The organism is Ruania rhizosphaerae, from assembly GCF_009805705.1.
Lineage (GTDB): Bacteria > Actinomycetota > Actinomycetes > Actinomycetales > Beutenbergiaceae > Ruania > Ruania rhizosphaerae.
In genome coordinates this window covers 1-197,993 of record NZ_VSMB01000009.1, presented here as the reverse complement: position 1 = coordinate 197,993, position 197,993 = coordinate 1, and the positions used below count along the sequence as shown (strand labels likewise).

At 67.7% G+C, this 197,993-nt stretch carries 180 protein-coding genes, 1 tRNA gene, 3 pseudogenes and 1 riboswitch; of the genes and pseudogenes, 69 read left to right on the top strand and 115 right to left on the bottom strand.

Going from position 1 to position 197,993, the window contains the following annotated elements; all coding sequences use genetic code 11:
* Window positions 1-170 precede the first annotated feature (170 nt).
* Window positions 171-813 (top strand): annotated as a pseudogene (locus tag FV560_RS20395) (transposase); the annotation flags it as partial.
* A 66-nt stretch (window positions 814-879) separates the two neighbouring features.
* Here FV560_RS20395 and FV560_RS13775 read toward each other — a convergent pair.
* The 9 genes from FV560_RS13775 to FV560_RS13735 form a co-directional block, all read right to left on the bottom strand.
* Window positions 880-1,704 carry an HpcH/HpaI aldolase/citrate lyase family protein gene (locus FV560_RS13775; RefSeq protein WP_159622117.1) on the bottom strand — a complete coding sequence of 275 codons (825 nt, stop codon included), beginning with the start codon at window positions 1,702-1,704 and terminating at the stop codon, window positions 880-882.
* Complete coding sequence (locus tag FV560_RS13770; protein WP_159622116.1) at window positions 1,698-2,885, bottom strand: CaiB/BaiF CoA transferase family protein; 1,188 nt, start codon at window positions 2,883-2,885, stop codon at window positions 1,698-1,700. Before FV560_RS13770 ends, FV560_RS13775 begins: the two co-directional genes overlap by 7 nt.
* Window positions 2,885-4,939 carry an SUMF1/EgtB/PvdO family nonheme iron enzyme gene (locus tag FV560_RS13765; RefSeq protein ID WP_159622115.1) on the bottom strand — a complete coding sequence of 685 codons (2,055 nt, stop codon included), beginning with the start codon at window positions 4,937-4,939 and terminating at the stop codon, window positions 2,885-2,887. Before FV560_RS13765 ends, FV560_RS13770 begins: the two co-directional genes overlap by 1 nt.
* Window positions 4,936-6,423 carry an ADP-ribosylglycohydrolase family protein gene (locus FV560_RS13760; RefSeq protein ID WP_159622114.1) on the bottom strand — a complete coding sequence of 496 codons (1,488 nt, stop codon included), beginning with the start codon at window positions 6,421-6,423 and terminating at the stop codon, window positions 4,936-4,938. Before FV560_RS13760 ends, FV560_RS13765 begins: the two co-directional genes overlap by 4 nt.
* On the bottom strand, window positions 6,420-7,583 hold the full coding sequence (locus FV560_RS13755; RefSeq protein WP_200837686.1) for an ADP-ribosylglycohydrolase family protein: 1,164 nt from the start codon (window positions 7,581-7,583) through the stop codon (window positions 6,420-6,422). The genes FV560_RS13760 and FV560_RS13755 overlap by 4 nt, the downstream gene beginning before the upstream one ends.
* A 258-nt stretch (window positions 7,584-7,841) precedes the next feature.
* Window positions 7,842-9,125 carry an ABC transporter substrate-binding protein gene (locus FV560_RS13750; RefSeq protein ID WP_159622112.1) on the bottom strand — a complete coding sequence of 428 codons (1,284 nt, stop codon included), beginning with the start codon at window positions 9,123-9,125 and terminating at the stop codon, window positions 7,842-7,844.
* Window positions 9,126-9,148: 23 nt separating this feature from the next.
* Entirely contained in the window at window positions 9,149-9,994 is an 846-nt protein-coding gene (locus FV560_RS13745; protein ID WP_235020127.1) for a carbohydrate ABC transporter permease, read from the bottom strand.
* Window positions 9,991-10,944 (bottom strand): carbohydrate ABC transporter permease, encoded by a 954-nt coding sequence (locus tag FV560_RS13740; RefSeq protein ID WP_235020126.1) that lies wholly within the window; start codon window positions 10,942-10,944, stop codon window positions 9,991-9,993. Before FV560_RS13740 ends, FV560_RS13745 begins: the two co-directional genes overlap by 4 nt.
* Window positions 10,941-11,984, bottom strand: a complete 1,044-nt coding sequence (locus tag FV560_RS13735) for a LacI family DNA-binding transcriptional regulator (RefSeq protein ID WP_159622111.1) — start codon at window positions 11,982-11,984, stop codon at window positions 10,941-10,943. Before FV560_RS13735 ends, FV560_RS13740 begins: the two co-directional genes overlap by 4 nt.
* Window positions 11,985-12,300: 316 nt before the next feature.
* Between FV560_RS13735 and FV560_RS13730 the strand changes: the two genes are divergently transcribed.
* Window positions 12,301-13,323 (top strand): Rpn family recombination-promoting nuclease/putative transposase, encoded by a 1,023-nt coding sequence (locus FV560_RS13730; RefSeq protein ID WP_159622110.1) that lies wholly within the window; start codon window positions 12,301-12,303, stop codon window positions 13,321-13,323.
* A gap of 187 nt (window positions 13,324-13,510) precedes the next feature.
* Here FV560_RS13730 and FV560_RS13725 read toward each other — a convergent pair whose 3' ends face one another.
* The 15 genes from FV560_RS13725 to FV560_RS13655 form a co-directional block, all read right to left on the bottom strand.
* The gene (locus FV560_RS13725; protein ID WP_159622109.1) at window positions 13,511-16,861 is read right to left on the bottom strand and encodes an ATP-binding protein; all 3,351 of its coding nucleotides are present in this window, start codon (window positions 16,859-16,861) and stop codon (window positions 13,511-13,513) included.
* Window positions 16,858-17,574, bottom strand: coding sequence for a DUF4194 domain-containing protein (locus tag FV560_RS13720; RefSeq protein ID WP_200837684.1), 717 nt, complete (start codon window positions 17,572-17,574; stop codon window positions 16,858-16,860). The genes FV560_RS13725 and FV560_RS13720 overlap by 4 nt, the downstream gene beginning before the upstream one ends.
* Window positions 17,567-19,039: a DUF3375 domain-containing protein gene (locus FV560_RS13715; protein WP_159622108.1), complete on the bottom strand. Its 1,473-nt coding sequence runs from the start codon at window positions 19,037-19,039 to the stop codon at window positions 17,567-17,569. The genes FV560_RS13720 and FV560_RS13715 overlap by 8 nt, the downstream gene beginning before the upstream one ends.
* 373 nt (window positions 19,040-19,412) lie before the next feature.
* The gene (locus FV560_RS13710) at window positions 19,413-19,943 is read right to left on the bottom strand and encodes a hypothetical protein (RefSeq protein ID WP_159622107.1); all 531 of its coding nucleotides are present in this window, start codon (window positions 19,941-19,943) and stop codon (window positions 19,413-19,415) included.
* A 209-nt stretch (window positions 19,944-20,152) separates the two neighbouring features.
* Complete coding sequence (locus FV560_RS13705; protein WP_159622106.1) at window positions 20,153-20,764, bottom strand: hypothetical protein; 612 nt, start codon at window positions 20,762-20,764, stop codon at window positions 20,153-20,155.
* Between the two features lie 35 nt (window positions 20,765-20,799).
* Window positions 20,800-20,943 (bottom strand): hypothetical protein, encoded by a 144-nt coding sequence (locus tag FV560_RS13700; RefSeq protein WP_159622105.1) that lies wholly within the window; start codon window positions 20,941-20,943, stop codon window positions 20,800-20,802.
* On the bottom strand, window positions 20,903-21,112 hold the full coding sequence (locus FV560_RS20685) for an alcohol dehydrogenase catalytic domain-containing protein (RefSeq protein ID WP_420853376.1): 210 nt from the start codon (window positions 21,110-21,112) through the stop codon (window positions 20,903-20,905). Before FV560_RS20685 ends, FV560_RS13700 begins: the two co-directional genes overlap by 41 nt.
* A gap of 116 nt (window positions 21,113-21,228) precedes the next feature.
* On the bottom strand, window positions 21,229-22,419 hold the full coding sequence (locus FV560_RS13690) for a glycerate kinase (RefSeq protein ID WP_159622103.1): 1,191 nt from the start codon (window positions 22,417-22,419) through the stop codon (window positions 21,229-21,231).
* Window positions 22,409-23,404: a D-2-hydroxyacid dehydrogenase gene (locus FV560_RS13685; protein WP_200837682.1), complete on the bottom strand. Its 996-nt coding sequence runs from the start codon at window positions 23,402-23,404 to the stop codon at window positions 22,409-22,411. Before FV560_RS13685 ends, FV560_RS13690 begins: the two co-directional genes overlap by 11 nt.
* A 26-nt stretch (window positions 23,405-23,430) precedes the next feature.
* Window positions 23,431-24,345, bottom strand: a complete 915-nt coding sequence (locus FV560_RS13680) for a carbohydrate ABC transporter permease (RefSeq protein WP_159622102.1) — start codon at window positions 24,343-24,345, stop codon at window positions 23,431-23,433.
* 1 nt (window position 24,346) lies between these two features.
* The gene (locus FV560_RS13675; RefSeq protein WP_159622101.1) at window positions 24,347-25,279 is read right to left on the bottom strand and encodes a carbohydrate ABC transporter permease; all 933 of its coding nucleotides are present in this window, start codon (window positions 25,277-25,279) and stop codon (window positions 24,347-24,349) included.
* Between the two features lie 4 nt (window positions 25,280-25,283).
* Complete coding sequence (locus FV560_RS13670) at window positions 25,284-26,558, bottom strand: ABC transporter substrate-binding protein (RefSeq protein ID WP_200837681.1); 1,275 nt, start codon at window positions 26,556-26,558, stop codon at window positions 25,284-25,286.
* A 125-nt stretch (window positions 26,559-26,683) separates the two neighbouring features.
* Window positions 26,684-28,666, bottom strand: a complete 1,983-nt coding sequence (locus FV560_RS13665) for a hypothetical protein (RefSeq protein WP_159622099.1) — start codon at window positions 28,664-28,666, stop codon at window positions 26,684-26,686.
* Complete coding sequence (locus tag FV560_RS13660) at window positions 28,663-29,532, bottom strand: NAD(P)-dependent oxidoreductase (protein WP_159622098.1); 870 nt, start codon at window positions 29,530-29,532, stop codon at window positions 28,663-28,665. Before FV560_RS13660 ends, FV560_RS13665 begins: the two co-directional genes overlap by 4 nt.
* A 108-nt stretch (window positions 29,533-29,640) precedes the next feature.
* A complete protein-coding gene (locus FV560_RS13655; RefSeq protein WP_200837679.1) occupies window positions 29,641-31,761 on the bottom strand; it encodes an alpha-amylase family protein in 2,121 nt (706 codons plus the stop codon).
* A 71-nt stretch (window positions 31,762-31,832) separates the two neighbouring features.
* Here FV560_RS13655 and FV560_RS13650 point away from each other — a divergent pair, with 71 nt between their 5' ends.
* The 3 genes from FV560_RS13650 (at window position 31,833) to FV560_RS13640 (ending at window position 34,347) form a co-directional block, all read left to right on the top strand.
* A complete protein-coding gene (locus FV560_RS13650) occupies window positions 31,833-32,642 on the top strand; it encodes a hydroxypyruvate isomerase family protein (RefSeq protein WP_159622097.1) in 810 nt (269 codons plus the stop codon).
* 115 nt (window positions 32,643-32,757) lie between these two features.
* Window positions 32,758-33,429 (top strand): GntR family transcriptional regulator, encoded by a 672-nt coding sequence (locus tag FV560_RS13645; protein ID WP_159622096.1) that lies wholly within the window; start codon window positions 32,758-32,760, stop codon window positions 33,427-33,429.
* Between the two features lie 159 nt (window positions 33,430-33,588).
* Window positions 33,589-34,347 (top strand): SurA N-terminal domain-containing protein, encoded by a 759-nt coding sequence (locus FV560_RS13640; RefSeq protein ID WP_159622095.1) that lies wholly within the window; start codon window positions 33,589-33,591, stop codon window positions 34,345-34,347.
* 38 nt (window positions 34,348-34,385) lie between these two features.
* Here the strand turns inward: FV560_RS13640 and FV560_RS13635 are convergent, their stop codons facing one another.
* From FV560_RS13635 to FV560_RS13610, 6 genes are all read right to left on the bottom strand, one after another.
* A complete protein-coding gene (locus tag FV560_RS13635) occupies window positions 34,386-35,144 on the bottom strand; it encodes an SDR family NAD(P)-dependent oxidoreductase (protein ID WP_159622094.1) in 759 nt (252 codons plus the stop codon).
* Window positions 35,145-35,163: 19 nt separating this feature from the next.
* Window positions 35,164-36,372 carry an ADP-dependent glucokinase/phosphofructokinase gene (locus FV560_RS13630; protein WP_159622093.1) on the bottom strand — a complete coding sequence of 403 codons (1,209 nt, stop codon included), beginning with the start codon at window positions 36,370-36,372 and terminating at the stop codon, window positions 35,164-35,166.
* 64 nt (window positions 36,373-36,436) lie between these two features.
* The gene (locus tag FV560_RS13625; RefSeq protein WP_159622092.1) at window positions 36,437-37,303 is read right to left on the bottom strand and encodes a ketose-bisphosphate aldolase; all 867 of its coding nucleotides are present in this window, start codon (window positions 37,301-37,303) and stop codon (window positions 36,437-36,439) included.
* A 28-nt stretch (window positions 37,304-37,331) separates the two neighbouring features.
* Window positions 37,332-38,240 carry a carbohydrate ABC transporter permease gene (locus FV560_RS13620; RefSeq protein WP_159622091.1) on the bottom strand — a complete coding sequence of 303 codons (909 nt, stop codon included), beginning with the start codon at window positions 38,238-38,240 and terminating at the stop codon, window positions 37,332-37,334.
* Between the two features lie 2 nt (window positions 38,241-38,242).
* Window positions 38,243-39,133: a carbohydrate ABC transporter permease gene (locus FV560_RS13615; protein WP_235020125.1), complete on the bottom strand. Its 891-nt coding sequence runs from the start codon at window positions 39,131-39,133 to the stop codon at window positions 38,243-38,245.
* Between the two features lie 101 nt (window positions 39,134-39,234).
* Window positions 39,235-40,539, bottom strand: a complete 1,305-nt coding sequence (locus FV560_RS13610) for an ABC transporter substrate-binding protein (protein WP_159622090.1) — start codon at window positions 40,537-40,539, stop codon at window positions 39,235-39,237.
* 249 nt (window positions 40,540-40,788) lie between these two features.
* Here FV560_RS13610 and FV560_RS13605 point away from each other — a divergent pair, with 249 nt between their 5' ends.
* From FV560_RS13605 to FV560_RS13595, 3 genes are all read left to right on the top strand, one after another.
* Complete coding sequence (locus tag FV560_RS13605) at window positions 40,789-41,601, top strand: DeoR/GlpR family DNA-binding transcription regulator (RefSeq protein WP_159622089.1); 813 nt, start codon at window positions 40,789-40,791, stop codon at window positions 41,599-41,601.
* Between the two features lie 202 nt (window positions 41,602-41,803).
* Window positions 41,804-42,160 (top strand): hypothetical protein, encoded by a 357-nt coding sequence (locus FV560_RS13600; protein WP_159622088.1) that lies wholly within the window; start codon window positions 41,804-41,806, stop codon window positions 42,158-42,160.
* 70 nt (window positions 42,161-42,230) lie between these two features.
* Entirely contained in the window at window positions 42,231-42,524 is a 294-nt protein-coding gene (locus FV560_RS13595) for a hypothetical protein (protein WP_159622087.1), read from the top strand.
* 21 nt (window positions 42,525-42,545) lie between these two features.
* Here FV560_RS13595 and FV560_RS13590 read toward each other — a convergent pair whose 3' ends face one another.
* Both FV560_RS13590 and FV560_RS13585 read right to left on the bottom strand, forming a co-directional pair.
* Window positions 42,546-43,166 carry a response regulator gene (locus tag FV560_RS13590; protein ID WP_159622086.1) on the bottom strand — a complete coding sequence of 207 codons (621 nt, stop codon included), beginning with the start codon at window positions 43,164-43,166 and terminating at the stop codon, window positions 42,546-42,548.
* A complete protein-coding gene (locus FV560_RS13585) occupies window positions 43,163-44,401 on the bottom strand; it encodes a sensor histidine kinase (protein ID WP_235020124.1) in 1,239 nt (412 codons plus the stop codon). The genes FV560_RS13590 and FV560_RS13585 overlap by 4 nt, the downstream gene beginning before the upstream one ends.
* Window positions 44,402-44,560: 159 nt before the next feature.
* Here FV560_RS13585 and FV560_RS13580 point away from each other — a divergent pair, with 159 nt between their 5' ends.
* The 6 genes from FV560_RS13580 to FV560_RS13555 all read left to right on the top strand — a co-directional run bounded on the left by FV560_RS13580 (window position 44,561) and on the right by FV560_RS13555 (window position 51,042).
* Window positions 44,561-45,646 carry an ABC transporter permease gene (locus tag FV560_RS13580; protein WP_159622084.1) on the top strand — a complete coding sequence of 362 codons (1,086 nt, stop codon included), beginning with the start codon at window positions 44,561-44,563 and terminating at the stop codon, window positions 45,644-45,646.
* An 85-nt stretch (window positions 45,647-45,731) separates the two neighbouring features.
* A complete protein-coding gene (locus FV560_RS13575) occupies window positions 45,732-46,427 on the top strand; it encodes an ABC transporter ATP-binding protein (protein WP_159622083.1) in 696 nt (231 codons plus the stop codon).
* Window positions 46,428-46,516: 89 nt separating this feature from the next.
* Window positions 46,517-47,080 carry a TetR/AcrR family transcriptional regulator gene (locus FV560_RS13570; protein WP_235020123.1) on the top strand — a complete coding sequence of 188 codons (564 nt, stop codon included), beginning with the start codon at window positions 46,517-46,519 and terminating at the stop codon, window positions 47,078-47,080.
* Window positions 47,077-47,859: an ABC transporter ATP-binding protein gene (locus tag FV560_RS13565; RefSeq protein WP_159622082.1), complete on the top strand. Its 783-nt coding sequence runs from the start codon at window positions 47,077-47,079 to the stop codon at window positions 47,857-47,859. The genes FV560_RS13570 and FV560_RS13565 overlap by 4 nt, the downstream gene beginning before the upstream one ends.
* Window positions 47,856-48,617, top strand: a complete 762-nt coding sequence (locus FV560_RS13560; protein ID WP_159622081.1) for an ABC transporter permease — start codon at window positions 47,856-47,858, stop codon at window positions 48,615-48,617. The genes FV560_RS13565 and FV560_RS13560 overlap by 4 nt, the downstream gene beginning before the upstream one ends.
* 169 nt (window positions 48,618-48,786) lie before the next feature.
* Complete coding sequence (locus tag FV560_RS13555) at window positions 48,787-51,042, top strand: LLM class flavin-dependent oxidoreductase (protein WP_159622080.1); 2,256 nt, start codon at window positions 48,787-48,789, stop codon at window positions 51,040-51,042.
* A gap of 57 nt (window positions 51,043-51,099) precedes the next feature.
* Here FV560_RS13555 and FV560_RS13550 read toward each other — a convergent pair whose 3' ends face one another.
* Window positions 51,100-51,324 (bottom strand): hypothetical protein, encoded by a 225-nt coding sequence (locus FV560_RS13550; protein ID WP_200837677.1) that lies wholly within the window; start codon window positions 51,322-51,324, stop codon window positions 51,100-51,102.
* Window positions 51,325-51,465: 141 nt separating this feature from the next.
* Between FV560_RS13550 and FV560_RS20560 the strand changes: the two genes are divergently transcribed.
* Together FV560_RS20560 and FV560_RS13545 are read left to right on the top strand one after the other, a co-directional pair.
* Window positions 51,466-51,600 carry a hypothetical protein gene (locus FV560_RS20560; RefSeq protein ID WP_275401904.1) on the top strand — a complete coding sequence of 45 codons (135 nt, stop codon included), beginning with the start codon at window positions 51,466-51,468 and terminating at the stop codon, window positions 51,598-51,600.
* 2 nt (window positions 51,601-51,602) lie between these two features.
* Complete coding sequence (locus FV560_RS13545) at window positions 51,603-52,781, top strand: N(5)-(carboxyethyl)ornithine synthase (protein ID WP_420853373.1); 1,179 nt, start codon at window positions 51,603-51,605, stop codon at window positions 52,779-52,781.
* A gap of 64 nt (window positions 52,782-52,845) precedes the next feature.
* On the opposite strand, the gene FV560_RS13540 is transcribed toward FV560_RS13545, so the two are convergent.
* The gene (locus tag FV560_RS13540; protein WP_159622079.1) at window positions 52,846-53,487 is read right to left on the bottom strand and encodes a hypothetical protein; all 642 of its coding nucleotides are present in this window, start codon (window positions 53,485-53,487) and stop codon (window positions 52,846-52,848) included.
* 170 nt (window positions 53,488-53,657) lie between these two features.
* Here FV560_RS13540 and FV560_RS13535 point away from each other — a divergent pair, with 170 nt between their 5' ends.
* Together FV560_RS13535 and FV560_RS13530 are read left to right on the top strand one after the other, a co-directional pair.
* Entirely contained in the window at window positions 53,658-55,580 is a 1,923-nt protein-coding gene (locus tag FV560_RS13535; protein ID WP_235020122.1) for a metallophosphoesterase family protein, read from the top strand.
* A gap of 154 nt (window positions 55,581-55,734) precedes the next feature.
* Window positions 55,735-57,081, top strand: a complete 1,347-nt coding sequence (locus FV560_RS13530; protein WP_235020121.1) for a hypothetical protein — start codon at window positions 55,735-55,737, stop codon at window positions 57,079-57,081.
* An 84-nt stretch (window positions 57,082-57,165) separates the two neighbouring features.
* Here the strand turns inward: FV560_RS13530 and FV560_RS13525 are convergent, their stop codons facing one another.
* From FV560_RS13525 to FV560_RS13515, 3 genes are read right to left on the bottom strand one after another with little or no spacing between them, the layout of a single operon-like run.
* On the bottom strand, window positions 57,166-58,047 hold the full coding sequence (locus FV560_RS13525; RefSeq protein WP_159622078.1) for an AraC family transcriptional regulator: 882 nt from the start codon (window positions 58,045-58,047) through the stop codon (window positions 57,166-57,168).
* Between the two features lie 30 nt (window positions 58,048-58,077).
* Window positions 58,078-58,542 carry a DUF1801 domain-containing protein gene (locus FV560_RS13520; protein WP_159622077.1) on the bottom strand — a complete coding sequence of 155 codons (465 nt, stop codon included), beginning with the start codon at window positions 58,540-58,542 and terminating at the stop codon, window positions 58,078-58,080.
* Window positions 58,543-58,554: 12 nt separating this feature from the next.
* Window positions 58,555-59,010 carry a GyrI-like domain-containing protein gene (locus FV560_RS13515; protein WP_159622076.1) on the bottom strand — a complete coding sequence of 152 codons (456 nt, stop codon included), beginning with the start codon at window positions 59,008-59,010 and terminating at the stop codon, window positions 58,555-58,557.
* A 269-nt stretch (window positions 59,011-59,279) separates the two neighbouring features.
* Between FV560_RS13515 and FV560_RS13510 the strand changes: the two genes are divergently transcribed.
* The 6 genes from FV560_RS13510 (at window position 59,280) to FV560_RS13485 (ending at window position 63,307) form a co-directional block, all read left to right on the top strand.
* Entirely contained in the window at window positions 59,280-60,653 is a 1,374-nt protein-coding gene (locus tag FV560_RS13510; RefSeq protein ID WP_159622075.1) for a hemolysin family protein, read from the top strand.
* Window positions 60,653-61,684: a hemolysin family protein gene (locus FV560_RS13505; RefSeq protein ID WP_159622074.1), complete on the top strand. Its 1,032-nt coding sequence runs from the start codon at window positions 60,653-60,655 to the stop codon at window positions 61,682-61,684. Before FV560_RS13510 ends, FV560_RS13505 begins: the two co-directional genes overlap by 1 nt.
* A 93-nt stretch (window positions 61,685-61,777) precedes the next feature.
* The gene (locus FV560_RS13500; protein ID WP_159622073.1) at window positions 61,778-62,029 is read left to right on the top strand and encodes an AbrB/MazE/SpoVT family DNA-binding domain-containing protein; all 252 of its coding nucleotides are present in this window, start codon (window positions 61,778-61,780) and stop codon (window positions 62,027-62,029) included.
* Window positions 62,026-62,430, top strand: coding sequence for a PIN domain-containing protein (locus FV560_RS13495; protein WP_159622072.1), 405 nt, complete (start codon window positions 62,026-62,028; stop codon window positions 62,428-62,430). Before FV560_RS13500 ends, FV560_RS13495 begins: the two co-directional genes overlap by 4 nt.
* A 59-nt stretch (window positions 62,431-62,489) precedes the next feature.
* Window positions 62,490-62,801, top strand: coding sequence for an ArsR/SmtB family transcription factor (locus tag FV560_RS13490; RefSeq protein ID WP_159622071.1), 312 nt, complete (start codon window positions 62,490-62,492; stop codon window positions 62,799-62,801).
* Window positions 62,798-63,307, top strand: a complete 510-nt coding sequence (locus tag FV560_RS13485) for an SRPBCC domain-containing protein (protein ID WP_159622070.1) — start codon at window positions 62,798-62,800, stop codon at window positions 63,305-63,307. Before FV560_RS13490 ends, FV560_RS13485 begins: the two co-directional genes overlap by 4 nt.
* Here the strand turns inward: FV560_RS13485 and FV560_RS13480 are convergent.
* Window positions 63,295-64,323: an NAD(P)-dependent alcohol dehydrogenase gene (locus tag FV560_RS13480; RefSeq protein WP_159622069.1), complete on the bottom strand. Its 1,029-nt coding sequence runs from the start codon at window positions 64,321-64,323 to the stop codon at window positions 63,295-63,297. The genes FV560_RS13485 and FV560_RS13480 overlap by 13 nt on opposite strands.
* A gap of 213 nt (window positions 64,324-64,536) precedes the next feature.
* On the opposite strand from FV560_RS13480, the gene FV560_RS13475 reads away from it, so the two are divergent.
* The 4 genes from FV560_RS13475 to FV560_RS13460 are packed head-to-tail and all read left to right on the top strand — an operon-like array spanning window position 64,537 to window position 68,117.
* Window positions 64,537-65,562: a sugar-binding transcriptional regulator gene (locus FV560_RS13475; protein ID WP_159622068.1), complete on the top strand. Its 1,026-nt coding sequence runs from the start codon at window positions 64,537-64,539 to the stop codon at window positions 65,560-65,562.
* Between the two features lie 3 nt (window positions 65,563-65,565).
* Window positions 65,566-65,958: a cupin domain-containing protein gene (locus FV560_RS13470; RefSeq protein WP_159622067.1), complete on the top strand. Its 393-nt coding sequence runs from the start codon at window positions 65,566-65,568 to the stop codon at window positions 65,956-65,958.
* A 48-nt stretch (window positions 65,959-66,006) separates the two neighbouring features.
* Window positions 66,007-66,894 (top strand): 3-hydroxy-5-phosphonooxypentane-2,4-dione thiolase, encoded by an 888-nt coding sequence (gene lsrF / locus FV560_RS13465; protein ID WP_159622066.1) that lies wholly within the window; start codon window positions 66,007-66,009, stop codon window positions 66,892-66,894.
* Window positions 66,895-66,902: 8 nt separating this feature from the next.
* Window positions 66,903-68,117: a class II aldolase/adducin family protein gene (locus FV560_RS13460; RefSeq protein ID WP_159622065.1), complete on the top strand. Its 1,215-nt coding sequence runs from the start codon at window positions 66,903-66,905 to the stop codon at window positions 68,115-68,117.
* Here the strand turns inward: FV560_RS13460 and FV560_RS13455 are convergent.
* The 18 genes from FV560_RS13455 to FV560_RS13370 all read right to left on the bottom strand — a co-directional run bounded on the left by FV560_RS13455 (window position 68,114) and on the right by FV560_RS13370 (window position 87,267).
* A complete protein-coding gene (locus FV560_RS13455; protein ID WP_159622064.1) occupies window positions 68,114-69,007 on the bottom strand; it encodes an NAD(P)-dependent oxidoreductase in 894 nt (297 codons plus the stop codon). The genes FV560_RS13460 and FV560_RS13455 overlap by 4 nt on opposite strands.
* Before the next feature lie 87 nt (window positions 69,008-69,094).
* Complete coding sequence (locus FV560_RS13450; RefSeq protein ID WP_159622063.1) at window positions 69,095-70,087, bottom strand: aldo/keto reductase; 993 nt, start codon at window positions 70,085-70,087, stop codon at window positions 69,095-69,097.
* Between the two features lie 25 nt (window positions 70,088-70,112).
* A complete protein-coding gene (locus FV560_RS13445; protein WP_159622062.1) occupies window positions 70,113-70,862 on the bottom strand; it encodes an SDR family NAD(P)-dependent oxidoreductase in 750 nt (249 codons plus the stop codon).
* Window positions 70,859-71,815: an aldo/keto reductase gene (locus FV560_RS13440; RefSeq protein WP_159622061.1), complete on the bottom strand. Its 957-nt coding sequence runs from the start codon at window positions 71,813-71,815 to the stop codon at window positions 70,859-70,861. Before FV560_RS13440 ends, FV560_RS13445 begins: the two co-directional genes overlap by 4 nt.
* Window positions 71,816-71,933: 118 nt before the next feature.
* The gene (locus FV560_RS13435) at window positions 71,934-72,704 is read right to left on the bottom strand and encodes an SDR family NAD(P)-dependent oxidoreductase (RefSeq protein WP_159622060.1); all 771 of its coding nucleotides are present in this window, start codon (window positions 72,702-72,704) and stop codon (window positions 71,934-71,936) included.
* A gap of 31 nt (window positions 72,705-72,735) precedes the next feature.
* On the bottom strand, window positions 72,736-74,292 hold the full coding sequence (lsrK, locus tag FV560_RS13430) for an autoinducer-2 kinase (protein WP_159622059.1): 1,557 nt from the start codon (window positions 74,290-74,292) through the stop codon (window positions 72,736-72,738).
* A gap of 53 nt (window positions 74,293-74,345) precedes the next feature.
* Window positions 74,346-75,071 (bottom strand): hypothetical protein, encoded by a 726-nt coding sequence (locus tag FV560_RS13425; RefSeq protein ID WP_159622058.1) that lies wholly within the window; start codon window positions 75,069-75,071, stop codon window positions 74,346-74,348.
* 33 nt (window positions 75,072-75,104) lie between these two features.
* Window positions 75,105-75,593: an RbsD/FucU domain-containing protein gene (locus tag FV560_RS13420; RefSeq protein WP_159622057.1), complete on the bottom strand. Its 489-nt coding sequence runs from the start codon at window positions 75,591-75,593 to the stop codon at window positions 75,105-75,107.
* A 43-nt stretch (window positions 75,594-75,636) separates the two neighbouring features.
* Window positions 75,637-76,044, bottom strand: a complete 408-nt coding sequence (locus tag FV560_RS13415) for a GlcG/HbpS family heme-binding protein (protein ID WP_159622056.1) — start codon at window positions 76,042-76,044, stop codon at window positions 75,637-75,639.
* Window positions 76,045-76,192: 148 nt separating this feature from the next.
* The gene (locus FV560_RS13410; RefSeq protein WP_159622055.1) at window positions 76,193-77,518 is read right to left on the bottom strand and encodes a four-carbon acid sugar kinase family protein; all 1,326 of its coding nucleotides are present in this window, start codon (window positions 77,516-77,518) and stop codon (window positions 76,193-76,195) included.
* A gap of 90 nt (window positions 77,519-77,608) precedes the next feature.
* Window positions 77,609-78,625, bottom strand: coding sequence for an aldo/keto reductase (locus FV560_RS13405; RefSeq protein ID WP_159622054.1), 1,017 nt, complete (start codon window positions 78,623-78,625; stop codon window positions 77,609-77,611).
* A 67-nt stretch (window positions 78,626-78,692) separates the two neighbouring features.
* Window positions 78,693-79,709, bottom strand: a complete 1,017-nt coding sequence (locus FV560_RS13400; RefSeq protein ID WP_159622053.1) for an ABC transporter ATP-binding protein — start codon at window positions 79,707-79,709, stop codon at window positions 78,693-78,695.
* Window positions 79,706-80,710, bottom strand: coding sequence for an ABC transporter ATP-binding protein (locus tag FV560_RS13395; protein WP_159622052.1), 1,005 nt, complete (start codon window positions 80,708-80,710; stop codon window positions 79,706-79,708). The genes FV560_RS13400 and FV560_RS13395 overlap by 4 nt, the downstream gene beginning before the upstream one ends.
* A gap of 2 nt (window positions 80,711-80,712) precedes the next feature.
* Window positions 80,713-81,660, bottom strand: a complete 948-nt coding sequence (locus FV560_RS13390; RefSeq protein ID WP_159622051.1) for an ABC transporter permease — start codon at window positions 81,658-81,660, stop codon at window positions 80,713-80,715.
* Between the two features lie 13 nt (window positions 81,661-81,673).
* Window positions 81,674-82,705, bottom strand: coding sequence for an ABC transporter permease (locus FV560_RS13385; protein WP_159622050.1), 1,032 nt, complete (start codon window positions 82,703-82,705; stop codon window positions 81,674-81,676).
* 93 nt (window positions 82,706-82,798) lie between these two features.
* Complete coding sequence (locus tag FV560_RS13380; protein ID WP_159622049.1) at window positions 82,799-84,472, bottom strand: ABC transporter substrate-binding protein; 1,674 nt, start codon at window positions 84,470-84,472, stop codon at window positions 82,799-82,801.
* A gap of 400 nt (window positions 84,473-84,872) precedes the next feature.
* A complete protein-coding gene (locus FV560_RS13375; RefSeq protein ID WP_159622048.1) occupies window positions 84,873-86,447 on the bottom strand; it encodes a cation:proton antiporter family protein in 1,575 nt (524 codons plus the stop codon).
* Window positions 86,448-86,625: 178 nt separating this feature from the next.
* Window positions 86,626-87,267: a TetR/AcrR family transcriptional regulator gene (locus FV560_RS13370; protein ID WP_159622047.1), complete on the bottom strand. Its 642-nt coding sequence runs from the start codon at window positions 87,265-87,267 to the stop codon at window positions 86,626-86,628.
* A gap of 66 nt (window positions 87,268-87,333) precedes the next feature.
* Between FV560_RS13370 and FV560_RS13365 the strand changes: the two genes are divergently transcribed.
* The 5 genes from FV560_RS13365 (at window position 87,334) to FV560_RS13345 (ending at window position 91,807) form a co-directional block, all read left to right on the top strand.
* Window positions 87,334-88,122, top strand: a complete 789-nt coding sequence (locus tag FV560_RS13365; RefSeq protein ID WP_159622046.1) for an ABC transporter ATP-binding protein — start codon at window positions 87,334-87,336, stop codon at window positions 88,120-88,122.
* Window positions 88,123-88,130: 8 nt separating this feature from the next.
* Window positions 88,131-89,264, top strand: coding sequence for an ABC transporter permease (locus tag FV560_RS13360; RefSeq protein ID WP_159622045.1), 1,134 nt, complete (start codon window positions 88,131-88,133; stop codon window positions 89,262-89,264).
* Window positions 89,264-90,370, top strand: a complete 1,107-nt coding sequence (locus FV560_RS13355) for an ABC transporter permease (RefSeq protein ID WP_159622044.1) — start codon at window positions 89,264-89,266, stop codon at window positions 90,368-90,370. Before FV560_RS13360 ends, FV560_RS13355 begins: the two co-directional genes overlap by 1 nt.
* A 112-nt stretch (window positions 90,371-90,482) precedes the next feature.
* Window positions 90,483-90,971, top strand: a complete 489-nt coding sequence (locus FV560_RS13350; RefSeq protein WP_159622043.1) for a GyrI-like domain-containing protein — start codon at window positions 90,483-90,485, stop codon at window positions 90,969-90,971.
* A complete protein-coding gene (locus FV560_RS13345) occupies window positions 90,968-91,807 on the top strand; it encodes a MerR family transcriptional regulator (RefSeq protein ID WP_159622042.1) in 840 nt (279 codons plus the stop codon). Before FV560_RS13350 ends, FV560_RS13345 begins: the two co-directional genes overlap by 4 nt.
* Window positions 91,808-91,855: 48 nt before the next feature.
* On the opposite strand, the gene FV560_RS13340 is transcribed toward FV560_RS13345, so the two are convergent.
* Window positions 91,856-92,263: a VOC family protein gene (locus tag FV560_RS13340; RefSeq protein WP_159622041.1), complete on the bottom strand. Its 408-nt coding sequence runs from the start codon at window positions 92,261-92,263 to the stop codon at window positions 91,856-91,858.
* 73 nt (window positions 92,264-92,336) lie between these two features.
* Between FV560_RS13340 and FV560_RS13335 the strand changes: the two genes are divergently transcribed.
* Both FV560_RS13335 and FV560_RS13330 read left to right on the top strand, forming a co-directional pair.
* Window positions 92,337-92,912, top strand: a complete 576-nt coding sequence (locus FV560_RS13335; RefSeq protein WP_159622040.1) for a TetR/AcrR family transcriptional regulator — start codon at window positions 92,337-92,339, stop codon at window positions 92,910-92,912.
* A 265-nt stretch (window positions 92,913-93,177) separates the two neighbouring features.
* A complete protein-coding gene (locus FV560_RS13330; protein WP_159622039.1) occupies window positions 93,178-93,426 on the top strand; it encodes a hypothetical protein in 249 nt (82 codons plus the stop codon).
* Window positions 93,427-93,616: 190 nt separating this feature from the next.
* On the opposite strand, the gene FV560_RS13325 is transcribed toward FV560_RS13330, so the two are convergent.
* The 7 genes from FV560_RS13325 to FV560_RS13295 all read right to left on the bottom strand — a co-directional run bounded on the left by FV560_RS13325 (window position 93,617) and on the right by FV560_RS13295 (window position 105,178).
* Window positions 93,617-96,079, bottom strand: coding sequence for a DEAD/DEAH box helicase (locus tag FV560_RS13325; RefSeq protein ID WP_159622038.1), 2,463 nt, complete (start codon window positions 96,077-96,079; stop codon window positions 93,617-93,619).
* Window positions 96,079-96,867: a Hachiman antiphage defense system protein HamA gene (locus tag FV560_RS13320; RefSeq protein WP_159622037.1), complete on the bottom strand. Its 789-nt coding sequence runs from the start codon at window positions 96,865-96,867 to the stop codon at window positions 96,079-96,081. The genes FV560_RS13325 and FV560_RS13320 overlap by 1 nt, the downstream gene beginning before the upstream one ends.
* 132 nt (window positions 96,868-96,999) lie before the next feature.
* Window positions 97,000-97,725 carry a M48 family metallopeptidase gene (locus tag FV560_RS13315; RefSeq protein ID WP_159622036.1) on the bottom strand — a complete coding sequence of 242 codons (726 nt, stop codon included), beginning with the start codon at window positions 97,723-97,725 and terminating at the stop codon, window positions 97,000-97,002.
* Window positions 97,712-100,795 (bottom strand): type I restriction endonuclease subunit R, encoded by a 3,084-nt coding sequence (locus FV560_RS13310; protein WP_159622035.1) that lies wholly within the window; start codon window positions 100,793-100,795, stop codon window positions 97,712-97,714. Before FV560_RS13310 ends, FV560_RS13315 begins: the two co-directional genes overlap by 14 nt.
* Window positions 100,792-101,520 (bottom strand): TIGR02391 family protein, encoded by a 729-nt coding sequence (locus tag FV560_RS13305; protein WP_159622034.1) that lies wholly within the window; start codon window positions 101,518-101,520, stop codon window positions 100,792-100,794. Before FV560_RS13305 ends, FV560_RS13310 begins: the two co-directional genes overlap by 4 nt.
* Window positions 101,517-102,725, bottom strand: coding sequence for a restriction endonuclease subunit S (locus FV560_RS13300; RefSeq protein WP_275401902.1), 1,209 nt, complete (start codon window positions 102,723-102,725; stop codon window positions 101,517-101,519). Before FV560_RS13300 ends, FV560_RS13305 begins: the two co-directional genes overlap by 4 nt.
* Entirely contained in the window at window positions 102,722-105,178 is a 2,457-nt protein-coding gene (locus tag FV560_RS13295; RefSeq protein ID WP_235020120.1) for a type I restriction-modification system subunit M, read from the bottom strand. Before FV560_RS13295 ends, FV560_RS13300 begins: the two co-directional genes overlap by 4 nt.
* 174 nt (window positions 105,179-105,352) lie before the next feature.
* Between FV560_RS13295 and FV560_RS13290 the strand changes: the two genes are divergently transcribed.
* The 3 genes from FV560_RS13290 (at window position 105,353) to FV560_RS13280 (ending at window position 107,797) form a co-directional block, all read left to right on the top strand.
* Complete coding sequence (locus tag FV560_RS13290) at window positions 105,353-106,066, top strand: recombinase zinc ribbon domain-containing protein (RefSeq protein WP_159622032.1); 714 nt, start codon at window positions 105,353-105,355, stop codon at window positions 106,064-106,066.
* A protein-coding gene (locus tag FV560_RS13285) for an IS3 family transposase (RefSeq protein WP_235020119.1) occupies window positions 105,993-107,187 on the top strand; the annotation gives its coding sequence in 2 pieces (ribosomal slippage) (window positions 105,993-106,255 and window positions 106,254-107,187; 1,197 coding nt in all). The genes FV560_RS13290 and FV560_RS13285 overlap by 74 nt, the downstream gene beginning before the upstream one ends.
* A 49-nt stretch (window positions 107,188-107,236) precedes the next feature.
* A complete protein-coding gene (locus FV560_RS13280) occupies window positions 107,237-107,797 on the top strand; it encodes an integrase core domain-containing protein (protein ID WP_159622030.1) in 561 nt (186 codons plus the stop codon).
* Window positions 107,798-107,852: 55 nt separating this feature from the next.
* On the opposite strand, the gene FV560_RS13275 is transcribed toward FV560_RS13280, so the two are convergent.
* From FV560_RS13275 to rplU, 17 genes are all read right to left on the bottom strand, one after another.
* Window positions 107,853-107,925 (bottom strand) — tRNA-Ala (locus tag FV560_RS13275).
* Window positions 107,926-107,956: 31 nt separating this feature from the next.
* Window positions 107,957-108,607: a histidine phosphatase family protein gene (locus FV560_RS13270; protein WP_159622029.1), complete on the bottom strand. Its 651-nt coding sequence runs from the start codon at window positions 108,605-108,607 to the stop codon at window positions 107,957-107,959.
* Window positions 108,604-109,026 carry a ribosome silencing factor gene (gene rsfS / locus FV560_RS13265; protein WP_159622028.1) on the bottom strand — a complete coding sequence of 141 codons (423 nt, stop codon included), beginning with the start codon at window positions 109,024-109,026 and terminating at the stop codon, window positions 108,604-108,606. The genes FV560_RS13270 and rsfS overlap by 4 nt, the downstream gene beginning before the upstream one ends.
* Window positions 109,027-109,052: 26 nt before the next feature.
* On the bottom strand, window positions 109,053-110,303 hold the full coding sequence (locus FV560_RS13260) for a hypothetical protein (RefSeq protein ID WP_159622027.1): 1,251 nt from the start codon (window positions 110,301-110,303) through the stop codon (window positions 109,053-109,055).
* Window positions 110,300-110,938 (bottom strand): nicotinate-nucleotide adenylyltransferase, encoded by a 639-nt coding sequence (nadD, locus tag FV560_RS13255; protein ID WP_159622026.1) that lies wholly within the window; start codon window positions 110,936-110,938, stop codon window positions 110,300-110,302. The genes FV560_RS13260 and nadD overlap by 4 nt, the downstream gene beginning before the upstream one ends.
* Before the next feature lie 36 nt (window positions 110,939-110,974).
* Window positions 110,975-111,136: a hypothetical protein gene (locus tag FV560_RS20150; RefSeq protein ID WP_193495839.1), complete on the bottom strand. Its 162-nt coding sequence runs from the start codon at window positions 111,134-111,136 to the stop codon at window positions 110,975-110,977.
* A gap of 69 nt (window positions 111,137-111,205) precedes the next feature.
* Window positions 111,206-112,504 carry a glutamate-5-semialdehyde dehydrogenase gene (locus tag FV560_RS13250; RefSeq protein WP_159622025.1) on the bottom strand — a complete coding sequence of 433 codons (1,299 nt, stop codon included), beginning with the start codon at window positions 112,502-112,504 and terminating at the stop codon, window positions 111,206-111,208.
* A gap of 183 nt (window positions 112,505-112,687) precedes the next feature.
* The gene (locus FV560_RS13245; RefSeq protein ID WP_159622024.1) at window positions 112,688-113,926 is read right to left on the bottom strand and encodes an MFS transporter; all 1,239 of its coding nucleotides are present in this window, start codon (window positions 113,924-113,926) and stop codon (window positions 112,688-112,690) included.
* A 253-nt stretch (window positions 113,927-114,179) separates the two neighbouring features.
* Window positions 114,180-115,169 (bottom strand): LLM class oxidoreductase, encoded by a 990-nt coding sequence (locus FV560_RS13240; protein ID WP_159622023.1) that lies wholly within the window; start codon window positions 115,167-115,169, stop codon window positions 114,180-114,182.
* 268 nt (window positions 115,170-115,437) lie between these two features.
* A riboswitch (SAM riboswitch) is annotated at window positions 115,438-115,564 on the bottom strand.
* 76 nt (window positions 115,565-115,640) lie between these two features.
* The gene (locus FV560_RS13235; protein WP_159622022.1) at window positions 115,641-117,977 is read right to left on the bottom strand and encodes a CHAT domain-containing protein; all 2,337 of its coding nucleotides are present in this window, start codon (window positions 117,975-117,977) and stop codon (window positions 115,641-115,643) included.
* Between the two features lie 4 nt (window positions 117,978-117,981).
* Window positions 117,982-119,547, bottom strand: coding sequence for a S8 family peptidase (locus FV560_RS13230; protein WP_159622021.1), 1,566 nt, complete (start codon window positions 119,545-119,547; stop codon window positions 117,982-117,984).
* 1 nt (window position 119,548) lies between these two features.
* On the bottom strand, window positions 119,549-119,953 hold the full coding sequence (locus FV560_RS13225; protein WP_159622020.1) for a hypothetical protein: 405 nt from the start codon (window positions 119,951-119,953) through the stop codon (window positions 119,549-119,551).
* A gap of 49 nt (window positions 119,954-120,002) precedes the next feature.
* Window positions 120,003-120,575 carry an RNA polymerase sigma factor gene (locus tag FV560_RS13220; RefSeq protein WP_159622019.1) on the bottom strand — a complete coding sequence of 191 codons (573 nt, stop codon included), beginning with the start codon at window positions 120,573-120,575 and terminating at the stop codon, window positions 120,003-120,005.
* Between the two features lie 72 nt (window positions 120,576-120,647).
* Window positions 120,648-121,790 carry a glutamate 5-kinase gene (gene proB / locus FV560_RS13215; protein ID WP_235020118.1) on the bottom strand — a complete coding sequence of 381 codons (1,143 nt, stop codon included), beginning with the start codon at window positions 121,788-121,790 and terminating at the stop codon, window positions 120,648-120,650.
* Window positions 121,787-123,331, bottom strand: a complete 1,545-nt coding sequence (gene obgE, locus FV560_RS13210; protein ID WP_159622018.1) for a GTPase ObgE — start codon at window positions 123,329-123,331, stop codon at window positions 121,787-121,789. Before obgE ends, proB begins: the two co-directional genes overlap by 4 nt.
* A 99-nt stretch (window positions 123,332-123,430) precedes the next feature.
* Window positions 123,431-123,688 carry a 50S ribosomal protein L27 gene (gene rpmA, locus FV560_RS13205; protein ID WP_159622017.1) on the bottom strand — a complete coding sequence of 86 codons (258 nt, stop codon included), beginning with the start codon at window positions 123,686-123,688 and terminating at the stop codon, window positions 123,431-123,433.
* Between the two features lie 54 nt (window positions 123,689-123,742).
* Entirely contained in the window at window positions 123,743-124,063 is a 321-nt protein-coding gene (gene rplU / locus FV560_RS13200) for a 50S ribosomal protein L21 (RefSeq protein ID WP_159622016.1), read from the bottom strand.
* 365 nt (window positions 124,064-124,428) lie between these two features.
* Between rplU and FV560_RS13195 the strand changes: the two genes are divergently transcribed.
* Entirely contained in the window at window positions 124,429-125,166 is a 738-nt protein-coding gene (locus tag FV560_RS13195; RefSeq protein WP_159622015.1) for a Type 1 glutamine amidotransferase-like domain-containing protein, read from the top strand.
* 106 nt (window positions 125,167-125,272) lie between these two features.
* Window positions 125,273-127,315 carry a hypothetical protein gene (locus FV560_RS13190; RefSeq protein WP_159622014.1) on the top strand — a complete coding sequence of 681 codons (2,043 nt, stop codon included), beginning with the start codon at window positions 125,273-125,275 and terminating at the stop codon, window positions 127,313-127,315.
* A gap of 14 nt (window positions 127,316-127,329) precedes the next feature.
* Here the strand turns inward: FV560_RS13190 and FV560_RS13185 are convergent, their stop codons facing one another.
* Window positions 127,330-130,617, bottom strand: a complete 3,288-nt coding sequence (locus tag FV560_RS13185; RefSeq protein ID WP_235020117.1) for an Rne/Rng family ribonuclease — start codon at window positions 130,615-130,617, stop codon at window positions 127,330-127,332.
* A 410-nt stretch (window positions 130,618-131,027) separates the two neighbouring features.
* On the opposite strand from FV560_RS13185, the gene FV560_RS13180 reads away from it, so the two are divergent.
* The 5 genes from FV560_RS13180 to FV560_RS13160 all read left to right on the top strand — a co-directional run bounded on the left by FV560_RS13180 (window position 131,028) and on the right by FV560_RS13160 (window position 138,673).
* Window positions 131,028-132,533 (top strand): cytochrome ubiquinol oxidase subunit I, encoded by a 1,506-nt coding sequence (locus tag FV560_RS13180; RefSeq protein ID WP_159622124.1) that lies wholly within the window; start codon window positions 131,028-131,030, stop codon window positions 132,531-132,533.
* An 11-nt stretch (window positions 132,534-132,544) separates the two neighbouring features.
* Window positions 132,545-133,585 (top strand): cytochrome d ubiquinol oxidase subunit II, encoded by a 1,041-nt coding sequence (gene cydB / locus FV560_RS13175; protein ID WP_159622013.1) that lies wholly within the window; start codon window positions 132,545-132,547, stop codon window positions 133,583-133,585.
* Window positions 133,582-135,240, top strand: coding sequence for a thiol reductant ABC exporter subunit CydD (gene cydD, locus FV560_RS13170; RefSeq protein WP_159622012.1), 1,659 nt, complete (start codon window positions 133,582-133,584; stop codon window positions 135,238-135,240). Before cydB ends, cydD begins: the two co-directional genes overlap by 4 nt.
* Before the next feature lie 167 nt (window positions 135,241-135,407).
* The gene (cydC, locus tag FV560_RS13165; protein ID WP_420853375.1) at window positions 135,408-137,066 is read left to right on the top strand and encodes a thiol reductant ABC exporter subunit CydC; all 1,659 of its coding nucleotides are present in this window, start codon (window positions 135,408-135,410) and stop codon (window positions 137,064-137,066) included.
* On the top strand, window positions 137,063-138,673 hold the full coding sequence (locus FV560_RS13160) for a GAF domain-containing sensor histidine kinase (protein WP_159622011.1): 1,611 nt from the start codon (window positions 137,063-137,065) through the stop codon (window positions 138,671-138,673). The genes cydC and FV560_RS13160 overlap by 4 nt, the downstream gene beginning before the upstream one ends.
* Before the next feature lie 27 nt (window positions 138,674-138,700).
* Here FV560_RS13160 and FV560_RS13155 read toward each other — a convergent pair whose 3' ends face one another.
* The 3 genes from FV560_RS13155 to FV560_RS13145 all read right to left on the bottom strand — a co-directional run bounded on the left by FV560_RS13155 (window position 138,701) and on the right by FV560_RS13145 (window position 141,878).
* Window positions 138,701-140,104, bottom strand: coding sequence for a dipeptidase (locus FV560_RS13155; RefSeq protein WP_159622010.1), 1,404 nt, complete (start codon window positions 140,102-140,104; stop codon window positions 138,701-138,703).
* A gap of 21 nt (window positions 140,105-140,125) precedes the next feature.
* Window positions 140,126-140,770, bottom strand: a complete 645-nt coding sequence (locus tag FV560_RS13150) for a response regulator (protein WP_159622009.1) — start codon at window positions 140,768-140,770, stop codon at window positions 140,126-140,128.
* Window positions 140,771-140,900: 130 nt separating this feature from the next.
* Window positions 140,901-141,878 (bottom strand): LacI family DNA-binding transcriptional regulator, encoded by a 978-nt coding sequence (locus FV560_RS13145; protein ID WP_159622008.1) that lies wholly within the window; start codon window positions 141,876-141,878, stop codon window positions 140,901-140,903.
* A 128-nt stretch (window positions 141,879-142,006) separates the two neighbouring features.
* Between FV560_RS13145 and eda the strand changes: the two genes are divergently transcribed.
* Complete coding sequence (eda, locus tag FV560_RS13140) at window positions 142,007-142,645, top strand: bifunctional 4-hydroxy-2-oxoglutarate aldolase/2-dehydro-3-deoxy-phosphogluconate aldolase (RefSeq protein WP_159622007.1); 639 nt, start codon at window positions 142,007-142,009, stop codon at window positions 142,643-142,645.
* A 33-nt stretch (window positions 142,646-142,678) separates the two neighbouring features.
* On the top strand, window positions 142,679-143,779 hold the full coding sequence (locus FV560_RS13135; protein WP_159622006.1) for a sugar kinase: 1,101 nt from the start codon (window positions 142,679-142,681) through the stop codon (window positions 143,777-143,779).
* A gap of 239 nt (window positions 143,780-144,018) precedes the next feature.
* Here the strand turns inward: FV560_RS13135 and FV560_RS13130 are convergent, their stop codons facing one another.
* Window positions 144,019-144,579: a hypothetical protein gene (locus FV560_RS13130; protein WP_159622005.1), complete on the bottom strand. Its 561-nt coding sequence runs from the start codon at window positions 144,577-144,579 to the stop codon at window positions 144,019-144,021.
* Window positions 144,580-144,637: 58 nt separating this feature from the next.
* Window positions 144,638-144,805, bottom strand: coding sequence for a zinc finger domain-containing protein (locus FV560_RS13125; RefSeq protein ID WP_159622004.1), 168 nt, complete (start codon window positions 144,803-144,805; stop codon window positions 144,638-144,640).
* A gap of 120 nt (window positions 144,806-144,925) precedes the next feature.
* Here FV560_RS13125 and FV560_RS13120 point away from each other — a divergent pair, with 120 nt between their 5' ends.
* Both FV560_RS13120 and FV560_RS13115 read left to right on the top strand, forming a co-directional pair.
* Window positions 144,926-145,213: a helix-turn-helix domain-containing protein gene (locus FV560_RS13120; RefSeq protein ID WP_159622003.1), complete on the top strand. Its 288-nt coding sequence runs from the start codon at window positions 144,926-144,928 to the stop codon at window positions 145,211-145,213.
* Complete coding sequence (locus tag FV560_RS13115; RefSeq protein ID WP_159622002.1) at window positions 145,210-146,448, top strand: type II toxin-antitoxin system HipA family toxin; 1,239 nt, start codon at window positions 145,210-145,212, stop codon at window positions 146,446-146,448. The genes FV560_RS13120 and FV560_RS13115 overlap by 4 nt, the downstream gene beginning before the upstream one ends.
* A gap of 121 nt (window positions 146,449-146,569) precedes the next feature.
* Here FV560_RS13115 and mutM read toward each other — a convergent pair whose 3' ends face one another.
* From mutM to coaD, 5 genes are read right to left on the bottom strand one after another with little or no spacing between them, the layout of a single operon-like run.
* Window positions 146,570-147,484: a bifunctional DNA-formamidopyrimidine glycosylase/DNA-(apurinic or apyrimidinic site) lyase gene (gene mutM, locus FV560_RS13110; protein WP_159622001.1), complete on the bottom strand. Its 915-nt coding sequence runs from the start codon at window positions 147,482-147,484 to the stop codon at window positions 146,570-146,572.
* On the bottom strand, window positions 147,484-148,200 hold the full coding sequence (gene rnc / locus FV560_RS13105) for a ribonuclease III (protein WP_159622000.1): 717 nt from the start codon (window positions 148,198-148,200) through the stop codon (window positions 147,484-147,486). The genes mutM and rnc overlap by 1 nt, the downstream gene beginning before the upstream one ends.
* A complete protein-coding gene (locus FV560_RS13100; RefSeq protein WP_159621999.1) occupies window positions 148,197-148,769 on the bottom strand; it encodes a YceD family protein in 573 nt (190 codons plus the stop codon). Before FV560_RS13100 ends, rnc begins: the two co-directional genes overlap by 4 nt.
* Window positions 148,766-149,299 carry an ATP synthase subunit B family protein gene (locus FV560_RS13095; RefSeq protein ID WP_159621998.1) on the bottom strand — a complete coding sequence of 178 codons (534 nt, stop codon included), beginning with the start codon at window positions 149,297-149,299 and terminating at the stop codon, window positions 148,766-148,768. The genes FV560_RS13100 and FV560_RS13095 overlap by 4 nt, the downstream gene beginning before the upstream one ends.
* Window positions 149,296-149,793, bottom strand: coding sequence for a pantetheine-phosphate adenylyltransferase (gene coaD / locus FV560_RS13090; protein WP_235020116.1), 498 nt, complete (start codon window positions 149,791-149,793; stop codon window positions 149,296-149,298). The genes FV560_RS13095 and coaD overlap by 4 nt, the downstream gene beginning before the upstream one ends.
* Window positions 149,794-149,904: 111 nt before the next feature.
* Here coaD and FV560_RS13085 point away from each other — a divergent pair, with 111 nt between their 5' ends.
* Window positions 149,905-151,458 (top strand): UxaA family hydrolase, encoded by a 1,554-nt coding sequence (locus tag FV560_RS13085; protein WP_200837671.1) that lies wholly within the window; start codon window positions 149,905-149,907, stop codon window positions 151,456-151,458.
* 95 nt (window positions 151,459-151,553) lie between these two features.
* Here the strand turns inward: FV560_RS13085 and FV560_RS13080 are convergent, their stop codons facing one another.
* Window positions 151,554-152,279, bottom strand: a complete 726-nt coding sequence (locus FV560_RS13080) for a ThuA domain-containing protein (RefSeq protein WP_159621996.1) — start codon at window positions 152,277-152,279, stop codon at window positions 151,554-151,556.
* A 125-nt stretch (window positions 152,280-152,404) separates the two neighbouring features.
* Between FV560_RS13080 and FV560_RS13075 the strand changes: the two genes are divergently transcribed.
* Both FV560_RS13075 and FV560_RS13070 read left to right on the top strand, forming a co-directional pair.
* Window positions 152,405-153,259 carry a DUF6807 domain-containing protein gene (locus FV560_RS13075; protein WP_159621995.1) on the top strand — a complete coding sequence of 285 codons (855 nt, stop codon included), beginning with the start codon at window positions 152,405-152,407 and terminating at the stop codon, window positions 153,257-153,259.
* Window positions 153,256-154,380, top strand: coding sequence for a Gfo/Idh/MocA family protein (locus tag FV560_RS13070; RefSeq protein WP_159621994.1), 1,125 nt, complete (start codon window positions 153,256-153,258; stop codon window positions 154,378-154,380). The genes FV560_RS13075 and FV560_RS13070 overlap by 4 nt, the downstream gene beginning before the upstream one ends.
* Window positions 154,381-154,709: 329 nt before the next feature.
* Here FV560_RS13070 and rsmD read toward each other — a convergent pair whose 3' ends face one another.
* Genes rsmD through FV560_RS13045 form a run of 5 tightly spaced genes read right to left on the bottom strand, consistent with a single transcriptional unit; the run spans window position 154,710 to window position 160,532 of the window.
* A complete protein-coding gene (rsmD, locus tag FV560_RS13065) occupies window positions 154,710-155,261 on the bottom strand; it encodes a 16S rRNA (guanine(966)-N(2))-methyltransferase RsmD (protein ID WP_159621993.1) in 552 nt (183 codons plus the stop codon).
* On the bottom strand, window positions 155,258-156,898 hold the full coding sequence (locus FV560_RS13060) for a DUF6297 family protein (RefSeq protein ID WP_159621992.1): 1,641 nt from the start codon (window positions 156,896-156,898) through the stop codon (window positions 155,258-155,260). The genes rsmD and FV560_RS13060 overlap by 4 nt, the downstream gene beginning before the upstream one ends.
* Window positions 156,895-157,605, bottom strand: coding sequence for an ABC transporter ATP-binding protein (locus FV560_RS13055; RefSeq protein WP_159621991.1), 711 nt, complete (start codon window positions 157,603-157,605; stop codon window positions 156,895-156,897). The genes FV560_RS13060 and FV560_RS13055 overlap by 4 nt, the downstream gene beginning before the upstream one ends.
* Entirely contained in the window at window positions 157,598-159,832 is a 2,235-nt protein-coding gene (locus tag FV560_RS13050) for an ATP-dependent DNA helicase RecG (RefSeq protein ID WP_235020115.1), read from the bottom strand. Before FV560_RS13050 ends, FV560_RS13055 begins: the two co-directional genes overlap by 8 nt.
* Before the next feature lie 10 nt (window positions 159,833-159,842).
* Window positions 159,843-160,532, bottom strand: coding sequence for a TetR/AcrR family transcriptional regulator (locus FV560_RS13045; protein WP_159621990.1), 690 nt, complete (start codon window positions 160,530-160,532; stop codon window positions 159,843-159,845).
* Window positions 160,533-160,639: 107 nt separating this feature from the next.
* On the opposite strand from FV560_RS13045, the gene FV560_RS13040 reads away from it, so the two are divergent.
* Together FV560_RS13040 and rpmB are read left to right on the top strand one after the other, a co-directional pair.
* On the top strand, window positions 160,640-161,233 hold the full coding sequence (locus FV560_RS13040; protein ID WP_159621989.1) for an anthrone oxygenase family protein: 594 nt from the start codon (window positions 160,640-160,642) through the stop codon (window positions 161,231-161,233).
* A gap of 198 nt (window positions 161,234-161,431) precedes the next feature.
* Window positions 161,432-161,623 (top strand): 50S ribosomal protein L28, encoded by a 192-nt coding sequence (rpmB, locus tag FV560_RS13035; RefSeq protein ID WP_159621988.1) that lies wholly within the window; start codon window positions 161,432-161,434, stop codon window positions 161,621-161,623.
* A 66-nt stretch (window positions 161,624-161,689) separates the two neighbouring features.
* Here rpmB and FV560_RS13030 read toward each other — a convergent pair whose 3' ends face one another.
* From FV560_RS13030 to FV560_RS13015, 4 genes are all read right to left on the bottom strand, one after another.
* On the bottom strand, window positions 161,690-162,898 hold the full coding sequence (locus FV560_RS13030; RefSeq protein ID WP_159621987.1) for an RNA polymerase sigma factor: 1,209 nt from the start codon (window positions 162,896-162,898) through the stop codon (window positions 161,690-161,692).
* A gap of 14 nt (window positions 162,899-162,912) precedes the next feature.
* Window positions 162,913-163,287, bottom strand: coding sequence for a YciI family protein (locus tag FV560_RS13025; RefSeq protein ID WP_159621986.1), 375 nt, complete (start codon window positions 163,285-163,287; stop codon window positions 162,913-162,915).
* A 95-nt stretch (window positions 163,288-163,382) separates the two neighbouring features.
* Window positions 163,383-163,814, bottom strand: a complete 432-nt coding sequence (locus tag FV560_RS13020; RefSeq protein WP_159621985.1) for a CBS domain-containing protein — start codon at window positions 163,812-163,814, stop codon at window positions 163,383-163,385.
* A 66-nt stretch (window positions 163,815-163,880) separates the two neighbouring features.
* Complete coding sequence (locus tag FV560_RS13015; RefSeq protein ID WP_159621984.1) at window positions 163,881-164,864, bottom strand: thiamine-phosphate kinase; 984 nt, start codon at window positions 164,862-164,864, stop codon at window positions 163,881-163,883.
* A gap of 161 nt (window positions 164,865-165,025) precedes the next feature.
* Here FV560_RS13015 and FV560_RS13010 point away from each other — a divergent pair, with 161 nt between their 5' ends.
* Window positions 165,026-165,448, top strand: a complete 423-nt coding sequence (locus FV560_RS13010; RefSeq protein WP_235020114.1) for a DUF3515 family protein — start codon at window positions 165,026-165,028, stop codon at window positions 165,446-165,448.
* Window positions 165,449-165,460: 12 nt separating this feature from the next.
* Here FV560_RS13010 and FV560_RS13005 read toward each other — a convergent pair whose 3' ends face one another.
* A complete protein-coding gene (locus tag FV560_RS13005; RefSeq protein ID WP_159621983.1) occupies window positions 165,461-166,573 on the bottom strand; it encodes a D-alanine--D-alanine ligase family protein in 1,113 nt (370 codons plus the stop codon).
* 105 nt (window positions 166,574-166,678) lie between these two features.
* Between FV560_RS13005 and FV560_RS13000 the strand changes: the two genes are divergently transcribed.
* Entirely contained in the window at window positions 166,679-167,854 is a 1,176-nt protein-coding gene (locus FV560_RS13000) for a trans-sulfuration enzyme family protein (RefSeq protein WP_159621982.1), read from the top strand.
* Window positions 167,855-167,885: 31 nt separating this feature from the next.
* The gene (locus FV560_RS12995; protein WP_159621981.1) at window positions 167,886-168,581 is read left to right on the top strand and encodes an AMIN-like domain-containing (lipo)protein; all 696 of its coding nucleotides are present in this window, start codon (window positions 167,886-167,888) and stop codon (window positions 168,579-168,581) included.
* A 12-nt stretch (window positions 168,582-168,593) separates the two neighbouring features.
* On the opposite strand, the gene FV560_RS12990 is transcribed toward FV560_RS12995, so the two are convergent.
* The 8 genes from FV560_RS12990 to leuC all read right to left on the bottom strand — a co-directional run bounded on the left by FV560_RS12990 (window position 168,594) and on the right by leuC (window position 175,764).
* Window positions 168,594-168,968 carry a type II toxin-antitoxin system VapC family toxin gene (locus FV560_RS12990; protein WP_159621980.1) on the bottom strand — a complete coding sequence of 125 codons (375 nt, stop codon included), beginning with the start codon at window positions 168,966-168,968 and terminating at the stop codon, window positions 168,594-168,596.
* The gene (locus FV560_RS12985) at window positions 168,965-169,198 is read right to left on the bottom strand and encodes a type II toxin-antitoxin system Phd/YefM family antitoxin (protein ID WP_159621979.1); all 234 of its coding nucleotides are present in this window, start codon (window positions 169,196-169,198) and stop codon (window positions 168,965-168,967) included. The genes FV560_RS12990 and FV560_RS12985 overlap by 4 nt, the downstream gene beginning before the upstream one ends.
* Window positions 169,199-169,236: 38 nt before the next feature.
* Complete coding sequence (locus tag FV560_RS12980; protein ID WP_159621978.1) at window positions 169,237-169,977, bottom strand: lysophospholipid acyltransferase family protein; 741 nt, start codon at window positions 169,975-169,977, stop codon at window positions 169,237-169,239.
* The gene (locus FV560_RS12975) at window positions 169,977-170,618 is read right to left on the bottom strand and encodes a response regulator transcription factor (RefSeq protein ID WP_159621977.1); all 642 of its coding nucleotides are present in this window, start codon (window positions 170,616-170,618) and stop codon (window positions 169,977-169,979) included. Before FV560_RS12975 ends, FV560_RS12980 begins: the two co-directional genes overlap by 1 nt.
* Window positions 170,615-171,865 (bottom strand): sensor histidine kinase, encoded by a 1,251-nt coding sequence (locus FV560_RS12970; protein ID WP_159621976.1) that lies wholly within the window; start codon window positions 171,863-171,865, stop codon window positions 170,615-170,617. Before FV560_RS12970 ends, FV560_RS12975 begins: the two co-directional genes overlap by 4 nt.
* A gap of 372 nt (window positions 171,866-172,237) precedes the next feature.
* Window positions 172,238-173,551: a UDP-N-acetylglucosamine 1-carboxyvinyltransferase gene (murA, locus tag FV560_RS12965; protein ID WP_159621975.1), complete on the bottom strand. Its 1,314-nt coding sequence runs from the start codon at window positions 173,549-173,551 to the stop codon at window positions 172,238-172,240.
* Between the two features lie 67 nt (window positions 173,552-173,618).
* Window positions 173,619-174,257, bottom strand: a complete 639-nt coding sequence (gene leuD / locus FV560_RS12960) for a 3-isopropylmalate dehydratase small subunit (RefSeq protein WP_159621974.1) — start codon at window positions 174,255-174,257, stop codon at window positions 173,619-173,621.
* A 25-nt stretch (window positions 174,258-174,282) separates the two neighbouring features.
* A complete protein-coding gene (leuC, locus tag FV560_RS12955; RefSeq protein ID WP_159621973.1) occupies window positions 174,283-175,764 on the bottom strand; it encodes a 3-isopropylmalate dehydratase large subunit in 1,482 nt (493 codons plus the stop codon).
* A 108-nt stretch (window positions 175,765-175,872) separates the two neighbouring features.
* Between leuC and FV560_RS12950 the strand changes: the two genes are divergently transcribed.
* The 3 genes from FV560_RS12950 (at window position 175,873) to FV560_RS12940 (ending at window position 178,703) form a co-directional block, all read left to right on the top strand.
* Window positions 175,873-176,595: an IclR family transcriptional regulator gene (locus FV560_RS12950; RefSeq protein WP_159621972.1), complete on the top strand. Its 723-nt coding sequence runs from the start codon at window positions 175,873-175,875 to the stop codon at window positions 176,593-176,595.
* Between the two features lie 552 nt (window positions 176,596-177,147).
* Window positions 177,148-177,738, top strand: a complete 591-nt coding sequence (locus FV560_RS12945; protein ID WP_159621971.1) for a type IV toxin-antitoxin system AbiEi family antitoxin domain-containing protein — start codon at window positions 177,148-177,150, stop codon at window positions 177,736-177,738.
* Window positions 177,735-178,703 carry a nucleotidyl transferase AbiEii/AbiGii toxin family protein gene (locus FV560_RS12940; protein WP_159621970.1) on the top strand — a complete coding sequence of 323 codons (969 nt, stop codon included), beginning with the start codon at window positions 177,735-177,737 and terminating at the stop codon, window positions 178,701-178,703. The genes FV560_RS12945 and FV560_RS12940 overlap by 4 nt, the downstream gene beginning before the upstream one ends.
* Before the next feature lie 23 nt (window positions 178,704-178,726).
* On the opposite strand, the gene FV560_RS12935 is transcribed toward FV560_RS12940, so the two are convergent.
* The 3 genes from FV560_RS12935 to FV560_RS12925 form a co-directional block, all read right to left on the bottom strand.
* Window positions 178,727-180,679: a penicillin-binding transpeptidase domain-containing protein gene (locus FV560_RS12935; RefSeq protein ID WP_159621969.1), complete on the bottom strand. Its 1,953-nt coding sequence runs from the start codon at window positions 180,677-180,679 to the stop codon at window positions 178,727-178,729.
* Between the two features lie 62 nt (window positions 180,680-180,741).
* A complete protein-coding gene (locus FV560_RS12930; RefSeq protein WP_159621968.1) occupies window positions 180,742-181,455 on the bottom strand; it encodes a FadR/GntR family transcriptional regulator in 714 nt (237 codons plus the stop codon).
* A 37-nt stretch (window positions 181,456-181,492) separates the two neighbouring features.
* A complete protein-coding gene (locus tag FV560_RS12925) occupies window positions 181,493-182,821 on the bottom strand; it encodes an ABC transporter substrate-binding protein (RefSeq protein WP_159621967.1) in 1,329 nt (442 codons plus the stop codon).
* Between the two features lie 580 nt (window positions 182,822-183,401).
* Between FV560_RS12925 and FV560_RS12920 the strand changes: the two genes are divergently transcribed.
* The 9 genes and pseudogenes from FV560_RS12920 to FV560_RS12880 all read left to right on the top strand — a co-directional run.
* On the top strand, window positions 183,402-184,241 hold the full coding sequence (locus FV560_RS12920) for a carbohydrate ABC transporter permease (RefSeq protein WP_200837669.1): 840 nt from the start codon (window positions 183,402-183,404) through the stop codon (window positions 184,239-184,241).
* On the top strand, window positions 184,238-185,140 hold the full coding sequence (locus tag FV560_RS12915; protein ID WP_159621966.1) for a carbohydrate ABC transporter permease: 903 nt from the start codon (window positions 184,238-184,240) through the stop codon (window positions 185,138-185,140). Before FV560_RS12920 ends, FV560_RS12915 begins: the two co-directional genes overlap by 4 nt.
* A 61-nt stretch (window positions 185,141-185,201) precedes the next feature.
* Window positions 185,202-186,671: a sulfatase family protein gene (locus FV560_RS12910; protein WP_159621965.1), complete on the top strand. Its 1,470-nt coding sequence runs from the start codon at window positions 185,202-185,204 to the stop codon at window positions 186,669-186,671.
* Window positions 186,668-187,567: an aldo/keto reductase gene (locus FV560_RS12905; RefSeq protein WP_159621964.1), complete on the top strand. Its 900-nt coding sequence runs from the start codon at window positions 186,668-186,670 to the stop codon at window positions 187,565-187,567. The genes FV560_RS12910 and FV560_RS12905 overlap by 4 nt, the downstream gene beginning before the upstream one ends.
* On the top strand, window positions 187,564-188,382 hold the full coding sequence (locus FV560_RS12900; RefSeq protein ID WP_159621963.1) for an amidohydrolase family protein: 819 nt from the start codon (window positions 187,564-187,566) through the stop codon (window positions 188,380-188,382). The genes FV560_RS12905 and FV560_RS12900 overlap by 4 nt, the downstream gene beginning before the upstream one ends.
* Before the next feature lie 394 nt (window positions 188,383-188,776).
* Window positions 188,777-193,375, top strand: coding sequence for an Ig-like domain-containing protein (locus FV560_RS12895; protein WP_159621962.1), 4,599 nt, complete (start codon window positions 188,777-188,779; stop codon window positions 193,373-193,375).
* A complete protein-coding gene (locus tag FV560_RS12890; RefSeq protein WP_159621961.1) occupies window positions 193,372-195,678 on the top strand; it encodes a polysaccharide lyase family 8 super-sandwich domain-containing protein in 2,307 nt (768 codons plus the stop codon). The genes FV560_RS12895 and FV560_RS12890 overlap by 4 nt, the downstream gene beginning before the upstream one ends.
* A gap of 133 nt (window positions 195,679-195,811) precedes the next feature.
* Window positions 195,812-195,976: pseudogene (locus tag FV560_RS20680) on the top strand (transposase); the annotation flags it as partial.
* A gap of 406 nt (window positions 195,977-196,382) precedes the next feature.
* Window positions 196,383-197,058, top strand: a pseudogene (locus tag FV560_RS12880) (IS110 family transposase); the annotation flags it as partial.
* Between the two features lie 330 nt (window positions 197,059-197,388).
* Here FV560_RS12880 and FV560_RS12875 read toward each other — a convergent pair.
* Window positions 197,389-197,993, bottom strand: a 605-nt coding sequence (locus tag FV560_RS12875) for a sulfatase/phosphatase domain-containing protein (RefSeq protein ID WP_159621959.1), incomplete at its 5' end; no start/stop codon positions are given.

Genomic DNA, 197,993 nt, shown 5'->3' with positions numbered 1-197,993 from the left:
GACTCCATCCTCGCTTCCAAGCTCAGGAGTCTCCACCGAACCCAGTGCGGTTCAGTCGCACCCGACCACCGCACACTCCCGCCCCATAACCCCATCATGGCGCATGACAATCAATGAAGCGCCATGGGCATGGTGGAGGCTCTGGTGTGTCCTGGGTTCGAGGATGGGTCATGCCGAAAGAGAACACGCCGGGGACCTCGACGACGCGTCGCTACTCCAGCGAAGAGAGGGCCGCTGCTGTTCGGATGGTGCGGACACTGCCGCTGAGTTGGGAACGACCCAGGGCAAGGTGCAGCGGGTCGCGACCCAGCTCGGTTACGGGGTCGAGTCCGTGCGGGCCTGGATCAGACAAGCCGACATTGACGAGAGTGTCGCACGGCGGCAGAGCACCATGGAGGCGAAACGCGTGCGCGACCTCGAGCAGGAGGTCCGTGAACTGCTGCGGACGAATGAGGTGCTCAAGCGGACCTCGTTCTTCTTCGTCGGCGATGCCTCGACCGCCACTATCGGATGTAATCGCACTCATCGATGTGAACAAGGACGACATCCTTGAACGGTCGCCGGCTCGGAGTCAAACTTATCTGCACGCTAGGGCAGATGGCTCCGAGCAACTACTATGCGACCAAAACCCACACCCCAGAATCGGCGCGGGCACTCCGGGATGAGGAACTGCGCCCCAGCTTGTCGAGTTGTGGGAGACGAGCTACCACGTCTATGAGGCCCGCAAACTATGGAAGGCAACTCGCCGGGTCCCTGATCGGCCGGGGCCAGACCGCGATGCTGCTGCGGGTGGCGGTGACCTCATCCGGCCGGGTTACACAGGGATGATGTTCTACCCTAACTGGGGCCGTCGTGCTCTACCGCCTCTAGGCGATTCAGTTACTCGTCTCGACACGCTCGTGCCTGCACAAGACGCGCGCCGCGGACCATCGCAACGTCCAAGAACGACCCATCATCCAGCACCACCGTTCCGGCACCGTCGGTTTCGGCAGAGCCGACGCGATCGATGATCTCCCGCGCACGTGCGATCTCGGCTTCCGTGGGTCGGAATGCGTCGCGGATCACCGGGAGTTGGGCGGGGTGGATAGCCGAGCGGCCGACGAAGCCCAGCGCCTTCCCTGCGGCGCAACTGCGGGCAAGCCCGTCCATGTCCTTGACGTCCGCCCAGACGCTCATTTGTGGCGCGGGGAGTCCGGCAGCTGCGGCAGCCACGACGAGCCGTGACCGAACCCAGGCCAGCCCCGGCTCCCCTGCCTCGCCAGCCGCGAGGCCGAGTTCGGCACGCAGGTCTGCTTCGCCGAGCGTTACCGACGCCACGCCGGAGCCTGCGATCTCGAAGGCTCGCTCGACGCCGATGGCTGTCTCGATCAGCGCGTGTACGTCACGGCCAGACAGCGCGTCCTGCACGGCTGCGACGTCGTCGGGGCTGTTGACCTTTGGCAAGCGGACGCCGATGCCTGGGGTCAACGCCCCCAATGCGGCCAGGTCGTCTTCGTGCCAGTTCGAGCCGCGGGCGTTCACGCGCACCTGCACTGGCACGGGCAACTCACCACCCAGTGCCTCGGCCAACGACTCCCGTGCCAACTGCTTGTGCGAGGGCGCGACCGCATCCTCAAGGTCGACGATCACGCAATCGGCCCCGGACGCGAGTGCCTTGGCCACCCGGTCCGGCCGGTCACCGGGAACATACAGCGAGGTCAGCATGCGCCCGCCGCCCGCATCGCTGCGATCTGGTCCTCGGAGAAGCCCAACTCCGCCAGCAGTGCCGCCGTGTCAGCTCCTGGAGCGCGGCCGGTCCATGCGATGCGTGAGTCCGCACCCGACATCCGGAACAGTGGGCCCTGCATCTTCATCTCACCCAGCACCGGGTCCTCGATCCCGTGGATGGTGCCGAGCTCTTGGAAGTGAGGGTCGGCCATGATGTCGCCGGCGTCGTAGATCGGCGCTACGGCAGCGTGGACGCGCTCGAACTCGGCCACCACCTCATCGCGGGAACGCTCCGCGATCCACGCGCCCACGGCCTCATCGAGTTCATCGGCGTGCTGGGCGCGTCCGGCACCGGTGGCGAACCACTCCTCGCGAGTCAGCTCTGGCCGGCCGACCAGTTCCATCACACGTTCCGCGATCGACTGGGCGCTGGTGCTCACCGCGACCCATTTCGCATCTGCGGTGAGGTAGGCGTTGCGCGGGGCGTTGTTCGCCGACCTGTTACCGGTCCGTGGCTGGACCGTGCCGAGCTGGTCCCAGCGGGTGATCTGCGGGCCCAGCATCGCCAGGATCGGTTCGATGATCGCGATGTCCAGCTCCTGCCCCATACCGGCGCGGGACCGGTGATGCAACGCCGTCATCACCGCATACGCCGTGGTCAAAGACGCAATCCCGTCCGCCAGTCCGAACGGCGGCAGCGTCGGCGGCCCGTCGGGCTCACCGGTCATCGCGGCGAAGCCGCTCATCGCCTCCGCCAGGGTGCCGAACCCCGGACGGGACTTGTATGGCCCGTTCTGGCCGAAGCCCGTGACCCGCGCGAGCACCAGCCCCGGGTTCTTCGCCGAGAGCTCCTCATACCCCAGCCCCCAGCGCTCCAACGTGCCGGGGCGGAAGTTCTCGATCACCACATCCGCCCGCTCGGCCAGGCGCAGGAACGCCTCCACCCCACCGGCGGTGTGCAGATCGAGGGTGACGGTCTCCTTGTTGCGACCGAGGGTCTTCCACCACAGGTTCTCGCCGTCCTTGGCCGGGCCGTGCCCGCGGGAAGGATCCGGGCGCTGCGGGTGCTCCACCTTGATCACCCGGGCTCCCATGTCGCCCAGGTGCATCGCCGCCATTGGGCCGGCGAACAGGGTGGATGCATCCACCACGAGCAGATCATCCAGCGGAGTACTCATCAGTGTTGCTCCCTTTCGGCAGCGTCCCAACAGACTCGGAACCCGATCGAGGGCGAGGCGTCCACGCCCAGTCCGGACAGCAGGAACTTCAGCGCAAACTCCGGGGACTGCACTCCCCCGTCCACGTACCAGTCCGAGCCTTCACGCTTATGCTCGGCACCACCCTTGAGCATCACGAACCGAGTGCGACCGTCGGAGTGTTCCGACTCGGTCCAGTTCCACACCGCGGGCGTGCGGCGCTCGAAACCGGGCCGGGTGGCGGCGAGTTGCCATTCGTCCTCCGTGGGCAACCGGCCACCCGCCCAGGCGGCGAACTGCCGCGCGCGGGCGAAGGTGACGCCGGTCGCCGACCGGTCACCAGCCAGATCGACGTCGGATTCTCGGGACGGGGTCGGCGGCGCCGCCTCGGGAGAAGCCAAATCGACGTTTGATTTTGGTAGATCAGGGCTCGGCTCGCCGATGGCCTCAAGGAACTGGGCGTACTCCGCGGCCGAGACCTCCCGGGCGGCGACGTGGACGCCGTCGGAAATCTGCACCACGCGCTCGAGGGTGCGCTGGTCGTGCAGGCGCGGCGGGAGGGGCTTCCACTCCTCCACGTACGGGGCGCCGTCGTACATGCCGGTCTCACGCTGGCGATACCGGACGGTGAGCACGTGCTCCCCCGCAGGCACCGGCACCGCCCCGGACTGCAACGTCGAGACCAGCTCAGCCTCCGCCGTCGGGCCGGACCACCTGGGCGCGGCCAGGCGCTCCGCGCGGCGGTGCGGGAAGGAGGAGTCGCGCACGGGCGGCTCGAGCTCGAGGTCGGCCACCCCGAGGGGCAGGGCTGCGCCGTCGGCGATGTGCACCATGGCGGCCACGCCCTGGGCGGGCACGATCACTTCGGCCTGCCCGTGCTGGGGCGGACCGTCGAAGGTGACCCACGTGCCCGGGCCGGAGGTGTAGGTGACGTCCTCGTCGCTGGTGTTGACCAGTGTGACCAGGGTGACGCCGTCGTGCTCGAACGCCGAGGCGAACACAGGCGGCTCGCACACGGCCAGTGGGGTCCACTCGCCGTCGGTGAGCCACCGGTGCATGGCGCGCTGCACGGGGAGCATCCGGCGCAGGGTGGCGGCGTCGCGCTCGTTCCAGCCGACCCAGACGCCGAAGACGACCTCCCAGACCATCACGCCGACGCCGTTCAGCCAGGCCGAACGCAGCTCGGCGGCATGGTCGCGGTTCCAGCGGCGGATGTGGTGCTGCATGTGCCGGCGCTCGAACCACCGCGCCCGCAGCACCCCGGGGATCTCGGAGTCGGCGAACCACTGCGCCCAGGAGAGGGCGTGGTCGGTGACCCGCTCGGTCACCAACTTCGACTCCCCCTCCAGTCCGATGCCTGGGCGTGCCGCTTCCATCGCAGCCACGAACTCGGGGTCGGCCTTCTTGAGGGTGTCGAGGAAGACGCCGTCGGCGTTCAGGTGGCGGACGACCGTGGCAAGCATCGACACGTCCGAGGCTCCGCTTTCGGCGCGGCGGGTGCCGGTGTCCCACGGGTTGTAGTCGACGAACACCACGACCCCGTGCTCATGCAGGGCTTCGGCGGCCTCGGCCAGGCCCGGGACATCATAGAAGTCCCACTGGTTGCGCTCGTCGATGCCGATGATCGGGTAGGCGTGCCAGAGCACGACGCCGTCGAGGCCGCCGAAGCGCTGCTGGGCGTCGGCGAGGAACTTCTCCGGGGTGAAGGCCTGGGCGTCGAAATCGAAGAACAGCTCATCCCACAGCCAGGTCTGCGCCACGGTGAAGCAGCGGTTCGCCCATTGGGCTTCCGGGGCGTCATAGCGGGTGGGCGTGCCGTACCGAGCGAGGGCGCCCTCGCGCCAAGCGTGGAGTTGCTGGCGCCACTGCTCGAGCGTTGCCTGATCGGGCGGATCGGCCTGGGTGCCGGGGGCGGCGAGGATCTTCGCCTCGTCGAGGGCCTCGGCAGTCTCGCCGCTCGTGAGGTCGCCGGTCAGCGGCACCTCGGTGGGCAGGTCGAGGGGGCGGGGAACGAGGGGGTCGAAGCCGCCGCTCATGAGGTCATCATCCGATCAGACAGTGCGTGGGTGCGGGAGGCGAGCTCATCAAGCTCGTGGGTCTGCGGGCCGGGCAGGGAGGTGTGCAGGCGGCCATGCAGCGAGTCGGTCCACCTGGGGTCGAGACCGGACTTGCCGGTGAGGGCGCCGAGGACGGAGCCGACGGTGGCGCCGGCGGAGTCGGTGTCCCAGCCGGCGGCCACGGCGAGGGTGATGCCGCGGGTGAAGTTGACGTCGGTTATGGGCCGATCATCGACGGTAAGTTCACCCCCGGTGGGTGTGGGGGCGGTGCCGGCGGTGGGTGTGGGGGCGGATCTGGGCGCGGTGCCCGACGCAGCCACGGCCATGGCGATCAGGGCCGCGTTGTTCAGGGTGTGCACCCAGTGCAGGTGGCCGTACTGGGCGTGCAGGGCGTCGAGTGCCTGCTCGTCGTCGATGCGGCCCTCGCGCAGGTCCTCGCCTGCCACGCGGCCGGCCTGCACCGCCTCGAGCAGCCGGGAGGCCGGGGGCAGCACGGACTCGGCGGCATCCAGCACCTCGTCCACGCTCGTGCTGACCAAGGAGGCCGAGCACAGGGCGGCGGCCCACATGGCGCCGTAGATGCCGTTGCGGGTGTGGCTCAGGCGGGCGTCCACCCAGGCGAGCCGGGCAGCGGCGTACACGTCGCCGGGGTGGGCCCAGCCGTACACATCGGCGCGGATGAGGGCGCCGATCCACTCGCGGAACGGGTTCAGGTGGGTCGCGGTCTCACACGGCCCGGTCTCGGGGATCGCCCGGGCGTCGAGCAGGTTGCGGTAGGCAGCCCGCTCGGCAGTGAAGACGCGCCCGCCGGGCAGGTTCGCCAGCCAGGACTGCGCCACATCGGTGGTGGTCAGGTGCGAGCCGTGGGTCTCCAGCAGGTCCAGCGCCAGCAGCGGGAAGTTGAGGTCGTCATCCTCGGGCATCCCGTCGATGTTCTCTACCAGGGACGTGGGCGCCGAGCGGCGGTTCCACGGCCACCGGGCGGCCACGTCCTCCGGTAGGCCCTCGGCAGTGAAGTAGCCGCGCAGCGGCCAGTTGCCGGTGGCCCGGGCGATCGCTTCGATGCCCTCGCGCGGGATCTTCTCCACCGGCTTGCCGAGCAGGCAGCCGACCGAGCGGCCCCACCAGGCGCCGGTGACCCGGTCCAGGTCGGCCGCGACCGGCTGCCCCGACCCGGCCGGGGCAGCGGGGATCTGCGCCGCGATGTCGGCCCAGTCATCGGGCTCGGCCGGGTCGATGGCGTCGAGCTCGGCGAGCTGGGCGAGCACCTGGCGGGCGATCAGCCGCAGCTGCGGGTCGGCGGCCTGGGTGCTCGCTCCGGAACGCTCCGGCTGCACCGACCCGCCAGCGGCTTCCCACCGGCGGGCCACCGAATCGAGCGCCGCGGAGTCGGCGCCCTGCTCGGCCAGCGCCACCAGCTCATGGGCGACAAGGTCCTCGGGCTGAGCCCAGGTGAGTCTCACGCAGATTCCTCCAGCATGGCGTTCAGGGCCTCGGTGCGCTGTCGGGCCCGGCGGGCGTCGTCGGCGGCGATGGCGCGCACGCTGGCGTCCATCGAGGCGATCACGGCGTCCAGGTCCAGTTTGCTCGCCGTGGTCACCTCCCGCACCCACTCGGCCGGGATCGGCGAGCCCAGCGCCCCGCAGATGGCGCCGGCCATGGTGGCGATCGAATCGGCATCGCGGCCGTAGTTCACCGCATCCAAGATCGCACCGCGCGCGTCGCCGTCGTGGGCAACCACGAGCCCTAGCGCCACCGGCAGCTCCTCGATCGACTTCGTGCGCGAGGGCAACCGGGCGTCCATCGCAGGCTGCCGGTAGGTCTCACCCACAGTGTCGTACGGAGCCACGGCGGCGCGCAGCACCCGGTTCAGCTCGCGTTCGTCATGTGCGGCCAGTCCCCCGGCGGCCTGGAAGGCGGCGACGGCCTCGAGTACCGCGTCGATCGCGGCCCGGGTGCCGTCATGAGCAAGGCGACGGGCCTCGTCCACGGCACGCTCCGCCGTCGTGCCGGGAACCAGGGCAGCCGCGACGGCGGCGGCGAACACGCCGGCGGCCTCGCGCCCGTAGGAGACCTGGTGCGCCCCGGCCAGGTCGATGGCCTCGGCGTAGGCACCTGCGGCGTTGCCCGCGTTCACCAGGCCCACCGGGGCCATGTACATGGTGGCGCCGCAGTTGACGATGTTGCCCACGCCAGCCTCGCGCGGGTCGACGTGGCCATAGTGCAGCTTGGCCACCAGGTGCTTCTCGGCGAGGAACACGCGCTGCAGGATGAGGGCCTCGTCCTCCAGCTCGGGCACCCACCGGCGTTCGCCGAGCATCAGCGGCACCAGGTCGGAGGCCATGTGATAGGCGTCCAGGTGGGTGTGGTGCGTGGCGTAGACCTCGATGAGTGCGTGCGTCATCAAGGTGTCATCGGTGACGTGCCCATCGCCCTTGTGATACGGCGCGATCGGCCGTGCGGTGCGCCAATCGGGCAGGAACGGGCCGACGATTCCGGTGACCCTCCCGCCATGCCGTTCCTCGATCTGCTCCGGAGTCCACCCTTCCGTGGCTCCCCCGAGCGCGTCCCCGACGGCGGCGCCGGCGAGTACGCCCGCCACCCGGTCTTCCAGCCAACTCACGTTGGATCTCCATTCGCTGTGGTTCATCGATCGATCAGTGCCCGGGCCCCGCCCGGTGGGTGTCAGTCGGTGTCGCCTCGTCCCGGTCGGGGCGACGATGAGGGGCACTTCGCACCGGGCCGGCCGGCGGTTGGTGCCGCTCGGCGTCGCCTCGCCGCAGCCAGAGCGACAACCGGTGGCACCTCGCGCCCCGGCGGGCCCGGGGTAGGTGCCGCTCGCCGTCGCCATTCGCTCAGGCGGCGGCACCTACCGGGTGGGTCAGCCCCAGCCGTCGGTGAGCTGAGTCGCGAGCTCCTCGGAGCTGATCTGGTCACCCAGGTACTGCTGCAGCGCCGGGTTCAGCACCGTTTCCTTCCACTCGGCGTACCCGTTCGCCTGCAGGAACGGGGCGCCGACCATGCCATCGGCAGTCGCCAGGATCTGCTCCCAGCCGTCCTCGCCACCGGTCTCAGTCGCCACGACCTCACGGGCCGACTCCGAGGCCGGGATCAGCGCGTCCGCCTGGGCGATCGCGGCGAGGGTCTGGCCCGAGGCGAAGAAGTCCAGGAATGCGGTCGCTTCCTCGACGTGCTCAGAGTCGATGTTCACCGAGTAGGTCTGCGGGTTCGCGGCCTGCAGCGCACCCTCGGAGCCCTCCAGCGGCGGCAGCGCCACCCAGTTGAAGCCCTCCGGGGCGTCATTGGCCATGTTCGCGGCCTGGAACGAGCCCTGCACGGTCATCGCGACGGTGCCGCCGTAGAAGGAGGCCAGCACGTCCGAGCCGGACTGGGTCAGACTCACCGGGTCCAGCGACTCGTCCTCGTAGGCCATCTCGTGGATGCGCTCGGGCACCTCGAGCTCGGCATCGCCGACCTCGATCTGCACGTCATCGCCGGAGCCGGAGAAGAAGTCGCCGCCGAAGCCCGGGGCGAGCGTCATCACGGTGGCGGCCGGGGAACCGAGGCCCCAGCCGAGGCCGTAGACATCATCGGTGGTGGTGGCCTCGGCGATCTCGGCGAGCTGGTCCCAGCTCATCGAGTCCCCGGTGGGCACCTCCACACCAGCCTCTTCCAGCAGGTCCGCGTTGGCGAATGCCACGTAGGACTGCATCGTGGACGGGTAGGCGATGATCTCGTCGTTCACGGTCACCGAATCCCAGATGCCCTCCGGGATGTCAGCGATGGTCTCCTCGCTCAGCCCCTCGGAGAGGTCGGCGAGGTAGCCGTCCTGTGCGAAAGCGACGATGGAGGCGGCCTCGAAGTGGATGATGTCCGGGGCGGTGCCGCCAGTGAACTGGGTGATCAGCTTGTCGTAAGCGCCGTCCCAGCCGGCCTGGATGATCTCCACCTGCACGTCCGGGTTGTCGGAGTTCCAGGAGTCCACGGCCGCCTGGATCGCTTCCTGGGTGGCCGGCTGGTCCGAGAGGGACTGGAACTGAAGCGTGACGGCGCCATCTTCGGAGTCGCCGCCACCACCGCTCGCGCTTCCCTGCTGGCAGGCGGTCAAGGCGAACGCGCCTGCCGTCAGCAGCGCGAGAGCGCCGATGCTCTTCTTGCTGTTCATGGTGAATCTCTCTTTCTGGGGTGTCAGCCCTTGACGGCACCGGCGAGCATTCCGCCGGTGAGCTTCTTCTGGAGGAAGGAAAAGACGATCAGGGAGGGGATCGTCGCGAGCACGGCACCGGCAGCGAGCGGACCCAGCTGGGTCTGCCCCTCGGCACCGAGGAATGCACGCAGAGTGATCGGCAGCGTGAACAGCTCCGGGCTCTGCAGCAGCACGAGGGCGAGGAAGAACTCATTCCACGCCGAGACGAACGTGAACATCGCGGTGGCCATCAGCCCGGGCCGCAGCAGCGGGAACACGATGTGCACCAGCACCTTGAACCGGCTCGCCCCGTCCATCGAGCCGGCATCCTCGAGTTCACGCGGCACGGCGGCCACATAGCCCTGCATCATCCACAGCGTGAACGGCAGCGTGAACGTGACGTAGACGAGGATCAGCCCGAGCAGGGTGTCGTTCAGCATGAGCGTGCGCAGCACCAAGAACAACGGGATGATGATCAGGATCTGCGGGAACACCTGGGTGGCGAGGATCCACACGGTGCCGGCCGCGCGCAGCTTCCCGCGCAGCCGGGCCAGCGCATAGGACATCGGCAGCGTGACGATCACCGCGATCACCATCGTGCTCACCGCCACCAGGAACGAGTTCCCGGCCGAGCTGAGCAGGTTCTGCCGCTCCAACGCGGTGGTGAAGTTGGTGAACACCCACTCGTTCGGGATCAGGTTCGCGCTCAGGGAGTTCAGCTCCGCGGAGGATTTGAACGAGGCGGAGACGATCCACAGCACCGGGAATCCGAGGAAGAGCAGGAAGCCGCCGAGCGCCAGATACTGCAGCACGGTCACCGGCAGGGGCGTTTTCATGTTGGTGTTCATGAGCGACCCTCCTTGTTCTGCCGGAATTGGTTCACCAGGTAGATGCTCAGGATCAGCAGGATCGCCAGGACCAGCACGTCACCCATCGCCGAGGCGTAGCCGATCTCGCGGTTGCGGAACGCCTCCAGGTAGGTGAACAGCGGCGGGATCATGGTCCGGCCGCCCGGTCCGCCCTCGGTGAGCACGTAGACGATGCCGAAGTCGTTGAAGTTCCAGATGAAGTCGATGCTGGTGATGGCGATCAGCACCGGCGCCAGGCCCGGAAGCGTCACGTGCCAGAACCGGCGCGCCCCGTTCGCCCCGTCCAGTGCGGCGGCCTCGTGTAGCTCCCCCGGGATGGACTGCATCCCGGCCAGCAGCAGCACCGTGGTCTGCGGCAGTCCGGACCAGATGCCCACCACGATCACTGCCGGCAACGCGGTGGAGAAGTCGCCGAGCCAGTTCACCTTGTCGATGCCGAACCATCCCAGGGCCGCGTTCAGCGGCCCGGAGTTGACGTCGTAGATCATCCGCCAGAGGATCCCGGTCACCACCGGCGGCATCGCCCATGGAATGAGCACGATGATCCGGGTGAGGGACTTGAAGCGCAGCTTGGAGTTCAGCAGCAGCGCCAGCGCGATCGCACTCATCCCGGTGAGCGCAGCCACCGACCCGGCCCACACCAGGCCGATGCCGAAGGAGTCCCAGAACTGCTTGTCTTGGGCGAGTTGGACGAAGTTGTCGAAGCCGATGAACTCGATCTCGGCATTGCGCGCCAGGGTGGCGTTGGTGAACCCGAGGTAGACGCCCGCCAGCAGCGGGATCATCGAGAACACGATGATCGGCAGTAGGGCAGGGATCACCAGGGCGATGGCCTCGCGGCGTTCGGCTTTCTGCCGGGGGCCCAGGCCCGCCTTCCGGCGGGGTGAGCCGCCCGACGGCGGAGCCAGGGCTGGAGCAGGTGCGCTCACCGTGGCCTCCCCTCACCCGAGGCGAACCTGCTGACCGAGGTGGGCTGCGCCGTCGTGGATCCACGCACCTGCAGTGAAGGCGGCACACGCACCGCGCGGGGCGCCAGCTCGGGGTCCTCCATCCGGGCCAGCAGCAGCTGGGCAGCCTTGCGGCCACGACGGGTGGAGCCGAGGTCCACACTGGTCAGGCCCGGGTGGCTGACCTCGGTGAGGGAGGTGTTGTCGATGCCGACCACGGCGAGATCCTGAGGGACGGAGATGCCGCGGGTGGCAGCGGCGTGCATGATGCCGATGCCGACCAGGTCGTTCACGGCGATCACGGCATCCCAGGGGGTGTCGGCGTTCTCAAAGATCTCCGTGGCAGCGGCGTACCCGGCCTCGATCGTGAAGTCCTCCGCAGAGTATTCGGCACTGACGAGGTCGTTCCTCTCGGCCACCGCACGCAGGAAGCCGGCGTGGCGGAACCGTCCCGGCGTGGTGTCGACGGGGCCGTTGAGGAAGGCGATGCGGCGGGCCCCGCCGGTCACGAGGTGCTCGACGGCGAGGGCCACTCCCCCTTCGGAGTCGGCCATCACGGTGTCCACACCGGCGCCGTCGGGCAGGCGTCCGATGACGACGGCGGGCACGGTGGAGGCCTCGAGCGCGGCCACGAGGGCGTCGGTCACGCGCAGCGGGGAGAGGATGAGGCCGTCGACGTAGCCGCGGTTGAGGTCGCGGACGAGCTCGACGGTCGCGTCGGCGTCACCGGTGCGGGAGACCACCAGGCGGTAGTCCTCGGCGGCGACCACGGACTCGATCTCGCGCATCATCTCCACGTAGACCGGGTTGCCGATGTCGGCGACCGCGAAGGCGAGCTGACCGGTGCGACGCGTGCGCAGGCTGCGGGCGGCCGAGTCCGGGATGTAGCCGAGCTCGGCGGCAGCGGCGCGGACCTTCTCCACCGTGGCGGCGCTGGCCACCTGGCCATTGAGGGCGCGCGAGGTGGAGGCGAGCGAGACGCCCGCCCGCTTGGCCACATCAGCGATGGTGACTCGGCCCATCTGGTGCCTCCGGGTTTCATCCACAACATTGGAAACGATTCCATTGGAAACGATTCCAGGACGGTAGCACGGAGAATTGGGGGTGGGCAAGGCGGATCGTTGGGCCTCACGCGCGGATCGGGTGGGAAGGACTGAGTCGTCCCTGCTCACGAGGGTGGCCTGAGTGTCGTCGATCCGCAGGATTTCGACACTCAGCCAACCCTCGGCGGTGCTGGTTGCGCATGCCCGAGGGCGAGATGGCACCCCGATGGCGGATTGTTCACAACCCCCTGGGGTGAGTCCGACGGGGTGGGGTCGCGGCCTCTACCGTGCACGAATGGCAAGGAGAAGCGAGACTCCGAACCCGCATGATGCGATGTTCCGAGCGGTGGTAGGGGTGCCGGCGAATGCGGCGTCGGTGCTGGCCTCGGTGCTGCCGGCGAAGATCACGGGAGGACTGGACCTGGGCGGGCTGCGACTGGAGCCGGGCAACTTCGTGGACGAGGAGATGCGTCAGCGCCACACCGACCTGCTGTTCTCCACCCGGCTCAACGGTGACCCCGTACTGGTGTATGTGCTGGTCGAGCACCAGTCCAGCCCGGACCCGTTGATGGCGTTGCGAGTGATGGACTACGTCACCCGGATCTGGTGGCGCCACCTCGACGTCGGCGCCGAGTCCGACGACCCGCACCAACCACGCCGCACGGGTCCCGGGGCGGCGGCAAGGACGCTGCCGCCGATCCTCCCGGTGGTGGTCTATCAAGGCCGGCGCCGGTGGAACACGCCCACGTCCATGGACGGGCTGTACGACGCTACCTCCGAGCAAGCACTCGGCTCATTCCTGCCCCGGCATCAGTTCGTGCTCCAGGATCTGACCAGCGTGGAGGTGGAGGAGTTGCTGGCGGCGCCGTTGACTCCAGCGGCCAGGCTGGCGTTGGCGATGCTCCGGTTCGCTCCCCGGCAGGAACACCTGGCTCAGGTGCTGGAGGACTTCACCCCGGATGTGGTGGAGCTGGTGCGAACCCGGGCGGATCAGATGTTCGCGATTATCATGGAGTACGCCTACCAGGTCAGTGATACTCCACCGGCGCAGGTGCGCCAGTTCTTCGAAGACCTGGGACCCGATGCACAGGAGGCCTACATGTCCACCACACTCGAACGAGGACGCGCAGAAGGCGTCGCCGAAGGGGTCGCCCAAGGAGTTGCCCAGGGAGTCGCGAAAGGCCGCGCCGAAGGCGCAGCAGTCATGCTGAGCCGCGTGCTCGCTGCTCAGTTCGGCCCCCTCACCCCCCGAGCAAACCGCCCGCATCCAGGGCGCCACCCCCGACCAGCTCGACACCTGGGTCGACCGCCTCGCTGAGGCCACCACCATCGAGCACGTCCTGCGCTGAATCTCGTCCTCGGCATGACCCCACAGGGCACGTCGGGTCCGACTCGGTCATTGCCCGTGTTCTGGGTGCTCCCTCGTCAGTTGCCCTGAAGCCCCGGCCGGCAGGCAGGAGGAGCGTCCGCGCCGACGTCGGCGGATGTCCGCAGACGGAGGGTGCTCACCCGCTCAGCGCCACCTTCGGCTTCGCCCAGGACCGGCCGCGCGTGTCCTTGAGAATGTCGTACTCCACATCGACGTGGGGCTCGATCGCGCTGTACTTGTCGTTCGGCGCACCGATGATGAGCTGGAAGCCCAGCCCCCGCCATGCCCCGATCGCCCGCTTCGTGAAGTGCGCGTCGGCCTTGATCAGCGCCTCGTCGAGGAAGACCGGCGCGTAACGCGGCCGTTCGGAGTCGGGGTCCCCGAGCTGGTAGCGCAGCGCCGCACCGACGATGAACGCAATCAGCTCCTGCGACTCACCACCGGACTTCTCGCCGATGTGGTCGTACAGCGCTGCGTGCTCTCCCGTGTCGGCATGGATCTTCTCCGCACTGATCCGCACGTGGTTGCGCACATCGACGAGCTCGGCGAAATCGGGAGCCGAGCGCCGCATCCGTGCGATCAGCCGCGCCATCCGGCCATACACGGCTTCCCGATCGGCGTCGGTCTCGGCACTGTCGATGAGCCCGCGCACCTCGCGCAGCTCGCGGCGGAAGCGACGGCGCGCCTCGGAGGAGGTCTCGCGTGCGGCGATCTGCAGGCGATGCGCATCGTCATAGAACGGAAGGTCGGCCATGATCTGGTTGATCGGCTGGATCCGGTCGCGGATCTCCCGCAACGCCCGCCCGAGCGCCGAGTCGAGGTTGGTGAGGTCGTTGCCCGACAGTTGCAGCAGGCTGTCCTTCCACTCGGCCTCCAACTCATGCAGGCCGCTGGTCTCGAGGTCGGTGAGGATTCGCTCGAAGTCACCGTAGGAGCTGTCGGGGTCGGCGCGAAGATTCGGGTTCGGCCAGCTCTCGAGGAACGACTCGAACGTGCGCTGCAGGGCGTCGCGCTGCTCCGAGAGCGTCGTCTGCGCGGCCAACTGGTCCTCAGCCAGCAGGCGTGAGGCATTCTCCAGAGCGAGATCGAAACGCTCGAGCTCGTGCGTCCGGCTCGCCCCCTCAACCGGGGCGACCACCGCGAACCGCTCCTCCAGATACCCGGACTGGTCCTCGGTCAGCGTGTGCTCGGCGCGTTCGGCACGATCGAGCAGGAGCTGGGCGTCATCGACCTGGTCGGTGATGTGGGCCCACTGCTCCCCGAGTCGTTCCACCTCACCATCGGCGCGGGCGGCCGAGGTCATCAGCTTCGACAGTGTGGACTTCACCTCGGCGAGCTGGCGCTGCAGCTTCGTGATCTCGGGGTTGCCCGTCGAGATGTCGTCGATCAGCCCAGCCCACCGATCCCGCTCGGCGTCGGCGGATGCACTGTCGACCTGCGTCCAGGTCAGCTCCACGATCTTGCCGTAGGCGGTGTGCCGTGCGTCGAGGTCGTCCAGCGCCTGGGCTGCCTGCTGCTGCGCTTCAAGTGCGGCCGTGCGGCGGGTCCGCGCGTCGGCGATCGCCGCCGACAACTCGTCGAGACGGCGGTGGTTGGAGAAACCGAGCACGTTGCGGCGCCCGTGCCCACCGTGCGCGCCGCGGGCACCCTGAGAGATCTGCCCCGAGATGGTCATCGCCATGTCGTGGCGGGTCAGCTCGGCCGCGGTGTCCACGCACAGGAATCCGAATCGCTGATCGAGGCGGTCCTGCAACCACCCGGTGAACGGTGACTCGCGGAACTCGAGGCGCCCGGGCATGCGCCGTGGATCGAGCTCCGGCAGCCGCGGCGAACCGGTGTGCACCCCTTCATAGCGCAGCCGCACGCGGGTCGGCACGCTGTCGATCGCCCGGCGGAACCGGTCGAGGTGCGCCTGGTCGATCAGCAGGGTCGTCGCGAAACCGCCGAGGGCAAGGTTGAAGGCCTCACGCCACGGTTCGAACTCGGTACGCACCTCGATGAGCTCCCCGACGAACGGCAGGTCCGCCAGCTCGAGCCCGGCGGCCTCGGCGAGCAGCAGGCGAGCCTCGTGCTGTGGAGTCGGGATCGCGCCGTCGTGCTCCCCTGCCTGCGCCGCCTCTGCCTCCAGCTCGCGCAACTCCTGGTCGATCTCGCCGGTGCGCTGCCTGGCCGCAGCCCAGGCCTCACGCGCGGTGTCCTTCGCCCGCGGATCATCCAGACTCTCCCGCGCCCGCGCAACGAGTGACTCGAACTGCTTGGCGGTCTCGGCGGTGACGCCGACCCTGTCGAGGATCTGATCGAAACGCTCACGTTCTCGGGCGACCTCCTCGGCGTGGCGCTCGGCACTACGCAACTCTCGCTCCGCCGTCACCAATCGGTCACCACCTGCTGCACGCAGCAGTTCCGCGAGCGCATCGCGCTGCTGTTCGGCGGCATCCACCTGCACCCGTGCCGCACGGGCGGTGTCATCGGCGGCACGTTTGCGTGACTGCAGTTCCGATTCGACGTCCCGCAGCAGACCGAGGCGCTTCTGCGCACGCCACAACGTGGCGGGAGATTCCGGGTCGGTGAAGCGCCCGACCTCGTCGATGAGGCGCAAGCGGTCTGCCGAGGCCTCGATGCGTGCTTTCATCTCCCGGATGGGCTCCAATGTGCGCACCTGCTTGCGCGCGGTCACCATCCGCTCACGGGTGCTCTCGAGCTCGTCGAAGTGACTCACCACAGCATCGGCCGTGGTGAGCGTCTCGGGCTCTTCGAGGACCATGCGCTTGTACAGCTCGTCGACGGTGGTGATCTGCTGGCCGGCCTGGATGCGGGCGAGCAGGCTCATCGCCTTGTGGCCGGCACCGGCGGCGCCGATCCCGAGAACCGAGTGCAGCCGGGCGGTGAACTCCCGGTCCGTATGCACCGTGTCGAGGCCAGTCGCGGCCACGGCCGCATCGGAGAGCCGGTGCATCGCCGCGGACTCCAGCGAGCTCAGGTCGAACTCGCCGTCCGTGGTGGCGCGAACCTTCACGGTGTCGTCGACGAGGCGCGCGCCGGCGGGGATGTACCAGGCGCGCACGGCGGTGAACCGGGACCCGTCGTGGTCGATCCAGGTCACCGCGACGGCGGTCCAGGTGTCCTCACCGTCGCCGCGCAGCACGCGCACCTGGGTGCCGTCCTCTGTGCGGGACTCATCGATCTTGCCGCGACCGTAGGAGACGATGTTGCGCTGGTCCTGACCGCGCGGCCGGCCCGTCACGCCACCGTTGGAAGCGCCGTTGAACGGGGTGGTGTGCGGCATCATGAGCGCGATGTAGGCGTCCATGAGGGTCGATTTGCCGGATCCGGAGCCGCCGACGAGCAGTGTGGCCTCGGGTGAGAGCTTCAGTCGGTGGGCGCCCTCGTAGCCGCCCCAGTTGACCAGTTGGAACTCGTCGGCGACCCATTGCTGGCCACGGCTGGTGGCAGGGATCATCCCGAAGAGGGTGTCGAGCATGGTCACGAGGCGGTCTCCGGCTGGGGGTCGTCGGGCTGAGTTTGGTCCGGTTCGGTCTGGTCAGCCTCGATCTGCTCGAGTCCGGCCTGGTCGCGCAACCAGTCGGTGAGCTCGCGCAGTTTGTCGGCACTGAGCACGATCTCCACGAGCGGGCTGATGAGGTAACGCCCTTCGGACTCTTCCTCGACGATGCCGTCCTGGCGCAGGCGAGCCAGAGCCGCCCGGACGGCGCGCTGGCGGCGGGCGATGTCGCCGTCAGTGTCCGGGAAGTAGGTGAGGACGGTCTGCTCGACCTCCTCCACATCCACGCGAGCGGACCGCTCCCCCGCCGTCGATTCGCGCTGGTACACCGTGCGCAGGTAGACGAGCACGAGCGTCTCGGCCTGCGAGTACGGCTCATCCCGCAACAGGATCGGCACCTCGAGGTCATCCGAGCGGACCTGCTGCTTGTACGCAACGCCACGTTCGACGTCGACGATGAGGCGCACGAACACATCGTGCAGACGTGACTCGACCACCTGGTGGTTGTCCATCAGGACGGCCCAGTCCTCCTTGTTGCGGTCGGCGAGCAGGAACCGCCGTTGCAGCAGGCGCACGAGGACCCGGCGCACGGCAGGGTCCAGCACGCCGCGGTCACCGGGGAAGGTGGCGTCGGGGTCGTCCTCCATCGCCACGGGGGTGATGAACGGGTCTTCGGTGGTCACCTCAAGGTCAGTCATCGGCTAGGTCCTCCACGGTTCGGGCGGTGACGGCTCCGAAGGCGAATCGGCGCGTCGTACCGTCGGGCCGCCGTGCCTCGACGACGGACAGCTCATCATTCTCGGTCATGCCGCGGCGGTGGGCGATCTCCAGCAGTCCCACGAGATCGACGGGGCGCCGGGTCGCCTCGGATGCGCTGGCGAAGGCGGTGGCGAGGTCGAACTCCGGACCGAGGGTCGCCGCGTACGCCTCGAGCTCGGGATAGGCCGGGCCACCCCAGGCCCGGCTGTCGTCGCCGATGAACTCGGGGTCGTCGTCACTGGCAGTCAGCGAGGCGGGTACACGGGGTGGGCTCGGATCGCTGAGGGAGCGACGCAGGTCCGCCACGTGGGCCACGGGGAAGCCGCGAAGCGGTTCGGCCTTCTGCGCCGGCCCGGCGTGCCGGGTCCACTCCTGCAGCGCGGACATCGCGCCACGGAGCAGATCGTCGACCTCGCGGTCACGGACCGGGTCGTGGGTGCGCACCTGGGAGGTGATCACGTGCGAAGCGCGCCGCTGTGCGGTGAGCACCTCCTCCACCCCCTGTTCGACGCGCCGGGCGATCGCTCCGAGCTCGATCTGCTGGTCGCGCGCCATGAGCCGGGCGAACGGCTGCACGAGCAGACGGTGGAGCTGGTCAGTGAGCTGGTCGATGCGCTCAGGGTCTCCGATGAGCCGCAACGCACCGGAGAAGGCGCGGCCCTCGGGGGTGGACTGCATGATGTGCTGCCCTCGTTCGAGGTACTCGCGCAGCACCTCCCCGGTCGGGCGCACATCCCGGCGCAGATCGGCCACCACATCGCGCTGCATGGCGGCGATCGACTCTGCGACGCGGGAGAAGTCCGCCGGGAGCTCGCGGGTGAGGTGGAGGACGTTCTCGGCCTCTTCGAGCAGCTGCTCGTCGTCGGCCGGCTCGAACTGGTCCTCCTCGAGGCGGGCGAGCTCGGCGTCGATGGCGTCGCGCTCGGCCAGCAACCGGGCCCGGCGCTTCTCCGGATCGGCCTCGGCGTCGCGCGCGAGAGTGTCGATCGAGTCGAGCAACGTGCGCACCCGCGAGCGCGACACGCGGGCACGGCCGCCGCCCGCGCGTCCGGCGATCTCGAGGGCGCCCACCGCCTGCGCCGAGAGGCGGTACACCTCGACGTCGTCCTTGATCTGCGGCACGAGCCAACCCACCCGCACCCAGTACCGGCAGATCTCGCGACCGTTTCCGGCGGGCAGGCTGCGTTCGTCCTCGTCGTAGCCGGCTGCCCGCAGCTCGTCGACGATCTCAGCGACCTCGACGTGCGCGTCGCTGATCGCGACCGCGGTGCGCTCGGCCGTGAAGACGAGCGAAAGAGTCGCGACGACGAAGGGTGCGTACCGGCCGTGCAGGAGGTCGAGCGTGGGGTTGCGAAAGGCCAGGACGGCGCGCTGATAGGCGCCCGCAGCGCGCGAGTGAGTCATCGCGTCCAGTCTATGGGCTCGGCCGTGGCGGACTGATGCCGGCTGGGGCCGTTCAGATCCCGACGTCGCGCAACAGGTTGGCCGTCAGCAACGCCGTCATGCCCGCCAGTACTGCCAGCCGCAGCACCAGCACGCCCCACGTTGAGTCAGTCCACATCGTGTCTCCCGCCCTTCCTCTGGCCGTTGCCCCATAGGTGTGCAGCGGTCCGCCATTGATACGACCTGTCAGCAGGCAATCCGTCACGCGAGAACGCCACGAGAGAACTCCGCGGACCGGCCGGCGTTTCCTGAAGCGGTCCCTTCCTCAACGCGATAGGCCCCGATGCAGCGAAGACTCGCGGCGTCCGGTGAACGAGGCCGGCTGCGCAGGCGGTCAGTCCTCGACGGCCCAGGTGCCGACGTCGGTCACTGTGATCGACTCGATGCTCTGCCCCTCGGGGACGACGAAAACCTGGCAGCCGTACATCAGTACCGGGTCGACGACCTCCGTGCCTTGCTCAGCGCACGGAATCTCGGCAGCCGCGGTACCGCCGGGGCCGCTTCCCTGAAGTTCCGTTCTCCCCGTGTCAGCCACCCAGGCGGAGTTGGACAGATCGCTGACGGCGTCCCACGAGAAGTCCTCGCGCGAGCCTTCGGTGAGGTCAAGTCGGTATCCCACCAGCCACGGCACACCGTCCAATTCAGTACCGAAGATGCCTGTGAGACCGCTCTCCTCAACGCTCGACTCAGTGGCGGAGAGCACGGCGAATTCGACCACGAGCGGTTCCTCGGCCTCAAGGGGTGCTTCGGTACCGAGTGCCAACTGTTCCCCGCCGCCTGAGCACGCCGAGACCGTGAAGACCGCGGCCAGAGCAACCGGCGCAGCAACGAGGAACGAGAAGTTCTGGCGACGTTGAGGGATCACGGATCCAGATCCTACCTAGCAGCACGGCCGAGGATCAGGAGAAGTATGTGCCCCCGTTGAGGTCGAGTGAGGTGCCGGTGGCGAACCCCAAATCGGCCCGTGCGTCGTGCTCGGATCGACGCCGTGGATGCCGCATGGGTGAGCCTGGAGCAGGTGACCAGCAACGATGTGTAATGAGCCACGATCGTCACACAGTTCGGCCGCAGCGTTCAGATCAGCGCCACCAGGAGCGACCCGAACCCGCCGCCGACGAGCACCACGCCGGCGAGCACACTCGAGATGAGCAGCCGCTTGGCCCGCCGCGACGCCGCGGGCTCGCGGGCGACATCGCGCCGCTCGCCCAGCACATCCTGCAACCAGGCGACGGTGAGTTCGACCGAACGCGGGCGCCGGTTCGGCGAGCTCTGCGGGGTGTGCAGCCACAGTCGCACCGGTCGATCCGTACCGAGGCGCAGCGCCACGATGCCCATGCTGTCCAGCAGGTACCAGCGCTCCACCTGGCCCACCGGCACCTCCCGCACCCGGTGTCCCCACATGAATCGGCGATCCACGGTGAGCACCTGCGTCGTCGTGTCCAGCGTCAGTGTGAGCTCATAGGTGCACAGGCGCAGGATAGGCGCCGCGCACAGCGCCACCGCGGCGGCGTAGATGATCCCAGCTCCGCGCGGGTCCAGCACGCCCTCGGATCCGAGCAGGATCGGTGGGCCCAGGGCTAGGGCGACGATCAGCAGGGGCACCACGAACGCTGTCAGGGAGTAGCCGGCGATCGCCGGCGGGCTACGGCGCACCAGCGGCGGAGTCCCCCGGCCACCTCCAGTCACAACCAGGAGCCTATGTGCTCAGCGGCACTGCCTCGCTACTGTTGCGGGTTGATCAGGACCTTCATCACCTGGGGATCGCCGTTGCGGCGCATCGCCTGCGGTAGACCGCCCAGGTCGGTGCGATCGGAGATCAACAGATCAACATTCACCACGGCACGGCCGATCAGATCGATCGCCACCGGCCACCAGCCGACCCTCGGGCACACCAGCTCCGACCGCAGCGATCACGCCGCCGGCCTCGTGGCCGAGTATCAGCGGTCCGGTCACCACGAGTAAGCCGACCCGGTCATGGGTGAAGAAGTGCACATCCGATCCGCACAAGCCCACCTGTTCGATCCGCACCACCATATCCCCCGGGCGCGGTTCGGGCGTGGGGATCTCACGGACCTCCAGCTGCTCCGGCGCGATCAGCAGGCTGGCGCGCATGGTGGGTGGAACGGTGGCGGTCGACAATGACGCCTGACCTAGATCGAGTCGGCTGAGCGGCCACCCTCTCGCACCGGCGCACCGGCTAGCCATGCACGGACCGCGTGTTCGGCAGCCACGCTCACCCAGTGCCCCGCCCGCGGGCCCATTGCGTCTGCGGGCGAGGGCGCATGCTCGCTCGCCGCGGCGTGGCCGACGATTCCCGTGGCGGCGAGCGCCGCCCTGTCCACCGCCACTCGTCCGGCCACGGCGAGCACGGGAACCCCCACCACCCGTGCCCGCCGGGCGACCGCCACCGGTGCCTTGCCCTGCAGCGACTGCTCGTCCAGGCTGCCCTCGCCCACCACGACCAGATCTACCCGGCGCAACTGGGCACTCAGGCCGACGAGCTCGGCCACCACCTCCAGACCGGGCCGGAACTGGGCCCCGAGAGCCGCGTGCAGCCCGCCTGCGCACCCGCCAGCGGCGCCGCCCCAGTCCAGCGCCGCCGCGTCCCGGCCGGTGGCCGTTCGCAAGCACTGGGCCAGCACTGCCAGTCCGCGTTCCAGCTGGGCCACCTGCGCCGGTCCGGCCCCCTTCTGGGGTCCGAACACTGAAGCAGCGCCCGATGGTCCGAGCAGTGGCGTGCGCACATCGGCGGCCACTGTGATCGGCACGTGCCGCAGCCGCGGGTCCAGCGAGCTCACATCCACGCGGTCCAGGGCCCCCAGCGCTCCCCCACCGTCCGGAAGCTGCTGACCGTCCGCGGCCAGGAACCGGGCTCCGAGCGCCCTCAGGAGACCTGCTCCCCCGTCAGTACACGCCGAGCCACCGAGACCGAGGAGGATCTCCTTCGCACCCGAATCCAACGCTGCGGCTATGAGCTCACCGGTCCCGCGGCTGGTCGACGCCAGGGCGATGGCCGGTGAGGGCGTGACCAGCTGCAGCCCACTGGCGGCCGCGAGCTCGATCACGGCCGTGCCCTCGTCCATCGCCCACCGTGCGTGGACCGAGCCCCCGAGCGGCCCGGTGACCGTGGCGGTGCGGGCCTGTGCCCCCGCACTCAGGGCGGCATCGACGGTGCCCTCCCCGCCGTCGGCGATGACGAGCTCTCGTACCTGCGCGTGCGGGAGAGCGCCATGAACGCCGTCGGCGATGGCCTGGGCCGCCTGCGGGCCGGTGAGGGTGCCCTTGAACTTGTCCGGGGCCACCAGCACGCGCTGCGGCCCTGCGCTGCGGTCAGTAGCCATGGGCCCGGTCGACGACGTTGCGCAACTCCTCGCCGCGAGCCCAGCGGGCGACGTTGTCGAGCATGATCTCGGTGCCGCGCCGGGCCGTCGCAGCGGTGGTGGCGCCGTTGTGCGGGGTGACGATGACGTTCTCCAGGTCCCACAGCGGGCTCGAGGCGGGCAGCGGCTCGGTGGCGTGCGCGTCCAGGCCCGCTCCGGCGATCGCGCCCGCACGCAACGCCTCGATCAACGGTTCCTCACTGACGATCCCGCCGCGCGAGATCACGATCAAGAACGCCGTCGGCTTCATCATCGCCAGCTCAGCACCGCCGATCAGGTCCTGCGTCTGCGGGGTCCACGGCGCGGTCACCACCACGTGATCGCTGGTGGCGAGAACCTGCTCCAGTCCTGCCCGGCCGCGGAAGACTCGCACCCCGGCGTCATCGACCTCCTCGGCCTCGCTCGCACCACGGCGCACTGCCTGCACGCTCATGTGGCACGCCTGCGCCTTCCGTGCCAGATCGCGGCCGCTGTTGCCGTAGCCGATGATGCCGAGCGTCGATCCGGCGAGCTCACCGTGGGTGAAGCGGTCCCACACATGACGCTGCTGCGCGGCGAACCACCGCGGCGCATCCCGGCTGAGCATCAGCATCAGCATCAGGGCGTGCTCGGCGAGCGGGATCGCCCCGTTGCCCACCGCCGAGGTCAGCACCACATGCTCCGGCGGGGCGCCGGCACTGAGCCACCCATCCACCCCGGCGGCCCCGCTGTGCACCCAGCGCAGTGCCGGCAGGCCCGAGAGGTCATTTGCGGGCCTGGCCCCGAGCACCGCGGAGACGTGCCCCGGGTCGGCGCCGGCGGCGCGCACCGCATCTGGCAACAGGGATTCCGTCCGGTACACCGGGCGCTGACCGGCCGCGGCCTGCACCTGTGCCACGTCAATTCCGGAGGCAGCCGTGACCAGCAGTGCACCGCTCGCATCAGGGCCGCTCACGTCACCGCTCACGTCGGGCCCCGTCTCGTCACGCCCAGTCACTTCAGGCCCGTGGTCGCGATCCCGCGGATCAGGTACTTCTGCGCGAAGGCGAAGAAGCACAGGATCGGCACCAGCGAGAGCAGCGACATGGCCATCAGCGTGCCCACGCCCTGGTTCGATTGCGAGTCCACCAGTGCGTTCAGCGCGATCGGCACCGTGTACACCGAGGTGTCGGTGAGGTAGATCAGTTGGCCGAAGAAGTCGTTCCAGGTCCAGATGAAGGTGAAGATCGTCGCCGTGATCAGCGCAGGCTTCATCAGCGGCAGGATGATGTACCAGAAGGTGCGGAACGGTCCGGCACCATCCACGAACGCGGCCTGGTCAAGCTCACGCGGGATGCCGCGGATGAACTGCACCATCAAGAAGATGAAGAACGCATCAGTGGCGAGGAACTTCGGCAGCACCAGCGGGATGAAGGTGTTCACCAGACCCAGCTCGGAGAAGATGATGTACTGCGGAATCATCGTGGCGTGCATCGGCAGCATCACCGAGGCCAGCACGATCGCGAAGTAGACCTTGCGCGCCCGGAAGTTCATCCGCGCCAACGCATAGGCGGTCAGCGAGCACGAGACCAGGTTGCCGATGATCGCGCTGCCGGCCACCACGAACGAGTTGCCGAAGAACACCAGGAACGAGAGGTTCCCGACGTACCACCCGTTCCGGAAGTTCTCCAGGGTGAGCTCGGTGGGGATCAGGCTCGGGTCGGTCAGCACGAGGTACCCGGGCTTGAAGGCACTCACCGCCATCCAGGCCAAGGGATACAGCATGAGGAGCCCGAACAGGATGAGACCGGAGTGCCGCAGGATACTGTTGCGCCGCCGGACCCGGCGTACCGAGGGAAGCACGGTCCGCTCCGGCGGATCGCCGTGGGGGCTCGGGGAGCGTGGGGAGTCGAGTGTGGGAGCGGTCATGTCAGTCTCCGTAGAAGACCCAGCGCTTCGAGAGGGTGAAATGCACGGCCGTGATGATCGCGATGACCACCATCAGCACCCACGCCAGGGCGGAGGCATATCCCATATCGAAGTTCACGAAGGCCTGCTGGTAGATGTAGAGCGTGTAGAAGAGCGTGGAGTCCACGGGACCGCCGGTACCGCTACTGATCACGTGCGCCTGCGTGAACGCCTGGAACGAACCGATCGTCTGCAAAATGAGATTGAAGAAGATGATCGGCGTGAGCAGCGGGATGGTGATCGAGGCGAACTGGCGCACAATCGAGGCGCCATCCACCCGGGAGGCCTCATACAGCTCCTCCGGGATCTGGCGCAGTCCGGCCAGGAAGATCACCATCGGTGAACCGAACGTCCACACGTTCAGCACGATCAGGGTGCCGAGCGCCGTATCCGGGTTCTGCAACCAGTTCTGCCCCTCGATCCCGATCAGGCCGAGCGCTTGGTTGACGAGCCCGTCGTAGCCGAAGATCTGCTTCCACAGCACCGCCACCGCCACACTGGTTCCCAGCAACGAGGGCAGGTAGTAGGCGCTGCGGTAGATCGCCAGCCCCCTCAGGCCCTTGTCCAGAACCATCGCGAGCGCCAGGGCGAAGGCGAGCTGGAGCGGCACGGAGACAAGCACGTAGGTGACCGTGACCCACGCCGCACTCCAGAACCGGTCATCACCGGCCATCCGCTCGAAGTTCTCCGTGCCCACCCAGGTGGGGCTCGAGAGGATGTTGTAGTCGGTGAAGGCCAGGTACAGCGAGGCGAACATCGGCAATGCCGTGATCGCGACCAGGCCGATCAACCACGGCGCCATGAACACGTGCGCTGCGCCATCCTGGCGAGTCAGTTTGCCCGCCTTCGGCCGCCGGGTGCCCGGCGGCCGTGCGGGTGTGCGAGTGTCAGCCATCAAGTCAGTCCGCTGCGCGTTCGATGCCGGTGTTGATTTCGGCGATCAGGTCGGCCGCGCCCTGGGAGACGCTGACGTCCCCGAGGGTGACCTGCTCGAGCATGCGCGTCATCTCGGTGCGCCAGGTGTTCGTGCCCGGAGGCGCTTCGTAGCGGGGCGTGCGCTCGATCTCGCGATCCTCCGTGACCACGTCGAGCATCTGCAGCTCGTAGTCACTGGCGAAGTCGCGCACCTCCTCGGCAACGCGCGGGTTGACCGGGGCACCCATCGTCAGGCCCACGTACTCGTGGATCTCCGAGTTCGAGGTGCAGAACGTCATCACCTGACCGGCGAGCTCGGCCTGCTCATCGCTGACGCCCTGGTAGATGGCCATCCGTGGGAAGTAGAGGAACTGGTGACCGGCCGGGGCGTCGGCCGCTTCCGGCATGTGGTGCAGCGCGAACTGCTGGTCCGGGAACGTGGTGGCATCGTCGACGATGTGGTTGGAGTTACCGGTCCACAACAGCGTGCGGTCGCCGATGTCCTCCCAGCTGGGCTCGACGCCATCCTGCGCGCCGGGCTCGGGGGTCGCTCCGGCCGCGCGCAACTGCTCCCACCAGTCGACCCAGCTCGCCAGACCGTCCTCGGTGAAGCCGATCTGCCCGTCCTCGGTCCACAACTGCTCGCCCCGCTGGCGCAGCCAGGCCTCGAACGTGAGGTCGTGGGAGGCGTTGAAGGGCAGCGCGAACCGGTCATCGGGGCTGTTGTTGGCGTAGTCGCGGGCGAACTCGGCCAGCTCGTCCCAGGTCCAGTTCTCCGGGATCGTGATGCCGTCTTCCTCGGCGAGGGTGACGTTGCTGCGCAGCACCGGCACGAAGATCCCGTGCGGCATCGTGTTGTGCTCACCCGCGAGTTCGAAGTCGCGCAGGTCCTGCTCGCTGAAGTCGGACAGGTCGAGGGTGGAGACGTCGCTGAGCGGCCGGTACAGGTCGTTCGCGTAGTAACTCATCACGGACGCCGAGGGGATCCAGAAGATGTCCGCCACGTTCCCGGCCGCCATCTGTGTGGTCATCCGCTCCTGGAACGCGTTGTACTCGGCGAACTCCGTCTCCAGAGTCACGTCCGGGTTGATCTCCATCATCCGGTCGAAGGCGTCCTGGTAGTTCTCCATCCGCACGTTGTTGCCCCAGAAGGCGTAGCGCACGGAGCCGGAGGCGTCATCGCCGCCACCGCCGCTACCGCCGCCTACGCCGCTGCAGCCGGCCAGTGCGCCTCCGCCGGCCATACCTGCGGCGGCCATCAGAAGAGTGCGTCGGTTGAATTCTCGCATCGTGGTGCTCCCGTCGTTGGAAGAGAAGTGGGCTTCATCGGCCATAGCCACTCTGACTTCAGCCAGATTGTATGTCAATAGTACATGTCTCGTTGTTATGTGTTCGTGAGCGAAAGCACCTCGAACGTGTCGATCTGTGGGGTGTGGACCACCACCTCATCCCCCTCCCGGGTCCAGTCCAGGTCCACCCCGGTCACCAGAGCGCGCACTGCCACCGGGTCGCGCTCGAGCCGCAGACGCAGCGTGCCGGGTGCGATCGGCAGCGGGGAGATGAACCGCTGCGGCGCATCACCGGATCGGTTCAGTAGGTGGATCACAGCGCCGGTAGAGCTTCGCCCGGGCACGATCTGGACCTGCTCGGGCAGATCGGTGCCGATTCTTAGGCTGCCAGTTGCCGTGGTCTCCGCCAGCGCCAGCTCCACCCAGGCGTCGCGCACCCGCGACAGCCCGATCTCGCGATAGACCAGCCCCGGACGCCAGGGCAGCACCAGCAGCCGCCCGGAGCCCACATCGGCACTGAGCCAGCCGGGGTGAGACGTCCGGTCGTGCCCGTAGCACTTCTCCGGCGGGCCGTACAGCGCCCGGCCCCAGGCGTGCCAGCCCGAGCGGGCTTGCGGCCCGGGTTCGAGCACAGCGAATCCCCCGACGGCGGGGGTCAGGTCTCCCTCACGCTCACCCAGGGGCAGGTGCAGCGAGCGCACCGACTCCTCAGTAGCGAAGACCGCCTTCTGGGTGGCCACGTCATCGGCGAACTGCAACGCGCCCTCGAACCAGCCCGAATCCCCGGTCAGCGCCACGGTGCCACCGGCGGCCAGCACCCCCTCCAGGGCGGACACCTCCTCGGAGCGCAAGGCTCCGCCGTCGGGAATCACCACGAGGTCGTACCTGTCGGCGGCCACCTGATCCAGGCGGTCCTGCCGGATCACATCGAAGGGCACATGCCGTTCGATCAGGCTGAGGTAGCACCCCCGGAACTCCGAGGTGCGGCGCGCGGCCTCGTCGGTGGCCCGGGTGCGCACCAGCGCGACCCGCGCCGTGGAGGCCAGACCGGCGTAGACGTCGGCATGCTCGCGATGGAACCGCGTGATCTGCCGGCCCACGTCCAGCGCCTCGAAGGGGCTGTCGGCCGGGACACCCATGATGTAGGTGGAGGGCTGGGCGCCGTGGGCAATGGCCTGCAGCAGGTACTGGCCGAGATGGTGAGGGTCCTCACCGGCCCAGCGGTAGGGCATGTCCACGAAACTGACGGCGTTGACGAACACCGGCCGGGCCGGGTCCCCCGAGCGTGCCGCACTGACCGACTCCGCGGTGGCGTGATGCCACAGCGGGCGCCCGACGGCGTTGTTCGCCTCGTGGAAGGTGATGTCGGCCCGGTTGCCGAGGATCAGGCCGGCGTCGGGTGCGAGTTCGCGCACGTGCGCCCGCATCCTGGCGGTCAGGTCATCGAGCACCCCGGCAGCGAACCGCTGCCAGGTCTGATAGCCCGGCGATCCAGGGTCGCGAGGGTGCTCGACCCCGGGCGCGAACTCGCGGAACCCCACCAGGCAGGGCTCGCAGTGGCACACACCCCAGTAGCGCCGGCTGTAGTCGTGCTCGTTGAAGGACATCCAGTTGAAGAAGAACCCGGCCAGGTCGAAGCGAGCGAGCACCTCGCTGATCACATCGAAGGACTTGCTCTGGTAGTACTCACCACTCGGGCAGACGCTGCGGTAGCCGTTGTAGATCTGTGGCTCGCCGTCGGGGCTGACGAAGCACCACTGCGGGTTCGCCTCGGCCCGGCGGGCGTCGATCTTGGAGAAGTCCATCCGGCCGAGCACCCGGATACCGCGTGCTCGGGCCGCCGCCACCGCATCCCCGATCAGATCGCCGGAGTCGCGTTCGGCCAAGACCGGGTTGACGCTCTGACAGTCCAACTCACTCGGGTAGTTGGCGATGATGCCGCCCACGCTGAGCAACCAGGTGTCGGCGCCGTAGTCCTCGATGGCATCGAGTGTGGCCTCGACGTCCAGCCCGGCGTCGATCTCCCGCAGGTTGGTCTGAAAGGTCCGGAACGGAGTGTGCCACCAGGGCTCGCTCACGAGGTGGGCTCCTCGGTGAGCAGCCGGAACAGCGCGGAGTGGTCCAGCTCGGCCCAGTCGCGCGCGATCGCGGCGTCCATCTGCGCGGCGACGGCCTGTACGCCGGGCACCGAGGTGCCGTGGTGCTCGGCGGCCGCGAGCGCCAGGCCGAGGTCCTTGCGGTGCAGTCGCATGCGGAAGCCGGGGTCGAAGGTGCGCTCCACCATCCGCTTGCCGTGCATCTCCAGGATGCGCGAGGAGGCGAAGCCGCCCGAGAGCGCCTCGCGCACCGCGGCGGGGTCGATGCCGGAAGCCTCGGCGACGGCCAGGCCCTCGGCGACGGCCTCGATGGTGAGGCCGACGATGATCTGGTTGACCACCTTGGTCGCCTGGCCGGAGCCGGCGGGCCCGAGGTGGGTGATGGTCTTGCCCATCACCTCCAGCAGTGGCATCGCCCGCTCGACGGCCTCCTCAGTGCCGCCGACGAAGATGGTCAGAGCGCCGTCGCGGGCGCCCACCTCACCGCCGGAGACGGGGGCGTCGACGTACGCGCCGCCGGCAGCCTCGACCTGCTCGGCGAGGGTGCGCGTGGCCACCGGGGAGATCGAGCTCATGTCGATCACGAGGGTGCCGGGCGCCAGGCCGGCGAGGACGCCGTCGTCGGCGGTGAGTACGTGCTCGACGTCGGGGGTGTCCGGGAGCATCAGGATCACCACCTCCGAGGCCCGGGCGACGTCGGCGGCCGAGCCGGCCGGGGTGGCGCCGGCGTCGACGAGGCCCTGCGAGCGTTCCTTGACGCGGTGCACGGTGAGTGAGTGTCCGGCGTTGATGAGGTTGAGCGCCATCGGTACGCCCATGACTCCGAGTCCGATGAATCCGATTCGCACGAGATCCTCCTTTCGCGCAGACAGCGTCCGCACGGTTGTGGTCGTGCCCCGGTCCGGGGCTTGCAGTTCAGGCAGACCGGGCCGCCGGCACACCGGCGGCCCGACGTCTTACCAGGTCAGGTGGACCACCTCGAGGTGGTCGATGGCGGGCAGGGCAACCTCGGCATACCCGTCGCTCACGCTCACCGGAACGTCCTCTCCGGTGACGACGAGGCGCGCCCGAGCGTCTTGCACGCCCTCGGGCAGACGCACTCGCACGCTCTGGCCGGTGAGCGGGATCAACTCGTGCGCCTGGCCGCGCATCGCCATCGGGTTGGTTAGGTTGACCACGTTGACGGCGAGTTCGCGCTCCCCCTCCTGGACGGCGAGGTCGACCAGGCCACGCCCGTCGACCTGCACGCGGGGTGTCTCGCCCAGCGCCCAGCGGACGGCGCCCGCGATCAGTCGTCCGTGGTCGGACTGCAGCGCCTCCCAGTAGATCTCCCCGACATTGAAGGCCACGTAGACGGTGCGCCCGCCGGAGGCGTGCTCGCGGGCGATGACGGCAGGCTCGCTGGGCTCCTCGCGCGGGTAGACCTCCTCCATCGGCAGGTCGGGGTAGTCCGGAACGAACCGGAACGGCACCGTGACGCCGTCGGCGGTGGGGATCTGCTCAACGCCGAGCACCAGCGATCCGGCCACGATCCGCTGGGCGCCCTCGTAGCCGGCGGTCAGTGGGTGGTCGGCGGTGATCGCCATGTACTTGTTCTTCAGCGGGCCCCGCACGTCCTGGCGCAGCCGGACGCCGAACACGTCACCGAGGGCGAGTTCCCGGGAGCCGGCCGGCCCCCGCACGCTGGAGTCATGAGCCGCCACGACGCTGCCGCCGGCGGCCACGAACTCCTCGATCACGCGCACCTGCTCCGGGGGGAGCTCGGGAGTGGCCGGCAGCACCAGCACCCGGATACCGGCCAGCCGGTCGGCACTGAGCGCCTCGTCGGCCACGTACTCGAACGGGATCCGCGCCTCCACCAGGGCCTGGTAGACGCCGTCCTCGTGGGCCCCCTGGCCCGGCGACGGCGTCCACGGGGTGCGCCCGGCGGGGCCCCGGCTGTCCAGGATGGCCACCTCGGCGGTGTACCGCAGCCGCCCGATCACGGGCTCGCAGCGCTCGTGCAGCCGGTAGGCGTCCACGATCGGCTGCACCCAGCGATCGTCGAAGTTCTCAGCCTTGAACTTGGTGAACCAGGGCAGCGCGCCCTGGGCGAAGCCGTCGACTACGAGGGCCTTGGTCTCCTCCGGGTCGGCCACGGAGTCCTTCCAGCGCAACTCGTGGCTCTCCGGTCCGACCGAGGTGATCAGCGCGACCGGGCGGTCCGGGTAGAGCCCGCGCGTGCGCTTGCCGATCCGGCCGGGCGTCCAGGCCGGTTCCAGATCGGAGCGGCCTTGCTTGTCGACGAAGAACATCGGGTAGCGGTCATCGACCAGCTCCGGCACGAGATCGCGGGTCAGTGCCGCGCCGCGGTTGGGGATGAATCGCACGTGCGGTTTGATCTCGCGCACGGCGTCGTCCCAGAGCACCACGAGTTCGCTGAGGCGACGGCTGTGCCAGGCGGCATAGGCCGGCCAGGCCGGGTCATCCAGATTCGCGACCCGCGGCAGCGCGAGGCCGGTGTCGGCAGTGAAGCGCTGCGCCGTCGCCTCGGTGTGGGAGACCACCCGGGGGCCGTCCCACCGGTTGGCGAACACGGCGTCGACGTCGTACTCGCGCACGATCTCGCGGGCCACGTCGGTGGTGAACTCGGTGTGGTAGCTGCTGAACGGGTCGGTCCACCACAGGCCCGGCACCGAGCTGTGGGGAATCGGCTGGCCGTCCTCGTCCCGGGCCAGCCACTCGGGGTGGGCGTCGGCGGCGTCCTGGTGGATCGCGTGCGGGTCCACCCGGGCCATCACGTGCATGCCCAGCGAACGAGCACCCTCCACGAGTGCACCGAAGGGGTCGGTGTCACCGAGGAAGGCGCTGCGGTGGTGCCACGGGATCTGGGTGGGGTAGAAGGCCATGTAGCCGCCGGCGCTCAGGCACAGCGCGTTCGAGGCGGACCGGCGCATGACGTCGATCCAGAAATCCACGTCCAGGGTGGCCGGATCGTCGTCCGTGAAAGTCAGCTGCGTCCATCGGGTGGCACCGCGGTACCAGTCCGGGGCTCGCAGGCCGATGGCCTCGCTGGGTTGTGCGTGCGTGAGCGTCACCGCTGTTCTCCGATCGTCGCTGATTGTTATACATGCTTACATGTCGAGCATAACTATGGCAAGGTGAACCCATGCAGTATTACGACTACGACGTCAGCGCCAATGTGTCCCTCCTGTTCACGGAGGTCCCCTACCTCGACCGCTTCCAGGCAGCAGCCGACGCCGGCTTCCGCACGGTGGAGAGCTGGTGGCCGTTCACCGAGCCGCACCCGGGCAACGACCGCGTGGACGAAGTCGCCGCGCGGATCGCCGACGCCGGCGTGCAGCTGATCGGCCTGAACTTCTACGCCGGCGACATGCCCGGCGGCGAGCGCGGAGTGACCTGCCGGCCCGAACGCGCCGAGGAGCTCGATCGTTCGACGGACGCACTCCTGCGCTTGGCACGCGCCACCGGCGTGCGCAGCTTCAACCTGCTCTACGGACAACCTGACGAGGGCGAGGAGCAGGCCCAGCGTGCCCACGCCGTCGGGGCCTATCGACGGGCCGCCGAGGCGGTGGCCGAGATCGACGGCACCATCCTGGTGGAGCCGCTGGCCCGCGGGCTGAACGGTTCCTACCCGCTGCACGATGACCAGGACGTGGCCGCGCTGATCGAGGAGGTCGGCTCACCGCGGCTGGCACTGCTGTTCGACTCGTTCCACCTGGGCATGAACGGTGTCGATGTGGCCGCTGTGGCCCGGCAGCGTGCCGCCGAGATCGGTCATGTGCAGCTCGCCGACTCCCCCGGTCGCGGCGAGCCCGGCTCGGGCGACCTGGACTTCACGGCGATCGCTGCCGCCCTGCACGAGGGCGGTTACCGGGGGACGGTCGCGGCCGAGTACAAGCCGACCCGTGCCACGACGGACACGCTGGACTGGCTCACACCATCGGCGGGACGGTGACGGCCATGAACTGTCATGATGTCAGTCGATCATGCGGCACCGACAAGACGACATGACAGGCAGAACTCCTGACAGCGCCGTCGCGATCGGCCCCCGTGCCCAGGAAGGATGAGGAGTGTCGACGAGTAGCAGTCAGATCAAGCTCGGGCCCGCGTCACTGACGGAGGCACTCTTCGAGTCCCTGCGCGCCCGGATCATCAACGGCGAGATCCCGCCGGGTGAACGGGTCACCGAACAGCGCGTGGCCGACGAGTACGGGGTGGCCCGCCCGACGGCGAAGTCCTGCCTGGAACGCCTGACCGGACTCGGCCTGCTCCGGCGCGTGGCCCACAAGTCGGCTGTGGTCCCGCAACTCTCGGCCGCCGAGATCCAGGACCTGTTCTTCAGCCGGGAGACTTTCGAAGCAGCCGCCACGTCGCACTTGGCACGCACCGCTCACCTGCCCGAGCAGATGACGAAAGCCCAGGCGGTGATGGTGCAGGCGGCCGCCCGGGAGGACTTCGCCGAACAGGTCCAGGCCGATATTGCCTTCCACTGGGGCCTGGTCGAGGGCCTCAGCAGCGAACGGCTGTCACGGATGTACGAGATGATCTCCGGCGAGATCCACCTGACGATGGGTCAGTACGCGGCGCACCGCCGCACCACTCCCACCACGGTGGTGGGAGAGCACGAGGAGATCATGGCCGCGATCAACGCCGGGGACGAGGATCGCGCTCGCTCGGCACTCATCGCCCACCTGGCCCACGCTCGTGACCGTGTTCTTGCCCAGGTGGAGGGCACGGGCTGATCGCCCCGTGCCCCGACCACCCGGGAACTGCCGCTGCTGGTGGGTCACGCCGACCTGGCGAGGTGGCTCCGTACGCAGGGGGCGAACGGCCTGAGGACATCACGCCCAGATCGACCAGGTACCGTCAAGGGGTACGGCACCAACCCGCAAGGAGTCCCCATGCCGCGCAAGTCCGCCCTGGCCGCCCTGACCCTGGCCGCCGCCGTGGCGCTGACCGGCTGCTCGTCCGAAGACGAGCCGGACGCGACCGAGAGCCCCACCGAGTCCGGCACCGAGGCCCCCGCCGACCCGGACACCGGCGCTGAGGCACCGGAGCCCGAGGACTTCCCCGAGGTCGTCGCCGAGGTCAACGGCGAAGAGATCGATCGTGACGAGTTCTTCTCCAGCTATGAGAGCCAGTTGCAGCAGGCAGCGATGTCTCAGCAGCAGACCGGCCAGCAGGTCGACCAGGCCCAGCTCCAGCAGCAGACCCTTGACCAGCTCGTCAACAACCTGCTGCTCACCCAGGCCGCCGCGGACGCCGGGATCGAGGCCGGTGAAGAGGACGTCACCGCCACCCTCGAGGACGTCGCCGCTCAGAACGGCCTTGGCTCAGCAGACGAGGTGGTCGACGCGCTCGTCGAACAGGGAATGAGTGAGGAAGACATCCGCCAGGACGCCGCCGACCAGTTCGCTGTCAACGCGTTCGTCGAGTCCGAGGTGGAGGTCAGCGAGCCCTCCGAGGACGAATTGCGCGCCCAGTACGACACTCTCGTCGAGCAGGCGCAGGCGCAGGGCGCCACCGAGGAGGACATCCCGCCGTTCGAGGAGGCCCGCGACCAGATCGCCCAGCAGGCCATGAGCGAGCAGCAGAGCGCCGGGGTGAACACGATCATCACCGAGCTGCGCGATGCGGGTGAGGTCACCGTCCACATCTGAGCGGTGGGCATGCGGGAACCGGCAACGGACGGTCTCCGCTAGGAGAAGTACGCGCCGCCGTTGAGGTCCAGTGAGGTCCCGGTCGTGAACCCGGAGTCTGCCCGGGCGTAGAACTCGGCCGCCGCCGCGACGTCGTCCGGATAGCCTGCCCGGCCCACGGGGATCCCGGCGATCTGCTGCCGCTGCGCCTCCACGGGTGTGAAGGTCTCGTGGAAGGGGGTGTCCAGGATCAGTCCCGGAGCGATCGCGTTCACGGCGATCCCCTGCGGGGCGACCTCCTTGGCCAGCGCCCGGGTGAAGCCGTCCAACGCAGCCTTGGCCGTCGCGTAGGCGGCCGACCCGTTCCCGCCACCGTTCTTACCGGCCAGTGAGGAGATCGTCAGGATCCGTCCGCCCTCACTGAGGTGGCGCAGTGCCGCGCGACTGGCGTAGAAGACCGACGTGACGTTCAACGTCATCACCTGCTCCCAGAGTTCGTCCGGCATCTGCGCGACCGGGTGCCGCGCCACCAGTCCCCCGGCGTTGTTGACCAGCACGTCCAGGCCACCGAGCTGGGCCGTGAGATCGTCGACGACCCGATCAACCTCAGCACTGCTTCGGGCATCGAGCTGGGTCCCGATCACGTCCACGCCCTCCGCCGCGAGCGCGTCGATGACCTCCTGCACGGGCCGGGAGTGCGTGGTGATCGCCACCTGCGCCCCGGCGCGGGCGAAGCGCCGGGCGATACCGAGCCCGATCCCGACTCCTCCCCCGGTGACGATGACGCGGCGGCCGGCCAGGGTGTGGTGCTGTTGCATCTGTTCTCCTCGAGAGTGGTCAGGCATCGGTGCCGCCTTGAATCAGCAGGTCACCGCTGACGAACGTATCGCCAAGTCCGATTGTCGAGCGTGGTTGGGTCAGGTACGGGGTAGCCACCACACTCACGCGATACCCCTCGACCTTCGAGACCGCGTCGGGAATCTCGACGGCGAAGCTCGCCTCCGCTGGTACCCGCCACTGCGCTCGTGGCCGCCCCTCCTCAGCCCGGTTGGCCGCCGCCAGGCTCCCGGCGGCGAGGGCGAGCTCCTCGGTCGCAGGATCGCCGCGGTGCACGCTCATGGCCCACCTGTCAGCGTGCACGACCACCCGGCGCAGGCCGAATGCCGTAGCGAATTGCGCTGCTGCTTTCGCCGGATCGCCGGCACCGACCAACCTGGTCAGCTCGCCTCCGTTCATACCGACGGAGTGCACGTGTGGACCGAGGAGTCTCATCACCCGCCCGAGCTCTCCCGGCCGGGCGTACTCCGCGAGCTCAAGGTGCACCAGCCGGGCACCGGCCTCCCGCCACGCGGCCGCCGCGCCGGCGACGACCCCGAGAACATCCGCACTGGAGGCGCTGGCCAGTCCGTTGAGGCCGGAGACCAGTCCCACGCCCCCGCGCACCAGCTCAGCCGAACGTTGCAGGAAGTGCTCGTCCAGCTGCAGCTGCTTGCGGGCCATGACCACCGTGATCCGGCTGGACCGGGTGACGTGAACGTCGTCGGCGCTCAGTCCGCGCGCCAACTCCAGCACATGGTTGGACGGCACTGGCACGCCCGGCTCGGCGTCGACAGAACCGGCGGGCACCGTACCGCCCTCAACGGCGAGTCGGACGCCGTCGGGGGTGGCGCGCAACTGGCGGGCGCTGCGGTTGCGCAGAGCCAGCAGCGGGTTCAGTCCGAGCTCGGACCAGCTCCAGGACGCCTGGATGGACGTTCCGCCGCACTGGACCCGCGCGGGAGGTCCGAGAATGGCCTCCAGCGCGGGTTCGGCCGCCACGTCATCGATGAACAACTCCCCATCCCGGCCCGCCCGCAGCCAGTCCTGCAGGGTGGACACCCCTTCGGCGAGCGACGGGGTCGAGCCGGAGGCGGCGAGCAGGCGCGCCAGTCCGGCCGCGTCGACGTGGTGCAGCGCGTCAGTGGTCGCTGAGAATCCAGCCACGATCGGTCCGCACCGGTCGAGGAGATCGGAGCGGTTCTCAACCAGCTCGCTGTAACGGTCCAACCACGGCACGCTGGCGGGCGCTGAGATCCTCGATACTGTCCGCACCATCCTCGCCTTCCTGTTCTCAGTCGTAGTAGTGGATCGTCCCGGCCGAGCCGAACAGGTCGATCTTGTGACGTACCAGATCCTTCACAGCCTCCATCGCACCGGGCACGATGAGCCGGGGATCCAACAGGGAAGTGTCTGCGAGCACCTCGCGCATGGCATCGTAGAAGGCGCGCTTGACGTCGGAGGAGATATTCACCTTGTTGATGCCGCGGCCGCATGCGTCACGGATCTCGCCATCGGGGTTGTCCGACCCTCCGTGCAGCACCAGGGGAACGTCCACGACTGCATCGATCGAGTCGAGCAGGCCGAGCCGCAGTTCTGGCTTGAGCGTCTTCGGGTAGATCCCGTGCCGGGTGCCGATCGCGATCGCCAGCGAGTCCACCCCGGTCCGCTCGGCGAATTCCACGGCCTCTGACGGCTCGGTGTAGAGGATGTCATCGGTTCCGCCCTCATCTGCCCCAGCGGTCTTGCCGATGGTGCCCAGCTCTCCCTCGACCGAGACCCCGGCGGCGTGAGCCACCTCGACCACCCGTGCGGTGATCTCGACGTTGCGCTCGAACGGTTCGAGGGATGCGTCGATCATGACTGAGGTGTAGCCCAGCTTGATCGCGCGAACGGCCTCTCCCAGCGTGGCACCGTGATCCCAGTGCAGGACGGTCGGAACGTTGCTGCGAGCGGCGCGGGAGAGCACAGCAGGGATGAAGTCGGGGCCGATCCAGTTTCCTTCTTTGGGCCCGAGGGCCACCATCAGCGGAGACTTGAGCTCTTCGCAGACCTCGAAGGCGGCCATCAGCATGCCGTAGTCGGACAGGTTGAGCGCCGGGACAGCGAATCCCTGGTCGCTGGCGGGCGCAAGGATCTGCGCACCCGTGATGAGTGTCATCTGGAGTGTTCCTCTCGATAGGTGAGTTTCAGTGCTTGACAGATCCGGACGTCATTCCGCCGATGAAGAATCGTTGGAAGAACACGAACAACACGATCACCGGCAGCGAGCCGAGCACGCTCATCGCCATCATCTGGTTCCAGTCGTAGGAGTGCTGTCCCATGAGCAGCTGGATCCCGATGGGCACCGTGCGCATGTCATCGGTGCGGGTGAGTGTCAGGGCGAACAGGTACTCGTTCCAGGCGATCATGAAGGTGTACATCCCCACCGAGACCATCCCTGGTAGCGAGATCGGGATGAGGATGCGCCACAAGGCGCCGAAGGAGGAGGTGCCGTCCACGCGCGCAGCCTCGTCGAGCTCACGCGGAAGGGTGTTGAAGTACCCGGTCATCATGATGATCGCGTACGAGAGCGTGAAGACGATGTAGGTCAAGATCAGGCCCGCGTAGGAGTTGTACAGTCCCAGCGCCACCATCAGCCCGAAGTACGGGATGAGCAAGGTGACCGGTGGCACGGCCTGGACCGAGATCACCACGACATTCATGAGGTGCTTGCCCGGGAACTCGTAGCGGCTGAACGCGTAGGCGGCGTGAACAGCCACCAGGAGCGTCAGGGCCACGACCGAGAGCGCCACGACGTAGGAGTTGAGGAAGAACCGCAGTTGCCGCGGGTCCTGCAGGATGCCGATGAACGGCTGGATCGAGGGGTTGTCGGAGAGCAGGCTCGGCGGGTAGGCGAAGATCTCGGAGTTGGATTTCAGCGCCGACAGGAGCATCCACAGGATCGGGGCCCCCGCGAATGTGGCCCCGAGAACGAGGCCGGTCACGGTGAGCACCAGGGCGATCCGGCGTCGCTGCCGGGTTGTCAGCCCACGGACAACGGCAGGCGCAGCCGTGGCGACGCGGTCGCGCTGTCTGGGCAGGGTGGGGGTGGCCATGGTCAGTCCCTCGCCTTCTGGTGGCGGACGTAGGCGTAGGCGAGCAGCGCGGAGATGAGCAGGAAGAACACTGCGCTGGCGGACGCCGTCGAGAACATGTACTGCGAGAAGGCGAGTTTGTAGGTGTAGGTGGACAGCAGCTCGGTGCGGTCCAGCGGGCCGCCGCCCGTGCTCATCCAGATGAGCGCGAACTGATGGGAAGTCCAGATCAGGTCGAGCAACGTCATCGAGATGATGATCGGCCGCAGCTGCGGAACGGTGATCGAGGCGAATCTGCGGATCGGGCCGGCACCATCGACTGAGGCAGCTTCGTAGAGGTCGGCGGAGATGCCCTGCAGGCCCGCCAACAGGCTGACCATGAAGAAGGGGTAGCCATACCAGATGTTCATCAGCGTCACGGCGAAGAGGGCCAGGGCCGGATCGCCCAGCCATTCCTTCGGCGCGTCGAGCACCCCGACGGTCGTCAGGACGTAGTTGAACACCCCACTCGGATTGAGGATCAGCCGCCACAGGATGGCGACGATGGCGACCGTGAGCAGCCAGGGAAGAACGAAGATCGTGCGGAACACGGTCTTGATCCGGTTCGGCAGCAGCGGCGTGTTCAGCAGCGTCGCGAAGGCCAGCCCGAGCACCAGGTGGGCACCCACCGAGGCGAGGACGAAGACTGTCGTGTTCCGCAGCGCCGCGTGGAACTGGGAGTCGGCGAGAATGTCGATGTAGTGCTGCAAGCCCACCAGCTGCGGGTTGGCATTGGTGATGACGTTGTTCTGCAGGGAGTACCAGATCACCATCCCGATCGGGAGGGCCATCAGCACGGCGAGCAGGACGAGCGTCGGGGACAGATAGGCGTAGGCAGTGGCCGCGTTGCCGCGGGAGTGTCGCAGCGAGGTCAAGACGAACCCCTTCGTAGCGAGAAGTAGAGGGAGTGGGTGGCGCAGGCGGGAAACTCACCCGCGCCACCGCGGACGGTGCACGTGTGCGGTGGCACCGAGGACTAGAAGGTTCCCGACCACTCCTGCTGCACCGCGGACATCGCCTCGTCGATCGGTTTGTCCTCGGCAAGCACGTGCTGCAGTTCCTGGTCGAAGATGCGCATCAGCTCGTCTGCCAGCGGAAGGCCGGTGAACTCGCTGGCGGGGTAGCCCGCCTGCCAGATCTCGAAGGCGTCCTGGAACACGGGGTCCGCATCCGTGAGGTCCGGCGTGACGTTCGCATTGCCCGGGAAGCCGTTGGCGAAGCCGCTCAGTTCGCCGTTGGCGTCCTCACTCATGATGAACTCGATCAGCTTCCAGGATTCCTCCGGGTGCTCGGTGTTGGCCGACATCCCGATGCCCCATTCCGCGTACCGCACACCGGATTCGCCCGTGTACCCGTCCACCACTGGCATCGGGACGACGGAGAAATCCAGCTCCGGGCTGTTCTCGCGGATGAGATTGATGTGCGCGAGCGAGGAGACCATCATCGCTACCCGCCCGTTGGTGAACTCCTCGACCTTGTCCTGCTCGGCCATGGTCAGCCCGCCCGGCGCCATGACACCTGCGTCCCACAGCTCCTTGATGAACGCCACCGTCTCGTGGACGTCCTCGTTGTCAGCTGCTGGGCCACCGTCGTCAGTGAGCATGGTGCCGCCTGATGCCCAGTTCCAGGGCATGATGTCGATCTGGATGCCGTTGGGCTGCTCCAGGCCGAGCGCGGCGACGAAGCCGGAGGCGTCCGTAGCGTCGGTGACCTGCTGAGCGACCTGCACGAACTCGCTGCGTGTGGTCGGCACCTCGGCGCCGGCCTCCTCCATCAACTCATTGTTGATGAACATCGGGTAGGCGAAGTTGACCACGGGAATGGAGTAGGCCGAGCCGTCCACCCGGACCTGCGCTCCCAGCTGGGAGTCGTCGTAGCCGTACTCCGTCATCACATCGGTGAGGTTGGCGATCGATCCTTGCGTGGCGAAGTCGTGAACCCACGAGCCGGCGAGTCCCAGCACATCCGGCATGGTCCCGGAGGCGGAGCCAGCGATCACCTGGTCCTTGATCGAGGCGAACGGACCTGACAACAGTTCGACGTTGATGTCAGGGTTCTCCTCCTCGAACTGCTCGATCAGCCCTGCCAAAGCGCCATCGGGAAGCTCCGGCTCCCACCATTGCATGAACTCGATCGTGACCTGACCGTCGTCGTCTCCGCCGTCGACCTCGCCACCGGCACTGCTGCATCCGGCTGCGAGTGCGCCGACAGCAACAGCTGCGACGGCGGTCTGGACGCTCCGAGAGCGGAGCGTGGTGCGTGAGCGAACAGCACTGTTCATCAGTCCTCCAGGTACTTCTACCGACCCGTGAGCCGTCTGCTGTGACGGATCAGGGATTCCAGGGAACGTGCATGCTTCTGCCGAAGCACGAGGTCGATAGTTGCACAACTCTGCAACTCTCTGCAAGAGTCGGCTTCATTAGGCAGGGCATAGCGCGACATGTCCATGCGATCGGGTGCCTGCACACGGCGTCTGAGCGCGATACGTTGCCGGTGCCAGCCGTGTGGACGACCGACCCTGGGAGGACGAATGAGCGAGGAAACCGCCGAATCTGGCGGAGCGGAACTGCCCGCCGTGCGTCGGGGGCGCATCGTGGACTTCATCGAGTCGATGCGCCAAGCCAGCGTGCACGAGATTGCAGAAGAGTTCGACGTATCCCCGGATACGGTGCGCCGAGATCTCATCGAGCTGCACAAGGACGGACTCCTGAGCCGCACTCGAGGAGGGGCCATCGCAAACTCCGTGATCACCAGCCCGGACCGGGAGCTTCGGATCCGTCAGCAGTTGCAGGAGTCCGAGAAGAAGCGCATCGGATCATTCGCCGCTGGGCTCATCCCCAACGGGGGCGTCGTCGCGTTCAACGGCGGAACGACCACGCTAGCGGTGGCTCGGAACCTCAGCGATCATCGAGACCTCACCATCGCGACCAACAATCTCAGCATCCCGTTCGAGGTACCCACACACGCGGTGAGGAACCTCTACATCTTCGGCGGGGACGTGCGCTTCTCCTCCCAGGTCACCGTCGGCCAGGCTTCCTTCCCGGACCTCGGAGACCCGGGCACGGTGCACTTCGACACGGCCGTGATCGGTGTTGGTGGCATCACCAGCGAAGGCTTCTCCGTCAGCAATCTGGGCGAGGCCGGCATGATGCGTCACCTCATCAAGCGTTCGACTCGTGTGATCGTGGTGGCCGACTCCACCAAGTTCAACCGACCCCAGTTCGCCCTCGTCGCACCGTTGAGCGCTGCCGACGATCTGGTCTCCGACGCCGCCCCGCCGGAGGCCCTCCGCACGATGTTCGACGAGCTCGGCATCGTGGTGCACAACGCCTCCCCCGCCTGACAGGCGGTGACGCCAGATGACCCGGGGCAGCCCAAGGTCGTGCTCGTGATCAGGACTCATGGCGCGGGCGGAACCACCTGGACGCCAAGCGAGCACGCGACGCCGAAGGCCTCCTGAGCTCGAGCAGTGGTGGATCGCGGTGATCGATCGATGATGTCCGCTCGCCCCCGGCGCTCGTGACCTGCGGCTACGATCATGGCTCGTGAACGCGCGTCCAGCCACCGCGCTGCTTGCCGCCATCATCGTTGCCCTGCTCGCCGGTTGTACCGGCGAACCCACGGACGGCGTCCCTGAGCCGACCGCCTCGGCCTCGCCCGGCGAGAGCTCACCTGTGGCGACCACGGAGGCACCGGAACCCTCCGAGAGTGAGGAACCTGCGCCGTCGGGAATCGAGGAATGCGAACCGTTCGTGCTCGCCGAAGGCGGGCAGGTGCCCGGGGTGGTGGTGGGTGACTGCGTGGCCGCGGCGATGGTGGCCGCCGGCAGCGGGGTGCACCGTGTGGACTCCAGCGACGGCACCTCCTCTGTGGTGCAGTTCCCCGACCCGCGCCAGGACTGACGAACGCCTCCCCAACCTTCTCGGTGACCCTCGATGTCGGACGGCAGTTCGGAATGAGAGCATGGGACCGATGACCGCCGCACCGCCTCCCAGCCCGTTCGTCGCGACACTGTGCGAGCGCCTCGGTGTGAGCTATGGCGGGTGGGACACGATGAGCCCGCTGCCGCCGGACAAGGGCGGCCCGGGCTCGCTGGTCGTTTTCCACGTCGACGATGGCAGCACTCCCCCGGCCCGCGAGGAACACCTGCAGGGCAGCGGGATCATCCGGGAGGCGCGCGTGTTCCCGGACCGGACCGAGGTGTACGACGGCGACACTCTCCTCGCCCGCTACGACGACCTCACCGTGATGCAGATCTTCGGCTGAGCGCCACCACATCCACGGAGATCACAGCATCCCGCGGTCCCGGGCGAGGGCCACCGCTGCCCCACGTGAGGTGGTGCCCAGCCTGGTGTTGATGTGCGCCAGGTGCGACTTCACCGTGGCCACGGAGACGAACAGCTCCCGGGCGATCGCATCGTTCGAGCGGCCCGCCGCCACCAGGCGCAGCACCTCCAGCTCGCGGGCGCTGAGGTGCTCGGCCGGGGCACGCACCCGGCCGAGCAGGCGCCGCTGAACGTCTGCCCCGAGCGCCACTTCCCCGGCGGCCGCAGAGCGGATCGCCCGCGCCAGCTCCTCCGTCGGGGCGTCCTTGAGCAGGTACCCGGTCGCACCGGCGCCGATGGCGGCGAGGATGTCGGCGTCGGTGCCGTAGGTGGTCACCACGAGCACGGGAATCCGATACCGCCCCACGATGGTGCCGGTCGCCGTCGCACCACTCATCCGCCCGTCACCGAACCGGAGGTCAAGCAGAATCACGTCAGCGCGTCCCTCGTGCTCGAGCCACTGCAGGAGATCCTCAGCGGTGGAGACCTCGTGCACCACCTGCATATCGGGCTGGTCATCGACCACGGCACGCAGACCGGTGCGCACCACCGGGTGGTCGTCGGCGAGAACGACGTCGATCATGGCTCCTCCGTCCATGGCGCCGGCACTGTGGCTGCCAGCGCAGTCCCCTCGCCCGGGGCGGTCTCGAGGGTGAGGGTGCCACCGAGTTCGTGCACGCGTGAGCCGATCGCTGCGATCCCGAATCCCCGTTCGCCCCGTTCCGGAACTGCCGCCGGGTCGAATCCGCGGCCGTCGTCGACCACGTGGAGGGTGACGCTGCCGGGCTGGTAGCTCAGGGTCAGCCGGGCCCGCTCAGCGTCAGCATGTTCGGACACGTTGGCGAGTGCGGACTGGGCGATCCGCAGCAGCGCGGTCTCCACCGGCACCGGCAGCCGGCGCGCCGGTCCCGTGGCGTGCACGGTCACGGTCAGCTCCCGACGGCGTCCCTGCCCTGCTGCCGGGGAGTTCGCCATGTGGTCGGCCACCCTCCGTAGCGCGTCGAGCAGAGTGTTCCCGTCCAGGTCTGGCGGAGTGAGGTCGTGGACGACGCGGCGTGCCTCGGCGAGACTCTCCCGCGCCGCGTCGCGCGCTTGGGCGATGCGGGAGCGGGCGCGCTCGTCGTCGCTGCCGACGCTGGTCTCGGCCGACCTCAGCAGCAGCTCGATCGCGGAGAGGGACTGGGCGAGAGTGTCGTGGATGTCGCGGGCCAGGCGGGCGCGTTCGTCGGTCACCGCACGTGCCCGTTCGGCCTGAGCCAGGTGCTCGCGGGCGCGCGTCAGTTCCTCGACCGTGCGCTGGCGTCCCTGGGATTCGCGGATGAACGCCTCGATCCCGAGGACCACCCCGACGGCGACCCCGGCACCGAGCGCAGGTCCCAGCACGTAGCCGGTCCAGGCATCGTCGGCGCCAGCCTGCACCAGCACCCCGTCCGCCACGGCGACGACCGTCGTCACGGCCACCGCCAGCACACCACGGTGGGGACCGAGCACATGCATCTGCAGCAGCATGAACGGGAACGCGATCCACAACGCTGCCGGGGAGAGCCACAGCAACCCCACCCACAGCACCAGCAGCGCGATGATCCACACGCCATCCGGCCGCCATGCTCCCCGCGGACTGTCCACGGATCGCTCGTGCACCCGCACCGTGATCCGGCCCCACACATACACGCCCACAAGGGCCGCAGAGACCGCCATCACCAGCCACCTGACCGGGAGCGGAGCCAGCAGCACCGCGACAACGAGGAGGGTCGCGAGCAGCACGTCCAGACCGAGGATGAGTCCGCGTGCCGCCGAGAGCGACCGAAGGTGGGTCACCCGTCCACGGTAGCCGGGCACAGCGGCCATGCATCATCCGAATGGTTGATCTCCGGGACCACCCTTCCGCTCGGCAGGATCACCCCGGATCCCGATGATCGCGCGGGGGAAGGCACCAATGCTGGAGGCAGTGCCAGCTCAGCCCCGTGGAGGTATCCCGTGTTTGTCGCGCTACGCGATCTGAAGAATGCTCGTGGCCGGTTCGTCCTGATGTCGGTCGTGATCGTGTTGATCACCTTCCTCGTGACGTTCCTGGCATCGCTGACCGAAGGGCTGGCGCGCGAATCGACCTCTGCGGTGACCGAACTCCCAGCCGACCGGCTGGTCTTCTCGATGCCGGCCCCGGGTGACTCCCCCGCATTCACAGCCTCCCAGGTCACTGCTGGTGTGTGGGAGGAGTGGGCGCAGTTGCCGGGAGTGCAGACAGCAGAGCCCCTGGGCGTGGCCACCACCCGGGCAGAGTCGGCCGGCACCACCGCCTCGGTGACGACCCTGGGCGTGATCCCGGGCTCGGCTCTGGCGCCGCAGCGTGTCACTCCGGGGACGGTCCTGCTGAGTACCGGCGCGGCCGAGGATCTGCGCATCGGCACGGGAGAGACCGTGACACTGGGCGGCCGGGAACTCACCGTCGCGGCTGTCGCGGACTCGGATGCGTCCTTTGCCCACACACCCGCAGTCTGGACGAGCCTGGAGGACTGGCAGGCGATCGGTGCACGGGGCGCCGACGGCGACGAGCCTGTGGCGACCGTCGTCGCACTCACCACGAGCGGAGCCAGCGACGCCGATCTCGCTGCCGCCGACAACGAGAACGGCACCACCACGCTCACCCGGGCCGACGCTCGCTCAGCGGTGTCCTCGTTCGCCGGCGAGAACACCTCACTGACCACGATGCAGGCGTTCCTGCTGGTGATCTCGGCACTGGTGGTCGGAGCCTTCTTCAGCGTCTGGACCATCAGCCGCTCCGGCGAGATCGCCGTGCTCAAGGCGCTCGGCGCGTCCACCGCCTATCTGCTGCGCGACGCCCTCGGGCAGGCCGCCCTCTTGCTGGTGGGCGGGGTGGCGCTGGGCACGGGTCTGGCCGCGGGCGGTGCGGCGCTACTGCCAGGGACGGTACCCGTCGCGCTCACCGCCGGCACCACGCTGGTGCCGGCTGCGGGCCTGATCGTGCTGGGCCTGCTCGGAGCCGGTGTATCGGTGGCTCGCATCACCGGCATCGACCCGCACGCCGCCCTCGCTGCCCGCTGACACGGGCGCGCCGATACCCACCCGACTATCCCAACCGCCCAGCCCCGAGCCACTCGGCTCCACACCATTGACGAGGGAGAACGCCATGGACCTGCACCTGGAGCACCTCACGCTGACCTACCCGGACGGGGAGAGCTCACTGACCGCCGTCGACGATGTGGACCTGACCGTTCCCGCGGGCAGCACCACCGCGTTGCTCGGCCCGTCCGGATCCGGGAAGTCCAGCCTGCTGGCCGTCGCTGCCGGGCTGACGGCGCCCGACCATGGGGTGGTTCGCTTCGGTGGCGAGCAGGTCTTCACCTCCGCGACACCCGCAGCACGGGCCACCCGCGAGCGCCTGAACCGGATCGGCATGGTGTTCCAGTCGCCGCAGTTGCTCGGCTCGCTCACCGCTCTCGAGCAGCTCGAGTTGCACGCCCACCTCCGTGGCCGGCGGCCCGCAAGCGTGCGCTCGCGCGCGCTTGAGTTGCTGGCGGCCGTCGGGGTGGCCGACCACCGGCACAAGCGCCCTGCCCAGCTCTCCGGCGGGCAACGCCAGCGGGTGGCGATCGCGCGTGCACTGGTGGGCCGCCCCGAGGTCCTGCTGGTGGACGAACCCACGTCGGCGCTCGACCACGAGCGCGGCACCCAGGTGGTCGAGCTGATCACCCAGCTGGCACGCGAGCTGGGAGCGGCCACGCTGCTGGTCTCCCACGACGCCTCCACCCTCACCACCGCGGACCGGACCGTGCGGATGCGCGATGGGCGCATCGAGGAGCCGGCAGGAACCGTGGCGGCGTGAGTCGCGGACGCAGTACTCCGGGGTGCGGGCCCACCCCCGGTGGAGGCTGCACCTAGCGACCACCGCATGTTAGTGACTAACATTCAGGGGTGAGGAACGCTACCGACCGGGCTGCACGGACCCGGGCCCGCTTGGCCGCATGTGCACTCGACCTCTTCGAGCAGCACGGGTTCGAGGCCACAACCACGGTACAGATCGCGGCTGCTGCGGGGGTCAGCGAGATGACTCTGTTCCGCCACTTCCCGACCAAAGATCAACTGGTCACCGGCGACCCGTACGACCCGGCGATCGCGGAGGTGGTGGCGGCTCAGCCGGCGTCCATGCCTCCCCTGGCCCGCGCCAGTGCCGGGGTCCGCACGGCCTGGGCTCGCCTGCCGGAACCCGAGACCGGAGACGTTCGGCGGCGGGTGCGGATCGTCGCGAGCACGCCGAGCCTGATTGCCGCGATGCACGCCGGGACTCGCGCCACGGAGGATGCGATCGCGCACGCCCTGATCGGCGGCGGGGCGAGCGGCCGGGATGCGCGTATCGCCGCAGCGGCACTGCTGGCCGCACTCACGGCAGCACTCCTGGACTGGGCAGAGACCGACGACGGAACGCTGGGCGAAGCCATCGTGAGCGCCCTAGACGTGCTGGACGGCGACACCCCATGACGCCACGCCGCCAGCTCGCGCCGACCGAACGCCTCCACACCGTGCCACTCCAGGCGGCCGGCGTGAGCCGAGTGTTCGCCGGGGGTGGTGCCGGTGTGCATGACATCGACCTCGCGGTGGGCACCGGGCAGATTCACGCCTTGGTCGGTCTGAACGGAGCCGGCAAGTCCACGCTGATGCGGGTACTGCTTGGAATGTTGCGGCCGGACGCCGGCCAGGTCCGCATCCGTGACGTCGCCATCGCCGACGCAGGACCGCACGAATGGCGAGAGGTCGGCCACCTGGTGGAACACCCTCTCGCCTACGGCGAATTGACCGGGCGGCAGAACGTGCTGCTCGCTGCCCGCCTGCACGGGATCGCCCGCGTTCGTGCGGGCGCCGCGGTCGAGCAGGTGCTCGCAGAGCTGGGCCTGGAGCGCTACGCCGGTGTCCGCGCCGGGCGGCTCTCACTCGGCAATCGGCAGCGCGTCGGCCTCGCGGCCGCACTGGTGCACGAGCCCCGGGTCATCGTTCTTGACGAGCCGAGCAACGCTCTCGACCCTGCCGGTGTAATCCTGCTGCGCGAGTCGCTACGCCGCCGCGCCGGCGAGGGGGCAGGGATCCTCGTCTCCAGCCACCATCTCGACGAGGTTGCCCGGATCGCCGATCGCATCACCGTGCTGAACAACGGCCGCATCATCGGCACCCTGGACCCGGGCGGCGTGGACCTCGAGCGTGCCTTCTTCGCCCTGGTCCACGCCGACGACGAACGACGCGCAGCAGCAGAGGAGGCAGCGTGAACGGGCTCCTGATCGCCGTCGAGGTCGAGCTTCGCAAGGCTGTCGCCTCCCGGGTGCTGGGCGCCACCACGATCATCCTCGTACTCGGACTTGTGGCGCTCACGGTCGGTCTCGAGCTCGGCGTCCGTTCCGGCAACACGAACGTGACCGCCCAGCTCGGCCCGCTCGCCGCGCTTGACGGATGGGCCCGGATGGTCGGCCTCGTCGCTCAGATCACCGCAGCAGGCGCGCTGATCGCCTTCGGTGTCGTCCTGAGCTGGCTGGTCGGGCGCGAGTTCGGCGAGGGCACGATCACCAGCATGTTCGCTCTTCCGGTGGCACGGCCGGCCATCATGCTCGCGAAGTTCGCGGTCTACCTCGCCTGGGTACTCGCGGTGGCACTGGTGATCACGGCCGTCCTGGCTGTCGTCGGCGTGGCTCTCGGCTACGGGATGCCCCATGAGCCAGAGCTCGCGGCGCTGGCGCGCCAGCTGGTGCTGACGGCGCTCACCGGGCTGGTCGCCTTCCCGGCGGCGTGGGCAGCGACGCTGGGGCGGGGACTGCTTCCCGGTATCGCCGCCACGATCGGCCTGGTCGTCTGCGGCCAGGTGATGGCGGTTGCGGGGGTGGGCGCCTGGTTCCCCGTCGCCGCACCGGCGCTGTGGGCGCTCGATCCGAGCGCGGTCACGGCGCCGCAACTGGCCCTCGTCGGGGCGTTGGCGGGGATCGCGGTGGCCCTCACCGTGCGCTCGTGGTCACGGCTGGAGTTGGACCGGTAGCGAGATCACACGGCCGGCCTGACGCGATCGACACAGATGCGTGCAGCCACGCAGCATGATGCCGCACAGCGAGGCGGTCGTGTCGCTCCGACAACGATCCGCGGGAACAACCATGCAGATCTCGCGTTGACCCCTATGAAGTCCAACTTTCAACATCACGCGAGGACCCATGCCTGACTACGGCCACGACCTGACTTTCGGCACCTTCCTCACCCCTGCGGCCGGCGATCCGCAACGCCCGGTGGCCCTGGCCCAGCTCACCGAGCAGGTGGGCCTCGACCTGGCCACGTTTCAGGATCACCCCTACCAGCCGAGTTTCCTCGACACCTGGACGCTGCTGACGTGGGCGGCCGCCCAGACCGAGCGCATCACGCTTGCCGGGAACGTGCTCAACCTGCCGCTGCGACCTCCCGCGGTACTGGCGAAGTCGCTCGCCTCGCTCGATCTACTCTCCGGTGGCCGCGCCGCGCTCGGCCTCGGCGCCGGGGCCTTCTGGGACGCGATCGAGGCACTCGGCACCCCGCGCCGCACCCCGGGCGAAGCAGTCGACGCCCTGACCGAGGCGATCGAGGTGATCCGCGAGCTGTGGGACACCACCAGCCCGCGCCCGTTGCGCACCGAGGGTGAGCACTACCGCCTCACCGGAGCCAAGCGCGGCCCGGCACCGCGCGCTCAGGTGCCGATCTGGCTCGGCGCCTACAAGCCGCGGATGCTGCGACTGGTCGCCACCGCGGCCGACGGCTGGCTGCCGTCACTGGCCTACCTGAAGGACGGCGACCTCGCCCGAGGCAACGCCACCATCGACGCCGCCGCCGAGCAGGCCGGCCGTCACCCCGCCGAGATCCGCCGGTTGCTGAACATCAACGGCACCGTCTCCCCCAGCTCGCAGGGCTACTTGAACGGACCGGTGGAACAGTGGATCGAGGAATTGACCGCCCTCGCACTGGCCGACGGCATCGGCACCTTCATCCTCGGCAGCGACGATCCGGAACTGATCCAGACGTTCGGCGAGCAGATCGCACCCGCGGTGAGGGACGCCGTCGGCAAGGAGCGTGCCCTGCGGGGCACCACACCCGCCTCCGCGCAACGCGGACGGGCGGCCCTGGCCAAGCGCCGCGAGGGGATCGACTACGACGGGCTGCCGGCAGAACTGGCGGCGACCGCCGTCGAGCCGGGTGACCGGGCGTATGCGGGGATGCAGCACAACTACCTGCGGTCCGGTTCACCCGGGCTGATCCTGCTTCCCCGCACAGCGCAGGAGGTGGCGCAGGGCCTGAGCTTCGCGCGTGAGCAGGAGGTACCGCTCGGGGTGCGCTCGGGCGGTCACGGCATCAGCGGGCGTTCCACCAACGACGGCGGACTGGTGCTCGATCTTCGCAGCTTCAGTTCGGTGGAGGTGCTGGAGTCAGGGCTCGTGCGTGCTGGAGCCGGTGCCACGTGGGCTCAGGTGGCCGAGACGCTCACGCCGCACGGGCTGGCGATCAGTTCCGGCGACTACGGCGGCGTGGGTGTGGGCGGTCTGGCGACCACCGGTGGGGTGGGGCTGCTCGGGCGCGCCTTCGGGCTCACCATCGACCGGGTGCGGGCGGCCGAGGTGGTGACGGCGTCCGGTGAGATCCTGCACGCCTCACCCGAGGAGAACGCCGACCTGTTCTGGGGTCTGCGCGGCGCGGGTGGCAATCTCGGGGTGGTCACCTCGGTGGATATCGAACCGATGCCGCTCGGGGATGTGGTGTTCTCCCAGATGTCACTGGATGCCACCGATACGGCTGGGCTGCTGCAGCGCTGGGGTGCCGCCGTGGAGGCCGCCCCACGCGAGCTGACGAGCTTCCTGATCCTCTCCCCCGCCCGTCGCGGGCAGCCGGCGATGGCGCAGCTGATGACTGTGATCGCCAGCAGCGACACCGAGCTGGCGGTACAGCAGCTGGAGAGGCTTGCCGACGCCGGGCCGCTACTGGGGCATCAGGCCTATCAGCTGCCGTATGCGCAGGTGGTGCGGGTCGGGGACCGGAACCACTCCGGGGGCGGTTCGCCGGCAGTGCGGTCGACGCTGGTGACGCATCTCCATGAGGCCGCCGAAGCGTTCGCACGGGTGGCCGGCTCCGGGGTCGCCTACTTCCTGCAGATCCGCGCCACCGGCGGCGCCTCGCACGACCTGGCGCCCGAGGAGACGGCGTACCCGCACCGCAGCCAGAACTTCCTGCTCAGTGCGATGGGGGCGAACCAGCAACGCCTGGACGAGCTCTGGGACAGTGAGATGGTCGGGCATGGCGAAGGGCTGTATCTCTCCTTCGACACCGCCGACGTCACCGCGCGGCCGGACCTGCTGGAGGCTGCCTTCGGGACGAATCTGCCGCGGCTGCGGGAGCTGAAGCGGCGCTGGGATCCGGAGAACGTGTTCTCGGGGAACTTCCCGATCAGTTGAGCTGGTACTGGCCAAGGTGCACGCGGCACGCCGGTGCTGTCAGGGCTGTCAGGGCTGTCAGTGTTGTCCAGGCGGGCCGTTCGGGTTGCGCCAGGAACGCCCACGGGTGCTGAGGACCACGAGCACCACGCCCAGGGCGAGCGTGATGGAACCGATCACCAGCCAGGTCGGGTCCCCGGTCATCGAGCTGCCGGGCAGCAGACCGATGCCTTGACCTGCCCACACCGCCCCGATCAGCACGGCGATCACGCCGACCACTGCCAGCACAGGCTTCTTGATCACGGCGGGCCTTTCATCGGGATGGTTCGGTCAGCCTATCCCGCCGACCCTCACCCACCCGATGGCGAATGAGGCGCCAGCGCATCCAGGGCGTAGTGTCAGCACATGGACCACCTTTTGGTCCGGTGACGAGGGAGTTCCACGATGAACAACAAGTCCAATGCCAAGAAGGCCGGAAAGTCCCTCAAGGAAAAGCGCGCCGACAAGGCGGACAAGCGGGCCAAGAACGCCGAGCACGCCAGCGCCGTCGAGAGCGTCGTCGCCAAGAAGAAGCACTGAGAGTGGCCGCGGACCTTCTCACCCTCGGAGTTCTCGGAACCTCGGCCAAGACGGACGAACGCCGTCTCGCCCTGCACCCCGCACACCTGGAGCGGATCGACTCCGAGCTGCGCGCCCGCATCGTGCTCGAGTCGGGCTACGGCGAGCGATTCGGGGTCACGGACGAGGTCTTGGCCGAGTCTGTGGCCGCAGTGCGCCCGCGCGCCGAGGTGATCGCCTCGGCGAACGTGGTGGTGCTGCCCAAACCGCAACTGAGTGACCTCGCGGACGTCCGCGAGGGCCAGGTGCTGTGGGGGTGGCCGCACTGCGTGCAGGATGCTGGCCTCACCCAGTTGGCTATCGACAAGAATCTCACCCTGATCGCATTCGAGGCCATGAACCACTGGAAGCACGACGGCGGCTTCGGCCTCCACGTGTTCCACAAGAACAATGAGTTGGCGGGGTACTCCTCGATACTGCACGCACTGCAACTGCGCGGACTCACCGGCAACTACGGCAGGTGGCTGCGCGCCGTCGTCATCGGTTTCGGTGCGACGGCTCGCGGGGCCGTGACCGCACTGCACGCGCAGGGCATCCACGACGTACGGGTGCTGACGAACCGGGAGGTCGCCGCCGTCGGATCGCCGATCCCCTCGGTGCGGATCCTCCAACTCGACCATGACGACGACCCCACCCATCCCCGCTACGTCATCAGTGAGAAGGGCCGGGTGCCGCTCGCCCCGTTCCTGGCGGAGAGCGACATCGTGGTCAACTGCACGCTGCAGGACCCGTTGGCCCCGCTCACCTATCTGCGCGAGGAGGACCTGGGCGCGTTCCGACCCGGCAGCATCGTCGTGGACGTTTCCTGCGACGAGGGGATGGGATTCAGCTGGGCCCGGGCGACATCGTTCGCGGACCCGATGTTCACCGTCGGCGACAACGTGCACTATTACGCCGTCGACCACTCCCCGTCCCACCTGTGGGAGTCCGCCACCTGGGAGAACAGCGAGGCGCTGCTGCCGTTCCTGCGCACCGTGATGGAAGGGCCGAGCGCCTGGGCCGCCAGTGAGACGATCACCCGGGCGACGGAGATCGCCGGTGGCCACATTCGCAATCCCGACGTGCTCGCCTTCCAGGGGCGAGAAGCCGCCTACCCCCACCTGGCGGTGAAACCAGCTCCACGTCTGCGAGCTGCGACATAGGGAGCGTCCTCGGAGACCGTCCTGGCCCCGCCGGGCGTTCGTCCCCGTATCGATCCACGCTGGCCTACGGCACGCGCTCGAGGGTGAGTGTCGTGACCGGGACGGCGTCCGTCGGGCCCGTCTCGGTCAACGTCATGACTTGGAAGTAGCCGCCCTGGACACGGGCGTAGACCACCTCACCGATCGCCGGACCGAAGGCGATGGGGACTCTCACGGCGTCACCGGCTCCGGCGATGTCTACCGGCTCCACGTCGCCAGTGATGTCGAAGGTGTTCTCGAGCACGGTGAGGGCTCCGTCGAAGCCTCCTGCGAATGGCACCCACTGCACCGAGACTCCCGAATCCTCGGAGTCGGTGAACCTGCACTGGTAGGTCCCCATCACCTCATGGGACTCGCCCTGCGGGACGTCGATCCCGATGGCTTCACTCACGTCAGCGGCCGAGAGCACACTGCACGGATCGAAATCCGCGGCGGGAGTCACCAGCTCCGCCACCTGGCCCGCTCCCCCGGCAGTCTCCGAAGCCTGCGAACCGGCGCCTTCGCTCGACTCGTCGTCCACGCTCGTTGGCTCAGCCGGCGCGTCGCTGCTCGGTGCTGTCGGGACGTCGGTCACGGGCTGCACCATCGGCGGCGTGCTGGCGCACCCGGCCGTCATCGCACCCGCAACTGCCACAGCCGCCATCGACCGCCGCCAGGTCACCGTCATCATCGCTCCCCCTCCGCATGCCCCGTCCGGGTCATGCTAGCTATGCAACGCTCGCCGCGGAAGCCCGCCATCGGTTCCGATTCACCCCTACCCGGGATGATCATCTCTGCGCCATAGTGGTCTCACGTCGTGCTCCGACGACTGGTACGCGCACTACCCGGGAGTCACTCATGCGCCGAAAGATCGCCCCGATCCTGCTCGCTCTGTCCGCTACCACTGCCCTGGCCGCGCCGGCGGTCGCCGCTCCGCCCGGCGGGACGCAGCCCATGACCCCACTGCCCTCCACCGGTAGTTCACCGGTGGAACCACAGCCAGGCTTCCGCGTACTGCCCTATCTGCAGGCGCCGTCGTCGGAGGCCATGACACTCGTGTGGATCAGCGAGCTGGAGACCTCCGGCACGGTGACCGTCAACGGCCCCGGTATCGGACGGGAGACCTTCACCAGCGACCCGCAGTACCTGGACCTGATGGAGTACTCCGATGCTGAGCTCGCGCAAGGCATCGACGGACTCGACCAGGGCTCGTGGCTGTTCTCGGACAACAACTACCAGCACGTGGTCGAGATCGACGGGCTGATGGCGGGCAAGACCTACCGGTACACCGTCGACCAGGACGGCGTGGAGCACAGTGCCACGTTCACCACGGCTCCCGACGCTGACCGGTGGAACCACGTGCGGCTGATGGCCTTCTCGGACACCGAGACCGAGCCGGCGGGACGGAGCGAGCACCGCGAGTGGGAGACAGCCTGGGCCGGACTCGCCGACGGGTCAGCCGACCGCCCAGCCATCGACTCCCTGTGGGCTGAGCGCTACGGAACCGCCGTGCGCTACGGCGAGGAGCTAGTGCGCTATCCGATGAACCAGGCCGACGCCCTCGACGCCAACATCGCCACCATCGCCGAGCAGGACCCGGACCTGATGCTGATCGCCGGCGACCTGGTGCAAGGTTCGGGCTACCAGCCGGCTTGGGACGAGTTCTGGCGGCACTTTGCCGGCGACTCCAGTGATCTCGCCTCCAACGTTCCCCTCGTGACGGCGCTGGGCAACTGGGAGACCTACGCCAGCATCAGTGGTGGATACGGCACGCCGGAGGACCGCACACCGGTGGTGGTCTCCCGCAACCGGTACCTCGACTACATGGTCACACCGGGCGACCCGGCGAACCCGCAGGTCCGGGACTCCTACTACCGGCTCGACCACGGCCCGGTCACGATCCTCACCCTCGACTCCACCAACGGCCTGCCCGACGAGAACACGGCCACCGGCACGCTCTCCGGTGAGGTGTTCTCCGGCGACGACACCAATCTGACTCCCGAGCGCATGTCGACCGACACGCAGGGATCGTTCACCGCCGAGGAGTACGGCGAGGCGTTCGCCGACGTCTACGGCGCCGACGCGAGCGAGTCGGACCTGCCGGACCTGGGTGAGGGCAGCGCGCAGTGGGAGTGGGCCGAGGCTCAGCTGGCCGAGGCGCGTGCGCAGGGTCAGGTGGTGATCGTGCAGTTCCACCACGCCGCCTACTCCAGCGGTGTGCACGGCACCCCGCCCAACCACGAGTTCGCGGACAACCAGTCCGGCGTCGCGATGCGGGCCTACACCCCGATGTTCGAGGAGTACGGGGTGGCCGCCGTGATCAGCGGACACGACGAGATGTTCGAGCGGTCCTTCGTCGACTCCGACGGAGATGGCGTCGGCATCCAGGTGTACGACGTGGGCGTGGCCGCCGATGGACTTCGCGGTGAGCAGTTGTACGAGACCGAGGCCGGCAGCTACGAGCCGATCCGCTTCAACACCCATTCCGAGTGGTCGGCCTCGGTCGACGAACCAGAGTTGTGGGAGAACGACGCCAACGGCAACCCACAGCTCGTCGACGGTGGCCTCCACTACGGCCACCTGCAGATGGATCTGCAGCGCACCCGGTGCGGGTCCGAGCTGACCCTGACCCCGGTCTACCTGTTCCCGTTGATGGACGCCGAGTACAACGTCACCGGCACCGAGCGGCGCGTTTACGACGACGTCGTGACCCTGGAGCTGACCGCCGACGGCGAGGTCGTGGCGGACAACTCCTGCCGGGGCAACGCCCACCGGAACTGATCTCCTCGCAACCGGCCCGTCCCCCGGCCGAACGCTGGGTTCCTCGGCATCGAGGCCTCGAACGCCGAGGAACCCAGCGCTCAGCGCACGACAACCCGCGACAGACGATCGTCAAACCGGTAGGGTCCCAGCATCGAACGCGACGGGGGTTCCTATGGTTGACGAAGACGCGACCGAGAGTTGGCACGAAGCCCGCTTGATTCCGACATCGGGCATCTCAGGCGCAGATGAGCAAGAACGACGAGCAACATCGGCCCTTCTAGCCGTGATGTCGATCGTCAAGGAGTTCGGTCTGACGCTACTCAAGCCGCTGGGTGCGCCGGCGGGAAACGTCGAAACCTATATCGAAGTACCTTTCGACATTGGAGACAGGAAGATCTATCCGGACGGCCTCATCCGCGTGAGCCGAGGAAAGGCCACCTGGACGGCTCTCGTCGAAGTCAAAACCGGAAAGAATGAACTCGCCGCAGAACAGCTCGAAGCATATCTCGACCTCGCTCGCGAGCATCGTTTCGACGCTCTGCTCACCATCTCGAACGAGATACCCCCGATGTTCGGTGTGCACCCGACCAAGGTTGACGGACGGAAACTGCGGAAGGTGGATCTCCACCACCGATCATGGTCCTACGTCCTCTCCACCGCAGTGATGCAGGCCGAGCACAAGGGCATCTCAGACCCTGAACAGGCCTGGATCCTCAGAGAACTCATCCGCTACCTCGAACACCCGCGGTCGGGAGCGATGGAGTTCTCGGACATGGGCCAGCATTGGGTGACACTACGCAACGCTGTGCGCACCCAAACGCTACGAGCAACCGACCCATCAGTTCCTGATGTTGTCGCACGGTTCGATGCTCTGATCCGGTTTGCATGCCTTCGACTCGGGCGACAGTTGGGAACCGAGATCGTCCCAGGACTGAGCAGAAAGGAACGCGCCGATCCGCAGATTCGCACCCAAGCCCTTACTCGAAGTCTGACCGAAGCGGGCCAACTGACGGGCGCTGTCAAGATTCCTGCAACGGTCGGTAGTGTGCACCTCACCGCTGATCTACGCGCTAGCCAGATCACGGCGCACATCAGTATCGACGCACCGCGTACTGGACGGCAGGCCACACGCGTGAACTGGCTCGTTCGACAATTGAAGAATGCTCCCGGAGACACGCGAATCGAAGCGCTCGTAGCGAACTCGCGCGGACCAGGGGCTGCCGAGCTACTCAGTGTCGTTCGAGACGATCCCTCGGTCCTCGTCATCGACCCGAAGAAGGAGATCAGGTCATTCCGAATCGCATACTCTGCCCCGATGGGGACGAAAGTCGCACGAGGCCGCGGTTCCTTCATCGACTCGGTGCTCGATCTACTCGACACCTTCTATGCGGACGTCGTTCAGCACCTGAAGAGCTGGAGCGCGCCACCCCCGCGACTACGCGAAGCCGAATCAGAACCTGAACCAGCACTCAGTTCGACCGCACTCTCCTCCCAAGACGGAGCAGTCGCAGAGCGATAGGACTCGGGCGCGCGCACTTTCCTACTAGCGTCCTGACTCCTGCCCGGAGCGCTACCTGGATCGCCCGAAGGCCACCACCCGCTCTTACCCGCGCCCCCACTCGAGCGGGAGCAGGAGCTCGGTGGTGTTGGTAGTCGGTCCGTGCTCCTGTGGTCGTGAGAGATAGCGCTCAACCACCGGGTGGTCAGCGAGACGGTGGCCCGTGTGCGGCACCCAGCATCCGAAGAGCCAGGCGTAGGTGTCCGGCATGTCTGCGTACGCACCGACGTGCTCGAGGACGGCATAGGGACCGGGGCGGATCGTCACCGGTTCGATCGGGGCAGCGTCTGGGGAGAGTGGCCTCAGCTCAGCGGTCAATCCTGCCGGGCGGGGCACGCACGCCATCGACTCCAGGTCTGCCTCGGCGGCCTGCGTCGGGTCGGAGAGGTACACGCCGTACATCTGGACGTCTGCCCAGTCGTAGCCGTGGGCGGCGAGCCAGATCCGTAGGTCGTGGAACGCGCGGTCGATCCGCAGGTACGAGCCGTAGTGGCGGACGGCGAGACAGTCGATCTCGGGAAGGTTCCGGATCTCGACTGCGAAGGCCTCGGGATCGTGGTGCGTGCGGGCAGCTCGCAGGTCGGCATGCCCGCCGGTGAGTCGGTAGTCGGCCGGTGTGGTTCCCGTGGTGGCTCGGAACGCTCGGGTGAACGAGGGCACGTCCGGGTACCCGCACTCCATGGCAATCTCACGGATCGGTGCGGTCGTGGAGACCAGCAGCGAGACCGCGAGTTGGATGCGCAGTCGCTTGACCAGGGCAGGCAACGACTCCCCGAACGCCGAGACGAAGACCCGGTGCCAGTGCCGCGGTGAGAACCCGGCGACCTCCGCGAGCCGGACCATGTCGAGCGGCTCGTCCAGGTGATCGTAGATGTGGGTGAGCACCACATCGAACCGTTCTTCGTACTCGATCCACGGGTTCTGCATCGCTGTCGCCTATCGGTGCCTTCCCGTGTTCTACGTGGGCCAACTCACCGCCGCCTGCCGATGGTGATACGTGAGGGCTCGTTCGATCATGGCGGCAAGCTCGGTGAGCGGCAATGGTCTCACCGGATCGAACAGCACGGCCCGCCGCCCCTCGAACTCCAGATACCCGGCCATCGAACGGAAGTCACTGATCAGCGTTGTCCGGCAGTGCACGAACATCGCCGGCCTACCCGCCTGTTCCCCGAGCCGGACGGCCACGCCAACCCCGTCTCGGCGGGGACGGTAGGCGGGTTGCCCCCAGGCCAGGTACTCGCGAACACCACCGGTCTCCGGGAGTTCCGCAGCGGTCGCGAACACAGCCTCGCGGACGGCGAGCAGAACCTCACGCACTGGATCGGTCACAGCGTCGAAGGCCGCGGCCACCTCGTGCGCGAGATGATGAGCCTCCTTGCCACGGATGTCCGGACGGCCCTTCGCGCCACCATCAGCAGGCATGCTGTCCTCCGATCACCGCACACCGAGATTCACCGATACCGAACCGTCGGCACCGTAGTGCTCGTACTCACAGATGAACGTCTTGAGCGTATCGTCGTGCGCCCATGCCTGCTCCCACGCCTCCAGAACGCGTGAGGGGTCGCCGTCGGGCACCGGGAACTGCACCCGCGGCGACGCAGGCACAGAGACCACCGTGAAGCCGTCGTCGATGGCCGTCGAGGGATCGACGGCCACCCCGATGAGGAAGGTGAACCAGCCGTCCCGGCTGCGCGCCGCGTGCTCCAGGTGCGTGTAGACGGCGTAGATGTCACCGCTGCGGCGCCCAGGGATGCGTGCGAGAGTGTCGTCGGCCATGACGGAGGCCCACAACGCCGGGATGTCCCGGGCTGAGGAGGCTCCGTCCGTACGAATGGACGGGCCCAGCACGGTGAAGGGTTCTGAGTGGACCTGTTGCGGTTCGATCATCATGGGCGAGACGGTAGAGGGACCGGCCTGTGCAATACCTGCCATGTTCGATCTGCTCGAGGGCACGGGCATGCTGACGCTGGCCGTCGCGCACGCCACGAGCGTAGCCGGAGGTACGTGCTGGACGAACGAGGCCGCCATCACGCAAGATGGTTTCTCCACGACCCACGAAAGGCCCCACCTCCGATGGAGTACGACAGTCCCTCGGCCGATCCGGCCGACCCCTGTCACATACCGACCCTGACTGCCCCGTCCATGATCGGGGCGGATTCATGACCGTCCTGACGCTCCTGCTGGGGATCCTGGTGATCCTGGCGATCATCGCTGCGAACGGCTACTTCGTGGCTCAGGAGTTCGCCTACATGTCGGTGGACCGTTCCCGGCTCGGGGCACGCGCCGAGGCCGGGGACGCAGCCGCGGGCCGGGCACTGACCATCACCCGGCGCACGTCGTTCATGCTCTCCGGTGCGCAGTTGGGCATCACGGTCACCGGCCTGCTCATCGGCTACGTGGCCGAGCCGTTGGTGGGCACCGCCCTGGGTGAGCTGCTGGGCGGGGTCGGGGTACCGGCCGCCGTCGGGATCTCCATCGGCACCATCGGCGCGTTGGCGATCTCCACCGTGGTGCAGATGATCTTCGGTGAGCTGTTCCCGAAGAACCTCGCGATCGCCAACGCGGAACCGCTCGCGCTCGCGCTGGCGCGGTCCACGACGATCTACCTGGCCGTCTTCGGGTGGCTGATCACCGTCTTCGACCATGCCGCGAACGGCCTGCTGCGGCTGTTCCGGATCGAGCCGGTGCACGATGTCGACTCCTCGGCCACCCCGAACGACCTGGAGCACATCGTGGCCGACTCCCGCGAGAGCGGTCACCTGCCGGAGGAGCTGTCGATCCTGCTCGACCGGATTCTCGACTTCCCCGACCAGGACGTCGAACACGCCATGATCCCCCGCTCGCGGGTCGCCGCCGTGCCCGCCCATCTGACGCTCGCCGAACTGCGCGAGCGCATGGCCGAAGCCCACACCCGCTACCCGGTCGTCGACGATCGCGACCAGGCGGTCGGCGTCGTCCAGCTCAGCGACCTGCTCGCCACCGATCTGCCCGACGAGTCGCCGGTCACCAACCTCATGCGCGAACCCGTGGTGATCCCCACCGCGATGATGCTGCCCGACGCGCTCACGGAACTCACCCGATCCAAGAACGAGCTGGCGTGCGTGATCGACGAGTACGGGGGATTCACCGGCATCCTCACCGTGGAGGACATGGCCGAGGAGCTCATCGGCGAGGTCACCGATGAGCACGATCACGAGCAGCCGGCCACGATCCGCATCGAGTCCGAGGACTGCTGGGTGCTCGACGGTGACGTGCACATCGACGAGGTCGAGCGCACCATCGGCCACGACCTGCCACGCGGCGACTACGAGACGATCGCCGGACTGCTGCTGGACGTGCACGGCCAGCTGCTGGAACCAGGTGAGTCCGTGGAGGTCGTGCTTCCAATCGACCCGGCCGACCTGGCCGACGACGAACCGGACCAGCACGCGTTGACGGCGCAGGTGCTCGAGATCGAACGACACGTGCCGTCGACGGTGCGTCTGCAGCTGCACCTTCATGATCGTTCCGAGGTCGAGGAGGCCGGGTCCTGATGGAGAATCCCCTCATCGTTGCCCTGGTCACGATCGCGATCATCGCCTTCAGCGCGCTGTTCGTGATCGTCGAGTTCTCACTGCTGGGTGCACGCCGCCACCGGCTGGAAGAGGCCGCGGTCACGAGCCGTTCGGCGCGAGCGGCGCTCCGGTCGGTGAACGAGCTGACCGTCATGCTCGCCGGTGCCCAGCTGGGGATCACCGCCTGCACGTTCGCCTTGGGTGCCGTCACCAAACCCGCAGTCCACCACTGGATGACCCCGCTGTTCGAGGCGTGGGGTATGCCGACCTGGACGGCGGATACGGTCGCCTTCGCGTTGTCACTGCTGGTCGTGACCTTCCTGCACCTCGTGGTGGGAGAGATGGCACCGAAGTCCTGGGCCATCGCGCACCCGGAAGGTTCCGCCACGGCGATCGCCCTCCCGACCCGGGCCTTCGTGTGGGTGTTCCGCCCGCTGCTGATGTGGATCAACGCGATCGCCAACCGCCTCGTCTCGGCGGCGGGTGTGACACCGGTGAACCAGGCCGCAGTCGGCGGGCAGGACGCCGCCACGATCCGCCACCTGGTCGAGCATTCGGCGGATGTGGGAGCTATCGAGCCATCCTTCCGCAGCCAGATCTCCCGTGCGATCGAACTGGAGTCGCTGGAGGTGCAGGCACTCCTCAAGCCCGGCGCAATCCCCACGGCCGTCCCACCCGAGGCGACCGTGGCGGACGTGCGCGAGGCCTCGGTGCGTACCGGGCACCTGCGGGTCCTCGTCTACGATGGAGACGCGGGCACGCCCCGGGTGGTGCACGTGCGGGACACGCTGCTCGATCCTCAGGACAGGCCCGCAGCCGAGTTGGCCCGGGAACCACTCACCCTGGCCACTACAACCCCGGTACACGAGGCGCTGGCGCGGATGCGCAGCACGAGCGAGCAGTTGGCAGTGGTGATGGAGGGCGACCGCTTCGCGGGCGTGGTCACCATCACCGACATCCTTCATCGGGTACTCCCCGGCGGTACGGAGTCGGCTCCCGCACCTGCCTGATCGCCGCCTGCGGCGGTCAGCGGACAGGCAATCCACCATGAGTGTGACGCCTTACCACTGCACAGGAATAGCCAACCCAGGTAAGGTGAGTCCATGCCGAGCGCAACCGTGACGTCCAAAGGTCAGATCACCATCCCCGCATCCGTCCGGGCTTCACTCCACCTCGCCGCCGGCGATCGCGTGGAGTTCATCGAGCTACCCGACGGCAACTACGAGATCGTCCCGGCAACCCGACCCGTCCGCTCTCTCAAGGGCTTCTTCGGGCAGCCGAAGCGGGTCGTGACCCTGGAGGAGATGGACGCTGCTATCGCGAGATCCGCCTCACAATCGGCCGGCACTCCATGATCGGTATCGATACCAACGTTCTGGTGCGCTACGTCGTCCGGGACGACGAGTCCCAGACTGCGCTGGCCGACGAACTGGTCGATCGCCTGACGTCGGAGCGCAGGGGCTTCATCTCCCTGATCGTCCTGATGGAGACATGGTGGGTCCTCAGCTCCGCGTACACCTTCCCAGCGGCTCGCCGCGTGGCGTTCGTCGAAGCGCTGCTCAGCTCAGAGGAACTGATGGTCGAGGCTGCGGACACCGTGCGCAAGGCCCTCTCGCCGGTGCGCGCTGGTGCAGACCTGGCCGACGCTGTGATCGCCCAGGTCGGGGCCGAGAACGGATGTGATGCGACGATGACCTTCGACCGCCGCGCCGCTCAGCGGGCGGGTATGCAGATCCTCGGGCGCGCACCTCGATAGGACCACTCGCGGGCCGCGACCCGTTGACACAACGCGTAAGCAATTGCTTACATACAGTCATGGACGTCTTCGAGGCACTGGGGGCACCACACCGGCGAGCGATCGTCGAACTGCTCGGCGACGGGGAGAGCACCGCGGGGCAGATCGCCTCGCACTTCTCGATATCGCGCCCAGCGATCTCCCAGCACTTGGGCGTGCTGGTGGATGCGGGCGTACTGCACGTCCGGGCGGCAGGGCGCGAGCGCAGGTACAGCCTGCGTACGGAGTCCCTAGCCGAGGTCGAGGACTGGCTCGAGTCCCAGCGGGTGCGATGGGCATCCGCGCTCGACCGGCTCTCGGAGGCGATGGATTCAGGCGAAGGAGAACGATGACAAGCAACGACAGCGCACGCGGCACTCTCGGCATCGGCGAGGACGGCACGTTCCGCATCCGCTTCGAACGCCACCTTCCGCACCGCCCGGATCGGGTCTGGGCCTGGCTCACCGAGCCCGACCTGCTGCAGCAGTGGCTACCCGGGTGCCGGATCGAACCAGAGGTGGGCTCCGCCGTCCGCTATGACTTCGGGGAGGAAGGCAGCGCCACCGGAACGGTGACCACGGTCGAGCCTCCCGCTGCCGATGGAGCCGGGTGCCTGATTCACGGCTGGGTCTGGGAGGGAGTCCCGGAGTCGGAGGTTGTGTGGGCGCTCGTGCCCGCCGACGGAGGAACACTGCTGACCCTCACCCATCGCGAGGTACTGCCCGAGCCCGCGGCGGAGTTCGCCGTCGGCTGGCACGTGATGCTCGACGCACTGACGCTCGCGGCGGACGGCAGCCCTGAGCCAGTAGAGAGTGCCTGGGCAAATCTGGAGCAGGTAGCCGCCTACTACGCGTCGTGACGCCGGGGGTTCACCAGGATCTTCATCACGTCGGGGTCGCCGTTGCGGCGCATCGCCTCGGGTAGCCCGGCCAGACCGGTGCGGTCGGATATCAGCGGCTGTACGTCCACCACTCCGCGCGCGATGAGGTCGATCGCGCTGGGCCAGGTGCGGGTGTAACGGAAGAGCCCATGAAGGTGCAGTTCGTAGGACTGCACGCGGAACAGGTCCAGGTCGATCCGGTCGTGCCCCATGCCCAGCAGCACGGCATCGGCTCCCGGCCGCAGCGCGTGCAGTCCGGCGTCGATCGCCGGCGGCGCACCGGAGGTGTCGATGAACACCTCGAAGCCCCGCCCCACGTGGTCGGGGAGTTCATCCGGCCCGACGGCGTAGCTCGCCCCGAGCTTCATCGCCAGTTCCCGTCTGGCTGGGATCGGGTCGGTGAGCACCACCTCGCGTGCACCGTGCGCTCGGGCGACAGCCGCCGTCAAGACGCCGATCGGCCCTCCCCCGGCGACCAGGACACGATTCTCGGTGACCGGTACCTTGCGGACCGCCGCCAGCCCGACTGACAGCGGCTCGGCCAAGGCAGCCTGCTCGAACGTCATCGCCTCCGGGATCGGGTGAGCGAACATCGCCGGCACGGCCATGTACTCGGCGAACGCACCGTGCACCGGCGGAGCGGAGGCAAACTCCATCTCTTCGCACAGGTTGTACCGCCCGTCCAGGCAGAACGAGCACTCCCGGCAGTGTCGTTGCGGCTCGATCGCCACCCGCTCCCCCAGGCGCCCGGTCGCCACGCCCGGCCCGACGGCGCTGATCACCCCGGCGGCCTCGTGGCCGAGGATCAGGGGGTCGGTGACGACCAGTGACCCCACCCGACCATGCTGGAAGAAGTGCACATCGGAGCCACACAGGCCCACCTGCTCGATCTGCACGAGGACGTCCCCGGGCCGTGGCTCGGGCCGCGGCACGTCACGGATCTGCAGGTCTTCAGGTGCCAGCAGCAGGCTGGCGCGCATCGTCGCGGCGGTCATCGCGCCAGCCTAGTGGCGCGTCGAGGCAACACAGACGCGGCGGACCCCGTGCAGGAAATCACCCCTCAACTGCTTGACGCCCCTCACGCACACCTCTAGTGTGAGCGAATGCAACGCACGTGAGCATCGGCTCACATAGGGGTTGGAGGCCCACGCAAACCGCCGAAGCCTGCAGACTGACGTGCTATGAGAGATAGGAAACGACACCAGGACATGGCTTCCGCCGACAGGAGCGAGACCGACGTTCTCGTCCGTGCCGCATGGCACTACTACGTGGACGAGATGACTCAGGACGAGATCGCGAAGGTCTTCGGCATCTCGCGAGCATCCGCCGGGCGCCTGCTCGACCGTGCCCGCCGCGAAGGCATCGTCACGTTCACCATCAACTCCCCCTACCTGCCTGCGTTCCATGTCGGACGGGAACTGGTCGACCTCTACGACCTCAAGGACGTCGTCGTCGTACCCGACCTGCCCGAGGTCGTGGAGACGCAAGCAGCCTCGAACACACGGATCGCTCAGGCGGCAGCTCAGTACCTCGCGAACCGCCTCCAGCCGGGAACGGTGCTCGGGATGGGATGGGGCGAAACAGTTCACCTCACCTGCGAGTTCCTCCCGTCAGAGCCGCTGAAGGACGTGCAGACGGTCACCCTGACCGGCGGGGTCGACGCGTACGTCGCGACGTTGCGCAACGTCAAGAACACCAACGGCTCCAAGATCACCAACTTCGTGATCCCCACACCGCTACTCACCTCCTCCCCCGCCGTCGCTGAAGCCCTCCGGCACGAACCCGGGGTCGGTGATGTGCTCGGAAAGGCACGCAACGCCGATATCGCGCTGGTCGGGATCGGCGCCGTGGTCGGCACGCCCACATTGACGCAGTTCGGATACGCCGACGAGGTCCAGCTGCGCGAGTACGCCGACCTGGGAATCGTCGGCGACATCTTGAGCATCTTCTACGACGCCGATGGCACCACGGTGCCGCTGGAGGCGTATGAGAGCCGGATCGGCATCGACCTCGAAGACCTCCGGTCGATCGACATGGTCATCGGGGCCGCGGGCGGCAAGGACAAGCTGCAGGCGATCCGCGGGGCACTCGCTGGCGGCTATCTGGATGTGCTCATCACCACCGAGAGCGTGGCCTTCGCGCTCGTCGAGGAGCGTCAAGGGGAGCTCGATCCGGGAGCACTCGCCTCGAGCAAGCGCATCGCCAACGGATCATCACCACCAGAAAGGGAATGAGTCATGCGTCTGATCGATATGAGGGAGGCCCCGTACCGCTTCGGTGAGTACGGACCGGGCTACATCTCGCGGGGGCCCCGCACGGACGTCGGAGTCGTCCGCCTGCGCCCCGGTGACGATGCCGTCAACCATTACCACGCACAGATCGAGGAGAGCTTTTACGTCCTCGAAGGCGAGGCCACCCTCTGGGTCGACGGACGCACTTCTCACACGCTCACCGTCGGTGACGTCGCCCAGCTCGAGCCTGGCGAGCAGCACTACTTCGTCAACAACAGTGACACCGTCTTCCGGGCGCTCTTCATCAAGGCCCCGTACGACCCTCAGGACGGAGTGCAGGTGGACTGGAAGCCCGGCGATCCGGAGCCCGCGCTTGCTCCCGGGCGCACCGAGCCCTGACACGCCCGCCACGACCGAGACCCGTACACGACGACGTCAGGAGACGACATGGCCGATAAGGACGGCAACATCGACGCCAAGCAGTTCCACACCGACACACCGCAGGAGTCGCACGGCTTCCCGGTGAAGGGAGGCGCCGGACTCGAGTGGGGAATGCGCCACCGGCTGGCACGGATCTTTGATCCGGCCGACGCACGCACCGTGATGCTGGCTTTCGATCACGGGTACTTCCAGGGCCCGACCCGCGGCCTCGAGCGCGTCGACCTCACGATCAACCCGCTCGCGCCGATGGCGAATGCCCTCATGGCCACACGGGGGATCCTCCGGTCGGTGATCCCTGCCACCTCCCAGAACGCACTCGTGGTGCGCGCCTCCGGCGGACCGTCCATCCTCTCCGAACTCTCCGACGAGCGCATCGCGATGGACATGGAGGACGCTGCCCGCATCGACGCGGCCGCCGTCGCCGTGCAGGTCTTCGTCGGTGGACAGCACGAGACCCAGTCGGTGCACAACATGACCCGTCTCGTCGACGCCGGAATGCGGCTCGGGATCCCCGTGCTCGGGGTAACCGCCGTGGGCAAGGAGCTCACCCGTGACTCCCGCTACCTGGGCCTGGCCACCCGGATGATCGCCGAGCTCGGCGCGCAGCTGGTCAAGACCTACTACTGCGAGGAGGGCTTCGAAGAGGTCACCGCCGCCTGCCCGGTGCCGGTGATCATGGCCGGCGGAAAGACGTTGCCCGCGATCGACGCACTCACAATGGCCCACCGGGCGATGGACGCCGGCGCCGCCGGGGTCGACATGGGCCGCAACATCTTCCAGCGCCGCGACCCGGTGGCCATGATGACGGCGGTGCGTGCGCTCGTGCACGAGAATCTCACCCCGGCTCAGGCCCACGAGCAGTACCGCGATCTCTCCGGCGGAGCCGAGGACTGAGAGTGCCGATGAGCCCTGACTCATCCACACCCGCACCGCGGGCAGGAGGGCGCACGCCCGGGGCGAGCGACGCCGTCGGGGGGCCGGACGCACTCGAGCAGTGCATCCACGCCTCCCGACGGCTCGGCTCCGATCCGTACCTCGTTCTCTACGGAGGGGGCAACAGCTCGGCCACCTCCGACGGCGTCGTGCGCGTCAAGGCGTCCGGGCACGACATGGGCACCATCGGTCCCGGCGGGTTCGCGCCGCTCCGGCGCCAGGACGTGCTGGATCTGCTCTCCGCACCGACGATGAGCGACGCCGACCTGCTGCAGCGGTTGCGCGCCGCCCTGCTCGATCCAGCGGCACCCACGCCCTCGATCGAGACTCCGCTGCACGCGCTGCTGCCGCAGGAGTCCGTGCTGCACACACACGCCGACGCAATCGTCACCTTGACGAACTCCGAGCACGCCGCGGAGAACATCCGGTCCGCCCTCGGCAAGCGGGTGCTCGTGCTGCCGTACCTGATGCCGGGCTTCACACTCGCCCAGGCCATCCGGGAGCTGATGGAGCAAACCGACCTCACCGCGTTCGAGGGCATCGTGCTGACGCACCACGGCCTGATCACGTTCGGCGACGACGCAGCCAGTGCCTACCGGCGCCACCTGGATCTGGTGGAGCGTGCGTCGGCGTGGATCACCGAGCGCACCGGCATCCGGTTCGTCGACGACGAGGATGAGACAGTGCTCACCACGGGTGATTCGGCCCGCATGGACCGGCTTGTGGGCCGCCTCGAGGACGAGATCGGCGGATCGTTCACGGCCGAGGCGGTCCGTTCCCCCGAGATCGACGCCTTCCTCGCCCGGGCGGACCTGGCGGAGGTGACGGGCCGCGGGCCCTCGACCCTCGAGCATGTGATCCGCACCAAGCGCACCCCGCTGCTGGGAGAGGACGTTGCCGGGTTCGCTGCCCAGTACACCGACTACTTCCAGCGCAACCGTGACCGTAGCGACGAACAGCTCACCATGCTCGATCCGGCACCACGAGTGGTTCTCGATCCGTCCTTCGGAATCGCCGGCGTGGGCCGCACACCCGAGCAGGCGCAGGCCGCGCGAGTCATCTACCGGCACACGATCCGCATCATCGAAGCCGCCGAACGACTCGGTGGCTACCGCACCATCTCCGAGGCGGACGCCTTCGATATCGAGTACTGGGAGCTGGAGCAGGCGAAGCTACGCAACTAGCGGCTGCTGGGGTCGATCAGCGTGTTCAGTACGGTGGAGTCGTCGGCCCTGTCCTGACCCATGCGTGCGGCGATCCGGAACAGGTGCTCGGCCGCGCTGGCCACCGGGGTGGGAACAGCCGCGGACCTGCTCGCCTCCGCGACGATGCTGAGATCCTTGACGAAGATCCCGACCGTGCTGAGCACCTCCGGATCGGCTCCCTCGACGAGCTGCACCATCCGCTCGCCGCGGTCCTGCAGCATGAACGAGTGCGCCGCACCCTGAGTGAGGGCGTCGAGGGCGAGGCGCAGATCGAGACCGAGCCGGCGGGCGAGAGCCAGCGCTTCGGCCGCCGCCGCGATGTGCACGCCGCAAAGCAGCTGGTTCACGGTCTTCAGCGCCTGGCCATCGCCCGGTCGGTCGCCGACGACCGTCACCGTGGATCCGATCGCCGACAGCACGTTGCCGGCGCGCTCGCGAGCCTGCGGTGAACCCGCCACCAGCACCACCAGGTCACCGTCGCCGGCCCGTACCGGGCCGCCCGAGACGGGTGCATCCACCAGCAGTGCGCCGGATCGGGCCATCGCCTCGTCCAGCTCTCGTACGGCGTCGATCCCGACGGTCGAGGTCAAGACCACGGCAGCACCGTGCTCGAGTACCTCGAGCACACCGTGATCGGAGGCGAGGAGCACCTGCTCGACCTGAGATGCATCCCGGACCGCCAGCAGCACCACCCCGGCGCCCGCCACGGCCTCACGTGCCGTGGCGTGCACCGACACGCCATGCTCCTGCGCGAGGCGACGGCGTCCAGGATCAGGATCGAACGCGCGAACGGTCAGCGTGGGAGCCATTGCCTGCGCCATCGGCACCCCCATCGCTCCCAGCCCGAGCACGGCCACGGTCGACGGCATCCTCTACCTCCATCTCGCCGCGACAGTACGCGGCTGCGTCTCAGTGGACCGGTGACTCAGCAGGCAGGTGACTCAGCGGCCGGCGTGTCAGCCGAACAGGGTCTCCTTGCCGATCGGCGGAAGCTCTGACACCGCCCGATGCACGGCGGCAACCAGATCGCTCTCCAACGGGCCGGCCTCCATCGCCGCCAGCGCCGCGCGCACCTCGTTCTCGGTGTTCATGCTGACCGCCAGTGTCGCTACGGCGGGGTGGGTCCACGCCCATCGCAAGGCAAGACTGGTCCAGGACTCGTCGCGGCCGGCAAGCAACGGAGCCACCGCGCGCAGCCGCTCGTACCACGGCAGGTACCGCTCCTGAGTGCGCTTGTCTGCGGCGGTGAGGCGGCTCCGATCGGCGCGGGCCTGGGTGAGCAGACCCTGGGTGAGCGGACGCAATCCGATCAACGACTTCCCTCGCGCCCGGAGGTCGTCCAGGAGTGGGACCATCTCCGGTTCCAGGATGGAGTAGAAGTGCACGACGGCGGAGTAGACGTCCTGATCGATCGCTCGTTCGGCGAACCCCACTGTGTGCGGGAAGGTGGCGACCTCCCCGATCTTGCCCGCCTCGCGCAGCTCCTGCGCCACCTCGGCCACCTGGTCGGCGACCGTGGGCAGCGCCGCGAGCCTGCGCTCGTCCCCGGCCGCGCTGTAGGCGATCTCCTTGGGGCAGTGCGGCCCACGTTGGAGGTGCTGGACCACGGCGATCCGTTCGACATCGAGTGCGCGCAGCGCCGCCTCGACCTGACCACGGAACACCGCCGGGTCGAACTCGCCGTCGTCGTAGTCGGGCGACTCCACCTTGATGACGTGGCTGAGATCGCGATGCCGTGGATGGCGGGCGAGCATGGCGCAGGTGGCCGGATAGGTCGGCCACGAAGAATTGGAGTGGATGACGTCCACTCCCGCTTCCAGGGCAGCGTGCAGCGCCCGTTCACCCGCGTGCCAGGTATCGGGGTCGTTGCCGTCGGGCACCAGGCGCATCGTGCCGAACGCCAACCGCGAGACGCGGATCCCGGACGGGGTGATCATTGCGTGTTCCATCGGTCCTCCTGTGGTCGCGCCGGGGTCAGCCGACGGCCGTGCGGCCGCCGTCGATGACGATCTCGCTGCCGGTCAGATAGGAAACGGCGTCCGAGGCGGCGAAACAGATGGCCTCGGCGATCTCCTCCGGGCGCCCCAACCGGGCCGCGGGCCGGTCCTGCAGGGCATCGATCATCGCCTGCCGGTCGGGGGCGTCGTCGATGAGCTTGGCCACGAGCGGGGTCGATGTGGTGCCCGGACTCACGGTGACCGCCCGGATCCCCTGCTCGGCGCACTCAGCGGTGATCGAACGGGTGAGCATCGACAGCCCGGCCTTGGAGACGTTGTAGGCCACCTGACCGGGAAAACCGAGCACCCCCGCCTCACTCGAGACGTTGACGATCACGCCGCCACCGGAGGTGCGCATCTGCGCGATCGCCGCCGAGCTCAGCAGCACCGCCGCCCGCAGGTTCAGGCCCAGCACCGTATCCAGCAGCTCGGGCGTGACCTCGGTGATCGGCGCCGGGAGGTTGACGCCGGCGTTGTTCACGAGCACGTCGACCCGGCCTGTCTCGGCCACGGCCCGCTCCACGATCCTGGCCCCGGCATCGTCCGCGGTCAGATCGATGTCGGCGAACACGCCGCCGGAGTGCTCGGCCAGCTCCCGCTGAAGCGTCGCCCCTTCGGCGCGGTCCCGCCCCACGCCCAGCACCCAGTGACCCTGCTGCGCGAGCTTGATGGCCGTTGCCCGCCCGATACCCTTCGTCGCGCCGGTGACGATCGCTGTCTTCGTCACCGGTTGTACCCCATCGCGGGGCCGCGCAGCGTGCTGAACCAGACCTCGTCGATCGCTTCGAGCATGTCAGCGCTGGGAGCGGGACCGTCCAGGATGCGCAGGTTCTCCTGGAGCTGGGCCACGCTGGTGGCTCCGAACAGTACGGCATCGACCAGGGGCTGGTTCTTGACCCAGCGCAGTGCGAGCTCGGCAGGCGTCCAGCCAGCGGAGTCGGCGATGCCCTTGAACTTCTCCACGGCGGCGAAGTGCGGTTCGTTCCAGTAGGTGTTGTTCCACCAGGACTTCTCGAACCGGGTTCCGGACCGCTCGACGTTCAGGTCGTACTTGCCGCTGAGCAGTCCGCCCGCGAGCGGGTTGTACACCACGGTCGGTACGCCGAAGGCCTGAGCGCAGGCCGCGTACTCCTCCTCGAGGCGCCGGGCGAGCATGTTGTAGCTCTGCTGGGAGACGATCGGCGCCGGCTTGTCACCGCTGCGGTGGATGAAGTCGGCGATCTGCCAGGCGGCATAGTTCGACTGGCCGAGATGCCGGATCTTGCCTTCGGCGACGAGCTCGTGCAACACCCCGAGGGTTTCCTCGATCGGCGTGGACCAGTCCGGCCGGTGCAGGAGGTAGAGGTCGATCCGGTCGGTCTGCAGGCGTGCGAGCGACTTCTCGACCTCGGCCCGGATCACCTCCGCGCCCAGCGGGTGCTCACCACCCTGACTGCCGGCCTTGGTGGTGATCAGGATGTCGTCTCGGAAGGGCTTGACGATCTCACCGAGCACCTCCTCCGAGGTCCCGTTCACATAGTGATTCGAGGTGTCATACATGGTGATCCCGGCCTCGCGTGCCGTCTGCACGATCTGCGCTGCCGTCTCGGGTGCGATCTTCTCCCCGAAATCCATGGTTCCGAGGATGTAGGGGCCCGTAGCGAGGTCGGTTCCCTTGAGAATGCGGTCCTGGGCGGTCATCGATGCTCCTGTTCGGTGGATCTGGGGACGCTCACGCGTCGGTCCTGCGTTCTCACGTGGCCGGCTCCGGGGCGCCCGCTCTCGGGCACCTCCAGGCGCCGGACCAGATGGCACCGACTCACATCGCCGACTGCCCGCCGTCGACCTGCAGCACGGCACCGGTGATGAAGGAGGCGCGCGGTGAGAGGAGGAACGAGATCGCTTCGGCCACCTCCCGTGGATCGGCGACGCGATTCATGGCGTGCGCGGCCCGCACGGCTGCCTCGGCGGCGTCCGGATCGTCCTGTCCGGCCAGGTACTGCCGGAACATCTGGCCGTCCATGGACCCGGGGCCCACGACGTTGCAGCGCACCCCTCGCTCGGCATACTCGACGGCGACCTGTCGGCTCAACGCGTTGACGGCCCCTTTCGAGGCGGCGTACGCAGGCTGACCGGCCATGCCGACGAGGGCCGAGACGGACGAGACATTCACGATCGCACCCGAAGTCCCCTGCTGGAGGAACTGCCGGACGGCGTGCTTGCAGCCGTAGAACACGCCCTTGACGTTCACGTTGTTGACGACGTCCCAGTCGTCGGCGCTCATCTGCTCCACCGAGTCGACCCGGATCACCCCGGCGTTGTTCACCATGCCGTCCAGCCGGCCGTGCACCTGCACGGCGCGCTCGACGATCGAGGCCACCTGTGCCTCGTCGGTGACGTCGGCCAGGACGGGTGTGATCGAACCGCCCACATCGCGAATGCTCGCGGTGAGGTCGTCCAGGAGCGCCTCGTCCCGGCTCGCGGCTACGACGCTCGCACCATTGGTCGCGAGGACCTTCGCCGTGGCCTCGCCGAGGCCGCGGGAGGTCCCGGTGACGGCGATGACCATTCCTTCCAGCTCTGCTGCCATGTTCGCTCCTTCTCAGGTTCTTTAGGTCTTGTCAGATTCCGGGGGCTCGCCACATCGGCTCGGTCACGCCGGACCGGGCGAGCTCCAGCTGCGCGGGATAGGCCGCCTGCCAACGTCCGTAGGCCTCGTCGTAGACGCCTGCGTTCGCTACGTCCGGTTCGACCACCCGCTCCCATGCCGCCACCGACCGGCCGGCGGAGGCGAGATCGTCGAACGATCCCACCGCAGCACCGGCGCACAAGGCCGCACCGAGCGCGGTCGCCTCCTTCACCACCGGGACTCGCACCGGCACCTGCAGCACATCGGCGACGATCTGCGTCCACACCGGGCTCTTGGCCGCGCCGCTGGCGAAGACCACCTCGTCGGAGGAGGTTCCGGTGAAGGAGGCGATCACCCCCAGGTTGCCGCGGGTGACGATGGCCGCGTTCTCCATGAGGGCCCGGAACAGCACGTCGGTTCCGGACCGCGCCACGTCCAGCGAGAGGTTGAGGAACGAAGGTGCTGCGTGCATCCATGCCCCGTAGTTCATGACGTCGGAGAAGATCGGGATCACGCCGTGCGATCCGGGCGGGACGTGGCCGGCTCGCTCGGTCAGCAGGTCGTAGGGATCGCGGCCCTCTCGCGCGGCTCGTTCCTTCTCCGGTCCACCGAATGCGTCCCGGAACCACCGTGCCGCCAGGCCGGGTGTGAAGACGATGCCCTCCGCCTGCCACACTCCCGGGATCGCATGGCAGTCCACGCGGATACGCATCTGCGGATCAGTCCGCAGCTCACTGATGTTGACCATCTGCTGCCAGAAGGTCCCGCCTGAGATCGCGGTCTGCCCGGGGTCGACCACCCCCAGGGCCAGTGCTGCCAGCTGCGCATCGCCGCCGCCGGCGACGACGGGCGTACCCACCGCGAGACCCGTGGTCTCGGCGGCCCGCGCCGTCACCTCGCCGACGATCGACCCGGGCTCGACCACCCGCGGGAAGATGTCGTCTCGCAAGCCGCACATCCGCGCGATCTCCGCCGACCACGCCCTGTCCTCGAGCGAGAACATACCGCTGGTACAGGCATTGGTCGGTTCGCTCACCGTGACGCCGGTGAGCCGGGTGAGTACCCAGTCACTGAGCATCTCGATCGCGTCGATACGCTCGTAGATCTCCGGCAGGTGCTTGGCGAGCCACCGCAGGCGGGGCTGGGCACTCAGCGCGAAGGTCTGCCCGGAGATCGCGTAGGACTCCGCTTCGATCTGGGCCCCGAGCTCGCGCAGCTCCGTCACCTCTGCGGAGGCACGCGCATCGACGTTGGCGCATGCCCACAGCTCTTTGCCGGCGGCGTCGAAGGCGACGAAACCCTCGCGCATGCTCGTCGCACTCACGCCGGCAATATCCGATCCACGCAGTCCGGCGAGTTCAAGCGCCTCACGGATGCTCTCGCTGACGAGCCCGAAGTTACGGTCCACCTCGAAGTCCATCGACCCGGGGAAGCGTGGATCGTTGCGGTGCTCCCACTCCCGGCCCGCGGCAGCGAGCTGCGTGCCGGTCTCGTCGAAGATCACCGCACGGACGCTCCCCGTGCCTGCGTCGATCGCGAGCAATGCCATCGTCTTGTCTCCTTGCGTGTACTCGTCTCGTGGATGCGCCGAAGGCCAGTGGTTCAGGGGGCGGGTGCCCGGTCCCCGTCGGTCCCGACCGCGAAGTAGTCGTACTCGCGTACGCCCTCGGTCCGTTGACCGGTGATTCCTACCCAGCCCTGGCGACCGACATGATCGGGCTCGGTCCGGATGATGTCGTGCCGCCACTGTTGCGGCTCCGGCGTACCGTCGGACCACACCGTGAACCGGACGGCGATGAAGCCGCCCTCGTTGCGCGCCTGGAGCCGCATCCAGTTCCACTCCCCCGCCTGCCAGGGGTAGTACTCCTCCACACGGGGACGCCCGATGCCGTGAGGGCGTGCGGGACCGCGCTGCGCCTCCTGGGCGGGGTCATAGGTGCCGAAGAACACGGTCTGACGCATCTCTTGGCGCGGAGCCTCGAACGGCGCCTCGTCCCGCAGATGCCCGCAGAAGAGCTCGAGGGATACGCCCTCTTCGGTGTCCCGCTGCTGTGCGCCGTCGGCGCGGCACAGGATCCCGAACCGGGAGTCGGCGCTGCTGGAACGCAACCGGGCGAGCACCTCGACCTCGTCACTGCCGGGAACTGCGGTCCATCGCCAGGCGCGGCGGTTGTGCACCTCGATCTCGTGCTGGAGTGCCTTGCCGCCCAGTGCGCCCTCGACCTCCGCCACCTCGAAGCGCTGTTCGGCCGGCACCCAGGCGTTCACCCAGTCGTGCGGCGCGCGCCCCGTCTCGTACTCACTGAAATCCGTTGCGAACTGAGCCATCGTTCGTCCTCTCCCTCGTTGCCGGTCTCTCGATCACCGGACTCCGTCGTTGCCGTGCTCCCGGTTCAGCCGCAGCCGCTCGTCCCACTCCTGCGGGGGCTCGGCACCGGTGGAGGACATCCACTCGGCCACCGGGATCCCGGACCACAATGCGACGTTGCCCCACGGGGTCCACGCACCGGAGCGCACGACCCACTTGGCGGTGTTGTCGACGGCGTGGTGGAACCAGTCGTTCGGCATCGTGGTGCTCTCGGCATCGGGGAAGATCTCACTCACCCCGTTGACCACGTTGGGGTTGCGCCCCTCGGCGATGAAGGCGAACTTCTCGACCCACAGGTCCTGACGGATCGCCCGCAGCACCGTGAAGATGTCGGGTACGTCCGGGGCCAGCGCGAGATCGATGGTTCGCTCGTCGTCACGCTTGAAGGGCATGCCGGCGTCGGTGACGATCAGCAGATCGTCGTGGCCCATCGTGGCGAGGGCGTAGGACAACTTGTCGTGGATGACTCCGCGTCGCTTCATGGTCGTGCTCTCCGTTCGTCGCTTCCGTCGGTCTCGTGTCCGGTCAGCCGATGACGGCGCTGATCGCCGACTGCACGACGTCCATGTCCTCGAGGTACGTCCCGCCGCTCGCTCCCAGCCCGCCGATGAGCTCGCCTTCGACGTGGATCGGGAATCCGCCCCCGAAGATCGTCACGCGTTCGACCGCCGACGGGACGCCATACAGGTGCGAGGGGTTGTCCTTGATGCCCTCGTACCACTCATGCGTAGGAATTCCCTTCAGCACAGCGGTGTAGGCCTTGTCCTGCGCGACCTGCACGCCGACGAGGGGGCAGGAGTCCAAGCGCCGGAAGTTCTTCAGGGTTCCGGCGACATCCACCAGGGCGATCGAGAATCGACCCCCGAGCTCTTCACCGCGTGCGCTTGCCACGTCCATCAACTCGTTCGCGAGCTCGTTGCTCACCGTGCTCATCCGAAGGACCTTGTTCACGTGTGCAGACACCTCTCCGTGTCGGTCGTGGTGGTGACGAACTGTGCGACATCGCGCTCATCCGGACTGGCCGGAGAACCGGATCCATCACCCTTGTAGCAAATACTCTACCAGTGAGCATCTGCTCACGCTAGTGTTGTTCCGGCACGCTGAGAGCTCCGACGACGTCAGCGAGGGAGCGCTCGTCGCCTACATTCCCGGGGAACACCACGAGCACCTGGGAGCCCGCACCACCGGTGTCGACGCGCCAGGCCGACACGCCAGGGACGACCTGCCCGAGCACGGTGCCGCGCTCGAGTTCCAAGGCACGGGTCGCCACCTCGTGGGAGGTGATTCCGCCCTTGGTGACCAGGAAGTCCGGCTCGCTCCGTACGCGACGCACGAGCTCCACAAGTGCGCCCGAGACAATCTCGCCGAGTTCGAGTGCCCCCTGTCCCGGCGCGGGCGGCACCACCTCCCGGCTGGTGTAGACCACGGCGTGGCGGCCGGCCCGCACCGCAGCGACGATCCGGCCCGCGGCCTCACGCTGGGCAACCGCCGCCCGCTCACCACGCGCAACCACCTCCGGAACGTCCAACTCGATCCCTACGCAGTCCTCACGCTGGAGCAACGTGGTGAGCTGCGCCGTCGAGAGCGGCACGTGCGAACCGCACACCACCAGACCACCCCGGCCACGACGCGTGAGGCCGAGGTCTGCCACAGTGACCGGTTCACGCCGGGAAATCCCGGCGCGTGCGCGGACGAACGAGGCTCCCGTGCGGTAGAGCACCTCCTGGCCCTCCCGTTCCACGATCCGCACGGCGTCCGCGATCACTTCCAGATCGCCATCGTCGACGGCGTTGGCCACCACCACCGATCCGGCAGCACCCGCCAGCATCGTCGCGAGCGCCTCCGGTCCGCCCGTGCGCACCTGCTGCAGCGGGAGTGAGATCACGTCCTCGGCGAGGATCTGACCACCTGACTTCTCCGCCACCCACTCCGGCAGCCGGGAGGAGTGGAATCCGAAGGAGTCATCGCGCGCATAGGGGGTCTGCCCGACGGGGACCAGGCTCTGCCCCTCACGCACCCAGTGCACGTCGTCGAACGTCCAGCGCCCGCCGTCTACGAAGCACGGCACCAGCAGCACGGTGGGCAAGGGGCCCGCTCCAGCGATCGCGCGCACGTCCGCGGGGAAGTGCCCACGCAGCGTCGAGTCCGACCTGCTGGCGAAGCGCGCCTGTAGACCCAGCGCGTGGCAGACCTGACGGACCGTGCTGGCGATCTGCGCCAGCCGTGCCACCGCGGCGTGCTCAGGAAGGGCGCGGGCGTTGCTCAGCAGGAAGACCGTCTGCGACGCCGTCAGGGCAGCGGTGATGGTTGGTTCGTCGAACCGGCCGACCACCTGCACTCCGTGGACGGCCTGGCTTCCGGTGGGGTCGTCGTCGATGACGATCAGGCGCTCGTCGAGCTCCAGCATTCGGCGAGGACGCCGCTCCGGCTGGGATCGCCGCACGGGGGCCTGAACCATCGGGATCGGTACTGGATCGGAGCCTGAAGGGGCCATCGATCAGGCTGCCTCGTCCGGCAGCACGGCCTCCTCGTGCACGAGCCCCGAGGCGCGGATATCGGCCCACAGCTGTGCCGGGATGTGGTGGTTGAGCATCCGGACGTTCTCCTCGATCTCGACGGCCGCCCGTACCCCGGTCAGCACGGCGGTGATCGCGGGGTGCGCGAGCGGGAACTGGATCGCCGCCGCCATCAGCGGCACATCGTGCCGGTCGCAGATGGCGGCGAGCGCCTGCGCACGGTCGATCAGCGGCGTCGGTGCCGCTTCGTAGTTGAAGCGCGCACCGACCTCGGGCCGCACGAGGAGTCCGCTGTTGTACACGCCACCGAGCATGATCGCGGTGTTGGTCTGCTGGGTCGCCTCGAACAGCGTGGTCGACAGCGCCGCCTGGTCGAGCAACGAGTACCTGCCCGCGAGCAGCACCAGATCCAGATCAGCCTCGCGCACGAACCGCTCGAGCAGATCGGCCTGGTTGATCCCGATCCCGACGCTTCCGATCACTCCCTCGGAGCGCAGCTGCACCAGCGCCGGGATGGCGCCGTTGATCGCTTCCTCGAAGAAGTCGTCCGGGTCATGCACGTTGACGTGGTCGATCCGATCGAGTCCGAGCCGCTCCAGGCTCTGTTCGATCGAGCGGCGAACACCATCGCCGGAGTAGTCATACTCCACATTCAGGGCCGGTACGTCCCGGAAGAACGGCTCGCCGTCGACGAACTGTTCGGCCTTGGGCTCGACATCGGCTCGCAGCATCTTGCCCACCTTGGTGGACAGCACGAACTCCTCCCGCGGCTTGTCTGCCAGCATCCGACCGAAGCGTCGCTCCGAGGTCCCGTACCCGTAGAACGGCGACGTGTCGTACAACCGGACGCCTAGGTCCCACGCGCGCTCCAAAGCTGCCCGCGCGTCATCCTCGCCAATCGGGGCGAACATGTTCCCCAGCGGTCCGCCGCCAAGTCCCAGCCTCGTGGCAGACAGCCCCGAACTCCCCAGGATCACCTGCTGTTGCTGTCGTTGCATTGCGTTCCTCATCAGGTTCGTTGACGTGCTGGCCGGCGTGTGGCAACGGTGTGCGCTCCCCGCACCCTCAGGCCGATGCCACTTCTCGTTCGGTGGCCAGGGTGTCCAGATCCACGACGGCGCCCGGTTCCTGCAACCAGCAGGCGACAGTTCCGCCGTCCTCCTGCTCGACATCGATGAGCGCGGGCTCCTGCACGCGGCACTTGTCCATCACGAACGGGCAGCGGGTGTTGAACCTGCACCCGGAGGGCGGGTTCGCCGGGTCGGGAACCTCTCCCTCGAGCGACTCGGGGAAGCTGTCCCGACCGATCCGCGGTACCGAGCGCATCAGGGCGCGCGCGTACGGGTGGCGGGGTTCGAACCAGATCTGCTCGGGCCGTCCCAGCTCGACGATCTTGCCCAGGTACATCACCGCGATCCGGTCACAGATCTCACCGATCACGGCGAGGTCGTGGGAGATGAACAGCAGGCCGATGTCGAGCTTCTTGACCAGGCCCACGAGCAGGTCCGCGATCTGTGCCTGCGCGGAGGCGTCGAGGGAGGAGATGGCTTCGTCGGCCACCAGCACCTCGGGATCTGCGGCCAAGGCGCGCGCGATGCACGCGCGCTGCTTCTGACCACCGCTGAACTGGTGCGGATAGGCACGGTGGGCGTTCTTGGGCAGTCCCACCATGTCGAGGAGCTCGCGAACTCGTTCCTCGTGCTTGGCCTGCGGCAGATCGGTGGCGAACTTCAGTGCATCCGCCACCTGCGATCCGATCGAACGGCGCGGGTTCAGCGAGGATGCCGGCTCCTGGAACACCATTTGCAAGTTCCGCTGGTTCTTGGGCCGCTTCCCGATGCGGGAGATGGGGGTCACGCGCGCACCTCGGTAGAGCACCTCGCCTGCCGCGGGACGCTCGATGCCGACCACCGCCTTCGCGACCGTCGACTTGCCGCACCCGGACTCTCCGACGAGCCCGACGATCTCTCCTCGACCGACCTGCAACGAGACGCCGGCGACCGCACGCACGCGGGCTCGTCCCTTCGTCCGGTACTCGACCTCGAGGTCATTGACGACCAACGCCATGCTGTCACTGTTCATCGTGCAGCCGCCTTTCTCACATCGTCCACGGAGAAGAAGGGATCCACCAGGCAGGCGCTTCGCCTGCCCTCGCCTCGGTACTCGACCGGTGGAACGGTCACCGCGCACCGGTCCTCGGCCCACGGGCAGCGCGGGTGGAATGCGCACCCGGCGGGTCGGTTGCGCGGCGTGGCAGGCTCGCCGGCGATGGCCCGCATGTTCCGGGCCCTCCCACCGTCGCGTGCTGGCCCGGCGGGAAGGGAGCCGACGAGCTGCTCGGTGTAGGGGTGGCGCGGCGACTGCAGCACCTGCGTGGCCGGCCCGCTCTCGACCACCCGGCCGGCGTACATGACGGTCAGGTCGTCCGCCATCGCATTCATCACGCCGAGGTCGTGGGTGATGATCATGACGCCGAGGTCACGCTCGACGCACAGCCGCTTGATCAAGCGAAGCACACCGGCCTGCACCGTGACATCGAGAGCCGTGGTGGGTTCGTCGGCGATCAGCACCTTCGGATCCCCCACGAGCGCCATTGCGATGGCAATACGCTGGCGCATACCACCGGAGAACTGGTGAGGATAGGCTTTCATCGCCCAGTCGGGATCAGGGATACGCACCTCCCGCAGCAGCTCGCGGGCCCGTTTGTCCGCCTTCCGGCTGTCCTGGCCGGATCGGCCGGCGTGCTCGGTGAGCTGCTTACCGATCTGGATCTGCGGGTGGAGCGAGTTCAGCGGGTCCTGGAAGATCATGCTGATCTCGCGGCCGCGGATCGCCGCGAACGGCTCACCTCCGTCACCGATGAGCCTTCCCTCCAGCCGAATCTCGCCTTCGTAGACGAACTTCTCGCCGAGGATCCCTATCAGGGACTGTGCTGAGATCGACTTCCCGCTGCCGCTCTCACCAGCGATGCCGAGCACTGAGCCAGCACGCACCTGCAGATCGACGCCATCGACGACCAGGATGGGCCTTGCGGCTCCGGCCACCCAGATCTTGAGATCCTTGACTTCGAGGAGGTTGTCCACGGTCACTCCTTCACCTGCTTCGAGACCTGGGGGTCAACTGTGTCGCGCAACGTGTCGCCGATCAGGTTGAAGGCGAGCACCACTGTCAGGATTGCCAGCCCAGGGAACGTGGCGACCCACCAGCGGTCGAGGATGGCCGCGCCGTCGGACACCATCCGCCCCCACTCAGGTGTGGGTTCCTGTGCACCAAGCCCCAGGAAACTCAGAGCTGCGAGCAGCAGGATCCGCTGACTGATCTCAATCATCGCCACCACCACGACGGAACCGATGAGGTTCGGGCCGAAGTCGACGACAAGCGTCCGCGACGAGCTTGCTCCCAGCAGCCGTGAGGCCGTCACGTAGTCGCGCGAACGGATGGAGAGCACGAGGCTCCTCACGATGCGCGTCATCGGAGGCCAGGCCACGATGATGATCGCGATGACGGCGTTCTCCAGTCCCGGCCCGATCGCGGCCGCCACGATCATCGCCAACACGATCGAGGGCAGCGCGAGGAAGATGTCAGTGATCCGCATGAGGACCTCGTCCACCCACCCCCCGGCATAGGCCGCGATCGAGCCGACCACCAGGGCGATGGCGGTCGAGACGGCCACGATGATCACGGCATAGGGCACGGTGATCCGGACACCGTGAATGATGCGGCTGAGCACGTCGCGTCCGAGGGAGTCGGTGCCCATGAGATGGTCGCCGCCGGGCGGGAGGAATCTCGCAGCGTCTTGTGCGAGCGGGTCGTAGGGAGCGATCCACGGTGCAAAGACACCGGCGACCAACCACAGGCCGAGGATGATGACACCCGCGACCGCGAGAGGCTGCTTCCAGAAGCCGCGTCCTGCGATGCGCACCTGCTTGTCGAGGTGTGCCCGAAGGTCTTCGGCGGATGGCAGCGTCGGCTCACTGCCCACGGCGGGCGCACGGCCCTCTCTGGACAGGCGCGACAACAAAGGAACACTCATTTCTGCCACCGTTCTAGCTCACTCGGATACGCGGGTCGATCACGCCGTAGAGAATGTCTGTCACGAAACTGATCCCGACATAGATCACAGCTACGACAAGGCCAATACCGATCATTCCTGGCATATCCAAGAATACGGCGCTACGGAACATCATCTGCCCGATTCCTGGGAAGTTGAAGATCTCCTCCACCAGCACGGCACCTGCCAACACGGCACCGAACATGATGCCGATCACGGTGACGATGGGGACGAACGCCGCCCGGAGCACGTGGGCGAAGAGGATCCGCACCGACGTCAGACCTTTCGCACGCGCGGTGCGGACGTAGTCCTCATTCAGCACTTCGAGAACGGCGGACCGGGTGAAGCGGGTAATGAGCGTCATCGTAAACACCGCAAGTACGGCTCCAGGGATGAGCAGGTGCATGAAGGCGTCAGCGAACGTCCCCAACTGCCCGGCGAGGAGCGCATCGATCGTGTACATTCCGGTGGCCGTCGGCGGCGGGGCCACCCCCGGGGAGAGCCTGCCGATTCCAGGGAACATCTGCAGTTTGAAACTGAACACGTAGAGCGCGACGAGTGCGAGCCAGAACAGCGGAACGGAAATGCCTGTGACCGTCACAACGCGGATGAGCTGATCGGCCAGCTTGCCGCGCTGCAGTGCCGAGAGCGTACCGAGGAATATGCCGAGGATCGCCGAGATGAGTCCAGCGAGGATTCCCAGCTCCAAGGAGGCCGGGACCGCTCGTGCGAGCTCGTCCGCTACTGGCCCGCGGGTACGCATCGAGATTCCGAAGTCACCCTGCACGAGGTTGGTCATATGCAGGTAGTACTGCTCGGGCACGGGCCGGTCTAGACCGAACCGTTCGATCATTGCCTGACGTGCCACCGGATCGGCGGCTGCTTCCTCTCCGAGCATCACCGAAATGACGTCACCCGGGACCAACCGGGCGGCGAGGAACATGATCGTGGCCACTCCCCACAGGAGGAAGACCGAGATGCCTAACCGTTTGATGACGAACAGCCAGAAGGAGCTTCGTACGCCCATGTATCGATCACTACTTTCGTCTCGAGGCGCCAGTGCCTGCCAATCGATCGGGTGTGACCGGCAAGGAGGCGCCGGCCACACCCGAGGCGATCGTCAGCCGATGGCCGCACCGGTGTAGGTCGGGATGTCGATGGCCCACAGCGGGTGGTAGTCCGTGATCTCCGGCAGATCTGGCTGCGCCACCACGCTGGCGGTGCCCACGATCAGCGGAATGAACGGCGAGACCTCGTTCATGCAACGCTGCCAGTCCTCGTACAGCGGAACCGCGTCATCCATGGAGGCCGAGTTCTGTCCGTCCACACCGAGGGCTGCGCACTCGGTCTGTCCGGGCAGCGGCTCGTGGACGGCTCCGGATTGGTCGGCCGCCTGCCATCCGCCGCGATAGCTCTCACCCGACTGCGAGGTTCCACCGCTCGGGTTCATCGTCCCGACGTAGGTGTAGGGGTGGGGCGAGCGCATCGAGTTGGGCACGATGAACACCTCGATCTGGCCGCTGTTTCGCAGATCGGCCACGACAGCGTCGGGCTGCTCGACGATCTCAGCGTTGATCCCGATGTCTTGCCACATCTGAGCAATCCGGCTGCCGACCTCGACGGCGTTGACCCCGTCGCGATCGAACGCCTGCAGGGTAAGGGTGACAGTCTCCCCGTCGAGACCGGCGTCCTCGATGATCGAGCGGGCACCGTCGACATCGAACTCGATACATCCCTCGTCGCCCTCTTGGAGGCCGGATGCAACCGTGGGCAGGATGAAGCCGCAGTGGCGCTGCGCTCCGTCACCGCCCAGTTCAGCGAGCGCCTCCCAGTCGATGGCCATCCGGGCGGCTTCACGGAAGTCCGCCGAGCTGGTCACTGTCGAAACGGAGTCATCGAGATTGAACACGAGGACCCAGGCATTGGTACCCGGTGATGTTGCCACTTGCAGCTCGGTCTCGCCGAGGGCGGCGATCTCTTCCTGCCCCAGGTCGACCACGATGTCAGAGTCACCGCTGGAGACGTTGAGGCGCTGCACTGCCGGTTCGGCGTCGCGCAGCACGATCTGCTCGTAGGCGGGCTCGTTCCCCCACCACTGTTCGTTCCGCGTCATCACCAGTTCCGACCCGGCCTCATAGCGCTCGAGCTGGTATGGGCCGCTACCGACCGAGTTGCTCGACAGGTAGATGCCTGCGTCATCGGTGCTCGCAGCAGACTCATCCGCTGTGCCACCGTTCGCAGCCAGTTCCTCGGAGTCAAGGATGGCCGCGTTCGAACTCGTGAGGATGAACGGTACGGCCACATTGGTCACCTCGGACTCCACGACCACGGTGTAGTCGCCATCAGCTCGCACCGACAGACCGTCCATGAGGTAGGACGCGCGATCACCGACGTTCTTGAGGCGATTGAGCGACCACACCACATCCTCGGACGTGAGGTCGTTTCCGGTCGAGAAGGTCACGTCGTCTCGCAGCTGGAAGGTCCACTCGGTGGCATCGTCGTTGGACGACCACTCTGTGGCCAGCCACGGCTGGGGTTCGGACAGGTCTGCTGTGGGGAACGTGACCAATGTGTCGTACATGGCACGGAACATGGTGCGGTCCGACGGTGCAGCCGCGCGGTGCGGGTCTACTGACGCCTCCTGCCCGTCGAAGAGCAGATCGATGATGATCTGATCCTGACCACCCGACTGGTCATCGCCGCCGTTTCCTTCGCCGTCGCCGCACGCGGCGGTCAGCACGAGTGCTGCCGTAGCTGCCGCGGCAGCAGCAATCCTTCGATGAGGCACTCCCATGTGCTTCTTCCTCTCGTACGAGAGAGCCGTACTACCCGGGGGCTCGCCCCGGGGCCACCTCTCTGTGGACAATCTCCGCGAGATACACATCGTGGGCACTTGCTCACGTGGTGTGCATATGCTCGCTGTTGATCATGCCCCTGTCCTACATGGGTGTCAAGACACCGTCGGTGGGCACCGGCGCCAGGCAGTCGTCTCCGGGGCGCGCCTGCAGCGACGATGTCGTCGATGAGACGGCAGCGGCAGCCTCCACTCGATCGACCACACGGGAACTGTCGACGCACGGCGCGGTGCGCGCTCTGAGCCTCGTCCCACTCCCGCGCGGGCACCACTCCGAAGTCGCCCCTCGCGCGCTCCTCACCAAGACCCCGGCGACAGCGCGGCCGAGACCGGGCGTTCGTCAGGAGTTCCGGGGCGGTACCACTTGATCGGCGAGCGCCACACCCGCGCCGGCGTAGACGTTGATCACTGCCTCCACGCCCTCCTCCCGCAGGTGCTCCACCTGCTCGGGGTACTGGGCCACGGCGGCGAGCTTGCCGGTGAATCCGGCTGCCCGTACCTGGTCGAGCGCGAAGGTATTCGAATCGTGAATCGGCATGGCCAGCACCACGGTCTCGACGAAGCCGCCCGAGCAGATGCGCTGCCAGAACTCCAGGTCCGTGGCGTCACCCTCGACGATGTCGTAGCCCTGATCCCGCAGGCGGGTGACGACGCCGTGATCGTTATCGACGCCGAGAACCTGCAGATCGGCATTCTCCCGCAGGCGAGCGTAGGTGGAGCGCCCCACACGGCCCATCCCGAGGACCACGGCGTGATGGCCGTCGGTGTTGATCGGCCGGTCGGCGAGCCTGAGCCTGGTGGGGTCCTGCGCCGGCATCCGGGCGGCGATCCGGCCCGCCAGATGTGCGCCGCGGCCGTTGAGCAGCGAGGAGACCACCATGCTCACCGCCACGGCGAGCGCCACGATCGTCAGCCAGCGGTCAGTGAGCATGCCGCTGCTGACCCCCACCGCAGTCACGATGATGGAGAACTCGGAGAAGTTGCCGAGCACAAGTCCCACCCGCATCGCCGTACGGTTGCGCAGCCCGAACGCTCGGGCCAGAACGGCGAACATGGCGATCGTGATCGGGACGAGCACGATGCACAGCACCACCGCCACGGCCAGATCCGACCATGAGGGTCCCGCCCCCATGCCGATGGTGAGGAAGAAGCCGACGAGGAACAGCTCCTTGATGCTGAACAACGCCTTCGACAGATCGATGGCACGCGGGTGGCTGGCGAGCAGCAGACCGACCACCAGGGCGCCCAGGTCGCCCTTGATGCCGACGGCCTCGAATAGGTAGTAGCCCGGCCCGAGGGCCAGAACGATCCCGAACAGGATCAGCAGCTCACCGCGGCCGACGTGCTCAAGGATCCGGCGCAGCAGCCACGCGGCCGGGATCAGGAGCACGAGTCCCAGTGCCCACAAGCTCGGCGGTTCGTCGTTGGTGGCGGTGATGAAGATGACCGCTGCGAGATCCTGGATGACGAGGATCGCGATCGCGGTCTGCCCATAGAAGGATCCGTCGTCTGAGCGCTCCTCCAGGACCTTCACGCACAACACGGTGGAGGAGAAGGATAGCGCGAACCCGATCAGCGCAAGGGTCTGCCAGCTCCCGGCCTGCACGGCACCGACCACGGCGAGCAACCCCAGCGTTCCCGCGCCGATGAGGATGCTGAAGACCATGTGGATCAGACCGGTCCCGAACGCTTCCCGGCGCAAGATGGTGCGCACGTCGAACTTCAGGCCGATGGTGAACAGCAGCAACGTCACGCCCAGATCGGCCAGCTCCGGTAGTCCCGGGAAAGGATCCACCTGCATCCCACCGAGCAGGAAGCCCGCCGCTAGAAATCCTACCAATGGGGGCACCCGCACCAGATGAGCTCCTACGCCCAGCACAGTCGCGGCGAGAAGCGTCAGGACGAGGTCGGGCATGCGGCGGTCCTTCCGTCGGTCACGGCTCCCGTCGACAGCGGGTGACGATCCCAGCGATCGTACCGGCACCGCACAACCCGTCCATCGCAGGGTCTGCATTCCTGCCCGCTCGGAGGCCGGGGCATGATTCGCGGCCTACCTTCCTTTCGGCCGGCGACATGCCTATCCGATCCGGCGCTCACGTATCTCGCCCACCGACAGATCGGTTCACCGGTCTGCGCCGCGTGCGCTGACCAGGTCGCGAGATGGCCTCCAGGCTGGGAGTCAAGAGGGCCAGGAGCCGATCGGGGCGCTCTGACCGAAGCGGCTCGACGCCGATCACGTAGCGACCGAAGATCAGGCCGATGATGATCGTGATCGTCGCTGTGGCTCGCTCACGCGCCGCGGCACTCCCGCCAAAATATTCAACGAGCGGTCCAACGATCTCTCGTTCGAGGTACTCCCGGAAGGCATGCAGCACTTCCGGGTGCTGCATTCCGGTAGCCACCAGCTGAGTCAGCGTCCCTTGCACCTCGGGCGTTTCCCATGCCCGGATGACGAGGACGGCAAGCCGCTCCGGCACACCCTCCGGGTCACCGTCGATCGCCTCCTCCAGTACCGAGGACGGGCCAAGCGAGAGGGCCATCGCGCGAGCGAACAGCAGCTTCTTCGATCCGAAGTGGTAGGAGACCAATGCTGGATCACAGCCTGCTCGGCCCGCGATCATCCGCACCGTTGCACCGTTGTAGCCGTGCGCTGAGAAGAGCTCTCGGGCGGCTTCCAGGAGCCGGTCGCGGCCGTCGTCGGAACCAGATCGGGGGCGACCTCGAGTTTTATTCATCAGCGTTGAATCTAGCATCAACCTCCGCCACGATCTCGTAGACCCGCACTTGACGAAGGAGGCACCGTGAACCAGCCGCAGGTGGCAGTGGACGTGACGGAGGTGACGGTCGAGTTCTCTCGAGGACGCAAGCGGGAGCCATTCCGGGCCCTGGACCGTGTCGATCTGGACGTGCGCCCGAGTGAGGTGAGCTGCCTACTCGGTCCGAACGGGTCCGGCAAGACGACGCTGATGAATGTGCTCACCGGCCTGGTGACCCCGAGTTCAGGACGTGTCCGGGTGCTGGACCTGGATCCGGCAACCCAACGCCGGGACCTGCTGCGCCGGATCGCCCTCGTTCCCCAGGAGACCTCGCTCTATCCCGAGCTCACGGCCCGCGAGAACCTCACGTTTCACGCCCGCTACTACGGGATGTCGGCCCGCGAACAACGCACCCGCATCGACGAAGCGCTCGAGCTCGTGCAGCTCGGCGCGCGTGCCGATGATCGCGCTGGCACATTCTCCGGAGGCATGCAGCGCAGACTCGCACTGGGCAAGGCACTGATGATGCGGCCCGAACTGCTCCTGCTGGACGAACCCACGCTTGGTGTCGACGTCCAGTCACGCGAAGCGATCTGGAATCGGATCGAGGACGTCGCACGGGAAGGCCGCGCCGTGCTGCTGACCACCAACTACATGGAGGAGGCGCAGCGGCTCGGTGATCAGATCACGATCATCGATCGAGGCGTGAACGTCGTTCGGGGCAACCTGAACGAGCTCACCTCCCAGGTTCCGGAGGTCGAACGCGTCGAGGTACCGCTGGTCAGTCTGCAGGACGTCTTCCTGCACTTCACCGGCCGCGGACTACGGAACTGAGGCCCCTCGTGCACGCTGCACTCGCTCTGGCGAAGAAGGATCTGCTCGTCTCCTTCCGCGCGCCCCTGTTCGTCATCATCAGCATCGTGGTTCCGGTCGCCTTCACATTCCTGTATGCGATCGTCGTCCACGTCTCCACCACAGCGACGATCGCGATCGCCGATGAGGACCAGACACCCCATTCGGCCGACTTCATCGCCGTCATGTCCCAGATGCACAACAGCGACGGCGACTACTACGAGATCCTCACCTCCGACCCGGATCAGGCCCGAGACATGTACGAGGGCGCAGACGTCGGCGCCATGCTCGTGATCCCCGAGGGCTTCGGACGCTCGGTGGATGAAGGTGAGGACCCGGCGGTGACGCTGTCATTGGTCAACATCAATGCCGACGGCACGAAGAACCAGCACCTGCGAATCGAAGAAGCACTGCGGCAGTTCCAGCAGACGTTGCCATCGACTCCTCCCGACCGGCTGGCGATCCTCGAATCCACCGAACTCGAGCGAGATATCCCCGTCTCGGTCTATCTGGGTTCGGCCTTGCTGTTGTTCGCTGCACTCTATGCCGGCATCGTCAGCGTCGGGGTCAGCATCGCCCGGGAATGGGAGGAGCGTACGGCCAAGGCACTCGTGCTTTCGCCCAGCGGTCACGCCTCGCTGGTCGCCGGGAAGTGGGCCGCAGCGGCAATCATGTCCGTTGTCACGATCGCAGTAACACTTGCCGCTCTGGGGTGGGTGCTTGGCTACCCGTGGCACATGCTGAGCTGGAGATCCGCCGGAGTTCTCGCGATCGTCTGGATCTATGGCGCCGCCCTGGGCACCCTCCTCGGAGTCAAGCTCCGCCGGGCACTCCCCCTCGTCCCGGTCGCCGTCCTGATCGCCGTGGCCCACTTCCTCGTCAGCGGCTACGAGTCTTACATCCGTGGCTTCGCTCACGGCGGCGGGGTCGAACTGCTGTGGGCGTCCACGCACTGGATTCCCCTCGCGCCACTGTTCGACGTCGTCCGCTTCGAGGTCACCTCGCTGCCCCAACCCGAGGGCGCGATCGTCGCGGCACTCGGGAGCCTTCTCCTGGCCGCTGCTGCCGTCTCGTTCGCCGTGTGGAAGCTGACCAAGGCCCTCCGCTTCACCCAAGGACAATGATGCTGACCCACCTTCACGCCCTCGCCGCCGTGTTCGCCCGCAACCTTCGTATCGCTTGGCGCCGCCCGGAACTGCTCGTCCAGACGATGGCGGTGCCTGTCGTCGTCCTCGCGTTGGCCTCGGTGATCTTCGGAGCCAACGATGCGTGGCCGATCGCAGTCGTCGACGAGGCTGAGACGGCGCACTCGCGCCAGTTCGTCGAGACTGTCACCGAGACCCGCGGACCGACCGGTTCCTACTTCCGGATCGTCGAGACCGAGGCGGACGCGGCAGCTGAGCTCCTGCATGCCGGGCGCCTGCAACTGGTGGTCACGGTCCCGGCCGACTTCAGCGAGACCGGAGCGGTCGAGATCGCGACCTACAACATCAACTCCGATGCCATGAAGAACGTCCGGTTGCGCGTGACCACGACCGCCAACGCCTTCGACGGCGCGACGAACGCTCACCAGGTCGCCGCGATCATCGACAGGGTCAAACCGGTCGATGTGCCACGGACGGCCTTCATGGGCGGGTCGGCCGTGATCCTCGCCCTGCTCTTGGGCGCGGCGATGATCGCAGCGAACCTGTACGCCGTCGACAGCGAGCATCGCACCGAGAAGGAGATCGCGCTGACTCCGCTCGGTAGCTACGTCGCCGGCCTGGGTGCGGCAGCTGCGGGATTCGTCCTGGCTGCCGTCGCGGCTATACCGACGGCGCTGGTGGCCCTGGCCTTCGGAACCCGGGTAGGAATGCAGGAGCTGCTCCTGGCTGCCGCGATCGTCTTGCCGGCTACTGCAGCGGCCGCGGGTGTGGGTGTCGTGGTAGCGGCGTACCTGCGCACTCACCGAATGATCCAGCCTGCACTCATCATGGCGGCGTTGGGGAGCTACTTCGCGAGCGGCGGGTTCATCTCGGTCTCCGCGCTGCCGCCGCTTGCCCGCGCCATCAACACTTGGTGGCCGCCGTCCTACGTCTTCGAATGGTCCAATCCCCTGCTCCACGGCTTCGCGGATCGACCGGGCCTCACCGAAGTCGCCGCCGTCGTCGGTGCAGCCGTGGTCGCCATGGCACTGGCCGCACTCGCCGCACAGCGAGCGGGGCACCGAACGATCAATCACGGTCAGTGAATCCCAGGCGTGACGCTGGGCCGGCACTCACGCGGTTGACCTTGCCCCTGGGGAAGGGCGTGTGCTGTCTGCAGCCCACCCGAGAGGCGGGTGGTGACCAGAAAGGAACACGATGACCGCATTCATGGTCGAGGACCGGGCCGAACGTTGGTGGGTGGGTGTGTCGATGACCGCCGAGCTGGCGCACTGGGATCGCGTCAACGCCCACGTGCCGGCGATCTACGGGGCCCTGGCACAGGCAGGCGAGACGCCACTGGGTGGTCCGATCTACCAGTACCGGCGGCTACAGACGGCGACCGACCCGATGGACGTGGTCGTGTCCGTTCCGGTAGCCGCACCGGTCGAGATCGCAGGGTTCGAGACCGGCGCGCTCCCGGCCGGGAGCTACCTCGTGGCACGCCCGCAGGGCGGCCCGGACTCGCTCACCCAGACGCACCGGGAGATGTGGGACTGGGCGCAGGTCCAGGATCTGGAGCTCGCGATCGATGAACGGGCCGATGGCATCCACTGGCAGGCGCGCACCGAACAGTTCCTCACCGACCCGGAGACCGAGCCGGATCGCAGCAAGTGGGCGGTAGAGATCGCATACTTGCTGAGGTGACCACCACCAGACTCTCAATCGGGGAGTTCAGCCGCCTGACCTGGCTGTCGCCGAAAGCCTTGCGGTTGTACGAGCGACGCGGGCTACTGCTGCCAGATGCGGTCGATGAGTACACCGGCTACCGCTACTACGTCCGGTCCCAGGCCGACCGGGCTCGCACGATCACGTTACTGCGCCGTGTCGGAATGCCGTTGGAGCGCATCGGTGCCGTCCTGGCGGCCACCGGTGCGCAGCGGCGGGAACTGCTCGCCGACTATCGCCTCGAGACAGTGCGGGCACACGAGCGCGCACTCGCCTTGCTCGATGGCCTTGCCGAGGACCCGACGGCGCACAAGCAAGGCGGCGGACAGCAGCCGGTCGATCTCGCGGTGTCGATCCGCGAGACCCCGGAACGGCTGTTCGTCGCCAGGACCGTGCGCACCACCGCGGCCGACCTGCCCGCGCACATCGAACGCTGCGCCGCCGCGCTCTCCCAGCGGGCAGGGTCGGCCGTGGATACCTCCCAGCCGCTCGTGGTGGTCTACCACGGTGAGGTCAGCTGGGAGTCCGACGGGCCTGTGGAGATCCGCATCCCGGTGGTGAGTGCGGCGGACGCTGACGAGGTGGAGGCGGCGGGGACGGAGGTCGTCGTCGATGTGCCCTATGCAGAGGTGCAGTTCCCGACGATCTTGCGTGCCTTCGACGCGGTGCGCACGGCTGCCGCCCTCGGGTCGCGCGTCCCGGAGGGGTCACCGCGTGAGATCTACCTCGACGGCGACCCGTTCCGTTGCCAGGTGGCGCAGCGTTTTCGACCCGGCGGCGCGCAGGACCGCTCCCCGCGGACAAGCCCGTCGTGAGTCGTCGCCCGGTACGGCGCCCGACCGCGACCGGGCCTTCGCACCGGTCTACACACCACCGTAGGCGGCCGCGAACTCCTCGCTCGGCGCGATGGGCTGGATGACGTCGAGCAAGACGCCGTCGGGAGCGGTCACGATCACGTGACGCTGCCCGAACGGTTCGTCACGCAGCGGCTGGACGATCTCCACGCCCTGAATGCCGAGGATCCTCCGGTGGACTGCGTCGACATCGTCGACTTCGAGATTCATGAGCACACCGGCGGGAAGTGCCCCGTACCCCGACGGGACGGTCTCGTGGTCGTGCGCCAGGATTGCCAGCTCACATGCGTCCAGCCGCAGGCTGACGTACCAGTCAGACTCGAACGTGGTCTCGAACCCGACGACGTCGCGGTAGAAGGATGCGGCGGCGGCGACGTCCCGCGACATGAGCACGGGGTAGACGCTGGTGACAGACATGAAGCCTCCTTTAAGTACACTGTGTATGTAACGAGGTCGACTATACATACACAGTGTACGTAAAGGAAGTCAGATGCCCCGCGCCTCCGCCGCCGACGCAGCCAGGACCGCTCAACGCGTGCTGGAGGCGGCCACCGAGCAGTTCGCCTCCCGCGGCTTCGCCGACGTCTCTCTCGACGACGTTGCTCGGGCGGCTGAGGTCACACGCGGGGCGGTGTACCACCACTACGGCAGCAAGGCGAAATTGTTCGCCGCGGTCGCGGCAGCGCTCCAGGTGCAGATCGCAGCGGTCGTGGCCAGCGCCGCCGACAGGGCTGGCGGTGACCCGGGCAACCAGCTCCGAGCGGGCTCGCACGCGTTCCTCGACGCGATCACAGCGGCTCCGGCCGTTCGCATCCTGCTCATCGACGCACCTGCGGTCGTGGGCTGGCAGGAGTGGCGCCGGCTCGATACAGAGAACTCGGCGGCCCACCTGCGCGAGGCTCTACTCGCGGTGGGCATCGACCAGACACTTCTCGACGCGACCACGGCCCAGCTTTCGGGTGCCATGAACGAGACGGCACTCTGGGTCGCCCAGCACGAGAACCCTGCCGCCGCCCGGGAACAGTCACACAGCGCTCTCGACAGACTTCTCACCGCACTGCTGTGACGACACCGAAGAAAGCCCGGACCCTCGCGGATCCGGGCTCTATCGGAAGTCTTGCAACATCACGACCGTGGGGCTCCTAAAGACTTACTGCAATCGAAACGAGACAGTTCGTCAACTCGGTGGTCTGGTCGCAGCGGCCAGGGGTCAGATCGGAGGCGTAGCCCCGCAACGCACCCCTCGATCTCCGCGACCCGCACGGGCAGGCAAGCAGTTACCTGCTGAGACGGAGCGCGCCATCGTCGCCGAGTACAAAGCAGGGCAGACGATGAAACAGATTGCTGCGCGTCACGGCATCCACCGCGTCACGGTCAGCGAAGTGCTCAACCGGAGCGACACGGCCAAGCGGCCTCGGGGCATGAACTCAACCCAGGTGTCGCTGGCCGCCAAGCTGTATGAATCCGGAGAGTCACTGGCAACTGTCGGGGCCAAGTTCGGCTTCAACGCTGCGACGGTCCGTACCGCACTCATGAGTATCGATGTCCAGATGCGCGACCCGCATGGTCGCGAACGCTAATCGTGTACGGCTGGTGTAGCCGTGCAAGCCGACATGAAGGGGGAACGTTTGGTCGTACGAGATCTGGCCGACTACGTCTCCATCATAGGCAGGTGGCTCACTCGTCGAATGCCGATCAGCACAAGGTCTACCGCGAATTGCGTTTCGGAGACGAGGCTCGACCACCGCCGTGTCCCAAAGCTTTGCCCACTCACGCCTGCGCCCCAATCAGTCCCCGCACCTCGAATAGCAAGATGTCATTGACATTCGCCGACTCCATCGCCTCCAATAGACCTGGGCGTAGCTCAATCGTGTTGGCGATGGTATCGGCCCCGACGAATTCGCGATAGGACTCTGCAATGAGATACGCAAGCTCGAAGGACATGCCGTTACGCAGTAGTGCGATCACATATCGATCCGCTGTGCCGTACTTAAGCTTGAGGTAGAAGGTCTCCTCAACCAGGTCCAACGAGAACAAGATCTCCAGGTACTTCATGAGGTTGTAGTCAAGGAAGTCGAGCTCTGCCTTGATCCGCACAATTGCGAGGTTGACGAGTGCACCGCGAGTTTTCGTTGCCCGTCTTACGTATGCACTCGTGTGTTCCGTCGCGAAGCGCTTGACCTCGCCCCACTTCGACCCGACCCAGATCAAATCGTCCTCCTGACGACTCCAATGCGTCAGGTAGCGTCCGATCATGCGCTTCAGGGGATCGCCTTCCGCCCGCCAGCTGAGGAACATGGCATAGAAGTTACGCGCTCCCTGCTCGTCTCGAATGCGTTCGAGATCATCAGTGTCGCGGCCAAGCTCGACACCTGTGAGGAAGATGTCGACGATCAACGCAATCAGGTCATCGGCGGTCGAGACGGTGTCGCCGCTGCGATCGGTCGCACGCTCCTGCAGAAGCAACTCGTAGCGGAACACATCGAAGTCATGGGCGCCGTGGCGGAAGCAGAGACGCCCGAGGGCGGTCTGCGCGAGCCGAGCACCCTCAAGACCGGACGCGCCCGATTCGATGTTCTCGAGCCGCTCAAGCGCCTCGATGCGCGGTTGCTCGGCTGGGCCAGACTCGAGAAGTGGATTCTCCACTGGATCGGACGCCGACTTCGACGGGTCAGCTACATCCCCGAGCCAGTTCAATGGATTCCAGCGCTTCGGCGCGTACGAGCTCTCGAGGACGTATACCTTCGGAACGAGCAACTCGAGCTTCGGTGTATCCGACGAGAAGATCTGGCTGAACCGAGCCACGCGACCAACCAGATTCCTGAAGGCGGAGCGTGCTAAGTAGCCGCGTCCCCGATCGGGCGACAACAGCACCATTGTGTCGGCTGGGGTGTTCACTCCCTCCAGCAGGGTGGATGTCGTCACGAGGTGCCGATTGTCCGGGGACTGATCCTCCCGGAAGAGGTTCTCGACGTACTGTCGCAGCACCTCGGGGATCTGTCCGTGATGGAAAAGAACACCGCTTCGGATTACGTCGACGAGGAGGTAGTCCTTGTCGACAAGGTCACTGATTGCCTCGATAGCTTTGGCGGCTGCAGGAGCAATCGCGTCATTCGCGGAACCAACCTTGCTTGCGATGCGACGCGCCAAGTCCTGAGCGTCGCGAGGCTTGTTCAAGTAGACGATGGTGCGAGGGCCGGCGAATGCGATGACCGCGTCGGCATCATCGTCTGGAACCGTTATCGACGATTCGAAAGAACGAGCCAAGAACTGGTCGAAGACCTGGAGGGCTTTCCCAGGTGCCCCCACCAAGAACTGCTCAACCTTGACTTGCTCATTTACCGTGCGGGCACGTACCTGCTGATCCGCACCGTTGACGTGTCGGAGAGCTTCCGGGTTCTCGAGGAACGGCGTGTAGTAGGCGACCTGCATGTCGGCCTTGCGGGAACGGGCAACGAGGATCACCTGGGATAGCTCAAGCGCACGCGCGTCGTCTGACAGGACGTTCTGCGCCTCGTCGATCAGGAGCTGATCAATCTTGAGTTCCGGATTATCGACGAAAAGCTGATGCAGCCGTTCCTGCGTGAGGATCGCAACGAAAGACGACTCGCCGTTGTAGGCCTCTGGATGCGAGATGACGCGCGCGGAGACGTCTCGCTGGCGCATAAGACGAACGAGCTCAGTCTTCGTCTGTGCGATGAGCGCCTTCGACGGCACCACGATGCAGACGGCGCCGGGCAGGGACGCAAGTGCGCGGTCGGTCATCATCTCAGATTTGCCGTACGAGGTCGGCGCGATGATGGCCGCGTGCGAATTGATCGTGTTGAACGCGCGCAACGCCAGCTGTTCGCGCGTACGCGTGACCCCGTCCGATGTGAAGTTCTTGCCATGAGCGACTCCAAGCACCCGATGCAACGAGTCGTCCTCAAGTACTTCGGGATGGGCTGTGTGGATCGCGGCAATGACGGGCATCAGTTCTCGGTGATCCGCAATGTCTAGCAGCGGCTCGAAGTCTGTGGTGTCCAGTGAGTACTGCAGTGCGATTCGATAACCAAGCCGCTCGACGGTCGCGTCGCCTTGACGAAGGAATATCACAGCATACGAAAGCAGTTGCTGGTATTCGTCGTCCGAGATCCTTTGCCCAAGCGACATGCTCGTGTAGAGCTTGAGGAAGCGCGAATCGTCGAGGTTCGCCTGATGGCGCAACTTCCGATAGGTGATGTCAACGACCATCAGACCGGCGCTCCAATCGAGGCGCGCAACACTTCAACCAAGTCCTCAAGGTCAGACTGCTGGATGAGAAGCAGGCGGAGTTCAGCGAACCGCCCGCGCCCCTTCACGCTCTCGATCAGCGCCTTGCCTGTCTCTGGGTCGATCTCGTCGAGCATTAGGTCGCGCATCACGACACCGCACAGAAGTGCGCGGACCTTCGCCTTGCCGCCGCCGTTGACGGTCTTGAAGTCAGTGCGAAGAAGCTTCTTGACGTTCGATGCTTGGGTACTTTGCAACGTTGCGTCTGCGTCGAGAAGCGCTGCGTCCCAGCGCTTCTTGCGAACGTCAGACGTGAACATGTCGTGGAGGCTTCGCTCGGCAACGCCGATGAGATCACGAATCTTGCTGTCCGCAGTCTGAGTGTCGGATACTTTCCCCGCTTTGACCTCGCCGTACCAAAGGCCGCCGTCGTGGTCATCATAGAAGGTGAGGTCGAACCCTTTCTTGATCGCGCGCTCCTCCTTGTTGAGATAGAGCGCGGCGGACACGAACTTCTCGTGACCGTGCGGCACGAGAAGGTGCACAATTAGTTCGCCAGCGATACCAAGTTGGGTCTTCTCGCTCTTGGTGTCGTAGAGCTTGAAGAACTCATCGAGCGTCGTATCGAGCGAGTAGTAGTCGGGATCCTCAGCGGCCTTGACACGCCCGTAGCAGTACTCGACAAGCCTCGCGTTGAGCGTGTCCTTAATCTCCTGAGTCACTTCTTCGAGCACCAGAATGCTGGCGTCGTCGACGGTGACGACTCTCACTCCGTCCACGCGATCCCCCAAGCCCGGACGCTTCTCCCGCAGCAATTCATGGCCTACGCAGTCTCCTCGCGCGCCAATACTTCGGCCTGCTCGAGCACCAGTTCAATCGCCTGCCGGTTGGAGCACCTTCGATCACGCGTCCCACTCCTCCTCGGCAAGCGGCGAGCCATTGAGCAGGTCACGACGCATCCGCCAGTCAGGCAGATGCTTGTCCATGAGCGCGGCGAACCTCGCGCCATGCCCACGCTCGAAGTAGTGGGTGAGCTCGTGCACCACGATGTACTCCAGGCAGACTGGATCCTTCTTTGCCAGCTCCACGTTGAACCAGATGTTGTGCGTCTCGCGGTTGCAGGAGCCCCATTTGGTCTTCATCTTGCGAACCGTCCACTTCGGCACGGTGACACCGAGCTCGGACTCCCACCTGGCGATGAGATCCGGCAGCGCGTTGCGCAGCTGCTCCCGATACCAGCGATCAAGAACTGACCGACGCTGCTCAGGCGTGGAGTTGGTCGACGCATAGAGCACGAGGCGCTCTCCATCGAGTTCAATATGAGATCGTCCTGGCCGCTCAACGACCTTGAGGCGCTTACGCGTCCCCCAGACGTAATGGCTCTCTCCCGTCACCATCTCGCGCATCGACTGGCGTGCGGCGCCAGCCAGCTCCTTGCGTTGCCGGCGGATCCACGAGAGCCGCTGCACGACCGCTAGACGGATGGTGTCGTCGTCGAAGCGCGTCGGCGCGGCGACCCGGACACGGCCAGCAGGTGGGTAGACGCCGATGTGCAGGTGTTTGATGTCCTTGTAGACGACGTCGATGTCGATGCCGCGGACAGTCAGGTACGCGCTAGTTGTACTCATCGTGCCTACTCACGAGCTCGAACAACGTATCGATCCGGGGGTCATCGCCATCGGTGAATTTGCGGGCGATCGCACGTTTGACTTGTTTACGCTTGAGAGCGTTGTCCTTCCAACCGTGTTGTTTGTTGTTGCGCACGGCCGACTCGATCTCGATCGCAATGCCCTCGTCCGGCCAGAAGAAATCCACGATCGCGCGCTGCCCGTCGCTCTTCACCCATGACGGGTAGCTCTTGCCAGTGTCCTTGCTGCCGGCCTGCTGCGCGATGTCGAGGATCTTCGCGAGGTACTCCTCGTACGCGAGTGCCTGCTGGCGCCGCTCTTCAAGCACCGCGTCGAGAAGCTCGCTCATGCGGTCGAAGAACTTCGGGTTCGTCCCGTGCTCGTCGATGATGAGCTTGCGGGTGTTGTTGACGATGGTTTCGGCCACCGCCTCCTTGTTCTTCTTGATGCCCGGGGGCAGCCTGTCGATAGCGCCTGCGCCCAACTTGACGATCAGGTCGATGAGCCCATCGTCCTCAAAGTTCGAGATGACCTCAGATGCGCCGGCCTTGATGTACGTGTCCAGCAGGAAGCGCATGTCCGCCTCGTAGGCCTTGAAGTCGACATCCTCGCCAGCGGCGAGCTTCACCTCTGCCCGCACATCGCTGTAGTGCGCAATCTCCGCCTTGATCTTCTCAACGTCGGCAGGGCTGTAGCCGGCCGCGCTCATGTCGTTGGCGATGTTTGCGAACGATCGCGTGACTCCGGCAACGGCCTTGTAGAGCTCGACGCGCTTGGGCTCGTTGTCCTTGATCTCCTGCGCATTCCCGGCCTCGCGAGCAACGAAGTACGCACAGTACTGATCGGTGCCCTTCGGCGGCAGCACTGGTTCGCAGAGGGCTCGGATCCGCTCAAGCGCGTCCTCGAGGTCCTCACGGGCCTTGTCGATGCGGTCGGAGAGAAGACCTTCGATGTCCTGCTTGTCGTACCCCTCGAACGCACCGGTCGTGTAGTCGTCAATGGCCTTCTCGAGCGACTTGAAGAGGTCGCGGTAGTCGACGATGTAGCCGTAGTCCTTGTCGTCCCCGTCGAGGCGGTTGACGCGGCAGATCGCCTGGAAGAGCCCGTGATCCTGCATCTTCTTGTCGATGTACAGGTATGTGGCGCTCGGCGCGTCGAAGCCGGTCAGGAGCTTGTCCACCACGATGAGCAGGCGCATCTGGCCGGGCTCATCGATGAACTGCTTCTCGACGGCAGCCTCGAACTCCTCAACCCGGCCCATCGCGTCGTCTTCGGATGTCTCGAAGTAGTCCGCGAGCATGCGCCGGTAGGTGTTGTAACGTGCCATCTTCTCGGTCAGCCCAGCGCCGGAGTCCTCCTTCGATATCTCGCTGACACTCGGTTCGTAGCTCGTCACGATGGCGCACTTTCCCTTGAACCCGGCGGCCACGAAGAGGTCATAGAAGGTGCAAGCCTGGCTGATGCTCGAGCCGACGAGCATCGCGTTTCCTCGGCCATCCATGAGCCTCGGGCGCGTGTCCATGTCGAACAGGATGTCCGCCACGATCTGCGATGCCCGCGATCTGCTTGAGACGACCTTCTGCATGGTGCCCCAGCGCTTCTTCAGCTCTGCGCGACTGAGGTCGGTCATGCCCTTGGTCTTCGCTTCGAACCACTTGTCGACGTGCTGCGGCGACGTCATCTCCTGGTCGATGTCACGCGCCTCGTAGCGCAGATCCAGCACGACGCCATCGTCGACAGCCTCGTTGAACTTGTACGTGTGGATGAAGGAGCCGAACGTCTCGATGCTCGTAGCCTTGTCCTGCTTGAGCAGGGGCGTACCGGTGAAGCCAATGAACATCGCCTCGGGCAGGAGCTTCTTCATCGCGTCGTGCATCTTCCCCGACTGCGTGCGATGGGCCTCGTCGACGAAGACGAAGATGTTGCCCTTGGCCTTGAAGTCAGCAGGCAGGGAAGCATTGAGCTGCTCGATGTAGTCGTCTGTGTCCTCGGTGGCCTCATCGTCGTTGCCGCGGAACTTGTGGACGAGCGAGCCGATCAGCCACTGCTCGGATTTGTTGAGTGTCGCGATCAGGTCGGCGCCGCTCTTGGTGCGGTAGAGCGATTCGCTGACGCCGTTGAAGACCTTCTCGATCTGATCGTCGAGCTCGGTGCGGTCAGTGATGAGGAGTACGCGCGCATCCGGCTGGTTCTCGCGGATCCACTTGGCGAGCCACACCATCGTGAGGCTCTTGCCGGATCCCTGAGTGTGCCAAATGATGCCGCCCTCGCGCTTGGCAATCCGCGCCTGCGCGGCCTTGATGCCGAAGTACTGGTTGTGACGAGGCCCCTTCTTGACGCCCTTGTCGAAGACGATGAAGTCGTGAATCAGCTCGAGGAAGCGGCCCTTCGAGCACATCTGCAGCAGCGCACGATCGAGCGGGGACTGGACGTCGGAGTCTTCCTTCCACTCGAGCCAGTACTTCTCTGGGGTGTCGATCACGCCGTAGCGGAGTCCCTCGGCGTCGTTGCCGGCAAAGAGGAACTGCGTCGAGGCGAAGAACGGTCGGATAAGGTCTTTGCTCTGGTTGCCGATGTTCTGGCGAATGCCCTCGCTGACCGAGACCTTGGAGCGCTTGAGTTCGATGATGCCGAGCGCCAGACCGTTGACGTAGAGCACGACGTCAGGGCGCTTCGTGTGCTGGCCGAGCACCGTGACCTCTTCGGCGATAGCGAAGTGGTTGGCGTTCGGATCCGCCCAGTTGATGAGATGCACGGTCTCGGACTGCTCACCGACGGCTGCTTTGACCTTCACGCCGTAGCGGAGTAGTTCGTAGACTCCGCGATTGGCCTCGTAGAGGTTGCGCCCTACGCCAACTGCCGCGGCCTTGTGCAGGCGATCGAGCGCCCGACTGATGAGCGTCGCGTCGTACCCGCGCGTCTGGAGGTTCTGGATCAGCAGATCGTCCTCGATGCCGCTGGTGCGGTTGCCGTCATGCCAGTCGCCGAGGTACTCATAATCGAGCTGCTCCCTGAACAGCTTGACGACGCGACTCTGCGTCTTACGTTCGATCTGACCTACGGTGCTCATGACGGTTCTCCTGCGTGCTCCACAGTTGATTCATCCACCCACCGCGCGAGCACGCTCAACGCAGCCAGGTGTTCAAGTGCCACTTGCTCAGACATCTCCTGATCCGCCTCGTGGCTGAGCGGATTCCGGATCCCCGCGAAGACACCCTCCGCGAACGCCATCGCGCCGCGCTGTACCGAGCGGTAGGTGTCACTATCCTCCGGACTCAGGCGACGAAGCCGCGCCTTGCCGGTCTTCGCCTCGTCGAGCGAGAACGACTGCTTGAACAGATCCGTCTCGCTGACGTCGCGGCGGCCGACTTTGTTCTGCGTCTCGGCATTCAGCTTGGTAGCGGCATCGCGCACTGCTTGGACGAAGTGGCCCGATTGCCACAGCGAGCGAGCGCCACTCCAGATCCAGGGGTGCAGGTTGGAGGCGGAGATCTCAGGGGCGTCGTCGCCCAAGTTCTGCCGCAGCTCGTCCTCACGTTGAAGTTGAGCGCGGCCTCTGCTTGCAGCCTCCCGCAAGCCAGCCCACTGACGCCCTTTCTCGGGTAACGCTTCTCTCCATCCCGGGGTCGCTCGATCGAGAATCTGCTCGACGATCTGCGCCTGCGCTGCCAGGTCGCTTCCTGACCCGCGATGCACAGTCCCAATCACGTTCGCGCTCGGATGCGGGATCCGCTCAGCCAGGTGAATGAACGAGTCGAGTTCGTGCACCGCCCATTCGAGGTTCATCCCATTCATGCGGCGACCTCGTCATTCACCGGCAAGCGGGTGCGGCCAGTCAGGAGCTGCTGCACCATGCCTTGCTTGATTGCGCGCGCCTTCGTCAGTCGCCGGCGGACAAGAGTGACCTCGCGGTCGGCGCTGTCCAGCAGCGCTGCTATCGCCACCTGCTCTGGTTCGCTCGGGACCCGGGTCTCGAGCGCCGCCACCTGTCTCGGGTGGATTCGGGCGTGACTGCCGGTCGTTCCTGTGGCAAGCAATTTCATGCGCGAGACGACCGCATCCGACTTCATCAGCCACTTCAAGTAGGAGCGATCCGTTCCTGGCCGCGGCGTCAGCACTACGAACTCAGTCGACGCAATCACGTTGTCGCCGATCCCGTCGGGTGCCCAGATGCGCGGGATCCGCGGATTCAGCTTGGAGACCAGAACGGAACCTGCAGGCACAACGAACTTGATGCTGTCGATCGCCGAGCCGGGTTCAGTGATCGGGACCTCTCCGTCATCGAAGGCAGGAAGGCTGAAGTGCTGGAAACGCCTTTCTCGATCCTGCCGTGGGTCGACTGTCCGACGATGCTGATCGGTGAGCCCTCCTACGGTGGCTTCACGCCACGGCTCGGTGAAGCCGGGGAGGCGAGTCTTGCCGGTGAGGAGTTGCTGCATCATGCCTTGCTTGATCGCCTGTTTCTTGGCGATGAGGCGCTCGAGAGTATCGATCAGCTGGTCGGCATCGTCGAGCGCGAGGCCGATCTCGCGTTGCTCAGCACCGCTCGGGACCCGCATCCTGTACTCGGCGAGCTCTTCACGGTTGATTTTAGGTATGCCGCTACGCGCGGAAACACTGACCGCGAAGTTCGTGAAGTCGTGCCCTAGAAGCGTGTGGAGAATGAACGAAGAGTCCGCGTTGCGACGAGGCGTGAGCGGGTACATGTCCGCACTACAGAGGGCGTCAAAGTCGCACTTGTACGCCTTCTGCAAGTACGGACGGATCTTGCTGTAGATGACGTCTCCTGGGCGCACGAGATACTTGCCGCTGATGGCCCCCTGCGCCGCCGCCGACTCCCTCTTGATTAGGCGACCAGTTCCGGAAGCGATGTGATCCGGTGCGATCAGCGGGAGACCTCGGTACGCGGCCTCACGAGGATCAACCTGACCGCTCTTAATGGTCACCAAATCGAGAAGGGCGACGTCACCCCACGCCTGGGACGTAGCCGTGGCCCTCACGATTCGACCCCCATAACCACCAAGTGGCTCACAACCTTCGCGTCGAGCTTCTCCAACTCGGCGTCGAGGTCTCCGACCGTGTCTGCGTACCGCTCTCCGAGCTGATGGATACGGGCGACGAGCACGAGAGTCAACGCGTTGACTTCACCGTCGATCTTCGCCGCGATGGCGGCATGCCACTTGTCATCGAGCACGATTGACTTCACATCGTCGTCCGTCAGGTCGCCGTACTTGCGCAGTGTCATCTCATCGAGCGCCGCTTGATCACGCTTCGCAATCCGCTTCAATGAGGCTTCTGCATCTACGAGCGCGAGAGCGTCGCGCGCGACGTCGAGAGTTTCTCCATCGTGGGCGAGCTTCGCCGCCTTGATGACGGCATTCACGAGCTGCTTCGTGAAGGCACCCTTGTCGTTCGTCGCCTCGGCGAGCACGCCTTCATCGGCGCCGTGCTCTTCTGCGTGCTCAGCGACCGCTATCGTCGCCGCCTCGAGCTCTGCGTTCACCTCATTGACGCGCGACTGTTCATCTGCGAAGTAGCGCCTCACGATGAGCGACGGCGGGACAAGATCCATCTTGTACTTGGTTTTCTTGCGACCGGTACCGAGCTCGAGGTCCGGAGTCTCGTTGAGCTTGCGCTCTTTGTCCTCGATGGTCGGGCGGGGTGCCGCTGCCTTCGCCCAGTCTCTGCCTGCGCTCAGCTCCGCCATGATCAGGCTCAGGTCGTCGTGCATGACGTCGTGCCAGTAGGTCATGAGCTGTTGGTACGCGTCGTACTCGTTGAGGAGGGGAACCGGCTTGAACCGCTCGAGCAGGTCGTCGCTCAGCGTCGTAATGAGGTCACCCGGCTTGGTCTCGGCTGTGAGGCCCAGGAGTGCGTCACGATGGGCGGCGAACCACTCGTCAACGATGGCCGCGACCTGTGCCCGGAGGCTGTCGAGCCCGCTGCGGTGAAGCGCGTAGTCCTGCACCTCACTCAACTCGACCTTGAGGCTGGAGTATCCCTCACGGAGCGGCTCGAAGAGCGCGTCCTTCAGTGACGGCAGCGCATCCCAGTACTTCTGAAGTGCTTCGATGTCGCGGCACGGGATGCCGCCGTTGAGGTGCGCGGAGAGATCCTGCAGGTCTTCGGACTCCGAGCTGTCGATGTAGCGCGGGATGTTGAGGTTGTAGTCGTTCTTCGAGTCCGCGATCTCGCTCATCGGCACCATGCGCGAGTAGCGATCGATCTCGATCTGCTTGTTGAACGTGTCGACGATGCGGTGAATGTCCTGGTCACGCAGTCGGTTCTTGGCGCCGTCCTTGATGAATCCCTTGCTGGCGTCGACCATGAAGACACCAGTGCGGCTAACGGCGTTCTCCTTGTCAAGTACGACGATGCACGCAGGGATACCCGTGCCGTAGAAGAGGTTCGCCGGCAGGCCGATGACGCCCTTGATGAAGCCGCGCTTGAGGAGCTCGCGGCGGATGTTGCCCTCAGCGTTGCCGCGGAACAGCACACCGTGCGGGAGGATGACGGCAGCCTTGCCTTCAGACTTCAGCGACGTCAGCGCGTGGAGCAGGAAGGCATAGTCACCGTTCTTCTCAGGCGGCTTGCCGTACTCGAAACGTCCGTAGTCCTCCTCGAGCCCATTGCTCCACGACTTGACGGAGAACGGCGGGTTCATGACGACGTAGTCGAAGGTCTTGAGCCTCGTCCCGTTCGTCAGCTGCGGGTTGGTAATCGTGTCGCCCTTGTAGATCTCCGCGGTCTCGTTGCCGTGGAGGATCATGTTCATCTTGGACAGCGCCCACGTCGCGTTGTCCTTCTCCTGGCCGTATATCGTCATGCCGCGCGGCGCCTCGGCGGCAGCCTTGAGCAAGAGCGATCCGGAACCGGCTGCGGCGTCATAGACCGTCTCGTCCTGACGCGTCTGGCGGCCAATGCCGACAACCTTCGCCACGACGCGCGACACCTCGGCAGGCGTGTAGAACTGGCCCTTGCTCTTGCCCGACTCCGTCGCGAAGTGACGCATCAGGTACTCGTAGGCGTCGCCGAGCAGGTCGTCGCCCTCAGCTCGCGAGCCGCTGAAGTCGAGATCGTTGAAGATCGTCACCAGCTTGGAGAGGCGATCCTGCATCTCCTTTCCGCTGCCGAGCTTCTCCGGGTCGTTGAAGTCGGCCTGGTCGATGACGTTGCGCAGGTCGTTGGCTTCGGCGAGCTTGCCGATGATCTTGTTGAACCGCTCACCGATCTCCTTGTCGCCCTTCGCGGCGAACATGTCATCGAACGAACCGCCCTCGGGCACCTCGATGAGGCTGTCCGGGTCGGACTTCGCCTTGTCCGTGACGTACTTCATGAACAGCAGCGTCAGGACGTAGTCCTTGTACTGACTGGCATCCATGCCGCCACGGAGCTGGTCCGCGCTGGCCCACAGCGAGCTGTAGAGGTCAGACTTCTTGAGCGCCACCGTCACGCCACCACCCTCGAAGGCGTCGCGCCGTAGCTTCGTTCACTGCTCAGATGGCTCGTCATGGTGTGTTCATGCTCCTCCGCGCCCAGGGCGCGCCTTAAGTTGTGCTCATGGTGCCGTGTCCAACGCTACCGGCGACCACTGACACTGCTAGAGTGCCGCGCCGCTCGGGAGGGTGTGACGGAGTCGCAGGCGGGAGCTGGACGGCTCGACCGGGACACTGCGATCTGCCCCCATTTTCGCACACTGATGCATTCAAAGGAATATGATTTCGTAGGCTACTGCGACAGTACAGGCGATGAGAGTGCGGGGAACATGCCGGGCAGTGTGGGCGAGCGCGGCTACGCCCGCGAACGCCGAAAGCGCCATGACCACTACCTCAAGGGCACCATCTGGTGCGGGCAGTGCCGCCTCGAGCAGCACGTCAACCGGCGCATGATCCTCATGCGCACCACCGGACGGCACGGCAACGCCGACTACGGCTACTTCTTCTGCCGCGGCGTGCAAGACCGCGTCTGCGACGCCCCATACTCCAGCATCGAACGGGTCGAAGACGCTGTTGCTGAGCACTACAAGACCATCCGCCTCAGCCCCGCGTTCGTCGCCGCCGTGCGCAGCCACATCGAGTCCGCGCTGAACGACCAGGTCGCCGCGCAGCAACTGCTCCGCAAGAACCTCGAAGACCAGCTCACGCAGCTCACCACCAAGGAAGACAACCTTCTCGACCTTGCCGCCGACGGCTCACTCCCGCAAGACCGCATTCGCCATGGGGTGTATCAAGGATGTTGGACAGTCCTCATGAGAGAGGATCGAGGACATGGCAGGTACATCCAGGCGCCGGTTCAGTGCGCAGTTCAAGGCCGAGGCGGTGCAGTTGGTCATCCAGTCTGAGCGGCAGATCGCTCAGGTCGCGGGCGAGCTGGGCATCCATGCTGGCACGCTGAGTAATTGGGTCCAGAAGTACCGTAGGGAGAATCCTGAACCGGAGAAGAAGCTCACCCCGACCGACTATGGTCGGCTCGCGCAGTTGGAAGAGGACAATCGTCGGTTGCGCATGGAGAACGAGTTTCTAAAAAAGCCGCGGCCTTCTTCGCCAGGGAGCAGGGCTAGACGAAAAGTCTGCCCTGATCGAAGCGGAGAAGGACAATTACCCCGTGGCGTGGATGTGTGCCCAGCTGAAGGTGCCGCGTTCGACGTTCTACACCTGGCGCGAGCGAGCCGGGACCTGGACCCCGACCCGGGCACGCCGCGAGGGGCTCAAGGAACTGATCGCCTCCGAGTTCGACCGTCAGCGGGCCACCGCAGGGTGTCGGCGCATCACCGCGGCGCTGAACGCGGCCGGCACGCCCTGCTTGGTAGGCCTGGTTGCTGATCTGATGCGGGAGATGGGCCTGGCGGCCATCCAGCCCCGAGCCTGGCGACGCACCACCGTGCGGGCCGAGCAAGCCCAGACCTACCCCGACCTGCTGAAGCGTGACTTCGACCCGGCTAGCGCCGAGCCAGGTACCCACCTCGTCGGCGACATCACCTACCTGCGCACCGGACAGGGGTGGCTCTACCTGGCAGTGGTGCTGGATCTGGCGACCCGGATGATCATCGGCTGGCAGATGGGCGACCACATGCGCACCAGCCTGGTCACCGACGCCCTGGCCATGACCCGCACCCACGGCCGCGCAGCCAAGAACGCAATATTCCATTCCGACCACGGCACCCAATACACCAGCACTGAATTCGCCCGATTCTGCACCGACAACGGATTCACCCAATCAATGGGACGAACCGGGGTGTGCTGGGACAATGCAGCAGCCGAGAGTTTCTTCTCCGCACTGAAGAACGAAATGTACCACCAAGACACATTCACCACCCGCACTCGGGCACGATTCGCCGTGGCCGACTACATCGAGATCTTCTACAACCGGATCCGACGTCATTCAACGATCGGCTACCGCACACCGACCCAGGAATGGGCCGACCGAACAGCCGCCCCCGCTGACCACATCGTGGCGGCCTGACCACCAAGACACACCACTACGACTGTCCGAGAAACTTGACACACCACACATGGTCTACACCACCCGCTACGCACGCGGAGGCCGCGGCCGCCCCGACGGCACCGGCAACGCCTTCGAGACCCTCCTCGCGCTGCATGGCATCACCCAGAAGAACGGCAAACCCTTCAAACCGACCACCCAGGGAAAGATCGAACGCTTCTGGCAGACCCTGGCCAAACACCTACGCACCCAGCAAGCAGCCACCCTGCCCGATCTGCAACAGATCCTGGACACCTTCCGCGACTACTACAACCACGAACGCCCCCACCGTGGCATCGCCCGCAGAACCCCAGCCCAGGCCTACCACCTCATCCCCAAAGCCACCCCCACCGCACCCGATGACCCCGACCTCTGGCGCGTGCGCTACGACACCATCGACCCCACCGGAAAGATCAGCCTGCGCCACAGCGCACGCATGCTCCACCTCGGCATCGGCCGCGCCCACGCCCGCACCGAGATCATCTGCCTCGTCCACAACGACCACGCCACCGTGATCAACGCCGCCACCGGCGAAATCCTCACCGAACACACCCTCGACCCCACCCGCACCTACCAACCAAAAAACGGGTGAACCCCCACCCTGGTGAGGGTTCACCCGTTCACGATGTCGCGAGACATCACAGCCGTGGAGCTAGGGGGATTCGAACCCCCGACCTCTTCCATGCCATGGAAGCGCGCTACCAACTGCGCCATAGCCCCGAGTGGGTTGCCCTCACGAGCGGGTTTGAGTCTAGACGATCCGTGCCGCTCGTGCGAAATCGGCTTCCTGCACCCCCACGTTGTGGGCGGCCAGCCGCCAGCTCGGCACTCCCCCACCGGCGTGCCGCAGCACCGACCAGTGACAGTTGCCAATCCCTGTGATTCCGCGCCAATCCTCGGCATCCTGTCCCAGCAGAACAGCGATCCCGCAGGAGATCGCGGCCCCATGAGACGTGACGACCAGCACATCTGACGCGCTCAGCCTCGCCGCGACAGCCTCGATGGTCCGCGACACCCTGTGACCAACCTCACGGCGAGTCTCGGCCTCGACACCCTCGGGATGGTCGCCGGATTGCCATGCGTGGAACTGCTCCGGCCACCCGGCCTTGACCTCGGGATGAGTCAGGCCCTCCCACACGCCGAAGCTCCGTTCGCGCACCCCCGGATCGGTTGCCACCGGCAGCCCGGTCCGCTCTCCCAGCGCCTGCGCCGTCGCGAAGGCCCGGCCGAGATCGGAGGTGAGGATCGCCGTCGGGTGCGCCTGGGTGAGTACCTCGGCAGCCAGCTCGGCCTGACGCTCACCCGTGGCGTTCAGCGGGATGTCCACCTGCCCCTGCAGGCGTCCCTCGACGTTGTAGTCGGTCTGCCCGTGCCGCCAGAGGATGACAGTCCCGGCGGTCACAGGCCCTCGTCCAGCCCTGCCCGGCTGTCGGTATCGTCACTCTCGCCGCTCTCCCCACGAGCCTCCTCCGGAAGCTCGATCACCGGGCAGTCCTTCCAGAGCCGTTCGAGAGCATAGAAGACGCGGTCCTCCTCGTGCTGGACGTGCACGATGATGTCGGTGAAGTCGAGCAGCACCCAACGGCCCTCCGCCACGCCTTCCTTACGGGCGGCCTTGACGCCTTCGGCACGCATGGCCTCCTCGACGGCGTCGACGATCGAACGCACCTGACGTTCGGTGGAGCCGGACGTGACCACGAAGACGTCCGTGAGCACGAGCTGCTCGGAGACATCGAGGGCGATGACCTCCCGGGCCTTGATGTCAGCCGCGGCGCGGGCCGCCACTGCGGCGAGGTGGCGTGAACGATCGTCGGCAGGCACGTGTCTCCTTGAGTCGTCTCTTGAGTCTAAGCAGTGTCGGTGAGCCACGCGGTCGCAGCCGCGAGCGCGTCACCGTCGAACAGGTCGCCGGTCGCCATCCGCCACACCAGCAGGCCCAGGACGGCTACGGCGAGCAGGAGCACGAGGATGTACAACGCCAACAACCAGCGGGGCGTGTGGTGATGTTCGTCCTCGTCCTGATCCTCGGCCTCGCTGATCACGTCCTCACGTTCGGCTTCCAGCCGCAACACGGGGTTCTCCCCCGTGTCGGTGCCGGCGAGGCTGGGCCAGCGGGGTCGCATGTCGAACTGGTCGTCAGCCTCCTCCTCGACGGCGGCGCTCACCTCCGGCACGTCCGGCTCACCTCGCGAGGGGGCGCCGCTAGCCTGCGCGGGTACGGCGTCGGATTCCGTGGGCGCGTCAGAAGTGGCGGGGTTGGGTTCGTCAGACGCGGCGGGGTCACTGGGTTCGTCCAGAGCGGGGACCTGCGCCGGAGTCTGGCCACTCTCTTGGTCGGGCTCCGCTGGCGTCTCCGGTGCGGAGTTGATGTCACGCACCGCGCGCTGGATGCCGGTCAGCTCACCGGTGGCGTCGACCGTCCGGATTCCCCAGGCCGTGGCGGGCGGGCGGATCACCGGCCGGCGACCGGTGCTGGTCCGACTCTGCTCGGGCTCCACCGCGGTGCCTGCATCGGCGGCGCCGGTACCCGCGGCGTCGATCTCCCCGGTGCCCGTATCCTCGGTACCCGCATCCCCCGCTGCCGCGGCATCGGCGGCCGCGCGCTGCTGGCGCAGCGACCGCCGCGAGACGCGACGGGGCGTCTGGTTCGAGGCATGCGTCTCCGGCTGAGCGGGCGCTGCCGGTTCGACCGGATTCTCAGGCTCAGGCTCAGGCTCAGGCTCAGGCTCAGGCTCAGGCTCAGGCTCAGGCGAGGCTACTGTCCCGGTCGGCAGAGCGTCCCCCGCGGGCGCGCCAGCGCTCGCATCCTCCGCCTCAGCGCCAGCGGGAGGCGACCCGTCCACGTCGGTGGGCTGCGCCGTCGGGATCTGACCATCGGGCACCAGCGCATGCTGACCGGAGGTGATGGTAGGGACCTCGCCGGTGGGCTCGTACCCGTCCTCGGTGACGCGGATGGCGCCGCTCGCGAGAGCCTCCTCCAACGCTCGGCGCTCGCGCCGGCTCATCGGCTGCTCAGCGGCTCGGGCGGCCGCACGTGCACGCTCCGCCTCGCGACGCCGCCGACGCTCTCCCAGGCCCCCGGTCGGAGTCTCGCTCACGAGACCACCTCCGCAGGGTGTTGAAAGGTTGCAGGGTCGACGTAGAGCCCATGCTTGGCGATGTACTGCACCACGCCGTCCGGCACCAGGTACCAGACGGCCTTACCCGCCTGTACCCGCTTGCGGCAGTCGGTGGAGGAGATCGCCATCGCGGGAATCTCCTGCAGCGAGTACTCCCCCGGCGGTAGATCCTCGGTGTCGAAGTGGTGGCCCGGGCGGGTCACGCCCACGAAGTGCGCGAGATCCCAGAGGGCGTCGGAGTCCTTCCAGGAGAGGATCTGACCGAGCGCATCGGCACCGGTGATGAAGAAGAGCTCGGCATCCGGATACACGGCGTGCAGATCCCGCAGCGTGTCGATCGTATACGTGGTGCCGGGGCGGTCGATGTCCACGCGGGAGACGGAGAACAAGGGGTTGGAGGCCGTCGCGATCACTGCCATCAGGTATCGGTGCTCGGCAGTTGTGACCGCGCGGTCGAGCTTGAACGGCTGCGCCCCGGTGGGCACGAACACCACCTCGTCCAGGTCAAACTCGTCGGCCACCTCACTGGCAGCGACGAGGTGGCCGTGGTGGATGGGATCGAAGGTGCCGCCCATGATTCCCACCCGCGACGGTGTGCGGGTCGCGGCGATCATCGCCACAGCCGATCAACGATGCGGACCCTGCCCATCTCAGCGGGGACGGTTGCGGGTTCCCAGGCTCCGGAACGCAAGAGTCACCAGGAGCAGGAACAGCAGGATGCCACCGGCAACCAGACCGAACCCGATCGGCTGCAGGCCCTCGGCAGCGTGCTCGGTCTGTTCGGCAGCGATGATCAGCAGCGAGCTGCGCATCTACGTTCTCCTTCGTCTGCGTGTCACGACCCTGCCCCTAGTCTGTCATGCCTCCGGGCCACTCAGGCCTCATGGCCGCACGTGTCCCTCGCCCTGCACGATCCACGTGGTCGTCGTCAGCTCGGCCAAACCCATCGGGCCCCGGGCGTGCAACTTCTGGGTCGAGATCCCGATCTCGGCACCGAGGCCCAGCTGGCCACCGTCGGTGAACCGGGTGGAGGCGTTGACCAGCAGCGCCGCCGAATCCAATTCACTGGTGAATCGGCGCACGGCCGCGACGTCGTTGCTGAGGATGGCTTCGGTGTGCCCGGAGGACCAGGTGCGGATGTGTTCGAGCGCGGCGTCCAGGTCCGGCACCACCCGTACCGCGATGTCCATGCTCAGGTACTCGGTCGCCCAGTCCTCGTCCGTGGCAGGAACGACGTCCGCAGACGAGGGAGCGTGAGTGGCTGAGGTCTCATCGGTGTGCAGGCGTACCCCTGCCTGGGCCAGCGCCGCGAGCGCCGCGGGGAGGAAGGTCTCAGCGGCGTCGGCGTGCACGAGCAGCGTCTCGACGGCGTTGCACACCCCGACCCGCTGGGTCTTGGCGTTGAGCAGGATCTGGATGGCCTGGTCCACCTCGGCAGTGGCGTCCACGTAGATGTGGCAGTTGCCCACGCCGGTCTCGATCACCGGCACCTGGGATTCGGCCACCACGGTCTGGATGAGGCCGGCGCCGCCGCGCGGGATGAGCACGTCCACCAGTCCGCGGGCACGCATCAGGGCCCGCGCACCAGGGCGGCCGTAGGCATCGACGGACTGGATGAGCTCACGTGGCAACCCGACCCGTTCAAGTGCTTCTCCCAGCACAGCCACGATGGTCTCGTTGCTGCTCGCGGCCGCTGAGCCACCGCGCAGGAGCACCGCGTTGCCGCTCTTGAGGGCTAGTCCTGCGGCGTCCACCGTCACATTCGGCCGGGCCTCGTAGATCATCCCGACAACGCCCATCGGCACCCGTACCTGGCGCACAGTCAACCCATTCGGCAGGGTCTGACCACGCACGACCTCCCCCACCGGGTCAGGGAGTGCAGCCAGCTCGCGGAGTGCGTCAGCGATCCCGGCGATGCGCTCATCGGTGAGCCGGAGCCGGTCCACCAGTCCCGCATTCATCCCGGCGGCACTCTCGCGCTCCACGTCGACCACGTTGGCGGCCAGGATGCGATCGGCGTCAGCGACCAGTGCGTCGGCGAGGGCGTACAGCGCCTCGTTCTTGGCGGCGGTGGTGGCACTGCGCAGTGCGCGGGAGGCGATCTTCGCCGCCTGCGCCAGTTCCCGGACCCCGGTGCTCGCCTGCTCGTCGGTGACCTGTGCTGCGGTGTCCACGCTCATCACTCCAGGATACGGGTGCCCAGATGTTCTCCGGTGCCCACCCGCTGACCGGATTGACGCAGCTACGACGCGCCCAGATGCGTCCTCTCGCCCGCCCGCTGACCGGACTGACTCGGATACGGCATGGTGAGGCACCATTCCTCCCCGCGTGACGCACCCGTGTCGGTCCGGTCAGTCGAATCCTCAGACGGCCTGCTCAGGTACGGTCCTGGGTGCCGCCTGGGCCCGGCGCAGCGCCCGGGCCCCGAACAGCGAGATCAGGGCAGCCAGGCCGGCGCCGACGATCGTGACAGCGAACGCCGGGGTGTATCCGCCCCAGTCCGCGAGGCGACCGGCGGCGCTGGATCCGATGGCATACCCGAGGCCGGTGGCCGCAGCCAGCAGCGTCATCGCGGCCCCGAGCCGGCTCGGCGGGCTGATGCGCTCGGCGAGGGTGAAGGTGGTGATCATCGAGGGCGCGACGGCCAACCCGAGAACGATCAGCACCGGAACCAGCGTGCCCAAGGAGTTGACCAGGAGCAGGGGCAGGCTCAGCAGTGCCAGCGCCACGGTGAACAGTCGCAGCCGGTTCTCGTACCGGAACGCCTCCGGCACCGCGACGACGGCCAACCCGGCCGTGACCGACCCGATGCCGAGCAGCGCGTGCAGCAGACCGGTCAGGCCCGGTTCACCGGCCTCGGTGGCCAGCACCGACGCACCCGCCTGCACCGAGCCGAAGATCATCCCGATCGTCAGCTGGGCGAAGATCAACACGAACAGCACCGCAGGCATGGCCACCGCTGCCACTGTCCGATCGCGCTTGGGCACCACCGTGGCGGTGGGATGCAACGCGAACCACAGGCCGAACACGCCCAGCAGTACGCCGGCGGCGATCAGCGCGGCCGAAGGGTTGAGCACGGCGGCCACCACCCCGACCAGGGCCGGGCCGAGGACGAAGCTCGCCTCGTCGGCGGCGCCCTCGTAGGAGAAGGCCGCATCGACGAGCCGCTGCTCAGCACCGCCGGATCGGCGGGCGATCGGGCGCCACCGTACTCGCGCCATCGTGCCCACCTGGGGCAGGAACGCCCCGCTGGCACCGGCGATGAGCACGAGCGGCCACCACGCCTCACCCGGGGTGTAGGCAGCGGCGGCCAGCACCAGCCACAGGAGCCCGGCCGCACCCACCACCGATTGCACGAGCAGCACCCGTCGCTGCCCCACCCGATCGGTGAGCGCGCCCGCGAATGGGGACGCGACGGCGTTGACGACCGCGGTCGCACCTGCGGCAGCGCCACCGGCACCGTAGGAGCCGGTGACCGCCGAGACCAACAGCAGCGCCCCGATCTGGGACATCGCCAGCGGCAGCCGTGCCAGGAAGGCGACAGCCACGTAGAGGGCGCCGGTGAGGGAGAACAGGTTCCGGTAGGAACTCAGCGGGGACATTCAGGGCTCCTGGGTGCGACGAGGCGCGCACCACCCCACCGCTGGTGCGCAGAAGCCCTGATCGCAGCACTGAGTTTACATCGCCGAAACCCGGCCTCGCCAGGTCTGGTGACCGAGACGACACCGCCACCTCGGTCAGCAAAATCACACGTCGATCTGGTCGTTGAGTCGGCTGGACTCAACGACCAGATCGACGTTGAACTTCTGGCAGGGGCGCCAGATCGACGAGTGATTTCTGGGTGCTGACCCCGGGTCAGGCCGTGGCGCGCACGCGGGTCGGCGCGGCAACCCGCTGACGACGCCCGGCCGCCGGTGCGGTCTGCACGGTCGCGGTGCGCGGCTTGCGCAGGCCGCGAGCCTCCAACTGCGGGACGACCTCGTTCACCAGAGCCACCACATCGGTGGGCACCGAGGCGGGGATCACGGTGAATCCGTCCGCCGCACCAGCGTGCACCCACTCGGCCCACAGGTCGGTGAGATCACTCGCGGTGCCGATCGAACGCAGTGGCACCTCTCGCGGCTGCTCCTCCAACGACGTCAGCAGGTCCCAGCGCGCACGGGCGCTGGGAGCATCGGCTGAGATCAGCGCGCGCACGTCCACGAGCACCTGCACATCGTCGGCGTCGCGCCCCCACTCCACGGCAGCCTCGCGGATGGCCGCACGAGCCGCACGCGCCTCCTCGAGTGTGCCGACGCTGAGCCGGGCGACATCGGCGCGGGCGGCAGCAAGCTCGCCATCCACCGAGGTCCGCACCGGGACGACCACCTGCGGACGGGACGTACCCGCGGAGGTGCGCGGCGCCGTCGGCCATCCGTTGATGACCGACTCCACGGCGCGCAGGCTCCGTGCTCCGGACTCGGCCACCTCCAACTGCCAGCCGGCACGGCCGGCGGAGGCGCGGTGCACGCTCGCGACCGCCCCGGCCACATGCTCGGGACGGTGGCTGCCCAGCGGCACGGTCGCCACGAGCGTGGCACCGGTGGTGTGCCGGGAGAGGCGGGAGGCAGCCACGGCCCCGTCGAGCCAGTCGTCACGACGGCGCACGCCGGCGTGGTGGAAGGTCTCGTCCAGTGTGAGCAGGTCCACGCCGCCCTTGTCTGCGAGCGAGGCGAGGCCGGCCAGGCGGCCCATGATGAAGGACTCGGCGTCGGAGTCCTCGGCGCGACGCCACTCCCGGGGGGCGCCGGCGCCGGAAAGATCGAGGGAGATCAGGGACGTGCGAAGTGCGGCCGAAGCAGGCATGAGAAGTTCCTTGTTCTGCGAGAGCGGGGAGCTCGATCGCGCCGGGTGCACGCCGGCGTTGTCACGCCACCGGCAGGTGTGCAGCCGCGAACCGAGGGTGGTACCGAAGGGGCGGATCGCCCGAGGGACCGGTCGAGAGTTCGGCTCAGGCCGACATGGAACAGCAACACATCATGCAGGTGGCGAATCGCAGTGCAGGCCGTTGGGGCACTGTGGTCCGGTCCTGAATCATCTGATGCTGTTCCTTCTCTCGGTCACCGCGCTCGCGGTGTTGCGCTTGCCCTGCACCAGTTGGCCAGGGCCAGGTCGTCACCCGGGGCACCCCACCGCAAGTGGAGGGTTGCCGGTCAGCTGGCCGGGGCCGTGTTGTTTCCAACGTGCTGACACTCAAGACCTTGGTCATGACTGTAGAGGCCGATTGGATGACGTGTCAACCAAATCGGATCGTGGCGGTGTCGTCGGAGCCTTGTCTCAGCCCGCGCCGTAGCACTGCACGGCACAGTCGAGCGCCTCGCCGCCGAAGGCGTTCGCAACCGCCTCGGCCGGAGTGCTGCCGCGGGCGAGCAAGGCATGCAACTGCCCGAACCGGTCCAGGGCGGCCGTCTCGGCGATGTCGGCCGGCGCCGCCACCACCGACCGGGCGCCCGCGTGCAGCCACGCCCGCGCCATCCCGAGCGAGCCACCAGCGGCCCCGCACGCGGAGAGGATCACCACCGGCGGCACCTGGCCGAAGAGCTCGACGTCGTGCCCGAACAGGTCCCCGTCCGCCAGTTGCAGGGACGCGAACAGCGGGTGCGCCTCCCGGTCCTGCCCGTGGGCGCTCACGTGCAGCAGATCCACGTTCGCGGCGAGAGTCTGGGCGTCGTGGCAACGCTCCCCCACGGTGACCGTGTGCCATCCCTGGCGGACCAGGTCCGCCTCGGCGCTCCCGGTGCGGGTACCGGGCCCGACGACGACCCCGACACTGCGGATCGGCCCGGCAGGGGTCTGGCGCAGCCACGCGCTCGCCGAGGTCGGCACAGTCACCGGGACGCCCACCGTGCTCGGCAGCTGCCCCCAGGGCATCCGGGCCATCACTGCCGGTGCGGTGATCGTCAGCGAGCCTGCCCCCTGGAGCGCCGGTGCGAGTATCTGGTCCAAGCCCTCGATCCGCTCCTGGAGTGCGGCCCGCACCACCGGTGCGGCGAGCTGTGCCGCCATCGTCAGGTCCGCGCTGAGGCCCCCGAGGAGCTGATCCATCTCGCCCCAGGCACCCAGGTCGAGGATGTCCTCGCGGTCGCCCAGGGTGAGGGCGATCAGCCGGCCCTCGATCTCCATCAGCGTGACATAGCGTCCGGCCCGTACTCTTGCCGACCGCTCGCGCACAGCCTGCACCGTCACCGGGGCGTCGGCGGGCAGCTCCGCTGCAGCCAGCCAGCGGCCCTGACGGATCTGCGTCACCAACTGCAAACGCTCGGCCGGGTCGCCGTCAGGGCCGAGGCGGCGTAGATCGGCCAGGAGGTCCGCCAGCTCCTCAGGGGGCCGGGTGGCGGGGACCCGGGCAACGAGCTCGCGGGCTCGTTCGGACCAGGTGAGCAGGTGCTGCGCGTCGCCACTGAGCAGCGCTGCCTGCTGACCGAGCCGGATCACCCGCGCGCCCAACCGCCTGCTCACCGACTGCAGCTCCAGGCTGCCGATACCGCGCTGCCACCGGTCGAGCTCGTCGATCGCGGCCGATGCCGCGCTCAGAGCCGCATCCGTGTCGCCTGCCCGCAGCGCCACCTCCGCCGCGACCTCACCGGCGAGCAGCCGAACGGTCAGCGGCTCCTCCTCCCCCGGGAGACGGGGCGAGGTCCCGCGCAGGCCGGCGGCGCGCATCCGCAGTGCAGCTGCGGTGTGCCGCCTCCCCGCCTGCTCCAGCCGGTCAGCGAGCCTCTCCAGGCTGTGCGCACTCGGTGGCCTCGTGCCGCGGCCGCGAACCAGCAGCACCACCGCGCGCGCCTCGTCTGCATCGACGGCGTTACCGTGCTGACGATTGCGGCGCACAGCACGCTCGGCGGCTTCCAGAGCCTCGTCGTCACGGAGTTGGCGGGCCAGGTGCAGATCGACATCTGCCTGCAGCCGCCAGAGCCCGCTGCCACGCAGGCGCGCGGCCACGTCGCGCAGCAGCGCCACTGCTTCACCACGGAGCCCGGCGGCGTCCAGTGCTTCGGACCGGTCGATGTCAATCGCGGTCGTCACCGAGAGACCGAGCTCAGCCAGGTCGCGACGAGCACGATCCATCCAGCGCAGTGCCTCCACCAACTCCCCGCGCAGCAGGTAGAGGTAGCCGAGGTTGTGCGCACACTTGGCCGCCGAAACCGGGTTGGGGCCGCGCGCACCCTCGTCGAAGTCATGCCGAGCGGCCTCATAGTCGGCGACGGTCAAATGCGCCGTGCCCCGGTTGAGGAGCATGCGGCACCGCTCCTCACCCGTCAAAACCTCGAGGGCGGTGCCGAACAGCTCGATGGCCGCAGCGATCTCTCCACGGACGAAGCGGATCGTCCCGAGCTGGCCCGCGAGGAGTGCATGGGCCAATGTTCCACGATCGGCGCGATCGAGAGCGGCCTCGCACCGCGCCAGCCCCTCTTCGGCCCGCCCTTGTTCGGCCTCAACGAAGGCGAGCGTGCCCTCGATGCGGCAGATGTCCTCGATGTCGGTGGCGCAGCGGCGGGCCCGGTGCAGCAGAGCCTCCGCACCGGGCAGATCGCCGGCGTTGGCCACGCGCCGGGCCTCCAGATGAAGCGCGGCGGCATCATCGGGCACGCCACCGGCGAGCGGCTCTGTCACCGTGTCATCGACCGTCCATCACCGATCGCAGAGCGAGTTGGGCAGCCCGGAGCCGGTCCGGCACGTCCTTCGCCGGGGGAATCCTTGGTTCCAGCACCTGCGCCACTCGTGCGGCGAGCAGTGGCGCGGCGAAGGACGTGCCGCTCCAGACGGCGAAGCCGCCGCGGAAGTCGTCCAGGTCGAGGGTCTCGCTCCCCGGCCCGGTCTCCACGCTGGGCTGACGTCCGGAATCCAGCCGTGGACTGGTGCTCACCAGCGCTGCACCATCCTCCCAGCAGGTGATCCAGGTTCCTTGGTTGCTGAAGGCCGCAATGGTCCCGTTCGGGTTCCGCGCGCCCACGGAGATCAGTGGCGCCACCGACGGGTCCGGGGAGAGGGTGAACGCGGCGGGGAAGTGCGGCCGCGTGGTGGCGGCGTTGCCGGCCGAGGCGACCACGGTGGTGCCGTCCGCCCGCAACTGGTGCAGCACCCCATACAGCGCCGTGCTGTAGGCGACATCCTCTGGGCGCTCGTGAGTGTAGCTGAGGGACAGGTTGAGCACGTCGATCGGCCCGCTCGTGCGCTGGTATTCGGCGAGCTGCGCCAACACCCCGATGAGCTCGAGCTCGGTGACGATCCCGTCACCGTCGCAGACCCGCACGGCGAGCAGGTCCGCGTCCGGGGCCACCTGGCGCACCAGTCCGGCGATGAATGTTCCATGACCGACGGCACGGCCGGCGAGACCGGTGATCGTGGGGCCTGGATCCGGATCGCGCTCTGGGTCCGGTGAACCGTGCCGGCCGATGGGCCCCCCGTTCAGCTGCGGTACCGAGACGACGTCGTCGAGCCACTCATGGTCACCACAGCCGGTGTCCAGCACCGCGACCGTGACCCGGCGGGAGGCCTCAGGGCGGCGGGCCGGGGGCGTGACCGGCACACTCACCGGCTGCCGTCCCCCGAGTCCGGGCCGCGCGTAGCCCGCCGCGGGGTTGGTCTCAATGAGAGGATTCGTCTCGATCAGCGGGTTCGTCTCAATCAAGGGATTGGTCTCGATCAGCGGGTTCGTCTCGATCAACGGGCTCAGACTGAGCAGGTGATCGAGCCCCAGGGCAGCAGGCTTTTCCCGCCGCTCCTGCACGGCCCGCAGCACCAGGGCCGCATCGGGTCCGTCCACTGGGGCACCCGGACGCCGCACCAGCCGCAGCCCGATCACTCCGACCGGGATCGGCTCCCCCTTCGGCCCCGCGTACTGCTTGCCTGCGAAGACGCGCTTCCACAGCGCTCGCAGCGCGTCCAGGGCGCCGTCCCGATCGCCGCCGGCGTATGCCTTCCGGAAGGTCTCGACCGCGCCTGTCACCCCTGCTTCGGCGCTCACCTCCTCCGGCACGAACAGCACCGGATCGCCGATCTCAAGCTGCCACTGTCGCTCGGCCAGGACCTCCTCCAGGACCCACAGGTCCTCCTCCACCCCGGGCACCAGCGGGCAGAGCAACGAGTCGGCGAGGTAGGTCGTGCCGAACCACCCGGAGTCCAGGTCGGGCCCGCAGGCGCGCACACGCGCCCAGAGCGCTCGTGGTTTCCAGTCGGTCATCTCATACCTCGAATCCTGGAGTCAGGTACGCACCTTCGTCGGAACGTAGTCGTAGTCGTACCGGGCCGGAGGGCACCTTGTCGAACTCGAACCGGCCCGCGGCGCTCACCCGCGCCGTCCGGGACCATTCCTCGTTCACGAGCGCCACCTCGCGGATACCCTCGGCCCAGCCGTCCACCCGGCGGGAGCCGTCGTCGTCCTGCCCCAACCGCACCACGAGCGTGAGGCTGTCGGAGGTGAACTCCAGCACCTGGGCTGCCTCGCCGCGCACGTCGGCCAGCTGCGCCGGCTGCAGCGTGAGTAGCTCAGCATCGAGGTCCTCGGCAGCGACTGCTGCGATGAGGGCATCCACCAGTCCCTCCGGCACCGGGTCTGCGCGTTCCCACATCTCCTTCAGGGCCCGCATCGTCTCATCCTCGGCCGGCCACCTCACCGGCGTCCGTCCCTCGCCACCCTCACGCATGGTCAACCCCCTCTGCTGCCAGCAATGTCCGTAGTCGTGCCAGGCACCGTGCCCGGGTGGGCCCGATGCTCCCGACCGGCATGTCCAGCTCACCGGCCAGATTCCGGTAGTTCGGCCGGTCCAGGAAGGCCGCCACCCGCAGCAGCCGCTGGCACCGCTGCGAGAGCTGGGAGACCGACCGCCACAGCAACCGGTCCAGCCATCGGGTCGTGGCTTCCTGCTCCGCGGAATGACCTTCACCGGTCTCGGGCAGTTCCTCCATGAGCTCGGTCCGTGCACCGGCCTTGACCACGCGCCAGGCCTCTCGCCGCGCCGTGGTCACCAACCAGCTTCCGACGGCCTCGGGCTCGCGGACTGCATCGGGCCGGCGCACCAGTGCGAGCCAGGTGGTCTGCACGACGTCGGAGGCAGTCTCGGCGTCGAGCCGCTGGGCTCGTACCACTTGCCAGAGCACGGGGGTCAGGCAGCGGACAAGCTCGTCCATCGCCGTGGGTGAGCCCGCCCGCCATCGGCGGTAGTGCTCAGCGGCGGTGGCCCACACCGTCTGCTGCGCTGTTCGATCCATGATGGGAGTACTCTTCACGCTTGTTCAGGTGCGCACAACCGCTGGCGTGATACATCCGCTTCGCAGAAAGTCTCAGCGCGGCCGCACCTGGACGAGATCATCGCGGTGCACCACGGCGCGCACCGAGGCGTCGCCGTGCGATCGCGCGAGCTCCTCCGAGCGCCGCCCCATCCGGTCCGGCAGTTCCTCGGCCGAGTAGCCCACCAGCCCACGTGCCACGACCACGCCCTCGGGGCCGGCGACCTCGATCGGGTCACCTGCCTCGAAGCTGCCCTCGACTCCGACCACTCCGGCAGCGAGCAGCGACTTCTTCCCGGTGGTGATCGCCCGGACCGCTCCGGCATCGATGACCACCCGTCCGCGGGTGCGGGCAGCGTGGGCGAGCCATAGGCGGCGGGTCTGGATTCGCCGCCCGGTGGGCGCGAACCAGGTTCCGACGTCCTCACCAGCGAGTGCGGCGGCGGCCCTGGCGGCAGAGGTGAGCACCACCGGAACACCCGACCCGGTGGCGATCGTGGCCGCCTCGACCTTGGTGACCATCCCGCCGGTCCCCACAACACTTCCGGGCGCGGAGATCTCCACCCCGGCCAGGTCCGCTCGGCTCTCGACCCGGGCGATGCGCCGTGATCCGGGGCGGGTGGGCGGACCGTCGTAGAGGGCGTCGACGTCGCTGAGCAGCAGCAACGCGTCGGCGTGGGTCAGATGTGCCACCAGCGCGGCCACCCGGTCGTTGTCGCCGAACCGGATCTCATGGGTGGCCACGGTGTCGTTCTCGTTCACGATGGGCACCACGCCGAGATCGAGCAGGCGGTTGAGCGCGCGCTGAGCGTTGCGGTAGTGCCCCTGACGCACGACGTCCTCGACGGTGAGCAGCACCTGCCCGACGTGGCGCCCGTGTGCGGCGAAAGCTCGCGTGTAGTGGGCCATCAGCAGTCCCTGGCCCACACTCGCCGCGGCCTGCGCCGTGGCCAGATCCTTCGGCCGGCCGGTCAGCCCCAGAACGGTCAGTGCCGAGGCGATGGCGCCCGAGGAGACCAGGGTGACCTGTCCGCCGTCGGCGATCCGCGCGGCGAGCACATCCACCAGGGCGGTCAGGCGCCCCACATCGAGGCGCCCCTCGTCGTCGGTCAACGACGACGACCCCACCTTGACCACGATGCGTGCCGCACGTACCGGGTCGGCAAAGGCGGAACGGTCCACGACGGCGGGGCTCACCTGCGCCCTCCGTCATCCTCCTCGTCGGGCTCCTCCCAGAGCACGGGTGCGGAGTCCTCGCCTTCGGCCCACAACTCGTCCCGCGCAGCGGCCTTGGCGTCCATCTTGTTGTGGAACGCCTCCCGCTTCTCCGCCCGGGTGGGCCGGTGGTGCTCCTCGAGGCGCAGGTCGCTGCCGCGCGGGCCGGCGAGCAGCTCGGCACCGACGGCCATGGTCGGCTCCCAGTCGAAGACGACGCCGTCAGGTCCGTCCCCGATCACGACCTCGTCGCCCGCCTGAGCGCCGGCCCGGAAGAGTTCTTCCTCCACCCCGAGCCGGGCGAGACGGTCTGCGAGGTAGCCGACGGCCTCGTCGTTGGCGAAGTCGGTCTGGCGCACCCATCGCTCGGGCTTGTCCCCGCGCACGAGGTAGTACACGTGATCGCTCTGACGGCGCGTCACGGTGAAGCCGGCGTCGTCCACGGCGCGCGGCCGCAGCACGGTGGGCGTGGGTTCGGGCTGAGGCGCCGCCGCACGGGCAGCCGTGACCAGCTCGGCCAGGGCGAAGGTGAGCGGGCGCAAACCCTCATGGGACGCCGTCGAGATCTCCATCACCTGTAGCCCGCGCTGCTCCAGATCGGGGCGGACCATCTCGGCGAGGTCGCGGGCTTCGGGAACGTCGATCTTGTTGAGCACCACCAGCCGGGGCCGCTCGGCGAGCGGCACATGCCCGTCGCCGACGTCGAGGTCAGCCTGGTAGGCCGCGAGTTCAGCCTCGATCACGTCGAGGTCGCTGATCGGATCCCGGCCGGGTTCGAGAGTGGCGCAGTCGAGTACGTGCACGATCACCGCGCAGCGTTCGATGTGGCGCAGGAACTGCAGCCCCAGGCCCTTGCCTTCGCTCGCGCCCGGGATCAGCCCCGGCACATCGGCCACGGTGAAGCGTTGCGATCCGGCCTGGACCACACCGAGGTTGGGGACCAGGGTGGTGAAGGGGTACTCGGCGATCTTCGGGCGGGCGGCCGAGATCGCGGCGATCAACGAGGACTTGCCGGCGCTGGGGTACCCCACCAGGGCGACATCGGCGACTGTCTTGAGCTCGAGGACGAGGTCGCGTTCACGCCCCGGCTCACCCAGCAGGGCGAAGCCCGGTGCCTTCCGCTTGGGTGAAGCGAGCGCGGCGTTACCCAGCCCGCCGCGGCCACCCTCGGCGGCAATGAAACGCGTGCCGGCACCCACGAGATCGGCGAGCACCTGGCCATCGGTGGTCTTGACGACGGTGCCGTCGGGAACCGGGAGCTCGAGAGCTTGCCCGATCTTGCCCGTGCGCATGTCCCCCATGCCCTGCGTACCGTTCTCGGCACGCCGGTGCGGGAGGTGGTGGTAGTCGAGCAGGGTGGTGACCTGCGGGTCGACCACGAGCACGACGTCGCCCCCGGAGCCACCGTTGGCTCCGTCCGGGCCGCCGAGCGGCTTGAACTTCTCTCGCCGGACGGAGGCACAGCCGTGCCCGCCGTCACCGCCGCGCACGTGCAGCACGACCCGGTCGATGAAGCTCGCCATGGTCTTCCCCTTCAGTGCCGACGACGCCGGTGCGCCGTCATGAAAAGACGGCGGGGGCACAGCGACTCAGCCGCTGCGCCCCCGCCGTCGAGATCGTGCTCAGACCTCAGCCGCGACCACGTCGACGACCTTGCGGCCACGGCGCTGCCCGAACTGGACGGCGCCCGGCTGCAGCGCGAAGAGCGTGTCATCGCCGCCGCGGCCCACGTTCTGGCCCGGGTGGAAGTGCGTGCCACGCTGACGGACGATGATCTCGCCGGCCTTGACGTCCTGGCCGCCGAAACGCTTCACACCGAGCCGCTGGGCGTTGGAGTCGCGCCCGTTCCGGGAGGAACTAGCGCCCTTCTTGTGTGCCATGGGTGACCCTTTCTCGTTCGTGTCCCTACCGCTGATCCCTCGCGGGAACGGCGGTTACTTGATTCCGGTGACCTTGAGGCGGGTCAACTTCTGGCGGTGCCCCTGGCGCTTGCGGTACCCGGTCTTGTTCTTGTACTTCAGGATGGTGATCTTCGGGCCCTTGTCGTCCCGGACGATCTCCGCCGTCACCGTCACCTTCTCCAGCGCCTTGGCGTCGGAGGTGACCTTGTCACCGTCGACGAGCAGGACGGGCCGGAGCTCTACGGAGTCGCCAGCGTCCCCGGAGACCCGGTCCACGACGACGATGTCGCCGACAGACACCTTCTCCTGCCGGCCGCCGGCCTTCACGATCGCGTACACCACGTTCTTGCTCATCTCTGTCGTCAGACTGCTGGGGGTGCCCGTGCAAACTCGGCTGCCGTGTCCGTCGTGCATCAACGCATGTGCGCTATGCAACTCACGGCCGGCGCCAGCGTAGGCACGCACGGGAGACGGTGCTCACGCACCGACGCCCTAGATTACGCGACAGCCACCCCGATGGGCAAACCACACGTACGTGACCTGGACCTCTCTCGACGTGCCAGCGGTTCGTCGGCAGAAGACGACGGTCATACCGCCACAACGTGTCCATACGAGCCTACTTGGCAGTATGACCGTCGATTCCATCCCGCCCGCACGAGCGATGCGCCGCCGTAGGCTTCATCCCAGTTCCCGGTATCGACACAGAGCAGGAGTCACGCGTGCCCGCATCCGTGCCCACCATCGTTGCCACCTCCGGCGGCTACCGCCCCGGGCAGCGCAGTCGGCTGGAGTTCAACGCCCTCGTGCACCACGCCGTTGACCGCTCCGGCGTGCACGGGCGTACACCGCGCCTGACCTATCTGGGCACGGCCAGCGGCGATCAGGACTGGCGGATCGCATCGATGCACGAGGCAGGCCGGGTGGCAGGCTTCGACGTCAGCGCCCTGCGGCTGTTCACGATGCCGAACGTGGCCGACATCGAAGCGCACCTGCTCGCACAAGACGTGGTCTGGGTGGACGGCGGGTCGGTCGCCAACCTACTCGCGGTCTGGCGCGTGCACGGCCTCGACGAGATCTTCCGCCGTGTGTGGGAGGCCGGCGTGGTGCTCGCCGGAGTCAGCGCGGGTTCGATCTGTTGGTTCACCGGCGGGACCACCGACTCCTTTGGCCCCGGTCTGCGGCCGGTCACCACCGGCCTGGGCCTGTTGCCCTACGCCAACGGTGTGCACTACGACAGCGAGTCCCGCCGTCGGCCGCTCGTGCACGAACTGGTGGGGAGCGGGGTCCTGGGCGAGACACACTGCACCGACGACGGCGTGGGCCTGGTCTACGAGGGCATCGACCTGGCCGAGGTGGTCGCCGAACGTCGCGACGTGGCCGCCTATCGGGTGGTGCGCGCTGCCGACGGGGTGGCGCAGGAGGAGCGGTGGCAGCCGCGGCTGCTGCCCTCAGCCTGACCGGCCCAGCCCTGACCCGCCCTGACCGCGCGGGAGCCCCGACGGGGTGTTCTCCCCACCCGCAAGGACCGGCACGACCGATGGTGGACGCTACGTTGAGACCACGATGACCGATCTGCCCCGCCCCGCCCGCCCACACACCGCAACGCAGTTGCTCGTGGCCCGTGGTGGCGACCCGTTCGAGCAGGCGCGCACCGGGGTGGCCCGCGCTCGCGCTGCAGTGGCTGAGCTGCTCACCGTGCTGCCCTCCGAGCAGCACGAGCTACGCACGGCCTTCACCTCCCTGGATGCCTCGCTCGACCTGGGCCAGGAACGGCTCAGCGGCTGGCAGCTGTCTGCGCCCGAGCGCACCGCCTTGGCCGGGCCGAGTCTGCCGTCGTGGGGCGAGACGTCACTGACCACGCAGGCCCCGGTCGGGACGCAACCACCGGATGTGCACGGGGCGGTCGAGCCGGTCTACGGGTTCGGCGGTGCGTTGCAGGTCGTGCGCCACGATGTCGGCCAATCAGCCGAGCGACTGCCGCCGAGTCACCACGCACCGGCCGGCGGCCTGCACCGGGTGATGCTGGCCGGGGCCATGGCGGAGACGGCGAACGCGGCTGAGCACCTCGCACACGTGTTCACCGCCGCAGTCTGGGACTTCGAACGGCCGGCGATGCCGCCGGTGCCACCGGCCCTGGGTCGGATCGAACTACGAGCGGGGGCTCGGGCCGCTCCGCAGCGCCGGTGGGCACGGCGAGCGCGCGTGATCTTCACCCCTGGCCGGGTGGAGATCATCCACGACGGCGGAACCCGGGTGATCGGTGAGACCGAGCCGATCGCGATGGTGCTGCACGTGGTGCCGCCGCCGGAACGGGACGTGCTGGCCCCCTACGATCCTGCTGAGCGCTATGCCCGCATCCCGGGGTGGGATGACCTCGGGGTGCTGCACTTCTGCTCCGCCTCCGGGCACAGCCTCGGTGCCATCGCGGTGGCCGACTGGCTGGCGCAGCCGGAGTACGTGATCGCGCAGGAGCGATCCACCGCACCGGCGGGTGGTCCCTTGCGCGGACGGGATCTACTGGTTCGCACCCTCGAGCTCAGCGGCTTCGGCGCCGGGGTGGCGATGCTCGACGTGCCGTTGCGCCGCGGGGTGCTGCACCCGCCCAGCGCCCGGCCACCGGAGGGTGATGACCGCACGCGTTCATCCACCCAGCCCACCGGAACGGCCGTGCGCTTCCCCCAGGCGGCTCCTGGCACCATGGCGTTCAACCCGCCACCGGTCGTGGACCTGATCCGGCCGGCTCCCCATCTGCAGCCTTATCGTGGGCGCGCGGCACGGCCGGCCGCGGCGTTCAAGCGGCGCCTGAAGCGGTACAAGCGGTGGCGCGGGGATACCGGGCCTGCCTCACCGGTGAACTCCATCCTGCGCGGCCCGGCGCCGTGGGCGATCGGGATCGCCGGACTCGGGGGCGCCTATCTGCTGTCCGAGACCTGGTTCGTGCGGTTGTGCGCGCTGTGGGCCGTGCTGGCTGTGGTGGAGCCGTGGGCCTGGGCGTTGCTGGAGCGGCTTCGGGACCGGCGACAGTGGCGACCGGTGGCCGTGTACAGACCCGGCGCCTCGGCCACGGTGACGCGAGCGTTCGCCTCCCGTGCAGCGCTCGTGTTCGATGGCCGTGACGTGGGAGTCCGCGGGCCCGGTGGCCACGAGGCGTGGTACTCGGGTCCGGGTCAGACTGAACCGGGTGTGGTGGCGCTGCACCGGCTGATCGACGACCAGGGCACGTGGGCGGTGGCACTCGCCGGGCGCACCGGGCAGTGGCGAGCTGTGCTGCCGATGGAGTCCTGGGTGCCCGACGGAGATCTGACGGCGCTCGCCGGCTTCGCGCGGGAGGCGGGTCTGATCCTGTCGGACACGCGGGCGGAACGGGTGACGGTCAGCGACGACGTGTTCGCCGACGGCACGCCGTCATCGTCGGCACGCTCGCGGGGCCCCGCTGGGCGGGGGTTGCTGATCCTCGCGTTCTGGGCGGTGCTGATCGCACCACTCACGCTGTGGGGCTGGCGGGTGGCGACGGCGGGACTACTCCTGCTCGCAGTCGCCGCCGCCCTCCCCGTGCTCGTGCGCTGGGTGTGGGAGCGCCGGATGGCACGCCCCGCCCGGCGCTGAGCACAGCGAGCAACCTACTGCGCGGGCTTCTCCTCGACCGAGGGCACGGGCTCCACGAGAGCCTCGGCATGGCTCACGGGCTGCGCCGGCTCGGCTACTGCTTCCGCGTTTGGCGGGTCCACGGCATCCACCTGCGCAGTGCCCGTCCCAGCGTCGTCCCCTTGGGGTGCTGCGGACTCGGCGTCGTCTCCTTTCGGAGCTGCGGACTCTGCACCATCTCCTTTCGGAGCTGCAGACTCGGCATCGTCCCCTTTCGGAACTGCCGACTCGCCGGACTCCGTAGCCTCACCCGACTCCGTGCCGGACGCATCCGAGTCAGACGCATCCGAGTCGGCAGCGACCGGAGCCGAGGGCGTGCCGGCGTTGCTGTCCTCCTCCTGATGCTGCTCGTGCTCATGGGCGTGCGCGGCCGCGGCCGCGATCGTGGCGAGGGTGGCACGCACCTGAGCCTGCTTCTCCGGGTCGATCTCAGGCTCGGGCGAGGCCTTCTCGGAACGGCCCTTACGCCGTCGGGAAGGCCGCGAAGACGACTCGGAGGAGCCGCCACCATTGCCGTTCCCGTTGCCCTTACCACCACCGCCGCCGCCAGAAGACTCCACCGGCTCGGAGTGCACGAGGAAACCGCGTCCGTTGCAGTGCTCACAGGTCTCACTGAACGCCTCGACCAGACCCTGGCCAACACGCTTGCGGGTCATCTGCACCAGACCCAGCGAGGTCACCTCGGCCACCTGGTGGCGGGTCCGGTCCCGGCCCAGGCACTCCACGAGGCGTCGCATCACCAGGTCCCGGTTGGCTTCGAGCACCATGTCGATGAAGTCCACGACGATGATGCCGCCGATGTCGCGCAGCCGCAGCTGGCGCACGATCTCCTCGGCCGCCTCCAGGTTGTTCTTGGTGACGGTCTCCTCCAGCGTGCCGCCGGATCCGGTGAACTTCCCGGTGTTGACGTCGACCACCGTCATCGCCTCGGTCCGGTCGATCACGAGCGACCCACCGGAGGGCAGCCAGACCTTGCGGTCCATACCCTTGGCGAGCTGTTCGTCGATCCGGTACTCGGCGAAGACGTCCTTGGAGGAGGTCCAGTGGCTGAGGCGTTCGCTCAGGTCCGGTGCGACGGTACCGACGTAGTCGGAGATCGTCTTCCACGCCTCGTCGCCGGCGACGACGAGCTGCTTGAAGTCCTCGTTGAAGACGTCCCGGACCACCCGGGTGGAGAGCTCCGGCTCACCCTTGAGGAGCACCGGGGCGCTGATGGACTTACGGCCGACCTTGGTCTGGATGTCGTCCCACTGCTTGGTGAGACGTTCGACGTCGCGGCGCAGCGCCTCCTCACTCGCGCCCTCGGCGGCCGTGCGCACGATGACGCCCTGCCCCTCGGGCACGATCTCCTTGAGGAGCTTCTTCAGCCGCTGGCGCTCGGTGTCGGGCAGCTTGCGGGAGATGCCGGTCATCGAGCCGGACGGCACGAGCACCAGGTACCGGCCCGCGAGGGTGACCTGCGCCGTCAGGCGTGCGCCCTTGTGCCCGATCGGGTCCTTGGTCACCTGAACCAGGACGGAGTCTCCGGAGGAGAGCGCCTGCTCGATACGGCGAGGCTGTCCCTCCAGGCCCGCCGCGTCCCAGTTCACCTCACCGGCGTACAGGACGGCGTTACGCCCCTTGCCGAGGTCGACGAAGGCGGCCTCCATCGACGGAAGCACGTTCTGCACGCGGCCCAGGTAGACGTTGCCGACCATCGAGCTCTGGGTCTTGCGGGCCACGTAGTGCTCGACCAGCACATCGTCCTCAAGCACCGCAATCTGCGTGCGGCCATCACGTTCACGCACCACCATCGAGCGCTCGACCGACTCACGACGCGCGAGGAACTCCGCCTCGGTGATGATCGAACGCCGACGGCCGGAATCCCGGCCCTCCCGGCGGCGCTGACGCTTGGCCTCGAGCCGCGTGGAACCCTTGAGTGCAGTCACCTCGTCCTTGGCCGAGGTTTCCTCTCCGTTGCCGCTACGCGATCCGCGGCTGCGACGGCGCCGACGACGGCGGGACGAACCCGAGCCCTCCTGCTCACCCGCGCCGTCCTCACCCGAGTCCGAGGAGGAGTCGGCGTCGGAGTCCTGGTCCGCCTCGTCGGTGTCCTTGGAGTCCTTGGAGCCGCCCTTGCCCTTCCCGGACTTCTTCTTCGAACCCTTGGACGACTCCCCCGAACCGCTCCTGCCGGAGTCGGATCCCTCGTCGGCGTCGTCCTTCTGGCCGGACTGGTCCTGATCGTCCTGGTCCTGGCCACCCCCGGACTTACGGCGGCCACGGCCCCCGCGGCGCCGACGGCGCTTGCCACCGCCGCCAGTCTGCTCGTCGGAGGACGCCTCGTCCTGCTGCCCGCCCTCGGCGGACTCGCTGTCGGCCGTGTTGTCGCCGGCGCTCTTGTCCGTGTCGTCAGCGTCGCCATCAGGCGCGCTGTGCACCTTCGGAGCTCCCGCATCGCTGGTCGCCTTCCTGCGACGGCGACCGCGGGACGGGTCCGGAGCCTGGAAGAGCAGCGCGGTCGCCGGCAGGCGGGGAGAGTCGTCGTCGGAGGAGGCGGCCTCCTCGGGCTCACTCTCCTCCTCGTCGTCCTGTGCCTCGTGGACGACGGCCTCGTCCTCATCCCTGCCCGTCGTCTCCCGCTCGGGCAGGTCGAGATCGATCTGAGGGTTACTCGCCTGTTCGTCGGCTTCGCCCTCCTCGTCTGCGGTGACACCGAATGCGGCAAAGACGTCCAGCACCGGCTGCGGTGTGCCACCGGTCGAGACCGCACGGCGGCCGCCACTGCGGCGCTTGCGCGCGGGCTTGTCCTCCTCGGCAGGCGACTGTGTGCCCTCGGCTGAGGCTGCGTCGTCGGGAGCACTTGGCTCCTCGACCTTCTTAGCCTCCGCGCCGGCGCTGGGCGACGACACGTCCGCAACGGCAGCGGAACTCTCGCCGGTGGGCGCGGAGTCGCCTGAGCCGCCTGAGTCGCTGTCCGTGACGGTCTGGTCGGCCGAGTCAACCGAGTCAACCGAGCCGGACGTGGTCTTGCGACGAGGCGAGCGCTTCGCCCTGGGCTTGCGCGCCGGCGGGCTCTCCTGCTCGGGTGCGGCCTCGGCGTCGGGCTGTGAAGGAGCCTCTGCGGCGGTGTCGGCGACGTTCTCCGCGGTCTGCGGATCCGTGACGGGGGCGGTCTCGGTGGCGACGTCCGGCGTCATCGCCGGTGCGGTGGCTCGCCGGGACCGGCGCGTACGCGGCTGAGTCTGAGCGGTTTCGGGTGTGTTCTGCTGTTCGTCTGACACGGGTGGGTTCCCTGGCCGCGGGCGCCAGCCATACCCACCTGGTGCCCGGGGCTGCTCGGTGGTGACCTGGTGGCCACCTCGAAAAAAGTCCTGGGTGCTCGAGCCTCGCGATGGTGTTCGCGCTGACCGTCTGCCAGTGGCATCCAACGCCATGGGGGCGTCCTCGGGTGGTCGGTCCTGAGCCGCGCCAGCCGCCAGAGGCGGCGCGTGTCCCATGACCCCAACTACCTGTGCTGATGTCACCGGGCTCCCGGCAGGTATGGAACGAGCCGGTCACCACGCAGAAGTATCGCACACTGCCGCCGTCAAGACCCGTGACGGCACACCCACAGCAGGGACCTTCGTCCCGGATCGCCGGCCACGGCCGCGCCTACCGTGAACGCACCGACACCGAGGAGGACGCAGCGCTCGTGGACACTCTGGACCTGGCGCGGTGGCAGTTCGCCATCGTCACCGTCTACCACTTCATCTTCGTCCCCCTCACGATCGGTCTGGCGCCACTGGTGGCGATCATGCAGACAGTCTGGGTTCGCACCGGCAGTGAGCGGTGGCTGAAGCTGACGAAGTTCTTCGGCAAGCTGCTGCTGATCAATCTGGCGCTGGGTGTGGTCACCGGAATCGTCCAGGAGTTCCAGTTCGGGATGAACTGGAGCGAGTACTCCCGGTTCGTGGGCGACGTCTTCGGCGCACCGCTGGCGATCGAGGGGCTGGCCGCGTTCTTCCTCGAGTCCACCTTCATCGGACTGTGGATCTTCGGCTGGGACCGCCTACCCAAGAAGGTGCACCTGGCGTGCATCTGGATCGTCGCAGCCGGCAGCAATGCCTCTGCGTTCTTCATCCTGGCGGCGAACTCGTGGATGCAGCACCCGGTCGGTGCGATCTACAACGACGTCACCGGTCGCGCCGAGATGACCGACTTCGGGGCCGTCCTCACCAACAACACCCTTCTCGCCGCCTACGCCCACACGATCGCCACCTCCTTCCTCGTGGCGGGGACATTCGTGGCCGGGGTGGCCGGCTGGTGGATCGTGAAGTCGGTACGCGGCGGGGATCACCAGAGTGCCCGTGAGATCTACCGGCCTGCCGCGATCCTCGGGATGGTCACGATCCTGCTCTCCGGAGTCGGGGTGGCAGCCAGCGGTGACTGGCAGGCGAAGCTGATGTACGAGCAGCAGCCGATGAAGATGTCCGCCGCCGAAGCTCTCTGCGAGGGTGAGAGCGGTGCCGCCTTCTCGATCCTGACCATCGGGGACCTGTCGAACTCCTGCGAGGGTGTCCACCACGTACTCACCGTCCCCGGCCTGACCAGCTTCCTCGGCACGGGAGACTTCGACGGCTACCTCCCGGGCGTGCAGGACCTGCAGACCGAGTACGAGGAGGCGTACGGCGAGGGTGTGGACTACCAGCCCAATCTCGCCCTCACCTACTGGTCCTTCCGGTTCATGATCGGCTTCGCCGCCTTCAGCGCCGCCCTGGCCCTCGCCGGGCTGTGGCTGCTGCGCAAGGGGCGTGTCACCGAGAACCCGTGGTTCGCGCGGCTGTGCCTGCTCGCGCTGCCGATGCCCTTCGTGGCTGCCTCCTTCGGCTGGATCTTCACCGAGACGGGGCGCCAACCCTGGGTGGTCGTCCCCAATCCCGATCCCAACGGGGTCGACGCCATCCGGCTGCTGACCGCCGACGGGGTCTCCGAATCAGTGGTGGCCGGGGAAGTGATCGCCTCGATGGCCGCGTTCACCGCGATCTACGGGGTGCTGGCCGTGGTGTGGTTCCGCCTCATGCGCCGCTATGCCGCGGCGGGCGTCGCCGCGACGTCGCCCCCGACCGCCGCAGACGCCGATGGGCCTGATGATTCTGGCGGCAGCGGTGATGCCGACGACACCGGCAGCACAAACACGCCCCTCTCCTTCGCCTACTGAGGACACCTCCGATGGATCTCCCCCAGCTCTGGTTCCTGCTCATCGCCGTGCTCTGGCTCGGCTACCTGGTGCTCGAAGGTTTCGACTTCGGCGTCGGGATGCTGATGCGCCCATTGAGCCGCAACGACACCGACCGCCGGCTCGTCATCAACACCATCGGACCGGTGTGGGACGGGAACGAGGTGTGGGTGCTCGTGGCCGGAGGCGCCATGTTCGCTGCCTTCCCCGAGTGGTACGCCACGATGTTCTCCGGCTTCTACCTCCCCCTGCTGCTCATTCTGATCGCACTGATCGTGCGCGGGGTGGCGTTCGAGTTCCGCGGGAAGATCGATGACCCGGTCTGGCGGGCACGCTGGGACTGGGCGATCACCCTCGGGTCGTGGATCCCGGCCGTCGGCTGGGGGCTCGCGCTGGCGAACCTGGTGCGCGGGGTCGAGCTGACGCCTGACCATCAGATGACGAGCTCCGTGCTGGACCTCCTCTCCCCCTACGCCCTGCTCGGCGCCGCGACCACCGCGACGCTCTTCGCGACCCACGGCGCGATCTTCCTCGCACTCAAGACGGCCGGCCCCATGCGCGAGCGCGCCGGACGCGCCGCCGCCGTGCTGGCCGTGCCGACCACGCTGGTCGCGGGAACGTTCGCGGTCTGGACTCAGCTCAGCCACTCCGCGCACACGTGGACCTGGGCCGCTGTCGGCCTCGCAGCCGCTGGACTGGTCGCCGTGATCGTGACCACCCGGGCACGCCGGGAGGGGTGGGCCTTCGGGGCCAGCGTGCTGGTGATCGCCGCGGCCGTCGCACTGCTGTTCGGTTCGCTCTTCCCGAACGTGATGCCGGCGATCAACGACCCGGCGAACTCCCTGACGATCGCGAACGCCTCGTCCACCTCCTACACGCTGACGATCATGACCTGGGTGGCGGCCTTCCTGACCCCGCTGGTGATCGGCTACCAGGCGTGGACGTACTGGGTGTTCCGCAAGCGCCTCACAGCCGAGGTCATTCCCCCGCACACCGGCCTGCCCGCCCGGGCAGATGATGCGTCCCGTCGATGAAGCCCTTCGACCCTCGGCTGCTGACCCGGGCGCGCGCCGCGCGTGGGTACATGCTGCTGACGGCCGGGCTCACGGTGGCGACCACCGCGTGCGTGCTGGCGACGGCGGTGCTGCTGGCCCGGTCGTTGGCACCGGTGATCGACGGTGACGCCACCTGGGCGGACGTCGCACCGGCAGTAGCGGCCGTGGCGGGCTTGGTCGTGCTGCGGGCGGTGCTGGCCGCGGCCACGGAACGGTTCGCCCACCGTAGCGCCACCCGGGTGATCGCCGAACTGCGCGCCCAGGCGCTCAACCACGCCGCGACGCTCGGACCCCGCTGGCTGGCCCGCCACGGCAGCGAGGTGCGGACCACCCTCACCCGCGGCCTGGACGATCTGGAACCGTACTTCGTGCGGTACCTGCCGCAACTGTTGCTGGCGGCGATCCTCACTCCCGCGGTCCTGATCCTCATGGCGACTCTCGATCTCACCGCGGCGGTGACCGTGGTGGCACTGCTTCCGGTGATTCCGGTGTTCATGTGGCTGATCGGTGTGGTCACCCAAACCTTCGCGCGCCGTCGCCTCGAGGAGTCCGAGCGCCTCGGCGCCCAGCTGCTGGACCTGTTGGCGGGCCTGCCCACGCTGCAGGCGTTCGGGCGGGCACTCGGGCCCGCGGAGCGCGTCCGCTCACTGGCTCAGGCCTCTCGTCGCAGCACCATGGCCACGTTGCGGGTGGCCTTCGCCTCCTCCGCGGTGCTGGAGCTGTTCGCCAGCCTGATCGTCGCGGCCGTCGCCGTCGGGGTGGGGCTGCGGCTCGTGACCGGTTCGGTGAGTCTGGAGGCTGGTCTGGCGGTGCTGATCCTCGCACCGGAGGCGCTGCTGCCGATCCGGCAGGTGGGCGCCCACTTCCACGCCTCGGCCGACGGCATCGCGGCCGCGGAACGGGTACACGCGGTCCTCGACACCGAGCCGCCCCCCGACGGGACCGGCCACGCACCCGAGACTGTCCACGCGATCCGGTGGAACGCCGTCACGGTGGGGGCAGACGATCGCGCCTACGCCGCACCGCGTGACCTGACCGGGCGCGCCGTGGCGGGGCAGGTCACGGGCCTGACCGGCCCGAACGGTGCAGGGAAGTCGACGGCGATGCTCACCCTGGTCGGGGCCCTCACCCCGGACGAGGGCGAGGTTCTCGTGGAGGCTCCCGACGGCGTCACCTCCGTTGCGTCCCTCTCACCTGAGCAGTGGTGGCAGCAGGTGGCGTGGGTGCCGCAGCGACCGGTGATCGAACCGGGAACGGTCGCCGACTACCTGGGAGTGACGCGGCCCGCCGACGATTCGCGGCTGGCCGAAGCGGCGAGCGCCACCGGCTGGTCGGAAGTCATCGCGTCGCTACCGCAGGGGTGGCAGACCCGGATCGGACAGGGCGGCTGGGGCCTCTCCCTCGGGCAGCGTCAGCGGCTGGCGCTCACGCGCGCCCTGCTCGCCCCGGCGCCGGTCCTCGCCCTCGATGAGCCGACGGCGCACCTGGACGGCCTCGCCCAGGAGCACCTGATCGAGGTCCTCCGCCGGGCGGCCACGGCGGGCCGGGTGGTGGTCGTGGTGGCCCACCGGCCGGAGTTGATCGAGGCGTGCGATGCGGTGATCGCGGTGCGGGCCGGGGAGCGTGTCGCGTGAGCGCCGAGACACGTTCCGGCAGTCCGGTCGAGCCGACCCGGCCCGCCGACGTGCTTCAGGGGCCCGAAAGTCAGGGTGAATCCCGAGAAGGGGCCGATCTTTCGGCCCGTGGAGGGGGCCGGCCGGGAAGAGGGGGCCGGTCGGCAGGCGGCGCTCGATCGGGCGGCCTGCTCTCCGACCTGCGCGCGGTCCGGGCGATTCTTCCGCTCTTGGACGTCTCCCGCCGGCGCGCGCTGGTAGCGGTGGCATGGGGGTCGCTGACCCTCTCCGCGGCTGTCGGGCTCGCAGCCGTCTCGGCGTGGCTGATCGCCCGAGCGAGCCAGATGCCACACGTCCTCGACCTGACCGTCGCAGTGGTCACCGTCCGCGCGCTGGGGATCTCGCGCGGATTGTTCCGCTACCTGGACCGGCTGGCCTCACACGATGTCGCGCTGCGGGGAGTCGCCACGTTGCGCGAGCGGCTCTACCGGACTCTCGCCGTGGGTCGCCCCGAGGCGACCCTGGGTCTGCGGCGCGGGGACCTGCTCTCGCGGATCGGCGCGGATGCCGACGCCGTGGGTGATGTGGTGGTCCGCGGCCTCCTGCCGGCCGCTGTGGCCGCCGTGGTCTCGACCGGCAGCGTGATCCTGGTGGGTGCGTTCTCGCCTGCCATCGGCGCGGTGCTCGCCCTCACCCTGCTGATCGCCGGGGTGCTCGGACCGGTCCTCGCGGCCCGAGCGGCGCGTGTGGCAGAGGTCGATGCGATGGAGCACCGCCGGGACGTCTCGGTTGCGACCACCACCATCCTCGACGGCGCCACCGAGCTGCGGGTCCAGGGTGGGATGCCGCGCGCTCGGACCGCACTCGCCGAGGCGGAGTCCGGCCTGCGGGGAGCCCGGGATCGCGCCGCGGGCCCCGCTGCCCTCGCACACGGGATCGGCGTGCTGACGTCGGGCATCGCCACCGTTGCGGCGCTGGTGATCGGCATCCCGGCCATGACGGCGGGCACCCTCACGCCGGTGGAGCTGGCCGTGGTGGTGCTCACCCCCATGGCGGCTTTCGAGGCGACAGCAGCGCTGCCTGCCGCCGCCGTGCAGGTGACCCGGTCAGCCTCGGCAGCTCGCCGGATCCGGGCGTTGTTGCACGCCGCCGGCCCCGAGCGTTGCCCCGAATCGTCGCCTCGCGTGCGGTCGAAGCGACAGAACGCGGCAACACACGATGCGAAGGTCCTCGCGCGGGGTCTCGCGTGCGGCTGGCCAGGTCACACGGTGGTCAGCGGGATCGATCTTCAGTTGGAACCGGGTCGCGCCGTCGTGCTCCTCGGCCCCAGCGGATCGGGGAAGACCACGACGGCCCTCACCCTGGCAGGTCTCATCGAACCGATCGGCGGCAAGTTGGAGATCCGCGGCGGCCGCACCCCCACGGACGCCGTCTCTTTCACCCCCGAGGATGCCCACCTGTTCTCCACCACGGTGCTGGAGAATCTGCGCGTGGCACGCGGAGACGTAGACGTAGAGGAGGCCCACCGCGTGCTGGAGCGGGTCGGACTCAACGGCCTGGTTGCCGCCCTGCCCGAGGGCCTCGACACGCTCGTCAGCGCCGAGACACTCTCCGGCGGCGAGCGCCGCCGGCTGCTGCTGGCACGCGCACTGTGCTCCCCCGCCCCACTGCTGATCCTGGACGAACCGACCGAACACCTCGACGCCGATACCGCCCTGGCGCTGCAGCAGGACATCCTCACCCTCGGACGCGAGCGCGGGATCCTGCTGATCACCCACGACGAGCGAGGGATCGACGCTGCGGATGAGGTGCTCCGCCTGGACGAGTCGGCGAGACTGGACCGATGAGACCCGCTCCCGCCGAGATGCTGCAGGCGATGCTCGCGGTCACCTCGCACCTGGAGCTGGAGGAGGTGCTCCGCAACGTCGTCGAGGCTGCGGCCGACCTCACCGGTGCCCCGTACGCGGCGATCGGTGTGCTCGACGCCGCCGCGGACGTCGAGACCCACATCGAGACCGGTGACGCGCCGCACGTGCAAGCACTCCTCACGCACCCGCACGGGGTGGAGGTGCTGGAGGCCATCGGTACCGAGCCGCTGCTGCTGGACGATCTCGTCGACCACCCGCGGTTCGCGGATCTGCCCCCCGGTCACCCCCGCACGGCCCGCTTCCTCGGGGTGCAGGTACGGGTGCGTGGGCAGGTCTACGGCCGCCTCTACGTGGCCGGGAAGTCCGAGCCGTTCGCCGACGACGACGCTGCCGGTGTGCACCTGCTCGCCACTGCCGCAGGGGTCGCCGTGCAGAACGCACGCCTCTACGAGGCGGCACGGACGCGGGAACGGTGGCTCGCCGTCGGGCAGGAGATCACCACCACCCTCCTGTCCGGCACCGAGATCGAGGACGCCCTCGCGCTCATCGCCCGCCGGGTCCGCCAGGTGGCCAAGGCCGACACGGCTGTGCTGGTCCTGCCCGGGGTCGGCTCGGACTGGGTGATCGAGTTCGCCGACGGGGACCCGGTCGGTGATCTGGTGGGGATCGCGATGCCCCCGAACGGACGCGCGATGACCGTGCTGCGGGACGGGTACGGCATCATCGTCGACTCCTTCGCCCGGGCCAGGAACCTGCGAGTGCCCCAGTTCGGTCGGTACGGTCCCTCGCTCTACGCCCCATTGATGGCCGGGGATGAGGGTCTCGGTGTGCTGATCCTGCTGCGGCACACCGGTGCGGTGGAATTCACCGAGAACGAGCTCACTATCGCCGAGTCGATCGCCCGGCAGGCGGCGCTGGCGATCACCCTCTCCCAGGCCCGGCAGGCCGAGAGCCTCGCCGATCTGCTCTCCGAGCGCGGCCGGATCGCGAGTGACCTGCACGATCTGGCGATCCAGCAACTGTTCGCGACCGGCCTGCGGCTGGGGCACCTGCAGGACCAGCTCGGTGAGCCGCAGGCCGAGGAGTTGCAGGAGGCGCTGGACGGTGTGGACGAGGCCGTGGGCCAGATCCGCCGGATCGTGCACGCGCTCCGTACTGAGGAGGAGCGCCTCCCGTTGCAGGCTCGGGTGGAACGGGAACTCGCGCACGCCCGCACCGCGCTGGGTCTGCAGGTGGGGTTCACGGTCACCGCAGACCTGGCCCGCGTGGAGGACGATCTGGCCGATGACGTCGTCGCCGTGGTCCGTGAGGGTCTCGCCAATGCCGCCCGTCACGCCCGCGCCGAGCACGTCACGGTCACGATCAGCGCCCGGGGCGGGCAGGCTCAGTTGCTGGTGGTCACCGTGGCCGATGACGGCGTGGGGCCAGATCTGGCCGTCACGCGCCGCTCCGGTCTCGCGAACCTCGCCGGGCGCGCCCGCCGGCACGGGGGGACGTGCTCGCTCCAGGCGGGGGCCGGACCGGGCCCGCGGCGCGGCGCCCAGCTCACGTGGACCGCGGCACACGCCCAGCTATATCCGCAGTGATGCCCGACCACCGCACGGCGGCTGCCGTCAGCCCCGCTCGCCCAGGCGCTGCAGGAACATCGCCACCGCGGCGGCCATGTTCTCCAGCTCGCCGGGGTGGACGCTCTCGTTCGCGGCGTGCATCTGGCTGGCCGGGTCGCTCAGACCCAGCATCACGATCGAGGCATCCGGTTGCGCGGAGGCGAGGGCCGCCGTCAATGGGATGGATCCGCCCTGGCCGGAGGTGATCGTGGGGGTGCCGAAGGCATCCGTGAGCGCCTGCTCCAGCAGCGCGAACGCCTCGGTGTCGGTACGTGCCCCGAAGGCCGACCCCTGCCCCACGAGCTCGGTGGCCACCCGCACACCCCACGGGGCGACGCGACGCAGGTGAGCCTGCAGCTTCTCGGCGGCATCGCCGGTGTCGACTCCCGGCGGCACCCGCAGGCTCACCCGGGCAGCCGCGCTGGGTTGGATGGCCGGCACCGAACCCACCACGGCGGGGGCATCGATCCCGAGCACGGTGACGGCGGGGCGCGCCCACAACATGTCGGCCACCGTTCCCGAGCCGGTCACCTCGGCACCCTCCAGCATCCCGGCATCGGCCCGGAAGGCGGCCTCGTCGTACGGGGCGCCGGGCCAGGTGCCGGTGGCGTCGAGCCCGTCGATCGTCGTGTTGCCGCGATCATCCTTCAGCGAGGCGAGCATGGCGATCAGGGCCGCCAGCGCGTCCGGGGCGGCACCACCGAAGGCACCGGAGTGCAGTTGCCCGGCCAGGGACTCCACCCGCACGGTCACGTCCACCATGCCGCGCAGGGCGGTGGTCAGGGTGGGCTGGCCGACCTTCACGTTGCCGGTGTCCTGGATGAGGATGACGTCGGCGGCGAACTCTTCCGGGTGCGCGGCCACGTACTGCTCCAGGCCGGCGGTCCCCTGCTCCTCCGATCCCTCGATCACGACTGTGAGAGAGACGGGGTAGGGATCAGGGTCGGCAGGATCGGCCCCGCGCACCGCACGCAGAGCCCGCAGCGCCGTGAGATGGCTGACCACGCTCCCCTTGCAGTCAGCGGCCCCGCGGCCGTAGTAGCGCCCATCGGCGAACGTCAGCGTGAACGGGTCGGTGCGCCAGCCCTCAGCGGGGGCGGGCTGCACGTCGTAGTGCGCGTAGAGCAGCACTCGCTGCGCACCGGGCGGGCCCTCGTAGTGCCCGATGACGGCGTCGCTTCCGTCCGGGGTGCGCACCAGTGCCGTATCGGTCAGGCCGAGCTCGACGAGGCGTTCCCGCACCCACTCGGCGGCGAGGCGGCACTGCTCGGGGTCCTCGACGGCAGGGTCCTGCACCGATCGGTAGGAGACCAGTTCGGTCAGGTCGGAGAGAGCCTGCGGCATCAGGTCGGTCACGGCCCCGGTGAGGGTGACGCTGGCCCCGGGGATGTCACTGGTGTGTTCGTGCATGGGTGCGAGCGTAATCGGCGCTCAGGTCGGTGCGTGCCGCCACTGCGGGTCCTGGTCACGGCGACGTCCGGTGACCCACGCGACCACCTGTGTGCGTCGCTGCAGACCGAGTGTGGCCAGCAGCGAGGTGACGTGGTTCTTGACGGTCTTCTCCGCGACGCCGAGCCGCTCGGCGACCTCCCGGTTGGACAGGCCGTCCCCGATGAGCTCGACGATGCGGCGCTGGGTGGGGGTGAGCAACTCGAACGGATCGTCGCCGCGCGGTTCGGCCGGGGTGTCACGCAAGAGCGTGCGCCCGGCTGCGACGGCACGGACCGCATCGAGGATCTGCCCACCTCGCACGGATTTGAGCACGAAGGCATGGGCGCCGGCTGTCTTCGCGGCGGTCCGTGCCTGCGGGTCACCGAAGGAGGTGAGCACGACGGCACGCACCTCGGGTAGCAGGGCACGGACGCCATCGATGACGTCCACCCCCGTGCCGTCGGGCAACTGCAGGTCCACCAGCAACAGATCGGGGCGGGTGAGCTCGGCGCGCTGGATCGCCTCGGCCACGGTCGAGGCCTCGGCGACGACGGTCAGGTCGTCGGCCGTGTTGATCACGTCCACCACGCCGCGGCGGACGATCTCGTGGTCGTCGACGATGAGTACGCGAGTCGGGGGGCTCACTCATTCAGCATACGACCAGGTGGACGGCCATCCCCTAGCGCGACCGACCGGGATGCGTCGCACGCGGCACGATGGTGCGCGGCTCGACGCATCTGTGTCACTTCGGCATGGCCGGGCACGGCCGGCTGGGTCAGGCCGGGCACGGTTCGGCAGTGGAGCGCCGCACCTGAAGCTCCACCGGCAGCACCCGCGTCTCCGGGGCCGAGGCGAGTAGCAGATCCACCGCCGCTGCCCCCATCTCCAGGGCCGGCACCGCGACCGTCGTCAGCGGCGGCGCGAGCAGGCGCGCCACCGGGACGTCGTCGAATCCGACCACGCTCATACGTTCCGGAACAGGCACGCCCCGGTCGGCGAGGCGACCCAGGATGCCCAGGGCAAGCTGATCGTTGAAGGCGAGCACCGCCGTCACCCTGGCAGCCAGTGCCTGATCGGCGGCGTCGATCCCGCCCGCCGAACCCGGGCGGAAGGCCCCCAGGTCCACGACGGCTTCCGCACTGGCGATACCGGCCGCTTCGGCTGCTCGCAACCCTTCCCTCCGGCGCGCATCGGACCAGGAGGTGGGCGGCCCACCGGCGTAGCCGATTCTGGTGTGCCCGAGCGCTGCCAGGTGCCGCAGTGCCTGGGTGATGCCGTCGGCGTTGTCGCCCACCACGGCCGGCACACCCTCGAGCACCCGGTTGACCAGCACCACCCGCGTGCGGCCGGCCACTTCGGCGAGCGCCGAATCACTCGTGCGGGAGGAGGCGAGCACGGCGCCGTCACAGACCATCGCGAGTTGCCCGAGTACCTCCAACTCGCGCTCCGGATCCTCGTCCGTGTCGGCGATCATCGCATTCAGCCCCGCGTCCCGGACGCGCCGCTGCATCCCGGTGGCGACGGAGGCGTAGAAGGCGTTCTGCAGGTCCGGGACCACCAGGCCGATCGCCTGCCCGCGTCCGGTGACCAGCTGGCGGGCGGCCCGGTTCGGCTGGTAGTCCAGCTCCTGCGCCAGCCGCTGCACCCGCTCACGCGTCACGGCTGCGACGACCGATGACCCCGCGAGCGCGCGGGAGACGGTGGCCATCGAAACGCCGGCCGCATCGGCGACGTCCCGGAGCGTCGTGACCATACGTCGCCTCCTACAAACGCTTGCAGAACATTGTCCCTTGAATGTTGCACATGCTAGCGTGTCCGCCACACGATTGTTTGCAAACGTTTGTGGCCCAGCACCGCACACCCGGTCACACAAGGAGAGACATGACAGTGCAGTCCCCCGAGATGCTGGAGCGCATCGGCGCCGCCCGCCTCGTTCCCGTCGTCGTACTCGACGACGCCGCCTCCGCCGCCCCGCTCGCCGAGGCGCTCGTGGCCGGCGGCCTCCCCGTGGCCGAGGTGACGTTCCGCACCGCCGCAGCGGTGGAGTCGATCAAGGCGATGAGCGCCCGGGGCGACATGCTGGTCGGCGCCGGGACGGTCCTGACCCCGGACCAGGTCGATGCGGCCGTGGACGCCGGAGCCTCCTATGTGGTCTCCCCCGGGTTCTCGCAGGCCGTCGTGCGCCGGTGTATCGAACGCGGGGTCCTCCCCCTCCCGGGCGCAGTGACCGCCACGGAGGTGCAGGCAGCGCTCGCCGAGGGCCTGGAGGTCGTGAAGTTCTTCCCGGCCGAGACCTCCGGCGGCGCCAAGGCCATCAAGGCCCTCGCCGCCCCCTTCGGTGGACTGCGCTTCGTTCCCACCGGCGGCATCGGCCCCAAGAACCTGGCCGAGTACACCGCAGTCAGTGCCGTGCTCGCCGTCGGCGGCTCCTGGATGGTGCCGCGGGACGAGATCGCCGCCGGCAACTTCGACCGTGTGAGCGAACTGACCCGCGAGGCCGTCGCGCTCGCCGCTGCCTGACCCGACCTGACGACCAATTCGACGAGGGATTTCATGAGCCTGTCCATCCGTCCCGCCTCCGAGTGCCGCTACGACATCGCCTCCCTGGGCGAGATCATGCTCCGCATGGACCCGGGCGAGGGTCGCATCCGCACCACCCGCCAGTTCCGCGTCTGGGAAGGCGGGGGTGAGTACAACGTGGCCCGCGGTCTGCGCCGTGCGTTCGGGCAACGTGCCGTGGCCGTGACCGCGCTCGCGGACAACGAGGTCGGCCGGCTGGTCGAGGACTGCATGCTCACCGGTGGCGTCGACACCTCGTTCATCAGCTGGGCGCCCTACGACGGCATCGGGCGTGAGGTGCGCAACGGCCTGAACTTCACCGAGCGGGGCTTCGGCGTGCGCGGCGCCGTCGGCGTCTCCGACCGGGGCAACACCGCCATCAGCCAGATCAAGCCGGGCCAGGTGGACTGGGACCACCTGTTCGGCGAGCTGGGCGTGCGGTGGCTGCACACCGGCGGCATCTTCGCCGCCCTCTCGGAGTCCACGGCCGAGGTCGTCATCGAGGCGGTCACGGCAGCCAAGAAGCACGGCACCGTGGTCTCGTACGACCTCAACTACCGGCCGAGCCTGTGGAAGACCATCGGTGGCCAGGCCAAGGCCCAGGAGGTCAACAAGGCGATCGCTCCGCTCATCGACGTGATGATCGGCAATGAGGAGGACTTCACCGCTTCCCTCGGGTTCGAGGTCCAGGGCACCGGGGACAACCTCGACAACCTGGAGATCGACAGCTTCAAGGCGATGATCACCGAAGCCGGGCGGACGTATGAGAACTTCCAGGTGATCGGCACCACGCTGCGCACGGTGCACACGGCCTCGGACAACGACTGGGGCGCGATCGCCTGGTCGCGAGACGAAGGCTTCGCCGAGGCCACCCACCGCGAGCACCTCGAGATCCTCGACCGCGTCGGTGGTGGTGACTCCTTCGCCTCCGGCCTCATCTACGGTCTGTTGGAGGGCGAGCCCATCCAGACGGCGGTCGAGTACGGGGCAGCGCACGGCGCCCTGGCCATGACCACCCCGGGCGACACGACCATGGTCACCAAGGCCGAGGTGCTCAAGCTCGCCGGCGGCGGCAGCGCCCGCGTGGATCGCTGATCATCGCCTGACCTGGGCCGGCCGGTGGCACTGCACTATCGGCCGGCCCGGATTCACCTCCCGTCGACGGCGTGGCCGCGGGTCCGGCAGTCTGGGTGTCGGACCCGCGACCAGGTCGCCGCCGGGGCATCCTCGGCCATGTCCACGAGAACTCCCCGATCGCCGTCGAGAGCGCCCTCGTCTCCTCCATGTGTCCGGATGCCCGCATGAGCAGGGTCTGATTCGCGTCAGCGAGTTGCCTAGAGGAGCGCCAACGTCATGGCGACTACGAGGAACACGACCAGCACGCCGCCACCGCAGCCGATGGCGGCCAACGCGCCGTAGCCGAGACGCGAGACCCGCGCACCCGAAGCCCGCACGGCTGAGAGGAACTCGCCGCCGCCCCGTGCATTGAAGGCGTACGCAGCAGCGGCCTGGTTCACACCGCGGGCGACGTCCCAGGCAGCACCGGAGCGGCGGCGGTAGCGGCGGTAGCGATACGGGCGATGACCGTGATGGGCGACCCCGCCGACGATGCCCATGCTCGTGAAGCCGAGGGCGCGGCTCACCGCACCCGGGTCGGCGAGGATCGGGTAGCTTCGACCGCCGACGACCAGCGTGATGCGCTGCGCGGCGGACTTCACCGTGACCTCCCGTGCCGGCACGCTGAAATGCTGCGTCCAGCCGGCCGCCGCCGATCCGATCCACAGCGTGACGATGCCTGCGCTCACGACCGCCTGCGCGGGGTACCAGGCCCCCGTCGTGGTGTCGCCCCATGCCCCGGAGAACACGGCGTGCGGGTGCTGGATCGGCATGGCCATCACACGAGCCTATAGTCTGGCGGACGGCGTGAGCGCGACAGCGGATCGGCCAACGCCATCATGCCTGAGGTCTGCCCGCCCGCTGACACCTCGGGCAGAAGAACGACGACCGGTTCGCGAATGCCTCGCGCACGATCGCGGTGCCCCATCGCCGGCACGGCTCCCCCTCCTGGCCGTAGACCGCGAGCGACCGGTCACATAGCCCGCCTCGCCGTGCGATCGCCATTCACGTACCGCCAGTCGATTCACCATTCGACTCGCGATCAAATAGGAACGATATGACGACGTTGCTCGCCATATCGATACGTTAGATCGTGTATCCTCGTCATAGACGAAAGGAGTCGCGATGGCCGGGTACAAGATCGACGGTCAACTCAGCACGTTCGGCGAGCACGTGCACGGCTGGCGCATGGTGCTGGGCCTGACCGCACAGCAGGTCGCAGAGCGCGCCGACATCACGCGCGACACCCTGCGCAAGATCGAGACAGGAGATCCTGGCGTGCGCTTCGGCAGCGTCATGCAGGTCCTGCGCGCTCTCGGCACGCTCGACCAGGCCGTCGACGCGATCGATCCGCTCAGCAGCGACATCGGACGACTGCGGGCCGGGAGCCTCACGAAGAAGAGGGCCCGATGACCGCCGTCGAAGTCTTCGAGGGCGACGATGCCAGGCTGGTCGGCCGGGCGCACTTCACCCGGACTCGGGGCCAGATCTCCACGACGTTCCTGTACGACGCCGGCTATCTCGCCGACGGCGGCATGAGCATCGATCCCGCTCTGCCGCTCGTGTCCGGATCCCAGCATCAGGCAGGGCTCGTGCGTGCGTTCGCCGACAGCGCCCCGGACCGCTGGGGCCGGAACCTCATCGAGAAGGCCGAGCGCCGACGCGCCCGCGAGGCGGGCCGGGCACCGCGCCGGCTGGACGACCTCGACTTCCTGCTCGAGGTCAGCGACGACACCCGCCAGGGAGCTCTGCGCTTCAGGCTCCCCGGGGAGGATGCCTTCCTGGGGAAGCCGTCGAGCGTCCCTCAGCTGGTGTCGCTGCCCGAGCTGCTGCGCGCGGCCGATGAGGTCGCCTCCGATATCGATCCCGCCCTGGCGATCAAGCAGCTCCTGGACACAGGCACGACAGGACTGGGCGGTGCGCGCCCCAAGGCGTCGGTGCGCCTCGAGGACGGATCGCTGGCGATTGCGAAGTTCCCGCACGGCAGCGACCAGTGGGACGTCATGGCCTGGGAGGCCACGGCGCTCGACCTCATGGAGGCCGCCGGGATCAGGACGCCCTGCAGAAGGCTCACCCGCGTCGGCGGGCGCAGCGTGCTGATCCTGCGCCGGTTCGACCGCACTGAGCTGGGACACAGGATCGGGTACATCAGCGCCATGACGGCGTTGGGCTCGACCGACGGCGAGCACCGCGACTACGCCGAGATCGCCGAGGCGATCCGCGACCTCTCGCTCTCCCCTCGGGCGGACCACCACGAGCTCTTCGACCGCGTGGTCGCGGGCGTCGCACTGGGCAACACGGACGACCATCTGCGCAACCACGGCTTCCTCGCCGACCGTGGCTCCTGGACCCTCAGCCCCACGTTCGACGTGAACCCGAGCCAGGACCTGTGGCGGGCGAGGTCGACATCGGTCATGGGAGCAGACACGCACCCCGACGAGGCCGAGGCTCTACTGGCTCTCGCGCAGGAATGTAGCCTCAACGCAACGCAGGCCCAGGAGAGGATGCGCAACGTCGCCGCAGGGCTGATCGGCTGGCGCGACGCCGCGCGGAACAACGGCGTCCGCACGCAGGAGATCACGATGATGGCCGAATCGATCCAGCCTCGCCTGGAGAGCGTACTCAAGGCTGCGGCGGCGGCAGCGTAACCGAGACGCGACGGCACGTGCGAGGCATCGACCTCGTGTCCGCTGGCATCGCGGCCGATACTCGGAGTGACTGACGTCGGGTGCCAGCATGGAAGTGGCGAGGCGCCCCCACACGGAGAACTCAGCGACGGCGCTGACACCTCGGGCAGAAGAACGCCGACCGATTCGCGAATGCCTCGCGCATGATCGAGGTGCCGCATCGCGGGCAGGGACGCCCCTCCTGGCCGTAGACCGCGAGCGACCGGTCAAAATAGCCCGAGGCACCGTTGACGTTGACGTACAGCGCATCGAAGCTCGTTCCCCCGGCCACGAGCGCCTGCCGCATCACTGCCTCGGCGGCGTCCAGCACCGCCGCCACCGTACCCGGGCGCATCCGGTCCGCGGGCCGCGCGTAGTGCACGCCCGCCCGCCACAGCGCCTCGTCGGCGTAAATGTTGCCGATCCCGGCGGTCACGGTCTGGTCCAGCAACACCGTCTTGATCCCGCGCCGGCCCCGCCGCACCCGCCGGTTCAGTGCCGCCCGGGCGGCGGGCGCGGCCAGCACGGGATCGAGCAGGTCACGCCCGATATGGGCCACCGGTGCGGGAAGCAGCGCAGCGACAGGTGCGCCGCCTGCATCACCGCCAGGGCCGCCGTCGGGAGTGGGCAGGAGATCAGCCACGGTGAGATAGCCGAAGGTGCGCTGGTCCACGAACCACAGATCAGGTCCGCCGGCCAGCTCGAGGTGGACCCGCAGATGCGGGTTGCTCCGGGCATCCTCGGAGATCAGCAGCTGACCGCTCATGCCCAGGTGCACCAGCAACGCGTGGTCCTCGGGCTCGCCATCCGGCCCGGCGAGCGTGAGCCAGCAGAACTTTCCGCGCCGCACGGCGGCTGTGAAGGTCCGGCCCGTCAGCAAGGCTTCGAGCTCCGCAGCTCCCCCTGCCTGACGGCGCACGGCACGTTCACGCAGCACCCGCACCCCGGTCACGGGGCGCCCGAGCACATGGTCGGCGAGGCCGGCGCGAACGGTCTCGACCTCGGGGAGCTCCGGCACTACGCCTCGTGTGCGACGTCGTCGGGCGCTGTGTCCTCTTCGAGGGCCCGGTAGGCCTGCTCGGCCGCACGCTGCTCGGCGATCTTCTTCGCCGACCCCTCACCGACACCCCACGACTGGTCGCCGAGCATGAGCGTGGAGGTGAAGTGCCGCTGATGGTCCGGGCCGGTCGCCTCGATGCGGTACTCCGGGGCGCCCAGGCCACGCTCGGCCGCGAGCTCCTGCACGCTGGTCTTCCAGTCCAGGCCGGCACCTAGACCGGCGGCGTCGGTGAGCCGTCCCCCCACGATCCGCTCCACGAACGCGCGTGTCGGTTCGAGCCCGTGGCACAGGTACACCGCCCCGATCACGGCTTCGAGCGTGTCACACAGGATGGAGTCCTTGTCGTGCCCGCCGGTGGTCTGCTCACCCCGCCCGAGCAGCAGGTACTCCCCCAGCCCCATCTCGCGAGCCACCACCGACAGCGCACGCTGGGAGACGGTGGCCGCGCGCATCTTCGCCAGGTCCCCCTCAGCGCGGTCGGGGTGGGTGCGGTACAGGTGCTCGGTGACGATCACCCCGAGCACCGAGTCGCCGAGGAACTCCAGCCGCTCGTTGGTCGGGATACCGCCGGCCTCGTGCGCGAAGGACCGGTGCGTGAGGGCCAGGACGAGCAGCTCGGGATCGACCTCGATGCCCAGCGCCTCGACCAGTTCGTCGACGGCGCGTGCGGTCACTGCTGAGGCTCCTCGTCCGGGGCGTCATCCGGAGCATCCTCGGCACCCGCGAGCGCCGCCAGGGCCGACCAGCGCGGGTCCAGGTTCTCGTGTGCGTGCCCCTCCTCCGCCTCGTCGAGACGGATGCCGCAGTCCGGGCACAGGCCCGGGCAGTCCGGCCGGCACAGCGGCCGGAACGGCAGGGCCAGCACGACGGCGTCCGTCACCGTGGGTTCGAGGTCCAGCGTCTCCCCATCGAGCTCGGGCAACAACTCCTCGTCCTCCCCCATCTCGCTGGCGTCCTGCGTGCCGGGGTAGGCGAACATCTCGGTGATGTCCGCGTCGAGGTCGAGGGAGACATCCGTCAGGCAGCGCACGCATTCGCCCTCGGCAACGGCCTGCGCGGTGCCAGTCACGAGCACGCCGTCCATCACGGCTTCCAGCCGCAGATCGAGGGCTACCTCGCTGCCGGCCCGGACGGCGATCACCTCGTTGCCCATCTGCTCGGCGACGGGCACGTCGAGGGTGAGGGTCCGCATCGATCCGGGCCGTCGGCCCAGGTCGTGGGTGGAGATCTGGAAGGGCGTCATGAGTCGGTCGCCTCCTTGTCGTTCCCGCCGCTGGTCTCGTCGGCCCCGGCGCTGCGGCCGCGGGTGCGCTCCATCAGCCGGGCACGCCCGGCCGCCACCTGGGAGGAGATGGAGTTCAGGTCGATCTCGAACTGGGCGAGCTGGCGGTCGCAGTAGTCGTCGGCCTCGCGGGAGAGCTTCTCGGCCGCGGCCTTCGCCTCAGCCACGATCTTCTCGGCGCGTTCGTTCGCTGCTGCCACCACGGCCTCCCGGGAGACCAGCTCGTCGGCCCGCTCCTTGGCCTTCTCCACGATGGTGCCGGCTTCACGCCGCGCGCGCTGCAGCACGGCGTCGGCGTCGGCTACCACGGAGTCCGCGCGGGTGATCTGGTCAGGCAGCACGCCGGTCGCGGAGTCGATCAGCTCGAGCACTTCAGCGCGGTTGACGAGCACGGAGGCTGACATCGGCATCGAGCGTGCGGAGGAGACCAGGTCGGCGAGCTCGTCGAGGATCGCGACCAGCGACTCGCCCTGCTCTGCTGCTTTGCTCATGAGTGTCCATCTTTCGGGTGCAGGGCGGTGCGGACGGCATCGTCGACGGCGGGCGGAACGAGGTCGCTGATGCTGCCCCCGTGCCGGGCGACGTCCTTGACCATGGTGGAGGAAACGTGGGCGAGTTCGGGTGCACCGGTCACGAAGACCGTCTCCACACCGCTCAGATGCCGGTTCATCAAGGCCATCGGTTGCTCGGCGTCGTAGTCGGCGCCACCCCGCAGGCCCTTGACGATGGCGCTGGCCCCGAGTTCGTGGCACAGGTCGGCGAGCAGGCCGGGCATGCGCACCACCCGCACACCCGCCTGGTCGGCGACGGCGTCGGTGAACAGCCGCAGGCGGGTGTCGGCGTCCAGCAGTGGCGCCTTGCCGGAGTTGATCCCCACGGCCACCACCACCTCGTCGAACAGGGTACGCGCGCGGCGCACGATGTCCAGGTGCCCGAGGGTGACCGGATCGAAGGATCCGGGGCACACGGCGATACGAGAGGTCACGGCCGCCAACTTACCTTCCCGGGGCGCGACCATCGTGACGACACCGCCCGAGAGACCGGTTTCTCGGGTAGACTGGGTGATCACGACCCATCAGCGAGCGAAGGTCTCTGCGTGTCTGCCGATCCCACCCCGTCCGAGCCGCCCATCCTGCGCCTGCGGGAGGAGGACCACGTGGTTGTGGCCACGGCCGATCTGCCCATCGGTGCCGAGATCCCGCTACCCGGGGTGGAGGCGTTTCGCACGACGGCGCCCATCCCCCGGGGTCACAAGCTGGCCGTCCGTCCGGTCACCCAGGGTGGCCAGGTGCTCAAGTACGGGCAGTCGATCGGGCGGGCGACGACGGCGATCGCTCCCGGGGATCATGTGCACTCGCACAACCTCGGGATGGATCTCGACGAACGCGAGCACGAGTTCGGGACCGCGCGGGTGCAACCGACGTTCCCCGAGGGACGTGACCTGCCGCGCACCTTCCTCGGCTACCACCGACCCGACGGACGGGTGGGCACCCGCAACTACATCGGCGTGATCACCTCGGTGAACTGCTCGGCGAGCTCAGCGAACATGATCGCCGACCAGTTCCGCCACACGGGGCTGGAGGAGTTCGAGAACGTCGACGGCGTCATGGCGATCACCCACCAGAGCGGGTGCGGGCTGGTGCCGGACTCCGAGGGTGGGCAGATGCTGCTGCGCACCCTGCGGGGGTATGCCAACCATCCGAACTTCGGCGGACTGCTGGTGCTGGGGCTCGGCTGCGAGATGATCGCCGTGAATCAGCTCGTCGACGGCCTGGGCCTGCCCGAGGGCGCCTACGTGGAGACCATGACCATCCAGGACTTCGGGGGCATCCGGGCCACCGTGCGGGCCGGGGTGGAGAAGATCCAGGAGATGATGCCGCGGGTGAACGAGGCGCGGCGGGAACCGGCCGACGTCGCCCACCTGACCCTGGGCCTGAACTGCGGCGGCAGTGACGGCTACTCGGGAATCACGGCCAATCCTGCCCTGGGGTACGCCTCGGACCTGCTGGTGGCGGCCGGTGGTACCTCCACCCTGGCCGAGACCCCGGAGGTGTACGGGGCCGAGCACCTGCTCACCCGGCGCGCGGTCTCACCCGAGGTCGGTCAGCGGCTGCTGGACCGGATCGAGTGGTGGAAGGACTACACCGCTGCCGGCGAGGGCACCCTGGACAACAACCCCTCCCCCGGGAACAAGGCCGGTGGCCTGACCACGATCCTCGAGAAGTCGCTCGGCGCCGTCGCCAAGGGCGGTACGGCCGAACTGACCGGCGTGTACGAGTACGCCGAGCCGATTGCCGCGAAGGGGTTCACGTTCATGGACACCCCCGGCTACGACCCGGTCTCGGTGACCGGCCTGGTCGCCGGCGGCGCCACGGTGGTGTGCTTCACCACCGGGCGGGGGTCGGTGCTCGGGTGCAAGCCGGCGCCCTCGATCAAGTTGGCCACGAATACCCCGATGTACGAACGCATGCACGAGGACATGGACCTCAACTGCGGGCGGATTGTCGACGGCACCGCCAGCCTCACCGAGGTGGGCGAGGAGATCTACCGGATGATCGTCGAGGTCGCTTCCGGCCGCGAGACCGTCAGCGAAGAGCTCGACCTCGGTCAGGACGAGTTCATTCCGTGGCACGTGGGTGCGGTGACCTAAGCCTCGGACCACGCGTTGCCGCGATCTGTCGCCTCCACCGTCAGGGATCCGACGATTCGGGGCAACGCACGTCAGTGCGGCAGCGCACGCGCGCGTCAGCTCAGCAGCCAGGCCAGCTCCCGGTCCAGCAGCAGCGTCCGCACCCGCGCGCGGACCGCGCCGCCGTCGTGGCCCAGGGCGTCATAGACCGCCTTGCCTCGCAGGCCGGGGACTGCGTCCGCGACCCAGACGAGCGCGTGGGTGCGGCCGCCCTCGTCGTGCTCGAGCAGCACGGTCGCCTCCGGGGAGACTTCCAGGTCGGTGTAGCGCTCGTCGTCGATCTCCACCGCCCCGGTCAGGCCCGCGGTGATGGGGTGCTGTACCGGGCTCACCCGCACCTGCGCCGGCCCGCGCTTCGGATGCCAGGAGGCACGCGCCGCCGTGCCCGCTTCGACCTCGTGCTTGGGTACCCACCGGCCACCGAGGGCCCGGGCCCACTGATCGTGCTCGTAGAACGTGTTCGACCCGGTGTGGGTGGCCAGCACAGGCACACCTGCGGCCACGGCAGCGAGCACCGCGTCGCGCAGGTCCCGGGCGCGCACGTCTCCGGCCTCCTCAGAGACCTCCACCGGAGTGCTGCCACCGCCGGCATTCACGACGATCAGGTCAGGCTGGCCCAGGTCGGCGGACTCGACCTCACCGGTCCGCAGCACCCGGGCCTCGAAACCACGGTCGCCCAGCAGTTCGCCGAGCGCGGCCGACGTGCCCTCGAAGTCGTGCCAGGGGTCGGCGTAGCGTCCGGCTCCGCTGATCACGACGGCGGTGCGATGGTCTGCAGACACGTGCTCTCCTTTGACGATGGTCCGGTCACGTGATGGTAAGCGTTTGCCGATAGGGTGTCATGCAAGCTGCCTTCGCCGCGAGGCGAGGCGTGGCTATCCAGTACCCGCAGAACAAGGAGCACAGCGTGAGCGCCCCTGACGGCGAGCCCGTGCTGCGTATCGGAGCGCGCGACGTCGCCCGGTACGCAGACGGCCAGGACATGGCCGGCACTCTCTCCCCTCGCCCGTACCTGCACCCGGTGACCACGCTCGACGGTGTCGGGCTCACCGAGATCCTGCCCGAGGATCACACCCATCACTACGGCGTCAGCAATGCCGTGGTCGAGGTGAACGGCACGATGTTCTGGGGCGGTAAGTCCTACGTGCACCCCACCGGGTACGAGATGCTCGACAACCACGGCCGGCAGGTGCCGCTGAGCACCGAGTCCGGCGACCACCGCATCTCCCAGCGGCTGCAATGGGTGGACGGTGCTGGTTCGCACGTACTCACCGAAGACCGCGAGATTCTGGCCGATCTGCTGCCTGAGCACGAGGTGTGGACGCTGCGCTGGCACTCGCGGCTGCACGCCGACGGCGGTGCGGACCTGACGATTGGCTCCCCCGCTACCCGTGGCCGGGTCGGGGCCGGCTATGGCGGGCTGTTCTGGCGGCTCTCCGGTGAAGACGTCCCCACGGTGGCCACAGTGGCGGACGGCACGGATCCGCTCGGCAACGCCATCTCGCCGTGGTTGCTCTTGGTGCAGGACCGCAGCACCGGGCCGGTGAGCCTGCTGCTGGGGCAACCCCGCGAGGCGATCCTGCCGTGGTTCGTGCGGACCTCCGGCTATGTGGGCGCCGGACCTGCTGTTGCGTGGGACGCCGAGCGTGTCATCCCCGCCGGCGGGCACCTGGATCTGCACCTGTGGGCCGTGCTCGCCGACCGGGCACTGAGCACCACCGAAGCCACCACCCTCTACGAACGACTGGAGCAGCTCGCGTGACCATCACCTTCGCCGTCGTCGGACTCCACGGATACGGCGCTCAGCACCTGGGCCAGATCAACGAGCTCGCCGAGGCCGGCCGGGCACGTCTGGTCGGGGTGGCCGACCCCCGTGGCGGAGAGGGCGCGCGGAACCTCCCCGAGGGCACCGCGGTCTACTCCGACCTCGATGCTCTGCTCGCCGAGGTGACCCCAGATGTGGTCACGCTCGCCACCCCGATCCACACACATCTGCCGCTCGCCGAGCGGGCCATGCGCGCCGGTGCGCACGTGCTGCTGGAGAAGCCGACGACGGCCTCGCTGGCGGAGTTCGAGAGGCTCGTGCAGGTCAGCGATGATACCGGCAGAGCCGTCCAGATCGGATTCCAGAGCTTCGGCTCGCACGCCTTCGAGCGGATCGCCGAGATCGTCACCTCCGGCCGGATCGGCGAGGTGCGTGGCATCGGCGGCCTGGGCCTATGGCGCCGGGCGCGCAGCTACTATGACCGCTCCCGGTGGGCCGGGCAGCGCCGTCTGGACGGTGTCGAGGTGGTCGACGGTGCGGTGACCAACCCGCTGGCACACTCGATCGCGTCAGCCCTGCGGATCGATGGCTCGTCCCGGGCAGAGGACGTGGCCGAGGTGGTGGTCGACCTGTACCACGCCAACGACATCGAGGCCGACGACACCTCCGCCGTCCGGTTGCTCACGACGAAGGGCACCCCGATCGCCCTGGGCCTGACGCTGGCGGCGGAAGAGCCGGACACCAAGCCGCGGGTGCTGGTGCACGGCTCGGAGGGAACGATCGAGTTCCGCTACACCACGGACGTGCTGGTGGTCCGCACCGCTGCCGGCGAGGAGACCGAGGAAGTCGGGCGCACCGGCCTGTTCGTGAACCTCCTCGATCACCTGGAGCACGGCGCTCCGTTGCTGGCGGACGTGCGCGACACCGGTGCGTTCATGCGCGTGCTCGAAGCGGTCCGCACCGCTCCGGACCCCACGCAGGTGCCGGACGACTGCTTCACCCAGGTCGGCGAGGGCCCCGACTCCTACCGGGTGATCCACGGGGTCGACGACTGGTGCCGACGGGTAGCAACCGAGCTGGCGACGTTCTCCGAGCTCGGCGCTCCCTGGACCCGCTGACCGGCGCCGAATTCACACCTGGCCCGTCACCACGCCACACGAGCCCGATAGCTCCGCGGGCCCGATAGTCAGGGTCGCCCCTGAGAAGGGGCCGAATAATCGACCCGCGGACTACAGCTGACCAACCCACCAGCGCTCCCCGGGCCTGAAACTCAGGGTCAAACCCAACAAGGGGCCGAATAATCGACCCGCGAAGCGGGCCGACCCAGCGGCGACCGCTCCCCGGGCCCGAAACTCAGGGTGAAACCCGAGAAGGGGTCAATTATTCGGCCCGTGGACGGGGGCCGGCATCACCCAGGGTGTGCTCTCCCCCGGCCCGGCGCCACCCCTCAAGGCACCAGCGCGTAGTGGACGGCGGTCTCGCCGTAGGACTTCGTACCGTCGTCGGTCCAGCCATCCGGCCAGTCCGGTGCGGGTGATCGGCCGGATCGTTCGAGCACGATCGTGGCGTCGGGTGCGAGCCACCCGGGTTGAGTGAGCGCGGCCAGCACCTCGTCGACCTCCGCGGCGTACGGGGGGTCGATGAGCACCACGTCGTACCCCACGGCTGGTGCCGGCCCTGCGACATACCGCTCGACCGGGGCTGACACCACATCGACGCGGTCGGCAAGGCCGGTTCGCCGGGCGTTCGAGCGGCAGATTCCGGCTGCCACCCGTGCGGACTCCACCAATGTCACCCGCACGGCACCCCTGCTCGCGGCCTCCAGTCCCAGGGCGCCCGAACCGGCATACAGGTCGAGAACGCGGGTTCCGTCCAGCACACCGAGGTGGTCGAGCCGGGAGAAGATCGCCTCTCGCACCCGGTCGCTGGTGGGCCGCGTGCCCTTCGGGGGAACGTCGAGACGCTGGCCACCCGCAGTTCCGGCGATCAGGCGGGTCACCGGCCGCCCTTGCGTCGCGCCTTCTCCCGCTGCTGGCGCTCCTGCTCGGCCTGCGCCTGCTCCATCCAACTCGGCTTGGTCTCATCCTTGACCCGGGTCGCGACAAAGAATCCGAGCGCGGAGGTGCTCAGCTGCAGCATCATCAGGATCGGCACCGGACCGATCGCGATTGCCGCGATCACCAGCGGGATCAATGCCAGCACCACCAGGTCCGGGCCGCGAGCGAAGGCGAGCATCACCCCGGGGGCCACCGGACCGGCCGGGCCGTTCACGAGCGGCTTGTTCCAGTCCGGTGGCTTGCGGTAGGCGGCACGGATGACCCCGGCGGCGAACGTCGGTGCGCACAGCAGCCCGAAGATCAGCCACCCGACCAGGTGCCCGTGCGCGGCGCCCCACAGCCCGAAGATCGGCACGCACCACAGGATCATCACCGTCAGCGGAACGATCGCTCGCGCCTTACGCACATCGAAGGCCGAGATCGGGAAGTGACGATCCAGCACCGGCGCCATCTCAGCCCGCCGAGCACCTTCACCGGTGGCCATCGCCGCCAGGTACCCTCCGACCACCAGTGAGGCCAGGTTCAGCCAGATCGGCCAGCCCGCGAGCACTGGCAGCAGCCCGAGGCTCGCTGCCACGAACACCTGGATGACGTGTCGCGGCGAGCGCCAGAACACGGTCGCGTCGCCCGTCACGATCGCCGAGACCGGGCCGCGCACCCACGGGAAACTGGCCGAGCGCCGTCGCGAATCGGGAGCGGTGACCACGCTGAGGGCCCGTCCCAGCTCGCGGGTGTCCATCGAGGTGACGGCACCGCCGGCATAGGCGCTCACGGCACCGCGAGCGCGCAGTTCCCGGCCGGCGATCTTCTCCAGGTTGCGTTCGGCCCACCACACGAGCACCACGGCAAGTCCGGCAAGGATTGCCACCAGCACCGGCCAGGCGGTGAAGTTCTGCACCTGCGGGGCCGGCGGTCGAAGGAGGGCCACGGCGATGCCCACCACCGGGCCGGCGGCCATGAGTAGATCCCCGATGAGGACAGCGGGCCGGACCCGTCGCTCCTTCCGGTTGCCGCGCAGCACCTGCCCGGCGGTGGTGGCCATCGCCAGCAGCGCTCCCCCGGCCGCGAACGCGCCGACACCCCACAGGATCTGGGTGCCGGTGCCGTCGGCGAGGAACAACGCGAGTGCTCCCCCGGCCGCACCCACGCTGCCACCCAGCACGGGCACGAGCACGAACCGTGGCCGCAACAACCCGCGGCGGTCTGCCGGGGCGGTCAACCACCAGGTGGCGCGCCCGCCACCCATGCCGATCGGGCCCAGCCGCGCGGCCAGGCCGATGATGCCACCGACGACGATCAGCGTTGCGACGATCGAGAGCCAGGTCGGGTCCAGGGTCGCCTGCTCGGGCCCGGTGGAGAGCGTGGCATTGAGTGCCTGCACCGCGCCGAGCGCCACGGCCAGGGCGATCACCATCGAGAACAGCACCGAGTAGACCTCGGCGATCGCCTCCATGAAGCTGCCACCGGTGTGCGCCTCGGTGGCGTCGCGGGTGAGGCGGCGCAGCTGACGACCGGTGGGCCAGTCTTCGGGGTCGGCTTGCTCGGGGTGGAGGCGCCCGGGGGTGATCGGCTCGCTCACAGCGCCTCGATCGCCTGCGCGCCGGCCTCGGCCGAGACCACCCGCACCTCATCCTCGGCGAGCACGACAACCTTTGAGGCAACCTCGCGCACCAGCACCGGGTCGTGCGTGGCCATCACCACGCCCCCGCCCTGGGATCGCTCGAGCTTCAGTCGTTCGGCGAGCCGGTCCCGCATCCCGGAGTCCAGGCGCTGCTCCGGTTCATCGAGCACCAACAGGGTGCGGGGCCGGACGAAGGCGGCCGCCAGCAGTAAACGTCGCCGCTGACCGGAGGAGAGGGCTGTCGGGGCGGCGTTCTGGCGCGCGGTCAGACCGAACTCCTCGATCGCCTCGTTGACGCGGGCGGTCACTTCGCTCATACCGTGCCCACGCGCGGTCAGCAGCAGGTGCTCGCGCACCGTGAGGGCCGGCAAGTAAGAATCCTCGTCCAGCACCACTGCCACCTGAGCACGGAACTGCTGCGTGCGTTCGTCCACCGGCCGGCCGAGCACCTGGATCGAGCCGCCGAGCAGGTCGAGGAGACCGGCGGCGGCGCGCAGGAATGTCGACTTGCCGGTGCCGTTGGAGCCGACGATCGCCAGCCCTCCCCCAGCGGGCAGGTCCACGCTGATGGGCGGGCAGACGGCGCTGTCGATCGTTGAGCCGTACCCGACGCTGACCGAGGAGGCGCGGACCAGGGGCGGCGTCGAAGATTTGCGCTTAGGCACGATCGAGATACTCCTCGTGGTCGGGGTCGACGAGACGGGTGACAGCGAGCAGCACCTCGGGGTGGCCCACCAGATTCGGGTCGTTGGCGATCAAGGTGCGGGCATCGTCGCGGGCCTGCTCGATGAGATCCCGGTCGCGAACCACCCGCAACATCGTCAGGGAGTTCCCGCGCCCGGACTGGGCGGCACCGAGGACGTCTCCCTCGCGCCGCTGCTCCAGGTCCTTCTCCGCGAGGACGAACCCGTCGGTGGTCTCGACCAGAGCCTGCAGCCGCTGCCACGCGGGTGTGCCTGGCTGAGCCGCACTGACCAGCAGGCAGGTACCGGCCGTGGTTCCGCGGCCCACGCGCCCTCGCAGCTGATGCAGCTGGGAAATACCGAACCGGTCGGCGTCGAGGATCACCATCACGGTGGCCTCCGGCACGTCCACCCCCACCTCGATCACGGTCGTGGTCACGAGCACCGGGGTACGGCCCGCCGCGAAGTCGGCCATTGCCCGGTCCTTCTCCTCGGCGGGGAGCCGGCCGTGCATCATCCCCAGCGAGACACCCGCCAGGCTGGGATCGCGGCTCAACGTCGCGAAGGTGTCCTCCACATTCGCCAGGTCACCGCCTGCCACAGCGTCCGTGGCCCGCAGTTCGGTGACCGGTGCCGGGGCGTCGTCGTCCTCCGGAGTCGAGGAACTGATCCGGGGCGCCACCACGTACGCCCTCCCGCCGCGGTCGACGTCCTCGGCCACCTTCTCCCAGGTGCGGGTGAGCCAGCGGGGCTTGTCGGCAGGGACGGCGAAGGTCTCCACCCCGGGCCGGCCCTCCGGGATCTGGCGAAGGGTCGAGACGTCCACGTCCCCGAAGAACGTCATCGCGACAGACCGTGGGATCGGGGTGGCGGTGAGGAACAGTTGGTGCGGCATCGTGCGTCCCTTGGAACGCAGCGCGTCCCGCTGCTCCACACCGAAGCGGTGCTGCTCGTCCACGACCGTCAGCCCCAGGTCGGCGAACTGGACATGCTGGGAGAGCAGCGCGTGCGTACCGATCACGATGCCTGCCGCGCCCGAGGCGGCATCAGCGAGCGCCTGCCGCCGCGCAGTGGCACCCATCGAACCGGTCAGCAGCGCCACCCGGGTGCCGTTCGCGGCGCCGCCCAGCATGCCCGCCTCCCCCAGTGGGCCGAGCATCGCGGTGATCGATCGCTGGTGCTGCTGGGCGAGCACCTCGGTGGGGGCGAGCAGCGCGGCCTGCCCTCCGGCGTCGATCACCTGCAGCATCGCCCGCAGTGCGACGACCGTCTTGCCGGATCCCACCTCACCCTGCAGCAGCCGCTGCATGGGTTCGGCACCGGCGAGATCGGTGCTGATCTCCTCGGCCACTGCCCGCTGACCGCTGGTCAGCTCGAACGGGAGTTGCGCATCGAGGGCGTCCACGAGGCCGTCCGCTCGAGCCGGCCGTGGGGTGGCGTCGTAGGCGGCGACATCGGCGCGACGGCGTGCGAGGGCCGTCTGCAGGATGAACGCCTCCTCGTAGCGGTAGCGACGCTGTGCCTGTTTCCACTCCTCATCCACCGTGGGTCGGTGGATCATTCGCAGCGCGGCGCCGGCCGAGGGGAGGCTCCGGCTCTCGACAATCTCGGCAGGCAGCCACTCGGCGGTGTCGGCCTCGTTCATCGGGTCCAGCACCATCCGGACCGCCTTGGCGATCTTCCAGCTCGGGAGCTTCGCAGTCGCCGGGTACACCGGAACCGGACGATTCACATGAGCCTGCACGAGCGACTCATCCGCGGAGTCATCCAACGGTTCGTACTCGGGGTGGGTGAGCTGAAGTTCCCCGCGGTAGAGGGAGACCTGTCCCGAGAACATCGCCGAGGCGCCGATCGGGAGCTGGCGTCGCAGGTGAGTGGCCATACCGGCGTTACGGGCGAAGAACGTCAGCGGTAGGCGGGTGCTGCCGTCGGTAATGGTCACAGTCACGATGTGCAGGCGACGGTTGCGGGCGGGGCGGCTGTCGATGTCGGCCACCTCAGCCATCACGGTGGCATGCTCCCCGGGAACGAGGTCCGCGAGCCGAGTGTACTTGCCGCGATGGAGGTAGCGGCGCGGATAGTGACGCAGCAGATCATCGATGGACCGAATGTTCAGAGCACCCAGGGCCTTGGCGGTCGCGGCTCCGACGGCGCGCGAGAGTTGCCGCGTCAGTTGCTCCGCGGCGTACTCCTCATCCGTGCTGGCCACCTCGGTGATGCTATCGCCAACCCTCTGACATTCCGCCCTCGCCCGCTCCCGGCTGCGGACATTCGGCCAACTGCCAGAACAGCCCGACGGCGGTCCTCGCCCGGTCCACGCACTCGGGTTCTGCTGGCGGCACGTCACCGAGCAGGACGCGGATCTGAATGTCGCGGACGATCAGCCCGTAGAGGATCTCGAACGCCCGGGCGGGTCCACCCAGACGGGTCAGGTCGAGCAGCCCGGCCGAATCCAGGCGGGTGAGCGCGGACTCCACGACGGGCCCGATGCGCCTCCGCCCGGACTCGAGCAGCACGGCTCGCAGCGCAGGTGTTGCCATCGCAGCACGGTTGAGCGCGAGCGACGGCTCACCGGTGAGCAGGCGGAGCAGAGCCGTGCCGTACTCGGTCAGCACCTCCTGGGCCGCGCGCCGGGCCGCCTCTGGGCCCTCCGGAAGGGGTTCCTCGAACGCAGTCATCACCCGCGTCGCAGACTGATCGGCCGCTCGCTCGATCACGGCTCGGAGCAGGCCGTCACGGTCGGCGAACCATCGATAGAGCGTCTCCTTGGACGCCCGCGCCCGGACGGCGACAGCCTGCATGGTGAGGTGTTCCACCCCGACGGCGACAAGCTCGTCGACCGCGGCGTCAAGGATGGCGTGCTCCCTGGCCGCGCGCTGCTCGGCCGGGAGTCGTCCGCGTCGGGTCATCTGTTCATCCAACCGTAGAAACGTACCTGATAGTACGTGTACCATCCATAAATCGAACCGTCCGGTTCGGATCTAGGCAGTCATCCCACCTAGCCAGGAGTGCACCTATGACGGCGACCGATCCGCAGCCCACCATCCGGGCACGACAGCCCCACACGAATCCACCGCGGTCCCGCACGATCGGTCCGCTCACGCTTGGCACCGCCATCATCGCCACCACCTTCACGGCGGCGATCTTCGGCTTCTTCTACGCGTGGACATGCTCAACGATGTGGGGCCTGGACACGGCCGACCCACACGTGGCGATCGAGGCGATGCGAGCCATGAACGCTTCGGTGCGCAATGCCGTCTTCGCCCCCGTCTTCTTTGGCACCCCGGCCGTGCTGGCGGTGGCGGCGCTCAGTGCCCACCGGGCCGGCGCTCGCGGTAGGTGGTTCGGCGCGGCGGCGCTGCTGTACTTGATCGGCGGACTGGGCCTGACCATGGCGGTCAACGTGCCGATGAACGAGACGCTCGCGACAGCGCCGGTACCGGAGAGCCGCGATGCAGCACAGCAGATGTGGGACACCTACTCTCCACCGTGGCAGGTGGCGAACGCTGCTCGCACCGCGGTGAGCGGACTCGCGCTGGTTCTGGCTGCCGCCGGACTGTACGACCTCGGGCGATGCTCGGGCCGTCGTCGGGCATCAGTGCACCCGTGACCACTGCTGTGCGCCAGAACACGCGCGCCGCCCGGGGCGACGTTTGAGCACCGAGCCGCCGATACAGTACTCTTGAGCGGTTGCCCGCCCCGGGCACGCGTTCCGGCCCGCCCCCGTGGCGAGGGCCGGGCCCCGATCTGTTCAATCACAGACTGCCGCTTCACCCTGTGGCGAGCACTGACCTAGAGGAGACACACCGTGGCTGCTACGTGTGACGTCTGCGCCAAGGCCCCGAGCTTCGGCCACAGCATCTCGCACTCCCACCGCCGGACCAAGCGGCGCTGGAACCCGAACATCCAGAAGGTGCGCACCGTCGTCGGTGGCACCCCGAAGCGCCTCAACGTGTGCACCTCCTGCCTCAAGGCTGGGAAGGTCACCCGCGCCGTCTGAGGCACACGCTTCCCGAGATCCCTCGTCGATCTGGTCGTTGACCGGGTTGGCGGGGGATTTTCGACGTCAGGGCCCCGGCACCGCGAGGTTCGCGACCACCCTGTTCAGGTAGCGCTGCTCGGGGATGCTGCGGGTCAGCCGCGCGGCCTCGGTCAGCGCGGCCACCGCTTCTTCGCGGCGGCCGGCCTCAGCGAGCAGGTGCCCGCGCACCGCCTGCAGGCGATGGCTGCGGGCATGCCTGCTCGCAAGCGGGTCAAGCGTCGCGAGCCCGGCGTCCGGCCCGTGTACCCGGGCGAGAGCGGCGGACCGCCCCAAGGTCACCGAGAGGCTCGGCGCGACGGCATCCAGGAGCCGGTACAGCTCAGCGATCTGTGTCCAGTCGGTATCTGGCCAGGTGCGCGCCTCGGCGTGCACGGCGGCGATCGCCGCCTGGAGCTGGAACTCCCCGACCGGCCCGACCGGTAGCGCCGCTTCGATCAACGCCACCCCCTCGGCGATCCGCCCCACGTCCCAGCGAGTACGATCCTGTTGCTCCAGCGGGACGATCTCACCGCCATCGGTGCGGCTCGCTGCCCGTGCCTGGGTGAGCAGGAGCAGCGCAAGCAGTCCGAGGTTCTCAGGGTCGGCCGGGCGTGCTCTCACCAGCTCCCGGGCGAGCCGGAGCGCTTCGCCGGTGAGCGCGGCGTCGGTGATCACTGGGCCGCTGCTGCGGGTGTGGGCCTCGGTGTAGAGCAAGGCGACGGCGTGCCGCACTGCCGCCATCCGGGTCGCCTCCTCCTGCGGTGCGGGTGCGGGGAAGGTGGCACCATGACGCGTCAGGGTCGCCTTGGCGCGGCTGATCCGTTGCGCCATGGTGGACTCCGGCACCAGGAACCCGGCCGCGACCTCCGACGTGGTCAGTCCACCCACCGCTCGCAGCATCAGTGCCACCTGGGACGCCTTCGTCAGAGCGGGATGACAGCACAGGATCATCAGGTGCAGCGGGTCATCGTCGGTGCTGCGCGCCGGACCTGTCTCACGCAACTGGGCCAGACGCTCCTCCCGTGCCCAGCGACTCGCCTCGCTGCGCACCTGGTCGATGAGCCGGCGGCTCGCGACCCGTACCAGCCAACCGCGGGGATCGCGCGGCGCACCCTCGCGCGGCCACTGCACACTCGCCGCGAACATCGCCTCCTGCACAGCGTCCTCACAGTCCGCGAACCGACCGTGCCGCCGCACCAGCGCCGCGAGGACGTGCGGCGTCTGCCGACGCCACACGTCCTCCCATTCGTCCACAGCGGAGGCAGCTGTCAGCTCATCACCGGGCGCAGTTCGGTGGTCTCGCCCGGTCCGGAGAAGCGGTGGGTGACCTCCTCGGCCCGGGCATGGGACTCCACATCGATCAGGAAGAACCCGGCCAGGTGCTCCTTGCCTTCCGCGTACGGGCCGTCCGTGACCAGTCGCTCTCCGTCCTGCCAACGGAACAGGCGCGACGACGTCGGGTCGCCCAGCGCCTCCCCGGTGATCAGCTCACCGCGGTTCTGCAGTTCGGTGAGTACCTCCTCGAACTCAGCGTTCAAACGCTCGCGGACCTCTGCCGGCTGGTCCTGGAACTCGGGCAGGTAGTCGCCGGTCGGGTGACCCCAGGGCCGCGGGTTGGAGTGGATCAGGATCAGGTACTTCATCTCGTGCTCCTCGAATCGGGCCGGGCACCCATGACCTCGGCTCTCATCATGAACGTCGGAGCGCGCGACGGATCCTCGACATGCCCTGCGCGTTGTCAGTGTGAGACGTAGTCCACCAACGAGTCACGCTCCGACTGCAGTTCATCCAGCCGGTTCTTCACGATGTCGCCGATGGAGACGATGGCCTCCAGCTTGCCGTCCACGACCACCGGCAGGTGCCGGATGCGTCGCTCGGTCATCACCCGGCCCAGCACCTCCAGCTCGTCCTCGGGTACGCAGGTGTACACCTCCGCGGTCATCACCTCACCCACAGCCACGCCGAGCACCTCGGCACCGCGTGTGTGCAGGTGTCTGACGACGTCCCGCTCGGTGACGATGCCGGCCACGCTCTGGCCGTCATCCTCGGAGACGACCACGGCACCGATGTTGTGGTCGTCGAGCACGGCGAGCAGATCGGCCACGCTGGCCTGCGGGGAGACGGTCACGACCGACGAGCCCTTACGACGGATCACCTCTGAGATACGCATACTTCACGATACGCCGAGTGTGAGCGTTGTCACATCCCGAACGAGGCCGTGTCGGCCGATCGCGTCTCACCGGCCGGAGAAGTGATCCCAGCCCGAGCCCAGCACCGACGGTGGCCCGCCGTCGACCGTCACTCCGGGTTCGCCCGCTCTCACCGTCCCGATCTGCCGGAATCCCTCCGGTACCTCACCCTCCACCACGGCCAGCAGGCCATGGTCCTCCCCACCGGTGAGCACCCACGTGAGGGCGTCCTGCCCGTAGGCGCGTGCGAGCGCCTCCAGCGCTGCCACATCCGCGGCGATCGCCTGTGAGCTCAGGTCGAGCACCACGCCGCTGGCCCGCGCCATGCGCCCCGCGTCCCGCAGCAGTCCGTCGCTGACGTCCATCATGGCCTCCACGCCCGCCTCTGCCGCTCGCAGCCCGGCCCGCACCGGCGGGCGCGGCCGCAGGAATCTCCCGACGGCGTCCCTCGCCTCCGCCTCGAGGTGGTCATCCGATGCGCTGAACCCGCCCTCCAGCACCGCCAGTCCGGCGGCGGACCACCCCAGGCGGCCGGCGTGACAGATCCGGGCTTCGGGCCGCGCACCGTCCCTGAGCGCCGGTGCGCGACCCTCCAGGTCTCCGTGCGCCGTCACGGACACCATCACCACCGGTCCGCCGGAGAGATCCCCGCCCTCGGCCCCGACGGCGTGGAGACGGCACGCCTGCGCCATCCCGTGGGCGAAATCCTCCACCCAGGCGACCTCCAGGTCACCCGGCAGCACCAGGGAGGTGACGATCGCCGTCGGGCGTGCCCCCATGGCAGCCACATCGGCGAGGTTTTGCATGACGGCGCGCCAGCCGACGTCCGCACCGCTCCCCCAGGCGCGCCGGAAGTGCCGGTCCTCCACCAGCACGTCCGTGGTGACGACGAACCGCCCGTCCGGGGCCGCCACCACGGCCGCATCATCACCCGGCCCGAGTACCCGGGCAGCGCTGGCCGGCAGCAGCGGCACCACCCGCTCCAGCAGTTCGTCCTCGGTGAGGTCCTGGACCCGCTCGACCTGATGCACTCGCTGAGCCTACCCAGTCACGCGCAGCGATTACGGTGGTGAACGTGCCTGCCACCACACGCCCCCTCCTCGGCCCTACTGCCCCGTCTGTCAGGGCGGGAGTCCTGACCATGGCGATGGCCGCCGTCGGGGTTCTTGTTGGATGCCAATCGGCTGTGGAGGTGGATCCGGGCCCGACCGCGAGCGCTCCGGTGTGCGCGGAGGTGCTGCGGGCGCTGCCGGACGAGCTCGCGGGCGCAGAGCGGCGCTCGACCACCTCGCAAGCGAGTGCCGCGTGGGGTGAGGATCCGGCCATCACGCTCCGCTGCGGGGTGCAGCCGCCCGGGCCGACCACCGACCGGTGCATCACGGCCGAGGCGGCGAACGGTACATCGGTGGACTGGGTGGTCACCGAGCTCGGAGACGTCGAGGGTGGCTGGCAGTTCACGACCTACGGGCGGGTGCCGGCGATCGAGCTGACGGTGCCGGTCTTCCATGCCGGGAACGCCTCGGACGCCGACCCGACCACCCTGTTGGTCGATCTGGGAGAGGTTGTGGACATCATCGGCGCCGAGCGGGCGTGTCTCGCCCTCGACGACGTCTGAGGACGCCGCCACTTACCGCAGGCCGGTGCGTCGCTCCCGCGCCAGCTCGATCAGCTCGGTGATCAGGTCGCGATAGGCCAGGCCGGAGCGTTCCCACATCATCGGATACATCGAGAACGGCGTGAAACCGGGCATGGTGTTCAGTTCGTTGACGAGCACCCCGGTCTCGGTGACGAAGAAGTCCACCCGGGCCAGCCCCTCACAACTGAGCGCCTCGAAGGTCTGCGCGGCCAGGGCCCGCACCTCGGCCGTGGTCTCCTCCGGCAGGTCCGCGGGCCAGGCGAGGGTGACGCCGTCGGCGTCGAAGTACTTGGCCTGATAGTCGTAGAACCCGTGGCCGGTGTCGGTGACGACGATCTCCCCGGGCAGTGTGGTGCGCGGGGGCGCGTCCTGGCGTCCTTCCAGCACGGCACACTCGATCTCACGGCCGACGATCGCGGCCTCCACGATCACCTTCGGGTCGTGCGCGCGAGCGACCTCGACGGCGTCAGCCAGATCCTCAGGGCGGTCCACCTTGGAGATGCCGATACTCGAGCCCGCCCGGCACGGCTTGACGAAGACGGGCCACCCGAGCGCGGCCACGGCGGCGAGGGCGTCCTCACGAGCGGTGCGCCACTGACGGTCGGTGATCACCGTGTACGGCCCGACCGGCAAGCCCTCCCCGGCCAGCACGATCTTCATGTAGTGCTTGTCCATCCCGACGGCCGAGGCCAGCACCCCGGAGCCGACGTAGGGCATCCCCGCGAGCTCGAGCATCCCCTGCAGGGTGCCGTCCTCGCCGAAGGGCCCGTGCAGCAGCGGGAGCACCACATCCACCTGCCCGAGGACGGCCGGGACGGCGCCGGGGTGGTAGCTGACCACCTCCCGGGAGGCATCCCCCATCGGCAGCAGCACCTGCGCTGCATCGGCGGCGTCCACCTGCGGGGGTGTGGTGCCGGTGATCTGCCATCTGGCCGGATCGTCGGCGGCCATCACCCACTCGCCGGTGCGGGCGATGCCGATCGGCACCACCTCGTAGCGGTCGCGGTCGATCGCTACGAGCACACCGGCGGCAGTCGCACAGCTGACCGAGTGCTCGTCGCTGCGGCCGCCGAACAGGATCGCCACACGGGTACGTTCGCTCATCACCGCCGAGCGTACGGCAACGAGGGCGCCCGACGGCGGCCCACACTCCGGTCACCGACCTCGCCAGAACGCACCTGCAGCGGGCAGTGCGTAGTCTGGCTCACCGTGACCGATCAGCATGACCCCACGCTTCGTCCCGACACGCTCACGGTGGCTGCGGGCCGCCCGGCCCGCGAGGAGCAGGCGCCGGTGAACCCGCCGGTGGTGCTCTCCTCCACCTACTTCTCCACCGGCTCCCCCGACGGCGGCGACCTCGTGTACGCGCGGCTGGGCACCGAGACGTGGCTGCCGCTGGAGGAGGCGCTGGGCACGCTGGAGGGATCGACCCGGCCCGGGCTCGTCTTCGGCTCCGGGATGGGCGCGATCTCGGCGGCCCTGGACCTGGTGCCGGCCGGGGGTGAGGTGATCATCCCCCGGCACAGTTACCACGCCTCGCTGGTGGCCGCCCGGCACCTGGCCGAGCGCTCGCAGGTGCGCGTGAGCGAGGTGGACATCGCCGACACCGATCAGGTGACCGCGGCCGTGCGAGAGTCCGCCGCCCGCGGGCACGAGCCGGTGCTCTGGGTGGAATCACCCACCAACCCCATGCTGGAGGTGGCGGACCTGCCGGCGCTGGCGGAGGTGACCCACGCGGCCGGCGGCCTGGTGATCGCGGACAACACCTTCGCGACCCCACTCGGGCAGCGCCCGCTCACACTCGGGGCGGATGTGGTGGTGCACTCGGTGACCAAGTACCTGGCCGGGCACTCCGATGTGATCCTCGGGGCCGCGCTGACCGACGACGAGGGGCTGCATGAGCGGCTGCGCGTCCGCCGCAGCATCGGCGGTGCCGTGGCCGGACCGTGGGAGGCGTGGCTGGCGCTTCGCGGGATGCGCACACTCGCACTGCGGGTGCAGCGCTCCCAGCAGAACGCGGCGGCGCTGGCCGAGCATCTGCGCACCCACCCGCTGGTGGCGGCGGTCAGCTACCCGGGCCTGCCTGACCACCCGCAGCACGAGCGCGCCGCCGCGCAGATGTCTGGGTTCGGGTCGATCCTGACGCTGCGCCCGGTTGGTGGGGTGGAGGGCGCCGAAGCGCTGACGCGGGCGCTGCGACTGTGGCTGCCGGCCACCAGCCTGGGCGGTGTGGAGTCGTCGCTGGAGCGCCGGCGCCGGTTCGCTGCGGAGGCGCCCACGGTGCCGGAGGACCTGTTGCGACTGTCGGTGGGGATCGAGGACGTGGCCGATCTGATCGCCGATCTCGACCAGGCGTTGGCTGTCGCAGCGCAGTACGCTGAGTAGAGGTCTTTTCTCGCCGAGGGAGGTGCCGAATATGCAACGCAGACGGTTCCGATACGCCCCCGCGGCGGCCCTGGCGGCGGCCGCGCTCGCACTGGCCGGGTGTAACGGCGATTCCGACGGCGGCGGTGGCGGCCCGTACGGTGGTGCACCCGATCCCACCACCGGCGAGTCGGCCACGGACGAGCCGACCGATGACAGTGATGGCACTGACGGAACTGACGGCGCAGACGACACTGACGAGACTGACGACGGGTCGCAGGACGAACCCTCCGGGGGCGCTGCACCGTTCCCGGCGGACACCTCACGTGACACCCAGGAGGCGGCCGGGGACATCGACCTGCTGCTGGTGGAGGCACGCACCGGCCGGCACGAGGGCTACGACAGAGTGGTGCTGGAGTTCACCGGATCCGGGACCCCGGGCTGGGTCGGAGAGTACGTCGAGGATCCGGTGCAGGACGGCAGCGGGCTACCGATCGAGGTCGACGGTGACGCCACGATCCAGGTGACCGTGGAGGGCACCCGGTATCCGGAGAAGACCGACGACTACTTCTCCCCCGCCGTGCTCGGCGTCGATGGTGAGGCGATCGAGGAGGTCGACGTCGGTGGCACGTTCGAGGGCTACACGCAGGTCGTCGTCGGTGTGGATGACGGTGACGCTCCGTTCCGGGTGTTCTCGTTGACCGACCCCACGCGAGTGGTCATCGACGTCCAGCACACCGAGGACTAAGAGATCGCACACTCAGGCGAGGAGGACCTCGTAGCCGGAGAAGTGGCGATCGACGGTCGCGATCGTCATGCTCTCGACCTGCGCCTGCGCGATCAGCATCCGGTCAAAGGGGTCGCGATGATGCCACGGCAATGTCGCCAGGGCTGCTGCATGCTCCGGTACCAGGGGTAGTGCGGTGAATCCTTCCTCGATCAGCACCTCGCGCACCCCGTCGGGCGCTGACAGTTTGCCCAGCGACTGCTTGATCACGATCTCGGCAATACTGACGGCCGAGAACCACACCCCGACGCCCGGATCGGCAATCAGTTCGCGATGATGCCGGCGTAAGGACGGGTCGTCGGCGAGCCACCACAGGAGCACATGGGTGTCTGCGAGGACCCTCGTCACGCGCCGTACCAGTCGTGCTCGTCTGCGACGCTGAAGTCGTCGAAGTCGTCAGCGATGTCGACACGGCCCCGCCATCGGCCCGGGACACGGGGGGCGCGACGCACAGCGAAGGGCACCAGCCGCGCGACGGGGCGCCCGTGCCGCGTCACGATCGTCTCCTCGCCGCGCTCGGCGTCCGCGATCAGTCGCGAGAGCTGCGACTTCGCCTCGTACACACTCACGGTTGCCATAGCGACATTATTCTGGTCTGGTCTAGTCTGGTCAAGAATCAGCGCCGGTACCCCTGCCCCGGCTCCGGCCGCCACATCAAGGGTTCAGCCGGCGGCGTGCCCGGTCGGATCGTGGCCAGCAGGGTGGTGATCTCGGCCATGATCAGCCCACTCACCTCGCGCAGCACGTCCGCGTCGATCTCCCGGTCACGAAATTCCCCAAGATCCAACGGCTGCCCCGCGCGCACCGTGATACGGGGACGTCGCCAGGGGTGCAGCCGGTACGTGGGCGGAGGCATGAGTTCATGTGCACCCCACTGCGCCACCGGGACCACCGGCACCCCGGTCTCCAGCGCCAGCCGTGCCGCACCGGTGCGGGCCGCCATCGGCCACAGGTCCGGATCGCGGGTGAGGGTGCCTTCGGGGAAGATCAGCACGCTCGTCCCCGACTGGAGCCGCTGCGCAGCCACCGTCACGGACTCGGAGGCCTCTCCCGTGTCCCGGTAGACCGGCACGAAACCGCAGGCGCGCAGTAACCAGCCGAGTCCGCGTGCCTCGAACAGCGGCGACTTGGCCAACGCGACCGGGAAGTGGCCCTGCCCGACGAAGAAGTGCAGTGCCGTCAGCGGGTCGACGGTGGAGACATGGTTGGCCACGGCCAGGAACGGGCCCTCGGGCAGGTTCTCGATCCCGATCCAGTGCGGGCGGGTCATGGCCCGGACGAGCGGGCGCGCAATCCCGGCAGCAACGCGGTACGCACGCGGCACCGGCGCCCTGTCCTCGCTGCGATCCTCCCCCATCAGATCCACCCTCGCGCGCGGGCCGTGCGCACAGCCTCGTGCCGGTTCGCGGCACCGAGTTTGGTGGCCGCAGCAGACAGGTAGTTGCGCACCGTGCCGGGACTGAGCGACGCACGCGACGCGATCTCCTCCACCGGCGCCCCGTCCGCTGCCAGTTCGAGCACATCGGCCTCCCGCGCGGTGAGCGGGCTCGCACCGGCGGAGATCGCCTCGGCTGCGAGCTCGGGATCGACGTAACGCCCGCCCGCGACCACCTGGCGGAGCACGTCCGCGAGCACCTTCGCCGAGACAGTCTTGGGCAGGAATCCGCGCACTCCCGCCTCGAGCGCCTTCTTCAGATAGCCGGGCCTGCCGTGACTGGTGACGATCACGCACGCACACCGCGGCACCTCGGCGAGGATCTGCTGAGCAGCCTCGATACCGTCCAGTCCGGGCATCTGCAGGTCCAGAACGGCCACGTCCGGGGACAGTCTGCGCGCCACGGCCACCGCTTCCGTGCCGCTCGCGGCCTGGCCGATCACTGCGATGTCGTCCTCCAGGTCGAGCAGCGAGGCGACGGCGTCCCGGATGAGGTTCTCGTCATCGGCGAGAAGCACTCGGATGGGCGAGGCCGTGCCCGCGTCGTTGGTCCGGTCGGTCATCGCCGTGACTCCTCCTGCTCAGCTGTGGTGGCTCTCTCGCCGTCGTCGGGCACTTCGGCCCGGATCCGGAAGCCCCCGTCGTCGGTCGCTCCGAAGTCGATCCTGCCACCCACGGTGGCGAGCCGTTCGGCCAGGCCGTGTAGACCCGAACCCTGACGCGCCTGGGCGAGCGGGCGGACACCGTCGTTGACGATCTCGACGCTGGCTGCGCCGTCGCCGGCCTCAAGGGTGATCACGGCGGTGCGTGCATCGGCGTGCCGGACCACATTCGTGACGGCCTCGCGCACCACCCAGGCGAGCGCTTCGGCTGCCTGGTCTCCCACCTGCTCCCGTTCACCGGAGACCGTCACCCGCACACCCGCCGACTGCAGGATGTCCCGAGCGCCGGCGAGCTCAGTGGGCAGGTCAGCCCGCCGGTAGCCGTCGACGACGGCCCTCACCTCCCGGAGTGCATCCTGGGAGATCTGGCGTACCTCGAGCATCTTCTCCGCACCCCGAGGATCACCTCGCCGTGCCAGTTCGGCAGCCAGCTCGCTGGTGACCGCGACGGTGGCCAGGGTGCGTCCGAAGATGTCGTGCAGGTCGCGCGAGAAGCGCAACCGCTCCTCGGCCACCGCAAGGCGCGCGTCGACCTCCCGGCGGCGGTCGAGGTCCCAGACGACGCCGATCATCCAGGCAGCGACGCGGAACGACAGCGTGATACCGACGAAGATCGTCGTCGATGCGATGACGAATGGCACACCGGCGCGCGGGTCACCGGTCGCATCGACCTGGATGGCGGCGACGCCCACCAGGATCGGCAGTGCCAGCAGGACGAGAGTCCGGGGCCGGACCACGGGTGCGACCGCCGCCCCGAGCACCAGCAGCGGCATCAGCAGGAGCCAGCCCGGGATCCTGGTGCCCTCAGGCGGATCGACCGGCCACGGGAGGGCGTACAGCGCCATGGCAACCACGGTCAGCAGCGCCACTGTCGTCGCGATCAGGGTCACGATGAGGCGAACCGGGCGTGGACGGCGACCCAGGTACTGATCGACCGCACGTGCCAGGACGATCTCGGCGAGACCAGCCTGGAGGAGGAAGCCGCCGACCAGGACCGGGATGTACCACGCGGCAAGATCCGCGAACTCGGTGGTGACCACCACCAAGCCGAAGAAGGGACCGAACACCAGCAGGACGTACAGCGACCACCGGTTGTAGACCTCGAACCGTTCCGGATCGCTCCACCCGCTCCACCACGCTGCTCGCATCGGGCTCACGGTACCGGGCCGCAACGAGGTCATCATGCAGTCCAGCCTCGGCCCACAGCCCTCCGGGCACCAGTGCCGGAGCTCACGCTCGACGGGTAGCTGCGCATAGAAGGGCGATGACGAATGTCATGGGAGCGGGGGCTGTCGTGATGGAGGGAGCCGGGCCCGAAGGCCCGGCTCCCGGTGACGCGGCGCGCGGGAGAGGTACGCACCAGCGCCTGCCCCGGCGGGAGACTGGCACCGGGGCTACTACGTCCGGATCTCGGATTCCGGCCGGTCGGGGCTGCCCGACTCCTCCACTGTGCGAGGCGAACCTGAGAGCCCGCTGGGAGCAACCTGGCAATTCGCCTCAGGATCCGCCCAGGCGGGCTCTCAGACTGTCTCGAACGTCGCGCCGAGCGCCTCGAGCTTGCCGGTGAAGTTCTCATACCCGCGGTTGATGAGCTCGATCCCACGCACCTGGGAGGTGCCCTCGGCCGCCAGTGCGGCGATCAGGTGGGAGAAGCCGCCACGCAGGTCCGGCACCTCGATATCGGCAGCGCGCAGCGGCGCCGGGCCAGAGACGACGGCGGAGTGGAAGAAGTTGCGCTGCCCGAAGCGGCACTCCAAGCCGCCCAGGCACTCCCGGTAGACCTGGATCGTGGCGCCCATCTGGCGCAGTGCCTCGGTGAAACCGAACCGGTTCTCGTAGACGGTCTCGTGCACGATCGACAGACCCGTGGCCTGGGTCAGGGCAACGACGAGCGGCTGCTGCCAGTCGGTCATGAAGCCGGGGTGGACATCGGTCTCGAGCACGATCGAGGCCAGTTCGGTGCCGGGATGACGGAAGCGGATGCCGTCGTCGTCGATGTCGAACTCACCGCCGACCTTCCGGAACGTGTTCAGGAAGGTCATCATGTCGGGCTGCCGGGCGCCCCGTACGTAGACGTCACCCCGTGTGGCGAGTGCGGCCGAGGCCCAGGACGCGGCCTCGATCCGGTCCGGGAGCGCGGCGTGGGTGAAACCCCCGAGGCGTGGCACACCCTCCACCCGGATCACCCGGTCGGTGTCGACGGAGATGATGGCGCCCATGCGCTGCAGCACCGCGATCAGGTCCATGATCTCCGGCTCGATCGCGGCGTTACGCAGTTCGGTCACGCCGGCAGCCCGGACGGCCGTGAGCAGCAGCTGCTCGGTGGCTCCGACGCTGGGGTAGGGCAGGTCGACCTTGGTGCCATGCAGGCCGCGGGGGGCGGTGATGAGGATGCCGGTGTCGAGCTTGTCCACCTGGGCGCCGAACTGGCGCAGGATCTCCAGGTGGTAGTCGATGGGGCGGTCACCGATACGGCAACCGCCGAGGTCGGGGATGAAGGCCTCTCCGAGGCGGTGCAGCAGCGGGCCGCACAAGAGGATCGGGATGCGGCTCGCGCCGGCGTGGGTGTCAATGTCCGCCTTGTGGGCGATTTCGACGTTGCGCGGGTCCAGACGGACCACACCGCCCGGTACGTCACGTTCGACCTGGACGCCGTGGAGCCGGAGCAGTCCCGCGACCACGTTGACGTCGCGGATCTCGGGCACATTGCGCAGCTCGCTCGTGTCCTCGCCCAGCAGCGCCGCGACCATGGCCTTGGAGACGAAGTTCTTCGCTCCGCGAACCGTGATCTCGCCCTGCAGCGGGGTCCCGCCGTGCACCTGCAGATGACTCATGCAACCGTCCTCGTCGTCATCCCCCGACCTAGCGCCCGACCGGTGGGACGGGCCAGACAAGGGTACGTCAGACGCTCGGGCGGGCCGCCTCGATCTCGACGCTCGGCAGGTGCTTGGCCGGCAGCGCCTTCGGACGCCAGGAGCCGCGGGTCGCCTCGAAGGAGGTGATCTCCTCTTCGTGGTTCAGCGTCAGGCCGATGTCGTCGAGGCCCTCCATGAGCCGCCAGCGGGTGTACTCATCCACCTGGAACGGCGCCACGACCGAACCGCAGGTGACAGTCCGGTTCTCCAGGTCGACCGTGATCTCCGTGCCGGGCTCGGTCTCGAGCACCTTCCAGATCTGCTCGATGTCGTCCTGGGCGAGCTGGGCGGCGAGCAGCCCCTGCTTACCGGAGTTGCCGCGGAAAATGTCCGCGAACCGGGAGGCGAGGACGGCCTTGAAGCCGTAGTCCTTCAGCGCCCAGACGGCATGCTCACGGGAGGAGCCGGTGCCGAAGTCGGGACCCGCCACCAGCACCGAGCCGGAGGAGTAGGCCTCCTGGTTGAGCACGAACTCCGGATCGCCGCGCCAGGCAGCGAACAGGGCGTCCTCGAAGCCGGTGCGGGTGACGCGCTTGAGGTAGACGGCGGGGATGATCTGGTCGGTGTCGACGTTGCTGCGACGCAGCGGAACCCCGACGCCGGTGTGAGTGGCGAACTTCTCCATGGTTCTTCTCCTGACGAGTCGGGGCTCAGACCTGCAGCGGCACGCGCGGGTCGAGCGGGGCCAGCGGGGTGCCGTCGAAGGATGTGAGGTCGACGTCCTCCGGTAGGTCCAGGTCGGCGAGCGACGAGAGCGTGCCGCGGATGGCGGTCGCGGCGGCGACCAGGGGCGAGACCAGGTGAGTGCGCCCGCCCTTGCCCTGCCGGCCCTCGAAGTTGCGGTTGGACGTGGACGCGGACCGCTCCCCCGGGGCGAGCTGGTCGGGGTTCATGCCCAGGCACATCGAGCACCCGGCGTTGCGCCACTCGGCACCGAAGTCCAGGAAGATCTCGTCGAGGCCCTCGGCCTCAGCCTGCAGTCGCACGCGGGCGGAGGCCGGAACCACAAGCACGCGGACGTTGTCGGCCTTCTTCCGGCCCTTGAGCACCTTCGCCACCGAGCGCAGGTCCTCGATCCGGCCGTTCGTGCAGGAGCCGATGAAGACCGTGTCGACGGCGATGTCCCGCAGCGGGGCGCCTGGCACCAGGCCCATGTACTCCACTGCCCGCTCGGCGGCGACGCGCTCGTTCTCGTCAGCGATCTCCTCCGGGACCGGCACGTTGGCACTGAGCGGCAGGCCCTGGCCAGGGTTGGTGCCCCAGGTGACGAAGGGCTCGAGGTCGTCGGCCTCGAGGACCACCTCGGTGTCGAAGACCGCGTCGTCGTCGCTGCGCAGCGTCTTCCAGTACTCGACGGCCTCGTCCCAGTCGGCTCCCTCGGGGGCGTGCGGACGGCCCTTGAGGTAGTCGAAGGTGGTCTCGTCCGGGGCGATCATGCCCGCCCGGGCGCCTGCCTCGATGGACATGTTGCAGACAGTCATCCGCGCTTCCATCGAGAGCTTGCGGATGGCTTCGCCGCGGTACTCGAGCACGTAGCCCTGACCGCCGCCGGTGCCGATCTTGGCGATGATCGCCAGGATGATGTCCTTCGACGTCGCGCCCGGGGGCAGGTCGCCGTTGACGGTGATCGCCATGGTCTTGAACGGGGCCAGGGGCAGTGTCTGGGTGGCGAGCACGTGCTCCACCTCGGAGGTGCCGATACCGAAGGCCAGCGCACCGAAGGCGCCGTGGGTGGAGGTGTGGGAGTCACCGCAGACGACCGTCAGGCCGGGCATCGTCAGGCCGAGCTGGGGACCGACCTGGTGCACGATGCCCTGGTCGGCGTCTCCCAGGGAGTGGATGCGCACGCCGAACTCCTCGGCGTTCTTGCGCAGGGTGTCGATCTGCGTGCGGCTGGTCAGGTCCGCGATCGGCAGGTCGATGTCGAGCGTCGGCGTGTTGTGGTCCTCGGTGGCGAGCGTCAGGTCGGGACGGCGCACCTTTCGGCCGGCGAGGCGGAGCCCCTCGAACGCCTGGGGACTGGTCACCTCGTGCACGAGGTGAAGATCGATGTAGAGCAAGTCAGGAGCGCCGTCGCTCCCCTTGCGGACCACGTGGTCCTGCCACACCTTCTCTGCCAGCGTTCCGGCCATGCGTGTCACCTTCTTCGTTCGTGGGTCCCGGTGGGTGGTGGGACCCCTTCTGCCTGGGTCGGATCTCAAGACTTGCAGTCTCACGGTGTGAGATGGCAGTATCGACCTATGGACAACTCTAGCGGAGTCGGCGTCCTCGACAAAGCCGCGATCGTCCTGGGAGCCCTTGAGGCCGGCCCGGCGACGCTGGCACAGCTGGTCGCCGCGACCCACCTTGCACGCCCCACGGCGCACCGGCTTGCGGTGGCACTCGAGCACCACCGATTCGTTGCCCGCGATATGCAGGGGCGCTTCGTGCTGGGCCCTCGCCTGGCTGAGCTCGCTTCTGCCGCCGGTGAGGACCGGCTGCTCGCCGCCGCCGGTTCGGTGCTACTCGCCCTACGCGACCACACGGGCGAGAGCGCCCAGCTGTTCCGCCGTCAGAGCGACCAGCGCATCTGCGTGGCCGCAGCCGAGAAGCAGATGGGCCTGCGCGACTCGATCCCGGTCGGTGCCACACTCTCCATGCTCGCCGGTTCGGCCGCGCAGGTACTGCTCGCCTGGGAGGAACCGGACCGGTTGCACCGCGGACTGCATGGCGCGAAGTTCACCGCCACGATTCTCTCCGGTGTGCGCCGGCGCGGCTGGGCGCAGAGCGTCAGTGAGCGCGAGGTCGGTGTGGCGTCGGTCTCGGCACCGGTGCGTGGCCCATCCGGCCGGGTGATCGCTGCAGTGTCGGTCTCCGGGCCGATCGAGCGCATGACCCGCCAGCCGGGGCGGCTGCACGCGAACGCCGTGATGGCGGCCGCGAACCGGCTCAGCGACGTGCTGCGGACGGGCGACAACAGCTGACGTCGCACCCGCGGGCCTCCGAGCGCTCAGTCGCTCTACCGATCTGGCATCTGAGGCGATCGCCCGTCTCGGTCGGCGACACGGAGCGTGTATCCAAGGGCCGCGTCGATGTCCTCGGGCATGACGGCCGGATAGTCGGCGAAGATGTCGGCACCGGACCCATACCTCAATACTGGGTCTCCCATGCCCGGGCATCACATCGGTCAGCCTCAGTAGGGAGCGCAACGCCGATCTCATCGCGGCGCAGGTCGAGGTATTCGCTCAGGCGAGCGACTCTGGCGTCGCAGTGGGTCTCGGCACAAGACCAGGATATCGGTGACGCACGCGGACGATCGACGGCCGACGCACCCGCCAACTGCTGACAGGTCAACACCATCTGTAGACGGATGGAACCACCACGGTCGCGGAACACAGGAGCCGACCTGCCTCGCGAGCCTCGAGCACATCCGAGCAGATCTGGGAGATGACACCCGAAATGCTCCGGCGCGGCAGCGTAGCTAGGCATGGATAAAAGTCGCACATAGTCGAACGATCTATGTAAGGATCATATCCATGAAGGAGCTAGACAAGTCGCTTCCGCCAACGTTCACGGCCAAGCTCTCGCGAGCGCACGGAGTGCATCCGCGGGACCTGTATGCATGGCGAGACGACGGGCGGATCATCGAACTCTCACGCGGCGTCTTCCGCCGAGCAGACGCGCCCCCGGCGTCGTACCCCGACATGATCGCCGTGTCGCACCGCTCACCTCGCGCCATCCTGTGCTGCGTCTCGGCGGCAGTGATCCATGACCTGACCGACGAAATGCCGCCGTCGGTACAGATCGCCGTGCCCAGACGAACGCATACGCCGGTGATCACGTACCCACCGGTGGCAGTGTTCCGCTTCGATGAGGCCACCTTTGAGCTCGGGCTGACCTCGTTCGAGGCAGGGCCCGGAGAGCCCGTGCGCATCTACGACGCGGCGAGGACCGTGGTGGATCTCATGCGATTTCGGAAACGTCTGGGCGAGCCGATCGCCCACGCCGCGCTTCACCGATACCTGGCAGCACCGGGCTCGAGGCCCGTGCTGCTCCTCGAGTACGCGGAGGCGCTGGGGACATTCGGTCCGACGCGGGCTGCGCTCGATGTCGCGAGCGCACGATGAGCCGGCCAACACGAGCCAGCGCCGCAGGGCGCGCGTACCTCGATTTGCAGAACCAGGCCCGCCGTCAGAAGCGTGGCACGCAGGAACTGCTCACGATGTACGTCGTGGAACGGTGGCTGTCGCGCATGTCACGCTCACCCCACGCCGAGGACTTCATCTTGAAGGGTGGGATGCTGCTGGCCTCCTTCGGCACCCGCCGTCCAACAGTCGACGCTGACGCGCTTGCGCGCAATATGGCCTCTGACCAGGAGACCGTGGCCCGCCGTGTTGCCGAGATCGCAGCGATCGAAGACCCAGACGACGGTGTGGAGTTCATGCGCGAGACCGTCACCACTGCGGTGATCCGAGATGACGCGCTGTACTCCGGCGTACGGGTGACAATGACAGCACAACTTGCAACCGCGCGGGTCATGCTGCGTCTGGACATCAACTTCGGCGACCCGGTCACCCCAGCCCCACGAACAGTCGAGCTGCCAGCGTTGCGACCTGATGCCCCTCCGATTCGCATCCTGGGCTACCCGATCGAAACGGTGCTTGCGGAAAAGCTCGTCACCGCGATCGAGCTGGGGAGAGCGAGCACTCGCGTGCGTGATTTCGTCGACATCTACCTCCTGACCGGTACGCAGTCCTTGCAGTGCGGATCGCTGCGCGACGCACTCCTGGCGACCGCAGGATTCCGGGGCACCACGTTGATCCCGCTGGCGCAGGCTACTGAGGGGTTCGGGGAACTGCGCGCCTCGGCATATGTCGCCTATGTCAAGGGGCTCGGTGAGGCGGGTGCGAATCTGCCGGTAAGACTCTCCGAGACCGTTGCTGCCGTTGCTGCTTTCGTCGACCCGGTGCTCGACGGGATCCATGCCGAGTCCACGTGGAACCCTTCGGAACGAGACTGGGTCGTGGCCCTGCGATCAGAGGGTCGGCGTCGGCCGGCAGATCGCCATAGCCCAACCCATCGCGACACCTGAAGTGCCAGGCGGTCCGCCGCGCATCACCCGCCGCCGAGGAACTGCGCCATCAGCGGCCCAGCCGCACCTGCGCCGTCGGAGCCTTCCTCCAGGAACACCGCGACCGCCAGGTCGTCCTGCACGGCGATCATCCAGGCGTGCGTGCCGCCGTCGTACTCGGCGGTGCCGGTCTTGGCGATGAGGTCGCCGTTGTCGGTCACGTCCGCGAGCGCCTGGCTCGCCGTTCCTTCTGTCACGACGGCGCGCATCGCCTGCCGCAGCAGAGTCGCCTCGGTCTCGGTGAGCGGCGTGGGCACGTCCTGCTCGGCCTGGGCGGTCTCGCGGAACTCCTCGGTGTCGACCAGGACCGGGGTGACGGCGTGGCCGGTGCTGATCGAGGCGGCCACGGTGGCCATGGCCAGCGGTGAGGCCAGCACCTGCCCCTGGCCGATGAGGTCGGCCGCGTGGAGGGTGCCCTCGGCCTCAGTGGGGACCGAGCCGAGCCACACGGGGTAGCCGAGGCCACCGAGTTCGCCGCGCCCGAGCCCGAGGCTGGTGGCGGCGTCGGCGAGATCGGCGGCAGTGATCTGGCCACGTTCGGACATCAGCGCCGTGTTGCAGGACTGCGCGATCGCCTGCTCGAGGGTGATATTGCCGATCGAGGACTCCGGGTAGCCGGGGTAGTTGTCGAACTCGCGGCCATTCACGGTGAGGGTCTCGGTGCAGGAGACGGTGTCATCGAGGCTCATGCCGGCGCGCAGGAGAGCCAGGAGGGTGACGACCTTGAACGTGGAGCCCGGCGCGTACTGCCCGAGCGTGGCCGTCGACCAGCCGTTGCTGGCGGCACTGGATGAGGCGGCGAGGAGATTGCCGGTCGACGGCTCGATCGCCACGAGCCCGGCGGGCACATCGAGCCCGTCCACGATCTGCTCGGCCCGCTCCTGCAACTCCCGGTCCATGGTCGTGCGCAACGGCTCACCCTCGACCGCGTCGGAGGTGTAGACCTCGGTGGACTCCTCCCCCGACGTGACCGAGATCGTCAGGCCGCCGAACCCGCGCAGCTGTTCGTCATAGGCGAGCTGCAATCCTGCCAGGCCCACCTGGTCCCCCTCGGCGATCGCGCCGTCGGAGGCTTCGATGATCTCGGCCGTAGCCGGGCCCACGCGCCCGAGGATGGAGTAGGCAAAGTACTCGGTCGGCCCCATCTGCCGTTCGTCGCTGACGAGGTTGACCCCGTCGATGCCGCGCACGTCCTCCACCACGGGAGCGTCTTGCGGTGCGACGACCGCCACCACGAACGCGCGCTCCCCGGCGGAGAGCACCCGGTCGGCATAGGCCTGTGGATCGTCGAACTCGAGCGCCTCGGCCAGGGCAATCGCCTGGTCTTCCCAGGTGTCGGACTCGATGTGGATCTTGTCAATCCCGATCCGGTACACCTCGGTGGCGGTGACGAGCACCTCGCCGTCCCGGCCGAGCACCTCACCGCGTGGCGCCTCGGACTGCTCGACGGCGAGCACGCCGTCCTCCCCCAGGTCGGGGGCGAGGAGCGAGCGCTGCCAGTCGGCGATGTAGGGACCGTCGTCAGTGGAGACGAGGTGAATGGAGGAAGGGTAGCTCCAGTCCTGATCGGTACCGGGCACGTCCCACGTCCAGGTGAGAGCGGCGTCGGCCGCCATGGATCCGTCGTCCTCTTCGTAGGGAGTGGAGAACCAGGTGACCTCCACGCTGTGTGGCACCAACGGCGTCAGGTCGCCGAGCACTTGCTCGTACTCCTCGGCGGCCGTGGTCGCATCCTCCTCGGCGAGTGGTGCGGAGGTGAGGTCACCTTCCTCCAACGCAGCCGCGAGCGCCTCGGCGGCGTCGACGTGCGGGGTGGCCGGCTCCTCGGGCTCGGGGTCGGAGTCCGAGCAAGCGGCGAGCATGAGCGAGGTGGAGGCGAGCACCGCGAGTACCCGAACTCTCCGGGATGACTGTCGCTGCGCCGTCGGGGTGACCATGGCCCTACGGTAACTGCGGCCCCTGACAGGACAGGTGCGCCATGCCGCCCCGACGGCGGAGCTCACTTCGCCCGGTGCAGCATCTCCTCGATGTTCTTGCGAGTGGAGGCGATGTGGGCGCGCGCGGCTTCCTCGGCCTCGGCGGCGTCACCGCGTTCGAGTGCGTCGACAATGCGTTCGTGCTCACCGATCGCCCGTTCCATCGAGCCGATGTCCGAGCTCATCATGGCCACGACGTCGTGCTGCATCTCCCGGACGGCACTGAGGACCACGGTGAGGTACTGGTTGCCGGTCGCCTCAGCGATGCGGGAGTGGAACTGCCAGTCGCTGACCGTGAAGCCCTCGGCGTCGTGCCCCTGCGCTGCCGTGCGGTTCTCCTCCAGGCGGCCACGGATCTCATCCAGGTCCTCGGACTGGCGGCGCTCGGCTGCCCAGCGTGCCGAGAGCAGCTCCAGACCCTCGCGGAACTCGAACAGGTCCTGGACCCCACGGTCGTTCGGGGAGACCGATAGCGAGAGCAACCGGGACACGGCCGTTCCGGTGTCGTTGCGGACGTAGCTGCCGCTCCCCTGCCGGGAGACCACCAGGCCCATCGCCTCAAGCAACTTGATGGCCTCACGCACCACGCTGCGGCTCACCCCGAACTGCTCGGAGAGCTCCTTCTCAGTGGCGAGCTTCTCCCCGACCTTGATCGCACCCGAGCGAATCTGGGACTCGATCTGGGCCATGATCTGCTGCGACCGGCTCTGGGCAGGTGCTACGGGTTGGAACGTCATGTCGCGATGTTACCTGGTTGCCCGATCAATTGCCGGATCAACCGATGTAGTCCTCGAGTGGGTCCCAGCCTGGAAACATGAACGGGTCCATGCTGTCGATGATCCCGCGCCCCAGCACGTCCTCGAGAACCGTATCGACCTGCGCGTCGTACTCCTCGGCGAACGACGCAAAGTCGATCGAAGCATCCTTGAGCGAATCGTTGAATCGCTCCCGAACGGTTGGACGCGGCCCATCCTCCACAACAGCGTTGTAGAACTCGCCAGCGGCGGGATCGACCTGGAATGGATCTGGCTGAGTCCGGACGAGCTCATCTGCCAGTTCGCGAAGCCGTTGAGTGTCCTGGTCGACCTCAATTCCTTCGTAGACCTCGGGGATGACCGAGATCTGCTTCTCCGCCTCAAAGGCAGCTCGTTGGAACTCAACCGAGCCGAAGAAGTCAAGGACTCGCCACGCAGCCTCGGCAGAGCGCGCCTCGGAACTCATGAACCAGAACCCGAGATTCTCATTGCGCGGTCGCAGGGTACCGACCTGACCAGAGTCAGGCATCGGCGGGGCTGCCAGAGCGAGATTGATGTCTGGGTTCACCTTGCGGATCTCGTAGGCATGATGAATCGGGAACATGTAGAAGCCGAGCCGCCCCGCCGCCATCTGTTGGATGGCGTCCCGTCCGCCCCACGCCTCCCAACCGGGAGAGAAGATCTCGTCGCGCTGCATGGACTGACCGAACTCCACGAGATCAACGAACGAGCCATCGGACGCCATCGGCTCGCCGGTGCGCAGATCGATCGGGACCTCATTGTCACCGCCGTACGGATGCGTCCCTGCAAATCGCTGCATGATCAGGAACCCGAAGCCACTGGTGCCATACACCTCGCGGTTGCCATCAGTGGTGATGACCTCAGCCATCTCGCGCATCTCAGACCACGTCGACGGCGGTTCGCTGAAACCGAAGCGATCAAGGACGTCCACGTTGTAGAAGAGAGGGTTGAGCGCTTGGACCTGAGGGTCGGGCCGCGGTACCCCATACGCTGCGCCGTCAACGTACAGCGGGCTCCGCTGAGAGTCGTACACCCAGTCGGGGAATCGGGACGTGAAGTCGTCGGTCAGGAACTCGTCCAGCGGTTGGATCCAGCCGCGCTGATGCAGGTCTCGCAGCAAGAGCCGCCCCGCGCCAGACTGGCGGAACACGTCCGGAGCATCTTCCGCCCCACCCGTGAATGCGAGCTGCATGGCGTTGGCGTAGGAGTCCGGTGCAAAGAACTGCAACTCGACCGTGATATCGGGGTTCGCTTCCATGAACTTGTCGAACTGTGCGCGCTGAAACTCCTCATCCGTCGGCCCCTCGGGCACCGTCCAGACCCTCACCGTTCCTCCGCTTGCGCCACCCGACGACGTTCCGCCGGGCGCCGGCTCCGCCCCGCCTGGCCCGCACGCAGCAAGAAGACCTGAGGCTCCCAGAACTCCAGAAGCCTGCAGAACGGACCGCCTACTGAGCGCCGACCTCGCATCGAGCACGCGCGCCCGGTCCGACAGTTTGACGGGATGTTCCATGGGTCCTCCTCGACCAAGGGCAACCATTCACTCTGCTTGCCCGGTTGTCTGATAACCAAGCCAGGATCGTCGATACGTCCACGACCTGTCAACCACGCCCGGTCACGGTTCGACAACATCACACCCCGATCCGCCGCCTTGAAAGTTGTCCGATCACCCGTTAACGTGATGACTGCATTGCGGAGCGACGGTGGACATGAGGTCCGCGCAGGTCGCTGGCTCGTCCCAGAACAGAGAGGTCCAGCAGGTGACGCCCGTCTCCTCAACCAGCAGCGTGCGAGCGGCACGGCCGACGAAGGCCGAGTCCCTTGCCGCTCGCATGTGGCAGTACCGATGGCAGTACCTGTTCGTGGCTCCCATGATCGTGTTGTTCATTGCGTTCACCCTTTGGCCTATGGTCGCCAGCTGGGTGTACTCAGTCTTCGACTGGTCCGGCTACGGCCCCCTGCAGAACTTCGTCGGGCTGGACAACTTCGATAGCGCGTTCAGGGACCCACTGTTCTGGAATGCATTCAAGAACACGGCAATCTTCGCTGCCTTCGCCATCTTCGTCCAGCTTCCGCTGGCGCTCATCGTTGCAGTTGTGTTGAACGACAACGCACTCAAGGGGCGGAACGTCTACCGAATCCTGCTCTTCCTTCCGGTCGTCACGACGACCGCCGTCGTCGGTGTGGTCTTCGCGATCCTGCTCAACCCCTCGGGCGGACCGATCAACGAGTTCCTGCTCAGCCGTGAGTTCTTGGACCGACCCATCAACTTTCTTGGGAGCACCGAGCTCGCTCTGCCGACTGTGCTCGTGATCGACATGTGGAAGGGCATCGGGATCACGATCATCTACTGGCTGGCTGCGCTGCAGACGGTCCCTGGCGAACTCTACGAGGCTGCACGCATCGACGGCGCCAACAAGGTACAACAGTTCGCGCGTATCACTGTCCCCCTGATCGTGCCGATCGGCATCGTCATCCTGCTCTTGACCTTCATCACAAGTATGAACGCCTTCGACATCATCAAGGTGATGACCGACGGCGGCCCGAACGGTGCTACCGATATCGTCCAGACCTACATCTATCGCTACGCCTTCGATCCCGAGGGGGCTCCACAGTTCGGATTCGCGTCCGCAGTCGGAATCCTGTTCGGCGTCGCTGTCATGCTGCTGAGCTCCCTCCCCATGCTCCTGCGCAGGAGGCGACGTACACAGATCGGTCCCGCACCCACGAACGGAGACGAGCGATGACGCTGACCGACGATCGCCCCCGGGTCGGCACGACAACGATCCGTACCCGCCGGACCAACCAGAATCGACGCCGCGCGTGGATTCAGCGCGTGAGGCAAGTGCCGACGCACGTCATCCTCATCGCCATCTGTCTCGCCTGGACGTATCCGTTCGTCTGGATGATCTCCACCGCACTCAAGCAATCCGGCGACATCTTCAACCTGGATCTCATCCCAACAGATCCAACTTTCGAGAACTTCGCCCGCGCGTGGGACTCCGCCAACTTCGGGCAGTACACGTTCAACTCCGTGGTCGTCTCCGTGGGATCTGCAGTGCTGGTCGTCGCAGTCTCAGCGCTGGCTGGCTACGCACTCGGCCGAGGAAACATGCCGGGCAAGAAGATCATCGTGGGAGTCCTGGTCGCCACGATGTTCCTTCCCAAGGGATACACGATCTTGCCCGTCTACATCCTGATCAACGCGCTGGGGTTGAACAACACGCTGTTCGGGATCGTCCTTGCGGAGGCTGGCCCAGCGCACATTGTCGGCATTCTGCTCTTCATGGGCTACTTCTCGCAGATCCCTCGCGACCTGGAGGAGGCCGCAATCGTCGACGGCGCCGGCTACTGGCGCATCTTCCTGCGGATCATGTTCCCCCTCGCTACCCCTGTGACAGCGACGGTGTTCATCTTTAACTTCATCTCCGGCTGGCAGGGCTTCCTGATCCCCCTCGTCTTTACGCTCGGAGCACCGGAGCTACGCACGACGGGCGTGGGGATGTTCTCCTTCTTCGGCGAGTACAGCGTCGACTGGACCGGTCTGGCGGCCGGCGCGGTGATCTCGGTGGTGCCGATCATCATCGTGTTCCTGTTCATGCAGCGCTACTTCATCGAAGGGATCGCCGGTGCCGTCAAGGGCTGACCACACCGACCACCTGAAATCCCTTCCTGACCCCCTACCCCACCGCCGAGGAGAATCGACGTTGCGCCCACCGAACGTGCTCTATCTGATGTCCGACCAGCACACGAGCACCGTGCTGGGCTGCGCCGGCGATCCAGTGGCCGAGACACCGAACCTCGATCGCCTGGCCGCGAGCGGCGCTCGGCTGACCGACGTCTACTGCCCGTCACCGATCTGCGTACCGTCCCGGATGTCGATGCTCAGCGGGCGCCACCCGCACCGCAACCACGTCTGGACGAACGACCACCCACTGCCGGGCTCGATCGCGACCTGGCCACAGGCACTCGGGGCCACCGGATACCGCACCCGGCTCGTCGGGCGGTTGCACTCGATCGGCACCGATCAGCTCCTCGGTTTCTCCGAGCGGACAGTGGGTGACCACTCCCCCAACCACCCCGGCGGCAAGCTCTCCGACCTCGGCGTCCTCATGGGCACGGCCGGGCCAACCCGGGTCAGTCTGGACCGGTCTGGCCCAGGTCGACACCCCTACCAGCAGCACGATGTGGACGTGACGGTCTCGGCGATGGACAGCCTCCGCGAGTTCGGAGCCCGTCGGCGGGCCGGCGACGATCAGCCGTTCGCCCTCTCGGTCGGATACATGCTGCCGCACCAGCCGTACGTGGCCGACCCGGAGGACTACGCCCGCTTCGAGGCGAAGATAGGACCGGCGCCGATCCGGGTCCTGCCTGATCACCCCCACCATCAACGGTGGCGGGAGCAGACCGCGATCACCGATGTCTCCGAGGAGGAGGCCATCCGGGCCCGTACGGCGTTCTACGCGCTGACCTACCGCATGGACGTGATGGTCGGGCAGGTGCTGGACGTGCTCGAGGAGGAGGGCCTGGCGGAGAACACGATCGTCGTCTACACCTCCGACCACGGGGACCACCTCGGCAACCGTGACCTGTGGTGGAAGCAGACCTTCTATGAGGAGTCGGTGAAGGTCCCCTGCCTGGTCTCCTGGCCCGGTCACATCCCGGCCGGCACGGTTCACCGGGCCCCGGCCGGAGGGGTCGACCTGACCGCCACCGTGCTGGATGCCACCGGAGCGCCGACGCTGCCGAACGCCGACGGACGCTCACTCCTCGGCGCGCTGACCGGCGACGCGCCTGACGAGGTTCCCGAGGCGGTCTACTCGGAGTACTGCACGGACGACGGAGCGATCCAGCGGATGGTCCGTCGCGGCCACTACAAGCTCGCCTACTACGACGGTCAGCCTGTGCAGCTGTTCGACCTCGATGCCGATCCGCACGAGGTGCACGACCTGGCCGATGACCCTGCCCATGCGGGGACGGTCACCGAGCTGACCGCCCTCGTGCTGGACGGATGGGATCCGGCCCGCGTGCGAGCCGAGATCGAGGAGATACACGCCGATCTGGACATCCGCACCACCTGGGCCGCGCGCACCGAACCGGCGGACACCTACCGCTGGCATCTAGTTCCCCAGATGAGCGCGCTCAGCGGGCGATCGGAGCCCGAGGTGAGCCGATGACGGCGACCCCCGCCCAGGCCTCCCGGCTTGAACTGGGTTGTGCCTGGCTGGGCCCACCCCGGTCCGAACCCGAGGTCGCTCACGCGACCGTCCAGGCCGCCCTCGACTGTGGGATCCGCACCTTCGACGTCGCACCCCTGTACAACGCCGGCGCTGCCGAGTCGGTCCTGGGCGAGGCCCTGACCGAGGTCCCACGATCTCAGGTCCGTGTGTCGACAAAGGTAGGCCGACGGCTCCGCACCGGACCGGACGGGGTGAGAGCCGCCGTCGGCGACTACACGCCGTCAGGCGTGCGGCGCTCGCTCGACGAGAGCCTGGAACGGTTGCGCGTGGACCGCGTGGATCGGCTACTTCTGCACGATCCGCAGAACGCCGAGGACGGCGGCGTTTCGGCCTACCGCGAACTGGAACGCATGCGCGAGGAGGGGCTCACGGATGCGATCGGGATCGGGATCAACCAGACCGAGTATGCCCGTCCCTTCGTCGGTGAACACCGTCTCGAGGTGATCCTGCTGGCAGGTCGATGGACCTTGCTCGATCAGCGAGGCGCCGAGTGGCTGCTTCCACGTTGCTCCGAGCTGGCGATCGATGTCACCGCGGCAGGTGTCTTCAACACCGGAGTGCTCGCCAATCCTGACGCTGCCGACGCTACCTTCAACTACGCCCCCGCGTCGGAAGCGGTGCGTTCTCGAGCTCGCGACCTCAGCGATGCCTGCCTACGCCACGACGTGGCCCTACAGACAGCGGCTCTCCAATTTCCCTTCACGAACCAAGCAGTGAAGTCGGTGACCGTCGGCGCGGCCGCCGCTTCCGAGGTTCGAGCGAACGTGAGGAACCTTCACCACCCCGTTCCCCCATCGCTGTGGGAGGACCTCCGTCGGAAGGGACTGATATGACCCAGGTGCTGGACACACACGTACATCTCGTCGACGATCCTTCGTGGGTCCGAGCACCACGCCTGCAGCCAGTGCGCCGCCCGTTCACACCAGACAACATCCGGGACGATACTGCCCCGACCGACGTCGACGCCATCGTCTCCGTACCGTCCATTCCAACATTCGCAGAGTCTCAACGGATACTGGACCTTGCCGATGACGACAGCCTCATCGCTGCCGTCATCGGATGGGCTGACCTCGCTGGACCACAGCTCGCCAAGCAGCTCGACATCCTCCAGACGACCTCACACCGGTTTCGTGGCCTGCGCCACCCAGTGCAACGAGACCCAGATCCGGACTGGCTCATCCGCCCCGACGTCCTCCGAGGGCTCCATGAACTCGAGGAGCGCGACCTCCTGTTCGAGGTCCTTGTCCGTCCAGACCAACTGCCAGCAACCGTGCAGATGGCAAGCGAGCTCCCCGAGATGACATTCGTCCTCAACCATGCCGGCAATCCGCCGTTGGACGGGCAGGACATCACCGAATGGGAGCATCACATCCGGCAGCTCGCCGCGCACGACCACGTCGCATGCAAGCTCTCGGGCCCCATCGTGCACGACCATCACACTGTTTCCCGAGACAGTCGCGCCCGGTGCCTCACTGTCCTACTCGACGCTTTCGGACCACAGCGTCTCACTCTCGGTTCGAACTACCCACTGTGCCTGATCGAAGGCCCGTACGAGACCACCTGGCACACGGGACTGCGGATGCTGGGCGAGGTTGGGGTCAGTACAGAAATCGCCAGCGCGACGGCCGCCCGCCTCTATTTGCGCTAGCAATCCGTACGCATCTCATCGGCCACACCAATCAGACGCACCAATCTCGACGCAGAAAGCGATTGACGCGATACAGAGACACGCAGTACTCTACTTGTCGGACAACCCGGGTACCGGGTGACCGCTCTATCTATGGCCGAGCATCGACGCTCGCTACGGAAGGCTGAACGTGCACTTGAACCGATCACCCATCGCCATCGTTATCACCGCGGCGCTTGCATCGGCAGGCGCTCTCGCAGGCGCTCAACCGTCAGACGCGCTACCGGCTACCTCGTCGCTCGAGATCCATGTCTCACCTGACAGCGATGCCGCCACAGCAGACGGATCGGCTGCACACCCGTTCCCGACACTCTCTGAGGCACGCGACCATGTCCGGACAGAGGTGAGTTCGGGCATGACGGCGGACATACAAGTACTCCTGCATGACGGCACGTACTACCTCGAAGACAGCCTTCACCTCGACGAACAAGACTCAGGTCGAGACGGGCACACCATCACCTGGACGAACGCAGACGGCGCTACGCCAGAGCTGGTGGGCGGCAAACCGATCGAGGGGACCTGGGAAGCTACCGATCACCCTGACATCCAGCGAATCCACCTGCCAGAGGTCGCCGCCGGCGAGTGGACGTTCGAGCAAGTGTTTGTTGACGGAGAACGCCAAACCAAGGCTCGGTTCCCGAACGATGGCTATCTCTACACCGAGGGCACTCCGGACGGGTGGCGCGACTTTCGTACGCAGGGCGACCTTCCAGCTTGGTCACCGCCCGCAGGGGCGCAGGTCACCATCTGGACTCGGCCGTTCTTCATGGACACCATCGAAATAGCAACGATCGACCAGGAGTCGAACACGGTCACAGTTTCCGAAGACCTGTTTCGTCCGATCCGTCAAGACGACAACGCACGGTACTTCGTCCAAGGCTTCCGTGAGGCACTCGACAGTCCGGGTGAGTTCTTCCTTGACGAGTCGGACGGCTACCTCTACTACTGGCCCACGTCTGACCTATCCACATCGACGATCGTGGCACCAACGACGGACAGGATCATCTCCCTCCATGGCTCGACACCGGAACTGCCGATCGAGAATGTTCGGATCGAAGGACTGCAGCTCAGTACCTCATCCTTCACCCGCTATTTCAGTGAGACCCATGACATCGAATGGAACCGACCTGCCGACGACAACACGCCAGGAATCATCTACATCGAGAACGCGCAAGACATTGGCGTCGTCAACAACAACATTTCAAATGCTGGACTGAATGGAGTGTCGCTCCACCGATACGCCCAGGACATCACCGTCTCGGGAAACGAGATATCGGGCGCCGGATATCACGGCATCCTCGCAATGGGAACCATCAGTGGCACATTCGATGGAAATGGCGACCAAGTCTACGACAACCGGTCGAACCTCATCTCCAACAACTATCTACACCATGACGGCGACCTGGTTGGGCACGCGGGAGGAATCTTCCTGCACCAAAGCGGCGAGAACATTGTCGAGCACAACGTGATCCATGACATGCCGCGCTACGGAATCGGGGCGAAGGGAGGTCGCTTCCCAGACATGGCGCATGAACTCACCAGTCGCGACAACATCGTCAGATACAACGACATATCACGCGTCCTGCAGAACTCAGACGATGCCGGTGGGATCACGTTCACCACCACCGGCCCCGGTAACGTGATCGAGAACAACCGCATCCACGACTACAGCGCGGAGCTGGTGCATCGCGGCCCGTCCTACGGAATCTATCTCGACAATGAGAACACTTACGCCACGGCTCGCTTCAATGTCATCCACGACATCGGAGCACCTAGCGACTCTTCCCACCATGGGCCAATCGCCATCAAGGGGCACTACAACTCTCTGGAAAACAACTTCCTCATCGAGAACTCTCACACCCCATCCGCTATGGCCATCGCCAACATGCAGCACGGCAACAACGATGCCGTAGCGCACCGATACACACGCAACGTGAGTTATCTCGAGTCCGATGGGGCAGCGTTCTACGATTTCCTCAATTATGAACCTGACAGCTTGGAGCACTCCGACGACAATGTCTTCTATCACGTCGCCGACGAGTACCGCGTGACTGGGCTATCTGGAGTTCTCGACGGAGGAGACTGGCTACTCTTCCGCGACTCTCAGTTTGACCAACACTCCGAGTTCACCGATCCACAGTTCCGCGACCCGGAGTCGGGTGACTACACCCTCTCGCCGTTCTCCCCTGCTTTCGCCCTCGGCATCGAGAACATCGATCTATCCCAGATCGGCACTACCACCGACCGATTCGACGCCGGTCCGCTGGCTCGGCTCCATGCAACTGCTGGCGAGGACCCGACCCAGGTCGCCCTTGAAGTAGGTACGGAAGCAGATCTGGAGATCGTTGCGCGGGACGAACACGGGCTACTGCTCTCTGCCGAGGACTATGCTGTGACGTTCACAAGCGCCGATCCCACCGTGGCAACAGTGGATGCCACAGGCCGGGTGAGTGGTCACAGCGTCGGTGCGACTGCGATTACGGCATCGGCGACCGCCGATGGGGCTACCGTCGAGGTATCGATTCCTGTCCTCGTCGGTGACACTCCGAGTTCGATCTCGGTGACCACAGACGAGGAAGCAACCCTCGCCGTCGACCAGGAGACCAGCCTGCGAACAATACAGGAGTCGACGATGGGCATAGTCGACCTTCTCGACCCAGACAATGTCACCTTCACCTCCAGTAACTCGGCTGTCGCGTCGGTTACCGATGCAGTGGTGACAGCACACCAAACAGGCCAGGCAACCATCACGGCCACAGTCGACACAGGTTCACAGACGCTCGTCGATACAATCGAGATCGCCGTCAAGGACCGCGTCCTCGACACCCTCGACGCGCAGAACAGTGCCCTCGGCATTGCCGTCGGCGCTACCGCATCGGTCGACGTCACGGGCACATGGTCAGATGGCAGCTCCATCGATCCTTCAGTGATGCAGGTGACCTACTCCAGTAGTGACCAAAGCGTCGCAACCGTCAACTCCGAAGGGACGATCAACGGCCTCGCACCGGGAACGGCACGCATACGCGTCGCGGCCGAGGTGGACGGTCTCGAGGTCACTACCCAGACCAGTGCCTACGTAGTAGGTGAAAGCCCTGCTCCGACGGGCTGGACGTCGACCGAAGTCGGAACGTGGAGCGATCCGGAAACCTACCTCGACTACGACGACGGTCGCTTCACGCTTGCTACCAATGCGCGCGATGCCTGGGGTACGGCAGACGCGGCCCATCTTGTGCACCGCACCGTCTCACCGACGGACTACCCCGACGGATTCTCCCTCACAGCAACCCTCGAGTCCGTAAGCCAGGTACATGTCAACTCCATGGCGGGTCTGATGATCCGCGATGACCTCGCCTCTTCCTCTGTTGTGGTGGCCCCACGGGTGCGCCCTGGAGGCGCGATGCCAGTCGGGGTTCGCAGTGAGACCGGAAGCAGGACGACGAACGTCTCAGGCAATCCCTACCTCTCCTTTCCTGCCACGCTCAGGTTGACCTATCGCGATGGCCTGGTGACCTCGTCCTACCTTGATGGGACTGAGTGGATCGAATCCGGGCAAGCGACCCTCGACCTGGGCGAGACGATCGAAGTCGGTATCTGGAACGCGGCGTTCGACACAGCAGGCATCTCACAAGCAACGTTCACGGACGTCCAGTTGGAGCCACTTGATCCGGAACCTGCCGCCGCCGAGACCTTGGCAACGCTCGAAAATGAGACGACGATCGCGACGGCCTACCTCGCTACGAGCGTCACGGGGGATGACACCGGTGAGTACCCCGCAGGGGCCGTCACCGATCTCCAAGGTCACGTGGACCACGCGAACGATGTTCTCGACCTCGGGAGTACCGCCACGGAGAATCAAGTCAGTGCGGCCTTGTCCGTGCTCCGCGACGGCCTACAAGTGTTCAACGACAGTCGCCATGCCCCCCTGCACACTTCGCTCGACTTCAACGATGAGCCGATCGGCGAGATGCCCGAGGGCCTGCGCACCTTCACTCCAGAGAATGGTGAGACGTACATCGTCGAGGACGGCTACAGCGACAGCCAGTCCCTTCAGATCGACAGTTCAGCAACGCTCTTTCATCTCCTCGGCGACCTTCCTCCCGGAAGCGGACAACTCACATACACGATGCGATTCCGGCCAGACCAGACGACCGCACAGTTCATCGTGAGGCTGAGCGCGGCAGATCGTGGAGAACAAGCACTCCACCTGTGGTTCGTGAACAACGGATCGATTAGAATCGTCGACGCGGACGGAAACCGGACGAAGATCGGGACCTACGACGCCGACCGTTGGCACGAACTCGATGTCCACGTGGACACAACAACACAAATGCTGGATGTCGAATTGAACGGAGACCTGCTCGCATCCGATGTGCCATTCCGACACCCCGTAGCATCAATCGAGACCGTGGAATGGCAGGCGGGTCCAGGGACTTTCTGGGTCGACTCCCTCCGAGCATCGACTGAGGGGCACGACACCACGCTCGCGACCCTCACCATGGACACCGAGCCACTCGAAGGATTCGATCCATCCGTCACCGACTATGTCGTTGAACTTGCGCCTGGCGATCCTCTACCAACCGTCGATGCCGCGACGACGGATGCCGACGCCAGCCTCCATATCTCTCCCGCCCAACAGCGGGACGGGACTACGTCAGTCGTAGTCATCTCCGACAACCGTCGAGTTCACACGATCTACACGGTCGCATTCGTCTGCGGCACGCATAGCGATGAGGAGGTCATCGCAATCGGATCTTCGGAGACGGACGTGCCGAACTATCAGCGCGTAGACGGATGCACATTCATGGATGTTCTCGACGACCGCAGACCATTCGACCAGAACGAACTGGTTCACGAAGTACGTACCGTGGCCCTCGATTGGATGCACGAAGGGCACCTGGCACCGCTCGAGTACGTCACACTTATTCGCACTGCGATCGACGAAAGCAGCAGATGAAGACGCCTGAATCAATGCTCCGTGCTTGGTACGAAGCGGTAGTCGGCCCAGGTAGCGACCCCACCGACGCCGCAGTCGCTTCGGCAGTAGCCGCCGTAGATCGCCGAGCGTCGGCAGTGCTCGACGCTATTGAGGCCAGTGGGGCGGGATTCTTCACAGGGCTCCCTTTGATGCGCGAAGAGTCATATGCCGCCTCGCAGAGCATCTGGCAAACCTATCGGAACCTCCGGTGCTTGGCTCTGGCATGGCGCACACCATCCTCACAGTTCAACAACGATGCCAGAATCCTTCGGCAAGTTCTGCAAGGGCTAGCTGTCACACATGCACGCGCCTATCATCCTGGACGCCACCCTTTCGGGAACTGGTACTTCAATGAGATCGGATCCCCACGAGCCATGCTCGAGACGTGCGCACTGGTCAAAGATGCCCTCGACCCTGTCGCGCTCACCAACTATCTCGATACCTACGATCATTTCGTCCCCGAACCCTCGGTACGAACTAAGCTCCCTCACGTACCGGAGACCGGTGCCAACAGAGCCGACAAGGCGTACAATCATATGCTTCGGGAAGTTCTTGCCGGTGACAATTCTCAACTCCAGCGTGGGTACGGCGCGCTCGTGGATCAGCTCGGTCAGGGGCGACACAGCATCTTTCAGTACGTCGACTCTGGCGACGGCTTCTATCGCGACGGATCCTTCATCCAGCACCATTCAGTACCATACACAGGCCACTACGGCATTGATCTGCTCAACGCCGTTGCGTCTTACACAGAGTTGACCGCGGGTACTGAGTGGTCGTTGAGTACAACGGAACAGAGGTTCCTGACTGAGGTCGTCGATAACACCTTCAGCCCGATGATCGTCGATGGCCAGATGATGGATGCTGTTCGCGGGCGGATGATTGGCGAGCCCCGCAACAGCAGCGCCCGTCGCGCCCAATTGCTCATCAGCATCATGCTCCGGCTCATCCGAAGTGGCCTCATCGAACGCGAGAGCGCATGGCGCGACCGCTGTTGCGGATGGCTGCAGCGATCGCCTGAACCGCACCATCTACACGGATCGCCCGCAGAGGTCGCGCTCATGCGCGACCTCTTGCTAGATCCCAGCGTGACAGCTCTGCCGGAGCCGGCTAGCTCACAGATCTTCCCGGGGATGGCCCGGGCAGTTCACCGCAGACCGGGATGGACTCTCACCATTTCCATGGCCTCGCGGGCTGTCGCCTGGTACGAGAAAGGTCGCGAGAATCAGGCTGCCTTCCACCTCGGGGACGGGATGACGTATCTGTACGGGGGCGATAGACAACACTTCGATGACGCGTTCTGGCCAACCGTTGATCTCGGACGACTCCCTGGCACAACAGTCGACCATCCCCAGCCGAGCAAACCGGATCAATTCCGTGCGCAGCGCGCGAAGCCTGCTCGAGCCTCGTTCGCCGGCGGAGCCATCTTCGACGAGTTGTACTCAGTGGTCGGTACGGAACTCGAGGAGATGGCACCCCCCGATGGACACCCCCTGATCCGCGGACGCAAATCATGGTTCTGCCTGGACGACCGCGTCGTCGCGGTCGGATCGGGAATCACGTCACGGACTGGGCATCCTGCCGAAACCACGGTCGAGAACCGGAACCTCGGGCAGGACAGCCAGCAGGTCCTACTGCTCGACGGCGTCGAAATCCTGGCCGGGCGCCAGATGTTTGCCGGGAAGGCTCAATGGGCACATCTCGAAGGCGTAGGCGGATACATCTTTCACGACACCCCTACGCTGCGCGTCCTGCGCGAACGTAGGAAGGGGTCGTGGCGTCGCCTCAACCTCGATGGTCCCGAGGCACCCCTCATCCGCGAGTTCGTCACTCTATGGCTGCCTCACAAGAATAGCGCCGCCAGTTGCTACGCCTACACATTGCTTCCCGGCGCTTCACCCCAGCAGGTCGCTGAGGAAGTACAACAGCCTCGCGCGAGGATCGTGGCACGAACCCCGGACGTGCACGCGATCGACGTTCCAGAGTTGAACCTGACCGCAGTCAACTTCTTCGCAGCCGGCTCTGTCGCCGGCATCGAAGCAGAGCGCGCATGCTCAGTCATCCTGGTCTGGCAAACCGCTCGTCACGCTCGCATCGCCATAGCGGACCCTACCGGCAGCACGAAACCGCTCCGTCTCCGACTCGCGTTCTCGGCCATCTCCTCATCGGATGTGGGAAGTCGAAACGTCACCGTGGATCCGGGTCAATTCTCGACGTCGGTGTGCGTGATGCCTTCGCCAGGAGATGTACCCGGACAAACACGGTCAGTCACTCTTCACGCCTGAGCAGTGGTCAATCGAAGCCAAGCTCAGCACGACGCGCTCGGAATCCATATATCGCACCCGCACACTCGCCCTCCTCCTTCCTCCTGACTTGGGGTTCGCCTCCTGTTGTGGACACCGATCGAGGTGGGATCTGATGGGTTCTGCTGGAATGGATGTCCTGATGAGGAAGAAGTACACGCCCGAGTTCCGGGCTGAGGCTGCACGGCTGGTGGTTGATACCGGGCGCCCGATCGCGCATGTGGCGCGTGAACTCGGGCTGGGTGAGCAACTGCTAGGCCGGTGGGTCCATCGTGAGCGTGCCCGTAGTGAGGGGCCCGGTGTTGAGGACCAATCGTTGGGCCCGAGTTGGCTCACGGGATGGATTGGCTCAGGGCCTCGGTGTTCTGACCTGCGGTGAGGTGGTCTCGACGATGTCGATTGGGGCACTAATCGGTGCGATGACATCCGTTGGGCCCGAGTTGGCATATCGTCTGCAGGCCCATCGGGTACTGAGCCTCGATCCGTAAGTTCTTGGGTGGCCCGGGAGGGCTGGGTGTGGCGGAGCCTTGATTGCCCCTGATGGCTCCGATGGATTGGCCGCCCGGCTCCTTCTGGGGCGCCTTGACTGCTGATTGAGCTGCGCGTCCTGGTCGCTGTTTACGGATCTGTCGGCGGGGTGTTCCTTCGGGCCACGGCATTGTTCGTGCGCTGGAAGGAGGAGATGGATGAAGGAACGGATCCCGCTCGGGTGGGCGGGCATCGATGTCGGCAAGGCCCACCACTGGGTCTGCCTTCTCGACGACGCCGGCACCACGGTCTGGTCGACGAAGGTGGCCAACGACGAGGCCACCATTCTCGACGCGGTCGGCGGGGTCCTTGCCCGTGCGGATGAGGTCGTCTGGGGAGTCGATGTCACCGGCACCATGTCGGGATTGCTGCTCGCGCTGTTGGCGGCACACGGTCAGTCGGTGAGATACGTGCCCGGGCGGACGGTGAACCAGATGGCCGGCGCCTACCGGGGTGAGGCGAAGACCAACGCCCGCGACGCCTACGTGATCGCCGAGACGCTGCGTCACCGAGGCGATCTTCAGGAAGTGGAGGTCGCCACCTCGCTGGTGACCGAGCTGCAGCTGCTGGTGACCCATCGCACCGACCTGGTCGGTGACCGGGTCCGTATGGTCAACCGGCTCCGCGACGTGCTCAGCGGCTACTTCCCCACGCTGGAGGCGGGCGTTCGACTACGCCCACAGCCGTGGCGCTCTGACCCTGCTGACCGGCTACCAGACCCCGCAGGCGATCCGCCGGATCGGCGAGTCCCGGTTGCGGGCCCGGCTGACCAAGCGGAAGGTCCGCAGCGCGGACCAGATCGCAGCAACTGCCCTGGTCGCGGCCAAGGCCCAGCAGGAGAAGCGGGGATAGGGCCACGGACACGTCCAGGCGCTCATCGCGCTGGCCCGTCGACGCGTCGACGTCCTCTGGGCGCTACTCCGCGACCACCGACCCTTCGAACTCGCCCCACCTACCCGAAACCCGTTGCCCCGAACGGCTTGACAAAGTCATTGAGAATCCACCGATCGGTGAGCGTTGCGGGTTGGCGTGGGAACACGAAGATGCCCCTCTGAACTGGGAAAGTGCGACTTGTCGAAGGTCCGCATCACCCGCTCAAGAAGGGCATCTTCATACGGTCTAAGGGCAAGCCAAGTGAGTAGATCCGCGCGAGCATGAGGCCGTTCACAACTGGCTACGCCTGGGCTGCTGGTGGGCGTACCGGGCCGGCACCCACTCACCTGAGTAGGCCCTGGTCTCGGGCTGCACGTGCGAAGCGCGCTCCGGCGCCTCCTCGATCACCGGCGGCTTCTCCCCCGCTGCGACCATGCGGGCGAGGAGCCGTTCCCGGAGCTCGTCGGCCACCTCGCGGAAGGCGGGGACGCCGGCGACGTTGCGCAGCTCGTGGGGATCGTTGGCCAGGTCATACAGTTCGGCCTCCACGTAGCGATCGGCGCTGTGCTCGATCCACGGATCGGTATCCGGGGCCACCACGTGGTACTTCCACCGGTCGGTGCGCAGGGTGCGGCCCAACTCGGACTCGCTGACCTGCACAAACGCCTCCCGCGGGAAGTCAGCACCTGGATCACGCAGCAGCGGCACAATTGAGTTGCCCTGCATCTGCTCCGGCACGGTGATCCCGGCCGCATCCAGCAGGGTGGGCGGCAGATCGATGGTGCTGACGGGCCGGTCCACGCGGCCACCGCCGTCGAAGCCCGGGCCGCATAGGGCCAACGGCACGCGGATCGAGCTGTCGTGACAGGAACGCTTGTACTCGGCGTTGCGGGTGC

Coding starts and splice junctions, on each gene's coding strand:
- FV560_RS13775 (WP_159622117.1), bottom strand. CDS start 1,704: ATGCTGACCTCGCTGTATGTTCCCGGTGACCGGCCGGACCGGGTGGCC.
- FV560_RS13770 (WP_159622116.1), bottom strand. CDS start 2,885: ATGAGTACTCCGCTGGATGATCTGCTCGTGGTGGATGCATCCACCCTG.
- FV560_RS13765 (WP_159622115.1), bottom strand. CDS start 4,939: ATGAGCGGCGGCTTCGACCCCCTCGTTCCCCGCCCCCTCGACCTGCCC.
- FV560_RS13750 (WP_159622112.1), bottom strand. CDS start 9,125: ATGAACAGCAAGAAGAGCATCGGCGCTCTCGCGCTGCTGACGGCAGGC.
- FV560_RS13745 (WP_235020127.1), bottom strand. CDS start 9,994: ATGAACACCAACATGAAAACGCCCCTGCCGGTGACCGTGCTGCAGTAT.
- FV560_RS13735 (WP_159622111.1), bottom strand. CDS start 11,984: ATGGGCCGAGTCACCATCGCTGATGTGGCCAAGCGGGCGGGCGTCTCG.
- FV560_RS13730 (WP_159622110.1), top strand. CDS start 12,301: ATGGCAAGGAGAAGCGAGACTCCGAACCCGCATGATGCGATGTTCCGA.
- FV560_RS13720 (WP_200837684.1), bottom strand. CDS start 17,574: ATGACTGACCTTGAGGTGACCACCGAAGACCCGTTCATCACCCCCGTG.
- FV560_RS13715 (WP_159622108.1), bottom strand. CDS start 19,039: ATGACTCACTCGCGCGCTGCGGGCGCCTATCAGCGCGCCGTCCTGGCC.
- FV560_RS20685 (WP_420853376.1), bottom strand. CDS start 21,112: ATGGTGGTGCGGATCGAACAGGTGGGCTTGTGCGGATCGGATGTGCAC.
- FV560_RS13690 (WP_159622103.1), bottom strand. CDS start 22,419: ATGGCTACTGACCGCAGCGCAGGGCCGCAGCGCGTGCTGGTGGCCCCG.
- FV560_RS13680 (WP_159622102.1), bottom strand. CDS start 24,345: ATGACCGCTCCCACACTCGACTCCCCACGCTCCCCGAGCCCCCACGGC.
- FV560_RS13675 (WP_159622101.1), bottom strand. CDS start 25,279: ATGGCTGACACTCGCACACCCGCACGGCCGCCGGGCACCCGGCGGCCG.
- FV560_RS13670 (WP_200837681.1), bottom strand. CDS start 26,558: ATGGCCGCCGCAGGTATGGCCGGCGGAGGCGCACTGGCCGGCTGCAGC.
- FV560_RS13650 (WP_159622097.1), top strand. CDS start 31,833: ATGCAGTATTACGACTACGACGTCAGCGCCAATGTGTCCCTCCTGTTC.
- FV560_RS13640 (WP_159622095.1), top strand. CDS start 33,589: ATGCCGCGCAAGTCCGCCCTGGCCGCCCTGACCCTGGCCGCCGCCGTG.
- FV560_RS13635 (WP_159622094.1), bottom strand. CDS start 35,144: ATGCAACAGCACCACACCCTGGCCGGCCGCCGCGTCATCGTCACCGGG.
- FV560_RS13625 (WP_159622092.1), bottom strand. CDS start 37,303: ATGACACTCATCACGGGTGCGCAGATCCTTGCGCCCGCCAGCGACCAG.
- FV560_RS13620 (WP_159622091.1), bottom strand. CDS start 38,240: ATGGCCACCCCCACCCTGCCCAGACAGCGCGACCGCGTCGCCACGGCT.
- FV560_RS13610 (WP_159622090.1), bottom strand. CDS start 40,539: ATGAACAGTGCTGTTCGCTCACGCACCACGCTCCGCTCTCGGAGCGTC.
- FV560_RS13605 (WP_159622089.1), top strand. CDS start 40,789: ATGAGCGAGGAAACCGCCGAATCTGGCGGAGCGGAACTGCCCGCCGTG.
- FV560_RS13595 (WP_159622087.1), top strand. CDS start 42,231: ATGACCGCCGCACCGCCTCCCAGCCCGTTCGTCGCGACACTGTGCGAG.
- FV560_RS13590 (WP_159622086.1), bottom strand. CDS start 43,166: ATGATCGACGTCGTTCTCGCCGACGACCACCCGGTGGTGCGCACCGGT.
- FV560_RS13575 (WP_159622083.1), top strand. CDS start 45,732: ATGGACCTGCACCTGGAGCACCTCACGCTGACCTACCCGGACGGGGAG.
- FV560_RS13565 (WP_159622082.1), top strand. CDS start 47,077: ATGACGCCACGCCGCCAGCTCGCGCCGACCGAACGCCTCCACACCGTG.
- FV560_RS13555 (WP_159622080.1), top strand. CDS start 48,787: ATGCCTGACTACGGCCACGACCTGACTTTCGGCACCTTCCTCACCCCT.
- FV560_RS20560 (WP_275401904.1), top strand. CDS start 51,466: ATGAACAACAAGTCCAATGCCAAGAAGGCCGGAAAGTCCCTCAAGGAA.
- FV560_RS13540 (WP_159622079.1), bottom strand. CDS start 53,487: ATGACGGTGACCTGGCGGCGGTCGATGGCGGCTGTGGCAGTTGCGGGT.
- FV560_RS13535 (WP_235020122.1), top strand. CDS start 53,658: ATGCGCCGAAAGATCGCCCCGATCCTGCTCGCTCTGTCCGCTACCACT.
- FV560_RS13530 (WP_235020121.1), top strand. CDS start 55,735: ATGGTTGACGAAGACGCGACCGAGAGTTGGCACGAAGCCCGCTTGATT.
- FV560_RS13525 (WP_159622078.1), bottom strand. CDS start 58,047: ATGCAGAACCCGTGGATCGAGTACGAAGAACGGTTCGATGTGGTGCTC.
- FV560_RS13520 (WP_159622077.1), bottom strand. CDS start 58,542: ATGCCTGCTGATGGTGGCGCGAAGGGCCGTCCGGACATCCGTGGCAAG.
- FV560_RS13515 (WP_159622076.1), bottom strand. CDS start 59,010: ATGATGATCGAACCGCAACAGGTCCACTCAGAACCCTTCACCGTGCTG.
- FV560_RS13510 (WP_159622075.1), top strand. CDS start 59,280: ATGACCGTCCTGACGCTCCTGCTGGGGATCCTGGTGATCCTGGCGATC.
- FV560_RS13505 (WP_159622074.1), top strand. CDS start 60,653: ATGGAGAATCCCCTCATCGTTGCCCTGGTCACGATCGCGATCATCGCC.
- FV560_RS13500 (WP_159622073.1), top strand. CDS start 61,778: ATGCCGAGCGCAACCGTGACGTCCAAAGGTCAGATCACCATCCCCGCA.
- FV560_RS13495 (WP_159622072.1), top strand. CDS start 62,026: ATGATCGGTATCGATACCAACGTTCTGGTGCGCTACGTCGTCCGGGAC.
- FV560_RS13490 (WP_159622071.1), top strand. CDS start 62,490: ATGGACGTCTTCGAGGCACTGGGGGCACCACACCGGCGAGCGATCGTC.
- FV560_RS13485 (WP_159622070.1), top strand. CDS start 62,798: ATGACAAGCAACGACAGCGCACGCGGCACTCTCGGCATCGGCGAGGAC.
- FV560_RS13480 (WP_159622069.1), bottom strand. CDS start 64,323: ATGACCGCCGCGACGATGCGCGCCAGCCTGCTGCTGGCACCTGAAGAC.
- FV560_RS13475 (WP_159622068.1), top strand. CDS start 64,537: ATGGCTTCCGCCGACAGGAGCGAGACCGACGTTCTCGTCCGTGCCGCA.
- FV560_RS13470 (WP_159622067.1), top strand. CDS start 65,566: ATGCGTCTGATCGATATGAGGGAGGCCCCGTACCGCTTCGGTGAGTAC.
- lsrF (WP_159622066.1), top strand. CDS start 66,007: ATGGCCGATAAGGACGGCAACATCGACGCCAAGCAGTTCCACACCGAC.
- FV560_RS13460 (WP_159622065.1), top strand. CDS start 66,903: ATGAGCCCTGACTCATCCACACCCGCACCGCGGGCAGGAGGGCGCACG.
- FV560_RS13455 (WP_159622064.1), bottom strand. CDS start 69,007: ATGCCGTCGACCGTGGCCGTGCTCGGGCTGGGAGCGATGGGGGTGCCG.
- FV560_RS13450 (WP_159622063.1), bottom strand. CDS start 70,087: ATGGAACACGCAATGATCACCCCGTCCGGGATCCGCGTCTCGCGGTTG.
- FV560_RS13440 (WP_159622061.1), bottom strand. CDS start 71,815: ATGACCGCCCAGGACCGCATTCTCAAGGGAACCGACCTCGCTACGGGC.
- FV560_RS13435 (WP_159622060.1), bottom strand. CDS start 72,704: ATGGCAGCAGAGCTGGAAGGAATGGTCATCGCCGTCACCGGGACCTCC.
- lsrK (WP_159622059.1), bottom strand. CDS start 74,292: ATGGCATTGCTCGCGATCGACGCAGGCACGGGGAGCGTCCGTGCGGTG.
- FV560_RS13425 (WP_159622058.1), bottom strand. CDS start 75,071: ATGGCTCAGTTCGCAACGGATTTCAGTGAGTACGAGACGGGGCGCGCG.
- FV560_RS13420 (WP_159622057.1), bottom strand. CDS start 75,593: ATGAAGCGACGCGGAGTCATCCACGACAAGTTGTCCTACGCCCTCGCC.
- FV560_RS13415 (WP_159622056.1), bottom strand. CDS start 76,044: ATGAGCACGGTGAGCAACGAGCTCGCGAACGAGTTGATGGACGTGGCA.
- FV560_RS13410 (WP_159622055.1), bottom strand. CDS start 77,518: ATGCTGGAGCTCGACGAGCGCCTGATCGTCATCGACGACGACCCCACC.
- FV560_RS13405 (WP_159622054.1), bottom strand. CDS start 78,625: ATGCAACGACAGCAACAGCAGGTGATCCTGGGGAGTTCGGGGCTGTCT.
- FV560_RS13400 (WP_159622053.1), bottom strand. CDS start 79,709: ATGAACAGTGACAGCATGGCGTTGGTCGTCAATGACCTCGAGGTCGAG.
- FV560_RS13390 (WP_159622051.1), bottom strand. CDS start 81,660: ATGAGTGTTCCTTTGTTGTCGCGCCTGTCCAGAGAGGGCCGTGCGCCC.
- FV560_RS13385 (WP_159622050.1), bottom strand. CDS start 82,705: ATGGGCGTACGAAGCTCCTTCTGGCTGTTCGTCATCAAACGGTTAGGC.
- FV560_RS13380 (WP_159622049.1), bottom strand. CDS start 84,472: ATGGGAGTGCCTCATCGAAGGATTGCTGCTGCCGCGGCAGCTACGGCA.
- FV560_RS13375 (WP_159622048.1), bottom strand. CDS start 86,447: ATGCCCGACCTCGTCCTGACGCTTCTCGCCGCGACTGTGCTGGGCGTA.
- FV560_RS13370 (WP_159622047.1), bottom strand. CDS start 87,267: ATGAATAAAACTCGAGGTCGCCCCCGATCTGGTTCCGACGACGGCCGC.
- FV560_RS13355 (WP_159622044.1), top strand. CDS start 89,264: ATGCTGACCCACCTTCACGCCCTCGCCGCCGTGTTCGCCCGCAACCTT.
- FV560_RS13350 (WP_159622043.1), top strand. CDS start 90,483: ATGACCGCATTCATGGTCGAGGACCGGGCCGAACGTTGGTGGGTGGGT.
- FV560_RS13340 (WP_159622041.1), bottom strand. CDS start 92,263: ATGTCTGTCACCAGCGTCTACCCCGTGCTCATGTCGCGGGACGTCGCC.
- FV560_RS13335 (WP_159622040.1), top strand. CDS start 92,337: ATGCCCCGCGCCTCCGCCGCCGACGCAGCCAGGACCGCTCAACGCGTG.
- FV560_RS13330 (WP_159622039.1), top strand. CDS start 93,178: ATGAAACAGATTGCTGCGCGTCACGGCATCCACCGCGTCACGGTCAGC.
- FV560_RS13325 (WP_159622038.1), bottom strand. CDS start 96,079: ATGGTCGTTGACATCACCTATCGGAAGTTGCGCCATCAGGCGAACCTC.
- FV560_RS13315 (WP_159622036.1), bottom strand. CDS start 97,725: ATGAGTACAACTAGCGCGTACCTGACTGTCCGCGGCATCGACATCGAC.
- FV560_RS13310 (WP_159622035.1), bottom strand. CDS start 100,795: ATGAGCACCGTAGGTCAGATCGAACGTAAGACGCAGAGTCGCGTCGTC.
- FV560_RS13305 (WP_159622034.1), bottom strand. CDS start 101,520: ATGAATGGGATGAACCTCGAATGGGCGGTGCACGAACTCGACTCGTTC.
- FV560_RS13280 (WP_159622030.1), top strand. CDS start 107,237: ATGGTCTACACCACCCGCTACGCACGCGGAGGCCGCGGCCGCCCCGAC.
- nadD (WP_159622026.1), bottom strand. CDS start 110,938: ATGATCGCCGCGACCCGCACACCGTCGCGGGTGGGAATCATGGGCGGC.
- FV560_RS20150 (WP_193495839.1), bottom strand. CDS start 111,136: ATGCGCAGCTCGCTGCTGATCATCGCTGCCGAACAGACCGAGCACGCT.
- FV560_RS13250 (WP_159622025.1), bottom strand. CDS start 112,504: ATGAGCGTGGACACCGCAGCACAGGTCACCGACGAGCAGGCGAGCACC.
- FV560_RS13245 (WP_159622024.1), bottom strand. CDS start 113,926: ATGTCCCCGCTGAGTTCCTACCGGAACCTGTTCTCCCTCACCGGCGCC.
- FV560_RS13240 (WP_159622023.1), bottom strand. CDS start 115,169: ATGCCTGCTTCGGCCGCACTTCGCACGTCCCTGATCTCCCTCGATCTT.
- FV560_RS13230 (WP_159622021.1), bottom strand. CDS start 119,547: ATGACCGACTGGAAACCACGAGCGCTCTGGGCGCGTGTGCGCGCCTGC.
- FV560_RS13225 (WP_159622020.1), bottom strand. CDS start 119,953: ATGCGGGCCCTGAAGGAGATGTGGGAACGCGCAGACCCGGTGCCGGAG.
- FV560_RS13220 (WP_159622019.1), bottom strand. CDS start 120,575: ATGGATCGAACAGCGCAGCAGACGGTGTGGGCCACCGCCGCTGAGCAC.
- obgE (WP_159622018.1), bottom strand. CDS start 123,331: ATGGCGAGCTTCATCGACCGGGTCGTGCTGCACGTGCGCGGCGGTGAC.
- rpmA (WP_159622017.1), bottom strand. CDS start 123,688: ATGGCACACAAGAAGGGCGCTAGTTCCTCCCGGAACGGGCGCGACTCC.
- rplU (WP_159622016.1), bottom strand. CDS start 124,063: ATGAGCAAGAACGTGGTGTACGCGATCGTGAAGGCCGGCGGCCGGCAG.
- FV560_RS13190 (WP_159622014.1), top strand. CDS start 125,273: ATGACCGATCTGCCCCGCCCCGCCCGCCCACACACCGCAACGCAGTTG.
- cydB (WP_159622013.1), top strand. CDS start 132,545: ATGGATCTCCCCCAGCTCTGGTTCCTGCTCATCGCCGTGCTCTGGCTC.
- cydD (WP_159622012.1), top strand. CDS start 133,582: ATGAAGCCCTTCGACCCTCGGCTGCTGACCCGGGCGCGCGCCGCGCGT.
- FV560_RS13160 (WP_159622011.1), top strand. CDS start 137,063: ATGAGACCCGCTCCCGCCGAGATGCTGCAGGCGATGCTCGCGGTCACC.
- FV560_RS13155 (WP_159622010.1), bottom strand. CDS start 140,104: ATGCACGAACACACCAGTGACATCCCCGGGGCCAGCGTCACCCTCACC.
- FV560_RS13145 (WP_159622008.1), bottom strand. CDS start 141,878: ATGGTCACGACGCTCCGGGACGTCGCCGATGCGGCCGGCGTTTCGATG.
- eda (WP_159622007.1), top strand. CDS start 142,007: ATGACAGTGCAGTCCCCCGAGATGCTGGAGCGCATCGGCGCCGCCCGC.
- FV560_RS13135 (WP_159622006.1), top strand. CDS start 142,679: ATGAGCCTGTCCATCCGTCCCGCCTCCGAGTGCCGCTACGACATCGCC.
- FV560_RS13130 (WP_159622005.1), bottom strand. CDS start 144,579: ATGGCCATGCCGATCCAGCACCCGCACGCCGTGTTCTCCGGGGCATGG.
- FV560_RS13125 (WP_159622004.1), bottom strand. CDS start 144,805: ATGGCGATCGCACGGCGAGGCGGGCTATGTGACCGGTCGCTCGCGGTC.
- FV560_RS13120 (WP_159622003.1), top strand. CDS start 144,926: ATGGCCGGGTACAAGATCGACGGTCAACTCAGCACGTTCGGCGAGCAC.
- FV560_RS13115 (WP_159622002.1), top strand. CDS start 145,210: ATGACCGCCGTCGAAGTCTTCGAGGGCGACGATGCCAGGCTGGTCGGC.
- FV560_RS13100 (WP_159621999.1), bottom strand. CDS start 148,769: ATGACGCCCTTCCAGATCTCCACCCACGACCTGGGCCGACGGCCCGGA.
- FV560_RS13095 (WP_159621998.1), bottom strand. CDS start 149,299: ATGAGCAAAGCAGCAGAGCAGGGCGAGTCGCTGGTCGCGATCCTCGAC.
- FV560_RS13045 (WP_159621990.1), bottom strand. CDS start 160,532: ATGACCCGACGCGGACGACTCCCGGCCGAGCAGCGCGCGGCCAGGGAG.
- FV560_RS13040 (WP_159621989.1), top strand. CDS start 160,640: ATGACGGCGACCGATCCGCAGCCCACCATCCGGGCACGACAGCCCCAC.
- FV560_RS13025 (WP_159621986.1), bottom strand. CDS start 163,287: ATGAAGTACCTGATCCTGATCCACTCCAACCCGCGGCCCTGGGGTCAC.
- FV560_RS13020 (WP_159621985.1), bottom strand. CDS start 163,814: ATGCGTATCTCAGAGGTGATCCGTCGTAAGGGCTCGTCGGTCGTGACC.
- FV560_RS13005 (WP_159621983.1), bottom strand. CDS start 166,573: ATGAGCGAACGTACCCGTGTGGCGATCCTGTTCGGCGGCCGCAGCGAC.
- FV560_RS12995 (WP_159621981.1), top strand. CDS start 167,886: ATGCAACGCAGACGGTTCCGATACGCCCCCGCGGCGGCCCTGGCGGCG.
- FV560_RS12985 (WP_159621979.1), bottom strand. CDS start 169,198: ATGGCAACCGTGAGTGTGTACGAGGCGAAGTCGCAGCTCTCGCGACTG.
- FV560_RS12980 (WP_159621978.1), bottom strand. CDS start 169,977: ATGGGGGAGGATCGCAGCGAGGACAGGGCGCCGGTGCCGCGTGCGTAC.
- FV560_RS12975 (WP_159621977.1), bottom strand. CDS start 170,618: ATGACCGACCGGACCAACGACGCGGGCACGGCCTCGCCCATCCGAGTG.
- FV560_RS12970 (WP_159621976.1), bottom strand. CDS start 171,865: ATGCGAGCAGCGTGGTGGAGCGGGTGGAGCGATCCGGAACGGTTCGAG.
- murA (WP_159621975.1), bottom strand. CDS start 173,551: ATGAGTCATCTGCAGGTGCACGGCGGGACCCCGCTGCAGGGCGAGATC.
- leuD (WP_159621974.1), bottom strand. CDS start 174,257: ATGGAGAAGTTCGCCACTCACACCGGCGTCGGGGTTCCGCTGCGTCGC.
- leuC (WP_159621973.1), bottom strand. CDS start 175,764: ATGGCCGGAACGCTGGCAGAGAAGGTGTGGCAGGACCACGTGGTCCGC.
- FV560_RS12950 (WP_159621972.1), top strand. CDS start 175,873: ATGGACAACTCTAGCGGAGTCGGCGTCCTCGACAAAGCCGCGATCGTC.
- FV560_RS12945 (WP_159621971.1), top strand. CDS start 177,148: ATGAAGGAGCTAGACAAGTCGCTTCCGCCAACGTTCACGGCCAAGCTC.
- FV560_RS12940 (WP_159621970.1), top strand. CDS start 177,735: ATGAGCCGGCCAACACGAGCCAGCGCCGCAGGGCGCGCGTACCTCGAT.
- FV560_RS12935 (WP_159621969.1), bottom strand. CDS start 180,679: ATGGTCACCCCGACGGCGCAGCGACAGTCATCCCGGAGAGTTCGGGTA.
- FV560_RS12930 (WP_159621968.1), bottom strand. CDS start 181,455: ATGACGTTCCAACCCGTAGCACCTGCCCAGAGCCGGTCGCAGCAGATC.
- FV560_RS12920 (WP_200837669.1), top strand. CDS start 183,402: ATGGTCGCCAGCTGGGTGTACTCAGTCTTCGACTGGTCCGGCTACGGC.
- FV560_RS12915 (WP_159621966.1), top strand. CDS start 184,238: ATGACGCTGACCGACGATCGCCCCCGGGTCGGCACGACAACGATCCGT.
- FV560_RS12905 (WP_159621964.1), top strand. CDS start 186,668: ATGACGGCGACCCCCGCCCAGGCCTCCCGGCTTGAACTGGGTTGTGCC.
- FV560_RS12900 (WP_159621963.1), top strand. CDS start 187,564: ATGACCCAGGTGCTGGACACACACGTACATCTCGTCGACGATCCTTCG.
- FV560_RS12895 (WP_159621962.1), top strand. CDS start 188,777: ATGACGGCGGACATACAAGTACTCCTGCATGACGGCACGTACTACCTC.
- FV560_RS12890 (WP_159621961.1), top strand. CDS start 193,372: ATGAAGACGCCTGAATCAATGCTCCGTGCTTGGTACGAAGCGGTAGTC.